This is a genomic window from Streptomyces sp. NPDC048507 (genome assembly GCF_043199995.1).
GTDB lineage: Bacteria > Actinomycetota > Actinomycetes > Streptomycetales > Streptomycetaceae > Streptomyces.
Genome location: NZ_JBICWZ010000007.1, coordinates 192,711 through 418,298, shown reverse-complemented (window position 1 = coordinate 418,298; position 225,588 = coordinate 192,711). Strand labels below are relative to the sequence as shown.

Genomic DNA, 225,588 nt, shown 5'->3' with positions numbered 1-225,588 from the left:
CCTCGAACCTGCGGCGCGGCCGGGCCCAGCGGCGGTCGTGGCGGAAGGCCCGCAGACCGGCCTTGGCCCGGGCGCGCGGGCGGTTCGCGTAGAACCTCTTCGCGTAGGGGGAGTCCGGCCGGGCGAGGCGGACCGCGCCGATCAGGGCCGCGAAGGGGATCACCGTCCCGAACACCGCGGTACGCGCCTTCCCCTTCCACAGCGCCACCAGCGCCAGGAAGAAGTTGGTGGCGGTGTTCATGACGACCAGCCCCCGGCTGTGCCGCTCGTCGGGACTCAGCTCGTTGACCCCGAAGGGCAGGAACCCGCCCAGTACCAGCGCGACCACCGCGGCCGTCAGCACCACGACCTCCACGCTCTTGCGGCCCTGCTCGCTCCAGTACACGTCGTCGAGGTGCAGGATCAGCGCGAACTCGTCCAGCACCAGCCCGGCGCCCAGCCCGAACAGCACCGCGGACAGCCCGGACCCGAAGCTGTGCTGGCCGCTGCCGACCGCACCGAAACCCCCGATGATCACGAGGACCACCCCCGGGACCACGTGGTGGACGTGCAGCCCGCCCGGGGTGATGTTCTTGAAGGGGCCCCGGCCGGCCCGGATCAGCCGGGTGATCACCCGGGTGACCAGGAAGGACAGCACGAAGGACAGCAGGGCGAGCAGCAGCGGGAGCTTGCCCGGCTCGATGATGTTCCGGTACCACCAGTGACCCACGACACCTGCTCCCGTTTTGGCGCGTATTGCGAAATTTACCGCCGTCCCGGAGCGGGTAGCGTTCGCGCCGATGACAGACTCGTTCGATGATCCACCACCGGTGCCGCCCTCCGAGCGCGCCTCCCTCGCCGACGGAATCCGCTTCGCGTTCGGCACGCTGAGCGTGCTGCCCGCCCGGATCACCCGCTGGGACCGGCCCGCCGCCCGCAGCGGCATGGCCTGCGCCCCGCTCGTCGGCCTGGCCCTCGGCCTGCTCGCCGCGGCGGCCGGCGCCCTCCTGCTCGTCCTGGGCGGCGGTCCGCTGCTCGCCGCGGTCGCCGCCGTCGCCGTCCCGGCCGCGCTGACCCGCGGGCTCCACCTCGACGGACTCGCCGACACCGCCGACGGACTGGGCAGCGCGAAGCCCGCCGAAGACGCCCTGCGGATCATGAAGCAGTCCGACATCGGCCCCTTCGGGGTCATCTCCCTCCTCGTCGTGTTCCTGGTTCAGGTGGCCGCCCTGGCGAACGTCTACGCCGAGGACGGCTGGGCGGCCGGGGCGCTCGCCGTGGTGGTCGCCGCCGTCACCGCCCGCCTCGCGATGACCCTGGCCTCCCGGGCCGGGGTTCCCGCGGCCCGCCCCGAAGGCCTCGGCGCGGCGGTCGCGGGCGTCGTCCCGCGCCCCGCCGCGGCCGCCGTGGCCGGCGCCGTCGCCCTGGCCGCCGCCTTGGCCGCGCTGCCGGCCGGCCTGCCCGGAGCCGCCCGGCACGCGGCGGCCGTCGGGGCGGGGCTGCTGGCCGCGGACCTCCTGCTGCGCCGCTGCGTCCGCCGCTTCGGCGGGGTCACCGGGGACGTCTTCGGCGCCCTGTGCGAGGTGGCGGCCACCGCCGCCCTGCTGGTCCTCGCACTGGGCTGAGCGCCCGCCACCGTCGCGCGTACCCTTCGGGGGTGGACGACACGGGGACCCAGACACAGGCCGGCCGCCCCATCAGGGTGCTGCTCGCCGACGACCAGGCGCTGCTGCGCAGCGCCTTCAAGGTGCTCGTCGACTCCGAGCCCGACATGCAGGTCGTCGGCGAGGCCTCCGACGGCGCCCAGGCCTATGCCCTGGCGCGCGAACGGGAGGCCGACGTGGTCCTCATGGACATCCGGATGCCGGGCACCGACGGGCTCGCCGCCACCCGCATGATCAGCGCCGACCCCGGGCTGTCCGGGGTCCGGATCGTCATGCTCACCACCTTCGAGGTGGACGAGTACGTGATCCAGGCCCTGCGCGCCGGGGCCTCCGGCTTCCTCGGCAAGGGCGCCGAGCCCGACGAGCTGCTGAACGCCATCCGCCTCGCGGCGGCCGGCGAGGCACTGCTCTCCCCGGCCGCGACCAAGGGTCTGATCGCCAGCTTCCTCGCCCAGGGCGGCCCCGCGGAGGCGCCCGCCGCCGGCTCGGCCCACGCCGAACGCCTCGCCGCGCTCACCGTCCGCGAGCGCGAGGTCCTCGTCCTGGTCGCCGCGGGCCTGTCCAACGACGGCATCGCGGCCCGGCTGGAGGTCAGCCCGCTCACCGTCAAGACCCACGTCAACCGGGCCATGGCCAAGCTCGGCGCCCGCGACCGGGCGCAATTGGTGGTCATCGCGTACGAATCGGGCCTGGTCCGCTCGCGCGCCGACTGATCCGCGCGCCGCCACACCCCACGGAGTACTGCGGACGCGGTACGCCGCACACAAGGACGGCACCTGGGAGCGACGCGTCGGCGTACGGCGGCGGGAGAGGCTGAGGAGCCCTCGCCTACGTACTGCAGAGAGATCCCACGCCCATGTCATGGCTGTCCCGCTTCAGCCTTGCCCAGAGAGCGCTGATCGGCCTCGTGTCGATCATCGCGCTGCTCTTCGGCGCCATCGCCATCCCGCAGCTCAAGCAGCAGCTGCTGCCCTCCATCGAACTGCCCATGGTGTCCGTGCTCGCGCCGTACCAGGGCGCCTCGCCCGACGTGGTGGAGAAGCAGGTCATCGAGCCGATCGAGGCGACCCTCAAGGGCGTCGACGGCATCACCGGCATCACCTCCACCGCCAGCGAGGGCAACGCCCTCATCCGGGCCACCTTCGACTACGGCGACAGCGGCACCAAGCAGCTCGTCGCCGACGTCCAGCAGGCCGTCAACCGGGCCCGCGTCCGGCTGCCCTCCGAGGTCGACCCCCAGGTGGTCGCCGGCTCCACCGACGACATCCCCACCGTCGTCCTCGCCGCCACCTCGGACAAGGACCAGCAGGCCCTCGCCGACCAGCTGAACAAGTCCGTCGTCCCCGTCCTGGAGGACGTCCCCGGCGTCGCGCAGGTCAGCGTGGACGGCGTCCGTGACCTCCAGGTCACCGTCACCCCCGACGACGCGAAGCTCGCCGCGGCCGGCCTCGACGCCACGAAGCTCGGCGAGGGCCTCAAGGCGGGCGGCGCGACCGTTCCCGCCGGCTCCTTCGACGAGGAGGGCAAGAACCGCACCGTCCGCGTCGGCTCCGGCTACACCTCCCTCGCCCAGCTGGAGGACCTGCGGCTGAGCCCCGGTCCGGGCAAGCCGGCCGTGCGCCTCGGTGACGTGGCCGCGGTCAAGCAGGAGCCGGCCGCCGCCGACTCCATCACCCGCACCAACGGCAAGCCCAGCCTCGCCCTCGTCCTGACCATGGACAAGGACGGCAGCGCCGTCGCCATCTCCGACGCCGTCAAGGACAAGCTCCCCGAGCTGCGCTCCACCCTCGGCTCCGGCGCCGCGCTGACCGTCGTCAGCGACCAGGGTCCGGCCGTGGCCAAGTCCATCTCCGGCCTCACCACCGAGGGCCTGCTCGGTCTCGCCTTCGCGGTGATCGTGATCCTGGTCTTCCTCGGCTCGATCCGCTCGACGCTGGTCACCGCGGTCTCCATCCCGCTGTCCGTGGTCCTCGCCCTGATCGTGCTGTGGACCCGCGACCTGTCGCTGAACATGCTGACGCTGGGCGCGCTCACCATCGCCATCGGCCGCGTCGTCGACGACTCGATCGTGGTCCTGGAGAACATCAAGCGCCACCTCGGCTACGGCGAGGAGCGCGAGGCCGCCATCATCGCCGCCGTGCGCGAAGTGGCCGGCGCGGTCACCTCCTCGACGCTGACCACCGTCGCCGTGTTCCTGCCGATCGGCCTGGTCGGCGGCATGATCGGCGAGCTGTTCGGCTCCTTCTCGCTCACCGTGACCGCCGCCCTGCTGGCCTCGCTGCTGGTGTCGCTGACGGTCGTACCGGTCCTGTCGTTCTGGTTCCTGCGCGCCCCCAAGGGCACCTCGCAGGACCCGGAGAAGGCCCGCCGGGACGCCGAGGAGAAGGAGGCGCGCAGCCGCCTGCAGAAGCTCTACGTACGGGTCCTGGGCTTCGCCACCCGGCGCCGCCTGACCAGTGTGGCCATCGCGGTCGTCGTCCTGGTCGCCACCTTCGGCATGACCCCGCTGCTGAAGACGAACTTCTTCGACCAGGGCGACCAGGACGTCCTGACCGTCAAGCAGGAGCTGGCCCCGGGCACCTCGCTCGCCGCCTCCGACGAGGCGAGCCGCAAGGTGGAGAAGGCCCTTGCCTCCGTCGAGGGGGTCAAGGACTACCAGGTCACCGTCGGCTCCTCCGGCTTCCTCGCCGCCTTCGGCGGCGGCACCGGCACCAACCAGGCCTCCTACCAGGTCACCCTGGACGAGGCCAAGGACTCCGAGGCGGTCAAGCAGCGCATCCAGGACGCCCTGGCCAAGCTGGACGGCATCGGCGACACCTCCCTCTCGGCGGGCGGCGGCTTCGGCAGCCAGAACCTGAGCGTGGTCGTCAAGGCCGGTGACGCGGGTGTGCTCGCCGAGGCCGCCGAGCAGGTGCGCGCCGAGGTCGCCACCATCAAGGACGTCACCGACGTCCAGAGCGACCTGGCCCAGTCGGTGCCGCGGATCTCCGTCACCGCCACGCCCAAGACCGCCGAGGCCGGCCTGAACCAGGCCGCGCTGGGCGCGGTCGTCGCGCAGGCCGTCCGGGGCAGCCAGGTGGCCAAGGCCGTACTGGACGACACCGAGCGGGACGTCGTGGTCCGCTCCTCCCGCCCGGCCACCACCCTGGCCGAGCTCCAGGCCCTGCCCGTCGGCCCCGTCAGGCTCGGCGACATCGCCGACGTCAAGGTGGTGCCCGGCCCGGTCGCGATGACCCGGATCGACGGCGCCCGCGCGGCGACCATCACCGCCAAGCCGGTCGGCGACAACACGGGCGCGGTCAGCGTCACCCTGCAGAACAAGATCAAGGCCCTCGACCTGCCGGCCGGGGCCAGCGTCGCGATCGGCGGCGTCTCCCAGGACCAGGACGACGCCTTCGGCTCGCTGGGCCTGGCCATGCTCGCGGCCATCGCGATCGTGTTCATGCTGCTGGTCGCGACGTTCCGCTCGCTGGTCCAGCCGCTGATCCTGCTGGTCTCCATCCCCTTCGCGGCCACGGGCGCGCTGGGCCTGCTGATCGCCACCGGCACCCCCATGGGCGTCCCGGCGATGATCGGCATGCTGATGCTCATCGGCATCGTGGTGACCAACGCGATCGTCCTGATCGACCTGGTCAACCAGTACCGGGCGCAGGGGCTGGGCGTCGTCGAGGCGGTCATCGAGGGCGGCCGCCACCGGCTCCGCCCGATCCTGATGACGGCCCTGGCGACGATCTTCGCCCTGCTGCCGATGGCGCTCGGCGTCACCGGCGAGGGCGGTTTCATCTCGCAGCCGCTCGCGGTCGTGGTGATCGGCGGCCTGGTCAGCTCCACGCTGCTGACCCTGCTGCTGGTGCCGACGCTCTACACGATGGTCGAGCTCCGCAAGGACCGCCGTCGCGCGAAGAAGTCGGCCCGCCTGACGGTGGTCCCGAAGCCGGCCGCCGGCGAGGAGACCCCGGCCAAGGTCTGACCCGGCCAACGCGAGGGGGCCGCCGGGCTGTTGCCCGGCGCCCCCCTCGTGCGTGCGGCCGGCGTTACGGCAGCGCGTTACGGCGGCGCGTTACGGCAGGGCCAGCATCCGCTCCAGCGCGAGCTTCGCGAAGCTCTCCGTCTCCTTGTCGACCCGGATCTGGTTGACGAGGTTGCCCTCGGCCAGGGACTCCAGGGTCCACACGAGGTGGGGGAGGTCGATGCGGTTCATCGTCGAGCAGAAGCAGACCGTCTTGTCGAGGAAGACGACCTCCTTGTCCTCCGCGGCGAAACGGTTCGCCAGCCGCCGGACCAGGTTCAGCTCGGTGCCGATCGCCCACTTGGAACCGGCCGGGGCCGCCTCCAGCGCCTTGATGATGTACTCCGTCGAGCCGACGTAGTCCGCGGCCGCCACGACCTCGTGCTTGCACTCGGGGTGGACCAGGACGTTCACCCCGGGGATCCGCGCCCGGACGTCCTCGACCGAGTCGACCGAGAACCGGCCGTGCACCGAGCAGTGGCCGCGCCACAGGATCATCTTGGCGTTCCGCAGCTGCTCGGCGGTCAGGCCGCCGCCCGGCTTGTGCGGGTTGTAGAGCACGCAGTCGTCCAGGGACATGCCCATGTCGCGGACGGCGGTGTTGCGGCCCAGGTGCTGGTCGGGGAGGAACAGCACCTTCTCGCCCTGCTCGAACGCCCACTCCAGGGCCTTCTTCGCGTTGGACGAGGTGCAGATCGTGCCGCCGTGCTTGCCGGTGAAGGCCTTGATGTCGGCGGAGGAGTTCATGTAGGAGACGGGCACCGTCGCACCGGCGACGCCGGCCTCCGTCAGCACGTCCCAGCACTCCGCGACCTGCTCGGCGGTGGCCATGTCGGCCATCGAGCAGCCGGCCGCGAGGTCGGGCAGGACGACCCTCTGGTCGTCCGAGGTCAGGATGTCCGCCGACTCGGCCATGAAGTGCACGCCGCAGAAGACGATGTACTCGGCCTCCGGCTTGGCGGCGGCGTCCTTGGCCAGCTTGAAGGAGTCGCCGGTGACGTCGGCGAACTCGATGACCTCGTCACGCTGGTAGTGGTGGCCGAGGATGAAGACCTTGTCCCCGAGCTTCTCCTTGGCCGCGCGGGCGCGGGCCACCAGGTTCGGGTCGGACGGCGAGGGCAGGTCGCCGGGACATTCCACACCGCGCTCGCTCCTGGGGTCGGCCTCGCGGCCGAGCAGCAGCAGGGCGAGGGGCGTCGGCTGGACGTCCAAAGGCTGGGCGGTGGTCACGACACGCACCCTTTCTGTTCTGCGACAAGGGACTTCGGGGGAGACATCGCTTCGACTTCTCGTCTATTTGACGCTATCTATCATAACCGCTTCACGTCACTTTGACGATGCCGATAGTGTCGATGTGACGCATTCGCCCCGGCCGGCCCGTGCCGCTCCACCGGCCCTCCGCGCGGGGTCCACCGCTCCGCCCGGGTGTGCGAGCATGAATATCTGAAACAAGGCGGCGGGCCCGGAATGAATCCGCGGTCCCGCTGGTTGCCACCGACGGCAAGAGTCCGACGTTTCCCCAGCCTCCGGCGGGGAGCCGCCCACTTCGGGAGTGAATGCAGATGTCCGTACAGGACGACAAGACCACCGTGAGCGACGGCATCCTCCTGTCCGACGCCGCCGCCGACAAGGTCAGGACCCTGCTGGAGCAGGAAGGCCGCGATGACCTGGCGCTGCGCGTCGCCGTCCAGCCCGGCGGCTGCTCCGGCCTGCGCTACCAGCTCTTCTTCGACGAGCGGTCCCTCGACGGCGACGTCGTCAAGGACTTCGACGGCGTCAAGGTCGTCACCGACCGGATGAGCTCCCCGTACCTGCACGGTGCCTCGATCGACTTCGTCGACACCATCGAGAAGCAGGGCTTCACCATCGACAACCCGAACGCCACCGGCTCCTGCGCCTGCGGCGACTCCTTCAGCTAGGCCCCGGCCCGGCTGACCCCGCACGACCGAGGGCCCGGGTACCGGACGGAAATCGTCCGGTACCCGGGCCCTCGTGCGTACCCGCGGCCGCCCGCCGGGGCTACTGGCGGGGGAGTTCCTTGCCCGTCGTCGCGTCGACCACCTTGCGGTCGCCGAGCGGCTGCTGGAGCCGCGCCGTCACCGAGGTCTCCTGCGCCAGCATGATGCACGCCTGGCCGGGCTGTTTCGGAGTGTCCGTGATCTTCACCAGCACCGAGCCGCCCTCCTCGCGCGCCTCCAGGGCGTACGTGCTGCACACGCTGCCCCAGAAGTTCACCGTCAGGGTCCGGTCGGCCTGCGCGTACGAGAACCCGGGGACCGTACGGCCCTGCGGGGGCACCGGCGCGCCGCCGCCCTCGTCCTTGGCCGCCGGGCCCGCCACCGTGCGGCTCGCCCCGCCGTCCTTGCCCGCCACCTCGAACAGCCAGGCCGGGACCAGGCCCCGCCCGCCGTCGACCGTCCCCGGGGCCAGACCCAGCACGGCCCCCCGTACGGTCTCGGTCCGCGGCGGCTTGAGCGGGCGCGGCTCCGGGTTGCAGGGCAGCGTGTCCGTCGCACCCGTCGGGGTGTCCGGGGTCAGCGGGACCGAGGTCGCGCAGCCGCCGGGGCCCGGGCCGCTGCCGTCGCCGCCCCCGGCCGGCGCGTTGAGCCGGGCCAGCGCCTCGTCGGCGCCGACCACCGGCCGCACGGCCGCCCGGACCGGGGCCTTCAGCTCGCCGCTGCCCGCCACCACCGAGGCGTCGGCCGCCACGGTCAGCTTGGTCGGCCAGCCCGTGGTGGGCAGCCCGCCCACCACCGGATCGGCGCTCACCACCCGTACGGAGTCCCGGGTGAGCCGGGCGTCCACCGCGGCGTCGGCCTGCCCGGCCGCCGCCAGCACCGGGGCCGCGGCCGCCTTGGCCGCCTGCTCGCCGACGGGCGCGCCCGCGGCGTCCGAACCGGCCGCCGCCGAGCCCCCGCCGCCGCCCTGCGGAAGGGTGGCCGGGCCGCAGGTGTCCTTGCCGCGCACGCAGTCGTCCCCGGCGCCGTTCCCGCCCGGCGCGGCGCCCTGGAAGCGGGAGAAGCTCCAGGTCCCGGGGGCCTTGCGGGTGACCGTCAGCCGGGGTCCGGACCCGTCGGCGTCCTGACCGGCCCGCCACTCCTCGCCGCTCAGCCGGGGCGCGCCCGGGATGCCGAGGGCGCGGGCGAGCTTCGCCACCTCCTCGGCGGAGACCTCGCCGGACGCGGCGAAGGCGGGCGCGCCGTCCGCCGGGGCCTGGGGGAGCGGGCCCTCGGCCCGGTAGGTCACCGGGCCGCCGGACGGGTCCGGCTCGCCGGGGGCGATGCCGGGGCCCGGGGGGGAGCCCGCCGGGCGCGGGGCGGCGGCCGCGCTGTCACTCGTACGGCTGCCGTTGCCCGAGGCGTCCCCGTAGGCCGTCGACGCCCAGTAGGCCGTCCCGCCGCCGGCCAGCAGGACGGCGGCCGCGATCGAGCCGATGGCCCAGGACGGCCGCCGTCGTGTGGTGCGTGTGGTACCGGTGTCGGGTTGTTCGCTGGTCACCGCTTCGCTCCTTCGCGTTGTCCCGCCGTACGTGATGCGGGTGTGACGCGGCGGGCGCGGAACCGGTTCCCTTCCCCTCCGTGCGGTGCCGGGGCCGTCAGTCCCCGTACACCGCCGTGGCGGCGATCAGGCGGGCCGAGGCGGGCGGGACGCTGATGCCGTGGATCTGGGACGCCGTCACCCGGTCCGGACGCGGTTCCCGGGGCACCGGCCAGTGCGGGGCCATCCGGGCGCAGTCGCCCAGCAGCCGGGCGAGGCCGGGGCGGGCGCCGGCGGTGTACTCGGAGTACCCGAAGCCATCGGTAGAGGTCATGGAGGCACGGTAGGCACGGCGGCGCGGGTGAAGGAAGTCCTACTACGGGGTAGTTTCGCCGGGTCGGCCTGCCGCCGCGGACCGGGTAGTTTTGACTGTCCCCCGCCGTCCTCCGCAGGAGCATCCACGCCGTGCGCATCGCAGTCACCGGCTCCATCGCCACCGACCACCTCATGACCTTCCCGGGCCGCTTCGCCGACCAGCTGGTCGCCGACCAGCTCCACACGGTCTCCCTCTCCTTCCTCGTCGACAACCTCGACGTGCGCCGGGGCGGCGTCGGACCGAACATCTGCTTCGGCATGGGGCAGCTGGGCACCCGCCCGATCCTGGTCGGCGCGGCCGGCTCGGACTTCGACGAGTACCGCGCCTGGCTGGAGCGGCACGGCGTCGACACCGCGTCCGTGCGGATCTCCGAGGTGCTTCACACCGCGCGCTTCGTGTGCACCACGGACGCCGACCACAACCAGATCGGCTCCTTCTACACGGGCGCGATGAGCGAGGCCCGCCAGATCGAGCTCAAGGCCGTCGCCGACCGGGTGGGCGGACTGGACCTCGTCCTCATCGGCGCCGACGACCCCGAGGCGATGCTGCGCCACACGGAGGAGTGCCGCACGCGCGGGATCCCCTTCGCCGCGGACTTCTCGCAGCAGATCGCCCGGATGGACGGCGAGAACATCCGCACCCTGATGGAGGGGGCGACGTACCTCTTCTCGAACGAGTACGAGAAGGGCCTCATCGAGTCGAAGTCCGGCTGGAGCGACGCGGAGATCCTGGCCAAGGTCGGCACCCGGGTGACCACGCTGGGCGCGCGGGGAGTGCGGATCGAGCGGGCCGGCCAGGAGCCGATCGTCGTGGGCTGCCCGGAGGAGACCGCGAAGGTCGACCCGACCGGCGTCGGCGACGCGTTCCGCGCGGGCTTCCTGACCGGGCTCGGCTGGGGCGTCGGCCTGGAGCGGGCCGCGCAGGTCGGCTGCATGCTGGCCACCCTCGTCATCGAGACGCTGGGCACCCAGGAGTACACCCTGGCGCGGGCGCACTTCATGGAGCGCTTCACCAAGGCGTACGGGGACGCGGCGGCCGCCGAGGTCCGCACGTACCTGACGGCTGCCTCCGCCTGACGCGACGAGGGCGCGCAACGAGGGCGCGCGACGAGGGTGCGCGAGGGGGCCGCACCCGCCCGCCGGGCGGGTCCGGCCCGCCGCCTCAGACGAGGCGGCGCACCGTGTAGGCCGTGCCGCGCGGGTGCGGGGCCTCGCCCAGGTAGGCGTGGCCGCGCATCGCGCACCAGGCCGGGACGTCCAGGCGGGCGACCTCGTCGTCCGACAGGACGGTCACGGTGCCGCCGACCGGAACCCGGCCGATGCTCCGGGCCAGCTCGATCACCGGCTGCGGGCAGCGCAGCCCCAGGGCGTCGACCTCGACGGAGTCCGCCACCGGGGCGACGGGCGGCGCCTGCGTGACGCCGAGCTTCTCCCGGACCCCGGCCACCACCCCGGGCAGCACCTCCAGGAAGCCGTTCACCTCGTCCGCGGAGGTCCCCGGCGGCAGGGCCACCCGGACGTTGCCCTCCGACAGCACCCCCATCGCCCGCAGCACGTGACTGGGGGTCAGCGTGGAGCTGGTGCAGGAGGAGCCCGAGGAGACCGAGTACCCGGCCCGGTCCAGCTCGTGGAGCAGGGTCTCGCCGTCCACGTACAGGCAGGAGAAGGTGACCAGGTGCGGCAGCCGCCGGTCCGGGTCGCCCACCACCTCCACGTCCGGGACCAGCCGGGCCACCCGCCGCCGGATCCGGTCCACCAGCACCCGCAGCCGCGCGGCCTCCGCGTCGGCCTCCGCCCGGACCGCCCGCAGGGAGGCCGCCGCCGCGACGGCGGCGGGCAGGTTGACGAAGCCGGGGGAGCGGCCCGACTCCCTCTCGTCCGAGGGGTGTTGCGGGGCGAAGCGGACGCCCTTGCGGACGGCGAGGAGCCCGACCCCCGGCGGGCCGCCCCACTTGTGGGCGCTCGCGGTCAGCACCGACCAGCCCTGCGGCACCCGGCCCCAGCCCAGCGACTGCGCCGCGTCCACCAGCAGCGGCACCCCGGCCTCCGCGCAGACCCCGGCCACCTCCGCCACCGGCTGGACCGTGCCCACCTCGTGGTTGGCCGACTGGAGGCAGGCCAGGGCGGTGCCGGGGCCCAGCGCGTCCGCGTAGCCGTCGGGCGAGACCGCGCCGAGCCGGTCGACCGGCACCTGCGTCACCGTGCCGCCCGCCGCCCCGTGGGCCTGCGCCGCCTGCAGTACAGAACTGTGTTCGACCGCCGATACGACCAGATGGCCGCCGACGCGCCGGCGGCCCGCCAGGACCCCGGCGACGCCCGTGTGAACCGCGTGCGTCCCCGAAGGAGTGAAAGAGAGCTCGTCGGCCCGGCATCCGACCGCCTCGGCCGCCGCCTCGCGCGCCGCGTCCAGCAGCAGCCGGGCCCGCCGCCCCTCCCGGTACAGCCGGGCCGGGTCCGCCCAGCCCTCGTCCAGGGCGGCCTGGAGCGCCTGACGGGCCACGGGGTGCAGTGGGGCGGCTGACGCGGTGTCGAAGTAGGGCATCCGGCCACGCTAACCGGCGGCGGCAACAGGCCGTGGTCAGGGGCCGTCAGATGTCTTCCGGAGCCTGCCGTTCAGGGCCGGATGGACCGTCCCCCGGACGGCGGATCCATCCCTTCGGGGGCAGTAGCGGCGCGTTGGGCACCCTCCCCGCGCGACCCCAAATAGCGTCCAGTAGGGTTTGGTCCGCATAAACATCCAAACCCCTGCCTGCGTCAGGGCCGGCGACCGACCCGAACACGGCCGCGGCCGGCCGCGCGGGCCGAGACTCTCGGGAAGGCGCTACGTGAGTCCCTACGGCTCCGACCGCTCGCCGCGGCGCCCGATGCGGCGGAAGCTGCTGCAGGCGCTGACTGCGGGCGTGGTCCTGGCGACCGCCACTGGTTGCTCGTACACCTGGAAAGACTTCCCCCGCCTCGGAATGCCCACCCCGGTCACGGAGGAGGCGCCTCGCATCCTCTCCCTGTGGCAGGGATCCTGGGCGGCCGCTCTCCTTACGGGCATCCTGGTGTGGGGCCTGATCATGTGGAGCGTCATCTTCCACCGGCGTAGCCGGACGAAGATCGAGGTCCCCGCGCAGACCCGGTACAACATGCCCATCGAGGCGCTGTACACCGTGGTCCCGCTCATCATCGTCTCGGTGCTCTTCTACTTCACCGCGCGCGACGAGTCGAAGCTGCTCTCCCTCTCCGCCAAGCCGGCCCACACGATCAACGTGGTCGGCTTCCAGTGGAGCTGGGGCTTCAACTACGTCGAGAACGTCGACGGCGATGCCGCGACTCCGAAGGCCGGCGAGGTCCCGAAGGAGATCGCGACCATTCCGGACCGCTTCACCAAGGACTTCCCCGCGGGCGCCGAAGGCGTCTACGAGAAGGGCGTCCCCGGCGACCGGAACCCGGACACCAACAACCCGGGGCCGACCCTCTACCTGCCCAAGGGCGAGAAGGTCCGCTTCATCCTGTCGTCGAACGACGTCATCCACTCCTTCTGGGTGGTGCCCTTCCTGTTCAAGCAGGACGTCATCCCCGGTCACACCAATGTCTTCGAGGTCACCCCGACCCAGGAAGGCACCTTCATGGGCAAGTGCGCCGAGCTCTGCGGTGTCGACCACTCCCGGATGCTCTTCAACGTGAAGGTCGTCTCGCCGGAGAAGTACCGGGCGCACCTGAAGGAACTGGCGGAGAAGGGGCAGACCGGCTTCCTCCCCGCCGGCATCAAGCAGACTGACCCGGCCCGGAATGCGGAGCTGAACAAACTGTGAGCATCCTCAACGAATCCCAGGGTGCCGCCGCCGACTCGTATGAGAACGAGCTGCCGGTGCGGCGCAAGCAGCCGGGCAACGTGGTCGTGAAGTGGATGACCACGACCGACCACAAGACCATCGGCACGATGTACCTGGTCACGTCGTTCGTGTTCTTCATCATCGGCGGGATCATGGCGCTCTTCATGCGCGCCGAGCTGGCCCGTCCGGGCACGCAGATCATGTCGAACGAACAGTTCAACCAGGCGTTCACCATGCATGGCACGATCATGCTGCTGATGTTCGCGACCCCGCTGTTCGCCGGTTTCGCGAACTGGATCATGCCGCTGCAGATCGGCGCGCCCGACGTGGCGTTCCCGCGGCTGAACATGTTCGCGTACTGGCTGTACCTCTTCGGCTCGTCCATCGCGGTGGCCGGCTTCGTCACCCCCTCGGGTGCGGCCGACTTCGGCTGGTTCGCCTACTCCCCGCTGTCGGACGCCGTCCGCTCGCCGGGCATCGGCGCCGACATGTGGATCATGGGTCTGGCCTTCTCCGGCTTCGGCACGATCCTCGGCTCGGTCAACTTCATCACCACGATCATCTGCATGCGCGCTCCCGGCATGACGATGTTCCGCATGCCGATCTTCACCTGGAACGTCCTGCTGACCGGTGTCCTGGTCCTGCTCGCCTTCCCGGTGCTCGCCGCCGCGCTCTTCGCGCTGGAGGCCGACCGGAAGTTCGGTGCGCACGTCTTCGACGCCGCCAACGGCGGCGCCCTACTCTGGCAACACCTCTTCTGGTTCTTCGGACACCCAGAGGTGTACATCATCGCGCTGCCGTTCTTCGGCATCATCTCCGAAGTGATCCCGGTCTTCTCGCGCAAGCCGATGTTCGGTTACATCGGTCTGATCGCGGCGACGATCTCGATCGCCGGCCTCTCCGTGACCGTGTGGGCCCACCACATGTACGTCACCGGTGGTGTGCTGCTGCCGTTCTTCTCGTTCATGACCTTCCTGATCGCGGTCCCGACCGGTGTGAAGTTCTTCAACTGGATCGGCACCATGTGGAAGGGCTCGCTGTCCTTCGAGACCCCGATGCTCTGGGCCGTCGGCTTCCTGATCACCTTCACCTTCGGTGGTCTGACCGGCGTCATCCTGGCCTCGCCCCCGATGGACTTCCACGTCTCCGACTCGTACTTCGTCGTCGCGCACTTCCACTACGTCATCTTCGGCACCGTGGTCTTCGCGATGTTCTCCGGCTTCCACTTCTGGTGGCCGAAGTTCACGGGCAAGATGCTGGACGAGCGCCTCGGCAAGATCACCTTCTGGACGCTGTTCATCGGCTTCCACGGCACCTTCCTGGTGCAGCACTGGCTGGGCGTCGAGGGCATGCCGCGTCGTTACGCGGACTACCTCGCGGCCGACGGCTTCACGGCGCTGAACACGATCTCCACGATCAGCTCGTTCCTGCTGGGCCTGTCGATGCTGCCCTTCATGTACAACGTCTGGAAGACGGCGAAGTACGGCAAGAAGGTCGAGGTCGACGACCCGTGGGGCTACGGCCGTTCGCTCGAATGGGCGACGTCCTGCCCGCCGCCGCGGCACAACTTCCTCACCCTGCCGCGGATCCGCAGTGAATCCCCGGCGTTCGACCTGCACCACCCGGAGATCGCGGCCCTCGACCACCTCGCGGACCACGGCGCCGGCACCAAGGCCGTCACCGGTGGCAAGGAGGCCGGCAAGTGAAGATCCAGGGCAAGATGTTCCTCTGGCTCGCCGCCTTCATCCTGATCATGACCGTCGTGTACGGCGTGTGGTCGAAGGAGCCGGTCGGCACCACCGCGCTCGCGCTGGCCTTCGGCCTGAGCGCCATGATCGGCTACTACCTGGCCTTCACGGCCAAGCGCGTGGACGAGATGGCCCAGGACAACCTGGAGGCCGACGTCGCCGACGAGGCGGGCGAGCTGGGGTTCTTCTCCCCGCACAGCTGGCAGCCGCTCTCGCTGGCGATCGGTGGCGCCTTCGCCTTCATGGGCGTCATCTTCGGCTGGTGGCTGATGTACTTCTCGGCGCCGCTGATCCTGATCGGCCTGTGGGGCTGGGTGTACGAGTACTACCGCGGCGAGAACGCGAACCAGTAGCCGTTCACCGCACAGCGTGACCCTGAGGGGCCCGGACACCTTTTCGGAGGAGTCCGGGCCCCTCGTTTGCAGTCACCCCGCGCGCCGTAATTGTCATACCTTCATAGCGTTGGCTCCATGAAGCACTCACCGCGTCTTTGGACGGTACTCAGCTGCTCCCTGCTGGTCGCGTCCCTCGGGGCCGGCGCCACCGCATGCGGGTCCGGCGAGAAGAACCCGCTGTCAGCCCGCCCGTACGACGCGGGTGAGCACGTGGCCTTCAACGAGGCCAACGGCGGGCGCCCCGCCGACCCCGACAAACCGCTCGAAATCACCCTCAAGGAGTCGGCGGCCCGCATCACCGACGTCATGGCCGTGGACACCCACGGCCGCCGCCTGGCGGGCGAGCTCTCCGCCAAGGGCGACCGCTGGCACAGCACCGTCCCGATGGCCGCGGGCGTCCACTACACGGTCACCGTGAACACGGAGGACGAACGCGGCGCTCCAGGGCAGCGCACGCTGGCGTTCGACACCACACCGGCCAAGAAGGTCCTCAAGGTCGAATTCGGCCCGGACGAGGGCAAGTACGGCGTCGGACAGCCCATCACGGCGGAGCTCAACGAGCCGGTCAAGGACAAGGCCGCCCGCGCCATCGTGGAGCGGGCCCTGGTCGTCGACACCCCGGACAACGTCGAGGGCGCCTGGTACTGGGTGGACGACAAGACCATCCACTTCCGGCCCAAGGACTACTGGCCGGCGAACTCCACCGTCTCCGTACGGAGCAACCTGGAGGGCGTGCGCATCTCGGACGAGCTCCACGGCGCGGCCTCCAAGCCGCTCAACCTGGAGATCGGCGACCGGGTGGAGGTCACCACCGACGCCTCCTCGCACTACCTCACGTTCAAGCGGAACGGAGAAGTGATCAACACCATTCCGGTGACCACCGGAAAGCCCGGCTTCTCCACCCGCAACGGGGTCAAGGTGGTGCTGGGCAAGCAGTACTTCGTCCAGATGCGCGGTGACACCGTGGGCATCGGCGGCAGCGAGTACTACAACCTGCCCGTCTACTACGCCACCCGGGTCACCTGGAGCGGGGAGTACGTGCACGCCGCGCCGTGGTCGGTGGGCTCCCAGGGCTACGAGAACGTCAGCCACGGGTGCACGGGCATGAGCACCGGCAACGCCGCCTGGTTCTACGAGAACATCACCGAGGGCGACATCGTCCGTGTGATCAACAGCATCGGCGACGACATGGACACCTTCGGCAACGGCTACGGCGACTGGAACATGGACTGGAAGGACTGGCGCGAGGGCAGCGCCCTCCTGAAGGGTACCCAGGAAGGCCGCAGCCCCATGGACCAGGCCCGCCTGCGGCCCCAGGTCTAGGCGGCCCGCTCCGGCCGGACCCCGGGCGTTCCCGGGGCCCGGCGAGGCCGGAGCCTGGACTTCCGCTCGGATCAGGCCGGAAGGGCCCCGGAGGCCAGCCGGGCCCGCAGGACGCCCGCCAGGGCCTCCGGGAAGTCCACCGGGTCCACCGGAAGGGTGACCGCGGCGTCCGCGCGGCTCCAGGTGGCCAGCCAGGCGTCCTGGGGACGCCCCATCAGCAGCAGCACCGGGGGGCACCGGAAGATCTCGTCCTTGATCTGCCGGCACACGCCCATGCCCCCGGCCGGGACCGCCTCGCCGTCCAGCACGCAGGCGTCGATGCCGCCCGCGTCCAGCTCGGCGAGCACCGCCGGAAGCGTCGCGCACTCCAGGAACTCCACCGGCGGCAGGTCCGCCGCCGGCCTGCGCCCGGCCGCAAGCCGCACCTGCTCCCGGGTGCCCGCGTCGTCGCTGTAGACCAGAACCCGCGCAGTCGCCCGCATTTCGTTCCTCCACGTGTCACGTGAATCACGTTGATGTTGCGCGGGATGCTACTCCGTCCGACCGGTCGTCAACATCGGTTCCGACAGCCTCGCGCAAGACGCCGGGAGGGCGATCTGATGGGCCGTTCGGGCCTTGCACACGCCCCTGACACTCCGAACGGCACCCCCCGGGGTGAGGGCGGGATAAGCGACCGACATAATGTCGGTCGTGGCGACAGCAACGACAGTAGATACCGGGCACGCGCACCCGACGGTCAACCGGCCGAACCTCGTCAGCGTCGGAACCATCATCTGGTTGAGTTCCGAGCTGATGTTCTTCGCGGCCCTCTTCGCGATGTACTTCACCCTGCGATCCGTGACAGGCGCCGAGTACTGGACAGAACAGGCTTCGGCCTTGAATCTGCCCTTCTCGGCGACGAACACGACGATCCTGGTGCTCTCCTCGCTCACCTGCCAGCTCGGCGTATTCGCCGCCGAGCGCGGTGACGTGAAGAAGCTCCGGACGTGGTTCATCATCACGTTCGTCATGGGTGCGATCTTCATTGGCGGCCAGGTGTTCGAGTACACCGAGCTGGTCAAGCACGAGGGCATGTCTCTCTCGTCCGGCCCGTACGGATCGGTGTTCTACCTGACCACCGGCTTCCACGGTATGCACGTGACGGGCGGTCTCATCGCCTTCCTGCTGGTCCTCGGCCGGACGTACGCGGCCAAGAGGTTCACCCACGAACAGGCCACGTCGGCCATCGTCGTGTCCTACTACTGGCACTTCGTCGATGTCGTCTGGATCGGCCTCTTCGCGACGATCTACCTGATCAAGTAGCGAACACGTCGCCGGGCCCGTCCCGGCACTCCATCCAGAAACACCGACGCAGAAGATCCTGACACCGGGGTAATCCGTGAAAAAGCTCTCCGCACGACGACGCCATCCGCTGGCGGCGGTCGTCGTTCTACTCTTCGCGCTGGCGGTCACTGGGGGGCTGTACGCCGCCTTCGCGCCCGCGAGCAAGGCGCAGGCCGACGAAACCGCCCAGTCCCTCGCCATCGAGGAGGGCAAGAAGCTCTACGCCGTGGGCTGCGCAAGCTGCCACGGAACCGGCGGTCAGGGTTCCACTGACGGCCCCAGCCTGGTCGGCGTCGGCTCCGCGGCCGTCGACTTCCAGGTGAGCACCGGCCGCATGCCGGCCCAGCAGCCCGGCGCCCAGGTGCCGAAGAAGCCGGTCATCTACTCCCAGGCCCAGATCGACCAGCTCGCGGGATACATCTCCTCCCTCGGTGCCGGCCCGATCACGCCGACCGAGAAGCAGTACGACCCGGCCGGTGCCGACATCGCCAACGGTGGCGTCCTGTTCCGCAACAACTGCGCGCAGTGCCACAACTTCACCGGCGAGGGCGGCGCCCTGACGAACGGCAAGTACGCCCCGAACCTCGAGGGCGTCGAGCCGAAGCACATCTACGAGGCCATGCTCACCGGCCCGCAGAACATGCCCTCCTTCCCCGACAGCACCATGCCGGAGAAGCAGAAGAAGGACATCATCGCGTACCTCCAGAACGTCAACGGCGATAAGTCGACCAGCCCCGGTGGCCTCAAGCTCGGCGGCCTCGGCCCCGTCTCCGAGGGTCTGTTCGGCTGGATCTTCGGTCTGGGTGCGCTGATCGCTGTCGCCGTCTGGGTCGCGGCCCACACCGCTAAGGCCAAGAAGTCATGAGTAGCCAAGACATTCCCGAAGAGAAGCACCTGCCGAGCGAGCAGGGCGACGCGCACCACGGTGGCGTAGCGGTCGCGGACGAGCCGTTCGCGGACCCGGGCCTTCCGGTCCACAAGCCGCGCATCCAGGACATCGACGAGCGGGCCGCCAAGCGGTCCGAGCGCGTGGTCGCGATGCTGTTCACGCTGTCGATGCTGGCCACGATCGGCTTCATCGCCTCCTACGTGACCCTCCCGGTCGACAAGATCGTCTACATCTTCCCCATCGGGAAGGTGAGCGCGCTGAACTTCGCGCTCGGTCTGACCCTGGGCACGGCGCTCTTCTGCATCGGCGCGGGCGCGGTCCACTGGGCCCGCACCCTGATGTCCGACGTGGAGGTCGCCGACGAGCGCCACGCGATCGCGGCGCCGGCGGAGGTCAAGGCGAAGGTCCTCCAGGACTTCGCCGACGGTGCGAGCGAGTCCGGCATCGGCCGCCGTCCGCTGATCCGCAACACGATGCTCGGCGCGCTGGCCATGCTGCCGCTGTCCGCCGTCGTGATCCTGCGCGACCTGGGGCCCCTGCCCGAGGACAAGCTGCGCAAGACCGTGTGGTCCAAGGGCAAGCTGCTGATCAACGACAACACCAACGAGCCGCTGCGTCCCGAGGACGTGCTCGTCGGTTCGCTGACCTTCGCCCGGCCGGAAGGCCTGGAAGAGGACCAGCACGACTTCCAGACGCAGATCGCCAAGGCCGCCCTGATGATCGTCCGGATCAAGCCGGAGGACATCAAGGACAAGCAGGAGCTGGAGTGGTCCCACGAGGGGATCGTGGCCTACTCCAAGATCTGCACCCACGTCGGCTGCCCGATCAGCCTGTACGAGCAGCAGACGCACCACGTGCTCTGCCCGTGCCACCAGTCCACCTTCGACCTCTCCGACGGCGCCCGAGTCATCTTCGGCCCGGCCGGTCACGCGCTTCCGCAGCTGCGGATCGGCGTCAATGACGAAGGCTTCCTCGAAGCGCACGGCGACTTCGAAGAGCCCGTCGGTCCTGCTTTCTGGGAGCGCGGATGAGCACTGCCACCACGAATTCATCAGCTGCCGGCGCGCCGGGCAACGCAGGACGCAAGGCCCCGGCCGGCGAGCGCGTGGCCGACTGGGCGGACGGCCGGCTGGGCATCTACAGCCTGGCCAAGTCCAACATGCGCAAGATCTTCCCGGACCACTGGTCCTTCATGCTCGGTGAGATCTGCCTCTACAGCTTCATCATCATCATCCTCACGGGTGTGTACCTGACGCTGTTCTTCCACCCGAGCATGAACGAGGTCGTGTACCACGGCTCGTACGTGCCGATGCAGGGCGTCCAGATGTCCGAGGCCTTCGCCTCGACGCTGGACATCAGCTTCGACGTCCGCGGCGGTCTGCTCATCCGGCAGATCCACCACTGGGCGGCGCTGATCTTCGTCGCGGCCATGCTCGTGCACATGATGCGCGTGTTCTTCACGGGTGCGTTCCGCAAGCCCCGCGAGGTCAACTGGGTCTTCGGCTTCCTGCTGCTGGTCCTCGGCATGTTCACCGGTTTCACCGGTTACTCCCTGCCGGACGACCTGCTCTCGGGCACCGGTGTCCGCTTCATGGAGGGCGCGATCCTGTCCGTGCCGATCGTCGGCACGTACCTGTCGTTCTTCCTCTTCGGCGGCGAGTTCCCCGGCGGCGACTTCGTCGCGCGGTTCTACTCGATCCACATCCTGCTGCTGCCCGGCATCATGATGGGCCTGCTGGTGGCCCACCTGATCCTGGTCTTCTACCACAAGCACACCCAGTTCGCGGGTCCCGGCAAGACGAACAACAACGTCGTCGGCATGCCGCTGCTGCCGGTCTACATGGCCAAGGCCGGAGGCTTCTTCTTCCTGGTCTTCGGTGTCATCGCGGCCATCGCGGCGCTCGCGTCGATCAACCCGATCTGGGCGCTGGGCCCGTACCGTCCGGACCACGTGTCCACCGGTGCGCAGCCCGACTGGTACATGGGCTTCTCCGAGGGCCTGATCCGTGCCATGCCCGGCTGGGAGATCAACCTGTGGGGCCACACGCTCGTCCTGGGCGTGTTCGTACCGCTGGTGATCTTCCCGCTGATCCTGGTCGCGATCGCGGTGTACCCGTTCATCGAGTCCTGGGTCACCGGGGACAAGAACGAGCACCACATCCTGGACCGCCCGCGCAACGTGCCGACCCGTACGGCCTTCGGTGTCGCCTGGCTCACGTGGTACGTGATCCTGCTGATCGCCGGTGGCAACGACATGTTCGCGCAGTACTTCCACCTGTCGATCAACTCGATCACCTGGTTCGCGCGGATCGGCTTCTTCCTGGGCCCGGTCGTCGCCTTCGTGATCACCAAGCGGATCTGCCTCGGCCTCCAGCGCCGGGACCACGACAAGGTGCTGCACGGTCGCGAGACCGGCATCATCAAGCGCCTGCCGCACGGTGAGTTCGTCGAGGTCCACGAGCCGCTCTCGCAGGGCAAGCTGCACACCCTCACCTCGCACACGCAGTACGACCCGATCGAGATCGGCCCGACGGTCGACGAGAACGGTGTCGAGCGCAAGGTGAAGGCCACCGAGAAGCTGCGCGCGAAGCTCAGCAAGGGCTTCTACGGGGAGAACACCCACATCCCCAAGCCGACGGTGGAGGAGTACAAGGAGATCCAGAGCGGCCACGGCCACCACTGACCTCCGGTAGGACCCGTTAGAGGGATCGGTTCCGGCCAATCCCGGTGTTGCCACGGTGAGGGCCCCGTCCAGTGTCTGGACGGGGCTCTTTGCCGTCTCCGGGGCTGGATAGGCTGAGATCCTTCCCCATTCCACGTGGAACTTTTTCCGAGCAGCAGGAGCGGACCATGAACGTTGTGACCCCGGCAGGCGGCGACAGCGTGGCGGCCCGCGGCTGGCCGGGTCTCCTCGACGCCCTGCTCACCGGCCGCGACCTCGGGGCGGACGACACCGCCTGGGCCATGGACCGCGTCATGCGCGGCGAGGCCACGGACGCGCAGATCGCCGGTTTCATGGTGGCGCTGCGGGCCAAGGGGGAGACGGTCGCGGAGATCAACGGCATGGTGCGTGCCATGTACGATCACGCCAACCTGATCGAGGTGCCGGGCCGCACGGTGGACATCGTCGGCACGGGCGGGGACGGGGCGAAGACCGTCAACATCTCCACCATGTCGGCGCTCGTGGTGGCCGGTACCGGTGCCAAGGTGGTCAAGCACGGCAACCGGGCCGCCTCTTCGGCGAGCGGCTCCTCCGACGTCCTGGAGAAGCTCGGCGTCAACCTCAACCTCACCCCGGCCCGGGTGGCGGAGGTGGTCGAGGAGGCCGGCATCACCTTCTGCTTCGCGGTCAAGTTCCACCCCGCCCTGCGGCACGTGGCGGCCGCCCGCAAGGAGCTGGGCATCCGGACCACCTTCAACTTCCTCGGCCCGCTGACCAACCCGGCGCGGGTGCGCGCGCAGGCCACGGGCGTGGCCGACCCGCGGGTGGCGCCCATCGTCGCCGGGGTGCTCGCGGAGCGCGGCTCCTCGGCTCTGGTCTTCCGCGGCGACGACGGCATGGACGAGCTGACCACGACGGCGACCTCCCGGGTCTGGTGGGTCCGCGGGGGCAAGGTCACCGAGCTGGCCTTCGACCCGCGCGACGTCGGGATCCCGATCGTGGACGTCGCCGACCTGCGCGGCGAGGACCCCTCCTACAACGCGGACGTCGCCCGCCGGCTGCTGGCCGGTGAGAGCGGCCCCGTGCGCGACGCCGTCCTGCTGAACTCGGCGGCTGCCCTGGTGGCGCTGGACCCGGGCACCGGCTCGCTGGAGGAGCAGATCGCGGCGGGCATCGCCCGTGCGGCCGAGTCGATCGACTCGGGTTCGGCCCGGGCGGCGCTGGAGCGCTGGGTGGCCGCCAGCAACGCCTGACCCGCGACGGCCGGAGCGCCGTTCCCGCGAGACCCCGGTCCACATGGTGGACCGGGGTCTTGTGCGCGGGGGATCTTGTGGCAGGATGCTGACCAGGTCACGAGTGACAGCGTTTTGGCCCCGGCTCGCTGTCCGGCAACCCTCCTTCCGTGGCGGGGTGCCCCGGGTGATGACCAGGTCGTAGGCAGCGAGGTCTACGGCAAGCGCGGATCCCTCGATACCAGGGGTCCTGGGTCTTCGAGGAGCTTTTTCCGTGAGCAAGCGAATGCGATAGGGCGACTCCGCCCCTTCTTCACCCCTCGGAACAGGGTCGCCGCGGCGTACCCCCATGTCCTTCCGAGGCTCTCCCCGTACCCCTGTGGCCGGCCGCCGAGCCGTACCCGCGTACGGGCCGAACAACGAAGCCATTCAGCCCTGCCTGCCGGGAGACACCGCCATGTCCGCAACCCTGAACGCCACCGCCACCGCCGCCGACTCCGTTGCCGCCTGCGCCGACGCCGGCGTCGACCCCGCCTGTGCCGCGCCGCTGCCGGTCCTCGGCCGGGACGTCACCGTGCCGCTCGTGACCGGTGGCGAGGTCACCTACGCCGCCCTCGACTACGCGGCCAGCGCCCCGGCGCTCCAGCGGGTCTGGGACGACGTGGCCGCGTACGCCCCCTACTACGGCAGCGTGCACCGCGGGGCCGGGTACCTCTCCCAGCTGTCCACCGACCTGTTCGAGCAGAGCCGCGTCGCGGTCGCCGAGTTCCTGGACTGCCGCCCCGCCGACCAGGTGGTCTTCACCCGGTCGACCACCGACTCGCTGAACCTGCTGGCCGCCGTCCTCCCGGCCGGCTGCCAGGTCTTCGTCTTCGAGACCGAGCACCACGCCTCGCTGCTGCCCTGGGGCGACGCGCAGGTCACCTACCTGAACGCCCCCCGCACCCCGGACCAGGCCGTCGCGACGCTGGAGCGGGCGCTCGCCGACCGCGACCCCTACGGCCCGGCGCTGGTGTGCGTCACCGGGGCGTCCAACGTCACCGGCGAGCTGTGGCCGGTCAAGGAGCTGGCCGCCGCCGCGCACGCCCACGGCGCGCGGATCGTCCTGGACGCCGCCCAGCTGGCGCCGCACCACCCCGTGTCCGTCCAGGAGCTGGACGTCGACTGGATCGCCTTCTCCGGCCACAAGCTGTACGCCCCCTTCGGCTCGGGCGTGCTCGCCGGCCGCGCCGACTGGCTCCAGCAGGCCCCGCCCTACCTCGCGGGCGGCGGCGCCTCCCGTACGGTGGCCCGCCGCGAGGACGGCGGCGTCGACGTCGAGTGGCACACCACCGCCGCCCGCCACGAGGCCGGCTCCCCGAACGTCATCGGCGTCTACTCCATCGCCTCGGCCTGCCGGGCCCTGAAGGAGGCCGGGTTCGAGGGCCTCGTCGCCCGCGAGAACCACCTCATCGCGAAGGTCCGCGCGGGCCTGGCCGAGGTCCCGGCCGTCCGGGTCCTGTCCCTCTTCGGGGACGACGCCCCGCGCGTCGGCGTGATCTCCTTCGTGGTCGACGGCTGGAACAGCTCCCACTTCGCCGCGGCCCTGTCCGCCGAGTACGGCATCGGCGTCCGCGACGGCCTCTTCTGCGCCCATCCGCTGGTCCGCACCCTGCTCGGCAGCGAGCCGCAGGAGCCGGGCGAGTGCGGTGCGCCGGAGGCGGCGCCGGGGGAGCGCTCGCTCAACGCGATCCGCGTCAGCTTCGGCGCGGGCACCCCCGACGAGCACGTCGAGCGGTTCGTGCGCGCGGTGAAGGAGCTCGTCGCGGACGGCGCCAAGTGGCAGTACCGCACGGAAGAGGGCCGCTGCGTCCCGGCGGTCTGACACGCTGCGGTCATGACCTACTGGGACCCCCTGCCGACCGTCCGGGCGATCGTGGGCAAGCCGCTGCCCCAGTGGGACCCGCGCCGCGGCCCGGTGCGGCACGACTGGAGCGGTCCCGCCGGACGTGTACACCACCCGTGGGCCCGACGGGACTGGCGCAGCGTGCCGGGCCCGTTCTACGCGGCGGAGACGGACACCTGCTGGACGGGGCGCGGGTGCGCGCCCGCGCACGTGCTGTACGACGACGACGGCGACGGCCAGGAGTTCGTCTACCGCCAGCCCCGCTCGCCGCGGGAGGCGTACGAGCTGATCTGCGCGGGCGAGTGCGAGGTCTTCGGGGCCTACGGAGGAGACGGGGACGCGTACTGGACCCCGGAACTCGTCCGTGACTGGTGGCGGGACCGCCGGCGGGTGCGGGAGTGGGCCGTCCGCCTGGACCGGACCTGGTCGGTGTCGGCCCGCGCCGACGAGCGGGAGGCGGCGGGCGGGGCCCGCGCGTACGTGTCCCACATCGACGGCGAGCTGGAGGGGTACCTGCGCGGCTACCTCTTCCGGCTCCAGGAGGGCCGGACCGCCCGGTCGGCGGAGGCTCTGCCGGGGCTGTGAGGCCCCGGGCCCGGGACCGGCCGGGCGTTACGCGTCCAGGCCGATGGCGAACGCGGCTTCCAGGTCGTGCTGCGAGTAGGTGCGGAACGCCACGTGCGTGTCGGTCGCCTCGACGCCCGGGATCTTGCTGATGCGGCCGGGGATGATGTCGGCCAGGTTCTCGTGGCGGGCCACGCGGACCAGTGCGATCAGGTCGTACGTGCCGGTGACGGAGTAGACCTCGCTGACGCTGTCCAGCGCGGCGATGGACTCGGCGATCTCGGGGATGCGGTCCACGCTGGTCTTGATGAGCACGATCGCGGTGATCACGGTTGGCTGTCTCCCTCGCCGGCAGTCACTGGTCTCCTCACTCTAGTCGTACGCCGATAGCGCGCCCACGCGTAGAGGAAGCCCACGGAGAAGCCCACCACGTGGGCCAGGTAGGCCACTCCGGGCCCGCTCTCCGCGCGCTGCGCGGCCAGCCACTGCAGGGCGAACCAGAACATCAGCACGATCCAGGCCGGGAAGCGCAGCGGCAGGAAGAGCAGGAACGGGAACAGGCTCGTCACCCGCGCCTTCGGGAAGAGGCAGAGGAAGGCCCCGAGCACCGCCGAGATGGCTCCCGACGCGCCGACCAGCGTCTGGTCGGAGGAGGCGTTGGCCGCCGCGTACGCCGCCAGCGCCAGATATCCGGTGCACACGTAGAAGACGAGGAACGGCGCCCGGCCCATCCGTTCCTCCGTCATCGCGCCGAAGACGTGCAGGAAGAGCATGTTCCCGAGCAGGTGCAGCCAGCTGCCGTGGACGAAGAGCGCGGTCAGCGGGGTCAGCAGCGGGCGTCCGGCCCCGGAGAACAGTTCGTCGGGGACCACGCCCCAGTGCTGGAAGTACCGCGTGCCCGAGTCCAGCAGGCGTTCGCCCGTGCCGTAGGAGGGATTGAGGCCGGAGGCCGGGCCGAGCACGAACGCCAGGCAGCAGCCGGCGATCAGCGCGTAGGTGACCACCGGGCCCCGGGCGGCCTCGCGGACCGTCAGCCACTTTACGATCATGCGACAGAGCATGACGCAGGAGCACCCGCCCGGGGGCGTTGCCAGGCCGTAGGGTTACGTGCTGCGGTCCGCGAGCGCAACGCGGGGCCGGGAACGCTTTGATTGAATGAGCTACGAAGGAGAGTGCGGCCCGATGACGGTTCCCCTGCCGACCGACACCACCCGGTGGCGCTGCACGTTGTGCGGCAACCTCACGCGGTTCGACGTCACCCGTTCGTCGAAGGCCGTCGAGTACGTCCACCTGGACCTCGCCGGGGAGCCCAAGGTCGAGGAGCGCGAGGTGGTCAGTGAGACCATCGAGTCGGTGCGATGTCGCTGGTGCAACGCGGTGGACCAGATCGAGCTCGTGGACAGGCCGGGCACCGGCTCCTGAGGGAGCCGGGCCCACAGTAGATCACGGTAGGGGTGACGGATTGTGGAGCCAGCAAGCGGCGCTGAGCCGGCCGACGCGGCCGGCGACGCCGCCGAGGTGCTCGACCGCCCGCTGCCGGAAGGCGTGCGGCGCCGGGTCGTCGCGCTCGTCTCGGACGCCTTCGGCGGACTGACGGTCGCGGACCTTCCGGCGCAGTTGCGCCAGTACGCCCGTTTCACCCCGACCCGGCGGGCCAAGTTCGCCGGGAACGCCATGGCGGCCGCCGTGGAGACGGACGGCGCCTTCCGCAGCCGGGTCGCGGAGAAGCTGCGCGAGGCGCAGCCGGAGCTGGCGGGCGCGCTGGACGCCGGAGCCCCGCCGGCCGCGGCGGACCCGCTGGACGTGGCGGCCGCCGCGTACGTGCTGCGTCCGGCCGGCTGGGTGAAGCTGGTGGCCGCCGCGGGCGAGGAGGCGCAGCGCGCCGACGCCGAGCGGGTCGGCGACGAGACCCGCCGGGAAGTCGAACGGCTGCGCGGGGAGCTGGCCCAGGCCAGGGAGCAGCAGCGCTCCGGCGGCGACCAGGTGCGGGTCGACCTGGAGGCCTCCCGCAAGGAAGCGGAATCGCTTCAGCGCAAGCTGCGCAGTGCCTTGAGCGACGTCAAGCGGGGCGAGGCGGCGCTGCGGAAGGTGACGGCGGAGATCGACGGGTTCCGGGCCGAGGCGGCCGCGCAGGTGGCGGCCGCCGAGAGCGAGACCCGGCGGCTCAAGTCCCGGCTGGCGGAGGTGGAGTCGGCGCTGGAGACCTCGCGCCGGGCCACCCGCGAGGGGCGCAGCATCGAGGACATGCGGCTGCGGCTGCTGCTGGACACGGTGCTGGACGCGGCGGCGGGGCTGCGCCGCGAACTGGCGCTGCCGCCGCTGTCGACGCGCCCGGCCGACACGGTGGAGGCCGTGGAGCCGGGCCGGATGACGCCGAAGGACATCGCGGCGCGCGCCCTGTCGGAGACCGATCCGGCTCTGCTGGACCAGCTGTTGGCGCTGCCCCAGGCGCACCTGGTGGTCGACGGCTACAACGTGACCAAGACCGGGTACCCGACGATGCCGCTGGAGAAGCAGCGGCTGCGGCTGCTGGGCGGGCTGTCGATGCTGGCCGCGCAGACGGGCGCCGAGATGACCTGCGTGTTCGACGGGGCGGAGCTGGCGGCCCCGGTGCTGCTCGCCCCGCCGCGCGGGGTGCGGGTGCTGTTCTCCAAGGCCGGGGTGACGGCCGACGAGCTGATCCGCCAGCTGGTGCGGGCCGAGCCGTCCGGCCGTCCGGTGGTCGTGGTCTCCACGGACCGGGAGGTGGCCGACGGGGTGGCGAAGGCGGGGGCACGGCCGGTGACGTCGGCGCTGCTGCTGAAGCGGCTGTCGAGGGTTTCGTAACCGACGGGGCTTTGGCGGCTTTCGTAACTGCTGCGCGCAATGCCGGAATTGGCGCCCGGAGTGGGGGACGCACCGTCAACTCCCCGGCACGCAGCGTGGGCCGCGGGTAAAAAGGCCGGTCCCGAAGCGGAATTTTTCTCGCGGGGATTTGAACTGATCACAGGCAGGTCACTAGGGTCAGTTCAAACCTTCGTGCGGTAGTTCACTCATTCGGGGTGACGGCGGAGGCGCGCTGCCGAGCCCCCGACCGTCTTCGGCGGCTCCAGGAAGAAGGAGCTCGCTCTCGTGGCGTCCCACCGTCGTCCCAAGCCGCCCACCCGTACGCGCGTGAGCGTGCTCACGGCCCTCGCCACCGCGGCCGTCGCCCTCTCCTCCCAGTCGGCCATGGCCGCGCCGGACAAGCCCGGCAAGGACGAGGTCAAATCCAAGGTCGACGCCCTCTACGAGGAGTCCGAGCAGGCGGGCGAGAAGGCCAACGCCGCCAAGGACCGCCAGGACAAGCTGGAGAAGGAGATCGCGCAGCTCCAGGACCAGGTCGCCCGCGGCCAGGACGAGCTCAACGGCCTGCGCAACACCCTCGGTTCGATGGCGACCGCCCAGTACCGCGGCGGCGGCCTCGACCAGTCGGTGGAGCTGCTGCTGTCCGGTGACCCGGAGACCTACCTCGACAAGGCCTCCACGCTCCAGCAGTTGAGCGGCAAGCAGGTCGAGGCGATATCCAAGATCCAGGCCAAGCAGCGCAGCCTCGCCCAGCAGCGCGCGGAGGCCACCGGCAAGCTCGCCGACCTCGACGCCACCCGCAAGGAGCTGGCCGAGAAGAAGAAGACCGCCCAGGACAAGCTCGCGGACGCCCAGGCCCAGCTCAACTCGCTGACCGCGGAGGAGCGCGGGCAGCTCAAGAGCGAGGCGGCCAAGGACGGCGAGAGCGCCGCGAACGCCGCGAACGGCGGCGGCGGAGCCAAGCCCGGGGCCGGAGCGGGATCGGGCGGGGGCCCCGTCAAGGGCTCGGGCCGGGCCGCCGACGCGCTCGCCGCCGCGCTGACCCAGAAGGGCGACCGGTACCACATGGGCGACACCGGCCCCGACTCCTGGGACTGCTCCGGACTGACGCAGTGGGCCTACGCGCAGGCCGGCGTCGACATCAGCCGCACCACCTACACCCAGGTCAACGACGGCACGCGCATCGGCATGAGCCAGCTCCAGCCCGGCGACCTGGTCTTCTTCTACGACGACCTGCACCACGTGGGCCTCTACGCCGGCAACGGCCAGGTCTTCCACGCCTCCAACCCCACCGGCGGCGTCCGCTACGAGGCCATGAAGAACATGCCCTTCCAGTTCGGCGTCCGCGTCGGCTGACCCGCTCCGCCCCGCCCGCCCCGTCGCCGGGACGCGCCGCACACCGCCCATCCGGGCGAATTGCGCGGAGCCGCCCTGACCCCGTGCCCCGCCGGTGACCTGCGTCTGAGGCGGGGCTCCGGCATGTGCGCCCCGCGCCGGTCGTTGGCCGGTGCGTGGTGGCGCGGCTACTGTCTGCCACCGCGGAACCCGGCACACGGCCGTCCACGGAGGGCGGACCCGGGCCCCGCGCAGCGGAAGGGAGCGGTTCCACGTGGCGTCCCATCGCCGGACCGGCCTCAGCGGCCTCGACCGGAGCACCAAGGTCACCGTCTTGACCGCCGCCGCGGCCACCGCCGCCGTGGCCCTGACGGGCGCACCCGCCGCCCAGGCGTCCCCCGGACTCCCGCCGGCCCCCTCCACCGGTTCCCGCGCCCAGGTCGACCGCCTCTTCGAAGAGGCCGAACAGGCCACCGAGCGGTTCAACGAGGCGGGCGAGAAGGCCGACCGGCTGCGGGCCGAGATCAGCCGGGCCCAGGACGCGGTCGCCCGCGGCCAGGAGCGCATCAACACCATGCGCGGGGTTCTCGGCGCCTTCGCCGGAGCCCAGTACCGCTCGGGCGGCCTGGACCCGACGGTCGAGCTGATGCTGTCCGACGACCCCGGGGACTACCTCGACAAGTCGGCCGTCCTGAACCGGCTCAGCGGCCGCCAGGCCCAGCAGCTGGGCGAACTGCGCGAGGAGCAGCGCCGGATCGGCCAGCAGCGCCAGGAGGCCACCCGCAAGCTCTCCGAGCTGGAGGCCCTGCGCACCGAGGTGGCCACCCAGAAGCGCTCCGTCACGGCGAAGCTCGCCGCCGCCCGGCAGCTGCTCGACGCCATGCCCTCGGGGGAGCGGGCCGACTTCGAGCGGGCCTCCCGCTCGGGCGGCCGCCCCGGCGTGCTGCCGGACCCCTCCTTCGCCGGGGGCGGCGGCCACGCCTCGGGCCGCGCCATGACGGCCGTGATGGCGGCCCGGGCGGCCGTCGGACGGCCGTACGTATGGGGCTCCACCGGCCCCTCCGGTTTCGACTGCTCCGGGCTGATGGTGTGGTCCTACCGGCAGGCGGGGGTCTCCCTGCCGCGCACGTCGCAGGCCCAGCGGTACGCGGGCCGCCAGGTGCCGCTCTCGCAGGCCCAGCCCGGGGACCTGGTGACGTACCGCTCGGACGCCAGCCACGTCGGCATGTACGTGGGCAACGGTCAGGTGGTGCACGCCCCCTACCCGGGCGCCCGGGTGCGCTACGACCCCGTCGGGATGATGCCGGTCTCCTCGGTGACCCGGCCCTAAGACGGCTCCGCCGGACCGTGCCGCCGCCCGTGGGGGACGGGCGGGGCCTGCGTACGATCGGGCGGGTGAGCCCGATCCGCACCGTCCCGCGCCTCCTCGCGCTGCTGCTCTGCCTGCTGCCGCTGGTGGCGTGCGGGCGGCCCGCCGGGCGCGGGGGCGAGGAGGCCGGGGTCCGGGAGGCCGTCGCCGCCTGGTCGCGGACCCCGCCCGCGCGGCTCGCCGGGATCCCGCTGGAGGGCTGGACCTACGAGGTCGGCTCCGTCCGGCTGGACGGCGTACGGGCCCACGTGCGCGCCGCCCTGCGCTACCGGCTGGCCGGCTACGACGGGGCCCCCGCCAGGTCCGCCCGCGCGGTGGAGCTGACCCGGGAGGGCGCCGCCTGGAAGGTGACCTCCGACGGGCCCGCCCCCGGGGCGCCCCCGCAGCTGTGGGACCAGGGCGAGGTGGCCGCCGTACGGGGCGCCGCCTCCCTGGTGCTCGGCGTCGGGCAGAGCCCCGCGACACTGGCCGAGGTGGGCCGGGAGGCCGACCGGGCGGTGCCCGCAGTGAGCGCCGCCTGGCCGGACGCGTGGGCGCGCCGGGTGGTGGTGCTCGTCCCCGGCTCGCTGGACGCGATGGCCGCGCTGCTCGGGAAGCCCGCCGCCACCTACCGGGGGCTGGGCGCCGTCACCACCGGCAGCATCGGCGGCGGACCGGCCCCGGCCGACCGGATCGTGATCAACCCGGAGGGGTACGCGCAGCTCGGCGCGGCGGGCAAGGACGTCGTCCTGACCCACGAGGCCACCCACGTCGCCACCCGCGGCGCCACCACGGCCGGGACCCCGCAGTGGCTGTCCGAGGGCTTCGCCGACTGGGTCGCCTACCGGGACGGCCCGCTCACCCCGGCCGAGGCGGCGCCCGCCCTCGCCCGCGCCGTCCGCGAGGGGGGACCGCCCGGGGAGCTCCCGGCCGACGCCGCGTTCGCCTTCGGCGGCGACCAGGAGGCCGCCGCCCGGGCCTACGAGGGCGCCTGGCTGGCCTGCCGTCTCATCGCGGACCGCTGGGGCGCGGCGGCCCTCGTACGGCTCTACGAACGGGCGGGCCGCGAGTCGCTGCCGGCCGCGCTGGAAACCGTACTGGGCACGGACCGGCAGGGGCTGACGCGGGCCTGGCAGGAGGCCCTGCGCCACGAACTGGGCTGACGCCGTCCGGTACGTTGGCAGCGATGCACAAGACGCTGATCGTGACCAACGACTTCCCGCCGCGCCCGGGCGGCATCCAGGCCTTCCTGCACAACATGGCGCTGCGCCTCGACCCCGAACAGGTCGTCGTCTACGCCTCCACCTGGAAGCACGGAGCCGAGGGCCGGGCGGCCACCGCCGCCTTCGACGCCGAGCAGCCCTTCCCGGTGGTGCGCGACCGCACCACCATGCTGCTGCCGACGCCCCGGGTGACCCGCCGGGCGGTGTCCCTGCTGCGCGAACACGGCTGCGGTTCGGTGTGGTTCGGGGCGGCCGCCCCGCTCGGGCTGATGGGCCCGGCGCTGCGCCGGGCGGGTGCCCGGCGGCTGGTCGCCACCACCCACGGGCACGAGGCGGGCTGGGCGCAGCTGCCGGCCGCGCGGCAGCTGCTGCGGCGGATCGGCGAGGGCACCGACACCCTGACCTACCTGGGCGAGTACACGCGTGCGCGGATCGCCTCCGCCGTCACGGAGCGGGCGGCGGCCCGGATGGTCCAACTGCCGCCGGGGGTGGACGAGAAGACCTTCCACCCCGGATCGGGCGGCGCCGAGGTCCGGGCCCGGCTGGGCCTGACCGGCCGGCCGGTGGCCGTGTGCGTATCCCGGCTGGTCCCGCGCAAGGGGCAGGACACCCTGATCGAGGCCATGCCCCGGATCCTGGCGGCCGTGCCGGACGCGGTGCTGCTGGTCGTGGGCGGCGGCCCGTACGAGGCGGACCTGCGCGCGCTGGCCGCCCGCGCCGGGGTCGCGGAGTCGGTGGTCTTCACCGGGGCGGTCCCCTGGGAGGAGCTGCCGGCCCACTACGGCGCGGGTGACGTCTTCGCGATGCCGTGCCGGACCCGGCGGGGCGGACTGGACGTGGAGGGGCTCGGGATCGTCTACCTGGAGGCCTCCGCGACGGGCCTGCCGGTGGTCGCGGGCGACTCGGGCGGCGCGCCCGACGCGGTGCTCGACGGGGAGACCGGCTGGGTCGTGCGCGGCGGCTCCCCGGACGAGGCCGCCGAGCGGATCGTCGCCCTCCTCCAGGACCCGGAACTGCGCGCGCGCATGGGCGCGCGCGGCCGCGCCTGGGTCGAGGAGAAGTGGCGCTGGGACCTCCTCGCGGACCGCCTGCGCGAGCTGCTGTAGGCGTACGTCCGCCGGGCGCCGCCCCGGTGCCCGGCGGGCGGGGGGGGATTATCGCTCCCCGGCGCCCGGCGCGGGCGCGCTCCGGCGAACCGGACGGGCCCGGGCGGGCTCCGGCCTACGGTCGAGCCATGTCTGACTGTCACTCACATACATGTCAGTGCGGGTTATGGCCGGTTGGGCGGAATCCGCTCATGATGCGGCCATGACACCCAACCTGACGCGCCGTCACCTCTTGGGCATCGGCGCACTCCAGACCGCGGCGGCCCTCGGATTCACCCGCATCGGGCTCTCCTCGGCGGCCGCCGCCGAACCCCCCGCCGCGCAGTACGCGCCCGCCATCGTCGTCGGATCCGGCTACGGGTCCGCCGTCGCCGCGCTGCGCCTCGGGCAGGCGGGGGTGCGTACCGTCGTCCTCGAAATGGGGCGGCTGTGGGACACCCCCGGGCCCGACGGGAAGGTCTTCCCCTCCACCTCCGCGCCCGACCAGCGCTCCATGTGGTTCCGCAACCGCACCGAGGCGCCGCTCGCCCAGTTCCTCTGGCTCGACGTGGTCAACCGCGACATCAGCCCCTACCCCGGCGTCCTGGACCGGGTGAACTACGGCGACATGTCCGTCTACGTCGGCCGCGGCGTCGGCGGCGGCTCACTCGTCAACGGCGGCATGTCGCCCACCCCGAGGCGCTCGTACTTCACCGAGGTCCTGCCCCAGGTCGACGCCGACGAGATGTACGGCACGTACTACCCGCGCGCCCGCGCCATGCTCGGCGTCAACGACATCGACCCCGCCTGGTTCGAGTCCACGGAGTGGTACCGCTTCGCCCGGATCTCCCGCAAGCACGCCCAGAACACCGGCCTGAAGACCACCTTCGTGCCCAACGTCTACGACTTCGCGTACATGCAGCGCGAGGCCGCCGGCACCGCCACCAGGTCGGCCCTCGCCGGGGAGGTCATCTACGGCAACAACCACGGCAAGAAGAGCGTGGACAAGACCTACCTGGCCGCCGCCCTCGGCACCGGCAACGTCACCATCGAGACCATGCAGCGCGTGGTCGGCGTCCGCCCCGACCCGGCCGGCGGCTACGTCCTCACCGTGCGGACCAGCGACGTCACCGGAAAGGTCACCCAGGTCCGCGAACTCGGCTGCAGGCAGCTCTTCCTCGGCGCCGGCAGCCTCGGCACCACCGAGATCCTGCTGCGCGCCCGCGAGCGCGGCACGCTGCCCGCGCTGAGCGAGCGCGTAGGTCTCGGCTGGGGCCCCAACGGCAACGTCATGACCGCCCGCGCCAACCACCTGTGGGACACCGTCGGAGCCAACCAGGCCACCATGCCCGCCCTGGGCATCGACGACTGGGACAACGCCGCCAACCCCGTCTTCGCCGAGATCGCCCCGCTCCCGATGGGCTTCGAGCACTGGATCTCGATGTACCTGGCCATCACCAAGAACCCGGAGCGCGGCCACTTCACCTACGACGCCGCCACCGACTCGGCGCGGCTCAACTGGCGCCGCGACCAGAACGCCCCGGCGGTGCGGGCGGCCAAGAACCTCTTCGACCGCGTCAACCGGGCCAACTTCACGATCTACCGCTACGACCTCTTCGGCGGCAACAGGGCCTTCGCCGACGACTTCACCTACCACCCGCTGGGCGGCTGCGTCCTCGGCGAGGCCACGGACGCCTACGGCCGCGCCAAGGGCTACCAGGGGCTGTACGTCGTCGACGGCTCGCTCGTACCGGGGTCGCTCGGGGTGAACCCGTTCGTCACCATCACCGCCCTCGCGGAGCGGAACATGGCCCGGATCCTCGCCGAGGACCCCCGCTAGCGCGCCGGCCCCGGCGAGGTCCGGGGCGGCTCAGCCCCGGTACAGCGCCTCGATCTCGTCCGCGAAGTCCTTGGCCACCACGTTCCGCTTCAGCTTCAGCGAGGGCGTGATGTGGCCCGACTCCTCAGTGAACTGGGAGCCGAGGATGCGGAATTTCCGCACCGATTCCGCCTTGGAAACCGCCGCGTTGCCGTCGTCGACGGCCTTCTGGACGGCGGCGATCAGCTCCGCGTCCTCGCGCAGCTCCGCCGCCGTCACCCCGGCCGGCTTGCCGTTCTCCGCGGCCCAGCGGACCAGGAACTCCTCGTCGACGGTGACCAGCGCCGCCACGAACGGCCGCCCGTCGCCGACCACCATGCACTCCGCGACCAGCGCGTGCGCCCGGATCCGGTCCTCGATCACCGCGGGGGCGACGTTCTTGCCGCCCGCCGTGACGATGAGCTCCTTCTTGCGGCCCGTGATGGCGAGGTAGCCGTCCTCGTCGAGGGTGCCGACGTCGCCGGTGTGGAACCAGCCGTCGGTCAGCGCCTCGGCGGTCGCGCTCTCGTTCTTCCAGTACTCCTTGAAGATGTGCTCGCCGTGCAGCAGCACCTCGCCGTCGTCCGCGATGCGCACCACCGAGCCCGGCAGCGGCTGGCCGACCGTACCGATCTTCGTCTTGTCCCACGGGTTGAAGGCCGTGGCCGCGCAGGACTCGGTCAGGCCGTAGCCCTCCAGCACCGTGAAGCCGATGCCGCGGAAGTAGTGCCCGAGCCGCTCGCCCAGCGGCGCGCCGCCGGAGATCGCGTACTCGCCGCGCCCGCCGAGGACCGTGTGCAGCTTGCCGTAGACCAGCTTGGAGAAGATCTTGTGCTTGAGGCGCAGACCGAAGGACGGGCCGCCCGGGGCGTCCAGCGCCCGGCTGTAGGCGATGGCCGTGTCGGCGGCCGCGTCGAAGATCCTGCCCTTGCCGTCGGCCTGGGCCTTGGCGCGCGCCGAGTTGTAGACCTTCTCGAACACGCGCGGCACCCCGAGGATCAGGGTGGGCCGGAACGACTGGAGCTCGTCCGTCAGGTTCTTGATGTCCGGTACGCAGCCCAGCCGGATCGGTGCCAGCACGGCCGCCACCTCCACCAGGCGCCCGAAGACGTGCGCGGCCGGCAGGAACAGCAGCACGGAGCACTCGCCGGTCCGGAAGAGCGGGCTCAGGCGCTCCACCACGTTGCCGCACTCGGCGAAGAAGTTGCGGTGGGTCAGCACGCAGCCCTTGGGGCGGCCGGTGGTGCCCGAGGTGTAGACGATGGTGGCGGGGTCGTCGGCGTTGGCGAGGGCGCTGCGCGCGTCCACCTCGGCGTCGGTGACGGCGGCGCCCGCGGTCTTCAGGGCGGCCAGGGCGTCCCGCTCGATCTCCCAGACCTCGCGCAGCTCCGGCAGTCGGTCGCGCAGGGAGGCCACGGTCGCGCTGTGCGCGGGGCTCTCCGCGATGACGGCGACCGCGCCGGAGTCCCCGAGGATCCACTGGACCTGCTCGGCGGAGCTCGTCTCGTACACGGGGACGGTGACGCCGCCCGCGGTCCAGATCGCGAAGTCGAGGAGCACCCACTCGTAGCGGGTGCGGGAGATCAGGGCGACCCGGTCGCCGGGTTCGACGCCCGCGGCGATCAGGCCCTTGGCGGTGGCCCGCACCTCGGCGAGGAACTCCGTCGCGGTCACGTCCTGCCACCGGCCGTCGACCTTGCGGCTCATGACGGCGGTGTCGGGATGCTGGGAGGCGTTGCGGCGGACGAGATCCGTCAGGTTCCCGTCCGAAGGGACCTCGTACAGGGCCGGAAGGCTGAACTCGCGCAAGACTGCTGCTCCTCTGGGCGCCATCGCCACCGTGTGGACCGACCGGACGTTACCCACCGGTAGTGGGTTCCGGATAGGGGGAACAGGCCAGATGTTCCGTGCGTCACATTCTGTACATCGCCGGACTCCGCCCGGACACCGGCGGACCCGCAACCGCCGTGCCGACAGTAGTCGACCCCCTTCGCGACTCGGAAGTAACCGCAGGTCCGGCCGCCTGCGGGGGTCCCTCTACCGGGCCGGGCCCCGGCGCCCCTAGGGTGGCCGCATGGGTGGCACGAAGAGTCGTACGCGGGTCCACGTCGTCAGCGACGTCCACGGCAACACCGAAGCCCTCGCCCGGGCCAAAGAGGGCGCCGACGCCCTCGTCTGCCTCGGTGACCTGGTGCTCTTCCTCGACTACGCCGACCACTCGCGCGGCATCTTCCCCGACCTCTTCGGCATCGAGAACGCCGACCGGATCGTCGAACTGCGCACCGCGAAGCGCTTCGCGGAGGCGAGGGAATTCGGCCGCAGGCTGTGGGAGGGGCTGGACAGGGACCGCCTGATCGAGGAAGCCGTACGCCGCCAGTACGCCCGGATGTTCGCCGCCTTCCCCACCCCCACGTACGCCACCTACGGCAACGTCGACATCCCGGGTCTGTGGTCCGAGTACGCCGGACCCGGCACCACCGTCCTCGACGGCCAGCGCGTGGAGATCGGCGGTCGCGTCTTCGGCTTCGTCGGCGGCGGCCTGCCCTCGCCGATGCGCACGCCCTACGAGGTCGACGAGGAGGAGTACGCCGCCAAGGTGGAGGCCCTCGGCGAGGTGGACGTGCTGTGCTCGCACATCCCGCCGGAGGTCCCCGAGCTCTGCTACGACACCGTCGCCCGCCGCTTCGAGCGGGGCAGCGAGGCCCTGCTGGCCGCCATCCGGCGGACCCGGCCGCGGTACGCGCTGTTCGGGCACGTCCACCAGCCGCTGGCGCGGCGGGTCCGGATCGGCGGCACGGAGTGCGTCAACGTCGGCCACTTCGCGGCGACCGGGCGGCCGTGGGCCCTGGAGTGGTGAGAGGGGCGGCCGTGGTGGCGCCCGCACGCACGGTAGCCTTCACGCGGCGGCCGGGGGCCGCCCGCACACTTGTCGAACACTCCCCGGAGGAGCGACCGCGATGGCGGAACACACCAGCTCGAGCATCACGATCGCGGCCGCGCCGGCCGACGTCATGGCCGTGATCGCCGACTTCGCCCGCTACCCCGAATGGACCGGCGAGGTGAAGGAGGCCGAGGTGCTGGCCACCGACGCCGAGGGCCGCGCGGCCAAGGTGCGGCTGCTGCTCGACGCGGGCGCGATCAAGGACGACCACACCCTCGCCTACCGCTGGACCGGCACCGACGAGGTCAGCTGGACCCTGGACAAGTCCCAGATGCTGCGGCAGCTGGACGGCTCCTACCGGCTCGCCCCGCTGGCGGGCGGCCGCAGCACCGAGGTCACCTACCAGCTGACGGTGGACGTCAAGATCCCCATGCTCGGCATGATCAAGCGCAAGGCGGAGAAGGTCATCATCGACCGCGCGCTGGCGGGCCTGAAGAAGCGCGTCGAGTCCAAGGCCGCCTGAGGCCGCCCACCCCACCCCGCCCGTACACCCCCGTCCCCGGCCCGGCCGGGGCGTCCGGCGCCGCCCGGTCCGATCCGGCCCCGCCGCGGCCCGGGCCACGGGCGCCCGGGGCGCGCGCTCCGGCGCGCCGTACGTCCGGGCGGGGAGCGGGCCCGGGCCGCACCGCACCGACCCGGGCGCACCGGGGCCCGCCGCCGGGCCCCGGTCCGGATTCTCCGGGCAGCGGGGGCGGAAAGCCCCCGCCCCCGCGCGGCGGCGACCGGGAGCCGCCCCCGGAGTCCGACAACGAGGAGCACCATGACGCAGGTCCTGCTGGTCACCGGACCCGGTGGGGCCGGGCGCAGCACCATCGCCGGGGCCACCGCGCTCGCCGCCGTCCGCGACGGGCGCCGCGCGGTGCTGCTGTCCGCGGCCTACCCCTTCCACGGCGGCCCCGTCCCCGAGGGCCTGCACGCCCCCCGGCTCGACTCCGGGGCGGAGTTCCGCAGCGAACTCGCCGCCCTCCAGGACCGCGGCGCCGCCCTCATCGGCATGCTCGGCGGCCGTCCCCTCGGCGCCGAGGAACTCACCGAGCTGCCCGGCGCCGAGCAGTTCGCCCTGCTGCGCGCCCTGCGCCGGGCGGCCCGCGCCCCCGGCGCCGACCTCGTCGTCGTGGACATGCCGCCGCTGCACCAGGCGCTGACCACCCTGGCCCTCCCCGCCCAGCTGCGCCGCTACCTCGCCCGGCTGCTGCCCGCCGAACGCCAGGCGGCCCGCGCCCTGCGCCCCGTACTGGCCCAGCTGGCCGGAGTGCCGATGCCCGCGCAGTGGCTCTACGAGGCCGCCGCCCGCTGGGACGAGGAGCTGGCCGCCGTCCAGGCCGTCGTCGAGGACGCCGCCACCGCCGTCCGGCTGGTCGCGGAACCCGGCCCCGCCGCGGACGCCGCCCTGCGCACCGCCGTGCTCGGCCTCTCCCTGTACGAGCTGCCCGTCCTGGACCTGGTCGCCAACCGGCTGGTCCCGCGGGACTCCGCCGACCCCTGGCTGGCCGGGATCGCCGCCCGGCAGGACGCCTTCCTGGCCGGCCGGGACCCGGACCTGCCCGTCGTCCGGGCGGCCCACCTCGGCCGGGACCCGCAGGGCCCCGACGACCTGGAGCTGCTCGCCGCCGCCCCCGGCATGGCCCCGGCCGGCGCCCCGGGCCGCCCCCGCTGGAGCGTCGAGGACCGGCTCGCCGCCGACGGGGTGCTGGTCTGGGCGATCCCGCTGCCCCGCGCCCGCAAGGGCGAGCTGGACCTGATCCGGCGCGGCGACGAGCTGGTGCTCGCGGTGGGCCCGCACCGCAGGATCGCCGCCCTGCCCGCGGCGCTGCGCCGCTGCACCGTCTCCGGTGCCGCCCTCGACGAAGGCGTCCTGCGCGTCCGCTTCACCCCCGACCCGCAGCAGTGGCCCCGGGCGCGCTGAGCCGCGTACCGCCGTTCGGGTACCGTCGGAAGGAGGCGGTACCCCGTACCGCACCGCACCGCACCGCACGTCCCGCCGCCGCAGGAGAGTCCGCCATGAGCGAGGCCACCGACCGCCCCACCGACGACGACGCCTGGGCGAAGGCCTGCGCCGAGGACCTCGCCGCCGAGGAGGCCCGCCGCCGGGCGGAGCGCGAGGCCGCCGGGGCCGGGCCCGCCGGCGCCCCCGGCACGGCCGCCGAGGAACTGTTCAAGCTCTTCGGGGCCGTCGCCGACAAGGTCTCCGCCCTGAACAACCCGCTGCTCGGCGCCGCCGCCCAGGACGCCGTACGCCAGTTCGTCAACCAGGCCAAGACCGCCGCCAAGCCCGTCGTCGAACGCAACCCCGAGGTCTTCGACCACCTGGCCGCCGCCGGGTCCGAGCTGCTGGCCGCCTACCGCTCCGCCGTCGAGGGACACGAGCGCCGCTGGACCCGCGACGAGCCGCCCGCCCCGAACGGGCCGTCCGGCAACGGCGGCGGCGACGGCGGGGACGACGAGGGCCCCGAAGCGGGCCCGGCCGAGCGGATCGATCTCGACTGATCCTCCGCCCGCCTCGGGTACGGTGGGCCGTGGCGGGGTTTGACCGGAAACCGAGGGACTAATGGGACTCACCATCGGCGTCGACATCGGCGGCACGAAGATCGCGGCCGGCGTGGTCGACGAAGAGGGCACCATCCTTGAGACGTACAAGGTGCCCACCCCGCCGACCGCGGACGGAGTGACGGAGGCGATCTGCGCCGCCGTCTCCGAAGTCGGCAGCAACCACACCATCGACGCCGTCGGCATCGGCGCCGCGGGCTACGTGGACGACAAGCGCGCCACCGTCCTGTTCGCGCCGAACATCAACTGGCGCCACGAGCCGCTCAAGGACAAGGTCGAGCAGCGCATCGGCCTGCCCGTCGTGGTCGAGAACGACGCGAACTGCGCGGCCTGGGGCGAGTACCGCTTCGGCGCCGGCCAGGGCCACGAGGACGTCATCTGCATCACGCTCGGCACGGGCCTGGGCGGCGGCATCATCATCGGCAACAAGCTCCGGCGCGGACGCTTCGGCGTGGCCGCCGAGTTCGGCCACATCCGGGTCGTCCCGGACGGCCTGCTGTGCGGCTGCGGCAGCCAGGGCTGCTGGGAGCAGTACGCCTCCGGCCGCGCGCTCGTCCGGTACGCGAAGCAGCGCGCCAACGCCACCCCCGAGAACGCGAAGACCCTGCTCGCGCTCGGCGACGGCACCCCCGAGGGCATCGAGGGCAAGCACATCAGCGAGGCCGCCCGGGCCGGCGACCCGGTGGCCGTCGACTCCTTCCGCGAGCTGGCGCGTTGGGCCGGAGCCGGTCTCGCCGACCTGGCCTCCCTCTTCGACCCGTCGGCGTTCATCGTCGGCGGCGGGGTCTCCGACGAGGGCGACCTCGTCCTCGACCCGATCCGCAAGTCCTTCAAGCGCTGGCTGATCGGCGGCGCGTGGCGCCCGCACGCGCAGGTGCTCGCCGCGCAGCTCGGCGGCAAGGCCGGGCTCGTCGGCGCGGCGGACCTGGCGCGCCAGGGCTGAGAACGGGTTACGTGCACGGTCGCCCGCCGCGCCCCTTGGGGGAGCGGCGGGCTTCTGCGTATGTTGCGGGGCATGCTGCCGAAGTCTGTTACGGAGCCCGACGGTTCTGCCGTGATCCGGGCCCTCAGCTACAACATCCGCTCGCTGCGCGACGACGAGGAGGCACTGGCCCGGGTGATCCGCGCCTGCGCGCCCGACCTCGTCTTCGTCCAGGAGGCACCGCGGTTCTTCCGCTGGCGCAAGCACGCGGCGCGGCTGGCCTCGAAGACCGACCTGGTGGTGCTGAGCGGCGGAGCGACGGCGGCGGGGCCGCTGCTGCTGTGCTCGCTACGGGCCTTCGTGGAGCGCACCGAGGACGTACTGCTCCCGCCGGTGCCGGGCCGCCACCGGCGGGGCTTCGCCACGGCGGTGGTCCGCTTCGGGGCGGCGCGGGTCGGGGTCGTCAGCGCGCACCTGTCCCTGGACCGGGCGGAGCGGGCCGCGCAGGCGGGGCTCCTGGCGGAACGGGCCGCGGCGCTGGGGGCGCCGCACGCGCTCGTGGCGGCCGACGTCAACGAAGCCCCCGGCGGGCCGGCGTTCGGGCGCCTCACGGAAACCCTGCGGGACTGCTGGACGGTCGCGCCCTGGGGTGGTGCGGAGACCTTCCCGGCGGTCGCGCCGGACCGGCGCATCGACGCCGTCTTCGCCAGCCCGGGGGTGGAAGTCCTGGCCTGCGGGGTCCCCACCGGCCTGCCCGGGATCACCTCCCACGACCTGCGCACCGCCACGGACCACCTCCCGGTCCTGGCCGCCCTCCGCATCCCGGCCTAGCCCGGCGCGGCGGCCGGTCCGGCGCAGCGGCCGGGCGGCCGGCTGCGCCGGGAGGGGGTCAGACCACCGCGCCGCGGCCCGGGTCGTCGTCCTCGTCGTCGCCGTGCGCCATGCGGGCCACCAGGGTGGCGAAGCCGCCCAGGAAGCCGCCGATGCCCAGGGTGGTCAGCCACCAGGTCATGTCCCACTGGAGCAGCACCGCCAGCAACAGCAGCACCGGCCCGCCCACCACCGCCAGCCACGCGAACTTCGCCGTGGTGTCGGCGGGCGGCAGCTCCGGCTCCGGCGGGACGAAGTGGCCCTCCTCCTCGTCCTTCGGCGGGGCCGGCGTGTGGTCCCGGGGGCCCGCCATCGCCCCGACGCCCGGCGCGAAGGTCACCGAGCTCCCCAGAGCCGGAGGGTCCGGTTCCGGCGCCGGGGGCGCCGGCTTCACGTCCTCCTCCGGCAGCATCAGGTTCTCGATCGGCCGGAACGGCCTGGCGCCCGGCGGGTCCGCCGGCTCCTGCCCGTACCCGGCGACGATCGCGGCCCACGCCGCCTCCTCGTCCAGCGGGGGCACACCCCCCGCGGACTCCTCGTGCTCAGCCACCGCTGGCCGCCCCCTCCCTGCCGACGCTCTCCGCGAGCCGCCCGACGAACGCATAGCTGTCCGCGAAGATCCGCTCCGCGTCGTAGTCCAACGTCGCGACGTGGTAGCTCTGTTCCAGCAGGGTCTCGGTGACGTCCGTCGAGGACACCCGCGCCAGGATCCGCGCCGAGTCCACGGGCGGCACCACGTGGTCCTGCGGGCTGTGCAGCAGCAGCACCGGCTGCGTCACCTGCGGCAGCTCGGTGTCCACCAGCTGGAAGAACTTGCGCAGCGAGTGCGCGGCCCGGGTCGGGACCCGGTCGTAGCCGACCTCCTCCGAGCCCGGCTTCGCGATGTCGCTGGCGATGCCCGGCGTCGACCGGATGAAGTGCTTGGCCACCGGAAGGGCGACGGCCAGCGGGTCGTGCACCTTGTTGGCCGGGTTGACGAGGACGATCCCGCTGATCGCGTCCCCGTGCCTGGCCGCCAGCCGCAGCGTCAGCGCCCCGCCCATGGAGAGCCCGAAGACGAAGACCCGCTCGCACCGATCCAGCAGTTCCCGCAGCGCGCGGTCGACCTCCGCGTACCAGTCCTGCCAGCCGGTGAGCTGCATGTCCTGCCAGCGCGTCCCGTGCCCGGGCAGCAGCGGCAGCGAGACCGTCAGCCCGCGCGCGGCCAGGTACTCGGCCCAGGGACGCAGGGACTGCGGGGAACCGGTGAAGCCGTGGCAGAGGAGGACGCCGACCTCTCCGCCCTCGTGGCGGAACGGCTCGGCTCCAGGGAGGACGGGCACCAGGATCTCCTTGGTCATGAAGGGGTTGACGGGTGCGTTGCTCTGTGTGACTTCACCGTACGCGACCGGCGTGACACCGACCAGGGTCGTCGGGCCGCTCCGGGAGGAGCCACGGGATAAGGTCTGTTCGACAGACACAGGAAGGCGCATCAGTTGATCTACGGCGCAATGAAGTTCTCCATCGGCGGTTCCCTGAAGCTCGCGTTCAGGCCGTGGGTGGAGGGCCTCGAGAACATTCCCGCAGAGGGGCCGGCGATCCTCGCGAGCAACCACCTGTCCTTCTCCGACTCCTTCTTCCTGCCGGCCGTGCTGGACCGGAAGGTCACCTTCATCGCGAAGGCCGAGTACTTCACCTCCCCGGGGGTCAAGGGCAAGCTGACGGCCGCCTTCTTCAAGGGCGTCGGCCAGCTCCCGGTGGACCGCTCCGGCGCGCGCGGCGCGGGTGAGGCCGCCATCAAGAGCGGCATCGAGGTCATCGAACGCGGGGAGCTGTTCGGTATTTACCCCGAGGGCACGCGTTCACCCGACGGCCGCCTCTACCGCGGCAAGCCCGGCGGCCTGGCCCGGGTGGCGCTCGCCACCGGAGCCCCGGTGATCCCGGTCGCGATGATCGACACGGAGAAGATCCAGCCGCCCGGCAAGGTCGTCCCGAAGCTGATGCGCCCGGGCATCCGGATCGGCAAGCCGCTGGACTTCAGCCGCTACCACGGGATGGAGGGGGACCGCTTCATCCTCCGCTCGGTGACCGACGAGGTCATGTACGAGATCATGAAGCTCTCCGGCCAGGAGTACGTGGACATCTACGCGACGGCCGCCAAGCGGCAGATCGCGGACGCGGAGAAGGCGGAGAAGGCCGGGAAGGCGGAGGCCGAGAAGGCCGCGAAGGGCGCCAAGGGCGAGAAGACGGACGGCGGGGAGTAGCGGCGGGCGGCCGGCGCCCGCACGGGGGGTGGGGGAGATGGCCAGGCGCGAGCGCGTCGTACGGATGTCGGTCGAGCAGCCGCTGTGGCGCGCCCTGACCGCCTACCGGTTGCTCACCATGGTGTACGCGGTGCTGCTGTTCGCCTCCGCGTACCGCGGGTTCGACCGGCCCTGGACCGCGGCCGGCTACCTCGCCGTGCTCACCGTCTGGACGCTGGTGACCCGCCGCAGGGCGGCCTCCGCCGCCGCCTGCACCCGCCGGTTCCTCGCCCTCGACCTCACCGTCGCGCTGGCCGGGATCCTGCTGACCCCGCTCGCCGACAGCCACGACCGGATCGCGGGCGGCGGCCCCACCCTCCCCAGCATCTGGACGGCGGGATCCGTCCTCGCCTTCGCGCTCAAGGGCGGCTGGCGCTGGGCGGGCATCGCCTCGACCTTCGTGGCCGTCGCCAACCTCGTCATCCACGGCGGCGACCCCACCCGGGACACCCTGCACAACGTCCTGCTGGTCTGGGTCGCCTCGATCGCGATCGGCTACGTCGTCGAGGTCGCCCGGGCCAGTGAGGCGACGCTCGCCCGCGCCCTGGAGATCGAGGCCGCCACCCGCGAGCGCGAACGCCTCGCCCGGGACATCCACGACGGGGTCCTCCAGGTCCTCGCCATGGTCCAGCGGCGCGGCTCCGAACTGGGCGGCGAGGCCGCCGAGCTCGGCCGGATGGCGGGCGAGCAGGAAGTCGCGCTGCGCACGCTGGTGTCCAGCGGGCTGGTGCCCCCCTCGCGGGTCTCGCACGACGAGTCGCTGGGCGCGCTGGTGGACACGTACGAGGTCGAGGAGCCGGGCGGGGACGGGGGCGAGCTGGACCTGCGCGCGCTCCTCGCCCCGCACGCCGGGTCCCGGGTCAGCTTCGCCGAACCGGGCGCCCCGGTGCCGCTGCCGGTCCCCGCCGCCCGGGAGCTGGCCGCGGCGGTCGGCGCCGCCCTGGACAACGTGCGCAAGCACGCCGGGGAGGGGGCCAGGGCCTGGATCCTGCTGGAGGACTGGGGGGACGAGGTGATCGTGACCGTCCGGGACGACGGCCCCGGCATCGCGGCCGGCCGGCTCGACCAGGCGGCCGGCGAGGGCCGGATGGGCGTGCCCCTGTCCATCCGGGGCCGGCTGCGCGACCTCGGCGGCAGCGCCGAGCTGGTGTCGGTCCCCGGCCAGGGAACCGAAGTCGAACTGAAAGTACCGAGGGGGAGGACCCAGTGACCGAGCCGGAGAACGAGCCCAGCACGATCAAGGTGATGGTCGTCGACGACCACCCGATGTGGCGGGACGCCGTCGCCCGCGATCTGGCCGCCGCCGGATTCGACGTCGTGGCCACCGCCGGGGACGGGCCCGAAGCCGTCCGCCGGGCCCGCGCCGTCGCCCCGCGGGTGCTGGTCCTGGACCTCAACCTGCCGGGCATGCCGGGCGTACAGGTCTGCAAGGAGCTCGTCGGCGCCGATCCCGCGCTGCGCGTGCTCGTCCTGTCGGCGAGCGGGGAGCACGCGGACGTCCTGGAGGCCGTCAAGTCCGGGGCGACGGGCTACCTGCTGAAGTCCGCCGGGGCCCAGGAGCTGATCGACGCGGTGCGCCGCACGGCCGCCGGGGACCCGGTGTTCACCCCGGGCCTGGCCGGGCTGGTCCTCGGCGAGTACCGGCGCCTGGCGACGGACCCGGCGCCCGCCGCCGCCGACGAGCCGAAGGCCCCGCGGCTGACCGACCGGGAGACCGAGGTGCTGCGCCTGGTGGCCAAGGGGCTCTCGTACAAGCAGATCGCCGAGCGGCTGGTCATCTCCCACCGCACGGTGCAGAACCACGTGCAGAACACCCTGGGCAAACTCCAGCTGCACAACCGGGTGGAGCTCGTCCGGTACGCCATAGAGCGCGGCCTCGACGACGCGTAACGGGTGACATCGCTCGTACGTACTTCCCCGTTCGAGTGAACACGCGTACGCAACGCCCCCGGATTTCACTGGAATTGGCCTCTCCGGGCCCCTTGCTGTGACCTGGGTCACCACTAGCGTGACCGTCATGGCGAAGGGAGATTCCATGAAGGTCGGAGTACTCACGGGCGGCGGCGACTGCCCCGGGCTCAACGCGGTGATCAGGGCCGTCGTCCGCAAGGGAACGCAGGAGTACGGCTACGGGTTCGTCGGGTTCAAGGACGGCTGGCGGGGGCCGGTCGAGGGGGACACCGTCCCGCTCGGCATCCCCGAGGTCCGCGGGATCCTGCCGCGCGGCGGAACCATCCTCGGCTCCTCGCGCACCAACCCGTTCAAGACGCAGAACGGCGTGCGCTCCATCAAGGAGAACCTCGCGAAGTCCGAGGTCGACGCGCTCGTCGCGATCGGCGGCGAGGACACCCTGGGCGTGGCCGCCCGGCTGTACGAGGAGTACGGCATCCCGTGCGTCGGCGTGCCGAAGACCATCGACAACGACCTCTCGGCCACCGACTACACCTTCGGCTTCGACACCGCCGTCGGCATCGCGACCGAGGCCATCGACCGCCTGCACACCACCGCCGAGTCCCACATGAGGGTCCTCGTCGTCGAGGTGATGGGCCGGCACGCCGGCTGGATCGCCCTGCACTCCGGGCTAGCGGGCGGCGCCAACGTCATCCTCATCCCCGAACAGCGCTTCGACATCGACCGGGTCTGCGCCTGGGTCACCTCCCGCTTCAAGGCGAGCTACGCGCCCATCGTGGTCGTGGCCGAGGGCGCGATGCCCACCGACGGCGAGCTGGTGCTCAAGGACGCCACCACGGACTCCTTCGGGCACGTCCGCCTCTCCGGCGTCGGCGAATGGCTGGCCAAGGAGATCGAGGCGCGCACGGGCAAGGAAGCCCGTACGACCGTCCTCGGGCACATCCAGCGCGGCGGCACCCCGAGCGCGTTCGACCGCTGGCTGGCCACCCGCTTCGGGCTGCACGCGATCGACGCGGTGCGCGACGGCGACTTCGGCAAGATGGTCGCCCTCAAGGGCACCGACATCGTCCGCGTGCCGATCGCGGAGGCCACCGCGAAGCTGAAGACGGTGGACCCCGCCCTGTACGAGGAGGTCGGGGTCTTCTTCGGCTGACCGGGCCGCACGCACCGCACGGCGTGGCCGAACCATGGGACGTATCGTGACGAACGACCCATGGTTCGACCGGTCCGACGTACGGAGCACGCGTGGAGATCCTGGCCTTCGGAGTGACCGCCGACGAGAAGCCGCTGATGGAGCGGGCCTTCTCGGGACAGCACGAGGTGCGCTGCCTCGACGTCTTCCTCAGTGAGGACACCGCGCCCATCGCGGCCGGCTACGAGATCGTCTCCTCCAGCGTCAACGCCGACCTGGGCGGCCGGGTCCTGCGCATCCTCGCGGCGGGCGGGACCAGGATGATCGCGCAGCGCTCCACCGGCTTCAACAACATCGACCTCGACGTGGCCCGGCAGCTCGGGATGACCGTCGGCCGGGTCTCCTTCTACTCGCCCTACTCGGTCGCCGAGTTCGCCTGGACGCTGGCCATGGCCGTGAACCGGCGGATCGTCCGGGCCTCCAACCGCACCCGCGACTTCGACTTCCGGCTGAACGGCCTCATGGGCCGGGACCTGCGCGGACGCACGGCGGGAGTGATCGGCACCGGGAAGATCGGCGAGGCCTTCACCCGGATCGCGCACGGCTTCGGGATGAACCTGCTGGGCTGGGACGTCGCCCGCAATCCGGCCTGCCTGGAGCTGGGCATGACGTACGTGGACAAGGAGACGCTGCTCGCGGAGGCGGACCTCGTCAGCCTCCACGTCCCGCTGCTGGAGTCCACGCACCACATCATCGACGCGGCCGCCCTGAAGACGATGCGGGACGACGCGATCCTGGTGAACTCCAGCCGCGGCGGGCTGATCGACACCGACGCGCTGGTCACGGAACTGCGCGCGGGCCGGTTCGCGGGCGTGGGGCTGGACGTGTACGAGGCGGAGGCCGGGGTGTTCTTCCTCGACAAGTCCCTGGAGGCCGTCGAGGACGACACGCTGGCCCGGCTGGTGACCTTCCCGCACGTGCTCGTCACCTCCCACCAGGCGTACTACACGCGCGACGCGGTCGGCCAGATCATCGACACCACCGTCGCCAACGTGGCCGACTACCTGGCCGGCCGCCGCTCCGAGAACACCCTGGTCCCCGACGCGCCCACCGCGTGACGCCGGGGGCCCCGCGCGCCCCCGGCGGCCGCGCCGTCAGGTCTGCGCCGGGGCGCGCACCGCGCTCAGCAGGGCCCCCACCAGGTCCACGCCGCGCAGCGTGAGCACCGACTCCGGGTGGAACTGGACGCCCGCGAAACCGGCCGCCGAGCGCAGGGCGTGGACCTCGCCCGTCGCGGGGTCGCGGGAGACCTCGATGCCCCGTTCGGCCAGGCGCACCGCGAGCCCGTCGGAGCAGTGCGCGGTGTAGGTGTTGTAGAACCCCACCACCTCCTCGTCCCCGAACAGGTCGATCCGGGTCTGCGCCCCCTGGGCCGGCTCCGCCTTGCGCACCAGCGGCAGCCCCAGCTCGGCGGCGAGCAGCTCGTGGCCCAGGCAGACGCCGAGGATCCCGCCCCGGTGCGCCGCCAGCAGCTCCCCGGCCAGGGCGCGCAGCGTGCGCATCTTCGGGTCGGCGGCCTCCGCGGGATTGCCCGGGCCGGGGCCCAGGACGATCGGCCCGTCCCAGGCCAGGGCCGCCGCGCGCAGTTCGGGGTCGTCATAGCGGCGTACGGTCACCTCCAGGCCGGTGACCCGCAGCACGTGGGCCAGCATCGCGGTGAAGGTGTCCTCCCCGTCGATCACCAGGGCGTGCCCGGTCAGCGTCGGGGGCTGCTCCTGCATCCGCAGCCAGAACGGCGCCAGGTCCTGGCGGCGGGCCGCCAGCGCGGCCTGGACCCGGGGGTCGTCGGCCAGCCGGGCCCCGTCGAAGGCCGGGCGGGGCGCCGCCTCCCGCACGCCGAGCGCCGCCAGCACCCCGGCGGCCTTGGCATGCGTCTCGGCGACCTCGCCGAGCGGGTCCGAGTGGCGGACCAGGGTGGCCCCGACCGGCACCCGCAGGGTCCCGTCGGCCGCGATGTCGGCGGTGCGGATCAGGATGGGGGAGTCCAGGGTCTGGCCGCCGGCGGAGTCCAGGGCGAGCAGGGCCAGCGCGCCCGCGTAGTAGCCGCGGCCGCCGCTCTCGTAGCGCTCGATCACGCGGCAGGCGTTCTGGACGGGCGAGCCCGTCACGGTGGCCGCGAACATGGTCTCCCGCAGCACCTCCCGCACGTCCAGCGAGGAGCGTCCGCGCAGCTCGTACTCGGTGTGCGCGAGGTGGGACATCTCCTTGAGCCGGGGCCCGACGACGGCCCCGCCCATGTCGCCGACCGTGCACATCATCTTGAGTTCCTCGTCGACCACCATGGAGAGCTCCTCGGTCTCCTTGCGGTCGCCGAGGAAGGCGAGGAGCGAGCCGGCGTCCGGGCCCTGGGCCGGATAGCGGTAGGTGCCGCTGATGGGGTTCATCACGACGGTCCGGCCGGACATCCGTACGTGCACCTCCGGGCTGGCGCCGACCAGGGTCCGCTCGCCGGTGTGGACCACGTACGTCCAGTACGCGCCCCGCTCGCCCTCCAGCAGCCGGCGGAACAGGGCGAGGGCGTCGGCCCGGCCGAAGCCGTCGATGCGCCCCTCGAAGGTCCTGCGGATGACGAAGTTGGCGCCCTCGCCGCGGCCGATCTCGTCGCGGATCACGCGTGCGACGGTGGCCGCGTACTCCTCGTCGGACACGTCGAAGGCGCCGTCGCCGACCCGCACCGGGTGGGCGGGCAGGGCGGCCAGGGCGGCGTCGAGCGGGATCTCGTACGCCTCCTCGGCGCACAGCACGCTCAGCGGGGTGCCGTCGTCGCGGACGTCGAAACCGCGCTCGCGGATCTGCCGGAACGGCACGAGGGCGAGGGTGGGCAGCTCGCGGACGGGCAGGTCGGCCAGCCGGTCCGCCTCGTGCACGGGCCCGATCAGCACCTCGACGGTGTCGTGGTCGCGGCCCGGGGTGCGGCGGCGCAGCAGGGCGAAGGGCGGGCAGGCCTCGTCGAGGAGCCGGCTCGGGTCGAAGGGGGGCCTGGGCATGGCGGGCTGGGGCATGGTGGGCGTCCTTCCGGCGGATCCGCGGACCGGCGGATCGGGTGGTGTGTCGGCGGGAGGGACGCCCCTGGCGCGTGAAACGCGAAAGGCCGCCCCTCGGGGCGGCCTTCGCGTCGCTCGTGTCAGTGGGTACGCACGAGGGGTGGGCCGCCGGGAGCGGGCCACCACCAGTTCTGGTTCGAGTGTGCGTACATGCGAGGCACCCTAGCCCAAGCGGACGCGATCCCGCTGCATCCGTTCTATACCGACATGTGAACCATGGATTCCGTTCATTTCCGGGTCCCTGGCCTTCGAGCCACGCCGTCTCACCAGGTGGGCGCCGGGCCGGACGGCACGTGGGACGCCGTAATGTGTACGGGGTGACCGTGAACGCTGAAACCCAAGCCCCCGCCCATCAGGCGACCTGGCGAGACCTTCCCGCGGCGCAGCAGCCTTCGTACCCCGATGCCGAGGCACTGCGCGCTGTCGTCGCGGACCTCGAGTCGTATCCTCCCCTCGTTTTCGCGGGTGAGTGCGATCAGCTGCGCGCCCGTCTGGGAGCCGTCGCCAAGGGCGAGGCGTTCCTGCTCCAGGGCGGCGACTGCGCCGAGGCCTTCGACGCCGTGTCGGCCGACCACATCCGCGCCAAGCTGAAGACGCTGCTCCAGATGAGCGCCGTCCTGACGTACGCGGCCTCCGTGCCCGTCGTGAAGGTCGGGCGCATCGCCGGCCAGTACTCCAAGCCGCGCTCCAAGGACACCGAGACCCGCGACGGCGTCACCCTGCCGACCTACCGCGGTGACTCCGTCAACGGCTTCGCCTTCACCGAAGCCGCCCGGATCCCGGACCCCGAGCGGCTCAAGCGCATGTACCACGCGTCGGCCTCGACGCTGAACCTGGTGCGCGCCTTCACCACCGGCGGTTACGCGGACCTGCGCCAGGTGCACGCCTGGAACCAGGACTTCGTGAAGTCCTCCCCGTCCGGCCAGCGCTACGAGCAGCTCGCGCGGGAGATCGACAACGCGCTGAACTTCATGAAGGCCTGCGGCACCGACCCGGCGGAGTTCAAGGCCGTCGAGTTCTACTCCTCGCACGAGGCGCTGCTCCTCGACTACGAGGGCGCCCTCACCCGTACGGACTCGCGCACCGGCAAGCTGTACGACACCTCGGGCCACATGGTGTGGATCGGCGAGCGCACCCGCCAGCTGGACCACGCGCACATCGAGTTCTGCGCGCAGATCGCCAACCCGATCGGCATCAAGCTCGGCCCCACGACCACCGTGGACGAGGCGCTGACGTACATCGACCGCCTGGACCCCGAGCGCGAGCCGGGCCGGCTGACCTTCGTCGTGCGCATGGGTGCCGACAAGGTCCGCGACAAGCTCCCCGAGCTGGTCGAGAAGGTCACCGCGTCCGGTGCGACCGTCGCCTGGGTCACCGACCCGATGCACGGCAACACCTTCGAGGCGGCCTCCGGCCACAAGACGCGCCGCTTCGACGACGTGCTCGACGAGGTCAAGGGCTTCTTCGAGGTCCACAAGGCGCTGGGCACCCACCCGGGCGGCATCCACGTCGAGCTCACCGGTGACGACGTCACCGAGTGCGTGGGCGGCGGCGACGAGATCTTCGTCGACGACCTGCACCAGCGCTACGAGACGGCCTGCGACCCGCGCCTCAACCGCAGCCAGTCCCTGGACCTGGCGTTCCTGGTGGCGGAGATGTACCGCGACCAGTAGGCGGCGGGCGATCAGTAGGTGACTTCCTACGACGATGGGGCGCGGATCGATGTGATCCGCGCCCCATCGGCGCACCCGGGTCTTTTAGGGGACCCTAACTTTGGGTACGGTTAGGTAAGCCTCACCGAAATCGGGGTGGCCCGCCGAACCGTTCCGCCCCAGGGAGGTGAACCGCGTGTACGTCTGCTCTTGCTTCGGGATCACCGACAAGCAGGTCAAGGACCATGCGGCCGCGGGAGCGTGCACCCCCCGCCAGATCGCCTCGGTGACCAAGGCCGGCACGGACTGCGGCTCCTGCGTACGCACCATCCAGGGCCTCCTGGGCCGTGGCGCGTGCCCGCGCCGGGAACTGCTGGAGAAGGGTGACGCCGCCGCGGTGCTGGCGGCCGAGACCCGTCAGCTGGTTCCCGCGGCCGAGCAGGGCCCCGCGCTCGCCGACGCGGCGTAGCTCCCGTGCTTGTGGCCGGCCGCCGCTAGCTCTCCGGCTGCTCGATCAGCTGCGCGATGTAGAGCGGCTCGCCGATGCTCTCGATCAGCTCCAGCTGGGTGTCGAGGTAGTCGATGTGGTGCTCCTCGTCCTCCAGGATCTCCTCGAACAGCCGCGCCGAGGTGACGTCGCCCTTGCCGCGCATGACCTCGATGCCCCGCTTGAGGCGGTCGATGGCCTCGACCTCCACCTGCCGGTCGGCCTGGAACATCTCCGTCAGGGTCTGGCCGACCCGGACGTGGAAGAGGCGCTGGTAATTCGGCAGGCCGTCGAGCATCAGGATGCGCTCGGTGATCTTGTCCGCGTGCTTCATCTCGTCGATGGACTCGGCACGGGTGTAGTGGGCGAGCTTCGTCCACCCCTTGTTGTCCTGGATGCGGTAGTGCAGCCAGTACTGGTTGATGGCGGTGAGCTCGCCGGTCAGCTGCTCGTTGAGAAACTCAAGGACCTCGGGGTCGCCCTGCATCGCAGAGGCTCCTTCCAAGCAATGTCAGCTAAGTGACTGGGCAGGTGCGCGCATCTTTGCACCGCCGCCGGAGGCCGTCCAGTAAGTGCCTCCTTAGTGGGAGTTGCCACGACTTGCCCCCTGGCGTCGTACCTGGTCGTGACCACCCCGCCACGTCTGTCACCATGGAGACATGGGTCAGCCGGAAAGCCGGGAATCTCCGGGAGCAGAGCAGTTCGAGCTCCCCCCCGGGCAGCGGTTGCAGAAGGGCTGGCCCGTCACCCACTACGGTCCCGTGCCCAAGTTCAAGCCGGAGCGCTGGGAGTTCCGGGTCTTCGGCGCCACGGCCGACGGTGAGAAGCACTGCTGGAACCACGAGGAGTTCGCGGCCCTGCCGTTCGACTCCGTCGTCGCGGACCTGCACTGCGTCACCAAGTTCAGCATGCAGGGCGCCGAATGGGGCGGCGTGCTGGCTCGAACCCTGACCGCCCTCGCGCCACCGGCACCGCAGGTCACGCACGTGATGGTGTGGGCCGAGTACGGCTTCAGCTCCAACATGCGACTGGCCGATTTCGACTCCGAGGGGACCGTCTTCGCCACCCACATGGGCGGCGAACTGCTGACGGCCGAGCACGGGTTCCCGCTGCGTCTCGTGGTCCCGCACCTGTACGCCTGGAAGGGCCCCAAGTGGGTCCGCGGCATCGAGTACATGACGGCCGACCGGCGGGGCTTCTGGGAGGAGCGGGGCTACCACAACATCGGCGACCCCTGGCGCGAGCAGCGCTACTCGTACCAGGAGGTCCCGGGCGACGGTCCGGAGCTCTAGGGGTACCGCCCTAGTGGTACTGGTGGACGACCGCGTGACCCTTGCCGCGGCCGATCAGCCACTTGTTCACCGGGGTGGTCACCACGAAGGCCAGCGCCAGTGAGAGCGCGAGCGCCGTCCAGAAGAGTCCGTCCGAGAGGTGGGCGTCCATGGCGCCGGGCCACAGCGCGATGACCCCGTTGTCGATCAGTTCCATGACGGCGATCGAAAGGGTGTCCGCGGCGAGCGCCACCCGGACGGCCGAACGGAGGTCCACTCCTGCGGCGAGGACTCCGCGCAGGGTGAGCGCGTAGCCGAAGACGAACGCGAGGACGATCGCGAGGATCATCGTCGGGAGGTTGCCCCAGCCCAGCGCGGTGCCGACGACCATGCCCAGGACCTCGCCGATGGCGCATCCGGTGAGGCAGTGCAGGGTGGCGCGCGCGGCGGTGCCCCAGTCGGCCGGGACCGCTCCGTGCTCGTGGCCGGTGCCGTGCTCGTGGCCGTTGCCGTGGTCGTGCGGGTGTTCGTGGTGGTGGCTGTGTGCCTGCTCCATGACGACCCCCTGAGGGAAATGCCGGATGACGGTGCTGCCGACTGACAGAACCGTATACCCCCCTGGGGTATTCCTCAAGGAGTCGCCGGATCAGTGGGCGCCGCGCAGCTCCTTCAGCAGGGCCACGTCCGCCGCGTGCCCCTCCTTGCCGCCCGGGGTCTCGATGATCAGCGGTACGCCGTCCGTCTCGGGGTGCGAGCACAGCTCCGCGAAGGCCTCCCGGCCGATGTGGCCCTGGCCGATGTTCGCGTGCCGGTCCTTGTGGGCGCCGACGCCCTCCTTGGAGTCGTTGGCGTGGATCAGCTTCAGCCGGCCCGGGCCCACCGCGTCCACCAGCAGGTCCAGCGTCTGCTTGGTGCCACCCGGCTCGGCCAGGTCGTGGCCCGCCGCGAAGATGTGGCAGGTGTCCAGGCAGATGCCCAGCTTCGGATGGTGGTCGAGCGCCTCGAAGTAGGGGGCGAAGTCCCAGGTCCTGGAGCAGAGTGAGGAGCCCTGTCCGGCGGTGGACTCCAGCAGCAGGAACGGGTCGTCCTCGTGCACCAGCTCGTCCAGCAGCCCCAGCATGTGCTCCCTGACCTGCGCGTACGCCGCCTCGCGAGGCCGGCCCCCGGTCGCCGAGCCGGTGTGCACGACCACCCCGAGCGCACCGATCTCGCGGCCCCGGCGCAGCGAGTGCCGCAGGGACTCCACCGACTTCTCCACCGTCGCCTCGGTGTGCGAGCCGAAGTTGATCAGGTACGGGGCGTGCACGTACACCGGCAGGGACTCCTCGGCGCACCGCGCGCGGAAGAGCTCGTCCTGCTTCGGATTGCCGGCCGGGGTGGCCCAGCCGCGCGGATTGGCGACGAAGACCTGGAGGGCCTCGGCGCCCATCTCGCGGGCGTACGGGAGCCCGACGGAGGCGAGGCCGCCGGCGACGGGGACGTGCCCGCCCACGGGGTTGCGCGTCACGGCCGTCACAGACCCTTCGTCCGCAGGGTGATGGTGCTGCCCTCGGGGGCGCCCTGGCCGCCCGGCACCGACTGGGTGTCCACGGTGTTGCTGAAGGAGAGGAAGGGCCGGTCCACCTTCACCTTGAAGCCCAGGGCCTCCAGCGCCTTGCGGGCCGGGTCCACGTCCTGGCCGGTCACGTCCGGCACCGGCACCTGGCGCGGGCCCTTGGACACGGTCAGCGTGACCGTGTCGCCGCCCGCCGCCTGGGCGCCCGCCGCGAGCGACTGGCTCGCGACCGTACCGGCCGGGGAGGCGGAGTTGACCTGCTCGGGGGCCGTGGCCGCCTTCAGGCCGGCGGCCTCCAGCGCGGCGCGGGCCTGGTCGAGGGGCTTGCCGGCGACGGCCGGGACGGGCACCGGGCGGCCCTTGCTGACGATCAGCGCGACCGCGGTGTCGGGGGCCCGCTTCTGGCCGCCCGCCGGGTTGGTCTCGATCACCGAGCCCTGCGCAACGTCCTGGCTGAAGGCCTGCGTGACGATGCCGGGCGCCAGGCCCGTCTTCGTCAGTTCCGCCCTGGCCTCCTCCAGCGGCCTGTCCTTCAGGTCGGGGACGCTGATCACCTCGGGGCCGCGGGACACGGTGAGCTTGACGGTGCCGTTGCCGCGGATCCGCTTGCCACCGGGGGGATCGGTGTTCATCACCGTCCCGCGGTCGAAGGCGTCGCTGAACTTGCGGTCCACGCCCTTCACGCCCAGACCGGCGGCGGACAGCTGGGACCTGGCCTGCTCCTCCGTCTTGCCGAGCAGGTTGGGGACCTTGGTGAACTGGCCGGAGTTGATGTACCAGACGCCGGTGCCGAGCCCGAGCGCGAGCAGCACCCCGGCGACGACCAGGAGCGGACCCCGGCGGCCGCGCGGACCGCGGGGCGGTGCGGGGGCGGCGTGCGCGGCGTGGGGGAGTTCCAGCCGCGAGGTGTGGTGCACCGGCTGCCGCGGCCCCTCCACCGGGCGCGGGATCACGCTGGTGCGGTCCTCGGTGGCCGCCCGGTCCCCGGCGCGCGCCTGCGGGGGTACGGCGTCCAGCTCGGCATCCCCGAGCCCCGCGCGGGCCTGGAGGACCAGCCCGAGCAGGGCCGCGGCGTCGGCGGGGCGCCCCTCGGGGGCGCGGGCGGTGGCCCGCGCGACGAGGGCGTCGAGGGACCCGGCGAGCCCGGGGACGGCGGCCGACGGGGGCGGGACGTCCTCGTTGAGGTGCTGGTAGAGCACCTGGGCGGGGGAGCCGCCGGTGTGCGGCTTGGCGCCGGTGAGCATCTCGTAGAGGACGACCCCGCAGGCGTAGACGTCCACGCGGGCGTCGGTGACGCCGTTCTCGATCTGCTCGGGCGCCAGGTAGGAGATGGTGCCGAGCACCGAGCCGGTGGTGTGCGTCACGGCGTCCACGGAGCGGACCAGACCGAAGTCGGCGACCTTGACCCGGCCGTCGTCGCCGATCAGGACGTTCTCCGGCTTCATGTCCCGGTGGACGAAGCCGGCCCGGTGGGCGGCGCCGAGGGCGGCGAGGACCGGCTCGAAGATGTCCAGGGCGGCCCGCGGCTGGAGCGCGCCGCGCTCGCGCAGCACGTCGCGCAGGGTGCAGCCGGAGACGTACTCCATGGCGAGGTAGGTGTACGGGCCGTCCGTGCCCTGGTCGAAGACGGCGACGACGTTGCTGTGCGCGAGGCGGGCCACGGACTTCGCCTCGCGGATGAACCGGTCCACGAAGGCGGCGTCGGCGGCGAGCGCCGGGTGCATCACCTTGAGGGCGAGGACGCGGTCCAGGCGGGTGTCGACGGCCCGGTAGACCGTGGCCATGCCGCCGGCCGCGATGCGGGCGTCGATGCGGTAGCGGCCGTCGAGCACGCGCCCGACGATGGGGTCATCCAGGGTCGTATCCACCCGGCGATTCTACGAGCCGGTGAGTTCGAGCCGTCCGGGGTCCCCGGCCTTGCAGCGCACCTGTGACGCACGCCCCTCCTCCTGGGCCGGGCCCGGCCCCCGGCCCCCCTGCGCGGGGCCGGGGGCCGGGGCGGCGGCGCGTCCGGTCAGGACGTGAACGCCGGGCGTTCGGGGTCCAGGGTGGCGCGGCCCGTGGTGGGGGAGGAGGGGTCCGCGAAGCGGCGCGGGGGGATGCGGCCCGCGCGGTGGGCCAGGCGCCCCGCCGTGACGGCGTCCCGCATGGCCGCGGCCATCAGCACCGGCGCCTGCGCCCGGGTCACCGCCGAGGCGAGCATCACCGCCGCGCAGCCGAGCTCCATCGCGAGGGCGGCGTCCGACGCCGTCCCGGCTCCGGCGTCGAGGATCACCGGCACCCCGGCCCGCTCCGTGATCAGCTCGAAGTTGTGCGGGTTGCGGATGCCGAGCCCGGACCCGATGGGGGACCCGAGCGGCATGATCGCCGCACAGCCCACGTCCTCCAGCTTCCGCGCCAGCACCGGGTCGTCGTTCGTGTACGGGAGCACCGTGAAGCCCTCGTCGACGAGGATCTCCGCGGCGTCCAGCAGCTCGACCCCGTCCGGCAGGAGGGTCCGCTCGTCGGCGACGACCTCCAGCTTGATCCAGTCGGTGCCGAGCGCCTCCCGCGCCAGCCGGGCCGTGAGCACCGCCTCGCCCGCGGTGAAGCAGCCCGCCGTGTTCGGCAGGACGGCGATGCCGAGCCGGTCCAGGACGGACAGGACCGAGCCCTGCACCGTCGGGTCCAGGCGGCGCATGGCCACGGTGGTCAGCTCGGTGCCGGAGGCGACCAGGGCGCGTTCCAGCACGTCCAGGCTCGGGGCGCCGCCCGTGCCCATGATCAGGCGGGAGGTGAAGGTCCTGCCGCCGAGGGTGAAGAGGTCGTCCGCCATCGCCGTCAGCCCCCCTGCACCGCGGTGAGGACCTCGACCCGGTCGCCCTCGCCCACCGGGGTGTGCGGCCAGCGCCCCCGGGGGACGACCGTCTCGTTGAGCGCGGCGGCCACGCCGGAGGGGGCGGCGGTCAGGGTGGCGACCACGGCGTCGAGGGTGGTGCCGGCCGCGACCTCGCGCGGCTCGCCGTTGACGGAGATGGTCATGCGTAGGACTCCTGACGCGTGGTGGAGAAGCGGCGTGGGGTGAAGGGGCGGGCGGCCTCCGGCACGGAGCCGGTGGCCAGCAGTTCCGCCATCACGTCGCCGGTGAGGGGGGTCAGCAGCACCCCGTTGCGGTAGTGCCCGGTGGCCAGGTGCAGCCCGGGCAGCTCGGTCGGGCCCAGCAGGGGCGCGTTGTCGGGGGAGCCGGGGCGCAGTCCGGCCCGGGTCTCGACCAGCGGGAGTTCGGTGATGCCGGGCACCAGGTCGTGGGCGTCGCGCAGGAGCTCGTACACCCCGCCGGCGGTGACCGTGGTGTCCCAGCCGAGTTCCTCGCTGGTGGCGCCGACGACCAGTTCGCCGTTCTCGCGCGGCACCAGGTAGACGTGGCTGCCGCGCACGACGGCCCGTACGGTCCGGGACAGGAACGGCGCGTACGCGGCCGGTACCGACAGCCGCAGCACCTGCCCCTTCACGGGCCGCACCGGCACCGCCACCTCAGGGGGCACCCCGGCCAGGCGTCCGCTGAGCGATCCCGCCGCCAGGACGGTCTGGCCGGCGCGCAGCTCCGCACCGTCCTGAAGTACGGCGCCCAGCGCGCGGTCGCCCCCGGTCAGCAGCCGGGCCGCCGCCGCCCGGTGCACCGCGACCCCGGCCCGTTCGCAGGCGGCGAGCAGCGCGGCGGCGAGCCGGCGGGGGTCCACCTGGTGGTCACCGTCGACGCGCAGCCCGCCGCGCACGCCCGGGGCCAGCATGGGCTCCAGGCGGCGGCACTCGCGGCCGGTGAGCCACTGCGAGTCCAGCCCGCAGCGGCGCTGGAGGGCGTGCAGTTCCCGCAGGTGGAGGCGGTCGTCGGAGTCGAGGGCGACGGCGAGGGTGCCGCAGGCCCGGTAGCCGATGTCCAGGCCCCCGCTGGCTTCGGCCAGTTCGGCCGCGAACTCGGGGTAGCGGGCGGCGGAGGCCACGTTGAGCCCGAGCAGGGTCTCCTCGCCGTAGTGCAGTTCGGTGACGGCGGCGAGCATGCCGGCCGCGACCTGGGCGGCGCCGCCGCCGGGAGCGGGGTCGGCCAGGGCGACGCGCAGCCCGCGCCGGGCGGCCCGCCAGGCGGTGACCAGGCCGATGATGCCGCCCCCGATGACGAGGACGTCGGTTCCCGTCCGGGATGCCCCGGATGTTCCGGATGAGTGCATGGGCGTCCAGCCCCTCCCTTCGCCGGCATGACCCGGATCAGGTTCGTACGGTCGGAGGCCGTCCAGCCTCCCTCTCAGCCCGGTGCGCCCGGACTCCCGCGATAGGTACGGTGGCCAGACTAACCCCGCCGGGGGTGGTGGGTAAGGCTGCCTCCCCGCGCCGCCTCCCCGCCCGCGCCGCCCGCCCCCTGTTCCTGATGGGCCGTCAGTTCATTAGGCTGGACGCGTGAGCGAGCAGACGCAGCAGACGAAGCCCGGTGTCGTGATCGTCGGTGCCGGAATGGCCGGGGTGCAGACCGCGGTGGCCCTGCGGGCACAGGGCTTCACCGGCCCCGTGACCCTCCTGGGCGCCGAACCCCACCAGCCCTACGACCGGCCCCCGCTGTCCAAGGCGGTGCTGCTCGGCAAGGCCGAGGACTCCGCCTTCGACGTGGCCTTCGACGTGGACTTCGGGGAACTGCGCATCGACCTGCGCCTGGGCGTCGAGGTCACCGGCGTACGGGCCGCCGAGCGCGAGCTGGACACCGGGGCCGGGCCCGTCCCGTACGAGGTCCTCGTGCTGGCCACCGGCGCCGAGCCGCTGACCCTGCCCGGCGCCGCCGGCGTCCCGGGCGTGCACCTGCTGCGCACCCTCGACGACGCCGTCCGGCTGCGCCCCGTCCTCGCGGCGGCCCACGACCTCGTGGTCGTCGGCGCGGGCTGGATCGGCGCCGAGTTCGCCACCGCCGCCCGCGCGGCGGGCTGCGCCGTCACCGTCGTCGAGGCCGCCGACCGGGTCCTGGCCGGCGCCCTGCCCGCCGAGGTCGCCGCCCCGATGGCCCGGTGGTACGCCGAGGCCGGTGCCACCCTGATCACCGGCGCCAGGGTGGCCGCCGTCGAGGAGGGCGCGGTCCGGCTCGGCGACGGCCGGGAACTCCCCGCCGGGGCGGTGGTCGTCGGCATCGGGGCCCGCCCCGCCACGGCCTGGCTCGACGGCTCGGGCATCGAGCGCGGCCCCGACGGCTCCCTCACCGCCGACGCCCACCTGCGCACCTCCCTGCCCGGGGTGTACGCGGTCGGCGACTGCGCCTCCTTCCCGTCGGCCCGCTACGGCGCCCGCCTGCTGGTCCACCACTGGGACAACGCCCTCCAGGGCCCCCGGGCGGTCGCGGCGAACATCCTGGCCGGGGCGCCCGTCCAGGCCTACGACCCCGTGCCCTACTTCTGGTCCGAGCAGTTCGGCCGCTTCGTCCAGTACGCCGGCCACCACGGCGCCGCCGACACCCTGCTGTGGCGCGGCGACCCGGCCGGCGCCGCCTGGTCGGTGTGCTGGCTGCGCGGGGACGCGCTCGTCGCCGTCCTGGCCGTGGGCCGCCCCCGCGACCTGGCGCAGGGCCGCAGGCTCATCGAATCGGGCGTCCCCGTCGACCCGGCCAGGGCCGCCGACCCGGCCGTCCCGCTGAAGTCCGCGACGGCCTGACGCGAGCCCCCCCCCGCGGCCCCGGCGGACCCCGGACGGGGCCGCTCGGGTACCGGTGGTCAGTGCGAGATGGCAGGCTTGTGCCCGTGACCGAGATTGACGCAAAGATCGACGCCCTTGTCCCCGCCTGGCTGTACCTCCCCGACATCGCGGAGATGCTCGACATCGAAGTGACCCGGGTCCGCCAGCTGGTCAAGGAAGGTCAGCTGCTCGCCGTGCGCCGCGGCGAGAACCGCTCCCTCCAGGTGCCCGCCCCCTTCATCGACGGCGACAAGGTCGTCAAGGGCCTGGTCGGCCTGCTGACCGTGCTGCGCGACGACGGCTTCTCCGACGAGGAGATCCTGGAGTGGATGTTCACCCCGGACCCGACCCTGCCGGGCACCCCCGCCCAGGCGCTCAGCGAGAATCGCGGCACGGAGGTGAAGCGACGCGCCCAGGCGCTCGCCCTCTGACCGGCTGATCCACCGGCGTACGGGCCCACCGGGGCCCGTACGCCACCACCACGGGGGGTACACCCATGCAGCAGCTGTCCGACGCCCGGCTCTACCTGTGCACGGACGCCCGCAAGCGTCAGGGCGACCTCCCCGAGTTCCTCGACGCCGTCCTCTCCGGCGGGGTCGACATCGTCCAGCTCCGCGACAAGGGCATGGAGGCCGGCGAGGAACTCGACCACCTGCGGGTCTTCGCCGAGGCCGCCCGCCGCCACGGCAAGCTCCTCGCGGTCAACGACCGCGCCGACGTCGCGCACGCCATCGGCTCCGACGTCCTCCACCTCGGCCAGGGCGACATCCCCGTCCCCGCCGCCCGCGCCATCCTCGGCCGGGAGGTCCTCATCGGCCGCTCCTGCCACGCCGAGTCCGAGGTCGACGCCGCCGTCGCCGAGCCGGGCGTGGACTACTTCTGCACCGGCCCCTGCTGGCCCACCCCCACCAAGCCCGGTCGGCACGCCCCCGGCCTGGACCTCGTCCGCCACGCCGCCTCCCTGGACCAGCCCCGTCCCTGGTTCGCCATCGGCGGCATCGACGGCGCCAATCTGGACGAGGTGCTCGACGCCGGAGCCACCCGGGTGGTCGTCGTCCGGGCGCTGACCGAGGCCTCCGACCCGCACGGCGCCGCCCACGAACTCTCCAAGCGGATCCGCGCCCGCCTGGGTTAGTGTCCAAAAACGTGTCCAGCTGCTGGACACCGCTTCGGCGTGCGCGACGGCCCGTCTAACCTGCCGGTATGGCCTTTGGTACCGCTTCCACCTGGTCGGACCGTGCACACACGGTCCGCGACCTCCTCGCGTCCGGGCGCTCGTACTCCTTCGAGTTCTGGGCCCCGAAGACCGAGAAGGGCGAGCGCAACCTCTGGAACGCCCTGCGCCGGATCGAAGCGGTCTCCCCGAGCTTCGTCTCGGTCACCTACGGGGCCGGCGGCTCCACCCGGGGCGGCACCGTCCGCGCCACCCAGCAGATCGCCGCCGACACCACCCTGACGCCCGTCGCGCACCTGACCGCCGTCGACCACTCCGTGGCCGAGCTGCGCCACGTCATCGGCCAGTTCGCGGACGCCGGGATCCGCAACATGCTCGCTCTGCGCGGTGACCCGCCGGGCGATCCGATGGGCACCTGGGTCAGGCACCCCGAGGGCGTGGACTACGCGGCCGATCTGGTCCGGCTGCTCAAGGAGTCCGGCGACTTCTGCGTGGGCGTCGCCGCCTTCCCCGAGATGCACCCCCGTTCGGAGGACTGGGACACGGACATCCGGCACTTCGTGGACAAGTGCCGCGCGGGCGCCGACTACGCGATCACCCAGATGTTCTTCGATCCCGAGAATTATCTGCGGCTGCGCGACAGCGCCGCGAAGGCGGGCTGCGAGACCCCGATCATCCCCGAGGTCATGCCTGTTGTGGGCATCCGGCAGCTCGACCGGCTGCCCCAGCTGAGCACCGCGGTCTTCCCCGCGGACGTGAAAGAGCGCATGCTCGCCGTCAAGGACGATCCGGCCGCTGTACGCTCCATTGGCATCGAGTTCGCCACGGAGTTCTGCGCGCGGCTGCTGTCCGAGGGTGTCCCGGGGCTGCACTTCATCACGCTGAACAATTCCACGGCGACCCTCGAGATCTACGAGAACCTGGGCCTGCACCAGCGGGCCTGATCGGCCGTCCCCCGTTCCCGCGCCGGCGGCCGTACCGAGAGGGGCCTTGCATGGGAATGACGGTCCTCTACATCGCGTTCGGCATCGTCGCGTTGTGGCTGCTTGCCGAGGTCCTGATGCAGTACAAGGCCCGGCTGCGCTGGCGCCTGCTCGCCTTCGCCGGGTTCGCCGGCGTCGTCGCCGGGGTGGTGCTGCCCTCGGTCCCCGTGATCGCCGCGGGCGCGACGGCCTTCGCCGTCGGCCAGATCCTCGTGACGCTCTCCTTCCGCAAGGGCTTCGTCGCCGGCTGGGCCCTGCGCCGCGGCGGCGAGCCCGTCCGCCAGACCCAGAGCCGCCGCCGCCGGGGCGGCGGCCCCGCGCCGCGCCCCGAGCCCGCGCTGGAGGTCACCGGCATGGAGTACGGGCACCGGGACCCGGCCGCGGAGCGCCACGAGCACCCCGAGCGCCACGACGACGGCGACGACGTGTTCACCCCGCAGCCGGTGCCCGAGGAGACGGGGTCGTACGGGATACAGAGTTTCGCCCCCCGGCAGCCCGACGACACCGCCGCCTTCGCCCCGTCCTTCGCCCCGGCCGAGCAGGACGCCCGCCCGTACGCGGCCTCCTACGACCCCCCGCAGGGCCAAGGCGGTTACGACTACACCGGCTACCCGGCCGGTGAACAGCAGGTCTACGCCGCCTACTCGGACCCGTACATCGGCACTGGCGGCGGGGTCACCCCGCCCGCCCCCGACAACTACCCCGACTACACGGCCTACACCGCCTACCCGTCCTACGCCGACCCCGCGCAGCAGTACTCCACGGACACCCCGCCCGGCGGGGTGTGGGTCCCGCAGCAGCGGGCCGCCGACGCCCCGGCCGGATACCCGGAGCAGGACCGGCAGCAGCCGCCGCATGGGTACCCGTACCAGCAGGGGGACGGGAACGGGAACGGGCACGCGAACGGGCACGGGAACGGGAACGGGAACGGCGAGTACGAGCAGTACCGCTACTGACCCGCCGTTCCGGGGCCCGCCGGCTCACTGCGAGCCCCGGAAGCCGTCCCCCTCCACGATCAGCCCGGCCACCAGGGCCCCGGTCATCCCGGCGTGCGCGAGCCCGCCGCCGGGGTGCGCCCAGCCGCCCGCCAGGTACAGCCCGGGCAGGGCCGTCACGTTGGCGGGGTACAGCAGCCGGCCGCCGTCCCCGGCGAGGGCCGGCGGGGGCACCGAGCCGCCGAGCGCGCCCGTCGCCGCCTCCACGTCCGCCGGGGTACGCACCTCCAGCCACAGCAGCCGCTCCCGCAGCCGCGGGACGGCCCGTGCGGCGAGGTCCAGCAGCTTCTCCGGGTCCGGCACCGGCGCCCCGCCGGCGGGGCCGCACACGGCCGTCACGGTGACCGCCTCGTGGTCCGCGTCGGGTCGGGTGGCCGGGTCGTCGGGGCGCAGGACGGTGACGTCCAGTCCGGGGGAGTGCACGAGCGTGCGGTGCGCGGCGCCGTCCGTGCGGGCCCCGCGCAGGGCCAGCAGCAGGGTCAGCCGGCCGGGCACCCCGTCGCCGCGGGCGGGCGCGCCGCCGTGCGGCCAGGACACCGAACGCGCCGGGAGCCGCCGCGGGTCCATCCCGCAGACGACGGAGTCGGCCGCGGCCTCGGTGCCGTCGCCCAGCAGGACCCCGGCCGCCCGGCCGCCCCGCGTCAGGACCTCCCGTACCGGCGTCCCGAAGGCGAAGTCGACCTTCCGCTCCCGGCAGCGCTCGTAGAGGGCCGTGGCCAGCTCGCGCATGCCGCCCCGGACGTACCAGCTGCCGAAGGTCTGCTCCATGTACGGCAGCGCGGCGGCGGAGGCGGGCGCGGCGTCGGGATCCAGCCCGTACGCCCGCACCCGTGCGGCCAGCAGTTCCCCGAGGTGACCGCCCAGCTCGCGCGCGGCCACCTCGGCCAGCGAGGGGGTGCGGCGGCGCAGCAGCCCGCTGCCCCGCAGGGCCGGGTAGGGGTCGCGGCCCAGCACCTGCCAGTCGGTGCGCAGGGGCTCTTCCAGCAGCGGGCGGCGGGTCGCGTCCCAGGTGTCCCGGGCGCGGCCCAGGACGGCGTTCCAGCGCTCGCCCGCCCCCGTGCCGAAGGCTTCGTCGAGGGCGGCCGCGACCCCGCCGCGGGAGCCGCCGGGGAGGGTGACGGAGGTGTCGTGGAGGAGGTGCCGGACGGCCGGGTCCAGCTGGACCATGTCGACCAGGTCCTCCAGGGGGGCCTTGCCGGTCTTCACGAAGAGGTCGCGGTAGACGGCGGGCAGGTGCAGCAGCCCGGGGCCGGTGTCGAAGGTGAAGCCGTCGCGTGCGAACCGGCCGACCGATCCGCCGTAGGAGGCACCCCGTTCGTACACCGTCACCTGGTGCCCCGCCACCGCCAGCCGGGCCGCCGTAGCCATCGCGCCCATGCCGGCGCCGATCACCGCAATTCTCGCCATGCGGCTGAGCCTATCGAGCGAGGTCAGGGAGTCAGCCCGGTGGTGCCCCGGTACCGGTGCGGACCTCGGCGGCCAGCCGTTTCTCCTCGCGCCGCTGCGCCCGGCGCCGGCGGAAGCGCCGGATCCGGCTCCAGAGGTAGATCACCACGGCCAGGCCGATGGCCAGCAGCACGGCCGCGATGACGGCCGCGGCCTGCGGGTTGAACATGGCGAAGGTGACGATGCCGCCCACGCCGAGGTCCTCGGCCGTGCTGACCGCGATGTTGCTGAACGGCTCGGGCGAGGTGTTGATCGCCATCCGGGTGCCGGCCTTGACGAAATGGCTGGCCAGGGCGGTGGAACCGCCGACGGCCCCGGCGGCGAGGTCGGGCAGGGAGCCGCTCTGCCCGGCGAGCAGGGCGCCCACCACGGCGCCCGCGACGGGCCGGATCACGGTGTGGACGGAGTCCCAGAGGGAGTCCACGTACGGGATCTTGTCGGCCACCGCCTCGCAGAGGAAGAGCACGCCCGCCACGATCAGGACGTCGGTGCGCTGGAGCGAGGCCGGGACCTCGTCGGTCAGGCCGGTGGCGCCGAAGATGCCGAGCAGGAGGACCACGGCGTACGCGTTGATCCCGCTGGCCCAGCCGCTGGTGAAGACCAGGGGGAGGACACTCACCCGCACATCATGCCGCAGGAGGGCCCGGATGCCGGGATACCGGGAACGAACGGCGAGGGGGCCGCCGCACGCGTGCGGCGGCCCCCTCGGCGCTGGAACGGATACGGGAGCTACTGCCCCTGTTCGTCACGGCGGCGCTGCCACCGTTCCTCGATACGGGTCATCATCGACCGACGCTGCCGGTTCTGGCCGCCACGGGCCGAACCGCCTGCACTTCCGGAGACGGGCTGCTCGCCAGGCTTGGGTGCCTTGCGCCAACCGGTGACGACGAGGACCGTACAGGCCAGCATGACGAGGAATCCCACCACGCTGATCCAGAGCACTTCCTGCCAGATCACACCGGTCATGAGGAGCGCGATACCCACCACAATGCCTGCGACTGCCTGGTAGACCCGTCGCCGGGTGTACGTGCGCAGTCCACTGCCCTCAAGCGCTGTCGCGAACTTGGGGTCTTCGGCGTACAGCGCTCGCTCCATCTGCTCGAGCATTCGCTGCTCGTGCTCCGAGAGCGGCACGGGAGTCCTCCTCATCCGTCGGTCGCGGGGGGTAGCGACCAGGGGTCCCCTTCAGGATAGGCGGGGAATCGCCCCCGTGATACCCGCCCTCTACGCCACATTCTGCAAACCGCTGAGTCAAGAAAGCATGGAGCAATGCGTGAAACGTACCGTCGCCAGCGCGGTCACTGAGGCGCTTATTCCCCAATGAGCTCTCCGGCATGCCGACCGGTGCCCCCGATCATACGTGGCCGGGGGCCGGTTCGGAGGGTGAGCGGGCGAGCCCGTTCGCGCAAAGGCCGCAGATCAGGCGGGCTTCTCGCCCAGGACGTGCAGTTGCGTGGCGACCGCGTGGAAGGCCGGCAGCTCGGCGGCGGCCTCCTCCAGTCGCAGCAGTGCCTCCACCGCCCCGGGCTCCGTGTCGACCAGGACGCCGGGGACCAGGTCGGCGAAGATCCGCACGCCGTGCACGGCGCCGACCTCCAGGCCGGCCCCGCCGACCAGCTCGCTCAGCTGCTCGGCGGTGAAACGGCGCGGTACCGGGTCGCCGGAGCCCCAGCGCCCGGCCGGGTCGCCCAGGGCGGTACGGGCCTCGGTGAAGTGGCCGGCCAGGGCGCGGGCCAGGACCGCGCCGCCGAGACCGGCGCCGAGCAGGCTGAGGACGCCGCCGGGGCGCAGGGCGGCGACCGCGTTGGCGACGCCCTCGGCCGGGTCGTCCACGTACTCCAGGACGCCATGGCAGATCACCACGTCGTACGCGTCCCGCTCGACCACGTCCAGCAGGCCCTGGGCGTCGCCCTGGACTCCGCGCACCAGGTCGGCGACGCCCGCCTCGGAGACCCGGCGCTCCAGCCCGAACAGGGCGTTCGGGCTGGGGTCGACCACGGTCACCCGGTGGCCGAGGTGCGCCACCGGCACGGCGAACTTGCCGGTGCCGCCGCCGGTGTCCAGCACGTCCAGGACGTCCCGCCCGGTCGCCTTCGCCCGGCGGTCGAGGGCCTCCTTGAGGACCTCCCACACCACGGCGGTGCGGAGGGAGGCACGGGGGCGGGAAGTGTCCGACACGGCTGATGACTCCTCGGCGCGTAAGGGTGGGGGAACGGTGCGTGCCCCACCCTATGGCCTCGGCCGACCGGGCAGGTCATCCCGCGTGGGGACGCTCCGGCCGGGGCTGGGGGAGGGGCTGGGCCGGTGGCTGGAGGGCCAGCATCCGCTCCACCAGGCGCAGGAACATCCCGGTCGCCCGTACGAGGTCGTCCGCGTCCCGGGGGCTCGCCGCATCGGCTATCCCGGCCTCCGCCCGGGCCCGGCGGGCGGCGCCCGAGGCGAAGAGGGCGCTCCACTCGCTCAGTTCCGGGGCTATCTCCGGCAGCACCTCCCAGGCACTGCGGATGCGCGGCCGCCGCCTCGGGTGCGCGGGCTCGGGCCGCCCCCGCGCGGCGAGCACGGCCGCGGCGACGCGCAGCGCGGCCAGATGGGCCGTGGCGTACCGCTCATTGGGCCGTGGCAGCAGGGCCGCCTCGGCCAGGCCGCCGCGGGCCTTGGCGAGCAGGTCCAGGGCGGCGGGTGGAGCGGCCGACCTGCGCGGGACGGGGTGGACAGGGGACGGGGACGGTGTGGCCATGACGAACCTCCTGTCGTTGCGTGGTGCTCGGCGGTGTTGCGGGTACGCGCATGCGTGGATCCATCGTGACGGCCCCCACTGACAATCACGCTGACCTGCGCTTTCGCACCCAAAGCCCGGTTCGGGTGCGGACTTTGGTCCCGAACCTGCTAGTTTTTGAACTGACCGGTCAGTTCAAAAGAGGTTCAAACGAAGGGGGACGGCGTGGACAGCCCGCACGGCGCGGCCGTCAAGGCCGCGGGCTTCGGACTCAAGGGCCCGCGGGGCTGGGCCTTCCGGGGCGTGGACATCGACGCGGCGCCCGGTTCGCTCATCGCGCTCGAAGGACCCTCCGGCAGCGGCCGGACCTGCCTGCTCCTCGCCCTCACCGGGCGGATGAAGCCCACCGAGGGCCACGCCGAGATCGGCCGCCACCGGCTGCCGAAGAAGATGGCCGCGGTCCGCCGGATCACCGCCCTCGGCCCCGTCCCCGGCGTCAACGACCTCGACCAGGCCCTCACCGTCGCCGAGCAGCTGCGCGAGGGAGCCCTGCTCCAGCGCCGCTACGACGGCCCGGTGCGCGCCCTGCTGCGCCCGCGCGGCGAGCGCCGCGCCCGCACCGGGGCCCGCGTCGACGCCGCCCTGGCCGCCGTCGGACTGGACCCGGCCGCCCTGCCCAAGGGGAGCCGGACCCCGGTGCGCGACCTGGAGCGGCTGGAGGCCGTACGGCTCTCCCTCGCGCTGGCCCTGCTGGGCGGTCCCCGGCTGGTGGCCGTCGACGACCTCGACCTCAAGCTCTCGGACGCCGAACGAGCCGAGGCCTGGGCGTTGCTGCGCGCGGTCGCGGACCGGGGGACCACCGTCCTCGCGGTGTGCAGCGAAGCCCCGGCGGGCGTGACGGTGCTGCGCACCGGGCCCGCCACGGAGCCCGCCGCCGAGGCCGCTGCCGCCGGGGCCGCCCGAGCTGGAGCCGCGCAGGGCGCCGCACCGGCGGCCGTCCTCCACGAGGCCGCTCCGAAGATCACCTGGGGCCGGTCCGGCGCCCCCGCGTCCCCCGAGGACGCGGCGGCCGCCACCCCGCCGGCCCCGGACAACGACACGGACGGCGACACGGACGGCGCGCAGGACGGCGCGCAGGACGGCGGGGGCGCGTCCGCCCCCGCCGGCACCACCACCCACGACGACGAAGACCCGAAGGGGGCGGACGATGCGCTCGCCGAAACTGGCCGCGCTTGAGCTGAAGCGGTTCGGGCGGGGGAAGCTGCCCCGGGCCGCTCTCGTCGCGCTGCTCCTCCTGCCGCTGCTGTACGGAGCCCTGTACCTCTGGTCGTTCTGGGACCCGTACAGCCGCCTCGACAAGGTGCCCGTCGCCCTCGTCAACTCCGACCGGGGCACCACCGTGGACGGCAAGCGCCTCGACGCGGGCGGTGAGATCACCAGGAAGCTGCACGCCAGCAAGACCTTCGACTGGCACGAGGTCAGCGAGGCGGACGCGGCCGCGGGCCTGGAGGACGGGACGTACTACCTCTCCCTCACCATGCCCGCCGACTTCAGCTCGAAGATCGCCTCCAGCGGCGGCGCGGACCCCACCACCAGTGCCCTCCAGGTCCGCACGAACGACGCCAACAACTACATCGTCGGCTCGATCTCCCGCACGGTCTTCGCCGAGGTCCGCTCCGCGGCCACCGCCAACGCCTCCCGCGGCTTCCTCGACAAGATCTTCGTCTCCTTCTCCGACCTGCACGACAAGACCGCCGAGGCCGCCGACGGCGCCGACCAGCTCAAGGACGGCGCGGGCAAGGCCCAGCAGGGCGCGAAGGAACTCGCCGACGGCCTCGACACGGCCGAGGAGAAGACGGGTGAACTCACCGGCGGCCTGAAGAAGCTCGACTCGGCCGCGGGCCGGCTGGAGACCGGCACCAAGGACGTCGCCGCCGGCACCCAGACCCTCGCCGACAAGGTCAACGGCGCCGCCGACAAGGCCCGTCCCTTCGTCAAGGACCCCAAGAACCTCGCGGACAGCGCCAAACTCGTCGCCGACACCGCGAAGGTCGTCAACAACCACCTGGGCAAGCTCACCGAGAAGGCGCCCGCGCTCGCCGCCCTCAACAAGCGGGCCGCGACCGAATCCGACAACCTCTACACGAAGTACTGCGCCGCCCCCGCCGCCGGACAGACCCTCCCGCCGGCCTTCTGCGCCGAGGCGAAGAAGGCCAGGGACGTCACCGCCGAGGCCGCCCTGCTCTCCGCCGACGTCAACACCCTCGTCGGGAACTCGGGCGGCGACCTCGACAAGCTCCGCACCCAGCTCGGCGACCTGGAGACCACGGCCCGCGAACTCGCCGTCAAGGCCCCCGGCCTCGCCTCGGACCTCGACGCGGCCGTCGCCAAGGTCAACGCCCTCAACAGCGGGGCCCACAAGGTCGCCGACGGCATGGTCCAGCTGCACACCGGCATCGGCACCGCCGCCGGCGGCTCCGGAGCCCTCGGCGAGGGCGTCGGCAAGCTCGGCGACGGCGCGCACAGCCTCGACGGCGGCATCTTCAAGCTGGTCGACGGCAGCGGCGAGCTCGCCGGCGGCCTGCACGACGGCGTCGGCAAGATCCCCGACTACGACCAGCAGCAGCGCGATGCCCGCACCCAGGTCATGGCCGACCCGGTCAAGCTCGCCAGCCAGTCCCTGCACAAGGCGCCCAACTACGGCACCGGGTTCGCCCCGTACTTCATCCCGCTGTCCCTCTGGGTCGGCGCGATGGTCGCCTACATGCTGATCGCCCCCCTCAACAAGCGGGCCCTGGCCGTCGGCGCCTCGCCCTGGCGGGTCGCGCTCGCGGGCTGGCTGCCCGTGGCCGGGCTCGGCGCCGCGCAGGTGGGCGCGCTGATGTCGGTGCTCCACTGGGGACTCGGCCTGGAGATGGCCCGGCCGGCCCTCACCATCGGCTTCCTGTTCCTCGTCACCTGCTGCTTCGCGGCCATCGTCCAGTGGCTCAACGCCAAGTTCGGCGCGGCGGGCCGGATCCTGGTGCTGGCCTTCCTGATGCTCCAGCTGACCTCGGCCGGCGGCACCTACCCCGTCCAGACCAGCCCGGGCTTCTTCAACGCCATCCACCCCTACCTGCCGATGTCGTACATCGTCGAGGGACTGCGCCGCCTCATCAGCGGCGGCGACCTCACCCCGGTGTGGCAGGGCTGCGCGGTCCTGGCCGCCTTCACCGCGGGGGCCCTGGCCCTCACCGCGCTCGCCGCCCGCGGCAAGCAGGTGTGGACGATGGACCGGCTGCACCCCGAACTGAGCCTGTGAGGGGCTGTTGACCTGTGAGAATCAGCGCCATGGAAAGCAGCAGCACCGGTACGGGCACGGGCGGCGCACGCCGCCAGGCCACCCGGCAGAAGCTCTACGAAGCCGCCGTCACCCTCATCGCCGAGCAGGGGTTCTCCGCGACCACGGTCGATGAGATCGCCGAGCGGGCGGGCGTCGCCAAGGGCACCGTCTACTACAACTTCGCCAGCAAGACCGACCTGTTCGAGGAGCTGCTGCGGCACGGGGTCGGCCTGCTGACCGCCTCGCTGCGGGCGGCGGAGGGGGAGACGGCGGAGCGCGGCGGGACCCGGGTCGAGGCCCTCGACGCCATGATCCGGGCGGGCCTGGTCTTCATCGACCGCTACCCGGCCTTCACCCAGCTGTACGTCGCGGAGCTGTGGCGCACCAACCGCGCCTGGCAGTCCACCCTGATGGTGGTCCGGCAGGAGGCGGTGGCGGTCGTCGAGACCGTCCTGCGCGAGGGGGTCGAGCGGGGGGAGCTCAGCCCCGAGATCGACGTGCCGCTCACGGCGGCGGCGATGGTGGGCATGGTGCTGGTGGCCGCGCTGGACTGGCAGGCCTTCCAGAGCGAGCGGTCGCTGGACGACGTCCACTCGGCGCTGTCGCTGCTGCTGCGGGGGCGGGTCAGCGGCAGCCGGTGACCCCCGGTCGGCGGTGCCCTTCCGGGGCGCGGGCGGCGTAGAACTGAGTATCCGTACCTAGGCGCACAGATGAGTACGCGTACGGATGGCTCCCACCTGCACGGACCGCAGACTGGGAGTCCCGGGCGGGCACGCGGCCCGCACCGCGGACACGGGGCCGCGGAGCGGACCGGGGGCCGGGGGGACCCGGAAGACGCGGAACGCCGGTGCGGCAGGGCTCGGGGGGAACGAGCCCAGCCGCACCGGCGTTCGGCGTTCGCGCCGGACCGCCGCCGCCCCGGCGGCCGTCAGCCCCGGCCGCGGGCGGGCAGCCGGGTGCGCAGCCGGGCGGTCAGCGAGGACGCCCGGGCCGAGAGCGCCGCCAGGCGGGCCGAGGCGGCCCAGGCCAGACGGGCCCCCGAGCGGGGCAGCAGGAGCGCGCGCAGCCGCCCCCGGCGGGTGAGGGAGGCGAGCAGGGCGCTCCGGGCGCTCAGGACGTCCGCGGACAGCCCGGGGTAGGAGACCTCCGCGCCGGGCGGGGCGTACAGCTCGCGCTCCACCGCGCCCGCGACCCGGTGCACCGCCTGTCCGGCCTCGGCGTCCAGGCCGCCCAGCCGCACCACCCGCTCCGCCGCCCCCCGGGGCGAGAGCGCCCCGTCGGGCGCGATGCCCACGTCCCAGGCGGCGTCGCCGAGCTCCCGCCAGGCGGCCGGCACCGCGCCGGAGCCCAGCCGCCGGTCGCGGACCCGGCGGCGCCACAGCAGCGGGAGCAGCGGCAGGCCCAGCAGGACCAGTGCCGCCGCGCCCCAGCCGAGGACCGCTCCGGCGGAGACCCCGCCGGAACCGGCTCCGAGGTCCTGCTTCGGCGCCGCGCTCCCGCACTCGCCGAGCCTCTTCAGCTCCGGCGGGCAGGCGTCGTTCTGCGACGGGGCCGCCGAGGGCGCCGCCGCGGACTGCGAGGGCAGCGCGGCCGGGGCCGACGGCTGGGCCGCCGGGACGTCGGTGCGGCTGTAGTCCGGCACCGAGATCCCCGACCGGGGCGTCGGCTCGAAGCGGGTCCAGCCCACGCCCTCGAAGTACAGCTCCGGCCAGGCGTGCGCGTCCCGCATCGAGACGTTCACGCTGCCGTCGGACTGCTTCTCGCCCGGGGTGAAGCCGACCGCCACCCGTGCCGGAATGCCCAGCGTGCGCGACATCGCCGCCATCGAGAACGCGAAGTGGACGCAGAAGCCCTCCTTGTCGGCCAGGAAGCGGGCGATGGCCTGCGAACCCGTCCCCGAGGACACCTTCGTGTCGTAGCGGAAGCCGCCGTTCACCGCGAAGAAGTCCTGGAGCCGGACGGCCCGCGTGTAGTCGTCCCGGGCGCCCTGCGTCACCCGCCGCGCGGTCTCCGCCACCACCGGCGGCAGGTTGTCCGGCAGCTTGGTGTACTCGGCCTGCACGAACGGGTTCGGGCCCGGTGCGGACTGCAGCTGCGCCGCCGTGGGCCGCAGCAGCAGGCTCCGTACGGTGTACTGCGCGCCCTGCACGTTCTGGAAGCGGTCCTTGCCGAGCTGGTCGCCGACCAGGGTCCGGCCGACCGGCTCGTAGCGCCACTTCCCGGCGATGTCGACCTGCGTCGCCGGGTACGGCATCGGCAGGTAGCGCTGGGCGTACGTCTCCGCCGCCGAGACGGTGGTGCGGATCTCCGCCGCGCCGGCCCGGACCTGCTCGCTGAGCCCGGACGGGTTCGGCAGCCGCTCGGGCACATCGGTCAGCGGGCGTCCGGAGGCCTCCCACTTGACCCCGTTGAACTCGTCCAGCGCCAGGATCCGCAGGTACTGCTCGCCCCATTGCGGGCTGTCCGTGCGGTACTTGAGCACCACCCGGTTGTCCTGCGCGTTCAGGCTGCTCTGCAGCGACACCAGCGGGTTCACCGCCGAGATCGTGCCCCCGCCGCCCGCCACGGCCGCGTCCTCGCCGGGCGCCCCCAGCACTCCGCCGCCCAGCGCGGGCAGCCCGGCCGGCACCGCCAGCGCCAGACCGAGCGCGACCGCGCCGATGCGGCGTCCGGTGCGCACGGGCGCCAGGGCCCGGCCGCCGCCGGCCGCGCCGCCGCCGTACCCCGAGGCGGCGGACACGCGCGAGCTGGGCGCCGCGCCGAAGACCCGGCCCCACTGGGCGAGTCGGTCGCGGCCCTCCGACAGCAGGAGCAGCAGGTAGCCCGCGCCGGCCAGCAGGAACGCGAACCAGGATCCGCCCTGGCCCGCCGACAGCCCGGCCGCCACCGAGTACAGCGCCAGCAGCGGCAGCCCGGCCGACGCGGCCGAACGCAGCGTCACGGCCAGCGCGTCCACCAGCAGCCCGATCAGCAGCACCCCGGACACCAGCAGCAGCCTGATGCCGTCGGAGAGCGGCGCCGGTATGGCGAACTCGCCCACGTCCCGCACGCCGCGCTCGAACAGTGCTCCGAAGTCGGTGACCAGGAAGGCCAGCGGCCCGCTCCCGGTGGACTCGCCCTTCCCGGCGAAGAGGAACGCGAGCACCAGCAGCGACACCAGCAGCTGTGCGCCGATCGTCAGCGGGCGGGCCAGCGGCACCCGCCGCGCCCCCGCTCCCACCGCGGCCTGCAGGCACAGCAGCAGGGCCGCCTGGACCAGCCAGCCGGAGGTCTCCACCAGCGGCGCCAGCGACCAGGAGGTGAGCAGCGTCGCCAGGACGCCGAAGAGCGTCACCCGTGCCCGCCCGCTCATGCCGGCCCTCCCGTGGTCGCGGCCCCGGTGGCGAGCGGGAGGTCCCCGCCCTGGCGCCACAGTTCGGCGAACGCGGCGCCGGGCGGCACGGCGAGCGCCGTCCAGCCCGCCTCGCGCAGCCTGCGCAGCCGCTCCTCCATCCGCGAGGGCTCGCCGGCCCAGGTCGCGGAGTCCAGTACGAAGGCGACCGCCGCCGCGCTGCGCTGCCGCATCCGGGCCGCCATTTCCGTCTGTACGTCGTCCAGGTCGCCGAAGAACGCGATGAGCAGGCCGTCGCCGCCGGAGCCCGCTCCCGGCCCGCGCACGGCTTCGAGGGCGCGGGAGAGTCCGGCGCCGTCGGAGTGGCCGACGACCGCGAGGGTGTCCATCATCAGTCCGGCCGCTTCGGCGGACTCCTGCCCGCCGGCCGAGAAGCCGCCGCCCTCGCCCGGCACCGAATCGCCGGTGTCGGTCAGCAGGCGCACGGAGAAACCCTGCTCCAGGACGTGCAGCACGGTGGAGGCGGCGGCCGAGACGGCCCATTCGAAGGCCGAGTCGGGGCCCGCGCCCTCGTAGGCGGCGCCCCGGGTGTCCAGCAGGACGGTGGCCTTGCTGCGCTGGGGGGTCTCCTCGCGGCGCACCATCAGCTCGCCGTAGCGGGCGGTGGAGCGCCAGTGCACCCGGCGCAGGTCGTCGCCGCGCCGGTAGGTGCGGGGGATCACGTCGTCGTCGCCGGCGAGGGCGAGCGAGCGGCGGGCGCCGTCGCCGTAGCCGTTGGCCTCGCCGGTCATCCGGACCGGGGGCAGGGGCACGGTGCGCGGGACGACGGTGAGGGTGTCGTAGGTGCTGAAGGAGCGGGTGAGCTCGACCAGCCCGAAGGGGTCGCTCAGCCGCAGCTGGAGCGGGCCCAGCGGGTAGCGGCCGCGCAGGTCGGAGCGGACCCGGTAGGACACCTCGCGCACCCCGGCGGCCTCGACGCGGTCCAGGACGAAGCGGGGCCGGGGCCCGAGCACGTACGGGACCCGGTCCTGGAGCATCAGCAGTCCGGTGGGGACCCGCGAGACGTTCTCCAGCCGCAGCTGGACGCGGGCCTCGGAGCCGGCGGCCACCCGCGCCGGGGTGAGCCGGCGGCCGGAGGTGACCCGGTGGCGGGTGCGGTGCAGGGTGAGGACGCAGATCAGCGGCAGGACGACGAGCAGCAGGCCGACGCGGAGCAGCTGGCTCTGGCCCAGTACGTACGCGCACACGGCGGCGGCGACGCCGGCGGCCAGGAAGGAGCGGCCCCGGGTGGTCAGCCCGGCCAGCGAGGCGCGCAGCCCGCCCGGATCCCTGACCTCCCCGCCGGCGCCGCGCGGGGCACCGGCGCCCATCAGAAGCCCCGGATGCCCGCGCCGGGCGGCATCTCGCCGCGGGCGTGCGCGGCGGGGACGGGGGTGCGCTGGAGGATCTCGTGGACGACCTGCTCGGCGGTGCGCCGGTTCAGCTGGGCCTGCGCGGTCGGCAGCAGCCGGTGCGCGAGGACGGGCGCGGCCAGCTGCTGGACGTCGTCGGGCAGGACGTAGTCCCGTCCGGCCAGGGCCGCGGAGGCCTTCACGGCGCGCAGCAGGTGCAGGGTGGCGCGGGGCGAGGCGCCCAGGCGCAGGTCCGGGTGGCCGCGGGTGGCGGAGACCAGGTCGACGACGTAGCGGCGGACGGGCGGCGCGACGTACACCTCGCGGACCGCTTCGATCAGTTTGACGACGTCGTGGGCGTGCGCGACGGCGGTGAGGTCGTCGAGGGGGGAGACCCCGCCGTGCACGTCGAGCATCTGGAGCTCGGCCTCGGGGCTGGGGTAGCCGACGGAGACGCGGGCCATGAAGCGGTCGCGCTGGGCCTCGGGGAGCGGGTAGGTGCCCTCCATCTCCACCGGGTTCTGGGTGGCGACCACCATGAAGGGGCTGGGCAGGGCGTAGGTGGTGCCGTCGATGGTGACCTGGCGTTCCTCCATCGACTCCAGCAGCGCCGACTGCGTCTTGGGCGAGGCGCGGTTGATCTCGTCGCCGATGACGATCTGCGCGAAGATCGCGCCCGGCTTGAACTCGAACTCGCGGCGCTGCTGGTCGTAGATGCTGACACCGGTGATGTCGGAGGGCAGCAGGTCCGGGGTGAACTGGATGCGCTGCACCGAGCAGTCGATGGACTTGGCGAGCGTCTTGGCCAGCATGGTCTTGCCGACGCCCGGCACGTCCTCGATCAGCAGGTGGCCCTCGGCGAGCAGCACGGTCAGCGCGAGCCGGACGACCTCGGGCTTCCCTTCGATCACGCCCTCGACCGACTGCCGGATCCGCTCGGCCGTGCTGGTCAGATCAGCGAGGCTCGCTCGGTCGTCGTACGTGGTCACCTGGTTCTCCTCGGCCCTTTCCCAGGGCCGACGCTCTTCGCGCATGAACCGGCCCACCCCGAAACACGGACGCCGTTCCGGAGGGACTCCGGGGGGCGTCTCCACGCATTCTTGACGCCGTCACGGCCCGGTGTCACTCAAGAGGCGGGATCGATCTCCCGCAGCAGCCCGGTGTGCACGTCGAAGACGAAGCCTCGCACATCGTCCTTGTGGGGCAGGAAGGGGTTGGTGCGCACGCGCTGCATGGACTGGCGGACGTCCTGGTCGACGTCGCGGAAGGCCTCGACGGCCCAGGCGGGACGCTGGCCGACCTCGTCCTCCAGCTCGTGCCGGAAGTCCTCGGTCAGGCTTTCGAGGCCGCAGCCGGTGTGGTGGATCAGTATCACCGCACGCGTGCCGAGGGCGCGCTGGCTGATGGTGAGCGAGCGGATGGTGTCGTCGGTGACGACGCCGCCGGCGTTGCGGATGGTGTGGCAGTCGCCGAGCTCCAGGCCGAGGGCCTTGTGCAGGTCGAGGCGGGCGTCCATGCAGGCGACGACCGCCACGCGCAGGACCGGGCGGGCGTCCATGCCCGGATCGGCGAACTGCTCGGCGTACCGGCGGTTCGCCTCCACCAGCCGGTCGGTGACGGAGGCGGCGCCGGCCGCGGGCGCGGCGGAGCCGGCGGGCAGGGATGCGGAAGTCGTCATGGTGACGACGTTAGTGGTCACGGGCCGGTCCGGCACTGAGGGAGAGGGGACAAAGAACGTCAACGGAACTTGTTGTGAGCTAACCCACAGGGGTGAGGCGGGGGCGGCCGTACGGGTGATTCGCGGCTTTCGCGGGTTCCCTCCGAGGGGGGCGCACCGGGCGCGGGGCGGTTCGTTGACCGGGGCGGGCGTTGCACTAAAGTGACGCGAACCGGCCGGAGCCCGGCCCTCACCGGCCGCCCGGCCCCCTGGTAAAACTCCGCGTGCGCGGCGCGGCGTACGCCTGCCGCGCCGTTATCTGAGAGGGCGCTTTGACTAGCGAGTCCCGACATGTCCCGGTGATGCTCCAGCGGTGCCTGGACCTGTTGGCCCCGGCGCTGGAGAGGCCCGGGGCCGTCGTCGTCGACTGCACCCTCGGCCTCGGCGGCCACAGCGAGGCCCTGCTGACCCGGTTCCCCGAGGCGCACCTGATCGGCCTCGACCGCGACAAGGAGGCCCTGCGGCTCTCCGGCGAGCGCCTCGCCCCCTTCGGGGACCGGGCCACCCTCGTCCACGCGATCTACGCCGACCTCGCCGAGGTGCTCGACGGCCTGCGGATCCCGTCCGTCCAGGGCATCCTCTTCGACCTCGGCGTCTCCTCGATGCAGCTCGACGAGGCCGACCGCGGGTTCGCCTACGCGCAGGACGCGCCGCTCGACATGCGCATGGACCAGACGACCGGGATCAGCGCGGCCGAGGTCCTCAACACCTACGCCCCGGGCGAGCTGGTGCGGATCCTGCGCCAGTACGGCGAGGAGAAGCAGGCCAAGCGGATCGTGTCCGCGGTGGTGCGCGAGCGCGACAAGGAGCCCTTCGACCACAGCGCCCGGCTGGTGGAGCTCATCCGGGACGCGCTGCCGCAGGCCGCCAAGCGCACCGGCGGCAACCCCGCCAAGCGGACCTTCCAGGCGCTGCGCATCGAGGTCAACGGGGAGCTGTCCGGCCTGGAGAAGGCCATTCCGGCGGCGGTCGACCGGATCGCGGTCGGCGGGCGGATCGCGGTGCTCTCGTACCACTCGCTGGAGGACCGCCTCGTCAAGCAGGTCTTCTCGGCCGGGGCCACCTCCACGGCGCCCGCCGGGCTGCCGGTCGTACCGGAGAAGTACCAGCCGAAGCTGAAGCTGCTCACGCGCGGGGCGGAGCTGCCGACGGAGGAGGAGATCGCCGAGAACCGGCGGGCCGCCCCGGCCCGGTTCCGCGGCGTCGAGCGCATCCGCGAGGCGCGGCTGTGACCCCGGCGGGCCGCTCCGGGGGCGGCAAGGCCGGCAGGGCTGCCCGCCTCGTCCGGGTGCGGCCCGCCGCGGCGTCGGCCGGGCAGGCGGCGCGGATGCCGTTCGTCCTGCTGGTGGTGGCGCTGCTGGGCGGCGGGCTGATCAGCCTGCTCCTGCTGAATTCGGCGCTCAACCAGGGCTCGTTCCAGCTGACGAAGCTGAAGAAGGAGACCACCGCCCTGACGGACGAGCAGCAGGCGCTCCAGCGGGACGTCGACGGGTACTCGGCGCCGGACGCGTTGCAGCGCCGGGCACGGGAGCTGGGGCTGGTGCCCGGCGGCAGCCCGGTCTTCGTCGGTGCCGACGGAAAGGTCGCCGGCACCCCCGCCGTGGCGGAGGCGCCGCCCCCGCCGCCCACGCCCACGCCCGCGCCCGCGACGGCCGCGCCGGGTCCGGCGCCCTCGGCGTCCCCGGCGTCGGTGACACCCCCGGCGTCGGTGGCGCCGACGCCGTCCGGGGCGCCCGTGCCCCCGCAGACCCAGCCGCAGCCGAGCCAGACCCCTGGAAGGTGACGTCGTGACGCGGATCCCTGCGGGGGCCCTCCCCGCCCCGCCCTTCGCCCGCTCCCCGGGCCCCGCCCGGACCCGCGTCGTGCCCGGCCCGCGGGGGGTGCGGTGAGCCCTCAGGAGCCGCCGCGGCGCCGGGTGCCCGGCCCGGCCCGGGCGCGGGCCACCAGCCGGCCCGCGACCCGCCCGGCCACCCGGCCCGCCACCCGGCGTCCCGCCGTGCGGCGCACCCCGCACACCATCCGGCTCGGCAGCCCGCGGCCCCGGCTGCGCCTGGTCGGCGTCGGCCTGACGCTGGTCATGCTCGCCTTCGTCGTCCGGCTCCTCCAGGTGCAGGCCGTCGACGCCTCCGCGTACTCCGCCAAGGCCAGCGAGAACCGCTTCACCAGCTACACCCTGGCCGCCGAGCGCGGGGAGATCACCGACCGCAAGGGCGTGGCCCTGGCCACCAGCGTCGACGCGTACGACATCACCGCCGACCCGAAGATGTTCACCCCCCAGGACAGCAAGGCCCCCGACGCCCCCGAGCAGGCCGCCGCCCTCCTCGCCCCGATCCTCGGCAAGGACGCCAAGGAACTCACCGCCCGCCTGAAGACCAAGAACACCCGCTACGTGATCCTGGCCCGCCGCCAGACCCCCCAGGTGTGGAACCAGATCAAGGACCTCAAGAAGCTCTTCGCCGACAAGGCCGCCGCCGACAAGAAGAGCAACGGCCCCGGCGCCAACGTCATCGCCGGCGTCTTCAACGAGGTCAGCAGCAAGCGCGTGTACCCGAACGGCAACCTCGCCGCCGGGATACTGGGTTACGTCAACGCCGAGGGCAAGGGCGGCGGCGGTCTGGAGTCCTCCCTCGACAAGAAGCTGGCCGGCAAGGACGGGCAGCTCACCTACGCCCAGTCCGGCGGCCGCCGCGTCCCCACCGCGGGGTCCAGCGAGAAGCCCGCCGTGCCCGGCGACGACATCGAGCTGACCATCGACCGCGACATCCAGTGGGCCGCACAGTCGGCCATCACCGAGCAGGTCGAGAAGTCCGGCGCCGACCGCGGCTACGTCGTCGTCCAGGACACCCGCACCGGTGAGGTCCTCGCGATGGCGAACGCCCCCGGCTTCGACCCCAACGACCTGACCAGGGCCAGCTCCGCCGCGATGGGCAACGCCGCGCTCCAGGACGTGTACGAGCCCGGCTCCACCGCCAAGGTGATCTCGATGGCCGCCGTGCTGGAGGAGAAGAAGGCCACCCCCGACACCCACGTCGAGGTTCCCAACCGGCTCCACCGCGGCGACCGGCTCTTCAAGGACGACGTCGACCACCCGACCTGGTACCTCACCCTCAACGGGGTCCTCGCCAAGTCCTCCAACATCGGCACCATCCTGGCCACCGGCCAGCTCGGCGCCGGCCAGCCCGAGGCCAACAAGGTCCTCTACTCCTACCTGGACAAGTTCGGCATCGGGCGCCCCACCGGCCTGAACTACCCCGGTGAATCGCGCGGCATCCTCGCCAAGCCCGAGGCCTGGTCCACTTCGCAGCAGTACACGATCCCCTTCGGGCAGGGCCTCTCCCTCAACGCGATGCAGGCGGCCTCCGTCTACTCCACCATCGCCAACGGCGGGGTCCGGATCACGCCCACCCTGGTGCGCGGCACGAAGGGCCCCGACGGCCGCTTCACGCCCGCCCCGGCCCCCGAACAGGCCCGGGTGGTCAGCGCGGGGACCGCCAAGACCCTCGCGGAGATGCTCGAATCCGTGGTCGACGACCAGGAGGGCACCGGCACCAAGGCCCGCATCCCCGGCTACCGCGTCGGCGGCAAGACCGGCACGTCCAACCGGGTGGATCCGGCCACCGGCCGCTACAAGGGCTACACCGCCTCGTTCGCAGGTTTCGCCCCCGCCGACAACCCGCGGATCACCGTCTACTGCGCCATCCAGAACCCCACCAAGGGCAGCTACTTCGGCGGCCAGATCTGCGGCCCGATCTACAAGACCGTCATGGAGTTCGCGCTCAAGACCCTCCAGGTCGCACCCAGCGGAACGGCCCCCGCCGGACTGCCCGTGACCTTCGACCCCGGCCCGCAGCAGGCCGCCCCGAACACCCCGCCGAACAACGCCCCGACCAGCCCGCAGCCCGGTCCCCAGCCCGGACAGTGAACCGGCCGCCCGGCCAGAAACGCGTGAGGCACCATCAGTGACAACGATCACCCCGAAACCCGGGAACCAGTCGGCCGCCGACGCCCGGGGCGGGCCCTCGCTTCGCGAGCGGCCCGCCGCGCCCGGTACGCTCACCGCCGTGTCCCACGCTGATCAGCCCAGAACCGCCCAGAAAGACGCCCCGGCAGCGCCGCCGGGAGCGCCCCGGCCCGTGTCCGCCCGCCCGACCCCCCTGGGCGCGCTGGCCATCCTGCTGGGCCTCCCTGATCCAGGCGCCACCCAGGTCACCGGCATCACGCACGACTCCCGTGCCGTGCGCCCCGGCGACCTGTACGCCGCCCTCCCCGGTGCCCGCGCGCACGGCGCGGACTTCGCCGCGCAGGCGGCCGCCCTCGGCGCCGCCGCCGTGCTGACGGACCCGGACGGCGCCGGGCGCGCCGCCGCGACCGGCCTGCCGGTCCTCACCGTCGCCGACCCGCGCGGCCGGATGGGGGAGCTCGCCGCCGAGATCTACGGCCGGCCCGGCGGAGGACTGCTCCAGCTGGGCATCACCGGAACCTCCGGCAAGACCACCACCGCCTACCTCGTCGAGGGCGGCCTGCGCGCGGCCGGGCGCGCCACCGGGCTCGTCGGCACCGTCGAGATGCGCATCGGCGACGAGCGCATCAAGTCCGAGCGCACCACCCCCGAGGCCACCGACCTCCAGGCCCTGTTCGCCGTCATGCGCGAACGCGGCGTCGAGGCCGTGGCGATGGAGGTCTCCAGCCACGCGCTGGTCCTGGGCCGGGTCGACGGCTGCGTCTTCGACGTCGCGGTCTTCAACAACCTGAGCCCGGAACACATGGAGTTCCACTCGGACATGGAGGACTACTTCCAGGCCAAGGCGCAGCTCTTCACCGAGCGCCGCGCCCGCCTCGGGGTGGTCAACTTCGACGACGAGTACGGCCGCCGCCTCGCCAAGGAGGCGACGATCCCGGTCGTCACCTTCTCCGCCGCCGGCGACCCGGGCGCCGACTGGCGCGCCGAGGACGTGGTCAGCGGCCACATGGACTCCACCCTGACCCTGGTCGGGCCCGAGGGGCAGCGCGTACGGGCCACCGCCCCGCTGCCCGGCCCGTTCAACGTCGCCAACACCGTCGCCGCGATCGTCACGCTCGCCGTCGCCGGGATCGACCCGCAGACCGCCGCCGACGGCGTTGCCGCCGTCCCCGGGGTCCCCGGCCGCCTGGAGCGGGTGGACGCGGGCCAGCCGTACCTCGCCGTCGTCGACTACGCGCACAAGACGGACGCCGTCGAGTCGGTGCTGCGCGCCCTGCGCGAGGTCACCACCGGCAGGCTGCACATCGTCCTGGGCTGCGGTGGCGACCGCGACACCACCAAGCGCGCCCCGATGGGCGCCGCGGCCGCCCGGTACGCCGACACCGCCGTCCTGACCTCCGACAACCCCCGCTCCGAGGACCCCCTCGCGATCCTCGCGGCGATGTTCGGGGGCGCCGTTTCCGTGCCGCCCGCCGAGCGCGCCGCCGTCCTCGTCGACGCCGACCGGGCCGCGGCCATCGCCGCCGCCGTCGCGCGCGCCGAGGCCGGGGACACCGTCCTCGTCGCGGGCAAGGGCCACGAGCAGGGCCAGGACACCGCGGGCGTGGTACGCCCCTTCGACGACCGCGCCGTGCTCCGCGCGGCCATCGAGACCCAGCAGCGCAGCGCCCGACAGGCCGAGGTGAACCAGTGATCGACCTCTCCCTCGCCGAGATCGCCGACATCACCGGCGGGCGGCCCCACGACATACCGGATCCCTCGGTGCGGATCGGCGGCCCCGTCGTCATCGACTCCCGCCAGGTGGAGCCCGGCAGCCTGTTCGCCGCCTTCGACGGCGAACACGTCGACGGCCACGACTACGCCGAGCGCGCGGTCGCGGCCGGTGCCGCGGCCGTCCTCGCCGCCCGCCCCGTCGGCGTACCGGCGATCGTGGTGCCCGACGTCGAGAAGGCCCTCGGCGCCCTCGCCCGGGCCGTCGTCGAACGCCTGGGCACCGACGTGGTGGCGCTGACCGGTTCGGCCGGCAAGACCTCCACCAAGGACCTCATCGCCCAGGTGCTCCAGCACCACGCGCCCACAGTGTGGACACCCGGCTCCCTCAACAACGAGATCGGCCTGCCGCTCACGGCCCTGAAGGCCACCGCCGAAACCCGGCACCTGGTCCTGGAGATGGGCGCCCGCGGCATCGGCCACATCGCCTACCTGACCGGTCTGACCCCGCCCCGCATCGGCCTCGTGCTGAACGTCGGCACCGCCCACATCGGCGAGTTCGGCGGCCGCGAGGCCATCGCCCAGGCGAAGGGAGAGCTGGTCGAGGCCCTGCCGGGCGCCGCGGAGGGCGGGGTCGCCGTCCTCAACGCCGACGACCCCCTGGTCCGCGCGATGCAGACCCGTACGAAGGCCCGCACGATCTTCTTCGGGGAGGCCGAGGACGCCGAGGTCCGGGCCACCGAGGTGCGGATGACACCGGCGGGACAGGCCTCGTTCACACTCCACACCCCGACCGGGTGCAGCGATGTGACCTTGCGGCTGTACGGTGAGCACCACGTGTCGAACGCGCTCGCCGCGGCCGCCGTCGCCCATGTCCTGGGCATGTCCGTCGAAGAGATCGCCACCGCGCTCTCCGCGGCGGGCACGCTGTCCCGGTGGCGGATGGAGGTCACCGAGCGCGCGGACGGCGTCACGATCGTCAACGACGCCTACAACGCGAATCCCGAGTCCATGCGGGCCGCCCTGCGCGCACTTGCCGCGATGGGTGACTCCGCGAGGGCCAGGGGGGGACGTACGTGGGCGGTGCTCGGCCCCATGGCCGAACTGGGCGACGAGGCACTGGCCGAGCACGACGCGGTGGGACGGCTCGCCGTCCGGCTCAACGTGAGCAAGCTCGTGGCAGTCGGGGGCAGGGAAGCGTCCTGGCTGCAACTGGGCGCATATAACGAGGGTTCGTGGGGTGAGGAGTCGGTGCTCGTGTCCGACGCGCAGGCGGCGGTCGACCTGTTGCGCAGTGAACTGCGCCCGGGGGACGTCGTGCTGGTGAAGGCTTCCAGGTCCATCGGCCTGGAGCGGGTGGCGCAGGCGCTGCTCGACAGCGAGGGCGAGGTCGCCGGCCGATGAGGCAGATCCTGTTCGCGGGTGTCATCGGTATGTTCCTCACCGTCATCGGCACCCCCCTCCTGATCAAGCTGCTGGCCCGCAAGGGCTACGGCCAGTTCATCCGCGACGACGGCCCGCGCGGCCACGCCGGGAAGAAGGGCACGCCCACCATGGGCGGCATCTCCTTCATCCTGGCGACGCTCATCGCGTACGCGGCGACGAAGGTCATCACCGGCGAATCGCCCAGCATGTCCGGTCTGCTCGTCCTCTTCCTGATGGCGGGCATGGGTGTGGTCGGGTACCTCGACGACTACATCAAGATCGTCAAGCGCCGTTCGCTCGGTCTGCGCGCCAAGGCCAAGATGGCCGGCCAGCTGATCGTCGGCATCGCCTTCGCGGTGCTCGCGCTGCAGTTCTCGGACTCGCGCGGACTCACCCCGGCCTCCACGAAGCTGTCGTTCGTCACGGACTTCGGCTGGTCGATCGGCCCGGTGCTGTTCGTGGTCTGGGCGCTCTTCATGATCCTGGCCATGTCCAACGGCGTGAACCTCACCGACGGCCTGGACGGCCTCGCCACCGGCGCCGCCGTGATGGTCTTCGGCGCCTACACCTTCATCGGCGTCTGGCAGTTCCAGGAGTCCTGCGTCAACGCGCAGACCCTGACCAATCCGAACGCCTGTTTCGAGGTGCGCGACCCGCTGGACCTCGCGGTCGTCGCCTCCGCCCTGATGGGAGCCTGCTTCGGCTTCCTGTGGTGGAACACCTCGCCCGCCAAGATCTTCATGGGTGACACCGGTTCGCTCGCCCTCGGCGGCGCGCTCGCGGGCCTGGCCATCTGCTCCCGCACGGAGTTCCTGATGGCCCTGCTCGGCGGCCTCTTCGTGCTCATCACGATGTCGGTCGTCATCCAGGTCGGCTCCTTCAAGATGACCGGCAAGCGGGTCTTCCGGATGGCCCCGCTCCAGCACCACTTCGAACTCAAGGGCTGGTCCGAAGTCCTCGTCGTGGTCCGCTTCTGGATCATCCAGGGCATGTGCGTGATCGTCGGTCTCGGTCTCTTCTACGCGGGATGGGCAGCAGACAAGTGACCTCCTGGCAGGACAGGAACATCACCGTCGCCGGTCTCGGCGTGAGCGGCGTCAGCGCCGCCCGCGCCCTGGCCGGCCTCGGCGCTTCGGTGACCGTCGTCGACGGCGGCGACGGCGAGGGCCACCGGGCCAGGGCGGCGGAGCTGGAGGCGGCGGGCATCTCCGTACGCCTGGGCGACGCGGCCACCCTCCCCGAAGGCACCGGCCTCGTGGTCACCTCGCCCGGCTGGAAGCCCGACAGCCCCCTGTTCGAGGCCGCCGCCAAGGCCGGGGTGGACGTCGTCGGCGACGTCGAGATCGCCTGGTTGCTGCGCGGCGAGAACGCCGCGCCCTGGCTCGCGATCACCGGCACCAACGGCAAGACCACCACGACCCAGATGCTCGCGTCGATCCTGCGGGCGGCCGGTCTGAAGACCGCCGCCGTCGGCAACATCGGCACCCCGATCATCGACGTGGTGACCGGCGAGGAGACCTACGACGTCCTGGCCGTCGAGCTCTCCAGCTACCAGCTGCACTGGGCGCCCTCCGTGCGCGCCCACTCCGCGGCCGTCCTCAACCTGGCCCCGGACCACCTCGACTGGCACGGCTCGATGGAGGCCTACGCCGCCGACAAGGGCCGCATCTACGAGGGCAACACGGTCGCCTGCGTCTACAACGTCTCCGACCCCGCCACCGAGGCCCTGGTCGTCGAGGCCGACGTCGAGGAGGGCTGCCGCGCCATCGGCTTCACCCTCGGCGCCCCCGGCCCCTCCATGCTCGGCGTGGTCGACGGCATCCTCGTGGACCGCGCGTTCGTCGAGAACCGGCAGAAGAACGCCCAGGAGCTCGCCGAGGTCAAGGACGTCAACCCGCCGGCCCCGCACAACATCGCCAACGCCCTCGCCGCCGCCGCCCTGGCCCGCGCCTTCGGCGTGCCGCCGCGCGCCGTCCGCGACGGCCTGCGCGACTTCCGCCCCGACGCGCACCGCGTCGCGCACGTGGACGAGGTGGACGGGGTCACCTACATCGACGACTCCAAGGCCACCAACACCCACGCGGCCCAGGCCTCGCTGGCGGCCTTCGAACCGGTCGTCTGGATCGCCGGGGGCCTCGCCAAGGGCGCGACCTTCGACGAGCTCGTACGGGGTGCCGCCGGCCGGCTGCGCGCGGTGGTGCTCCTCGGCGCCGACCGGGCGCTGATCGCCGAGGCGCTGGCGCGACACGCCCCCGAGGTCCCGGTCGTCGACCTCGAACGGACCGACACTGGGGCGATGCTCGCAGCGGTCCGGGAGGCGGCCCGGCTCGCGGAGCCCGGTGACACGGTCCTGCTGGCGCCCGCGTGTGCCTCGATGGACATGTTCGCCAACTACAACAAGCGTGGGGACGCGTTCGCCGACGCCGTGCGCGAACTGGCCGCCGAGAGCGCCTAGGTCGATCCGGGGCAGGACTCCCTCCTGCCCGACCCGGCCGCTCGCCTCGTACGAGTGGAGGGGAAGATCACAGATGCCGGCCAAGCAGATGCTGCCCGGGCGGCGGCCGTCCGCGGTGAAGGCGCAGGGCCGCAAACGCCCCGCCGCCGCGCGGGGGCCCGCCCGGTCCGGGCCGCTGGAGCGGCTGCGGCGCACGCAGCGGCAGTTGAACAAGGCCTGGGACCGCCCGCTCACGGCGTATTACCTGATTTTCGGCAGTTCGCTGCTGCTGACCGGGCTCGGCCTGGTGATGGTCTACTCGGCCTCCATGATCAAGGCCCTCCAGCTCGGGCTGGGGGACGCGTACTTCTTCAAGAAGCAGTTCCTGGCCGCCGTGATCGGCGCAGTCCTGCTCTTCGCCGCCTCCCGGATGCCCGTCAAGCTGCACCGGGCGCTGTCCTATCCGGTGCTCGCCGGCACCCTGTTCCTGATGGCCCTGGTCCAGGTCCCCGGGATAGGGGTCTCGATCAACGGCAACCAGAATTGGATCTCCCTTGGCGGTCCGTTCATGCTCCAGCCCAGTGAGTTCGGCAAGCTGGCCCTGATCCTGTGGGGCGCCGACCTGCTGGCCCGCAAGGGCGAGAAGGGGCTGCTGAGCCAGTGGAAGCACCTGCTGGTGCCGCTGGTCCCGGTGGCCTTCCTGCTGCTCGGGCTCATCATGCTCGGCGGGGACATGGGCACCGCGATGATCCTCGGCGCGGTCCTGTTCGGCCTGCTCTGGCTCGCCGGGGCGCCGACCCGGATGTTCGCGGGCGTCCTCGTCTTCGCGGGTGTGATCGTCGCACTGCTCATCAAGACCAGCCCGCACCGCATGGACCGGCTCGCCTGCCTGGGGGCGACAGACCCGGGCAAGAACGACCTTTGCTGGCAGGCCGTCCACGGGATCTATGCCCTCGCATCGGGCGGATGGTTCGGTTCCGGCCTGGGCGCGAGTGTGGAAAAATGGGGGCAACTCCCCGAAGCCCACACCGACTTCATCTTCGCCATCACCGGCGAGGAACTGGGGCTGGCGGGGACGCTGTCGGTGCTCGCCCTGTTCGCGGCCCTAGGCTATGCGGGTATCCGCGTGGCCGGACGCACGGAGGACTCCTTCGTACGGTATGCCGCGGGAGGCGTGACCACGTGGATCACGGCGCAGGCCGTGATCAACATCGGTGCGGTGCTCGGTCTGCTGCCGATCGCCGGGGTTCCGCTCCCGCTGTTCTCCTACGGGGGGTCGGCCCTGCTGCCGACCATGTTCGCGGTCGGACTGCTCATCGCGTTCGCGCGGGAGGAGCCGGCGGCGCGAGCGGCGCTCGCGATGCGCCGGCCGAAGTCCGGCCGGCAGCGGAGCGGGCCGATATGGAAGTCGATGAGACGGCGCGTCAAGAGGCGTCCGTCCGGAGAGCGGTGAATTTCGGTGCATGTCGTACTCGCCGGTGGGGGGACCGCCGGCCACATCGAGCCGGCGCTCGCCCTCGCGGACGCCCTGCGCAGGCAGGACCCGACCGTGGGCATCACCGCCCTCGGTACCGAACGCGGCCTTGAGACCCGGCTCGTCCCGGAGCGCGGCTACGAGCTGGGGCTGATCCCCGCCGTACCGCTGCCCCGCAAGCCGACGCCCGAGCTGATCACCGTCCCCGGACGGCTGCGCGGCACCATCAAGGCCGCCGAGGAGATCCTCGTACGCACCAAGGCCGACTGCGTCGTCGGCTTCGGCGGCTACGTGGCCCTGCCCGGCTACCTCGCCGCCAAACGGCTCGGGGTGCCGATCATCGTCCACGAGGCCAACGCCCGCCCCGGGCTGGCCAACAAGATCGGCTCCCGCTACGCGCACGCCGTCGCGGTGTCCACCCCGGACAGCAAGCTGCGCGGCGCCCGCTACGTGGGCATCCCGCTGCGCCGGTCCATCTCCACCCTGGACCGGGCCGCCGTACGGCCCGAGGCGCGCGCCGCCTTCGGCCTGGACCCCAACCTGCCGACCCTGCTGGTCTCCGGCGGCTCGCAGGGCGCACGGCGGCTGAACGAGACCATCCAGCAGGTCGCCCCGACCCTCCAGCGCTCCGGGATCCAGATCCTCCACGCGGTCGGCCCGAAGAACGAACTGCCGCGTGTCGACAACATGCCCGGGATGCCGCCGTACGTCCCGGTACCGTACGTGGACCGGATGGACCTCGCGTACGCCGCCGCCGACATGATGCTGTGCCGCGCGGGCGCGATGACCGTCGCCGAACTCTCCGCCGTCGGGCTGCCGGCCGCGTACGTACCGTTGCCGATCGGCAACGGCGAACAGCGGCTGAACGCCCAGCCGGTGGTCAAGGCCGGCGGCGGCCTGCTCGTCGACGACGCGGAGCTGACGCCCGAATGGGTGCTCGGCCAGATCATTCCGGTGCTGTCCGATCCGCACCGCCTGTACGAGATGTCCCGCGCGGCCGCCGAGTTCGGCCGCCGGGACGCCGACGACCTGCTCGTCGGACTGGTCTACGAGGCGATCGCGGCCGCACGCAACCGCTAGACCCAGGAGGCACAGGAGTGGCCGGAGCGACGACGGCACAGCGCGGCACTTCCGACCGGCCGGGCCGCGGGGGCAAGGGTCCCGGCCGCCCGGCCCGTCCGCCCCGGCCCGGCGGCCGGGCCGGGCGCAACGGCCCCCGGGGGCCCGGCGGCGGCCGCCGCCGGGTCACCCTCCTGGCGGCCCTCGCCGCCGCGGTGCTCCTCGCCGCGGGCTGCACCTGGGTGCTCTACGGCTCCTCCTGGCTGCGCGTCGAGAAGGTCACGGCCTCCGGCACCGAGGTGCTCACCCCCGAGCAGGTCCTCGCCGCCGCGGCCGTGCCCGTCGGCGCGCCCCTCGTCGGGGTCGACACCGACGAGATCGCGGGCCGGCTGCGGTCCCGGCTGCCCCGCATCGATTCGGTCGACGTGGTGCGCGCCTGGCCGCACGCGATCGGGCTGAAAGTGACGGAACGCAAACCCGTCCTGCTCATCAAGAAGGACGCGGAGTTCGTCGAAGTGGACGTGACGGGTGTGCGATTCGACACGGTCCGACAGGCGCCGGCCGGCGTTCCGGTCCTCGAACTGGCCGCGGAGCGCTCGCCGAGCGCCCGGCGTTTCGACGAGGAGCGGCTGCTGCGCGAGGCGGTCGGCATCGCGGGGAGCCTCCCGGAGGCCGTCGCGAAGGAGACCTTGCAGGTCAAGGTGCGGTCGTACGATTCGGTACTGCTGGAGCTCACGAAGGGGCGCACGGTGGTGTGGGGGAGCGGTGAACTGGGCGAGGCGAAGGGGCGCGCGCTGACCGCATTGCTCAAAGCGGCGCCCAAGGCTGACCACTTCGACGTGAGCGTCCCCACCGCACCTGCGGTGTCCGGGAGTTGACGTCGGGTCGAACAGCGAAGCACCCTGGTTGGCCACCGATACGGGTGATCACATAGGGTGAAAAGAAAAACGGGAGGTTCGGCGTGTTCGTTGAACCCGCGCTACTTGTCGACTTAGTGTCCTGTTCGGAAGAGTCCAAGGAACAGACACACTCCTCACCCTAAACTTGAGGTTTAGGGTTCGGGTCGGCGCGTACGGACCGTCCCAATTTCGGCATCAGTCGTCGCACCGCAGGCCCGCGAGGCGGCGACACGTAACTCGAGGCGAGAGGCCTTCGACGTGGCAGCACCGCAGAACTACCTCGCAGTCATCAAGGTCATCGGTGTCGGCGGCGGTGGTGTCAATGCCATCAACCGAATGATCGAGGTCGGTCTCAAGGGCGTCGAGTTCATCGCCATCAACACGGACGCCCAGGCGCTGTTGATGAGCGACGCCGACGTCAAGCTCGACGTCGGCCGCGAACTCACCCGGGGCCTCGGCGCCGGAGCCAACCCGGCCGTCGGTCGCAAGGCGGCAGAGGACCACCGCGAGGAGATCGAGGAGGTCCTCAAGGGGGCCGACATGGTCTTCGTCACCGCCGGCGAGGGCGGCGGCACCGGTACCGGCGGCGCACCCGTCGTCGCCAACATCGCGCGCTCGCTGGGCGCCCTGACGATCGGTGTGGTCACCCGGCCGTTCACCTTCGAGGGCCGGCGCCGCGCGAACCAGGCGGAGGACGGCATCGCCGAGCTCCGCGAAGAGGTCGACACCCTCATCGTCATCCCCAACGACCGCCTGCTGTCCATCTCGGACCGCCAGGTCAGCGTCCTGGACGCCTTCAAGTCGGCGGACCAGGTCCTGCTCTCCGGCGTCCAGGGCATCACCGACCTCATCACCACCCCGGGTCTGATCAACCTCGACTTCGCGGACGTCAAGTCCGTGATGTCCGAGGCGGGCTCGGCACTGATGGGCATCGGCTCGGCCCGCGGCGACGACCGCGCGGTGGCCGCCGCCGAGATGGCGATCTCCTCGCCGCTGCTGGAAGCCTCCATCGACGGGGCGCGGGGCGTCCTGCTCTCCATCTCCGGCGGCTCGGACCTCGGTCTCTTCGAGATCAACGAGGCCGCGCAGCTGGTGAGCGAGGCCGCGCACCCCGAGGCGAACATCATCTTCGGCGCCGTCATCGACGACGCGCTCGGCGACGAGGTCCGCGTGACCGTCATCGCGGCCGGGTTCGACGGGGGCCAGCCCCCGGCCCGCCGGGACAACGTCATCGGTGCCGCGTCCACCAAGCGCGAGGAGCCGGCCCCGGCGCCGGCCCGCGCGCCGGAGCCGGTCCGCCCGGCCTTCGGCGGACTCGGCTCGGTCACCCCGCGCGAGGAGCCCCCGGCTCCGGTGGAGATCCCGGTCGAGCCGGCGCCCGCGCCGCAGGTCCCGACGGCCCGTCCGTACCAGGACAGCCCGGCCGAAGAGCTGGATGTCCCGGACTTCTTGAAGTGACATCGGAGCAGCACAGCGAGAACGGCGCCCACTTCGCCTTCACCGACCGGTGGGGCGGGGTGAGCGCCGTTCCGTACGAGGAGCTCAATCTCGGCGGCGCGGTCGGAGACGACCCGGCCGCCGTTCGCGCGAACCGGGCCGCCGCGGCGGGGGAGCTGGGCATCGACCCGGACCTGGTCGTCTGGATGAACCAGGTGCACGGGCGGGACGTGACGGTGGTGGACGGCCCCTGGCCGGCCGGCGCCCCGGCCCCCGCGGTGGACGCGGTGGTGAGCGCCCGCCGGGGGCTCGCCCTCGCGGTGCTCACCGCCGACTGCACCCCGGTGCTGCTGGCCGATCCCGTCGCCGGGATCGTCGGGGCCGCCCACGCCGGGCGGCCCGGGCTGGTCGCCGGGGTGGTGCCGGCCGCGGTCGAGGCGATGGTGGCTCTCGGCGCGGACCCCGCGCGGATGGTCGCCCGTACCGGGCCCGCCGTCTGCGGGCGCTGTTACGAAGTGCCCGCAGAGATGCGGGAGGCGGTCGCCGCCGCGGTGCCGGCCGCCCGGGCCGAGACCAGCTGGGGGACACCGGCCGTGGACGTGGTCGCCGGGGTGCACGCGCAGCTCGCGGAGGCGGGGGTGGCGCACCGCCACCGTTCGCCGGTCTGCACACTGGAGTCGCGGGACCACTTCTCGTACCGCCGTGACCGGGTGACCGGGCGGCTCGCCGGATATGTGTGGTTGGAACGGATCGATGACAGACCGTAAGTCGGAACTCGCGGAGAACCTCGCGCGGGTGGAGGAGCGGATCGCGTCCGCCTGCGCGGCCGCCGGCCGGGAGCGGGAGGAGGTGACCCTCATCGTGGTCACCAAGACCTACCCGGCGAGCGACGTACGACTGCTGGCGGACCTGGGTGTCCGTCATGTTGCGGAAAACCGTGACCAGGACGCCGCCCCCAAGGCGGAGGCCTGTGCGGATCTGCCGCTGAGCTGGCACTTCGTCGGCCAGTTGCAGACGAACAAAGTCCGTTCGGTGGCGGGTTACGCACAGGTCGTGCAGTCCGTCGACCGGCCGAAGCTCGTCGCCGCGCTGTCGGCGGCCGCGGAGGCGCAGGGGCGGGAACTCGGGTGTCTGGTGCAGATCGCGCTCGACGCCGAATCGGGGGAGCGCGGGGCCCGCGGCGGCGCCGCCCCCGATCTGCTGCCGGAGTTGGCCGGCCTCGTGGCCGCCGCGCCGGGGCTGCGGATCGACGGTCTCATGACGGTGGCTCCGCTGGCGGGCCCTTACGCGGGACGCGAACGGGCGGCCTTCGAGCGGCTGGTGGAATTGTCATCCGGCCTGCGCGCGGACCATCCGGCTGCCACGATGGTGTCGGCCGGAATGAGCGCCGACCTGGAACAGGCCGTGCTGGCGGGTGCGACACATGTACGCGTCGGCACTGCGGTACTCGGCGCGAGACCCCGGCTCGGGTAACGTCGCGAAGAAAGTCGGACCACAGCAGAAAATATGGTCATTTCCGCAGATGAGCGGATAGGCCACGTGGATCGCGGGCAGTTGGTGACTTTGGTGACACAGCGACTTGCTGACAGACACAGCGACACCTGCGACAGGGCGATCCACCACAGAGCGGAGGACTCGGAGAATGGCCGGCGCGATGCGCAAGATGGCGGTCTACCTCGGCCTCGTGGAGGACGACCGGTACGACAACCCGGGGTACGACCCCGATGACGAGTTCGAGCCCGAGCCGGAACCGGAGCGCGTGCGGGACCGGGACCGCCGACAGCAGCCCGTGCACCAATCGCCCGTACCGGACGAACCGGTACGAGTGGTACAGCCTCCGGCGCCGCGGGAGCCCCTCCCAATTCCGTCAGAAAACGGACGTCCCGCGCGAATTGCCCCCGTGGCATCCATCACACCTGACCGCACCAACCTGGAGAAGAACGCCCCCGTGATCATGCCCAAGGTCGTCTCCGAGCGGGAGCCGTACCGCATCACGACGCTGCACCCCCGGACCTACAACGAGGCCCGTACCATCGGGGAACACTTCCGTGAGGGCACTCCGGTGATCATGAATCTCACGGAGATGGACGACACCGACGCGAAGCGTCTGGTCGACTTCGCCGCCGGCCTCGTCTTCGGTCTGCACGGCAGTATTGAACGCGTGACACAGAAGGTGTTCCTGCTGTCGCCTGCTAACGTCGATGTCACGGCGGAGGACAAGGCCCGCATCGCGGAGGGCGGGTTCTTCAACCAAAGCTAGACCGATCCGTCAGACACGGGACCGGGAACAGAGCGAGAACGGGGAGAGGGAAGCGCGGGATGGGCGTCGCACTACAAGTGGTCTACATCGCGCTGATGTGCTTCCTCATCGTGCTGATCTTCCGACTGGTCATGGACTACGTGTTCCAGTTCGCACGTTCATGGACACCCGGCAAGGCGATGGTGGTCGTTCTGGAGGCCACCTACACTGTCACCGATCCACCGCTCAAGCTTCTCCGGCGCTTCATCCCGCCGTTGCGTCTCGGGGGCGTGGCACTCGACCTGTCCTTCTTCGTTCTGATGATCATCGTTTACATCCTCATCAGTTTCGTGAGCACCGCTGCGAGAAGCGTGTGAACGATGTGCTTCCCCGCGGGCGCGGGGACAGTCCCGATACGGTCTTGCCGACTGCCGACGACTACGTAGAGGTGAAGAAGACATGCCGCTGACCCCCGAGGACGTGCGGAACAAGCAGTTCACGACCGTCCGCCTCCGAGAAGGCTATGACGAGGACGAGGTCGATGCCTTCCTCGACGAGGTCGAGTCCGAACTGACGCGCCTGCTGCGCGAGAACGAGGACCTGCGCGCCAAGCTGGCCGCCGCGACGCGTGCCGCCGCGCAGAACCAGCAGCAGCAGCAGAACATGCGCAAGCCGGAGCCCCAGGACCAGCGAGGCCCGGGCGCCCCCGTGCCCGCGGCCATATCCGGCCCGCCGCAGCAGCAGCAGCCGCAGATGGGCCCGCCGCAGCTGCCCGGCGGCCAGCCGCAGCTGCCCCCCGGCCCCGGTGGACACGGACCGCAGGGTCCGGGCCAGATGGGCAACCCGATGCAGCAGCAGTCCATGGGTGGCCAGCACCCCATGGCACAGCAGCAGCAGCAGATGGGCCAGCCGCCCATGCAGCAGCAGTCCATGGGCGGACAGAACCCGCTCGGACAGCCGATGGGCCAGCAGATGCAGCCGATGGGCCAGCAGATGGGCCAGCAGATGCAGCCCATGGGCCAGCCCATGCAGCAGATGCAGCAGCCGCCGCAGCTCCCGCAGCAGGGCCCCGGTGGCGACAGCGCCGCCCGCGTCCTGTCGCTCGCGCAGCAGACCGCCGACCAGGCGATCGCCGAGGCGCGCTCCGAAGCCAACAAGATCGTCGGCGAGGCCCGTTCGCGCGCCGAGGGCCTGGAGCGGGACGCCCGCGCCAAGGCCGACGCGCTGGAGCGGGACGCGCAGGAGAAGCACCGCGTCGCGATGGGCTCCCTGGAGTCCGCCCGCGCCACGCTGGAGCGCAAGGTCGAGGACCTGCGCGGCTTCGAGCGCGAGTACCGCACGCGTCTGAAGTCCTACCTGGAGTCGCAGCTGCGCCAGCTGGAGACCCAGGCCGACGACTCCCTGGCCCCGCCGCGGAACCCGGCCGGTCCGGCGCTCCCGCCGTCGCCGTCCCCGTCGATGGCTCCGGCCGGCGCGATGGGCCACTCCATGGGCGGCCCGTCCCCCATGGGCGGCCCCTCCCCGATGGGCGGTCCGTCGTACGGCGGCCAGCAGCAGATGTCCCCGGCGATGACGCAGCCGATGGCCCCGGTGCGGCCGGCCGCGCCGCAGCCGATGCAGCAGGCGCCGTCTCCGATGCGGGGCTTCCTGATCGACGAGGACGACAACTAGGCGGCGCGCCGCCCCTGTCGGCAGTCTGACGGGCCGGGCCCGGTTCCCCTGCGGGGGACCCGGGCCCGGCCCGTTTCGCGTACCCGGGGGCGGGGGGAAACGCGGAACGGCCCGCACCTCCAAGGGGAGGTGCGGGCCGTTCCGGGGTGCTCAGGCCTTGCGGAGGGCGAACGTCAGGGACAGCGGCTCGTCCGTGAACGGGGCGCCGTACGCGGCGTCCGGCTCGGCGGAGGCGAAGTCCGTGGCGAGGACCTCGTCCGCGATCAGGGCCGCGTGGTCGGTCAGGGCCGTCACGACCTCCGGGTCCGTCGAGGACCACCGCAGGGCGATGCGGTCGGCGACGTCCAGACCGGAGTTCTTGCGGGCCTCCTGGATCAGGCGGATCGCGTCACGGGCCAGGCCCGCCAGCCGCAGCTGCGGGGTGATCTCCAGGTCGAGGGCGACCGTCGCGCCCGAGTCGGACGCCACCGACCAGCCCTCGCGCGGGGTCTCCGTGATGATGACCTCCTCCGGGGTGAGGGAGACGGGCTCCCCGGTCACCTCGACCTCGGCGGAGCCGGACCGCAGGGCCAGCGACAGCGCCGCCGCGTCGGCCGCGGCCACCGCCTTCGCGACGTCCTGCACGCCCTTGCCGAACCGCTTGCCCAGCGCACGGAAGTTGGCCTTGGCCGTGGTGTCCACCAGCGACCCGCCGACCTCCGAGAGGGAGGCCAGGGAGGACACGTTCAGCTCCTCCGTGATCTGCGCCCGGAGGTCGGGCGAGAGCGCGTCGAAGCCTGCCGCGCCGACCAGCGCCCGCGAGAGCGGCTGGCGGGTCTTGACCCCGGACTCCGCGCGGGTCGCGCGGCCCAGCTCCACGAGACGGCGCACCAGCAGCATCTGCTGCGACAGGACCGGGTCGATCGCCGCCGTGTCCGCCTCCGGCCAGGAGGAGAGGTGCACCGACTCCGGGGCGTCCGGGGTGACCGGGACGACCATGTCCTGCCAGACCCGCTCCGTGATGAAGGGGGTCAGCGGGGCCAGCAGCCGGGTCACCGTCTCCACGACCTCGTGCAGGGTCCGCAGCGCGGCCTTGTCGCCCTGCCAGAAGCGGCGGCGCGAGCGGCGCACGTACCAGTTGGAGAGGTCGTCGACGAAGGAGGAGAGGAGCTTGCCGGCGCGCTGGGTGTCGTACGCCTCCATCGCCCCGGTGATCTCCGAGACCAGGGTGTTCAGTTCGGACAGCAGCCAGCGGTCCAGCACCGTGCGCTCCGCCGGGGCCGGGTCGGCCGCGGACGGCGCCCAGTTCGAGGTGCGGGCGTACAGGGCCTGGAAGGCGACCGTGTTCCAGTACGTGAGGAGGGTCTTGCGGACCACCTCCTGGATCGTGCCGTGGCCGACGCGCCGCGCCGCCCACGGGGAGCCGCCGGCCGCCATGAACCAGCGGACGGCGTCGGCGCCGTGCTGGTCCATCAGCGGGATCGGCTGGAGGATGTTGCCGAGGTGCTTGGACATCTTGCGGCCGTCCTCGGCGAGGATGTGGCCCAGGCAGACCACGTTCTCGTAACTGGACTTGTCGAAGACGAGCGTGCCGACCGCCATCAGCGTGTAGAACCAGCCGCGGGTCTGGTCGATGGCCTCCGAGATGAACTGCGCCGGGTAGCGCTTCTCGAAGACCTCCTTGTTCTTGTACGGGTAGCCCCACTGCGCGAACGGCATCGAACCCGAGTCGTACCAGGCGTCGATGACCTCGGGGACGCGGACGGCCTCCAGCGAGCAGCCCTCGTGGGTGCAGGTGAAGGTGACGGCGTCGATGTACGGGCGGTGCGGGTCCAGGGCGGACTGGTCCGTGCCGGACAGCTCGCTCAGCTCCGCGCGGGAGCCGACGCAGGTGAGGTGGTCCTCCTCGCAGCGCCAGATCGGCAGCGGGGTGCCCCAGTACCGGTTGCGGGAGAGCGCCCAGTCGATGTTGTTGTTCAGCCAGTCGCCGAAGCGGCCCTGCTTGACCGAGTCCGGGAACCAGTTGGTCTTCTCGTTCTCCCGCAGCATCGCGTCCTTGACGGCGGTGGTGCGGATGTACCAGGACGGCTGCGCGTAGTAGAGCAGCGCGGTGTGGCAGCGCCAGCAGTGCGGGTAGCTGTGCTCGTAGGCGATGTGCTTGAAGAGCAGGCCGCGCGCGTCGAGGTCGGCGGTCAGCTTCTCGTCGGCCTTCTTGAAGAACACGCCGCCCACGAGCGGGACCTCCTCCTCGAAGGTGCCGTCGGGGCGGACCGGGTTCACGACGGGCAGGCCGTACGCGCGGCAGACCGCGAGGTCGTCGGCGCCGAAGGCGGGGGACTGGTGGACCAGACCGGTGCCGTCCTCGGTCGTGACGTACTCGGCGTTCACGACGTAGTGGGCCTCGGCCGGGAACTCGATCAGCTCGAAGGGGCGCCGGTAGGTCCAGCGCTCCATCTCCTTGCCGGTGAAGGACTCGCCGGTGGCCTCCCAGCCCTCGCCGAGGGACTTCTCCAGCAGCGGCTCGGCGACGACGAGCTTCTCCTCGCCGTTCGTCGCCACCACGTAGCGGACCTCGGGGTGCGCGGCCACGGCGGTGTTGGACACCAGCGTCCAGGGGGTCGTCGTCCACACCAGGAGCGCCGCCTCGCCCGCGAGCGGGCCGGAGGTCAGCGGGAAGCGGACGTAGACCGAGGGGTCGACGACCGTCTCGTAGCCCTGCGCCAGCTCGTGGTCGGAGAGGCCGGTGCCGCAGCGGGGGCACCAGGGGGCGACGCGGTGGTCCTGGGTGAGCAGGCCCTTGTTGAAGATCTCCTTCAGCGACCACCACACGGACTCGACGTACTCGGGGTCCATGGTCCGGTAGGCGTCGTCCAGGTCGACCCAGTAGCCCATGCGGGTCGTGAGCTCGGCGAACGCGTCGGTGTGGCGGGTCACCGACTCGCGGCACTTGGCATTGAACTCGGCGATGCCGTACGCCTCGATGTCCTGCTTGCCGTTGAAGCCGAGTTCCTTCTCGACGGCGAGCTCGACGGGCAGACCGTGGCAGTCCCAGCCGGCCTTGCGGGCCACGTGGTAGCCGCGCATGGTGCGGAACCGGGGGAAGACGTCCTTGAAGACGCGGGCCTCGATGTGGTGCGCGCCGGGCATGCCGTTCGCGGTGGGCGGGCCCTCGTAGAACACCCACTCGGGGCGGCCCTCGGACTGCTCCAGGGTCTTGGCGAAGGTCTTGCTCTCCCGCCAGAAGTCGAGGACCGCGTGCTCAAGGGCAGGCAGGTCGACCTGGGCGGGTACCGGGCGGTACTGCGGCGGTGTGGTCATGAGGCTGAACTCTTCCTCCGGCGGGATGTCACTTCCGTCCGGAGGGACGAGAGCCGCCCTCTTCCTGAGGGACGTGCTGCTCCCGCGGTACCACCCTCCTTGGCCGCCGGACGCGCCGGTGGCCCCCTCATTGGGGTGCGAAGCCGGTTCTACTGGCCCTACGGGAATCCGTACGGCGTTCTTCCGGCGGCTCCGGGGTGATCCTTCACGTCGCGCTCGCCCCCGGGCTCTCACCGTCCCCGGGTCGCTCCTGGCTGCGTCCGACGCTACGCGTCCCCATCCATGCCTCTCGCTGCGCCCAGTGTACGGGCCGGTGCCCGGCTCGGCCCACCGGCTTTCCGGCGGGCGCGGGGTGACCCGGATGGGCTGATCGCCCCGTACGGGATCCACCGGGGCGGCCGGAGCGGATTACCGGGCCCCGGGCTGGGCACAACGGATGCAGGTTGACCTCGATGGACGCGTGCCCCGTTGCCGTGTGGTCGGCGCCGATTTATCGTTCCGGCACGATTCGCGAACCAGATCACAGTAGGTGAAAAGGGGCCGCTGCCATGGTGGCGAAGAAGACGACGGGCGCGGCCGGGAAGACCGCGGCGGCCGTGAAGAAGACGGCGGCCGCACGCAAGACCGCGGCCGCCGCGAAGAGCGCCGCCGCCGGACCGGCCACGGTCGACGGAGCGGCGGCCAAGACCAGGGCGGCGCCCGCGAAGGCGGCCGCGAAGGGCACCACGGGCAAGGCCGCGGCCAAGAAGGCCACGACCGAGGGGGCGGCCCCGGCCGCGCGGAAGACGGGAGCTCGGAAAGTGGTTGCCAAGAAGACTGCGGGTACGGCCAGGAAGGCGGCCACTGCGGCCACCAGCGGGCTCCCGAAGGCGCGGGCCACGGCGGCCACCCCGCCCGGGGAGCTCGCCGTACGGCCCGGGGAGGAGCCCTGGACCGCCCAGGAGGTCGACGAGGCCCGTACGGAGCTGATGTCGGAGGTGCTTCGGCTGCGCGCCGAGCTGGACGCCTCCGAAGTGGCCATCACGGGCCTGATGCGGGACTCGGGCGACGGCGCGGGCGACGACCAGGCCGACACCGGGACCAAGAACATCACCCGGGAGTCCGAGCTCGCCCTGGCCGCGAACGCCAGCTCGATGCTGGAGCAGACCGAGCGGGCCCTGGAACGGCTGGAGGCGGGCACGTACGGCCTCTGCGAGAACTGCGGCAAGCCCATCGGCAAGGCGCGGATGCAGGCCTTCCCGCGGGCCACCCTGTGTGTCGACTGCAAGCAGAAGCAGGAGCGGAGGCACTAGCGCGGGCAGGGGCGCGGGCGAGGGCGCCGGCCCGGGCGCGGGCGGCCCGGGCGCGACCGGCGCCCCCTGACGTACTCTCGTGTCTCGTCGGGATCGAGCTAGTCGAGGGACTCACGTGGCAGAGGCGGAGCGCATCATCGGTACTCCGGACGTCGGGGACGACGCCGAGCCGCGGCCGGAGGCGGTCGCGCCCCGGGGCCGGCGGCGGATCGTGGCGCTGCTCGTCGTGGCGGTGCTCGCGTACCTGCTCGACCTCGGCAGCAAGATGCTGGTCGTGGCCAGGCTGGAGCACGAGCCGCCCATCCGGCTCGTCGGCGACCTGCTGAAGCTCTCGGCGATCCGCAACCCGGGGGCCGCCTTCGGCTTCGGCGAGGCCTTCACGATCATCTTCACCTGCATCGCGGCCACCGTGATCGTGGTGATCGTGCGGCTGGCGCGCAAGCTGTACAGCCTGCCGTGGGCCATCGCGCTGGGCCTGCTGCTGGGCGGCGCGCTGGGCAACCTGACCGACCGGATCTTCCGTTCGCCGGGCGTGTTCCGGGGGGCGGTCGTCGACTTCATCGCCCCGGCCCACTTCGCGGTCTTCAACCTCGCCGACTCGGCGATCGTGTGCGGCGGGATCCTGATCGTCCTGCTGTCCTTCCGGGGTCTGGACCCGGACGGCACCGTCCACAAGGACTGATCGCGGGAATCCTCCTCTGCCGAGTCCTGCATACTCGACAGGTGAGTACGATTCCCGAGATCCGCACCCTGCCCGTTCCCGATGGCCTGGAGGGCGAGCGCGTCGACGCCGCCATCGCCCGTATGTTCGGATTTTCCCGGACCAAGGCGGCCGAGCTGGCGTCGGAGGGGAAGGTCTCGGTCGACGGCAGCGTCGTCGGCAAGTCCGAGCGCGTGCACGGCGGCGCCTGGCTCGAAGTAGAGATGCCCGCCCCGCCGCGGCCGGTCGAGCTCGTCGCCGAGCCGGTACCGGGCATGGAGATCATCCACGACGACGACGACATCGTCGTGATCATGAAGCCTGTCGGCGTCGCCGCCCACCCGAGCCCCGGCTGGACCGGCACCACCGTCATCGGCGGCCTCGCCGCCGCCGGCTACCGGATCTCCACCTCCGGCGCCTCCGAGCGGCAGGGCGTCGTGCACCGCCTCGACGTCGGCACCTCCGGGCTGATGGCCGTCGCCAAGTCCGAGCGCGCCTACACCTCGCTGAAGAACCAGTTCCGCGAGCGGGTCGTGGACAAGCGCTACCACGCGCTCGTGCAGGGCCACCCCGACCCGATGAGCGGCACGATCGACGCGCCGATCGGGCGCCACCCCAGCGCCGACTACAAGTGGGCGGTGACCCAGGACGGCAAGGCCTCCGTCACCCACTACGACCTGATCGAGGCGTTCCGGGCGGCGTCGCTGCTGGACATCAAGCTGGAGACCGGCCGCACGCACCAGATCCGCGTGCACATGTCCGCGCACCGCCACCCCTGCGTCGGCGACCTGACGTACGGGGCCGACCCGACCATCGCCAAGCGGCTGGGGCTGACCCGGCAGTGGCTGCACGCGGTGCGGCTCGGCTTCGAGCACCCGGCCGACGGCCAGTGGGTGGAGTTCGAGAGCGGCTACCCGGCCGACCTCCAGCACGCGCTGGACGTGATCCGGTCCGAGAGCCAGTGACCGCCGGCGGCGTCTCGGTGCGGGTCGCCGGGTCCGAGGCGGACCTGGCGGCCTGCTACGCCGTGCGCACCGAGGTGTTCGTGGTCGAACAGTCGGTTCCGGAGTCGGTCGAGTACGACGCGTACGACGCCGTCGCGCTGCACGTGCTGGCCGTGGGGCCGGACGGGGAGGCGCTGGGCACCGGGCGGCTGCTGTACGGGCCCGCGGCGCTCGGCAAGACCGGCGCGCCGGAGGTCGGCTCGCTGGGGCGGCTGGCCGTGCGCAAGTCCGCGCGCGGGCTGGGCGTCGGAGCGGCGCTGGTCCGGGAGATCGAGGCGCAGGCCGGCCTGCTGGGGCTGGCGGCGGTCGACCTGGGTGCGCAGACGCACGCGCTGGCGTTCTACGAGAGGCTCGGGTACGTGGCGTACGGCCCGGAGTTCCAGGACGCGGGCATCCCCCACCGCGCGATGCGGCGCCCCCTGCCGTAGCCCCGCTCCCGCGGCGCGCGGCCCGCGGGAGGGCCGACACGTCGGGGCGGGACCTTCGACCTGGCATGAGGGCGCCGGCGGAGTGGCAGGGTGGGGGAGTGGATCAGCTAGCTCTGCTGTTCGTGTTGTTGCTCGGGGCCGTGGTCACCGTTCCGCTCGGGGACCGGCTCGGGCTGCCCGCGCCCGTGTTGATGACCATCGGCGGGGCGCTGCTCGCCCTGGTGCCGGCGGTGCCCAACGTGGACATCCCGCCCGAATACATCCTGCCGCTCGTCCTGCCACCGCTGCTGTACGCCTCCGCGCAGCGGACCTCCTGGCGGCAGTTCGCGGCGAACGTCCGGCCGATCCTGCTGCTGGCCGTGGCCCTGGTGTTCGTGACCACCGCGGCCGTCGCGGCCGTCGCGAACGCCGTCGTGCCGGGGCTGCCGGTGGCCGCCGCCGTCGCGCTCGGCGCACTCGTCGCCCCGCCCGACCCGGTCGCGGCGACCGCCGTCGCCGGTTCGCTCGGGCTGCCCCGCCGGATGGTGTCCATCCTGGAGGGCGAGGGCCTCTTCAACGACGTCACCGCGATCGTGCTCTACCACGTCGCCGTCGCGGCGGCCGTCAGCGGCAGCTTCTCCTGGTCCGACGCCCTCGGCGAGTTCGTCCTGTCCGCCGTGGTGGCCGTGGCCGTGGGGCTCGCGCTGGGCTGGGCCACGCGGGCGCTGATGGGCCGGCTCGGGGACGCCACGCTCCAGATCGGGCTGACGCTGCTGGTCCCGTTCGTCTCGTACGTGGTGGCCGAGGAGCTCCAGGGTTCCGGGGTGCTGGCCGTCCTGACGACGGCGCTCTTCCTCGCCGAGTACGCCTCCGACGCCGACGACGTGCTCGGACGGCTCGCCGGCCACACCTTCTGGGAGATCGTCGACACCCTGGTCACCGGCGTGGCGTTCGGGCTGATCGGGCTGGAGCTGCACAACGTCTTCGGCGTCGCCAAGGGCCGCGTCTGGGAGATGGCCGGGTGGGCGGCGGTGGTGATCGTGGTGGTGGTCGGGGTGCGGCTGGTGTGGCTGCTGCCGGCAGGCTGGCTCGCGCAGAAGCTGCACCGGCGCCGGGACTACGAGGAAGAGATCCCGATGACCTGGCGCGAGAGCGTCGTGATGTGGTGGTCGGGGATGCGCGGGGTGGCCTCCGTGGCGCTGGCCCTGGCCATCCCGCTGCGCACCGACTCCGGGGAGCCCTTCCCGGCCCGCGACGAGATCGTCTTCATCGCCTTCGCGGTCATCATGGTGACCCTGGTGTGCCAGGGGCTGACGCTGCCCGCCCTGGTGCGGCGGCTCGGCGTGGAGGCGGACCCGGACGCCGAACGCGAGACGCAGCGGCAGCTGGCGCTGCGCGCGGCGAAGGCGGCGAAGCGGCGGCTGAAGGAGATCGAGGAGGTCGAGGACCTGCCCGAGGACCTGGTGGAGGTCCTCTACCGGCGGGCCTACGACGTCGGGGCGAGGATCAGCCCCGATCTGGTCGACGAGGAGCGGCGGGAGGCGTACGCGAAGCGGGTGGAGCGGATCCGGGACGTCCAGCGCATCCAGCGGGAGATGATGTCCGCCGCCCGGCACGAGGTGCTGGCGGCGCGCAGCGAGCCGGGGTCGGATCCGGAGATCGTGGACCGGGTGCTGCGCCACCTCGACGTGCGCAGCCTGCGCAGTCCCTAGCGGCCGGGCGGCCGGCCGCTCAGGCGGCCGGCGCAGGCGGCGGGGGCGGCGGGGGCGGCGGCTCGGCGGTCGGCACGCGGGGGAAGGCGTACGGGTGGTGGGCGGCCAGCCAGCCGATCAGCTGCTCGCGGACCGCGCAGCGCAGGGTCCACACCTCGTCGGCGTTCCTGGCGGTGACGACGGCGCGCACCACGATGGTGTTCGGCGTGGTGTCGGTGACGGCCAGGGAGCCGGTGCGGCCGTCCCATTCGGGGATGTTCTTGAGGAGGTCGGCGAGCTCGTCGCGCATCAGGGCGACCGGCGCCGCGTGGTCGAGGTGGAAGAAGACGGTGCCGGTGCTCTCGGCGCCGCCGCGCGACCAGTTCTCGTAGGGCTTGCCGGTGAAGTACGAGACCGGCATCGTGATCCGGCGTTCGTCCCAGGTGCGCACGACGAGGAAGGTCAGGGTGATCTCCTCGACCTTGCCCCACTCCTTGTCCACGACCACGGTGTCCCCGATGCGGACGGTGTCGCCGAAGGCGATCTGCAGGCCGGCGAAGAGGTTGCCGAGGGAGGACTGGGCGGCGATGCCGGCCACGATGCCGAGGACGCCGGCGGAGGCCAGCACCGAGGCGCCGACGGTGCGCATCGCGGGGAAGGTGAGCAGCATCGCGGCGGCCGCGACCACCACGGCCACGGCCGTGACCACCCGCTGGATCAGGGTGACCTGGGTGCGGACCCGGCGGACGCGGGCGTCGTCGGGGCGGGAGGCGGCGTAGCGGGCGTAGGCGGAATCGACGACGGCCGTGGCGATCCGGACGAGGAGCCAGGCGGTCGAGGCGATCATGAGCAGGGCCAGGACGTGCCCGACGGCGGCCCCGTGCGCGGGGAAGACGCCCGCCTGCCGGTGCGAGGCCTGGAGCAGGGCGGTGCCCAGGACGAGCCGGAAGGGCGTGACGCAGCGGCGCAGCAGTCCCCAGAGCGGGGTTTCGGTGTGCCGGGCGTCGGCCTGGCGCAGCAGCAGGTCCAGCAGCCATCCGGCGAGCAGGGTGAGGACCAGTACGGCGGCGAAGGCCACGACGGGACGCAGGACGTTCTCCATCTCCATGGCAGAGAACCTAACCGCGCCGGGTCCCGGGACCACCGCCTTCGCCGCGAATGGCACGATGGGAGGCATGAACATCGTGCTCTTCCATTCGACGTACGGGCTGCGGCCCGCGGTGCACGCGGCGGCCGGCCGGCTGCGCGCGGCCGGCCACGAGGTGCAGGTGCCGGACCTCTTCGAGGGGCGTACGTTCGCGACGGTCGAGGAGGGGCTGGCCCACCAGGAGGAGGTCGGCCGCGACGAGCTGCTCAAGCGGGCGGTGCTGGCCGTGGCCCCGTACTCCGACCGGGGCCTGGTCTACGCGGGCTTCTCCTACGGCGGCTCCGTCGCCCAGCACCTCGCGCTGGCCGACGACCGGGCGCGCGGGCTGCTGCTCCTGCACGGCACGGCGGACCTGGAGGAGGGGGCGACGGCGGACGAGCTGCCGGTGCAGCTGCACGTCGCGGACCCGGACCCGTTCGAGCCGCACGACTGGCTGACGGCCTGGTACCTGCGGATGCGGCGGGCGGGGGCGGACGTGGAGGTCCACACCTATCCGGGCGCCGGGCACCTGTTCACGGACCCGGACCTGGACGACTACGACGCACGGGCCGCCGAGGAGACCTGGAAGGCCGCGCTCGGCTTCCTCGACACCCTGTAGCCGGGCCCCCGGCCGGACGGGGCGGGGCCCCCGGCGTTCTCGCCGGGGGCCCCGCCGGTGCGCGGGGAGGCGCGGGCGCCGCGTCCGCGGCGGGTGGAGCGGGTGGGGCGGGTGGGGCGGGCGTGCGGATCAGGCGCGGTAGGCGGTCCACATGCTCTTCATGCGGGAGACCTGGCCGGCCGTGAACTGGTACATGCAGGAGTCGTACGTGTAGTCCATGAAGTTGTGGATCGGGTCGGCACCGGCCGCGGTGCAGGTGTCGCGCCCGGTCGGGCACTCGAAGGCGGCGCTGGCCTCGGCCGGGGTGTCGGAGACGGAGTCGCCGCTGCCCGAGCAGCCGCCCTGGAAGGTGTGGTAGAGGCCCAGCCAGTGGCCGACCTCGTGGGTGGCGGTGTCGCCCTGGTTGTAGTTGGTGGCCGCGCCGCCGGGGATCGAGCTGTTGAGGATGACCACGCCGTCCATCTTCGGCTGCGAGGCGTAGGAGCTGGGGAAGGTCGCCCAGCCGAGGAGCCCGCCGCCGAGGTTGGCGGTGTAGAGGTTGAGCGCGTTCTTGCCGCCCTTGCGCAGGGCGTTCTTCATGTCCTTCTCGGCCTTGGTGCCGTCCGAGACGCCGTACCAGGCCGCGTTGTCGGTGTAGTCGGTCCCGGCCAGGCTGAACTGGAAGCTCGTGTTGACGTTGCCGGTGCCCTGGCCCGCGTAGGCGGCGTTGAGGACCGAGATCTGGCTGTTGATCTGGGCGGCCGTCAGCTTGCCGGCGGTGCCGGAGGTGATGACGTGCACGTAGACCGGGATGGTCGTGGTGGCGGCCGCGGCGCCGGCGACGCCCTCGCTCTGCTGCGGGGAGAGCTGGAGCTGGGAGAGCTTCTTCCTCAGGTCGGCGTCCATGGACTTGACCTGGGCGTCGGTGACCTCGTTGGGGTCGGCCGCGTGCTGCTCCTTCGGGCGGGCCACCCGGGCGTTGGCGGGGGCGGAGCCCTGCTCGGCACAGACCTCGGCGGGGGTCTTGGCGGCGGCGGCCGCGACCGTGGTCGGCGCGGTGAGCGGGGCGAAGGCCAGGGTGGAGGCCAGCACGGCCGTGCCCATGAGGCGGCGGCGGAGCAGGGGGGATATGCGGGCAACAGCGCGCACGTTGACTCCTCGCGAAGCGTGGTGGGGGGTGAGGCAGGTCCTCACGCTGGCCGGAAGCTTACGTGTGCATGTCATCAAGTTGGCAAGTACTCGTAGGTTAAAGATTTGTTGCCGGAGGTGCGCAAGGGGCTCCCGGTCTGCACCAGAAGCCCCTCTGCTCAACAGATTTGACAGATGATCAGTTGACCGGACGGTCGGCCCGCTCCACCTTCTGCGTGCCGCTGAGCGTGCGGTACGAGCGCTGCCAGGCGGAGGTCGCGTCCTGCCGCCGCTTGTCGGACACCACGTAGTAGTCCATCTGCGAACGCGCGGCCGTCACGTCGAGCACGCCGTAGCCGTGGGCGTCCATGTCGAGCCACTTGACGTGCCAGTTCGCGGCCTTGATGGCCGATTCCGCCACCAGCGAGAGCGTGTCCGGCAGCACGTGCAGCGTGTCGTCGAGGTTGTCGGAGGTCACCGAGGTCACCACGAACTCGGTCGCCGCCGTGCCCGAGCCGGGGTACGTCGCCTTCTCCACCGGGAGCTCGTTCGCGAAGGACATGTGGATGTCGCCGGTCAGGAACACCGTGTTCTTGATGTTCCGGTCCTTCAAGTGGCCCAGGAGTTCCTTGCGGTCGTCGGTGTAGCCGTCCCACTGATCCACATTGATCGCCACTCCACCCTCGGGCAGGCCGAGCAGCTTGGTGAGCGGCGCCAGCAGGTGCGCGGGCAGCGCGCCGAAGGCGATCGGCGAGATCATCACCGAGGTGCCGACCAGCTGCCAGGTCGCGGTCGAGGCCGCCAGGCCGGCCTTGATCCAGTCCAGCTGGGCCCGGCCGGTGATGCTGCGCTCGGGGTCGTCCACCGCGCCGCTGCCGACCTTGGCCTGCTGGGAGCGGAAGGAGCGCAGGTCCAGCAGGTGCAGGTCGGCGAGGGTGCCGAAGCGCAGCCGCCGGTAGACGGTGCCCGCGATGGAGGGGCGGACGGGCATCCACTCGAAGTAGGCCTGCTTCGCGGCGGTCGCACGGGCCGCCCAGTCGCCCTCGGCGCCCGGGGTGTGGTTCTCCGCGCCCCCGGACCAGGCGTCGTTGGCGAACTCGTGGTCGTCCCAGATCGCGACGATCGGGTGGGCCGCGTGCAGGGCCTGGAGGTCGGGGTCCGTCTTGTACCTGCCGTGCCGGGTGCGGTAGTCGCCCAGCGAGACGATCTCGTGCCGGGGCTCGTGGGAGCGGACGGTGTACTTCGCCTCGGGATAGGCCCCGGCGGCGTACTCGTAGATGTAGTCGCCCAGGTGGAGCACGGCGTGCAGGTCGGCGCGGGCGGCCAGGTGGCGGTACGCGGAGAAGTACCCGGACTCCCAGTTGGCGCAGGAGACCACGCCGAAGCGCACGCCGGGGGTGGTGGTGCCGTCGGCCGGGGCGGTCAGGGTGCGGCCGGCCGGGGAGAGTGCGGTGCCCGCGGTGAAGCGGTACCAGTACGGGGTCTGCGGGCGCAGTCCGCGCACGTCGGCCTTGACGGTGTGGTCGGACGCGGCGCGGGCGGTGACCGAACCGCTGGCGACGATCCGGGAGAACGCCTTGTCCTCGGCCACCTCCCAGCCCACCGCGGTGTCCGCGCCGAGGCCGGAGCCGGGCACGGCCTCGGGGGCCGGGGTGACGCGGGTCCACAGCAGGACGCCGTCGGGCAGCGGATCGCCCGAGGCGACGCCGTGCAGGAAGGCGGGGGCGAAGTCCGCCGCGTGGGCGGCGCCGGCGCCCAGGGAGGCGAGCGGGGCGAGCGCGGCCGTGGCCGCGGCGGCCAGGACGACCGTGCGGCGGCGCGGGTGCGCCGGGCGGGGGGCCGGGTCGGGGCTGCCGGCGGAAGGGATGAGATGACTGGTCACGGACAACGATATTACTGATCGGTATGTGACGGGGAACAGTCCCCGGACGACAACGGGCGGGCGAACTCTGGGAGTCCGCCCGCCCGTTCACCGTCCGGTATGACCCGGATCGGACCCGGTCTGCCGGGTTCAGCCCGCCAGGGCCTTGTCGATCGCCGCCGTGAACGCGTCCGGCGTGGCCGGGGTCTCGATCTTCTTGCCGTCCATCTTCAGCGTCGGGGTGCCCGTCACCCCGGACTTGTTGAAGGCCTTCGACATGTCCATCGCCCACCGGTCGTAGGTGCCGTCCTCGACGGCCTTCTTGAACTCGGCGTTGCCCTTGAGGGCCGGGACGGTGTCCGCGACCTTCAGCAGGTAGTCGTCCTTGGCGAAGCTGTCGGTGCTCTCGTCGGGGTGCAGCTCCTTCGAGTAGAGCGCGCCCTTGTAGTCCAGGAAGGCCTGCGGGCTCACGTTCAGCGCCGCGCCGAGCGCGCTCAGCGCGTTCTTCGAGCCCTCGCCCTTGGCCGCGTTGTCGATGAAGGTCGCGCCGAAGTAGCGGAGCTTGTACTTGCCCGCCTCGACGTCCTTCTTGATCTGCTCCCCGGAGGACTGCTCGAAGGCGGCGCACGCCGGGCAGCGGGAGTCCTCGTAGATCTCCAGGGTCTTCTTGGCCTCGGGCTTGCCGACGACCACGGTGAGGCCGTCCGCGCCCTCGGTGTTCTTCGGCTTGACGAGGGCGGCGTCCGCGGCCTTGTCCCAGTAGCCGGGCTCGTTGCCCTTGACGATCAGGAAGCCGACGCCGCCGGCCAGGGCCAGGGCGGCGACGATCCCGCCCGCCACGAACATCTGGCGGCGGGCCCTGTCCTTCTTGGCCTGCTGCTCGCGCTCGACGCGCAGCCGCTCGCGGGCCGCGGCCTTGTTCTGCTGGTTGTTGCGTGCACTCATGGTGGTCTCCGTGGGACGGGGAGGAACGGAAGAGGGGGGACTGTCCTGCGTACGTCAGACGCTCGCGAGCGCCGTGCGTACGGGAGGTCCCCGTCGTCCCACGGAATGGGCCGGGAAGCGGGTACGGGCCCCCGTGCCCGGGAACACCGGCCGCAGCGCCCGTCCGGCGGACCGGGCGGCCACCGCCACCGAGGCCACCGCCAGCAGCAGCGGCCGGAACGCGAAGGCGGCCACCGCCCGCAGCAGCCGGGCCAGGGCCCGCTCGCCGTGCCGCAGCCACGCGGCGGCCAGCAGCCCGACGCCGACGTGCGCGCCGAGCAGCAGCCAGGGCGTCCACGGGCCGGGCGAGGCCAGCAGCGAGACCGGGTCCCCGGCGGGACCGGTCATCCGGGCCAGCGGGGCGCCCACCGGGTCCCCGCCGCACAGCTCGTCCAGGCCCAGCGCGCGCAGCGGCCCGGAGACCGGCCCGCCCGCGGGGCCGTAGCAGACGTGCTGCCCGGCGGTGAAGACGGTGTCGGCCGCCAGTTCCAGCGGCACCAGCAGCCCGGCGATCGGGCCGAAGCCGCGCTCCCGGCCCGCCAGCGCGAAGGCGAGGGCGAAGACCCCGGCGAAGGCGCCGCCCACCAGGACGGGCGGCAGCGGGACCCGGGACATGAGCACGTGGGAGCCCGCCGAGAGCAGCACGACGAGCGCGCTGAACAGCGCGGCCCGCAGTGCCCTCGGTCCTGCCCCTGATATCTCCATCGCCGCGAGTCTTTCATGCCTCCCTGTGGATCCGGGGCCCCGGGGCTCCGGATCCACAGGAGCGGCCGGCCTAGGGCATGATCCGGCCGTTGCGGAAGAGGTCCACGAAGATCTGGTGGTCGGCGCGCGCCCGGGCCCCGTAGGCGTGGGCGAAGTCCACCAGCAGGGTGGCGAAGCCCTCCTCGTCGGCGGCGATGGCCGCGTCGATGGCCCGCTCGGTGGAGAAGGGGACCAGGGACTGGCCGCTCTCCGCCGCGTCGGCCGCCGCGTGCATGGTCGCCGTGGCCCGGCCGAGGTCGGCGACGACCGCCGCGATCTCCTGCGGGTCGTCCAGGTCGGACCAGTCCAGGTCCACCGCGTACGGGGAGACCTCCGCGACCAGCTGTCCCGAGCCGTCCAGCTCCGTCCAGCCCAGCCACGGGTCGGCGTGCGCCTGGAGGGCCCGCTGGGAGATCACCGTGCGGTGCCCCTCGTGCTGGAAGTACTCGCGCACCGCCCGGTCGGTGATGTGCCGGGACACGGCCGGGGTCTGCGCCTGCTTGAGGTAGATCACGACGTCGTTCTCCAGGGCGTCGCTGTGCCCCTCCAGCAGGATGTTGTACGAGGGCAGGCCGGCCGAGCCGATGCCCACGCCCCGGCGGCCCACGACGTCCTTGACCCGGTAGGAGTCCGGCCGGACCAGGGACTCCTCCGGCAGGGTCTCCAGGTACCCGTCGAAGGCGGCCAGCACCTTGTAGCGGGTGGCCGCGTCCAGCTCGATCGCGCCGCCGCCGTCGGTGAAGCGGCGTTCGTGGTCGCGGATCTCCGTCATCGAGTCCAGCAGCGAGAAACGGGTGCGGGAGCGGGCCGCGCGCAGGGCGGAGAGCAGCGCCCCCTCGGCGGTGTCCAGGGTGAAGGAGGGCACCTCCTCGTGCTTGGCGCCGGTGGCCAGGTGGTGGATCCGCTCGCGGTAGGCGCCCGCGTAGATCCGGACCAGCTCGCTGATCTGTCCGTCGCTGAGCGCCTTGGTGTAGCCGATCAGGGCCACGGAGGCGGCGAACCGCTTCAGGTCCCAGGTGAAGGGGCCGACGTAGGCCTCGTCGAAGTCGTTGACGTTGAAGATCAGCCGGCCGTTGGAGTCCATGTACGTGCCGAAGTTCTCGGCGTGCAGGTCGCCGTGGATCCACACCCGGCCGGTCTGCTCGTCCAGGTACGGGCCGCCGTGCCGGTCGCGCTCCAGGTCGGTGTAGAAGAGGCAGGCCGTCCCCCGGTAGAAGGCGAAGGCCGAGGCCGCCATCTTCCGGAACTTGACCTGGAAGGCGGCGGGGTCGGCGGCGAGCAGCTCGCCGAACGCGGTGTCGAAGACATCGAGTATCTGTTCGGCGCGCTGCTCGTCGGTCGTCTCGGGTACCGCCATGGCGGGTGCCTCCTGGTGGCGCTGGTCGATCACGTGCGGGATCGGATTCCGGACACGGTCCTTGGCTCTGCAACGGATGACCGTACCGGTCGGTGCCCGTGATCTGTCACCCGGCCGACGTAGGATTGCGAGCTGCCCCCTCTCTCCCCGCCGGAGGATCCCCACCGTGACCAAGACGCCGTTCACGCACCTGCACGTCCACACCCAGTACTCGCTGCTGGACGGTGCCGCGCGGCTGAAGGACATGTTCAACGCGTGCAACGAGATGGGCATGACGCACATCGCGATGTCCGACCACGGCAACCTGCACGGGGCCTACGACTTCTTCCACACGGCGCAGAAGGCCGGGGTCACGCCGATCATCGGCATCGAGGCCTACGTGGCCCCCGAGTCCCGGCGCAACAAGCGGCGCATCCAGTGGGGCCAGCCCCACCAGAAGCGCGACGACGTCTCCGGCTCCGGCGGCTACACGCACAAGACGATCTGGGCCTCGAACGCCACCGGCCTGCACAACATCTTCCGGCTGTCCTCCGACGCGTACGCCGAGGGCTGGCTCACGAAGTGGCCGCGCATGGACAAGGAGACGATCTCCAAGTGGTCGGAGGGCCTGATCGCCTCCACCGGCTGCCCCTCAGGCGAGCTCCAGACGCGCCTTCGCCTCGGCCAGTTCGACGAGGCCCTGAAGTCGGCCTCCGAGTACCAGGACATCTTCGGCAAGGACCGCTACTTCCTGGAGCTGATGGACCACGGCATCGAGATCGAGCGCCGGGTCCGCGACGGGCTCCTGGAGATCGGCAAGAAGCTCGGCATCCCGCCGCTGGTGACGAACGACTCCCACTACACGTACGCGAGCGAATCCGTCGCCCACGACGCCCTGCTCTGCATCCAGACCGGCAAGAACCTCTCGGACCCCGACCGCTTCCGCTTCGACGGCACCGGCTACTACCTGAAGTCCACGGAGGAGATGTACGCCATCGACTCCTCGGACGCCTGGCAGGAGGGCTGCGCCAACACGCGGCTGGTCGCGGACCAGATCGACACCGAGGGCATGTTCACCTTCCGGAACCTGATGCCGAAGTTCGACATCCCGGACGGCTACACCGAGGTCACCTGGTTCCGCGAGGAGACCATGCGCGGCATGAACCGCCGCTACCCCGGGGGCATCCCGGCGGACCGGATGCAGCAGGCCGAGTACGAGATGGACACGATCATCTCGATGGGCTTCCCGGGCTACTTCCTCGTGGTCGCCGACTTCATCATGTGGGCCAAGAACCAGGGCATCGCGGTGGGCCCCGGCCGAGGCTCCGCGGCCGGTTCGATCGTCGCGTACGCCATGGGCATCACCGACCTCGACCCGCTCACCCACGGCCTGATCTTCGAGCGCTTCCTGAACCCCGAGCGCGTCTCCATGCCCGATGTCGACATCGACTTCGACGAGCGCAGGCGCGTCGAGGTGATCCGGTACGTGACCGAGAAGTACGGCGCCGACAAGGTCGCCATGATCGGCACATACGGCACGATCAAGGCCAAGAACGCGATCAAGGACTCCGCGCGCGTCCTGGGCTACCCGTACGCCATGGGCGACCGCCTCACCAAGGCCATGCCCGCCGACGTCCTCGGCAAGGGCATCCCGCTCTCCGGCATCCTCGACCCGCAGCACCCCCGCTACGGCGAGGCCGGCGAGATCCGCGGGATGTACGAGAACGAGCCGGACGTCAAGAAGGTCATCGACACCGCCCGCGGCGTGGAGGGCCTGGTCCGCCAGATGGGCGTGCACGCCGCCGGCGTGATCATGTCCAGCGAGACGATCACCGACCACGTGCCCGTCTGGGTGCGGCACACCGACGGCGTCACCATCACCCAGTGGGACTACCCGAGCTGCGAGTCGCTCGGCCTGCTGAAGATGGACTTCCTGGGCCTGCGCAACCTCACGATCATGGACGACGCCGTCAAGATGGTGAAGGCCAACAAGGGGATCGACATCGATCTCCTGGGCCTGCCGCTCGACGACCCCAAGACCTTCGAACTGCTCGGCCGCGGCGACACCCTCGGCGTGTTCCAGTTCGACGGCGGCCCCATGCGCTCGCTGCTGCGCCTGATGAAGCCCGACAACTTCGAGGACATCTCCGCCGTCTCGGCCCTGTACCGGCCGGGCCCGATGGGCATGAACTCGCACACGAACTACGCCCTGCGCAAGAACAAGCAGCAGGAGATCACCCCGATCCACCCGGATCTGGAGAAGCCCCTCGAAGAGGTGCTCGCGGTCACCTACGGCCTGATCGTCTACCAGGAGCAGGTGCAGAAGGCCGCCCAGATCATTGCCGGGTACTCGCTCGGCGAGGCCGACATCCTGCGCCGCGTGATGGGCAAGAAGAAGCCCGAGGAGCTGGCGAAGAACTTCACGATCTTCCAGGAGGGCGCCCGGAAGAACGGCTACAACGACAAGGCCATCCAGGCCCTGTGGGACGTCCTGGTCCCCTTCGCCGGCTACGCCTTCAACAAGGCCCACTCGGCCGCGTACGGGCTCGTCTCCTACTGGACCGCCTACCTCAAGGCGAACTTCCCCGCCGAGTACATGGCGGGACTGCTCACCTCGGTCAAGGACGACAAGGACAAGTCCGCGATCTACCTGAACGAGTGCCGGCGCATGGGCATCAAGGTGCTCCCGCCGAACGTCAACGAGTCCGAGCCGAACTTCGCGGCCCAGGGCGACGACGTGATCCTCTTCGGCCTGACCGCCGTCCGCAACGTCGGCCAGAACGTCGTCGAGTCGATCATCAAGAGCAGGAAGGCGAAGGGGAAGTACTCCTCCTTCCCCGACTTCCTCGACAAGGTCGAGGCCGTCGTCTGCAACAAGCGCACCGTCGAGTCGCTGATCAAGGCCGGCGCGTTCGACGAGATGGGCCACACCCGCAAGGGCCTCGTGGCCCACCACGAGCCGATGATCGACAACGTGGTCGCGGTCAAGCGCAAGGAGGCCGAGGGACAGTTCGACCTCTTCGGCGCAATGGGTGACGAGGGCGCGAGCGACGAGCCCGGCTTCGGCCTCGACGTGGAGTTCTCCGACGTCGAGTGGGAGAAGTCCTACCTGCTCGCCCAGGAGCGCGAGATGCTCGGCCTCTACGTCTCCGACCACCCGCTCTTCGGTCTGGAACACGTCCTCTCCGACAAGACGGACGCCGGCATCTCCCAGCTCACCGGCGGCGAGCACGGCGACGGCGCGGTCGTCACCATCGGCGGCATCATCTCCGGCCTCCAGCGCAAGATGACCAAGCAGGGCAACGCCTGGGCCATCGCCACCGTCGAGGACCTGGCCGGCTCCATCGAGTGCATGTTCTTCCCCGCGACCTACCAGCTCGTCTCCACCCAGCTGGTCGAGGACACCGTCGTCTTCGTCAAGGGCCGCCTCGACAAGCGCGAGGACGTCCCCCGGCTGGTCGCCATGGAGATGATGGTCCCCGACCTGTCCTCGGCCGGCACCAACGCCCCCGTCGTCCTCACCATCCCGACCGTCAAGGTCACCCCGCCGATGGTGACCCGTCTGGGCGAGATCCTGCGCCACCACCGGGGCAACACCGAGGTCCGGATCAAGCTCCAGGGGCCACGGACCACCACCGTGCTCCGCCTCGACAAGCACCGCGTCCAGCCCGACCCGGCGCTCTTCGGCGACCTCAAGGTGCTGCTCGGGCCCTCCTGCCTGGCCGGCTAGCGCAGCCGCGCGCCCGTACGTCGCGCACCCGCATGCGGAAGGGCTCGTCCGGCACTGCCGGACGAGCCCTTCCGGGTTCCCGCGCGCGGGCGCGGGGTCAGTTGTGGCCGAAGCGCTTCTGCTTGCCCTTGTGGGCCATGTCCAGCGGGCTCGGCGACTGCGAGGAGCGCTCCTCGGACGAGGACTCCATCGACGCCTTCGACGTATCCTGCGCCGACCTCGGCTGCTGCTTGGCGGGCTGCTTCTGGTTCTTGTTCTTGGCCATGGGATGCCTCCGTGGGGGTGTAGGGGCCAGGGCCGCCTTCACACTCACACACCCCCACAAACCGCGCATTTTGGATCATTGCCGCGCGTAGTGGAGCCCCTTTCCGGGCCCTCCGGAACATCCGCCACGCCGATGATCGAGTTCCGGCCGTCAACACCCTTGCGGTCGGGCACACTCGGGGAAAACTTGTCGAGGACCCCCAGGGAACCGCAGGGAAGAGGGTGGAACGCGTGGACCGCTGCGTCGTCCTGGTGGACGCCGGATACCTGCTCGGAGCCGCCGCGAGCCTCCTCGCCGGAGAGCCCTCCCGCTCCCGCATCACCGTCGACCACTCCGCCCTCATCCAGGGCCTGCGCGAACGCGCCGAGGCCGACACCGAACAGCCCCTGCTGCGCATCTACTGGTTCGACGGAGCCCCCGACCGGGTGCCGCAGCCCGAACACCGCAGGCTGCGCGTGATGCCCCGCGTCACCGTCCGGCTCGGCGCCCTGACCCGCAGCGACGGCCGCTGGGCACAGAAGGGCGTCGACGCCGCCATGCACGCCGAGCTCACCGAACTCGCCCGCAACCGGGCCTGCTCCGACGTCGTCCTCGTCACCGGCGACGGCGACCTGCTGCCCGGCCTGATGTCCGCCAAGGAACACGGCGTCGCCGTCCACCTGTGGGCCGTGCAGGCCGCCGACGGGGACTACAACCAGTCCGAGGACCTCGTCGCCGAAGCCGACGAACGCCGCGTCCTGGACCGGGCCTGGATCACCCGGGCCGTCCGCGCCCGCGACCTCGCCGGACTCTGCCCCCCGCCCCCCGCGCCCCGCCCCGAGATCGCCGCGATCCTCTCCGCGCCCCTGCCCGAAGCGGCCCTCGCCGAAGCCGCCCGCAACGGCAACGGTGCGGCCGCCGGCGGGAGCCCGGCCCCCGCCGGCACCCTCCCCGCCCGGACCCCCGCCGGCGGCCCCCCGGACGGAGCCCCCGTACCGGAGCCCGCCGCGGAGGGCGCCAAGCCCGTCCCCACCCCCAAGGACCTCGCCGCGCTGCGCGCCCCCGGCCAGCCGGCCGGCCCCGCGCACCAGCCCCAGAACGGCCAGGGCGCCCCCAGCCCGGCCAGCGCGCTGCGCTGGTCCTCCGACAAGGGCTGGATCGACCGGGCCGGGCCGCTCGGCGAACCCTCCGAGACCGCCTCGCTGCCCACCCTCGCCCAGCTCACCAGCGCCGAACAGCGCTGGGCCGACCGCGAGGAGGACATCACCACCGTCGGCGGTGACCCGTTCGAAGTCGGCCAGGTGTTCGCCCGGCGCTGGATGGAGCGGCTCCCGGAGACCGTCCACCTCCAGAAGCTCGCCACCATGTACCCGCGCGTCCCGCACCGCATCGACGGCGAGCTGCTGCGCTACGCCGCCCGGTTCGGGCTGCTCGCCCACAAGGACGACCAGATCGACGAACACGACCGCTACGCCATCCGCGCCGGGTTCTGGCGCGAGATCGACGTCCGCGCGGCGGCCGAGCACGTGGGCGGCGCGCCCGGTCCGGTGGGCGCCCCGGTGCTCCCGGGCCCGCCGACCCCGGCGGCCGAGTAGGGGCGGAAGCCGCGTAGGCTGCTCCCTCGTGAGTACGGGCACAGCACAGGCAGGGCACAGCACGGCAGCGGCCGCCGCAGCGGCTTCCGACGTGGTCTGCGCGGTGCGTGACCTGGTCAAGACGTACCCGGCCGTCCGCGGCCGGCGCGGGGCGCCCGCACTGCCCGAGACCCGCGCCACCGACGGGATCTGCCTGGAGGTCCGGCGCGGCGAGGTCTTCGGCCTGCTCGGCCCCAACGGCGCCGGCAAGTCCACCCTGGTCCGCCAGCTCACGGGCCTGATGCGGCCCGACGCGGGCAGCGTCACCCTGCTCGGCCACGACCTCGTGCGCCACCCCGAACGGGCCGCCCGCCTCCTCGCCTACCTCGGCCAGGAGTCCACCGCCCTCGACGAACTCACCGTCGCCCTCGCGGCCGAGACCACCGGCCGGCTGCGCGGCCTCGGCGCCCGCGAGGCCCGCGCCGCGCGGGACGAGGTGCTGGAGGAGCTCGCGCTCACCCCGATCGCCGGGCGGCCCCTGAAGAAGCTCTCCGGCGGTCAGCGCCGCCTCGCCTGCTTCGCCGCCGCACTGGTGGGGGAGCGGCCCGTGCTCGTCCTCGACGAGCCCACCACCGGCATGGACCCGGTCGCCCGGCGGGCGGTGTGGGCCGCCGTCGACCGGCGCCGCGCCCGGCACGGGGCCACCGTCCTGCTGGTCACCCACAACGTCATCGAGGCCGAGACCGTCCTCGACCGGGTCGCCGTCATCGACCAGGGCAAGGTCATCGCCTGCGACACCCCCGCCGGACTCAAGGCGGCGGTCTCCGACGAGGTCCGTCTGGAACTGGTGTGGCGCACCGCCGCGCCGCTGGAGGTGCCGGAGGTCGCGGCGCTCGCCCCGGCCGCCGCCGAGTCGGGGCGCCGCTGGGTGCTGCGGCTGGGCCAGGAGGAGGCGCGGGCGGCCGTCGCGGCCGTGACCGGGGGACCGGCGTTCGCCGCCCTCGACGATTTCACGTTGGCCACGCCGAGCCTGGAGGACGTGTACCTCGCGCTGGGCGGCCGGATGAAGGGCCTGGTCAAGTCGTGACCGACGTCGTTGCCGCCGCTGCCGCCGGGCCGGCCGCCGTTCCCGGGGTGCTCGCGCCCCGCGCCCGGTTCTTCCCCGCGCTCGCCGCCGTGTACCGGGCCCAGCTGTCCCGGGCCCGGGTGGCGCGGATCCCGCTGCTGTTCGTCGCCACCTTCCAGTCCGTCGGGATCATGATCCTGATGCGCGGCGTGGTCGACGGGGGCGGCGGCTCCGAGGCGCGGGCCGTCGTCGCCGGCTCGTCGGTGCTCGTCGTCGCCTTCGTCGCGCTGAACCTGCTCGCGCAGTACTTCGGGCAGCTGCGGGCGAGCGGCGGGCTGGACCACTACGCCACCCTGCCGGTGCCGCCCGCCTCCGTGGTGCTGGGCGCCGCGGCCGCGTACGCCTCCTTCACCCTGCCGGGGACCCTGGTCACGGCCGTCTTCGGCTGCGTGCTGTTCGGGCTGCCGATGGGCGGGCTGTGGATCCTGGCAGCGGTGGTGCCGCTGGCCGGAGCCGCGCTGGCGGGGCTCGGCGCCGCGCTGGGACTGCTCGCGCCGCGCCAGGAGCTGGCCACGCTGGCCGGCCAGCTCGGCATGTCGGCGGCGCTGCTGCTCGGGGTGCTGCCGCCGGAGCGGATGCCGGAGCTCATCGTCTGGGCCCGGGACCTGCTGCCCTCCACCTACGGGGTGCAGGCCTTCGCGGAGACCTTCGCCCCGCACCCCGACTGGGCGGCCGTCGCCCTCGACCTCGGGGTGTGCGGGGCCGTCGGAGTGCTCTCGCTGGCGGCCGCGACCTGGGCGTACCGCCGGGCGGCGGTCCGCTGACGCCGACGGCGGGGGTACCTGGCACGATGTGGGGGTGACCGAAGCCCTGACCCCGCCGCCGTCCCCCTCCGACCTCCCGAAGCCGGAGGCCGCCGTCACTCCGGCGGACATCCGCGACGGGGCCGCCGTCGCCCTCGTGGTGGGCGTGTCGGGCGTGCTCCTCGGGCTGCTGTGGGTGTGGCTGGCCCCGCGCGTCCAGTACGTCTCCAACGGCGAGGCCGTCTTCCTGCGCGATACCGAGAGCGAGGCCCGGATCGGGGCTGACGGCACCTTCTTCCTGCTCGCGCTGGGGTTCGGGGTGCTGAGCGCGCTCGGCGTCTTCCTGTGGCGGCGGCGCGGGGGCGTGCCGCTGGTCATCGGGCTGGCCGTCGGGGCGTGCTTCGCCGCGCTGGTGGGGTGGCGGCTGGGGCTGTGGCTCGGGCCGACCTCCGACGTGCCGGCCGCCGCCGCCAGGGCGGGCAAGGGGGTGCCGTTCGACGCGCCGCTGCAGTTGCTCGCGCACGGGGCGCTGCTGGTGTGGCCGATGGCGGCGGTGGCGGTGCACTTGGCGCTGACCGCGGTGTGGGGGCCGCGCGACGCGGCTCCGGCGGAGGACTGGCCGGGCAGCTACCCGCCGCCCCACGTCCACGCGGACCCGGCCGCGTCCTGACGGCCCCCGCCCTTCCACCGCTCCCGCCTCGGACGCCGACGCGGCTCAGGACACGGCGCTGCGCGCCCGCGCCTCAGGCGCCGGCGGGCTTCAGGCGGGGCGGGCGATGGGGGCCAGGGTGGCCGTGGTGAGGGCGGTGAGGGTGGTGGGGGCGAGCTCCACTTCCAGACCCCGGCGGCCCGCCGAGACGCAGATCGTGGCGTGGGCCGCCGCCGAGGCGTCCACCACCGTGCGCAGGCGCTTGCGCTGGCCCAGGGGGGAGATGCCGCCCCGGACGTAGCCCGTGGTGCGTTCCGCCAGGGCCGGGTCGGCCATCGCCGCCCGCTTGGCGCCCACCGCCGAGGCCAGGGCCTTCAGGTCGAGCGAGCCCGAGACCGGGACCACCGCCACCGTGAGGACCCCGTCGGCCTCCGCGACCAGGGTCTTGAAGACCCGGTCGGGGGAGACGCCCATGGCCTCGGCGGCCTCGTCGCCGTACGAGGGGTGGGCCGGGTCGTGCTCGTAGGCGTGCGTGGTGAAGTCGGCGCCGGCCGCCGTGAGGGCCGCCATCGCGGGGGTGCCCGCTGCCGTCTGCTGCTTCTTCTTGGCCATCTCGTCGGCCTCCGTCAGTTCGGGCTCGTCGGGGCGCGGGTCAGTTCCACCGCCGGGAGGGAGGGCAGGTGCCGGATCACGGCCGTCTCCGAGCGGAGCAGCTTGAGCTCCTCCGCGAGGCGGGTCGCGGTGTCGGGGGCCTGGAGGAGCCGCTGCTTCGAGGGGATGTCGAGCACGGCCGCGGCCGCCACCAGGTAGGACACCACCGACGGCTCGTCGGGCAGGTCCGGCGCCGGGGCCAGGGTGCGCTCGCGGGCCCCGGCCAGCCGCTTCTGGTAGCTGCGGAAGGCCCGCAGGACCCCCTCGGAGAGGGCCCCCGCGCCGTCGCCCGCGTCCTCGGGGAGTTCCTCCAGCTCCGCGACCAGGAACGGCCCCGACGCGTCGACGGAGAGCAGCCGCACCCGGGTGGTGCCGGTGGCGAGGACCTCGAAGGTGCCGTCCTCGCGCTCCCGGATCGTCGCCGCGTCCGCGATGCAGCCGACCCGGTGGAAGGCCTGTACGGGGTCCGCGCCGAAGCCGGCCGCCGGACCCCGCTCGGGCAGGGCGGTCTGGTCGGGCAGACCGGGCGCGGTCGGCGCGACCTCCCGGCCGTCGCGGATCGCCACGACGGCGAACCGGCGCGGCTCGTCCTCCCCGGTCTTCAGCAGGTCGCGCATCATGGCGCGATAGCGCTCCTCGAAGATGTTCAGCGGCAGCACGAGGCCCGGGAACAGAACCTGGTTCAGCGGGAAGAGGGGCAGGCGAACGGTGGTCACGAGGCACAGGGTAGTGGCCGGACGGCCCGGGCCGTCACCCCCGGCGCAGGAGCCGGGACGCGCCCGCGGCCACCGTCGTGGCCAGGATCCACCCCAGCAGGACCAGGGAGGCCGCCGCCCACTGCCAGCCGCCCGTCACCTTCCACTGCCCCTCCTGGCCGAGGTCGATCACCGGGAGCAGCAGATCGAGGGCGTACAGGGCGGCGTCCCACTGCGGGTGCTCGTCCGCCTTGATCGGCTCCGGGCGGTGCCCGGAGAACAGCAGGGCGCCCGCCGCCCACAGCACCGCCATCCACAGGGCCGCCCGCCCGGGCCGGTAGCCGTAGACCACCGTCCAGTCCTGGAGGTACCCCCAGGCCTTCGCGGCGGGCGGCAGGGTGGACCGGCGCCGCCGCTGCTTGGCCAGCAGCACCTCGCGGGCGTCGGAGTCCTCCCCGCCGTTGCGCAGTACGGCGGCCAGCCGTTCGTACGGCTCCGGCGAGTACTCGGGCGTGGCCGCGGCCACCCACTCCAGGCGGCGGGCGAGCGGGAAGTGGCCCCGGGGGGCGAGGTTCTCGTAGACGAAGCCCTCCATGGAGAGCCGGCCCGGGCCGGGCCAGCTCGTGGAGCGGTCGACGAGCTTGACCACCTTCGAGCCCGACACCACCACCCGGCCCCGCTCCGGGGCCTCGCCGACGAAGCGGAACTCGGGGGTCTGGATCCGCCGGAGCGAGACCTCCTGTTCGGTCCGCAGCTCGAACCGGGCCCCGTAGAAGTCGACGGAGTCCCCGAAGCGGCCGTCGTCCAGCCGCAGCCCGCCCCGGCACTCGAAGGGCCGCTCCGGGCCGCCGCGCGTCGGGGTCTGCCCCCAGTCGTACGGGCGGGCGGCCTCCCCGGCCTCCGGGGCGGCGATCGAGGTCAGGTAGAGGGTCCGCTCGACGGTCAGCGTCGGGGCGTTCAGCGCGCGCCGGCCGTCCGGGTTGACCAGCAGCGCCCCGCGCAGGCTCATCGAGGCGCCGACCTTCGCCGCGCGCAGGCTGACCTCCCCGTACGCCTCCACCAGATCGGCCTGGAAGTCCTGGGCGACGGCCATCCCGTCGGCGGCGAAGGCGCGGCCCCGCCCGTCGCGCCGGAAGACGGCCTGGCTGATCAGCAGGTCGGTGCCGATCTGCGCGTCGGTCAGCCGGATCCCGCGCGCCACCCGGCAGCGCGCCAGGTGCAGGTCGCCCTCGGTGTGCAGCCGGGCCGCCTCGATCCGGGGCACCGCGCAGTTGTCCAGCCGCAGCGTGCCGAAGCGCGTCTCGGAGAGCTGGATCTCGCTGTCGAAGCGGCAGGAGCGGATCTCGACGTACGGGGGCACCACGCCCCCCGACAGGTCCAGGCGCCCGGTGACGTGCGCGCCGCGCAGCTTCAGGCAGCCGACGCGGCCCGGTACGGGCTCCGGCCCGGCCAGCAGCAGCAGCGCCACCACCTCCGCCCGGACCCGGCGCCCGGGACCCCAGACGGCGTCGCCGTGCGGATCGTCCTCCTCGGCGATCCGGGTGCCGAGGTCACAGACGGTGCCCGCCCGGAAGGTCTGCCACATGTGACGTTCGGCGTCCGTCAGGTCCGGCGGAACCCCGTCCACCCGCACTTCGGTCATGGCAGCCCCCCGCTGTCCCGTTGCGTGTACGAGAACGCTAAGGGGCGCCGGTGACATCCGGGACGCGTATCAGCCAGTGATACGGGCGAACGGTGCCGGGAATCGGTCTGAGAGAATTGGGGGGTGATCTCTCGTATCGACCTGCGCGGCGACACCCTCCCCGAGGGTGGCGCCCTGCGCGATCTGCTGCCCCGTGCCGAGTTCGACGTGGAAGCCGCCCTGGAGAAGGTGCGGCCCATCTGCGAGGACGTCCATCATCGTGGCACGGCGGCGCTGATCGAGTACGCGCGGAAGTTCGACGGGGTGGAACTGGAGCAGGTCAGGGTGCCCGCCGAGGCCCTCAAGACCGCCCTGGACGAGCTGGACCCGGCCGTCCGCGCCGCCCTGGAGGAGTCGATCCGGCGTGCCCGGATCGTGCACCGCAGCCAGCGCCGCGCCGAGCACACCACCCAGGTGGTGCCCGGCGGCACCGTGACCGAGAAGTGGGTTCCGGTCGAGCGCGTGGGGCTGTACGCCCCCGGCGGGCGTTCCGTCTACCCGTCGTCCGTCGTCATGAACGTCGTACCGGCGCAGGAGGCCGGCGTCGAGTCGATCGCGCTCGCCTCCCCGCCGCAGAAGGAGTTCGGCGGCCTGCCGCACCCCACGATCCTCGCCGCGTGCGCGCTGCTCGGCGTGGACGAGGTGTACGCGGCCGGCGGCGCCGTCGCCGTCGCGATGTTCGCGTACGGCACCGAGGACTGCCTGCCGGTCAACATGGTCACCGGCCCCGGCAACATCTGGGTGGCCGCCGCCAAGCGCTACTTCACCGGCAAGATCGGCATCGACACCGAGGCCGGCCCCACCGAGATCGCGGTCCTCGCGGACTCCACGGCCGACCCGGTGCACGTCGCCGCCGACCTGATCAGCCAGGCCGAGCACGACCCGCTGGCCGCCGCCGTCCTCGTCACGGACTCCGCGGAGCTCGCGGCCGCCGTCGAGCGCGAGCTGGAGCCCCAGGTCGCCGCGACCAAGCACGTCGAGGACCGGATCAAGCCCGCCCTGGCCGGCAGGCAGTCCGCGATCGTGCTGGTCGACAGCCTGGAGGACGGCCTCAAGGTCGTCGACGCCTACGGCGCCGAGCACCTGGAGATCCAGACCGCCGACGCGGCCGCCTGGGCCGCCCGCGTCCGCAACGCCGGCGCGGTCTTCGTCGGCCCCTGGTCCCCCGTCTCGCTGGGCGACTACTGCGCCGGATCGAACCACGTGCTGCCCACCGGCGGCTGCGCCTGCCACTCCTCCGGCCTCTCCGTGCAGTCCTTCCTGCGCGGCATCCACATCGTCGACTACACGCGCGACGCCCTCGCCGAGGTCACCCACCACGTGGTCACGCTGGCCGAGGCCGAGGACCTGCCCGCGCACGGCGCCGCCCTGAAGGCGCGCTTCGGATGGAAGGTGCCCACCCAGTGAGCTTCGGCATCGACGACCTGCCCATCCGGGACGAGCTGCGCGGCAAGACCCCGTACGGCGCCCCCCAGCTCGACGTGCCCGTCCAGCTGAACACCAACGAGAACCCCTACGAGCTCCCCGCGGAGCTCGTCGCGCGGATCGCCGAGCGCGTCGCCGACGCCGCCCGGACCCTCAACCGCTACCCCGACCGGGACGCCGTCGAGCTGCGCACCGAGCTGGCCGCCTACCTCACCCGTACGGGCAAGCACCCGGTGGCGCGCGAGAACGTCTGGGCCGCCAACGGCTCCAACGAGGTGCTCCAGCAGCTGCTGCAGACCTTCGGCGGGCCGGGGCGCACGGCGATCGGCTTCGAGCCCTCGTACTCGATGCACGCGCTGATCGCCCGGGGCACCGGCACGGGCTGGATCTCCGGGCCCCGCCGGGAGGACTTCACCATCGACGTGGAGGCCGCCGAGCGGGCCATCGCCGAGCACGCCCCCGACGTCGTCTTCATCACCTCCCCCAACAACCCCACGGGCACCGCGGTCGGCGCGGAGACCGTCCTCGCGCTGTACGAGGCCGCGCAGGCGGCCAAGCCGTCCCTGGTGGTCGTGGACGAGGCGTACGTGGAGTTCAGCCACCGGGACTCGCTGCTGCCGCTGATCGAGGGCCGCCCGAACCTCGTGGTCTCCCGGACCATGTCCAAGGCCTTCGGCGCCGCCGGACTGCGCCTGGGCTACCTGGCCGCGCACCCCGCAGTGGTCGACGCCGTCCAGCTGGTGCGGCTGCCGTACCACCTGTCGGCCGTCACCCAGGCGACCGCGCTGGCCGCCCTGGAACACACCGACACCCTGCTCGGCTACGTCGAGCAGCTCAAGGCCGAACGGGACCGCCTCGTCACCGAGCTGGCGGCCCTCGGCTTCGAGGTCACCGAGTCCGACGCGAACTTCATCCAGTTCGGGAAGTTCGACGACTCGCACACCGCCTGGCAGAAGATCCTCGACCAGGGCGTCCTGGTCCGGGACAACGGCGTACCGGGCTGGCTGCGGGTCACCGCCGGCACCCCGGACGAGAACGACGCGTTCCTGGAAGCGGTTCGCGCACTGAAGAAGGAGCAGCAGGCATGAGCCGCATCGGACGGGTCGAACGCACCACGAAGGAGACCTCGGTCCTCGTCGAGATAAACCTCGACGGCACCGGCAAGGTCGACGTCTCGACCGGCGTGGGCTTCTACGACCACATGCTCGACCAGCTCGGCCGCCACGGCCTCTTCGACCTCACCGTCAAGACCGACGGCGACCTGCACATCGACAGCCACCACACCATCGAGGACACCGCCCTCGCGCTGGGCGCCGCCTTCAAGCAGGCCCTCGGCGACAAGGTGGGCATCTACCGCTTCGGCAACTGCACCGTGCCGCTGGACGAGTCCCTCGCCCAGGTCACCGTCGACCTCTCCGGCCGCCCCTACCTCGTGCACACCGAGCCCGAGAACATGGCGCCGATGATCGGCGAGTACGACACCACGATGACCCGGCACATCTTCGAGTCCTTCGTCGCGCAGGCCCAGATCGCCCTGCACATCCACGTCCCGTACGGCCGCAACGCCCACCACATCGTGGAGTGCCAGTTCAAGGCCCTCGCCCGGGCCCTGCGCTACGCCGCCGAGTTCGACCCGCGCGCCGCCGGCATCCTGCCCTCCACGAAGGGCGCCCTCTAGCCGTGAACGGCCTCAACACCATCCTGATCGTCCTCGGCCTGTTCCTGGCCGGCGGCGTCTACTCCTTCCAGAAGCAGAAGATGCCCGTATCGGTCATCGTCCTGCTCGCCATCGGCTCCGTCATGTGCCTCGTCGCCGGAGTCCTGCGCATCCAGGGGATCTGGGAATGACCGCACGCAAGAACGTCGTCGTCTTCGACTACGGGTTCGGCAACGTCCGCTCCGCCGAGCGGGCCCTCGCCCGCGTCGGCGCGGACGTCGAGATCACCCGCGACTACGACAAGGCCATGGACGCCGACGGCCTCCTCGTCCCCGGCGTCGGCGCCTTCTCCGCCTGCATGCGCGGCCTGAAGGACGCCCGCGGCGACTGGATCATCGGCCGCCGGCTCTCCGGGGGCCGCCCCGTCATGGGCATCTGCGTCGGCATGCAGATCCTCTTCGAACGCGGCATCGAACACGGAGTGGAGACCGAGGGCCTCGACGAGTGGCCCGGCACGGTCGGCCCGCTGAAGGCCCCCGTCGTCCCCCACATGGGCTGGAACACCGTGGACGCGCCCGCCGACAGCCAGGCCTTCGCCGGGCTCGACGCCGACGCCCGCTTCTACTTCGTGCACTCCTACGCGGCGCACGAGTGGAACCTGGAGGTCACCAACCCGGCCATCCGCGCGCCCAGGGTCACCTGGGCCACCCACGGCGAGCCCTTCGTCGCGGCGGTGGAGAACCGGGCACTGTGGGCCACCCAGTTCCACCCCGAGAAGTCCGGCGACACCGGCGCCCAGCTGCTCACCAACTGGATCGAGACCCTCTGATGAAGACGCTTGAGCTCCTCCCCGCGGTCGACGTCCGCGACGGCCAGGCGGTCCGCCTCGTCCACGGGGTCTCCGGCAGCGAGACCTCCTACGGCTCCCCGCTGGAGGCGGCCCTCGCCTGGCAGCGCTCCGGCGCCGAATGGCTGCACCTCGTCGACCTCGACGCCGCCTTCGGCACCGGTGACAACCGCGACCTCGTCGCCGGGATCACCCGCGCCATGGACATCAAGGTCGAGCTGTCCGGCGGCATCCGCGACGACGCCTCGCTCGCCGCGGCCCTCGCCACCGGCTGCACCCGCGTCAACCTCGGCACCGCCGCCCTGGAGACCCCCGAGTGGGCTGCCAAGGCCATCGCCGAACACGGCGACAGGATCGCCATCGGCCTCGACGTGCGCGGCACCACCCTCAAGGGCCGCGGCTGGACCAGCGAGGGCGGCGACCTCTACGAGACCCTCGCCCGCCTGGACTCCGAGGGCTGCGCCCGCTACGTCGTCACCGACATCGGCAAGGACGGCACGCTGACCGGCCCCAACCTGGAGCTGCTGCGCAACGTCTGCGCCGCCACCGACCGGCCCGTCGTCGCCTCCGGCGGCATCTCCAGCCTGGACGACCTGCGCGCGCTCGCCGCGCTGGTCCCCGAGGGCGTCGAGGGCGCGATCGTCGGCAAGGCCCTGTACGCCAAGGCCTTCACCCTGGAAGAAGCCCTGAAGGTGGTCTCCGCATGAGCAGCTCCTCCGAAGCGGTGCGCCGCATCTCCTCCGGCGGGCCCTACGAGGACGTCATCGGCTACTCGCGCGCCGTGCGGCTCTCCAACGGCCTCGTCCTCGTCTCCGGCTGCACCGCCGCCGACGGCGGGGGCCCGTACGACCAGACCATGACGGCCTTCGGCGTCGCCTTCAAGGCGCTCGCCCAGGCGGGCCTGGGCCCCGAGCACGTGGTCCGCACCCGGATGTACCTCACGCACGCCCGGGACGTGGAGGAGGTGGGCCGCGCCCACAAGGAGCTCTTCGACGCCGTCCGCCCCGCCGCCTCCATGATCATCGTCTCCGGCTTCGTCGACCCGTCGATGGTCGTCGAGGTGGAGGTCGAGGCGTACAAGGAGGTGGAGGCGTGAGCCTCGCCGTACGCGTGATCCCCTGCCTCGACGTGGACAACGGCCGCGTCGTCAAGGGAGTCAACTTCCAGAACCTGCGGGACGCGGGCGACCCCGTCGAGATGGCCAAGCTCTACGACGCCGAAGGCGCCGACGAGCTGACCTTCCTCGACATCACCGCCTCCTCCGGCAACCGCGAGACCACCTACGACGTGGTCCGCCGCACCGCCGAGCAGGTCTTCATCCCGCTGACCGTGGGCGGCGGGGTGCGCACCGCGGACGACGTGGACAAGCTGCTGCGGGCCGGGGCCGACAAGGTGGGCGTGAACACCGCCGCCATCGCGCGCCCCGAGCTGATCCGGGAGATCGCCGAGCGCTTCGGCCGCCAGGTGCTCGTGCTGTCCGTGGACGCCCGCCGCACCGCCTCCGGCTCCTTCGAGGTCACCACCCACGGCGGCCGCAAGGGCACCGGGCTGGACGCCGTCGAGTGGGCCCACCGCGCCGCCGAACTGGGCGCCGGGGAGATCCTGCTGAACTCGATGGACGCCGACGGCACGAAGGACGGCTACGACACCGAGATGATCGCCGCCGTGCGCCGGCACGTCACCGTCCCGGTGATCGCCTCCGGTGGCGCGGGCACGCTGGCCCACTTCCCGCCCGCCATCGCGGCGGGCGCCGACGCCGTCCTGGCGGCGTCGGTGTTCCACTTCGGCGACCTGCGGATCTCCGAGGTCAAATCGGCCCTGCGGGAAGCGGGCCACCCGGTCCGCTGAGGCGGCCGTGCGCGGGCCCCGGCCCCCGTCCCTCCCGCCCGGGAGGGACGGGGGCCGGCCGGTCAGATGCCGAGCTGGGCCCTGGTCAGGCGGGACACGGCCTCCTTGTCGCCGTCCAGCTCCACCGCGGCGGCCTCCTGGCGGCCGAAGCAGAACAGCGTGAGCTCGCCCGGCTCGCCCGTCACCGTCACCACCGGGACGCCCTTGTGCGCCACCGCCGTACGGCCGTCCGGGCGGCGCAGGACCAGGCCGACCGGCGAGCGCCGGCCCGTCAGCCGGGCCAGCTTCTCCAGACGGGACCACAGCGAGTCCGAGAACACCGGGTCCAGCGTCCGCGGCGACCAGTCCGGCTGCGCGCGCCGCACGTCCTCGGCGTGGACGTAGAACTCCACCGCGTTCGCCGCCTCGTCGATCTGCTTGAGCGAGTAGGGCGACATCTTCGGCGGACCGGTCCGGATCAGCTGGATGAGCTCCTCGTACGGCTTGGCCGCGTACTCGGCCATCGTCCGGTCCAGCCGGGGCTTGAGCGCCTTCAGCACCAGACCGCCCGCCGCGTCCGGCCGCCGCTCGCGCACGACCACGTGCGCCGCGAGCTCCCGCGCCCGCCAGCCGTCGCACAGCGTCGGGGCCTGCGGTCCGGCCGACTCCAACAGGTCCGCCAGCAGCAGGCGTTCGCGCTTCGCATGGGTAGACATGCGCGACAGCCTACGGCCGGAACCCGCCCCGTGCCCGCCCATCAGGCGGACGGCGCTCCGTGCCCGCGCCGATCACGCGGCACAATGGCCCGCATGAGTACGTCCTCCCTCGATCCCGCCCTCGCGGCCCGCCTCAAGCGCTCCCCGGACGGCCTGGTGCCCGCCATCGCCCAGCAGTACGACACCGGCGAGGTGCTCATGCTCGGCTGGATGGACGACGAGGCCCTGCACCGCACCCTGACCACCGGCCGCTGCACCTACTGGTCCCGCAGCCGCGGCGAGTACTGGGTCAAGGGGGACACCTCCGGCCACGTGCAGCACGTGAAGTCCGTCGCCCTCGACTGCGACGCCGACACCCTGCTCGTCAAGGTCGACCAGGTCGGCGCCGCCTGCCACACCGGCGCCCGGACCTGCTTCGACGCCGACGTCCTCCTCCGCACCGACGCCGAATAGGTAGGGTCCGCGCCATGGATCTAGAGACGTTCCGCAAGCTCGCGGCCGACCGCCGCGTCATCCCCGTGAGCCGCAGGCTGCTGGCCGACGGGGACACCCCGGTCGGGCTCTACCGGAAGCTCGCCGGCGAGCGCCCCGGCACCTTCCTGCTGGAGTCCGCCGAGAACGGCCGTTCCTGGTCCCGCTACTCCTTCGTCGGCGTCCGCAGCGACTCCACCCTCACCGTCAAGGACGGCGGTGCGCACTGGATCGGCACCCCGCCCGTCGGCGTGCCCACCGACGGCGACCCCCTCGAAGCGCTGCGCGCCACCGTCGAGGCCCTGCACACCCCCCGCGACCTCGCGGCCGGCATGCCCCCCTTCACCGGCGGCATGGTCGGCTACCTCGGCTACGACATCGTGCGCCGCCTGGAGCGCATCGGGGACCACACCGAGGACGACCTGAGGCTCCCCGAGCTGACCATGCTGCTCACCTCCGACCTGGCGGTCCTCGACCACTGGGACGGCACGGTCCTGCTCATCGCCAACGCGATCAACCACAACGCCCTCGACACCGGCGCCGACGAGGCGTACGCGGACGCCGTCGCCCGCCTCGACGCGATGGAGGCCGACCTGGCGCGGCCGGCGCCCTACGTGCCCGCCGCGCTCCCGGAGTCCGCGCTGCCGCCCTTCGACGCCCTGTGGGGCGGCGAGAAATACCAGGCCGCCGTCGAGGACGTCAAGGAACGCATCCGGGCCGGCGAGGCCTTCCAGGTGGTGCCCTCGCAGCGGTTCGAGACCCCCTGCCACGCCTCCGCGCTGGACGTCTACCGGGTGCTGCGGGCCACCAACCCGTCCCCGTACATGTACCTCTTCCGCTTCGAGAACGGCTTCGACGTGGTCGGCTCCAGCCCCGAGGCGCTGGTCAAGGTCGAGGACGGGCGGGCCATGGTCCACCCCATCGCGGGCACCCGCCACCGCGGGGCGACCCCGCAGGAGGACAACGACCTCGCCGAAGAGCTGCTGGCCGACCCCAAGGAACGCGCCGAGCACCTGATGCTCGTCGACCTCGGCCGCAACGACCTCGGCCGGGTCTGCGAGCCCGGGTCGGTGGAGGTCGTCGACTTCATGTCGATCGAGCGCTACTCCCACGTGATGCACATCGTCTCCACGGTCACCGGACGCGTCGCCGAGGGCAGGACCGCCTTCGACGTGCTCACCGCCTGCTTCCCGGCCGGCACCCTCTCCGGCGCCCCCAAGCCGCGCGCGATGCAGATCATCGAGGAGCTGGAGCCCTCCCGCCGGGGCCTGTACGGCGGCTGCGTCGGCTACCTCGACTTCGCGGGGGACTCCGACACGGCCATCGCCATCCGCACCGCGCTGCTGCGCGACGGGACGGCGTACGTGCAGGCCGGAGCGGGCGTCGTCGCGGATTCGGTGCCCGAACTGGAGGACCAGGAGTGCCGCAACAAGGCGGCCGCGGTGCTCCGGGCCGTCGGAGCGGCGAACCGCCTCCACCGCGGCTGAGGCCGTAGGGGATAGTGGGGTACGTGAGTGCCGTGCCCCCGCCCCCGCCCCCCGCCGCAACGGACGCCCCCGAAAGCGCCGAGAGCAAGAACGGCCGCCGCAGCGTGGTCGTCGCCCTGCTGCTCGGCGCGCTGGGCGCCGCCGTCGTCCTGCTCGCCTCCGGCCGCGTCTGGGCCCGGGGCAGCGCCGCCGTGGGAGGCGGCTCGCTGCCCCTGACCGCGGACGGCCGTGCCGTCACCGGCCTGCCCGCGGCCCTGGCCATCGTCGGCCTCGCGGCCCTGGTGGCGGTGTTCGCCGTCCGCGGCCGGGGACGGCTGCTGGTGTCCGCCCTGCTCGCGCTGAGCGGTCTCGGCGGGGCGCTGTCCGCGGTGGCCGCCGCCGACGACCACCGGGCGCTCGACGAGCGCGCGGTCACCGCGACGGCCGACACCGCCGCCCGGGTGGGCGGCCTGACCCATACGGCGTGGCCGTACGTCACGGCCTTCGGCTGCGTCCTGATCCTGCTGGCGGGCCTGCTGGCGCTGCGTTTCGGCCGGAGCTGGCCCGCGATGGGGGGCCGCTACGAGCGTGACGGCAGCCCGCGCAGGAGGACTCCGGCGGCGGTGGACCCGGACCGGCCGGAGGACCTGTGGAAAGCTCTGGACCGTGGTGAGGACCCGACCGGCTGAACGGCCGCCCGGCGAAGGGCCACCCACTGGCGAAAGGGCCCGCCCCGTGCGGGACAATGACAGCGAGCGTGCGACACAGCACGCGAGACAGAGCAACGAGGAGCAACTCATGGCGGGCACGAGCCACGGACACACCCCGGCCGCCTGGACCGGTGTCATCATCGCCTTCATCGGTTTCTGCGTCTCCGGCGCCTTCATGGTGCTGGCGAACCCGATCGGGTTCTGGGCCGGTCTCGTCGTCGTCGCCGTCGGCGGAGTCGTCGGCCTCGCGATGAAGGCCGCGGGCATGGGCGCCCCGAAGGTCGAGCACCGCGACCTCGCCGACGTCATCGCCGCCAACCGGGTTCCCGCCAAGGTCTGAGCGGTACCGAGGTTCCAAAGGCGCGGCCCGGTCGGGCTGCGCCTTTTGCCGTGAGCGGAGAGAATCAGCCGGTGGACGCCCCTCGCACCCCCGCCACGCCCTGGCGGCCCCCGCCGCCCGCGCAGGCCCCCGTACCGCCCGCGCAGGCCCCCGTACCCGGCGCGCAGGCGCCCGTACCCGCCTCGCGGGCCCGCCGGCTGGCCGGGCCGCTGCTCACGCTGGCCGGGACCGTCGCCGCCTTCGCCTACGTCGGTGCGGTGGACCCCAACGAGCCCGGGCACTACCCGGTGTGCCCGCTGTTCCGGCTGACCGGTGTGCTGTGCCCCGGCTGCGGCGGGCTGCGCAGCGCGCACGCCTTCGCCCGGGGGGACCTGGCGGCCGCGCTCGGGTCCAACGCCGTGGCCGTCGCCGGCTACCTCGTCTTCGCCGGTTTCCTGGCGTTGTGGCTGTTCAGGGCGGTGCGGGGCGGCGCCGTGCCCCGGCTCGCGCTGCGGCCCGCGGCCTGGTGGGGAATCGGACTCCTGGTGCTCGTGTTCTCGATTGTCCGCAATTTTCCCCTCGGTTCCGCTCTGGCCCCCTGAGCCCTTGCAGGGCCTCGCGGACAGCTATGGGAAGCCCATATTCCGACTGTCCAGTCCCTGGGAATCGGCGAAGTCAGTGCAGAGGCCGTACAGACCTGCGGATACCATTTGGAGTGCTGACCTTGCAGGGGTACGTGTCCGCAAGGCGGCCGACCGTCACTAACCCGGAAGGGGGCCGCTCGCGTGAGTGTGCTCGACGAGATCATCGAAGGGGTCCGCGAAGACCTTGCCGAACGGCAGGCCCGCGTGAGCCTCGACGAGCTCAAGGAGCGTGCCGCCAAGGCGCCCCAGGCCAAGGACGGTGTCGCGGCCCTGCGCGGCGACAGCGTCAAGGTGATCTGCGAGGTCAAGCGCTCCAGCCCCTCCAAGGGCGCGCTGGCCGCGATCGCCGATCCGGCCGGGCTCGCCGCCGACTACGAGGCGGGCGGTGCGGCGGTCATCTCCGTCCTCACCGAACAGCGCCGTTTCGGCGGCTCGCTGGCCGACCTGGAGGCCGTCCGCGCCCGCGTGGACATCCCGATCCTGCGCAAGGACTTCATCGTCACGGCTTACCAGCTGTGGGAGGCCCGTGCCTACGGCGCCGACCTCGTGCTGCTGATCGTCGCGGCCCTGGACCAGGAGGCCCTCGTCTCCCTCATCGAGCGGGCCGAGTCCATCGGCCTCACCCCGCTCGTGGAGGTGCACGACGAGGAGGAGATCGAGCGGGCCGTGGCCGCCGGCGCCAAGATCATCGGCGTCAACGCGCGCAACCTCAAGGACCTCAAGGTCGACCGCTCCACCTTCGAGCGGATCGTCGGCGAGATCCCGGCCCACATCGTGAAGGTCGCCGAGTCCGGCGTCCGCGGACCGCACGACCTGATCGCCTACGCCAACGACGGCGCCGACGCGGTCCTCGTCGGCGAGTCCCTGGTCACCGGCCGCGACCCGAAGGCGGCCGTCGCCGACCTCGTCGCCGCCGGCGCCCACCCCGCCCTGCGCCACGGCCGGAGCTGATCCCTCCCATGCCCCCCTCCCGCCCCTGCGTCCGCACCCGGACGGGCCACGGCCCGTCCGGTGTGCAGACGGCGCACGCGCCCCTGGCGCGCGGCTGCCGCCCCCGCGGCTGCCGCGCCCCGGCCCGGCGCGTGCACGGCCGGCGGGTGCGGTACGTGATCGGCTCCGAACCCGGACAGGTCAACGGAATGCGATGGCGCGGCGGAGCCGCGCTGTAGACGACGGCCACCCCGGCCCGGGACGCGAAGGCGCGCCGGGCGGGAGGTCGCGCACGGCCCCGCGCCGCCCGGGCACCCGCCCCCGGCGCGTCGGGCCGACGCGTCCGCACGGCCGCGCCCCCCGAGCGGGGTGCGCGGGCCGCGGAGCGACAGCGCCATACGGTGCAACCAGCCCCCGTCGCGCATTTCCGTACACGTAGGAGTAGTGGCCATGTCCACCAGCTCGTTCTTCATTCCGGACCCGGAGGGTCACGTCCCCAACGCCGAGGGCTACTTCGGTGACTTCGGCGGCAAGTTCATCCCGGAGGCGCTCGTCGCCGCCGTGGACGAGGTCGCCGTCGAGTACGAGAAGGCCAAGGGCGACCCGGCCTTCGCCGCCGAGCTCGACGACCTCATGGTCAACTACACCGGCCGGCCCAGCTCCCTCACCGAGGTGCCGCGCTTCGCCGAGCACGCGGGCGGCGCCCGGATCTTCCTCAAGCGCGAGGACCTCAACCACACCGGCTCGCACAAGATCAACAACGTGCTGGGCCAGGCGCTGCTCACCAAGCGCATGGGCAAGACCCGCGTGATCGCGGAGACCGGCGCGGGCCAGCACGGCGTGGCCACCGCCACCGCCTGCGCCCTCTTCGGCCTCGAATGCACCATCTACATGGGCGAGGTCGACACCCAGCGCCAGGCCCTGAACGTGGCCCGCATGCGCATGCTCGGCGCCGAGGTCATCGCCGTGAAGTCCGGCTCCCGGACCCTCAAGGACGCCATCAACGAGGCGTTCCGCGACTGGGTCGCCAACGTGGACCGCACCCACTACCTCTTCGGCACCGTCGCCGGCCCGCACCCCTTCCCGGCCATGGTCCGCGACTTCCACCGCGTCATCGGCGTCGAGGCCCGCCGGCAGATCCTGGAGCGCACCGGCCGGCTGCCCGACGCCGTCGCGGCCTGCGTCGGCGGCGGCTCCAACGCCATCGGCCTCTTCCACGCCTTCATCCCGGACGCCGGCGTCCGCCTGGTCGGCTTCGAGCCCGCCGGGCACGGCATCGAGACGGGCGAGCACGCGGCCACCCTGAGCGCCGGCGAGCCCGGCATCCTGCACGGCTCCCGCTCCTACGTCCTCCAGGACGAGGAGGGCCAGATCACCGAGCCCTACTCGATCTCCGCCGGTCTGGACTACCCGGGCATCGGCCCGGAGCACTCCTACCTCAAGGACTCCGGCCGCGGCGAGTACCGCGCGGTCACCGACGACGCCGCCATGCAGGCGCTGCGGCTGCTCTCGCGCACCGAGGGCATCATCCCGGCCATCGAGTCGGCGCACGCCCTCGCCGGCGCCCTCGACCTGGGCAAGGAGCTGGGCGAGGACGGGCTGATCGTGGTCAACCTGTCCGGCCGCGGCGACAAGGACATGGACACGGCCGCCCGCTACTTCGGCCTGTACGACACCGACGGCGAAGTCGCCGGCAACGAGTTCTCCGAGGGGGACGACAAGTGAGCACCACCGGCAACATCGAGCTGCTGAGCGCGACCCTCGCCAAGGCGAAGTCCGAGGACCGGGCCGCCCTCGTCGCCTACCTCCCGGCCGGCTTCCCGAGCGTGGACGGGGCCGTCGAGGCCGTCAAGGCCATCGTCGCGGGCGGTGCGGACGTCGTCGAGATCGGCCTGCCGCACAGCGACCCGGTCCTGGACGGCCCGGTCATCCAGACCGCCGACGACATCGCCCTGCGCGGTGGCGTCAAGATCGCCGACGTGATGCGCACCGTCCGCGAGGCGCACGGGGCGACCGGCGCCCCGATCCTGGTCATGACGTACTGGAACCCCATCGACCGCTACGGCGTCGAGCGGTTCACCGCCGAGCTGGCGGCGGCGGGCGGGGCCGGCTGCATCCTGCCCGACCTGCCGGTCCAGGAATCCGCGCTGTGGCGCGAGCACGCGGCGAAGCACGGTCTGGCGACCGTCTTCGTCGTGGCCCCCAGCAGCAAGGACGCGCGCCTGGCCACCATCACGGCGGCCGGTTCCGGTTTCGTCTACGCGGCGTCCCTGATGGGCGTCACGGGCACCCGCGAATCGGTCGGAAACCAGGCCGAGGACCTGGTGCGCCGCACCCGGGCCACCAGCGACCTGCCGGTCTGCGTCGGCCTCGGCGTCTCGAACGCCGCCCAGGCCAAGCAGGTCGCCGCCTTCGCCGACGGGGTCATCGTCGGCTCGGCCTTCGTGAAGCTGCTGCTGGACGCGCCGGACGAGCGCGCGGGGCTGGACGCCGTACGCGCCCTGGCGGGCGAGCTTGCGGAAGGCGTACGCAGGTCCTGACGCCGGGCGGGCCCGGACGGGGGTTCCGTAGCCCGATCGGGTGGAAACGGGAGCGGGGAGGCACGCGAGTGCCTCCCCGCTTCGTTTGGCCGAACGTGAGCGAGAAGAACGACGGTGCGAACCGCGATGCGATGACGAAACGATCGGCCCGGGAGAGGCTCCAGCAGGAGCGCGAGCGGGAGAAGACCCGGGACAAGCGCCGACGGACCCTCGTCGTGTCGGCGGCGGTGGTCGGCGTGCTCGGCCTCGCGGCCGTCGTCGGCCTGATCGCCGCCAATGCCGGGTCCGGGGACAAGTCGGCGAAGGCGGGCCCGGTGGCCGCCCCGTCGGGGGCCACCGGCAAGGACTCGCTCGCCATCCTGTCCGGCAAGGAGGGGGCGCCCTCCCAGCTGACCGTCTGGGAGGACTTCCGCTGCCCGGCCTGCAAGGCCTTCGAGACCAACTACCGGGACACCATCCACGACCTGGAGGCCAAGGGGCTCCTCAAGGTCGAGTACCACCTCGTCACCCTCATCGACGGGAACATGCGCGGCAGCGGCTCGCTCAAGAGCGCCAACGCGGCGGCCTGCGCACAGGACGCCGGGAAGTTCACCGCCTACCACGACCTCCTCTTCCAGAACCAGCCGGAGGAGACCGACGACGCCTACGGCAAGAACGCCAAGCTGCTGGAGCTGGCCGGCAAGGTGGACGGGCTGGACACCCCCGCCTTCCGCTCCTGCGTGGAGGACGGCGCGCACAACAGCTGGGTCGCCAAGTCGCAGGAGGCCTTCGTGGCGGGCAAGTTCCGCGGCACCCCGACGATCCTGCTCGACGGCAAGGACATCTTCGCCGACCAGGCCGATCCGCTGACCCCGCAGAAGCTGAGGGCGAAGGTCGAGGCCAAGGCGGGCGGGGGCGCGGGCACGGCTTCCGCGTCGCCGTCGCCCTCCGCCTCGGGCTCGGGTTCCGGTTCCGGTTCCGGTTCCGGGTCGGTCAAGGGGTCCGCGAAGGGCACGCCCGCGCCGTCCGGCTCCCCGAAGGGCCTCTCCAAGGGGACCTCGCAGGACTGAGCGGCGCCGGCCGCCGTGTGTGGTTTTGGTTTCAGCTTGCCGGGCGGGTTGCGGTGCGCACCGCCCGGCAGGGTAGCGTCAGGTCTGCCATGACCCTTGCCTATATCCCCAGTCCGTCGACCGGCGTGATCCATCTCGGACCGATCCCGCTCCGCGGCTACGCGTTCTGCATCATCATCGGCGTCTTCGTCGCCGTCTGGCTCGGCAACAAGCGGTGGATCGCGCGCGGCGGAAAGCCGGGCACGGTCGCGGACATCGCCGTGTGGGCGGTGCCGTTCGGCCTCGTCGGCGGCCGCCTCTACCACGTGATCACCGACTACCAGCTCTACTTCGGCGAAGGCCGCGACTGGGTCGACGCCTTCAAGATCTGGGAGGGCGGCCTCGGCATCTGGGGCGCCATCGCGCTGGGCGCGGTCGGTGCCTGGATCGGCTGCCGGCTGCGCGGCATCCCGCTGCCGGCCTGGGCCGACGCCCTGGCACCCGGCATCGCCATCGCGCAGGCCTTCGGCCGTTGGGGCAACTGGTTCAACCAGGAGCTGTACGGCCGTGCCACCGACCTGCCGTGGGCGGTGAAGATCAGCGAGGGGCCCAACCGGGTCGCCGGGACCTACCACCCGACCTTCCTCTACGAGTCGCTCTGGTGCCTCGGCGTCGCCGCGCTGGTCATCTGGGCCGACCGCCGCTTCAAGCTCGGGCACGGCCGCGCCTTCGCCCTGTACGTGGCCGCGTACTGCCTGGGCCGCGGCTGGATCGAGTACATGCGGGTCGACGAGGCGCACCACATCCTCGGCCTGCGGCTGAACGTGTGGACGGCCATGATCGTCTTCATCCTCGCGGTGGTCTACTTCGTGCTCTCCGCGAAGCTGCGGCCGGGGCGCGAGGAGGCCGTCGAGCCGGAGACCTCCGACGGTCCGGGCGGGGCGGCCGTGGCCGCTGTGGCCGGGGACGCGCCCGCCGCGGCCGGCGGGGCCGGTGGGGCGAAGGCTGATCTGACGAAGCCCGCGCCGGCCGGGGGAGCGGCCGGGGCGAAGGCGTCCGAGGGCACCGTCAAGGCGGACCTGACCAAGGCCACCGACGGCGCCGCGGGCGGGGCCGACAAGAGCTGAACGGATTCCACCGCAGGGGGCGTCGCGCGAGCCGCGGCGCCCCCTGCGGCGTACCCGGGCGGCGGGCGGGTCACAGGGGGCTCGTCCGGCGGGACAGGGTCAGGGTGCGGTGGGCGGCCGCCACCACCGCAGGGTCCACGAAGCGGCCGTCCGGCAGGGCCTGGGCCCCCGGGGTGGCGCGGGCGGCGGTGACGATCTCCTCGGCGGCGGTGACCTCCTCAGGCCGGGGCAGGTAGGCCCCCTCGATCACCGGGAGCTGGCGCGGGTGGATCGCCGCCCGGCCGAGGAAGCCCAGCGCGCGGCCGCGGGCGCAGGAGGCGGCCAGCGCCTCCAGGTCCCGGATGTCGGGGAACACCGACTGGGCCGGGGGCGCGAGCCCGGCGGCCCGGGCGGCGACCACCACCCGCGAGCGCGGCCAGTCCAGCCCCGCCTCCGCGCTGACCCCCAGATCGGCGCGGAGGTCCGCTTCGCCCAGGGTCAGCCCGTGCAGGGAGGGGTGCGCGCGGGCGATCTCGTACGCCCGCTCCACCCCCAGCGCGCTCTCCAGGAGCGCGTACAGGGCCACCCCGCCGGCCCGGTCGGCGATCCGTACGACCTGTTCGGGGGCGTCGATCTTCGGCAGCCGCAGCCCGGCGAGCCCGTGCAGCCGGGCCAGGGCGGTCAGGTCGGCGCCCGCCCACGGGGAGCCGAGGGCGTTGACGCGTACGTGGACGGGGACCGGGGGCCGCTCCGTGAGCAGCTCGGCGGTGGCCGCGCGGGCGTACTCCTTGCGGGAGGCGGACACCGAGTCCTCCAGGTCCACGATGACGGCGTCCGCCCCGCACCGCAGGGCTTTGGCCACCACCTCGGGGCGGTCCCCGGGGGCGTAGAGCCAGGTCAGGATCACAGGGCTCGCTCCGTTCGGAGGGCGGCGATCTCGGCCCGGGTCAGGCCGAGTTCGGTGAGGACGGCGTCGGTGTCGGCGCCGTGCGGCCGGCCGGCCCAGCGGATCCCGCCGGGGGTGCCGGACAGCCGGAAGAGGACGTTCTGCATGCGGATCGGGCCGAGTTCGGGGTCCTCGACCTCGGTGACCGTGTCCAGGGCCGCGAACTGCGGATCGGCGAGGACGTCCCGGACGTCGTAGACCGGGGCCACGGCCGCGTCGGCCTCCTCGAAGGCGGCGACGACCTCGTCGGCCTTGTGCCGGGCGATCCAGGCCCCGACGGCCCCGTCGAGGAGCCCGGCGTGGGCGGCGCGCCCGGCGCCGTCCGCGAACCAGGGTTCGGCGGTCAGTTCCGGGCGTCCGACCAGGCGCAGCACCCGTTCGGCGACGGACTGGGCCGAGGTGGACACCGCCAGCCAGCGGCCGTCCGCGCTGCGGTAGGTGTTGCGGGGCGCGTTGTTGGCGGAACGGTTGCCGGAGCGGGGCTGGACGTAGCCGAGCTGGTCGTACCAGAGGGGGTGCGGGCCGAGCACGGTGAGGATCGGCTCGATGATCGCCAGGTCGACCACCTGGCCGCGGCCGGTGCGGTCGCGTCCGGCGAGGGCCGTCATCACGGCGTACGCGGTGGTGAGCGCGGCGATGGAGTCCGCGAGGCCGAAGGGGGGCAGGGTCGGCGGGCCGTCCGGCTCTCCGGTGATCGCCGCGAAGCCGCTCATGGCCTCGGCGAGGGTGCCGAAGCCGGGGCGGTGGGCGTACGGGCCGTGCTGGCCGAAGGCCGTGACGCGGGCCAGCACCAGGCGCGGGTTGGCGGCCGACAGCTCGGGCCAGCCCAGGCCCCACCGCTCCAGGGTGCCGGGGCGGAAGTTCTCGATGACCACGTCGGCGGTGGCGGCGAGCCGCAGCAGGGTGTCCCGGCCGCCGGGGGCGGACAGGTCGAGGGTCATCGTCCGCTTGTTCCGCCCGAGCAGCTTCCACCACAGCCCGACGCCGTCCTTGGCGGGGCCGTGGCCGCGCGAGGGGTCGGGGCGGTCGGGGTGCTCGACCTTGATCACCTCGGCGCCGAAGTCTCCGAGCAGGGTGGCGGCGAGCGGCCCGGCGAAGAGGGTGGCCAGGTCCAGCACCCGGATCCCCTCCAGGGGCCCGGCGCTCACGCGCCGCCCCCGGCCCGGGGCCCGGCCCCGGCCCCGGCGGGCGGGGCGTCGGCGTCGGCACGGGCTCCGGCCTTGGCTTCGGGGCGGAGCACGGGGGCGTCCAGGTCGGCGCGGGTGGGCATGGAGGGCTGGGCGCCGGGGCGCTGGACCGCGAGGGCGGCCGCGCGGGCGGCCCAGCTCAGGGCCTCGGGCATCGGGCGGCCCTCGCCGAGCGCCACCGCGAGGGCGCCGACGAAGGTGTCCCCGGCCGCCGTGGTGTCCACGGCCCGGACCCGCGGCGCGGGCACCGTCAGCGGCTCCCGTCCCCGCGCCGCGTACAGCGCCCCGGCCGCGCCCAGCGTGACCACCACCTCCGGCACCTCGCGCAGCAGCGCCTCCGCAGCCGCGCGGGGATCGGTGAACCCGGTGAGGGCGGCGGCCTCGTGCTCGTTCGGCACCAACAGGTCGACGAGCTCCAGCAGCTCCCGCGGCAGCGGCCGCGTCGGGGCCGGGGTGAGGACCGTACGGACCCCGTGGGCGCGGGCGGCCGCCGCGCCCGCGACGACGGCCTCCAGGGGGAGTTCGAGCTGGAGCAGCAGGGCGTCGGCGGCCCCGATCCGGGAGTCGTCGCCCGGCTCCAGGCCGGTGACGTGCCCGTTGGCGCCGGGGACGACGACGATGCTGTTGGCGCCCCCGTCGTCGACGGTGATGTGCGCGGTGCCGCTGGCACCCTCGACGGTGCGCAGCGCGGCCGTCTCGACCCCGGCGGCGACGAGCGCGGAGCGCAGCCGTGCGCCGAACTCGTCCGTGCCGACCGCGCCGATCATCACCACCTCCCCGCCGAGCCGGGCGGCGGCCACCGCCTGGTTGGCGCCCTTGCCGCCGGGAACGGTGCGGAACTCCCGCCCGGTGACGGTCTCCCCGAGGCGGGGAGCCCGGGCGACGTAGGCGACGAGGTCCATGTTGGTACTGCCGAGCACGGCGATGGCCGTCATGAGCGGGCTGCCTCCTGGGCGGTGAGGTGGGCGAGGGTGTCGAAGCCGATGCCGTCGAAGCCGGCGACGGTGGTGCGGAGACGGTTCTTGAGCGGGGCGGTCCAGCGCTCCGGGAGCCGGTCGGGGCAGCCGGCCAGGAGCCCGGCGACCGAGCCTGCCGTGGCGCCGTTGGAGTCGGTGTCCCAGCCGCCGGACACCACCCGGCACACGGAGTGCGTGAAGTCCCCGTCCGCGTGGGTGAGGGCGGCCGCGATCAGGGCGGTGTTCGGGAGGGCGTGTACCCAGTGGTAGTGGCCGTAACAGGCGTGCAGCCGGTCCACGACCCGGTCGAAGTCCGCCTCGGCGCGGGCGGCGGCGATCCCGAAGCGGACGGCGTCGGCGAGGCGGGAGCGGGGCGGTACGACCGACAGCCCGGCCCGCAGCGCGGTGTGCACGTCGCCGCGGCCCCCGGCGGCCTCCGCGATGGTGGCTGCGGCGAAGAGGGCGGCGAAGACGCCGTTCGCGGTGTGGGTGAGGACGGCGTCGCGGTACGCCTGCTCGGCGGCCGCCGCCGGGTCGCCGGGGTTGGTCCAGCCGTGCACGTCGGCGCGGATCAGGGCGCCGATCCACTCCCGGAAGGGGTTGTGGTGGATGGCGGTCGCGGGGGGCTCCAGGCCGAGGAGCAGGTTGCGGTACGCGACGCGCTCGGCGGTGAAGGTGCGGCCGGCCGGGAGCTCGTCGAGCCAGAGGCGGGCCAGGTCGGCGGTGGTGAAGCCCTTGCCGTGGCGCTGGAGCAGGAGCAGGCCGAGGAGGGGGTGGTCGAGGTCGTCGTCCTCGGGGGCGCCGTCGATGTTCTCGGCGAGGGAGGTGGCGGCGGAGCGGCGGTTCCACGGGTACGCGGCGAGGAGTTCCGCGGGGACGCGGCGGGCGGTGAACCAGTCGGCCAGGGGCCAGTTGCCGGCGGCGCGGGCGAGGGCCCGGATCCCCTCCAGGGGGAGCTTCTCGACGGGCTTGCCGAGCACGCACCCGACGGCCCGCCCGATCCACCCCGCCTCCAGCCTGCGGCGCAGCGCGGCATCCGCCGGCCCGGCGGCGGGGCCGCCCGCCCCGGCCCGGCCGGCCGCCGCTGCCGCACCGCCCACGGACCCCGGCCCGCGCCCGGCCCCCGGACCAGGCCGGGGCTCCGGTCCTGTGCCGGTGCCGGTGCCGGTGCCGGTGCCTGGCCGGGGCTCGGGGCCCGTGCCGGGATCCGGGGCGACGGGGAGCCCGGGGCCTGTGCCGGGGCGTGGCTCTGCGGGCAGCCCCGGGCTCGGTCCGGGATCCGGCTCCGGGTCCGGTACGGGGTTCGGGGGTGTGCCGGGCCCCGGGTCCGCTGCGGGGTTCCGGGGTGGGCCGGGATCCGGCTGGGGGCGGGCCGTCGGGACGGGGGCGGGGGGCCAGGTGGCTTCGAGGGCGGGCCAGTCGGTGGGTTCCGCGAGGGCCGTGGGGACCGGGAGGGCGGCCAGTTCGGACAGGAGACGGCCGGCGAGGGCGCGGAGTTCCGGTGGAGCCGGGGTGGAGGAGGCCCCCGCCCGGTCCGGGGCCGGGTGGCCGCCCGCCGCCGTCCAGGCGCGCGCCACGGGCCCCGCGTCCCGGCCGTCCTCGGCGGCCTGCCGCAGCTCGTGGCCGATCAGGTCCTCCGGCTGCGCCCAGGTGAGCCGGATCACCGCGGGGACGCGAGGGCCGTGAAGGCCGCCTCGTGGGCCCGCCGCCGGGACCGGTCGAGGGCGAACACGTCCCGGGCCACGGCGGCCAGCGTCACGGCCGGGCCGTGCAGGTCCAGCCGGCTCGCCTCGGCGACCTGCTTGGCCCAGCCCTCCGGTACGGCTCCGGCCCCGCCCAGCGCGCCCGCGACCGCGCCCGCCATGGTGGCGATGGAGTCGCAGTCGCGCCCGTAGTTGACGGCGCCGAGCACCGCGGCCTCGTACGCCCCGTCCGCGACGAGCAGCATGCCGAGGGCGACGGGGAGCTCCTCGATGGAGTGCAGCCGGGAGGGCCGGCGGGCGCCGAGGGAAGGCGTGCGGTAGTCCGGGCCGACGGAGTCGTAGGGGGCCACCGCCTCCCGGAGCGGCACCAGCGCCGACTCGAAGTCCCGGTGGCGCAGAGCGACTTCGCGGACGGCGCCGATGGCGGCGCGGGTGCCGTCCTTGGCGAAGGCCAGCGCGGTGTCCACCACCGAGGCCGCGTCCGCGCCCGGTACGCAGGCCGCCGCCACGGCCGCCGCGAACACCCCCGCCGCCTCCCGCCCGTACGAGGACTGGTGTGCGCCGGTGATGTCCAGCGCCTCCGCGTACGCGGCCGCCGGATTGCCCGCGTTGACCAGGCCGACCGGCGCCATGTACATCGCCGCACCGCAGTTGACGATGTTGCCGGTACCGGCCTCGCGGGGGTCGGCGTGCGCGTAGTGCAGCCGGGTCACGATCCACTTCTCGGCGAGGAACACCCGCTGGAGGGGCAGGGCTTCGGCCTCCAGTTCCGGGATCCAGCGGGGGACCGTCATCAGGTCCGGGACCAGGTGGTCGGCGACCGCGTAGGCGTCGAGGTGGTCCCGTACGGCGGCGTAGACGCGGATCAGCGCGTGGGTCATGAGGGTGTCGTCGGTGACGTGTCCGTCGCCCTTGTGGTACGGGGCGAGGGGGCGGGCGGTGCGCCAGTCCTCGTGCCAGGGCCCGACCACGCCGTGCACGCGGCCGCCGTGCCGTTCGACGATCTGGTCCGGGGACCAGCCCTCGACCGGGCCGCCGAGCGCGTCGCCGACGGCGGCTCCGACGAGGGCGCCGGTGACCCGGTCCTCCAGTGTCAGCGTCATGTCCGAATCATCCCTTGGGTGAGGTGAGTTCCGTACGGGTGAGCAGCGCGGCGAGCTCGACGAGGTCGGTGCCGGCCAGCCGGGGCAGGGCGCAGCCGGAGAGGGTGCGGCAGGCTTCGCGCCAGGCGGCGGGCAGGGAGTCGCCGCCGCCGAGGGCGCCGGTGAGGGCGCCCGCGAGGGCCGGGGCGGAGTCCGCGACGCGGGAGAGGCAGGCGGCCGCCGGGACCGCCTCGCCGACGCGGCCGCGGGCGGCGGTGGCCAGGGCGAGGGCGACGGGGACGGTCTCGGCGGCGGCGATGCCGTAGCTGTAGACGTGGTCCACGATCTGGTGCTCCAGCAGCGGGACGAGGGCGAAGGCCCCGGCCGTGGCGTCCGCGCGGGCGAGGGCGACGGCGTGCCGGGCGTTGCGGCCGATCTCGGTGCCGGCGGGGAGCTGCGCGAGGGCGGCGTCGACGGCCGCGGCGGTGTCCGCGCCGGCCAGGGCGGTGGCGAGGGCGGCGGCCATGGCGCGGGCGCCGTGGACTCCGTCGCCGTCCTGGGTGTAGCGGGCGTCGAACTCGGCGAGGTCGGCGGCGGCGGCCGGGTCGCCGGGGTGCACGACGGCGAGGACGCAGGCGCGGACGCAGGCGGCGTCGTCGAAGTAGTGCGGGTTGTCGTGGCCGGTGGCGGGCGGGCGCAGGCCGGCGGCGAGGTTGCCGAGACCGGCGCGCACGGAGATCCGGGCGCGCAGCGGCAGGACGGCCGACTCGACCTCCGGGGCGCGGTCGGCCGCCGCCGCGACTTCGCAGGCCAGGGCGTTCCAGGCGAGGTCGATGGCGGCGCGCATGCGGCGGGAGCGGGAGAGGTCGCTGAGCAGGACCCCGGCGGCGGTGAGCACGGACTCGGCGGCGAAGGCGGCCCATTCGGCGTCGTCGGAGGGTCCGAGGCGCAGCGGTTCGGGGGGCTGGTTGAGAGCGATCGGGACGGGGAGGGTGGTCGTGGCGTTCTGCTCCGCGAAGGTGTCGAGCTCGCGGGTGAGGCGGCGGGTCCACTCGGGCATCCGGCTGGCGCGGTGCCGTGCGGCGGGCCACCCGGCGGCGTCGCCCGCGGCGAGCCCGAGCAGCAGCCCCTCGATCCGCCGTACGCCTGCGGCGGGCCCGGCGGTACGCGTTCCCGCGCGGGGGCCTTGGCCTGCGGCGGGCCCGGCGGTGCGGGGCTCGGAGCGCGGGCCGGTGGCGGGCGCGGCGGTGGCGGCCTCTGTGCACAGGCCGGTGGCGGGCCCGGCCGTACGGGTGCCTGCGGCGGGCCCGGCGGTGCGCGTTCCCGCGCGGGGGCCTTGGCCTGCGGCGGGCCCGGCGGTGCGGGGCTCGGGGCGGGGGCCGGTGGCGGGCGCGGCGGTGGCGGGTTCCGTGCGCAGGCCGGTGGCGGCTCCGGCCGTACGGGGGCCTGCGGGGGCCTCGGCCGTACGGGGCTCGGGGCGGGGGCCGGTGGCGGGCCCGGCCGGGCGGGGTTCCGTGCGCGGGCCCGCTCCGGTCCCGGCCGTACCGGGTTCCGTGCGCGGGCCCGCTCCGGTTCCGGCGGTGCGGGGGGCCGGGTGGGGGCCGGTGGCGGGGGTGGCCGGGCTGGGGGGCGGGCGCAGGGCGGTGGCGGCCTCGCCGGCTCCGGCCTCGGCGGTTGGTGGCAGGGTGCCCGCCACCGGCGGGAGTCCCCCGGGGCCCGGCCCGCCCGCGTACGCGACCTCCCGCCAGGCGGGCTCGGGGGGCGGGGTCATCGGGCGGGCTCGGATTCGGGGGTGAGCAGGTCCGCGATGTCCAGGACGTGGTAGCCCCGCATCGAGGGGAGGCAGCTGCCCCGGACCGGCCCGATGGCGGCGGCCCAGGCGGCCGGTACGGCGGCGGCCCCCGACAGGGCGCCGGCCAGGGCGCCCGCCACGGCGGCGGTGGTGTCGGCGTCGCGGCCCATGTTGACGGCCGTCAGCACGGAGGAGGGGAAGTCGCCCGCGCAGGCGGCGAAGGCCCCGAAAGCCAGGCCGACCGCCTCGGGGGCGAGGTCCGTCCACGGGTAGCCCCCGATGACCACCGCGGAGCGCACCGCCCGCTCGCCGCGCGGGGCCGCGGTGACGGCGCGGCGCAGGGAGCGGGCCGTCCAGGAGTCGGACGGGATGACCGACAGGGCAGCCGAGACCACGGAGGCGGGGGAGCCGCCCGCCATCGCCGCCGCGACTCCGGCGGCCACGGCCTGGCCCCCGTAGATGCCCTCCCCGTCGTGGCTGACCGAGCCGTCGATGGCGACCAGCCGGGCGGCTTCCGCCGGGCGGCCGGCCGCGAAGACGCCGAAGGGGGCCGCCCGCATCGCGAGGCCGTCGCTCCAGGCGTGCCGGTGCTGCGCGGAGATGGGGGCGGCGAGGCCGCGCCGGAGGTTCTCCAGGGTGCCCCGCTCGGAGAATCCGGCCCCGCGGAAGGGGCCCTCGTCCAGGTCGGCGATCCAGTGGTGCCAGGCCCGCTCGACGTGCGCGACGGTGAGCGCGGAGCCGTGCCGGGCCAGCAGCAGGCCGGAGAAGATGGCGTACTCGGTGTCGTCGGTGCCCGCCGGATCGTCCGAGACGAAGCCCTCGATGCGGCCCCATTTCGCCCGGATCTGCGACGGCTTCATGTTCTCCGCCGGGGCGCCCAGCGCGTCACCCACCGCGAGGCCGAGAAGAGCGCCCCTGGCCCGTTCGAGGAGGACCTGCGGATTGCATGCAATCAGCTCCATGGCGCGCCTCTCCACTTGATGGGACTCATGATGAGCCCTTGGGGGATTTGTGCCACGACATGTGGTTTGTCGGTCGCCGCGAAACACCCCGCGAACGCCGCCGTCACCCGGTCGCCGAAGCGCGAAAGCCCAGGTAAGTACGGCCTTCCTTGCTGGCGGGCGGCAAAAATCGTGCGTACTTTCGAGGTGTTCAGGGGGAGTGCTCCGGGTGGGGCACGGCTGCGCGTGCTTTCGCGTACCCACTCGCACCAAAAGGGGAGATACGCCGCATGTCCATCATCGACACCGAAGCGCCGCTGCACACCGCCCACCGCGACAACCACACCCACCGGGACGTCAACGGCGGATGGCTGCGGCCGGCCGTGTTCGGCGCGATGGACGGGCTCGTCTCCAACCTCGCTCTGATGACCGGCGTCGCCGGCGGCTCCGTCGCCCCGCAGACCATCGTGATCACCGGCCTGGCGGGCCTCGCGGCCGGCGCCTTCTCGATGGCGGCGGGCGAGTACACCTCCGTCGCCTCGCAGCGCGAGCTCGTCCTGGCCGAGCTCGACGTGGAGCGCCAGCAGCTGCGCAAGCACCCGGTCGACGAGATGGAGGAGCTCGCGGAGCTCTACGTCTCGCGCGGCGTCGAGCCCGCCCTCGCCCGCGAGGTCGCCATGCAGCTCTCCCGCGACCCGGAGCAGGCGCTGGAGATCCACGCCCGCGAGGAGCTCGGCATAGACCCCGACGACCTGCCGTCGCCGCTGGTCGCCGCGGTCTCGTCGTTCGGCTCCTTCGCGCTCGGCGCGCTGCTGCCCCTGCTGCCGTACCTGCTCGGCGCGACCTCGCTGTGGCCCGCCGTGCTGCTGGCGCTGGTCGGACTGTTCGCCTGCGGCGCGGTCGTCGCGCGGGTCACGGCCCGGTCCTGGTGGTTCAGCGGGCTGCGCCAGCTGGTCCTGGGTGGCGCAGCCGCGGGTGTGACGTACATCCTGGGAACCTGGATCGGTGGCGTCGTAGGCTAACCGCCGCGGGAGTGAGACACTATGCGGTACGCAACATAAGTAGTCCGTTACCCGGCGGTTTCGATTCCGTGACCCCGGGGCATCAGACCAGGGCGCCGGGCAATGATGCCCGTCTCGCGCCGGGACCTTCGCCCCGTGTTGTGTCCGCAGAAGTCCTTGCAGGAGCCCCGCAGCCCCAGCGAAGGTCCTTTCTTCCCCACCTCGTGCGATGTCCGCATGTTGGAACGCGATATCCGCTTCTCGGGATTGCCGTCATCATGTAACCTGCACGAAATTTCGCAGAGGGCCAACGTCGTCCCTCGGCTATGCACATATGCCACGACGACGACGGGAGAGCCGATGCGTTCCGCATCCACGCACTCCGCGACCGGCCCCAGCACCACCGCCTGGTCGCCCATGGACGGTCGCCCCGCCCAGCAGGGCATGTACGACCCGCGCAACGAGCACGACGCCTGTGGCGTCGGCTTCGTGGCCAACCTCAGCGGCGAGGCCAGCCACACGCTGGTCGAGCAGGCGCTGACCGTATTGCGGAACCTCGAGCACCGCGGCGCCACCGGCTCCGAGCCGGACTCGGGCGACGGCGCCGGGATCCTGTCCCAGGTACCGGACGCCTTCCTGCGCGAGGTCGCCTCCTTCGAGCTCCCCGAGGCCGGCGCGTACGCCGTCGGCATCGCCTTCCTCCCCGCCGACGGCACCGCACAGGCCGTCGCCGTGGAGCGGATCGAGGCCATCGCCGCCGAGGAGAACCTCACGGTCCTCGGCTGGCGCGAGGTCCCGGTCAGCCCCGACCTGCTCGGCAACGGCGCCCGCGCCACCATGCCGGCCTTCTCGCAGCTGTTCGTGAGCAACGGCAGCACGGGCATCGAGCTGGACCGCAAGGCCTTCGTGCTGCGCAAGCGCGCCGAGCGCGAGGCCGGCGTCTACTTCCCGTCGCTGTCCGCCCGGACGATCGTCTACAAGGGCATGCTGACCACCGGCCAGCTGGAGCCCTTCTTCCCGGACCTCTCCGACCGCCGCTTCGCCTCGACGCTCGCCCTGGTCCACTCCCGGTTCTCGACGAACACCTTCCCGTCCTGGCCGCTCGCCCACCCGTACCGCTTCGTCGCGCACAACGGCGAGATCAACACGGTCAAGGGCAACCGGAACTGGATGAAGGCCCGCGAGTCCCAGCTGGCCTCCGGCGCCTTCGGCGAGGGCGCCCTGGAGCGCATCTTCCCGATCTGCACCCCGGACGCCTCCGACTCGGCCTCCTTCGACGAGGTCCTGGAGCTGCTCCACCTCGGCGGCCGGTCGCTGCCGCACAGCGTCCTGATGATGATCCCGGAGGCGTGGGAGAACCACGCGTCCATGGCGCCGGACCGCCGTGCCTTCTACCAGTACCACTCCACGATGATGGAGCCCTGGGACGGCCCGGCCTGCGTCACCTTCACCGACGGCACCCAGGTCGGCGCGGTCCTCGACCGCAACGGTCTGCGCCCCGGCCGCTACTGGGTCACCGACGACGGCCTCGTCGTGCTCGGCTCCGAGGTCGGCGTCCTCGACATCGACCCGGCCAAGGTCGTCCGCAAGGGCCGCCTCCAGCCCGGCAAGATGTTCCTCGTCGACACCGCTCAGAAGCGGATCATCGAGGACGACGAGATCAAGGACGAGCTCGCCTCCGCCGCCCCCTACGCCGAATGGCTGGAGACCGGCGAGATCGAGCTGACGGACCTGCCCGAGCGCGAGCACATCGTCCACACCCACGCCTCGGTCACCCGCCGCCAGCAGACCTTCGGCTACACCGAGGAAGAGCTGCGCGTCATCCTCGCGCCGATGGCCCGCACGGCCGGCGAGCCGCTCGGCTCCATGGGCACGGACTCCCCGATCGCGGCCCTCTCCGAGCGCCCCCGGCTGCTCTTCGACTACTTCACCCAGCTCTTCGCGCAGGTCACCAACCCGCCGCTGGACGCCATCCGCGAGGAGCTCGTCACCTCGCTGCTGTCCTCGCTGGGCCCGGCCGGGAACCTGCTGGAGCCGACCTCCGCGTCGTGCCGCAGCGTCACCCTGCCCTTCCCGGTGATCGACAACGACGAGCTCGCCAAGCTCATACACATCAACGCCGACGGCGACATGCCGGGCATGAAGGCCGCCACCCTCTCGGGCCTGTACCGGGTCTCGGGCGGCGGCGCGTCCCTCTCGGCGCGCATCGAGGAGATCCGCGCCGAGGCCGACGCCGCCATCGAGGCCGGTGCCCGCCTGATCGTCCTGTCGGACCGCCACTCGGACGCCGAGCACGCGCCGATCCCGTCGCTGCTGCTCACCGCCGCCGTGCACCACCACCTCATCGCCACCAAGCAGCGCACCCAGGTGGGCCTGCTGGTCGAGGCCGGCGACGTCCGCGAGGTGCACCACGTCGCCCTGCTCATCGGCTACGGCGCGGCCGCCGTCAACCCGTACCTGGCGATGGAGTCCGTCGAGGACCTGCTGCGCGCGGGCACCTTCCTGACCGGCCTGGAGCCGGAGCAGGCCATCAAGAACCTGATCTACGCGCTCGGCAAGGGCGTCCTGAAGGTCATGTCCAAGATGGGCATCTCCACCGTCGCCTCCTACCGCGGCGCCCAGGTGTTCGAGGCCGTCGGCCTCGACGAGGAGTTCGTCGCCACGTACTTCAGCGGCACCGCCACCAAGATCGGCGGCGCCGGTCTGGACGTCGTCGCCAAGGAGGTGGCCGCCCGCCACGCCAAGGCGTACCCGGTTTCCGGCATCGCCGCCACGCACCGCGCGCTGGAGATCGGCGGCGAGTACCAGTGGCGCCGCGAGGGCGAGCCGCACCTGTTCGACCCGGAGACGGTCTTCCGCCTCCAGCACGCCACCCGCAACCGCCGGTACGACATCTTCAAGAAGTACACGGACCGGGTCAACGAGCAGTCCGAGCGCCTGATGACGCTCCGCGGCCTGTTCGGCTTCAAGTCCGACCGCCCCGCCCTCTCCGTGGACGAGGTCGAGCCGGTCTCCGAGATCGTCAAGCGCTTCTCCACCGGCGCCATGTCGTACGGCTCCATCTCCAAGGAGGCGCACGAGACCCTCGCCATCGCCATGAACCAGCTGGGCGCCAAGTCCAACACCGGTGAGGGCGGCGAGGACCCGGACCGCCTCTACGACCCGGCGCGGCGCTCGTCGATCAAGCAGGTCGCCTCCGGCCGCTTCGGCGTGACCTCCGAGTACCTGGTCAACGCGGACGACATCCAGATCAAGATGGCGCAGGGCGCCAAGCCCGGCGAGGGCGGCCAGCTGCCCGGCCACAAGGTGTACCCGTGGGTCGCCAAGACCCGGCACTCCACCCCGGGCGTCGGCCTGATCTCCCCGCCGCCGCACCACGACATCTACTCCATCGAGGACCTGGCCCAGCTGATCCACGACCTCAAGAACGCCAACCCGGTCGCGCGCATCCACGTGAAGCTCGTGTCCGAGGTCGGCGTCGGCACGGTCGCCGCCGGTGTCTCCAAGGCCCACGCGGACGTCGTCCTCATCTCCGGCCACGACGGCGGAACGGGCGCCTCCCCGCTCACCTCGCTCAAGCACGCGGGCGGCCCCTGGGAGCTCGGCCTCGCCGAGACCCAGCAGACCCTGCTGCTCAACGGGCTGCGCGACCGCATCGTGGTCCAGACGGACGGCCAGCTCAAGACCGGCCGCGACGTCGTCATCGCCGCGCTGCTCGGCGCCGAGGAGTTCGGTTTCGCGACCGCGCCGCTCGTCGTCTCCGGCTGCGTCATGATGCGCGTCTGCCACCTGGACACCTGCCCGGTCGGCATCGCCACCCAGAACCCGGTCCTGCGCGACCGGTTCTCCGGCAAGCCCGAGTTCGTCGTCAACTTCTTCGAGTTCATCGCGGAGGAAGTGCGCGAGATCCTCGCCGAGCTGGGCTTCCGCAGCATCCAGGAGGCCGTCGGCCACGCCCAGCTCCTGGACACCAGCAAGGCCGTCACGCACTGGAAGGCCCAGGGCCTCGACCTGGAGCCCCTCTTCCACGTGCCCGAGCTGCCCGAGGGCGCGGTCCGCCACGCCCTGATCGAGCAGGACCACGGCCTGGAGAAGGCCCTCGACAACGAGCTGATCAAGCTCGCCGGCGACGCGCTGAACGCCGCCACGGCGGAGGCCGCCCAGCCGGTCCGCGCCCAGGTCGCGATCCGCAACATCAACCGGACCGTGGGCACCATGCTCGGCCACGAGGTCACCAAGAAGTTCGGCGGTGCGGGCCTGCCCGACAACACCATCGACCTGACCTTCACGGGCTCCGCCGGCCAGTCCTTCGGCGCCTTCCTGCCCAAGGGCATCACCCTGCGGCTGGAGGGCGACGCCAACGACTACGTCGGCAAGGGCCTCTCCGGCGGCCGCGTCGTGGTCCGCCCGGACCGCGGCGCCGACCACCTCGCCGAGTACTCCACCATCGCCGGCAACACCATCGGCTACGGAGCCACCGGCGGCGAGATGTTCCTGCGCGGCCGCACCGGCGAGCGCTTCTGCGTCCGCAACTCCGGCGCCCTGGTCGTCTCGGAGGGCGTGGGCGACCACGGCTGCGAGTACATGACCGGCGGCCACGCCGTCGTCCTCGGCGAGACCGGCCGCAACTTCGCGGCCGGCATGTCGGGCGGCTCCGCCTACGTCATCGACCTCGACCCGCGCAACGTCAACGTCGGCAACGCCGGCGCCGTCGAGACCGAGCTCTCCGACACGGACAAGCAGTGGCTGCACGACGTCGTGCGCCGCCACGAGGAGGAGACCGGCTCGACCGTCGCCGCGAAGCTGCTGGCCGACTGGTCCGTCGCGGTGGACCGCTTCAGCAAGATCATCCCGACCACGTACAAGGCAGTGCTCGCCGCCAAGGACGCCGCCGAGCTGGCCGGACTCTCGGAGTCCGAGACCACCGAGAAGATGATGGAGGCGGCGACCAATGGCTGACCCGAAGGGCTTCCTCACCACCCCCCGCGAGACCGCCTGCTCCCGTCCCGTCGCCGACCGGCTGAAGGACTGGAACGAGGTCTACGTCCCGGGCTCGCTGCTCCCGATCATCAGCAAGCAGGCCGGCCGCTGCATGGACTGCGGCATCCCGTTCTGCCACAACGGCTGTCCCCTCGGGAACCTGATCCCCGAGTGGAACGACTTCGCGTACCGCGAGGACTGGTCGGCCGCCTCGGAGCGGCTGCACGCCACGAACAACTTCCCGGAGTTCACCGGGCGGCTGTGCCCGGCGCCCTGCGAGTCGGCGTGCGTGCTCGGCATCAACCAGCCGGCCGTCACCATCAAGAACGTCGAAGTCTCGATCATCGACAAGGCCTGGGACAACGGCAACGTCACCCCGCAGCCGCCCGAGCGGCTGTCCGGCAAGACGGCCGCCGTCATCGGCTCCGGTCCGGCGGGCCTGGCCGCGGCCCAGCAGCTGACCCGGGCCGGGCACACCGTGGTGGTGTACGAGCGCGCGGACCGCGTCGGCGGGCTGCTGCGCTACGGCATCCCCGAGTTCAAGATGGAGAAGGTGCACATCAACCGCCGCATCGAGCAGATGCGCGCGGAGGGCACCAAGTTCCGCACCGGCATCGAGGTCGGCCGTGACATCACGGCGACCGACCTGCGCAAGCGGTTCGACGCGGTCGTCATCGCGGCCGGGGCCACCGTCTCCCGCGACCTGCCGGTCCCGGGCCGCGAGCTGAACGGCATCCACTTCGCGATGGAGTTCCTGCCGCTCGCGAACAAGGTCCAGGAGGGCGACTTCCTGGCTCCGCCGATCACCGCCGAGGGCAAGCACGTGGTCGTCATCGGCGGCGGCGACACCGGCGCGGACTGCGTGGGCACCGCCCACCGCCAGGGCGCGGCCTCGGTCACGCAGCTGGAGATCATGCCGCGCCCGTCGGAGGACCGGCCCACCGGCCAGCCGTGGCCGACCTTCCCGATGCTCTACAAGGTCACCTCGGCCCACGAGGAGGGCGGCGAGCGGATCTACTCCGTCTCCACCACCCACTTCGAGGGCGACGAGGACGGCAACGTCAAGGCGCTGCACCTGGTCGAGGTGGAGTTCAAGGACGGCAAGCTGGAGCAGAAGCCGGGCACCGAGCGCGTCCTCCCCGCGCAGCTGGTCACCCTGGCGATGGGCTTCACCGGCACCGACCGGGCCAACGGCCTGGTGGACCAGTTCGGCCTGGAGCTCGACGAGCGGGGCAACGTCGCCCGCGACGCCGCGTACGCGACCAACGTCGACGGCGTCTTCGTCGCCGGTGACGCGGGCCGCGGCCAGTCCCTGATCGTCTGGGCCATCGCGGAAGGCCGCTCGGCCGCCCGCGGCGTGGACCGCTTCCTGACCGGCAGCAGCGCCCTCCCGTACCCGGTCAAGCCGACGGACCGCTCGCTGATGGTGTAACCCACCCGCAGCACCCCCGCCCCCCGGGGCGGGACCCCTCATACGGCCCGTACGACGGAGTGCGGCACCCCGACACAGCGCCCGCCATGACCGTTTCGGGACGCCGGGCTCGCGCCGCTCGGCCGTGGCCGGCCTCCCGGGCTTCGCCCGGCTGAGCCGGCCTCCGGCCGTCGGTGCAGCACCCCCGCCCCCCGGGGCGGGACCCCTCATACGGCCCGTACGACGGAGTGCGGCACCCCGACACAGCGCCCGCCATGTCCCCGACCAGGGATGGCGGGCGCTGTGGCGTTCGGGGTGGTATCACTCGGGGGCGAACTCGTAGCGGAGCTCGTAGAGGTGTCCGGCCTTCACCATGACGGTGACCTCGACGGGGCGTCCTTCGTCCCCGTAGACCGTGCGGAGAGTGCGCAGCACCGGAAGGTCACCGGGAAGACCCAGGGCGGTGTACTGCTCCTGCGTCGCCACCCTGGCGGACACCCGGTCGACGCTGTGGCGGGGAGGGAAGCCCAGCTCGGCGAGGAGCGTTGGGGTACCACCTCTGATTCTGCGCGGTTCGGCGAGCGGGGTGCCGTGGGCGATGTCCGGCGGGTAGAAGGAACTCACCAGTTCCGCAGGCTCGTCGTCGAGGCTGATCAGCTGTCGGCGGCACACCGCCGTACCGCCCTCCGCGCACCCCAGGGCTTCGGCGACGTCACCGGCGACCACCACGGCCTCGACCGCGAGCAGCGTGCTGCGCGCGGCTCGCCCGTGCTCCGAGACTTCGGCGAGCCACGGATACGCTCCTCCGTCCGCCGCCGGCGCGAGGGAGGCCGCGGGCCGGACGGTTCGCTGCCGCCTATCCCGCACGGTGATCGCGGCTCCGGCGCGGCCGACCGCCAGTCCTTCGTCCTTCAGGAGCTGTACGGCCTTCTGGATCGTGGCGTTGGAGGCATCGAAGCGGGCCTTCAACTGCGTGGTCGAGGGCAGCTTGGCGCCTGGTGCCAGGGCGCCGCTCATGATCTCGTCGCGGAGATCGGCGGCGATGCGGGCGTGCAGCGGTCGCGGATCGAACGCTTGGGCTCGGGAGGCGGGCAAGGTCATCCGATCCTGATCTCGTACCGCAGTTGGTGGCGGTCGGCGGGCATGACCATCAGGTCCGCCTGGACCGGGCGGTCATGTGCGTCGTAGGTGGTGCGGGCGAGCTGGAGCACCGGCTCGCCCGGTTCGAGGCACAGGTGTGCCCGTTCCTCCTCGGCGGGGATCTTGGCCGTCACGGTTTCGACGACCCGTACGCCGGTGTGCCCGAGGGCGGCGAGCAGGGTCACGGCGCCGCCGCGGATCTTTCCTGTGGCGGCCAGGGGGGTGCCCGACGCGATGGCCGCGGGATAGTAGGTGTCCGTCAGTTCGGTGGGGTGTCCGTCGAGTTCGATGATCCGGCGGCGCACCACGACGGTGTCCCCGTCCCCGAGCCCGAGGAGGGCGGCGACGGCGGCCGGTGCCGGGACTTCCCCGGCGTGGACGACGCGCTGGGTTCCCCGGGCGCCCGCCGCCCGCGCCTCTTCGGTCCACGCGTCGGGGGTCCCTGGCGCGCGGGGTGTCAGGTAGGGCACCGACACGCTGGTCCACTCACTACCGCTCACGCTGCCTCCTGAACGTTCTCCGTGCTCCATCGACCCCACGGTATGCGACGCGCCATGGAGTGAACCCACCCTCGCAGACCTTGCTGCTATTCGCGAATAGCGATACGTGTTCCGACAGCAGCGTTTCCCTCGTGCCCGCACGTCAGTACGCGCCGCCCGGCAGTTCGTCGGGGACACGCTCGCCGAGTGGGGCTTGTCCGAGCGCCGGGACGACATACGGCTCTGCGCTTCCGAACTGGCCGCGAACGCCGTTCTGCACGGCGTTCCCTGGGGGCGCGAGTTCTCCGTACGTGTGGCCCGGGAGGGCGGAATCGTCTGGATCGAGGTGCGCGACAGCGGACCCGGCCTGCCAACCGTGCGACACCCCGAACCCGAGGCCGAGGGGGGCCGGGGGCTTTGGCTGGTGGCCGCCCTCGCGGACGAATTCGAGATCCGTGACGAGCGGGTGGGTAAGTCCTCGTGCGCGGGCTTCAACGTGGCGGAAGCGTGAGTTCGGCCGTCTGAGGCCCCGGGCCGCCTCGCCGCTTCCCCGAAGGGGTTCCAGTGCAGGCCGGTCGGGGCGGTCGCTCGGGCTGGGTGACGTGGTGCGCCAGTACGGTCCGGTGGAACGGTAGGCGGTGCCACCGGCATCAGGCCGCGAGGTGGGGCTGGGGATACTGGTGGGGTGGATGTTGAGGTGCGGGGTGTGCGGGGTGGGGATGAGGTCGAGTGGGTCGCCGAGTTGAGGGCGGACGTGATGCGGGGGGATCTGGAGCGGCTCGGGCGGTACGACCACCACCGGGCGCGGCAGCGGGTCCGGGATTCCTTCGGCGGTGAGCACTCCCGGGTCATAGAGGCCGGGGGCCGCCCGGTGGGGAGCCTGACCGTGCGGCCGGGTGCGGGCGGCGGGCTGGTGCTGGAGCACTTCTACCTCGATCCCGCGCACCAGGGGCGCGGGATCGGGACCCGGGTGCTGGAGGGGGTGCTGGCGCGGGCCGACGCCGAGGGGGCCGCGGTCCGGCTGACCGTGCTGCGGGGGAGCGCCGCGCGCGGGCTGTACGAGCGGTACGGGTTCACCGTGGAGGCGCAGGACGAGGTGGACATCCACATGGTGCGGGCCGTCAGGCCGTAGGGGGCCGGTCGGCGCGGGCCGTGCGGGCGGCCAGGGCGGCCCGGGACGTCACGCCGGTCTTGCGGTAGATGTGCGACAGGTGGGTGTCGACCGTACGGGGGCTCAGGCGCAGCCGGGCCGCGATGGCCGGGGTGGTCAGCCCCTCCGTGACCAGCGCCGCGATCTGCTCCTCGCGCGGCGTGAGGTGCGGGAGCGGCGGTGCGGGTGCGGGGCCCGGCGGGAAGAGGTCCGCCAGGCCCGTCAGGAGGCGGGAGCCGCCCGACTCGGCCAGCCGGCGGCCGCGCCGCCACCGCTGCGCCGCCCCGAGCGGATCCCCGGCTTGGCCCGCGAGGGTGGCGCCGATCAGCAGGGACTGGGCCTCCCACAGGGTGGCCCCCGCGCGCGCCGACTCCTCGGCGGCCCGCGCGTACCGCTCGGCCGCCCGGCCGGGTTCGCCCTCCGCCGCGAGCACCGCGCCCTCGCCGCGCAGGGCCGCCGCCCGCTGGCTGGGCAACCCGAGCCGTCCGGCGTCCGCGGTGGCCATGTCCGCCCAGCTCCGGGCCTCCGCCCGGTCGCCCGTCGCGACGGCCGCGTGGACCAGGGCCTCCAGGAACAGCGGGCGCAGCGTCGGCTGGAGTCCCGCCAGCCGCGGGCCGCCGCCCGCCCGCAGCATCGCGGAGCGGGCCCGCTGGTGGTCCCCGGAGTACAGGGCGGCGTAACTGAGCACGCACCAGGCCAGCGAGGTCCACCAGGTGCTGCGCGCGCCGGCCAGCTCGACCGCCTCCTCGGCCACCGACAGCGGCAGCGGGTCGCCCGGGGGCAGCGCCGCGATCAGCACCTGTGCCTTGTTGCCCAGGACGAGCCCGAGCAGTTCGTCGCTGCCGATCCCGCGGGCGATTCCCTCGGCCTCCTCGCACAGCTCCAGCGCCGACTCCAGCCGGCAGGAGTTCATGTGGACGACGGCCTTGCACAGCAGCAGGTGGGGCAGCAGGTGCAGGGGGCCGACGCGGCGGACGAGGGCCAGCCCGCGGTCCGCGTGCCGTTCCGCCCGCGGATAGCGGTCCAGGTAGAACTCGGTCCACGCGATGCGGGCCAGCGGCTCGCACAGGTCGGCGAGTTCGGCGTCGGTCAGGGCGTCGAGGCGGTCGGCGGCCCGGTCGGCGAGCCGGTGGGCCGTCGCCGGCTCGCCCCCGTAGGTCTCCCCGAGGGCGGCGGTCGTCAGCGCCCCCGCCGCCGCGGGCGCGTTGCCCAGCCGCAGGGCCAGCCCGTACGTGCGGACGACGTCGGCGCGCACCTGCTCGTAGGACAGGGCGTGCGGGGCGGACGAGCCCAGCTCCAGCCCGAGCGCCAGTGCGTCGGCCGGGCGCGGCGCGGGCCGGCGGGCCAGCTCGCGGCGCAGCAAGGCCACGGCGGCGCCGTAGCGGCCGAGGTGACGCTCCATCGCCGCGCACAGGGTGACGGCGCTGGCGCGCAGCCCGCCGTCGCCGTCCCCGTCGTCCCCGTCGCCCCCGTCGGCGCCGTCGAGTTGTGCGAGCAGATCCTGGAGCAGGTCCCGGCTCGCCCGCAGCTCACCGCACACGCTCAGCGCCCGGGCCCGCCACAGCAGCAGCTCCCGCCGCCGCGCCGTGTGCGCGGGCGTGTCCGGCAGGATCCGCAGCACCACCCCCAGCCAGTGGGCGCAGCTCGCCGGGGCGGTGGTGCTGGCCTCGGACGCCGCTTGGAGCAGGGCCTCGGCGGCCCGCGGATCCCATCCGCTGAGCGCACGTTCCACGTGGTGGGCCCGTACGGCGGCGGACACGCCCGTACCGGCGGGCGCGGCGGCGGCCCGCCGGTGCATGCCGGAGCGGCGCCGGTGCCCGGTGTGCTCGTAGATCACGGTCCGCAGCACCGGATGGCGCAGGGACCAGCTCCCCGCGGGCCCCGCCCGCAGCAGGTCCCGGTCCGACAGGACGCCGAGGTCCGCGTCGAGGAGGCCCGCGTCCGCGATCTCGGCGGTGAGGGCCAGCAGCGGGGCGGTGGCCTGGTCGCCGAGGACCGCGACGGCTTCGGCGGTGCGGCGCTGGGTGGCGGTCAGCGGGGTCAGCTCGTCCAGCAGCAGTGCGGTCAGGCCGCCCGCGGGGACGGCCGGTCCGGCGCCGTGGCCTTGGAGGAGGGCGAGGAAGTAGAGGGGGTTGCCGCCGCTGGCGCGGTACAGGTGTCCGGCGTGTCCGGGCGCTACCCCCGGGGCCAGTTGCTCCACGCAGGTGCGCTCGTCGAGCGGTCCGAGGTCCAGGCGCAGCACGGTCCCGGAGTCGGCGCCCCGGGCCAGGGCCGCCGCCGGGGAGGCCGCGGTCTGCCGGTCGCGCCGGGCCACGACGAGGGTGACCGGGCCGTGGGGCGGGTGCCGGACGAGGTGGTCGAGGAGTTCGAGGGAGGCCGGGTCCGCCCAGTGCAGGTCGTCGAGGGCGACGAGCAGGCCGCCCCGGGGCGGGCCGTCGCCGCCGTCGCCGCCGTCGCCGGGGGCGGTGGCCAGGGCCGTGAGCAGCCGGGCGGTGGCGCGGTGCACGGCGAACCGGTCGGCGTGGGCGTCGCGGCCCTCGTGCGGGTGCGTCCCGGCGCCGCCCGCGGCCTCCGTGCCCGCCGCCGTCCCGTGTACGACGGGCGCCACCGCCGGGTCGTGGAGCGGTCCGCGCGCCGGATCCGGACCGGGGTCCAGGTCGGCGAACGCGTCGGTGAACAGGCGGAAGGGGATGTGCCGTTCGTACTCGGTGGCCCGGCCGCGCAGGACCGTCATGCCGCGCAGGCGGGCGCGCGCGCACAGCTCCGTCAGCAGCCGGCTCTTGCCGATGCCCGCCGCGCCGGTCAGGTCCACCACCCGAGGGCGGTCCGTCCCCCGTCCGGCGAGCACCTCGTCGAGGCGCCGCAGTTCGGCCTCCCGGCCCACCGGCCCGGTCCTGGTCACGATGAGCCCCCCTGTGACTGGCGCGGGGGAAAAGCCTAGCGAGCCCGACGCGCGCACGGGTACGGACCTACGTAGGTGGTCCTACGGATGTGCGTGCGGGGCCGCCCTGCCACGCTCGGAAGCATCCCGCCCGTACGCGACCCGGAGGATGCCCGATGCGCCGATTACCGGGGTTCGCCGCCCCTGTCCTGGCCGCCTGCCTGCTCACCGCCGCCGTCGGCTGCTCCGGCCGGGCGGCCGACGCCGCGGCCGGCCCGTCGGGCGGCGCCGGGACGCGGAGCCCGTCCGCGACCCCGACCCCGTCCGCGAGCCCGACGCCCACGCCCACACCGACGCCCACGCCCACCCCCACGCCCACGCCGACTCCCACGCCCTCCTGCACGAGCACGGCCGGCATGAGCACGCGCGAGCGGTTCGCCTACCTCAGGGACCTCCCGAACGAGAGCGCGGGCATCACGCACGGCATCTACGCCTACTACGACGGGGTCGCCTTCCACCCGAACCGGTCACAACTGCCCTGCGAGCCGCAGAAGGTGGCCGTCACCCAGTTCTGGGTGGTGATGACCGCGGAGGCGAACCGGGATCCGGTGACCGGGAAGCTCTACGGCCTCTCCTTCCGCTACGAGCGGATCGAGGACCGGGAGTTCACGGTCGGGCCGGCGGGCGGCCGGGCGTACGAGGCTGCGCCGCCGAGCCCCGAAGCGTGCAAGGGCACGATCTCCGTGCTGCACCTCGGGGACGCGGTGGAGCAGGACGCCCTGCCCGAGAACCTCAGCTTCGAGAACTCCGGCGGCCTCGGCGCCGCCCGTGACATGACCACGGTCAAGGTCTCGGGGGACCTGGTGCTGGACGCCGTGTTCGTACCGCCGACCGCGCCGCAGTTCTGCAAGCCCTGAGGGGCGGGCGGTCACCCGGGCCGGGGGGCGCACCGACTGCGCGGGGGGCAGCCGGTGCGCCCCCCGGCCCGTGTGACCGCCTGGGCCGGACGGAGCATTCCGTCCCGGTTCGGGTGGAGTTGTGGCGCCCGGGGTCTGGTAACAGTGGGGGCCATGCCCTCCCGAACGCTGCTGCGGTGCCTGCTCGGCGCCGCCCTGCTGCTGCCCGCGGCCTCCCTCTCGCCCGCCGTCGCCGCCGGCGGCGGGCGGACCGTCGACTACCAGGGGCTGCACCTGGCCCTGCCCGCCGGCTGGCGGGTCGTCGACCTCGACCGGCACCCCGACGCCTGCCTCCGCCTGGACCGTCCCGCCCTTTACCTGGGCCACGCCGGATCCCAGTCCGAGTGCGCCGCCGGCCGGGCCGTCGCCACCCGCGCCGACACCCTGCACCTGGAGCCGATGGCGGGCGCCCCGCCGCGCGCCGACGTGCCGACCCTCCCCGTGGACCCCGGTACCGCCCTGCCGCCCGCCGAGGGCCCGAGCGGTGAGGTGCGGTACGCCCTGCGCGGCACCGGGGTGATGGCCACCCTCTCGTACGGGGAGGACCCGGCCGCCGTACGGGGCCTGCTGGCCCGGGCCGCGACGCCCGGGGACGCGGCCCCCGCGCCCGCGCCGGCCGTCCCCGCCGCGGGCCCGCCGCCCGTGCCCCGTGCGCCCCGGGAGGCCTTCGCGGGGACGGGCTTCGACGCCTGCACCGCCCCGACGCAGAAGTCGATGGACACCTGGCGGGCGGAATCCCCCTTCGGCGCGGTCGGCATCTACATCGGCGGCCGCGCCCGCGCCTGCGCCCAGCCGCAGCTGACGGCGGGCTGGGTCCGCAAGCAGACCGAGGCGGGCTGGCACCTGATGCCGATCTGGGTCGGCCCGCAGCCCTGGAACAGCTCCTCCACCGGCCTGTCCACCGACCCCTCCCGGGCCGAGGCACAGGGCCGGGAGGCCGCCGACGGGGCGGCCGAGGCGGCCCGGGCGCTCGGGCTGGCACCGGGCACGCCGCTCTACGACGACCTGGAGAACTACTCCGACCGGGCCACCTGGGACGCCCCGGTCGTCGCCTACCTCACCGCCTGGACGGTCCGGCTGCACGAGCTGGGCCACCGTTCGGCGGCGTACGTCTCCGCGAGTTCGGGGGCCAAGGCCCTCAGCGCCCACTACCAGCAGGCCCCGCAGTCCATGCCGGACGTGCTGTGGGTGGCCCGCTGGAACCTGTCGGCGACCGTCACCGACGAGGACATGGGCCTGCCCAAGGGCACCGCGCAGTGGGCCGGGCCGCGCCGGGCCCACCAGTTCCGGGGGGACCACGACGCCTCGTACGGCGGGGTGACGATCAACATCGACCGCAGCCGGGTCGAGGTGGACCCGGCCGCGCTCGGTCCGGTGGGCGGCCCGGCCGGCGGGCCGGTCCCGCTCAGCTGACGGGCTCCTCGCGGGCCGGTTCGTCGTCGTTGCCCCGGCGCAGGGTGCGCAGCCCCCGCGCCGGGGTCCACGTCCGCACCACCAGCTCGTCGCCCTCGACCCCGGTGCGTACGACCTCCGCCAGGTCGGCGTGGAAGAGGTGGAAGGGGTGCGGGGACTCGGTCTCCTCGGCGTACCGGTGGAGCTCGGGCGGATCCACGACCTCCACCGCCCGCCCGGAGACCCGTACGTCGCCCCCCGACATGGTCTCGCCCTCGCCGGGGTTGGTGTGCAGGGCGAACCGGGGGTCGCGCCGCAGGTCGAGGGCCTTCATCGAGCCCGGCATCATCCCGAGCCACAGCTCCCCGCCGCGGATGTCGACGTTGAGTCCGGTGAGGCGGGGGGAGCCGTCCTTGCGGAGGGTGCCCAGCACGTGGTGCGGGAACTGTGCGAAGCGGGCCCGGACGCCCGCCGCGAACTCCGGCTCCGCCTGCTCGAACGCTGCCCAGTTGTTCGTCGTCATAGCCCCATCAAACCGCCTGCGCCGACGCCTCCGCCCGGGCCGTAGCCCAGGTGGGTGGCCAGGCGCCGCCGGTGCGCGGCCGGGGGGCCGAACAGCTGGGTGGAGCCGTGGGCGCGCTTGAAGAAGGTGTGGGCCTCGTGTTCCCAGGTGATGCCGATGCCGCCGTGCAGCTGGATCATCTCGCCCGCGACGTGCGCGAAGGCTTCCGAGCAGGCCGCCGCGGCGGCCGCCGCGAGGGCCGGGGCGGCGTCGGCGGCGGCCGCCGCCAGGGCGAGGGCGCGGGCCGTCTCGACGGCCGCGTACAGGTCGGCGAGCCGGTGTTTGACCGCCTGGAAGGAGCCGATGGGCCGGCCGAACTGGACGCGTTCCTTCACGTGCCGGACCGTCACCTCCAAGGCCCGTGCGGCGGCGCCCGCCTGTTCGGCGGCGAGTGCGGTGCAGGCCAGGTCCAGGACCCGGTCGAGGACGGCCGCGCCGTCGGCGCCGAGCAGCCGTGCCGGGGTGCGGTCCAGGGTCAGCGAGGCCAGCGGGCGGGTCTGGTCCATGGTGGCCCGTACGGTGAACTCCGCAGGCGGGGCGGTGAGTTCGTAGAGGCCGAGACGGCCGGTGTCCGCGGCCCGGGCGAAGGCGAGCAGCAGGCCCGGGCGGTCCGGGCCGGTCAGGACGTAGCGCTTCGCGCCGGTGAGGAGCGGGCCGGAGCCGGTGTCCCGCGCCCGGGCGACGAGGTCCCCGGACTGCCAGCCGCCGGGACCGCCCGGGGAGTCCTCGGCCCAGGCCAGCGCACCCACCACCGAGCCGTCGGCCAGCCCCGGCAGGTGCCGGGCGAGGGCGGCGCGGTCCCCGGCCGCGAGCAGCGCCCCCACGGTCAGCACCGCCGAGCCCAGGTACGGTACGGGGCTCAGCGCGCGGCCCAGCTCCGCCATCACCACCCCGGTCTCGGCGGGTCCGCAGCCCAGCCCGCCGTACTCCTCCGGTACGGCCAGCGCGGCCACGCCCACCCCCTCCGTCAGCGGCCCCCAGGCCGCCGGGCCGGGGTGGCGGGCAAGGACGGCGCGCACGGCGTCGCGCAGCGCGTCCTGCTCGGCGGTCGGAACCAGGGAGGCGGGGGAGGCGGGGGCGGCGGGGGAGGCGGGAGAGACACGGGCCGCCGGGGACGCGGGCGGCGCGGCGGGCGTCGGGACGTTCACGCGGACTCCCCCCGGGCCGCCCGCCGCAGCGGCGCCTTGAGCAGTTTGCCGCCCGCGTTGCGCGGGAGTTCCTCCAGCACGGTGAACCTCCGGGGTACCTTGAAGTTGGCCAGCCGTTCCCTGGTCCAGGCGGTGAGTTCCTCGGCGGTGACCGGGGCGGTGGTGACGAGGTAGGCGACCCCGACCTCGCCGAGGCGTTCGTCCGGGGCGCCGACCACGGCCGCGTCCGCGACGGCGGGGTGGGTGAGCAGCACGTTCTCCACCTCCGCCGGGTAGGCGTTGAATCCGCCGACCACGTACATGTCCTTCAGCCGGTCGGTGATGGACAGGTAGCCGCGGTCGTCCAGCACCCCGATGTCCCCGGTGCGCAGCCAGCCGCCGGGCAGGATCGCCTCGGCGGTGGCGGCCGGGTCGTCCACGTAGCCCGCGGTGACGTGGTAGCCGCGCACCTGCACCTCGCCGGGCTCCCCGGCGGGCAGCACCGCGCCGAGCGGGCCGGCGATCCGCACCTCGGTGCCGGGCAGCGGCAGCCCGACGGTCCGGGCCAGCGTCGTGGCGTCGGCGTCGGTGGGGCAGACGGAGACGACCCCGCCGGACTCGGTCAGCCCGTACGCGGTGAACACGTCGGGCGCGCCCAGCGCGGCGCGGATCTCCTCGACGAGGGAGGCGGGCACGGAGGCCGCGCCGGTGCCGGCCAGCCGCAGGGCGGAGAGGTCGTGGGCGGGGCGGTCCGGGTGGCGGATCAGGCCGTGGAAGACGGTCGGGGGGCCCATCAGGCAGGTGACGCGCTCGTCGGCCATGCGCCGCAGGATGCGGTCGGCGTCGTAGCGGGCCTCGGGGAGCATGGTGACCCCGCGCAGCAGGCAGGCGAGCACGCCCGCCTTGTAGCCGAAGGTGTGGAAGAAGGGGTTGACCAGCAGGTACCGGTCGCCGGGGCGCAGGGTGACGAGGTCGGCCCAGGAGGCGTAGAGCCGCAGCGTCTGGCCGTGGGTGTGCGGCACGCCCTTGGAGCGGCCGGTGGTGCCGGAGGTGTAGAGGACGTCGGCGACGTCGTCCGGCCGGATCAGGGCCGCGCGTTCGGCGCGCTCCGCGTCCGGGGCGGACTCCCCGGCGCGCAGGTACGCCTCCCAGGACTCGGCCCCGGCGCCGCCGCGCAGCAGCACGGTGGAGCCGAGGGCCCCGAGGTCCTCGCCGGAGGCGTGCAGTTCGCGGGCGTAGTCGCCGCCGAGGAAGCCGCGTTCGGTGAACAGCACGCGGGCGCCGCTGCGGCGGATGACGTCGGCGGCCTCGGCGGGCTTGTAGCGGGTGTTCACGGGGACGAGCACCGCTCCCGCGCCGACGGCGCCGAGCGCGGCGGTGATCCACTGGCGGCTGTTGGGGGCCCAGAGGGCGACCCGGTCGCCCGGCCGGACGCCGTGGGCGATGGCGGCCCGGGCCGCTGCGGCGACCTCTTCGGCCAGCCGGGCGAAGCTCCAGCGGACCTCCCCGTCGGCGAGGGCCTCGCGGTCCCCGTACAGGGCGGCGGCGTACTCGGGGAGCAGGGCGAGGGTGGCGGGCGGCGCGACCGCCGGAGCGGGGGGTGCGGGGGCCGGTGGCAGGCGGGGCACGGGGGCCGACGGCGGTGGGGGCGGGGGCACTTGCGGGGTCTGGCGGGGGCTGGTCACGAACCCTCCCTACTTGACGAGCGAGCGTGGGCGGTATCCAATCACAGCTGTTTCGGTTAGGCATATACCTACTAGGAACAACTTCCCCCTGGATCCCGGAGGTCCCCGTGTCGATCCCCCTCGTCGGCCCCACCGTCACCGCCGCTGCCACGGCCGATGCCATGAAGGCGGTCCTGTCCAGCTACTGCACCGGAGTCGCCGTCGTCACGGCGCCCGGAACCGACGGCGACGGACACGGCGGCCGGCCCGCCGCGATGGCCGTGCAGTCGTTCTCGTCGGTCTCCCTGGACCCGCCCCTGGTCTGCTTCTGCCCGGCCCGCACCTCGACGACCTGGCCGCGGATCCGCGCCGCGGGCGCCTTCGCCGTCAACGTCCTGGCGGCGGACCAGCTGGAGCTGAGCCGCCGGTTCGCCGTCACGGGCGGCGACAAGTTCGCCGGGGTGTCCTGGCGGCCGGGCGCGAACGGCGCGCCGCTGCTCGACGGGGTGCTCGCCACCGTCGAATGCGTACTGGAGGACGTGCTGGACGGCGGCGACCACGTCATCGCGCTCGGCCGGGTCACCGCCGCGACGGCGCACCGCGACGGCGCTCCGCTGCTCTACTTCCGCCGGGCCTACGGGCGGGTGCCGGACTCCGGCGCGAGCGCCTCGATGTCGGCCAGCATGGCGGCGGCCAGGTCGCGCTCGGAGGCGTAGTACCGCTCGGCCCACTTGAGGGTGAGCGTGGGGTACGCCCATGCCGCCTCGTCCTGGGCGCCCTCCCCGTCCGCCACCGCGCGGCAGCGCATCTTCTCGGCGAACTCCTGGTGCCCGCGCAGGATCTCGCGCATCTGCTCCGGCTCCAGCAGGTGGCCCAGCCACAGCCGGAGCATCGGCCCGTGCTTGAGCACCGGGGGGTCGACGGGCGCCTCGCGCGCCCAGGTGCGGACGGCGGCCATGCCCGCGTCGGTGATCCGGTACACGCGCTTGTCGCGGGTGCCGGTGTCCTGGGCGACCAGCCGCGAGGAGGCGTATCCGGCCTTCTCCAGCCGCTTGAGCTCGCTGTAGATCTGGCTGAAGGAGGGGCTCCAGTAGAAGAAGCGCAGCGACCAGTCCGACCACTTCTTCAGGTCGTAGCCGGACAGCTCCTCACCGAAGGAGAGCAGGCCGAGCACCGCCCAGCTGGTCGCGGGGAGCGCGCGCTTGTTCGTCTCGTCCTTCTCGTCTGCCACGCAGCGCAGTCTACGACCGGTGTCCGCGATGGCCTTCCCCCCGCTGCGTATGACTGCTAGAAGTATTCCTATTAGGCATACACGTACTGCCCACCCGATCCCCGGATGGAGGGACCGCACCGTGAAGTTCTCGATGATCTTCGAGGCGCAGCTCGTCGACCCGACCCCCGAACGCGAACGCCGGGTCATCCACGACTGCGTCGAACAGGCCGTCTTCGCCGAGGAGATGGGCTTCGACCGGATCTGGGCGGTGGAGCACCACTCCCTGACCCAGTACGCCCACATGAGCGCCTCCGAGATCTTCCTGACCTGGGTCGCCGCCCGGACGCAGAAGATCCGCATCGGCCACGGCGTGGTCACCATGCCCTTCGGCTACCAGCACCCCGTCCGCGTCGCCGAACGCGCCGCCATGCTCGACGTGCTCTCCGGCGGACGCGTGGACGTCGGCGCCGGGCGCGGGGCCACCCGCCAGGAGATGTCCATGTACGGGGTCCGCCCCGAGGACACCTACCCGCAGATGGAGGAGGCCCTGCGGATCTTCTCCGCGGCCTGGCGCGAGCCGGAGTTCGAATGGCACGGCTCCCTCGACATCGGCCCCGGCGCGATCCTGCCCCGCCCGGTACAGGAGCCGCACCCCCCGCTCTTCATGGCCTGCTCCAAGCACGACACCCTCAAGCTCGCCGCCGAACTGGGCATCGGCGCCCTGGTGATGGGCTTCGCGGGCGCGGACGACGTCCGCACCATGCGCAAGGTCTACGACGAGGCCATCGCCACCCGCACCGGCGAGCGGTTCGTCTCCGACCGGGTCAACGACCACCTCTCCGCGCTCTGCCCCACCATCGTCCTCGACGACGCCGAGCGTGCCCTGCGCCTGGGCACCCGCGGGCAGCGCTTCTTCGCCGAGTCCATCGCCCACTGGTACGGGAACGGGCCCGCGCCCACCGGGTACGCCGAGGACGAGGACCACGCGGGCGCCCTCGCCCGGGGCCGCGAGGAGCTCGTCGCGCGGCTGCACGAGGCGGACATCCCGGCCCGCCCCGTGGACACCGGCACCTACAACGCCGAGCACGCCTACGGCAGCGCCGAGACGGCCATCGCCTACGTCGAGCAGCTGCGCGACATCGGCGTCGACGAGGTCATGTGCCTGATCCAGATGGGCACCGTCCCGCAGGAGGCCTGCATGGAGACGATCCGGCAGTGGGGCGAGAAGGTCATCCCGCACTTCCGCGCCCTGGAGCGGGACGGGGAGGGCTGAGCCGTGGTCTCGCTGGACGGGAAGGTCGTCGTCATCACCGGCGCCGGCCGCGGACAGGGGGCCGAGGAGGCCCGGCTGTGCGCGGAGGCGGGGGCGCGGGTCGTCGTCACCGACATCCGGGAGGAGGAGGGCCGGGCGGTCGCCGCCTCCCTGGGCGACAGGGGCCTGTACGTACGGCACGACGTGGCCGACGCGGGCAGCTGGGCCCGGGTGGTGCGGGAGGCGGTCGCCGCCTTCGGGACCGTCTCGGCGCTCGTCAACAACGCCGCGCTGTGGCGCACCGCGCACGTGGAACGCCAGAGCGCCGAGGGCTTCGAGGAACTGCTGCGCGTCAACCTGCTGGGGCCGTTCCTCGGCATCCAGGCGGTGGCGCCGGTGCTGCGCGCGGCCGGGGGCGGCTCGGTCGTCAACATCTCCTCGACGGCGGGCCTGGTCGGCATCCCGGGCCACGCGGCCTACGGGTCCAGCAAGTTCGCCCTGCGCGGGCTGACCCGTTCGGCGGCGCTCGACCTCGCGGCGGACGGCATCCGGGTCAACTCGGTGCACCCGGGGGCCATCGACACCCCGATGGTGGCCGACGCGGTCGCCGGACGGGACTGGTCGCACGTGCCGCTCGGGCGGATGGGGCGGCCGCGCGAGGTCGCGGAGCTGGTGCTGTTCCTGTGCTCGGACTCCTCCTCGTACGTGACGGGCGCGGAGTTCGCGGTCGACGGGGGGATGACGGCCCGATGAGCGAAGCCACGGACGACGCCGCGTACGCCGCGGGCGCCGCGCACGGCGGGGCGGACGGGCTCTCCCCGGCCGCACGGGGGCTGTGCGACGCCATGGCGGCGGGCTTCCCCGCCCCCGGCGACGCGGCCGCGCTGCGGGCGGCGGCCGTGCCCGGGCCGCCGGGCCCGGAGGTGGCCTCGGTGCGGGACGCCGTCGCGGGCGGGGTCCCGGTCCGGGTGTACGACCCCGCGCCCGGGGCCACGGACCGCCCCCTCGTCGTGTACCTGCACGGCGGCGGCTGGGTGATGTGCGGGCTCGACACCCACGACGCCACCTGCCGCAGGCTCGCCGCGGCCTCCGGGGCCGTCCTCGTCTCGGCCGACTACCGGCTGGCCCCGGAACACCCCTGGCCCGCCGCCCTCGACGACGCGCTCTCGGTGCTGCTGTGGGCGCGGGCCGCGGCCACCGCCCTGGGCTGCGACCCGCGCCGGGTGGTGGTGGCCGGGGACTCCAGCGGCGGCAACCTGGCGGCGGTGACGGCCCTGCGGGCGCCCGAACTGGTCGCCGGCCAGCTGCTGGTGTACCCGCCGCTGGACGCCGCCATGGACTCCGGGTCGGTGGCCGCGTACGGGCGCGGGTACTTCCACACCGCCGCGCACATGGCCTGGTACTGGGACCAGTACGGCGGCGATCCCGCCCACCCGCACGTCTCGCCGCTGCGGGCCCCGGACCCGCAGCTGTCCGCACTGCCGCGCACGCTGGTCCTCCTCGCCGACTGCGACCTGCTGCGCGACGAGGGCCTGGCGTACGCGCGGCGGCTCGCCCGGGCGGGCGTGGACTGCGAGGTCCGGCTCTACCCGGGGGTCTTCCACGGCTTCCTGGGCCTGCCGCTGCCGGCCGGCCGGGCGGCGCTCGCGGGAGCGGCGGCCTGGCTGGCGGCGACGCCGCGGGGGCGGCAGCCGTAGGCCCGCAGCGCCCGGGCCGCCGGCCGTACGGTCCTCCGCCGTACGGTCCTCCGCCGTACGGTCCTCCGCCGTACGGCCAACGGCCCGGCGGACGGAGCGAGAAGGGGGCGGGGCGGCCGGATTCGAACCGGCGTCCTCCTCCATGACGTGTAGGCGCACTGCCTCTGTGCTACGACCCCGCCGTGCGGTGATCGTACGCGGGCCGCGGACGGGTGCGCACGGGGGTTTCCCCGGCATGATGTGTCCATGCCTGGGTTCCTGATGCGCGCCTGCCTGCTCCTCGCCGTGGAGGCGGGCGCGGCCTTCCTGCTGCGCGACTCCGCGGCCCCCTGGATCCCCGTCCTGCTCGGGGTGTTCGTCCTCGGCTCCGCCGTCCCCCACGGCACCCCGGCCGAGTTCGCGGGCCGCTTCCTCGTCGCCGTCCTGGCCGTCGGCGCGGCCCTCGCGGGCGCCGCCGCCTGGGCGGGGTACGCCGGCCAGGACACCGGCCCGGCCCCGTGGGCCGCCCGGGGGGCCACCGCCGTCCTGCTCCTCTTCCAGACGGCCGTGCTGCTGCGCCTGTCCCGCCGCCGCACCTGAGCCCCTTCCCGCGAACGCATGGAACGGGCTGGTCAGCGGCCGGGGGTATCGAAAACAATGACCCCATGACGTCACGCGCCCGTTCCTTCGACACGGCCGCCGCCCTGTACGCGGCCCACCGCCCCGGATATCCGGAGGAGCTGTACGACGCCGTCGAGGAGCTGGCCGGGCTGCCGTTCGACGGGGCGCGGGTGGCCGACGTGGGCGCCGGGACGGGCCTGGACACCGGGCCGATGCACCGGCGCGGGGCCCGGGTGACCGCCGTCGAACCCGGGGACGGGATGGCCGCGGAGTTCCGGCGCGCCCACCCGGACGTCCCGGTGGTGCGCGGCGACGGGGACCGGCTGCCCCTGGCCACCGGCGCCTTCGACCTCGTCACCTACGCCCAGGCCTGGCACTGGACCGACCCCGCGCTCGCCGTCCCCGAGGCGCTGCGCGTGCTGCGCCCCGGAGGATCGCTCGCGATCTGGTGGAACGACGCCGACGAAACCGTCTCCTGGGTCGCCGCGCAGGCCGAGCGGCTCCGGGCCTTCTTCCCCGCGGGCGCCGCCACGCACTTCCGTGCCCTTCCGCAGGGCCTCCCCTCGGGCTTCGCCACGCGCACCGTCGCCTGGTCGCGCCGGATCCCGCTGGAGGCGCACCTGGCCAACCTCTCCAGCCACTCGGCGTTCCTGCTCCTCGGCGCCGAGGGCACCCGCGCGTTCATGGAGGCCGAACGGGCCCGCCTGGCCGTGCACTTCCCGGACGGGACGGTGGAGGAGCCCTACACCGTCAGCCTGCACGTCGCCGGGAACGCCTGATGGACACCGGCCCCGCACCCCACGGCCCCGCACCCCACGGCCCGCAGCGCGCCCGGCGGCCGCTGCGCCCGCTCCGGGTGCCGCGCGCGCTCCGGCTGCTCAACGACCTCCTCGCCTTCGTCCTGGAGGTGGCCGCCCTGCTCGCGCTCGCCGTCTGGGGCTACGAGTGGGGCGGCCGCCTGGTCGTCGGCGCGCTGATCGGGGCGGTGGTCGCGGGCGCCGCGGCCGTCCTGTGGGGGGCCTTCGCCGCCCCGCGCGCCCGCTACCGGGTGCCGTTGCCGGCCGTCCTCGGGGTGAAGGCCCTGGTCTTCGGCTCCGCGGCCCTGGCCGTCGCCGGGCTGGGGCACGGGCAGCGGGCGTGGTGGTTCGCCGGACTGGTGCTCGTCAACACCGCCCTCGCCACCGCCTACCGCTCCCGGGAGCGCAGCACCTGAGCCCGGCAGGCCGCGGGCGTCCCCCAGGCGTCGCGCAGCGGGCGGGCCTTGCGCAGCCACAGCGACAGGTCCAGCTCCTCGGTGTAGCCGACGGCCCCGTGCAACTGGAGCGCGGTCAGCGCGGCCGCGTACGCCGCCTCGCCCGCGGTGAGCTTGGCCGCCGCGACCTCGCCGGGCTCCAGCGACAGCGCCGCCGCCCACAGCAGCGGCCGGGCGAACTCCAGGCCGAGCAGGGTGTCCGCCAGCCGGTGCTTGACCGCCTGGAAGGCCCCGATCGGCGTGCCGAACTGGGTGCGCTGCTTCACGTACTCGACGGTGCGCCCGAGCAGGGCCTCGCCGACGCCCAGGCACTGGGCCGCCGTCAGCAGCCGCGCCCAGTCGAGGGCTTCGCGGGCGGCGGCCGTGACGGCGGGTCCGGCCGCGAGGAGTTCCCCGCCGGCCGCCGGGGCGGACAGCGCCCGGGCCGGGTCGAGGGAGGCCAGGGCGTCCCCGCCGCCGGGGGCCAGGCGCAGTTCCCCGGCCGCCGAGACCGTGAAGCGGTGCGTCGCCGCGTCCGCGTCCAGGGCGTACGGGGACCCGCCGGGCAGGGTCAGCGTGGCGAGGGCGGCGCCGGAGGCGAGCCCCGGGAGGAACCGTTTCGCCAGGACCTCGTCCCCCAGCCGTGCCAGCAGGACGGAGGCGGCCGCGCCCTCCACCGCCGGCCCCGGCACCCCGGCCCGCCCCAGCTCGACGAAGCCGAGCGCCAGTTCCACCGGGAGCGGGCCCAGCCCGTCGTGGGCCTCCGGCACGGCCAGCGCGGCCAGTCCGGTGTCGGCCAGCCGCGACCACAGCTCCCGGCCCGGCCCGTGGTCGCCCGCCGCCCAGGCCCGTACGACGGACGGCACCCCGGCGGCGGCGAGCTGGGAGCGCAGGGTGCGGGTGAAGTCCGACTGTTCCTCGGTCGGCAGGAAGCGCATCAGCGGCGGCCCTTCGGGAGGCCGAGCAGCCGCTCGGCGATGATGTCGCGCTGGATCTCGTTGGTGCCCGCGTAGATCGGTCCGGCCAGCGAGAACACCCAGGGCTCGGCCCATTCGCCGTCCGCCAGCTCGGCGTCCGCCCCCAGCAGGTCCAGGGCCGTTTCGTGCAGGGCGATGTCGTACTGGGACCAGAACACCTTGTTCAGGCTGGACTCGGCGCCGATGGCGGCCCCGGCCGCGAAGCGGGAGGCGTTGGTCCAGGTGAACAGTTCGTAGGCGCGCGCACCGACCAGCGCGTCCGCGACCCGGTCGGCCAGCGCGGTGTCCGCGGGGTCGCCGCGCTCGCGCCACAGGGCCAGCAGCCGCTCCGCGGAGGCCAGGAAGCGGCCGGGGGAGCGCAGGGTCAGGCCCCGCTCGTTGCCCGTCGTCGACATGGCGATCCGCCAGCCCTGCCCGGGCTCCCCGATCACGTCCTCGTCGGGCACGAAGACCTCGTCGAGGAAGAGCTCGGCGAAGGCGGGCTTCCCGTCGAGGCGTCCGACGGGCCGCACCGTGACCCCGGGCGCCCGCAGGTCGAACATCAGGTACGTGAGCCCGTGGTGGGGTCGGGCCGCGCCGGGATCCGTACGGAAGATGCCGAAGGCCCGGTCCGCGAAGGCGGCCCGCGAGGACCAGGTCTTCTGCCCCGACAGCAGCCAGCCGCCCTCCGTGCGCTCGGCCCGGGACTTCAGCGAGGCCAGGTCGGAGCCGGACTCCGGTTCGGACCAGGCCTGGGCCCAGATGACCTCCCCGCTCGCCATCGCGGGCAGGACGCGGGCCCGCTGTGCGGGCGTCGCGTGGTCGAAGAGGGTGGGGGCGAGCAGGTTGATGCCGTTCTGCGAGACCCGGCCCGGCGCGCCCGCCGCCCAGTACTCCTCCTCGAAGACCAGCCACCGTTCGATGTCCGCGCCCCGGCCCCCGTACTCCTCGGGCCAGGACACCACCGACCAGCGGTCCGCGTGCAGCAGCGCCTCCCATTCCCGGTGCGCCGCGAATCCGGCCTCCGTCTCCAGCGAGGGCAGCGGCCGGGCCGGGACGTGCGCGCGCAGCCAGTCCCGGGCCCGGGCCCGGAAGTCCGCCACCTCCGGCGCGTGGTCGATGTCCATCAGCCGTTCGCCTCCTTCATGGCCGCCACGTCCATGCCGCCGAGCGGGTCGGCGGCCGTCTCGGCGTTGTGGGCGTGCGCGAGGTGGTGCAGGCCGAAGGCGGAGTCCATGCCGGCGTGCAGGCCCTGGAGGTCCTCGGCCTGGTTGACGGCCCGCTTGGTCAGGGCCAGCCCGAAGGCGGGCATCTCGGCGATCCGCAGGGCCAGCAGTTCGGTGGCGGTGGCCAGTTCGGCGGGTTCGACGACCCGGTTGACCATGCCGATCTCGTGGGCCCGGCGGGCCGACATCCGGTCGCCGGTGTAGAGGAACTCCTTCGCGATGCGCGGCGGCATCGCCCACGGGTGGGCGAAGTACTCGACCCCGGGGATGCCCATGCGCACCACCGGGTCGGCGAAGAAGGCGTCCTCGCCGGCCACGATCAGGTCGCACACCCAGGCCAGCATCAGCCCGCCCGCCACGCAGGCGCCCTGGACGGAGGCGATCACGGGCTTGGGCAGTTCCCGCCAGCGGCGGCACATCCCCAGGTACACCTCCGATTCGCGGGCGAAGCGGGATTCGGCGCCCGTGCGGCGGGAGTGGTCCCACCACAGTCCGGCCCGCCGCTCGAAGGGCAGGTGGGCGTCGCGGCCGGGGGTGCCGATGTCGTGGCCCGCCGAGAAGTGCGCGCCGGCCCCGCCGAGGACGACCACCTTCACGTCGGGGTCGTCGGCGGCCCGGTAGAAGGCGTCGTCCAGCGCGTACGTCATCGCGCCGTTCTGGGCGTTGCGGTAGCGGGGGCGGTTCATGGTCACGTAGGCGAGGGGGCCGCGGCGCTCGTAGAGCACCACGGGCTCCTCCTCGCGGGCCTCGTCGGAGGCGGGGTGAGCAGGCATCCACGGATCCTTCCCTAACAAGTGTTTGGTAGGTTAACGTACGGCCATGAGCAGCGTCGAGGAGTTCCGCACCGAGGTCCGCGGATGGCTCCGCACCCACCTCACCGGCGAGTTCGCCGCCCTCAAGGGCCGCGGCGGACCCGGCCGCGAACACGAGGCCTTCGCCGAACGCCTGGCCTGGGAGCGGCACATGGCGGCCCACGGCTGGACCTGCATCGGCTGGCCGCCCGAACACGGCGGCCGCGGCGCGAGCATCGGGCAGCAGATCGCCTTCCACGAGGAGTACGCCCTCGCCGACGCCCCCGCCCGCGTGAACCACATCGGCGAACAGCTCCTCGGCCCCACCCTCATCGACCACGGCACCGAGGAGCAGAAGGCCCGCTTCCTCCCGCCGATCCGGGCCGTGCAGGAGCTGTGGTGCCAGGGCTACAGCGAACCGGGCGCCGGCTCCGACCTCGCGGCGGTCCGCACCCGGGCCGCCCTGCACGACGGGGAGTGGGTGATCGACGGCCAGAAGACCTGGACCTCCCTCGCCCACGAGGCCCAGTGGTGCTTCGTCCTGGCCCGCACCGAAGCGGGCTCGCGCCGCCACGCCGGGCTGTCCTACCTGCTCGTCCCCCTCGACGGGCCCGGCGTCGAGATCCGCCCGATCGTCCAGCTCACCGGCACCTCCGAATTCAACGAGGTCTTCTTCGACGGAGCCCGTACCCACGCCTCGCACGTCGTCGGCGCCCCCGGCGACGGCTGGGCCGTGGCCATGGCCACCCTCGGCTACGAACGCGGCGTCTCCACCCTCGGCCAGCAGGTCGGCTTCCGCCGCGAACTCGAAGCCCTCGCCGCCCTCGCCACCGCCAACGGCGCCCTCGCCGACCCGCTCCTGAGCGACCGCCTCGCCCGCGCCTGGACCGGCCTGGAGGCCATGCGGGCCCTCGCCCTGCTGCCCGCCACCCCGCCCTCCCTGGCCAAGCTGTACTGGGCCCGCTGGCACCGCGACCTCGGCGAACTCGCCATGGACGTGCGCGGCGCCGCCTCACTGCTGGCCGCGGGCGCGCACGGGGAGGCGTACGACCTCGACGACTGGCAGCGCCTCTTCCTCTTCTCCCGCGCCGACACCCTCTACGCCGGGTCCGACGAGATCCAGCGCACCATCGTCGCCGAGCGCGTCCTCGGCCTTCCCAAGGAGGTACGGGCATGAGCCCCGCACCCGCCTACGTCCCGGCCCACGGACTGCTCCGCGGCCGCACCGCCGTCATCACCGCGGCCGCCGGCGCCGGGATCGGCGGCGCCACCGCCCGCCGCTTCCTGGAGGAGGGCGCCGACGTCCTGATCGGCGACGCCCACGCCCGCCGCCTGAAGGAGACCGAGGAAGCCCTCGCCGCCGAGTTCGGCGCCGCCCGCGTCGCCTCCCTGCCCTGCGACGTCACCGACGAGGACCAGGTCCAGGCCCTGTTCGCGCGGGCCGAAGAGCTCCACGGCGGCCTCGACGTCGTCGTCAACAACGCCGGACTCGGCGGCACCGCCGACCTCGTCGACATGAGCGACGAGGCGTGGAACAAGGTCCTCGACGTCACCCTGAACGGAACCTTCCGCTGCACCCGCGCCGCCCTGCGCTCCCTGAAGGCGTCCGGGCGCGGCGGCGTCGTCGTCAACAACGCCTCCGTCGTCGGCTGGCGCGCCCAGACCGGCCAGGCCCACTACGCCGCCGCCAAGGCCGGGGTGATGGCCCTGACCCGCTGCGCCGCGCTGGAGGCCGCCGCGTTCGGCGTGCGCGTCAACGCCGTCGCCCCGAGCCTGGCCATGCACCCGCACCTGGTGAAGGTCACCAGCGAGGAGCTGCTCACCGAGCTCACCGCCCGCGAGGCCTTCGGCCGCTACGCCGAACCCTGGGAGATCGCCAACGTCATCGTCTTCCTGGCCGGCGCGTACTCCTCGTACATGACGGGCGAGACCGTCTCGGTCAGCAGCCAGCACGCGTAGCCGCAGAATGGGCCCGTGCCAACGAACAAGAAGAAGACGCAGGTGACGGCCTCGCCCGAGCGCCGTCGCGAACTCCTCGACACCGCCGCCGAGGTCTTCGCGGCCCAGGGCTACAACGCCACCACCGTCCGCAAGATCGCGGACGCCGCCGGCATGCTCGCCGGCAGCCTCTACTACCACTTCGATTCCAAGGAATCGATGCTCGACGAGATCCTCTCGGCCTTCCTGAACGAGCTGTGGGCGGGCTACGACACCGTCCTCGCCGCCGGTCTCGGCCCCAGGGAGACCATCGAGGCCCTCGTCACCGAGTCCTTCCGGGAGATCGACCGGCACCGCGCCGCCGTCGCCATCTACCAGAAGGAGTCCCGGCACCTGTCCGCGCAGCCCCGCTTCCACTACCTCTCCGACTCGCAGGTCAAGTTCGAGAAGGCCTGGCTCGGAACGCTGGAGCGCGGGGTCGCCGCCCGGGTCTTCCGGGCCGACCTCGACATCCGCCTCACCTACCGCTTCGTCCGCGACACGGTGTGGGTCGCCGCCTCCTGGTACCGGCCCGGCGGCCAGCACAGCCCCGAGGAGATCGCCCGCCAGTACCTGTCGATGGTGCTGGACGGGATCGCCGTACGCACGTAACCCCCCAAGAGGAGTCCCGATGCCCGAGGCCTACATAGTCGACGCCGTCCGCACGCCCGTGGGGCGCCGGGGCGGCGGGCTGTCCGCCGTGCACCCCGCCGACCTCGGCGCACACGTCCTGAAGGCGCTGGTGGAACGGACCGGGATCGACCCGGCCGCCGTCGAGGACGTGGTCTTCGGCTGCCTCGACACCGTCGGCCCGCAGGCCGGGGACATCGCCCGGACGGCCTGGCTGGCGGCGGGCCTGCCCGAGGAGGTGCCGGGGGTCACCGTCGACCGCCAGTGCGGCTCCTCCCAGCAGGCCGTCCACTTCGCCGCGCAGGGCGTGCTGTCCGGCACCCAGGACCTGGTGGTCGCGGGCGGCACCCAGAACATGTCGATGATCCCCATCGCCTTCGCCTCCCGGCAGGCGGCCGAACCCCTGGGCTTCACCGAGGGCCCCTACGCGGGCTCGGCGGGCTGGCGCGCCCGCTACGGCGACGCCCCGGTCAACCAGTTCCACGGGGCGCAGCTGATCGCCGAGAAGTGGGGGATCTCGCGCCGCGACATGGAGGAGTTCGCCCTGCGCTCCCACCAGCGGGCGCTGCGGGCGATCGACGAGGGCCGCTTCGCGCGCGAGACCGTCCCGTACGGGGACGTGAGCGCGGACGAGGGGCCGCGCCGGGACACCTCCCTGGAGAAGATGGCGGGCCTGAAGCCGGTCGTGGAGGGCGGCACCATCACCGCGGCCGTCTCCTCGCAGGTCTCCGACGGCGCGGCGGCCATGCTGATCGCCTCCGCCCGGGCGGTCGCCGAACACGGCCTCACCCCCCGGGCCCGCATCCACCACCTCTCCGTGCGCGGGGAGGACCCGATCCGGATGCTGTCCGCGCCGATCCCCGCGACCGCGTACGCCCTGAAGAAGACGGGCCTGGCGCTGTCCGACATCGACCTGGTCGAGATCAACGAGGCCTTCGCCCCGGTGGTCCTGGCCTGGCTGAAGGAGACCGGCGCCGACCCGGACCGGGTGAACGTCAACGGCGGCGCGATCGCCCTGGGCCATCCGCTGGGCGCGACGGGTGTCAAGCTCATGACCACGCTGCTGCACGAGCTGGAACGCACCGGCGGCCGCTACGGCCTCCAGACCATGTGCGAGGGCGGCGGGCAGGCCAACGTGACGATCATCGAACGGCTGTAGACGCAGGTCAGGGGCCCGGACGGAAGACTCCCGACCGTCCGGGCAGCGCGCCCCCGGGGAGGTGTGCTAGCTTTGGACGCGTTGCAGTTGTGGTACCCATGAACTTTATGTGCGCCTGACGGGAATGCTCCGACAGGCGCTTTAATTGTTTTTACCGGGATCTCCGGATGGGGCCCTTGCCGCCTATTCAGGAGATTCAAATGGCACTTGGCACCGTGAAGTGGTTCAACTCGGAAAAGGGCTTCGGCTTCATCGAGCAGGACGGTGGCGGCCCGGACGTCTTCGCCCACTACTCGAACATCGCCACCCAGGGCTTCCGTGAGCTCCAGGAGGGCCAGCGCGTGTCCTTCGACGTGACCCAGGGCCAGAAGGGCCCCCAGGCGGAGAACATCCTCCCCGCCAACTAAGTACGTCAGCCGGCCGGGGTCCGCACCGCGAGGTGCGGGCCCCGGCTTGTCTGCTGTTTCACCCGCGTTCGCACCCCACCGCGTGCGAACGTGCGTACCTGCCGGTTTCAGGAGGGCTTTTTCCGCATGACCAGCTCCAGCTCCGCACGACCCAGCCGCCGCCCCACTCGGGGCCGAGGTGCGGCCCAGGGACGTCCGAAGGCTGGCGCGGGACGGCAGAAGTCCGCCCCCGTTGCCCGGCCGCAAGAATTCACCATGCCCGAACCGCTGACCCCGGCCCTCGCGCCGGTGGCCGCGTTCGAGGACATGGGCATGCCCGAGGCGCTGCTGAAGACCCTCGCCGCCCAGGGCGTGACCGAGCCGTTCCCCATCCAGGCCGCCACGCTGCCGAACTCCCTCGCCGGCCGTGACCTGCTCGGCCGCGGCCGCACCGGCTCCGGCAAGACGCTGGCCTTCGGCCTGGCGCTGCTGGCCCGCACCGCCGGTCACCGCGCCCAGCCGAAGCAGCCGCTCGCGCTGGTCCTCGTGCCGACCCGTGAGCTCGCGCAGCAGGTCACCGACGCCCTGGCGCCGTACGCCACGTCCGTGAACCTGCGCATCGCGACCGTCGTCGGCGGCATGTCGATCAACCGGCAGTCCGGCGCCCTGCGCCGCGGCGCCGAGGTGCTCGTCGCCACCCCCGGCCGCCTGAAGGACCTCATCGACCGCGGCGACGCCGACCTCTCCCAGGTCGCCGTCACGGTCCTCGACGAGGCCGACCAGATGACCGACATGGGCTTCATGCCGCAGGTCACCGCCCTGCTCAAGCAGGTCGCGCCCGGCGGGCAGACCATGCTGTTCTCGGCGACCCTCGACAAGAACATCGACAAGCTCGTCAAGATGTTCCTCACCGACCCCGTCGCCTTCTCCGTCGACCCGTCCGCCGGCGCGGTCAGCACGATGGAGCACCACGTCCTGTACGTCATGGACGAGACCGACAAGAAGGCCGTGGCCACGCGCATAGCCGCTCGCGACGGCCGGGTGATCATGTTCGTCGACACCAAGCGCGGGGTCGACCGCATGGTCAAGAAGCTCCTCGCGGACGGTGTCCGCGCCTCCGGCCTGCACGGCGGCCGCTCGCAGCCGCAGCGCAACCGCACCCTCGACTGGTTCAAGACGGGCGAGGTCACCGCACTGGTCGCCACCAACGTGGCCGCGCGCGGCATCCACATCGACGACCTCGACCTGGTCGTCAACGTGGACCCGCCGACGGACCACAAGGACTACCTGCACCGCGGCGGCCGCACGGCCCGCGCGGGCGAGTCCGGCAGCGTCGTCACCCTGGTCCTGCCCGACCAGAAGCGCGACATGACCCGGCTGATGTCGGACGCCGGCATCACCCCGCGCACCGCGCAGATCAAGTCCTCCGACGAGGAGCTCGCCCGCCTCACCGGCGCCAAGGAGCCCTCGGGCATCCCCGTGGTGCTGGAGGTGCCGCAGGCCACCCCGCCGAAGCAGCGCTCCGGCTCGGGCTCGGGCTCCGGCTCGGCGCGCCGCCGTTCGGGCGCCCCGCGCACCGGTTCCGCCACGGGCGGCGCCCCGGCGGGCGGCGGCCGCGGCCGTCGCACCGGCGGCGCCTCCGGGCAGGCCCCCGCCTCCGCCGGGTCCGGCCAGGGCCGTCGCGGCCAGGGCGGCCAGGGCGGCTCCGGCTCGGGCTCCGCAGCGGCGGGCCAGGGCCGGCGCACCGGGGGCGGCGCCTCCGGCGGCGCGGCCGCCGCCTCCGCGCGCAGCCGCGTCGGCACCGGCGGCCAGGGCCGCCGCCGCGCGGTCTGACGGGCGGACGTACGACGACGAAGGAGCCGGGCGGCGCGCGATGCGCCGCCCGGCTCCTTCGCGTTCCGGCCGCGGTGGACCGCCGTCAGCGGACCATCTTGGACTGGAGCCTCGCCAGGGTTCCCAGGTCCAGGCCGAGGCCCTTCGTCAGGTAGCCGTAGAAGCTGCCGTAGTCGGCCTCCATCCGCGCCGTCGCCGCGTCCAGGTAGTCCTGGCGGACCTCCTGGAGCGGGATCAGCAGGTCCGGGTTCTGCATCCGGCCCGACTGCTTGAGGCCCGCCCGGACCTGGGCGTCGTAGGCCCCCCGGAAGGTGTTCGAGGCCAGGTAGTCGGCCCCGGCGCTCTGCTCCGGCACGCCCAGCGCGCGCAGCAGGACGTAACTCATCCAGCCGGTACGGTCCTTGCCCGAGGTGCAGTGGTACAGCAGCGGGCCCTGCCGGCCGTCCGCGATCTCCCGCAGCGTCGCCGCGAACTGCGCCCGGTTCTCGGGGCTGCTCACGAAGGTGCGGTAGATGTCGCGCATGTAGGACTCGGCGCGGCCCCCGCCGAGCATCTGTTCCTGCTGGACGGGGTCACCGCTGCCGATCGCGGTCATCAGGGTCCCGTACAGGCCCAGGTCGCTGACCGGGCGGGAGGTGGCGGCGAGGCCGGGCGGCAGCCGGTCGGCGCCGTCGTACTGGACCTCCAGGGGGATGCGGAAGTCCACGGCCTTCGTGAGGCCCAGACCCGCGACGGTGGTGATGTCCGCCGGGGTCAGCTTGCCGAGCGCGTCGGAGCGGTAGACCAGCCCCTGGCGGACCTGCCCGCCGGTGTAGGTGCGGTAGCCGCCGACGTCGCGGACGTTGACGGCTCCCTGGAGGGGGATCTGGCGGATCGCCGGGGCCTGCGGCCGGTGCGGGGCGCTGCGGCCCGCGGGGGCGGCCGCCACCGCGGGCGCGGCGGCCACCGCGGGCGCGGCGGCGGGCAGGGCGGCGACGAGGGCCAGCGAGGCGACGGCCGCCGCGGTCGCCAGGCGGGTTCGGGCACGGCTCATTGGATACGACTCCCGTGACGGAGAAGGGGGATCACCCTGGTGGAGGCAGGGTGCGGAGCGTGTGCAGTACCGCGTGTGCCTCGGCCATGACGCGGCCGACGAGCTCCGCACAGGACGGCAGATCCTCGATCACCCCCGCGACCTGGCCGGATGCCATGACTCCGAGGTCCGTACGGCCCTCGACCATGGACGCCTTCAGGAGCATCGGGGTGTTCGCGGCGAGCAGGACCTGGCTCCAGGACAGGTCCTTGCCGTGCTTCATCGCCAGCCCGTCGCGCACCATCCGCGACCAGGTCAGGCCCGACAGCTTCTTGAACCCCGCCGCGTGCCGCACCGCCCGGGCCAGCGCCCGGGCGCGGCCCGCCCGCTCCAATGCCTCGACGAGCTCGGTGCGCAGCATCCGGTGCGGCAGCCCGTCGACGGCGGTGGTGACGGTGACGTCCTTGACGGTCGCCTTCAGGTACTCGGCCTTGACGGCGTCCGGGACGGGGGAGTCGGAGGTCAGCAGGAAGCGGGTGCCCATGGCGATGCCCGCGGCGCCGTAGGCCAGCGCCGCGACCAGGCCGCGGCCGTCGCGGAAGCCGCCCGCCGCGACCACCGGGATGTCCACGGCGTCGACCACCTGCGGCAGCAGCACCGTGGTCGCCACGTCCCCGGTGTGGCCGCCGCCCTCGCCGCCCTGCACGATCACCGCGTCCGCGCCCCAGGCCGCGACCTTCTCGGCGTGCCGGCGCGCCCCGATGGAGGGGATCACCACCACGCCCGCGTCCTTGAGGCGGGCGATCAGCTCCCTGGAGGGGGCCAGGGCGAAGGAGGCCACCCGTACGCCCTCGTCGATGATCAGCTGGGCGCGCTCGGCCGCGTCCCCGGCGTCCGCGCGCAGATTGACCCCGAAGGGGGCGTCCGTACGGGACTTCACCTCGTGGACGGCCGCCCGCAGCTGCTCGGTGGTCATCGTCGCCGAGGCGAGGATGCCGAGCGCCCCGGCTTCGGCCGCCGCCGACACCAGGCGCGGGCCGGCCACCCAGCCCATGCCCGTCTGGACGATGGGGTGGCGGACGCCGACGAGCCGGGTGAAGGCGGTCTCCATGGCGGGCGCCGCCGCCTGCGGTGCCACGTCAGACCCGTACTTCGCGGTCGCGCAGGCCCTTGGGGTCGATCACCTCGCGGATCAGCCGCAGCTCCTCGCCGGTCGGCTCGCGGGTGTAGGGGACCTCACCGCCCGCGGGCAGCGCCAGCTCGAAGCCGGTGGCCTCGCGGACCCGGTCCAGGGTGACGCCCGGGTGCAGGGAGGCCAGCCGCATCGTGCGGCCCGGGCCCTCGAAGTCGAAGACGCCGAGGTCGCTGACGACGCGAGGCAGGCGGTGGAAGCGGGTGACCCCGGCGGCCTCGGCGCGGTCGTGGCCGACGCCGCTGACCATGTCGACGCGCTCGACGAACACCCGGGGGGAGTGCTTGGGGATCCAGTAGCTCACCGGGTTGTTCAGGGTGTTGACGGGGGCCCCGCGCACGCCCAGGAGCTGGCGGGCGGGCCGCTCCCAGTCGCCGATGCAGGAGATGTTCTGGTTGCCGTACCGGTCGATCTGGCTGGCGCCCATCATCACGTGCCGCCGCCCGCCCGTGACCATCGTCAGGTGCCTGCGGTACGGGAGCCAGCCCTCGGGCGTGCCGTCCAGGCCGACCAGGGTGGCCTCGCCGTCGGTGAGCAGGAGGTCGGGGGAGAAGGTGCGCTTGGCGAGGCGGGCGCCGAAGGCGGGGACCAGGCCCATCGGGCTGGCGAGGACCTCGCCGTTGTCGCGCCAGGCCTCGGCGCAGGCGATCACGCAGTACTCGGGGCGGGTGGGCAGGGCGGTCACTGCTGCTCCTCGTGCCAGGCGCGGACGGCGCTCTGGTAGTCGTGTTCGCCCGGGCCCGACAGGAAGCGGGCGGCGAACTCCGGCCAGGGGGTGGTGGCGTACATCTTCTGGAAGGCCTCGTCGCGGTCGTAGTCGGGCACGCAGGAGGTGAAGTGCGCGCCGTTCGGGGTCTCCACGACCCCGGTCACCGCGTGCCGGCTGACCAGGAGGGACTGCAAGGGGCCCGACTTGGCCAGCTCGGCGCTCTCCACGAGCTGTTCGCAGGAGACGTACGCGGTGTCGGCGGCCTCGCAGAACAGGTCGTCGAAGTAGGGGTCGGGGCCCAGGTACTGGCCGTTGCCGAGGCGGTCGGCGCGGCTCAGGTGGACCAGAGCCGCGTCCATGCGCAGGGCGGGGACGGCGACGAACTCCTCGCCGTCGGCGTACGGGGAGGTGACGGTGCGCAGTTCCGGGTTGACCCGCATCACGTCGGAGCCGAGACCGGCCCGGACGGGCAGGAAGGGCAGCCGGTTCGCGGCGGCGTGCAGGCCCCACATGAACATGGCCTCGTCGTACTCGGTCAGGGCGAACGCGCCGCTCTCGCGGGCGGCCCGGTAGTGCGGCTCCAGCGGGATCGAGTCGAGGGTGACGAAGGGGGTGACCAGGCGGCTGATCCGGCCGGCGGCGGCGAGCAGGCCGACGTCCGGGCCGCCGTACGCGATGACGGTCAGATCGGTGATCTCGGACCGGAGCAGTGCTCTGACCAGGGCCATCGGCTTGCGCCGGGAGCCCCAGCCGCCGATCCCGAGGGTCATGCCGCTGCGCAGCCGGCCGACCACCTCGTCGGGGGTCATGGTCTTGTCGGTCACGGGGTGCTCCCGTCCTTTCCGGAGGCGGCTGCGCCGAAGGTGTCGCGGACCCGGTCGGCGACCCCGCTGAGGTTGGCCTCGAAGGTGAAGCCCTGTTCGAAGCGGTAACTGCGCCGGACGTCGACGGGGTCGATGCCGTTGATCGCGGCCTTGGCCAGCCGCAGCAGGTAGCCGTCCTTGCGGGCGATCTCGGCGGCCAGCTCCCGGGCGGCCGCCCGCAGTTCCGCGCCCGGGACGACCTTCCACACCGAGCCGTGCCGGTGCAGTTCGGCGGCGGTGGCGGTGCGCGAGGTGTAGTACAGGGCGCGCATCAGGTGCTGGGGGACCAGCCGGGCCAGGTGGGTGGCCGCGCCGAGGGCGCCGCGGTCGAGCTCGGGCAGGCCGAAGACGGCGTCGTCGGAGGCGACGATCGCGTCGGCGTTGCCGACCAGGCCGATGCCGCCGCCCAGGCAGAACCCGTTCACCGCCGCGACGACGGGGACCTCGCACTCGTAGACGGCGGCGAAGGCCTCGTAGCAGCCGCGGTTGGCGCCGATGAGGGCGGCGTGCCCGGTGTCGCGCTGCATCTCCTTGATGTCGACGCCCGCGTTGAAGCCGCGGCCCTCGGCGGCCAGGACCACGCAGCGGACCTCGGGGTCGCGGCCCGCCGCGCGCAGGGCGTCGGCGAGGTCGTACCAGCCGCGTACCGGGAGGGCGTTGACGGGCGGGAAGTCGACTGTGATGAGTGAGACGCCCTTGTCGGGGCTGGAGGTGGAGACACCCATGAGCGGATCAGCTACCTTTCCACCAAACATTTGTTAGGTGAGGAAGGTAGCAGCCGATGGAGCTCAAGGGGAGGGTCATCGTCGTCACCGGCGGAACCCGGGGCGTCGGCGCCGGGATCGCGCGGGCGTTCCTGGCGGCGGGCGCCGACGTCGTGGTCTGCGCCCGCCGGCCACCGCAGCGGCCGGTGGCCGAAGGGGGGCGCGAGGCCGCCTTCGTCCCCGTCGACCTGCGGGATGCCGCCGCCGTGGAGGCCTTCTTCGACGAGGTCGGCGCCCGCCACGGACGCCTGGACTGCCTGGTGAACAACGCGGGCGGCACCCCGTACCGGCTGCTCGGCGAGGGCGGGGCCGAGCGGCACGCCCGGGTCCTCGCGCTGAACCTGATCGCGCCGATGACCGCCTCGCTCGCCGCGTACCCGTGGCTGCGCGAGAGCCGGGGCTCGGTGGTGATGATCGGCAGCGTCAGCGGCACCCGCCCCTCACCCGGCACCGCCGCCTACGGCGCGGCCAAGGCGGGGCTGGAGAACCTGGCCCGCTCCATGGCCGTGGAGTGGGCCCCCGAGGTACGGGTCAACTCGCTGGTGCTCGGCATGGTGCGGACCGAACTCGCGCACCTGCACTACGGCGACGAGGCCGGCCTCGCCGCCGTCGGCCGGACCGTCCCCCTGGGCCGGCTGGCCGAGCCCTCCGACGTGGGGGAGGCGGCCGTCTTCCTCGCCTCCGGGCGGGCGGCCTACATCAGCGGGGCGGCCCTGCTGGTGCACGGGGGCGGGGAACGGCCCGCCTTCCTCGACGCGGCGAACGTCAACAAGGAGAACTGACATGGGCATTGCAGACGGACGAGTGGTCGTCGTGACGGGCGCGGGACGCGGCCTGGGCCGGGCGCACGCGCTGGCCTTCGCGGCGGAGGGGGCCCGGATCGTCGTCAACGACCTGGGCGTGGGCCTGGACGGACTGCCCGGACCGGACGGCCCGGCGGCCCGGGTCGTCGAGGAGATCCGGGCGGCGGGCGGCGAGGCGGTGGCACACGGCGGGGACATCGCGACGGCCGCGGGCGCGGCCTCCCTGGTGGAGTGCGCCCTCGCGGCCTTCGGCCGCCTCGACACCCTCGTCAACAACGCCGGGTTCCTGCGCGACCGGATGCTCGTCAACCTCGACGAGGACGACTGGGACGCGGTGATGCGGGTCCACCTCAAGGGCCACTTCCTGCCGCTCAAGCACGCCGCGGCCTGGTGGCGGGCCGAGGCGAAGGCCGGCCGGCCGGTCGCCGCCCGGGTGGTCAACACCTCCTCGGGCGCGGGCCTGCTCGGCTCCGTCGGCCAGGGCAACTACAGCGCCGCCAAGGCGGGCATCCTCGGCCTGACCCTGGTCGCGGCGGCCGAGATGGGCCGCTACGGGGTCCAGGTCAACGCCATCGCCCCGGCGGCCCGCACCCGCATGACGGAGCAGGCCTTCGCCGAGTCCATGGCGGCCCCCGCCCCCGGCGCCTTCGACGCCATGGCCCCGGAGAACGTCTCCCCGCTGGTGGTCTGGCTCGGCTCGGACGCCGCGGCCGGGGTCACCGGCCGGGTCTTCGAGGCGGAGGGCGGCCGCATCACGGTCATGGAGGGCTGGCACCCCGGCCCCACCACCGACCGTGCCGCCCGCTGGACCCCGGCGGAGGCGGGCGAAGCGGCGGCGAAGCTCCTGGCCGCCTCCCGGCCCCCGGGCGCGGTGTACGGGGCCCAGGCCTAGGCCGCCCCTTTCGTGCCGCGCCCGGCCCGGGCAGCCGCGCGGTGGCGGAGGTTGACGCGCGAGGCCCTCGCCACGGCCGCCGGGCTCAGGAAGCGCAGCGGACCGATGAGGCGCGACGCGAACAGGTGCATGTGCCGCGCCAGCGCCTCGTCGCGGGCCGCCGCCGAGAACATCAGCCGCTCCAGCGGGTTGAAGGGACGGGAGCGGGCGAAGTCGGCGGCCAGCCACTGGTGACCGGCGAGCCGCCGCCGGTGCCTGCGCGCGTACCGCGCGAGCGACCGGTCGAGGCCGCCCCGGCCGGCCAGGGCCGGGCCGGCCTCCTCGGCCAGCCAGTGCGCGGACTGGAGCGCCCACCCGCAGCCCACCCCCCACAGGGGATCGCCGGTCAGGGCGGCGTCACCGATGAGGGCGAGGCCCGGCGCGGCCGCGACGCGGCTGCGCAGCGGGTAGTCGACCGTGCCGGTGATCTTCGAGACGCGCTCGGCGGAGTCCACGGGCGGCGCGTCGGGCAGGGCGCGGACGAAGGCGAGGAAGCTGCCCTCCAGGTCCGCCCGGAAGGCCGGCAGCCGCTTCTTGTCCGGCAGCACCGCGAGGACCGTCACCCCGTCGTCGTTCGGGAACGCGTACGCCATGTCGGGTTCGAGGAACCACGTCTGGCCGAGCCCGCCCGGCAGGGGGAGGCCGCGGAAGTGCGCGAGGTAGCCGAACCGCCCGTTCTCGTGGCTCCGCCCGCGCACCGGGGCGGCGGCCGCCACGGCCGATTCCCTGCCGTCGGCCCCGACCACCAGCCGGGCCCGGATCTCGCGCTCGCCCCGCGGCGTCGACGCGCGCACCCCCGCCGTCCGCCCGGCCTCCCGGACCAGCGCGGTCACCCGGTGGCCCGGGAGCAGCTCGACCCCGGGGGTCGCGGCCGCGCGGGAGCGGATCAGCGGGTCGAGGACGCTGCGCCGCACGTTGTACGCGTACGGCAGCCCGGGACCGCCCGGCGCGGCCCGGGGCACGATCCAGCCCCAGCGGGTGTACCAGCGGGCCTCGTTGCGGACGGCCCCCGCCTCCTCCAGCGCCGGGACGAGCCCCAGTTCGTCCAGCACCGGGTAGGCGTTGGCCGTCAGGGAGTGGGTGCAGAGCCGCTTGTACGCCGCCGGGTCCGAGCGGCGCTCCAGCAGGGCGACGCGGGCGCCGCGCCGGGCCAGCAGGATCGCCGCGGCGCAGCCCGCGAGGCCCGCTCCGCTGATGACGACGTCGTAGTCGCAGGGGTCCTGTTCCGTGCTCTGCGGCTCGGTCATGCGCTGACGCTCCCTTGGGCCGTGGCGGGCGTGCGTGGGGGTGACGCGGTGGGCGGTACGGCTGCCACTGGTGTCAGGTGCATGAAGAGTTGTCAAGGGCGGGGGCGCCGGGAGGCCCCCTCAGGTGCGGAACCAGCGGCGCCTGGACTCCTCCTCCTCCGGCCCCGACGCGCCCTCCGCGGGTGCTTCCGCGGTGATCAGGTCCTGGAACTCGGCCGTCGCGGCGAGCTCGGCCCGGTCCTTGACGCGGTACTTCAGCCCCTCCACCAGGTGCCGCTTCTCGCCGGGCCGCCCGGTCTCCTTGAGCAGCCTGGACAGCAGGACCAGCTCCCGGGGGGCCGCCCCGCGGCCCGCCTCGACCAGCACCCGGTCCGGCCACAGGGCGGGCACTTCGAGCGGCCCGTCCGGGCTGTGCGACGGGGTGACCCGTGCCGACGCGGTGAGCTCGATGAGGTCCTTGGCCCTGCGCTGCGTGGCGATGCTGCGGTTCAGCCGGGTGGGTTCGAGCGGACGGCCCAGCTCCTGGAAAGCGGCGTAGAGGTCCGGGAGGAAGGGGACGGGCAGGTCCCTCGCGGCCAGCGCGAGCAGCCGGTCGGCCTGCCGGTCCTCCCCCTCGTCGCGGAACGCCGCGACGGCCCGGGCCACGCTCATGGGCTCGTCCGTCCAGGGGGTGGCCGCTCCGGGCCCGCGCCACGCCTCCAGCTCCTCGGCGGTCTGCCGGCGGGCGTCCCGGACGCGGTCGATGTCCGCCCGGAGCAGGCGCAGCACCGCCTCGTGCTGGCGCACCAGGTCCTCCAGCTCCTCGATCCGGCGCGTGACGCCGCCCAGCTCCCCCTCCAGCTCCGCCACCTGCTCGTGGGTGGTGGCGCGCTGCTCGAAGGCCTCGTCGAGGCTCTCCCGGATCCGTTCGCCGTGCTCCCGTTCCCGGTCGATCTGCTCGCGCAGCCCGGCCAGTTCGTGCGCCGTCCGTACGCGCTCCTCCTCCAGGGCGATCCCCGACACCGCCTCCTTGTACTCGCGCGCGACCAGCGGCCCCTTGGTGCGGGCGGCCGCGTACAGCAGGCTCCACCCCTCGGCGACCCTGTCCGGCTCCACGGCCCGCCCCGCACCGGCGAGCAGCCGGTGCAGGGCGGGCAGCAGCTCCGGCCGCGGCAGGTTCGCGCCGCTCAGGAAGCGGGAGAGACGGCTGGCGTCCACCGCGGCGGCGGGCTCGTTCTCCCTGAGCCACTTCACGATGTCCGACGAGGACATGCCGAGGTCCTCGCGCAGATCGCGCAGGTGCCGCGCGAACGCGGCCTCCTCGGTGTTGAGCGCGCCCAGCGCGCTCAGCTGCTGCGGCCGGCCGCCGCGCACGGACAGGGACTGCTCCGACATGCACGTTCTCCTCTTGCGAGGCCCGCAAGTTGCGGGCCGTCACGCAATACGGGCTTGCGGCGTCGCCAACAGGACGCCCGGGACGTTCTCTTGCTCCCACGGGCCGCCACCGGGCCCCCGGGAGAAGGAGAACCACGTCATGCCGCGCACCCTACGCACGAGGGACGACGAGAACCGCCCGTTTCTGGAGATCCGCCTCCGCGGACTGCACCTGACCGTCCAGCACGTCCCCTACCGGCTGGTCACCCTGATCACCACCGTCTGCGGGGCCGCCGCCGGAGCCGTCTGGTACCCCCGCTAGGGGCTGTCGTCGAAGTCGCCCCGGTCCGGGGGCCCGGACGGCGCACCGCGCCGCCCCGGCCCCCGGCCGCGGGCAGGGCTCAGCGCTTGAGGGTGAAGGTGAAGTCGCCGGAGAGCCGGCCGTCCAGCCGGACCGCCGATACGAGCCTCCCCTCCGTGAGCAACCGCGCGGCCCCGTTCCGCGACAGACCGCAGCCTTCGGCGATCAGTCGCAGCGGCCGGACGGGGACCGGCGCCGCGAAGCGCACCGACACGTCGAAGGCCTCGTGGAGCGCCGGACGGCCGGAGCCGCCGGTGTCCAGGCGCCAGGCGCCGTCCCAGTCGAGGGCGACGTGGTTGCGCCGGAGCAGGAGCGGATCGCGCAGCAGCTCGGCCGCCAGGGCGAGGTCGTTGTCGTGCAGCCGCTCCAGCAGCCGGGGCGGTACGGAGCGCACGTTGACCCGCTCCAGGACCGTGAGCTTCGCCGTCCGCCCGCACCCGGTGCAGAGCACCAGGAGCCAGACGTCGATGAGCTTGTGGTGCGCGTTGAGACGGAATTTTCCGTCGGCCCGGAAGCGGCCGGCCGCGCACGTGTGGCAGCGGCGCCGGACGAGCGGCAGGCATGTGGGCATGACGACCCAGTTGTTGAGCACAGGAGGACACCGGTTCCAGTGAGAAATCCGCAGCGGGAAGCGGCGCGGCGCGAACGGGCGCGGCGCGCGGCGAGTCAGCAGTCGGGGGGTCTCACACGGTGTACAACGGGCCGTCCTTGCCTGGGCGATGTGGTCCGCCAGCACGGTAGGCGGCCACCGCGCCCGCGTTCCACCGGTTTTCGCCCGGGCCCGCTCCGGCGGGACCGGCGGTTCGGGACATCCTGCGTCCGGCCGGGGCCGCCCCGCCGCCCGGGGGGCGGCGGAGCGCGCCTGGTGGGACGGGGGCGCGGGGGGTTGCGGATTCGCGGATTCCGGCCAGGGGGCGCGCGACCGCCCCGCAACCGGAGCGCTTGTCCGGTACGCGCCCCTCCCGGCCCCCGCCGCCTGTGGTGGCATGTCCATGCCCAAAGCCACCCCGTTTCCGACGGACGGAGTACCTGGACATGCTGTTGCGCAGACTCGCCTTCGGGGCCGCCGCCATCGCCCTGGCGGCCGTCGCCGCTCCCGCCCCCGCCCAGGCGGACACCCCCTCGGTGCCGCCCGGCCGCGTCACCGTCGAGGTCGTCGGCGCCAACGGCTCCGGCTGCCCCCAGGGCACCACCGAGGTCGCCGCCGCCTCCGACAACACCGCCTTCACCGTCACCTACAGCACCTACCTCGCCCAGACCGGCGCCGGCTCCGGCGGCACCGACTTCCGCAAGAACTGCCAGCTCGCCCTGCGCGTCCACGTCCCCCAGGGGTACACGTACGCCATCGCCCGCGCCGACTACCGCGGCTTCGCCCACCTCCAGCGCGGCGCCTACGCCCAGGAACGCGCCGGGTACTACTTCCAGGGCGCCTCCCAGACCACCCGCATCACCCACCAGGTCAACGGCCCGTTCTCCGACAACTGGCAGGCCAGTGACCAGACCGCCTACAACGACCTCGTCTGGGCCCCCTGCGGCGAGGAGCGGAACCTCAACGTCAACACCGAACTGCGGGTCTACGGCGGCACGTCCAGCCCCCAGACCCTCAGCTTCATGAGCATGGACTCGACGGACGGCAGCGTCAGCACCGTGTACCACTTCGAGTGGAAGGAATGCCCCTCCGCCGCCTGACCGTGGACCGCGCGCACGCAGAAGGAGTGACATCGATGTCTCATTCCCTGTTCCGCACCCTGCTCGTCGGCGGCGCGGCCGCCGCCCTGACGGTCACCGCGACCCCGGCCCAGGCGTCCATCACCGTCCCGCCGGACAAGATCGTCATCGAGCTCGCCACCGTGAACGGCTCCGGCTGCCGCGAGGGCACCGCCCAGGTCGCGGTCGCCCCCGACAACACCGCCTTCACCGTCACCTACAGCGAGTACGCGGCCCAGGTCGGCCCCGGCGCCCCGCCGACCGGCTTCCGCAAGAACTGCCAGCTCAACCTGCGCGTCCACGTGCCGAACGGGTTCACGTACGCGATCGTCCAGGCCGACTACCGCGGCTTCGCCTACCTCCAGCCCGGCGCGTCCGGCGTGGAGCGGGCCAGCTACTACTTCCAGGGCATGCCGCAGACCGCCCAGCGCACCCACACCTTCAACGGGCCGCTGGACGACAACTGGCAGACCTCCGACAAGACCGAGTACGCGGACCTCGTCTGGGCCCCGTGCGGCGAGAAGCGCAACTTCAACATCAACACCGAACTCCGCGTCAGCGGCGCCACGTCCAGCCCGAACGCGACCAGCTTCATGGCGATGGACTCCACCGACGCCAGCGTGAACACCCTGTACCACCTCGCCTGGGCGACCTGCCCCACGCCGCCCAGGGCGTAGCCGCTCCGGCGCGGGGGCGGGGCCGACGTGCGACCGGCCCCGCCCCTCTTTTCCCGGTTCCCGGTACCGGAGCGCGGCGGCTTGGTTACGCTCGGCTACAGGCCGAACGAACTGGGGGTGACCCGCCCGTGGTCAACATCCGCGACCTCGATCCCAGCGCCTCGCCGCTGGACTACTACGGCGCCGAGCTGCGCTGCCTGCGGGAGGACGCGAAGCTGACGCAGTCCGGCCTGGGCGGCATCGTCTTCTGCACGGGGTCCCTGATCGGGCAGATCGAGAACGCGCGGAAGGTCCCGACCCGGGAGTTCTCGGAACGGATCGACGCGGCGTTGAATACCGGTGGCACGTTCAGCCGGCTGGTGGGGCTGGTGCTCCGCAGCCAGCTGCCGGTGTGGTTCCAGGAGTACGCGGAGATGGAGGCCAAGGCCGCGTACCTTTCCACGTACCAGTGCCAAATCGTCTACGGGCTGTTGCAGACCCCCGAATATGCTCGCGCCGTGATCCGCGTGGACCACGCGGACAGGGTCGACACCATGGTGGCGGCCAGGATGGAGCGGCAGCGCATCCTGACACGCGGTACGCCGCCCGTCCTGTGGGTGGTGCTGGACGAGGCGGTCCTGCACCGCGAGATCGGTGGTCGTGAGGTCATGCGGAAGCAGCTCGCCCACTTGCTGGGGCTTCGTGACCGCCCCTGGCTCAACATTCAGGTGTTGCCGTTCGCGGTCGGTCAGCACGCGGGAATGATGGGCTCGTTCAACCTCCTGCGGTTCGACGACGATCCAGATCTCCACTACTGCGAGAGCTACGACTCGGGCCACATGACGGCCAATCCGCAAGTGATCAGGGAACGTTCGGTCGGATACGCTCTCCTCCAGGCAGAGGCGCTGTCGCCAGCACGGTCGGCGACGCTGATCGCTCGTGTGATGGAGGAACGCTATGGGAAGCATCCAGAACCGGACGGGCGCGCGGTGGCGTAAGTCGTCGTACAGCGGAAGCAGCGGCGGTGACTGCGTCGAGTGCGTCCCGCTGGGTGACGCGACCTGGGTGAAGGCCAGCTACAGCGGCGGAACCGGCGGGGACTGTGTCGAGGTGGCCGCGCAAGCCTGTGGGGTCGCCGTGCGGGATTCCAAGGTGCCCGGCGGGCCCGTTTTCACCGTCGGGCGGGACGCCTTTGCCGCCTTCGTCGGGGCCTTGTAGGAGGTGAGGGGGCGCATGACGCCCCCTCACGTTGGCTCAGTTGCAGTGGCCGGGGCCGCGCGTGACGCTCACGGAGCCGATCGCGCCGCCGAAGGCGATGCAGGTGTTGCGGCCGTCGATGTACACCGGGCCCGCGTACGAGGTGTAGTCGCCGTTGTCGATGCCGCCGCCCCCCGTGACCAGGCGGGTCACCCACGCCTCCATCCAGACGGCCGGGCCGGGGCTGTTGCGCACGGTGACCACACAGTTCTTGCCCGTCGAGGCGTTCCACGTGAGGTGGACCGTGCCCACCGACCCGAGGTCGGCGGACTCGACGAGCCGGTACCCCGCGCCGCACTTGCCGTTGTATCCGGCCGCGTGGGCCGTGCCCGTGGCCGCGAGGGTGGCGGCGGCGGTCAGCGCGAGCGCCCCCGCCACCGAGGCGGCGCGGCGCCGTCGGGCCGCGCTCACCGCGCGCCCGCGGCCAGGCTGCCGCAGTGGCCCCAGCCGGAGTTGCCCGACCACGAGCCGACCTGCCCGTTGAACTGCACGCAGGTGCCCCGGGCGTCCAGGTAGACGGGGCCGGCGTAGTACTTGAAGTCGCCGCTCTGGTACGAGCCCACGTTGTCGCTCGCGCGGGTCAGCCCGACGAACATCAGCTGCGGGGTCCCGCTGCCGCTCTTGGGGACGGTGTAGGCGCAGTTCCGGCCCGTGGCGGAGCTGTAGTAGAGGTAGGTGTAGCCCGTCGCGAAGGTCAGGGTGTCGACCTTGGTCCCCTCGCAGACGGCGGCGGCGGCCTGCGCGGGCGCGGCGCCCACGACGGCCGCCCCGGCCAGGGCGAGCCCGGCGGCGGCCACGGCCGTCGCTCCCCGCCGCAACGCTCCGTGCCGTGACACGCGTATCCGAGAACTCACGCTCGTGCTCCTTCGTCGGGAGTCGGTGGAGTCGGTGGAATCGGGGCGATTGCCTCACGTGGCACCGCCGGCCGCAAGGGCGGTCCGCCCGCGCCGCCGGAATTGACCGGGACGCGGTGGTGGCGGGGCGGATTCCGGTGGACATCCGCGCGGCGCTGCCCGCCGTCCGCTGTTTCCCGCTGAGCGGGAGCGCGCCCTCCCGCCCACCGCCGCCGCCCGCCTACCGTCTGCCGCACCACACACCACCGCAGCCGGGAGGCCCCATGCTGAACGACCGGCTCCGGCGCGAGGCCGCCGCGCTGCTGCGCACGGCGGAGCGCGGACGGACCCCCGTACGGCCGCTGGCCGAGCTGTTCGCGGGGATCGACGCCGAGGACGCGTACGAGATCCAGCTCCTCAACATCCGCCGCCGGGTTGCCGAGGACGGCGCCCGCGTCACCGGGCACAAGGTCGGGCTGTCCTCGCCCGTCATGCAGGCCATGATGGGCGTCGACGAGCCCGACTACGGGCACCTCCTCGACCACATGGAGCTGCGCGAGGACACCCCGGTCCCGGTGGCCGCGTACTGCGCGCCCCGCATCGAGGTCGAGGTCGGCTTCGTCCTCGGCGCCGACCTGCCGGGGGAGGGCTGTACCGAGGCCGACGTGCTCGCCGCCACCGAGCGCGTCGTGCCCGCCCTGGAGCTGATCGACAGCCGCATCGCGGACTGGCGGATCGGCATCGCCGACACCATCGCCGACAACGCCTCCTCCGCCGGATACGTCATCGGCCCCGGCCGCGACCCCCGCGAGCTGGACCTCAAGGGCATCGAAGCCCGCCTCGGCGACGGCGGCGACACCGTCCTGGCCGCCGGGCGCTCCGACGCCGTCCTCGGCGACCCGGCCACCGCCGTCGCCTGGCTGGCGCGGACCGTCGCCCGCTTCGGCGTACCGCTGCGCAAGGGGCACCTCGTCCTGCCCGGCTCCTGCACCCGCGCCGTGGACGTGAGCCCCGGACGCACCTACACCGCCGAGTTCACCGGCCTGGGCGCCGTGTCCCTCTCCTTCCTCTGACCGGAGTGAGTACCCGCATGAAGAAAGCCACCGCAGCGATCGTCGGCTCCGGCAACATCGGCACCGACCTGCTCCACAAGCTGCTCCGCTCCCCGCACATCGAGCCCCGCTGGATGATCGGCGTCGACCCCGCCAGCGAGGGCCTGGCCCGGGCCCGGCGGGCCGGGCTGGAGACCGGTGACGCGGGCGTCGGCCCGCTGCTCGCCTCGCGCGGCGAACTGCCCGACCTGGTCTTCGAGGCCACCTCCGCCGGCGTGCACCGGGCCAACGCCCCGCGCTACGCCGAGCTCGGCATCAAGGCCGTCGACCTGACCCCCGCCGCCGTCGGGCCCGCCGTGGTCCCGCCCGCGAACCTGACCGCGCACCTGGACCGGCCCAACGTCAACATGATCACCTGTGGCGGCCAGGCCACCATCCCGATCGTGTACGCCGTCTCGCGGGTGGTGCCCGTCGCCTACGCGGAGATCGTCGCCTCCGTCGCCTCGGTGTCGGCCGGGCCCGGCACCCGCGCCAACATCGACGAGTTCACCCGTACCACCGCCCGGGGCATCGAGGAGATCGGCGGCGCCGCCCGCGGCAAGGCGATCATCATCCTCAACCCGGCGGACCCGCCCGTCATCATGCGCGACACCGTCTTCTGCGCGATCCCCGAGGACGCCGACCGCGAGGCCGTGACCGCCTCCGTCAAACGCGTCGTCGGCGACGTCGCCACGTACGTGCCCGGCTACCGGCTGCGCGCCGAGCCGCAGTTCGACGACCCGTCCCCCGCGACCGGCGGGCACGCCCGGGTCGCGGTCTTCCTGGAGGTGGAGGGCGCGGGCGACTACCTGCCGCCCTACGCCGGGAACCTCGACATCATGACCGCCGCCGCCACCAAGGTCGGCGAGGAGTTCGCGAAGGGCCTCCAGCTGTGAAGACGTACTCCGACACCCTCGACATCCGGATCACCGACTCCTCCCTGCGCGACGGCTCGCACGCCGTGCGCCACCGCTTCACCGCCGAGGACGTCCGGTCGGTGGTCGCCGCCCTCGACGGCGCGGGCGTCCCCGTCATCGAGGTCACCCACGGCGACGGACTCGGCGGCTCCTCCTTCAACTACGGCTTCTCCACCACCCCGGAGCAGGACCTCGTCAAGGTCGCCGCCGAGACGGCCCGCCGGGCGAAGATCGCCTTCCTGATGCTGCCCGGCCTCGGCGTCATGGACGACATCCGCGCCGCCCAGGCGGGCGGCGGCGCCATCTGCCGGATCGCCACCCACTGCACCGAGGCCGACATCTCCGTGCAGCACTTCGGCCTCGCCCGCGAGATCGGCCTGGAGACGGTCGGCTTCCTGATGATGGCCCACTCCACCAGCCCCGAGGCGCTCGCCCGGCAGGGCCGGATCATGGCCGACGCCGGCTGCCAGTGCGTGTACGTCGTCGACTCGGCCGGGGCCATGGTGATGGACCAGGTCACCGACCGGGTCGCCGCGCTGGTCGCCGAACTGGGCGACGACGCCCAGGTCGGTTTCCACGGGCACGAGAACCTCGGGCTCGGCGTCGGCAACTCCGTCGCCGCCGTCCGCGCCGGGGCCCTCCAGATCGACGGTTCCACCCGCCGCCTCGGCGCCGGGGCGGGCAACACGCCCGTCGAGGCCTTCGCCGCCGTCTGCCGCAAGATGGGCATCCGCACCGGCATCGACGTCCTCAAGATCATCGACGCCGCCGAGGACGTGGTGCGGCCCGTCATGGACGACGAGTGCCGCCTCGACCGCATGGCGCTGCTGATGGGCCACGCGGGCGTCTACTCCAGCTTCCTCGTGCACGCCTACCGCCAGGCCGACCGCTACGGCGTCTCCGGCCCGGAGATCCTGCTGCGCGCGGGCGAACGCCGCCTGGTCGGCGGCCAGGAGGACCAGCTCATCGACATCGCGCTCGAACTCGCGGCCGCCGCCGGACGCTAGCCGCCGGTCCCGTCCGCCCGCTCGCCTCTCCGCCCGCTCCCCTTTCCGCCCGCGCACCCCCAACGAAGTGGAGGGCCACCCCCATGACCCCAACGACTCCGGCCGAGGACGGTCCCCGCGTCATCGAAGCGGCCGCCGTACCGGACCGGTTCGCCCGCGGCTGGCACTGCCTCGGCCTCGCCGCCGACTTCGCGGGCGGCCGGCCCCACGAGGTGGAGGCCTTCGGCACCCGGCTCGTGGTCTTCCGGGGAGCCGGTGACGGCGCCCTGCACGTCCTGAACGCCTACTGCCCCCACATGGGCGGCAACCTCGCCCACGGCACCGTCAAGGGCGACACCGTCGCCTGCCCCTTCCACGACTGGCGCTGGTCCGGCGACGGCCGCTGCGCCGAGGTCCCCTACGCCCGCCGGGTCCCGCCGCGCGCCCGCACCCGCGCCTGGACCACCCTGGAACGCAACGGCCAGCTCTACGTCTGGCACGACCCCGAGGGCAACCCGCCGCCCGCCGGCGTCACCATCCCCGCCATCGAGGGCTTCGGCGAGGACGACTGGAGCGCGTGGAGCTGGAACTCGCTGCGCGTCGAGAACGCCAACTGCCGCGAGATCGTCGACAACGTCGTGGACATGGCGCACTTCTACTACGTGCACTACGCCTTCCCGCACCGCTTCACGAACGTCTTCGACGGGCACGTCGCCACCCAGTACATGGAGTCCACCCCGCGCGGCGACGTCGACCTCGGCACCCTGTCCACCGGCGGCGGCCTGCGCTCCGACGCCTCCTACTACGGCCCCTCGTACATGATCGACCGGCTGTGGAGCGACGTCGGCGGGGGAGTGGAGATGGAGTCCGTCCTCATCAACTGCCACTACCCGGTCGACGCGAACAGCTTCGTCCTGATGTACGGGGCGATGGTCAAGAAGCTGCCCGGCATGAGCGACGAGCAGGCCGCCGACGCCGCCCGCCTCACCTCCGAGGGCCTCGCCGTCGGCTTCGAGCAGGACGTGGAGATCTGGAAGAACAAGACCCGGATCGACAACCCGCTGCTCACCGAGGAGGACGGTCCCGTCTACCAGCTCCGCCGCTGGTACGAGCAGTTCTACGTGGACGCCGCCGACGTCCGCGCGGAGATGGTGAACCGCTTCGAGTTCGAGATCGACACCACCCGCGCCACCGCCGCCTGGCGGGCGGAGGTCGAGGCGAACCTGGCCCGCCGGGCCGCCGGATGACGGCCGTGGTGTGCGGGGCGTGCGGCAACCGGGTGCTGTGCGAGAAGTTCGGCCCCGCGCACATCCAGGTCCAGTGGACCGGTGACGCCGCCGTGCTCTGCCCGCACGTGGGCGCCGCGGTGGCCGCCGGGCGGCCCGGCGGCCGGGTCCGCGGCTGCCCGCGGCTCGGCGAGGCCGTCGAGGCGGCCGTCCGCGAGGGCCGTCTGCGCGAAACCCGCCGCCAGGAGCCGGGCCCGCCGGAGCCCGGCCCCGGCGGACCCCGGCGGTACGAACCCGGGCCGGCCGGTTCCGGGCCGGCCGGTTCCGGGCCTTCCGGTTCCGCGCCGGACGGGTCCGGCCCCGGCGGGTTCGCGTCCGGCCCCGGTGCCGCGGGGGATGAGCGGTGACGGCCGAACGCCCGGCCCCGGCCCGTACGACGGCCCGTCCCGCGGAGTCCGCCGCCCCGGGCGGAGCCCCCGGCAGGCTGCTGGTCCGCGTCACCGCGCGGATCCAGGAGACCCCGGACGCCGTCTCCCTCGTCCTGGACCCGGAACTCCCCTACGCCCCCGGCCAGTTCCTCACCCTGCGGATCCCCGGCGGGGCCGCCCGCTGCTACTCGCTCGCCAGCTCCCCGCACACCGGCGAGCCGATGCGCATCACCGTCAAACGGGTCCCCGGCGGAACCGGCTCCGGCTGGGTCTGCGACACCGTGGCCCCGGGCGACGAACTGGAGGTGCTGGCGCCCGCGGGCACCTTCACCCCGGGCCCCGGCGGCCTCGACGCCGACCTGCTGCTGCTGGCGGGCGGCAGCGGGATCACCCCCGTGCTCTCCCTCGCCAAGTCGGCGCTGGCGGCCGGGCGGGGCCGGATCACCCTGCTGTACGCCAACCGCGACTCCGGCTCGGTGATCTTTGCCGAGGAGCTGCGCCGGCTGGCCGGTGAACACCCCGGCCGGTTCGGCGTCGTCCACTGGCTGGAGGAGCTCCAGGGCCTGCCGACCGCCGGGCGGCTCGGCCCGCTGCTGGCCCCCTACGCCGGGCGCGAGGCCTGGCTGTGCGGGCCCGGCCCGCTGATGGATGCCGCCGCCGAGGCGCTGCGCGCGGCCGGGGCGCCGGCCGCGCGGATCCACCGCGAGCGCTACTTCTCCCTCGCCGCCGACGTCTTCGCCCCCGCCGCCGCCCCGCCCCCGGACGGCCCCGCCGGTCCCGGCCCGGCCGCCGCCCCGGCCCTCGTCGAGGCGGAGCTGGACGGGCGGGCGCACCTGCTGCCCTGGGACCGGCGGACCCCGCTGCTGGACGTGTTGCTCGCGGCGGGCGTCGAGGCCCCGTACTCCTGCCGCGAGGGTGCCTGCGCGGCCTGCTGCTGCCGGGTCCTGGAGGGGGAGGTCACGATGGTCCGCAACGAGGTGCTGGACGGCGCCGACCTGGCCGAGGGCTACGTCCTGGCCTGTCAGGCGCTGCCGCTGAGCGACCGGGTGCGCATCGGCTACGCGTGAGACCGGGCACGAGAAGGGCTCCGGGTCCGGCCCCCTGGCGAGGGGTCGGGTCCGGAGCCCTTCTCGTGCGCGGGATATGACTACCCGCTACATCCACTCGCTGAACCGCAGCCAGCCCAACATGTTGTCCATGGCCCGTTCCGAGACCGCCGGTTCGAGGTCCGGCGGGGGCGCGGCGGCGGGCCGGCCGGCCCGCCCGGCCCCGTACAGCTCCCGCCACACGGCCCGCGCGCACGCCGCCACCGGGGGAGCGAGGCGCACCAGTTCCCGTTCGCCGCCGCGGACCGCCGACAGGGACACGGCCGCCACCGCCCGCCCGGCGCCCCGCAGCGGCGCCGCCACGCACGAGATGCCCCGGAAGCTCTCCTCCCGGTCGAAGGCGATCCCGCGCTCGCGGGTGGCCGCCAGCTCCGCGCGCAGTGCGAGCGGCCGCACCAGGGTCCGGGCGGTGCGCGGGCGCAGCCCCTGCGCGAGGACCCGCTCGACGGAGTCCGGCCCGCTGAAGGCGAGGATCGCCTTGCCCGCGGCCGTGGAGTACGCGGGCATCCGGCCGCCGACCCGGGAGGGCACGGCCGTGGCCTCCGAGCCGCCGATCCGCTCCAGGCACACCACCTCCGTGCCGTCCAGCACCGACAGGTGCACCAGCTGCCCGGTCCGCTCGTGCAGGTCGTGCAGCAGCGGCAGCGCGGCCCGGCGCAGCCGGTTGTGGTGCGCGGCGAGCGCGCCCAGCTCCAGCATCCGCATGCCCATGCGGTAGTCCCGGCCCTCGCGGTCAAGCCAGCGCAGCCGTACCAGCTGGTCGAGGATGCGGTGGGCGGACGAGCGGGGGATCCCGGAGCGGCGCACGACCTCCGTGAGGGAGAGGCGGGGGTCCGGGCCCTCGAAGGCGCCCAGCACGCTCGCGGCCTTCTCCAGCAGCGACGGGGGTGCCTGGGGTGCCTGCGGTGACAGCTCTGTCTCCATGGCCCGCACCCTGACACGGCCCCTCGGCCGCAGGGAAGGACCCGTGACCAAATATTTCTGTCAGGAATACTTCGATTAGGTGTAAACAGCTCGTGGGGCGCCGTTCCCGCTGAGCGGGAACGGCGAGTTCCGCCGCCCGGCGGCCCGGCGTACGTTCGCCGCACTCCGAAGCCGACGCACCCCGCCCTCCGAGAAAGGGACACCATGAGCGACGAAGACGTCCTCGACGCAGTCCGCGCCCTCGCCCCGGCCCTGCGCGAACGCGCCCCCGAGGCCGAGGCCCTGCGCAAGGTCCCCGAGGAGAGCATCAAGGAGCTGGCCGACACCGGCTTCTTCCGCCTCCTCCAGCCCCGCGCCCACGGCGGCCGCGCCGCCCACCCCGGGCTCTTCTACGCCGCCGTCAAGGAGATCGCCAAGGCCTGCGGCTCCACCGGCTGGGTCTCCTCCGTCGTCGGCGTGCACCCCTGGCACGTCGCCCTGTACGACCCGCGCGCCCAGCAGGAGGTCTGGGGCGAGGACCGGGACGCCCGCATCTGCTCCTCCTACGCCCCCACCGGCAAGGTCACCCCCGTCACCGGCGGTTTCACCCTCAGCGGGCGCTGGCACTTCTCCTCCGGCTGCGACCACACCGAGTGGGCCCTGCTCGGCGGCCTCGTCACCGACGCCGAGGGCCGCCCCGTCGACATGCGGACCTTCCTGGTCCCCCGCTCCCAGTACACGATCGACGAGGTCTGGGACACCGTCGGCCTGCGCGGCTCCGGCTCCAACGACATCACCGTCGAGGAGGTGTTCGTCCCCGAGCACCGCGCCCTGAGCTTCGGCCCGGTCACCGCCCTGAGCGTGCCCGGCCACGCGCAGAACCCCGAGCCCGTCTACCGGCTCCCGTACGCGTCCGTGTTCACCACCACCATCTCCACCCCCCTGGTCGGCATCGCCGAAGGCGCCTACGAGGCCCACCTGGCCGCCACCCGGGCGCGCATCCGCGTCTCCTACGGGCAGCAGGTCGCCGAGGACCCCTTCGCGCAGGTCCGCATCGCCCGCGCCGCCAGCGACATCGACGCCTCCTGGCTCCAGCTCCAGCGCAACATCGCCGACCTGTACGCCCTCGCCGAACGCGGCGAGCCGCTGCCCGTCACCCTGCGCACCCGGGCCCGCCGCGACCAGGTCCTGGCCACCGAACGCTGCGTCGCCGCCGTCGACCTCCTCATGGAGAACGCGGGCGGCAGCGCCCAGCGCACCGGCCCCAACCCGCTCCAGCGGGCCTGGCGCGACGCCCACACCGGCCGCGGACACGCGGCCAACGACCCCGAGCGCGCCCTCGTCCTCTTCGGCCAGGGAGCCCTCGGCCTCGACATCCAGGACACGATGCTGTGAACGCCACCGCTGTGAAACCCACCGAGCTGAGCCACGAGAGCACCTCCCGCACGGCGAAGGCCGCGGGCCTGACGCTCCACTACCACGAGGCCGGGCCGGCCGGCCCGGACGCACCCGTCGTGATCATGCTGCACGGCGGCGGGCCCGGGGCCTCCGGCTGGTCCAACTTCGGCGCCAACCTGCCCCACTTCGCCGCCCGCTTCCGCACCCTGCTCGTCGACCAGCCCTGCTACGGCCGCTCGGACAAGCCCGAGCCCGACCGCGACTACTTCAGCTTCAGCGCCGGCGCCGTCGTCGCCCTCATGGACGAACTCGGCATCGAACGCGCCCACTTCATCGGCAACTCCCTCGGCGGCGGCACCGCCACCCGGATCGCCCTCGACCACCCCGGCCGGGTCGGGAAGCTGCTCCTGATGGGGCCGGGCGGCATCTCCCTGAACCTGTTCTCCGCCGACCCCACCGAGGGCATCAAGCGGCTCTTCGAGTTCAGCCTCGACCCGGAGCCCACGCGCGAGCGGATGCGCACCTTCCTCACCACCCTCGTGCACGACCCGGCGCTCGTCACCGACGCCCTCGTCGAGGAGCGGTTCGCCCAGGCCACCGATCCCGCGGCGCTGCTGGGCAGCGCCCGCATGGCCGCCTCCTTCGCCCGCTGGCCCGAGGACACCATGCTCTGGCGCGAGGCCCACCGCATCGCCTGCCCGGTCCTGCTGACCTGGGGCCGCGAGGACCGCGTCAACCCCGTCGACGGCGCCTTCCTCGCCCTCAAGGCCATCCCCGACGCCCGCCTGCACGTCTTCCCCCGCTGCGGCCACTGGGCTCAGACCGAGGCCGCCGCCGACTTCAACCGCCTCGCCACCGACTTCTTCTCCCACTGAAGGGGCCCTCCATGGACATCCGCGCACTCGGCTACCTGCGCATCGAGACCGCCGACCTCCCCGCCTGGCGCACCTACGTCCTGGACCTCCTCGGCATGACCGAGGCCCCGGGCAGCACCCCCGACCGGCTCGACGTCCGCATCGACGACCGCGTCCACCGCTTCCAGTTCGTCGCCGGGGACCAGGACCGCCTCCTGGCCGCCGGGTTCGAGCTGGCCGGCGCCCGCGCCCTGGAGGAGGCCGCCGCCGAACTGGAGGCCGCCGGCCACCCCGTCAAGCAGGCCGACGCCGCCACCCTCGCCGACCGCCGCGTCCAGGGGCTGATCCACTGCGAGGACCCCAGCGGCAACCCCCTGGAGCTCTACTGGGGCCAGGCGCAGGACCACACCCCGCTCGCCGCCCCGTACGGCAACCGCTTCGTGACCGGCGAACTCGGGCTGGGCCACGTCGTGCTCCCCGCCCCCGAGACCGAGGCCACCCTCGACTTCTACGAGGACCTCCTCGGCTTCCAGCTGCGCGACTCCATGCGGCTGCCCCCCGTCGCCGTCCCCACCGGGCCGCCCGGCCGGGACTTCCACTGGATGCACTTCCTCAGCCCCAACCGCCGCCACCACAGCCTCGGGCTCTACCCCGGCGCGCTGCCGCCCGGCATCGTCCACTTCATGGTCGAGGCGGAGAAGCTCGACGACGTCGGCTACTGCCTGGACCGGATGAACCGCGCGGGCATACCCATCGCCTCCACCCTGGGCCGGCACTCCAACGACCACATGGTCTCCTTCTACGCCCAGGCCCCCGGCGGCTTCCAGGTCGAGTTCGGCTGGGACGGCCTCCTCGTCGACCCGGCCACCTGGACCGCCAAGGAGATCACCGCCGACAGCTTCTGGGGCCACCAGTGGAACGGCTGACCGGGCCGGACCGGGCCGGTCGGACCGTGGACGCCTTCGCCAGCGGCATCGCCGTCGTCGCGGCGCTCGGCGCCGACGGCCGCCCGGCAGGGCTGGTCTGCCGGTCCTTCGCCTCCCTGTCCCTGGAGCCGGCGCTGGTGCTGCTGTGCGTCGACGGGGACGCGGCCGGCTGGCCCGCCGTCCGCGCCGCCGGACGCTTCGCGGTGAGCATCCTCGCCGAGGAGCAGCGGGCCCTGTGCGAGGCCCTCGACGGCCCCGCCGCCCCGGACGCCGACCCCTTCGCGGGCTTCGGCTGGCAGGCCTCCGCGTCCGGAGCCGTCCGCGTCACCGGGGCGCTGGCCACCGCCGACTGCGTCCTCGACACCGTCCACGAGACGGGCGACCACCACCTGGTCACCGCCCGGGTCCTCGCGCTCGCCGCCCGCGAGGGCGGCTCCCCCCTGCTGTCCTTCCGCAGCGACTACGTCACCGGAGCCTTCGGATGAACCCTCGCCCCGACGCCCACTACGACGTCGTGGTGGCCGGCTCCGGCGCGGCCGGACTGGCGGCCGCGATCACCGCCCGGCTGCGCGGCCTGAGCGTCCTCGTCGTGGAGAAGACCGACCGCTACGGAGGCTCCACCGCGCTGTCCGGCGGCGCGGTCTGGGTCCCCGGCAACTTCCACCTCGACCGCGCCGGGATCGCCGACACCGGCGACAAGGCCCGCGCCTACCTCGACGCCACCGTCGGCGACCGGGTCCCCCGCGCCCGCACCGACGCCTACCTGCGCCACGGGCCGCGCATGGTGCGGGAGTTCCACGACCGCACCGAGGTCCGCTTCATGTACACCCCCGGGTACCCGGACTACTTCCCCGAGGCGCAGGGCGGGATGGCCCAGGGGCGTTCCGTCGAGCCGTGCATCGTGGACTTCCGGCTGCTGGGGGAACTGGGCCGCGAGATGCGCCGGGCGGGCCTGCCCACGTACGGGCTGACGATGACCTCGTACGACTTCCGGTTCCTGAACATGGCCGGGCGGACCTGGGCGGGCCGCCGGGCCTCGGTGCGGGTCGGGATGCGGGCGCTCGGCGCGCTCGCCGCCGGGCGCAGGCCGCTGTCCCTGGGCGAGGCGCTGATCGCCCGGATGCGGCTGTCGCTGCACCGCCTCGGCGGTGACCTGTGGCTGTCGGCGCCGCTGACCGGGCTGGTCACCGACGCCTCCGGCCGGGTGGCGGGCGTACGGGTCCTGCGCGGCGGCCGGGAGGTCACCGTGGGCGCCGGCGGCGGGGTGGTGCTCGCCTCGGGCGGCTTCTCGCACGACCAGGCGCTGCGCGAGAAGCACCTGCCCGCGCCCACCTCCACCGACTGGACGCACGCCTCGCCGGAGCAGACCGGCGACGCCCTGCGGCTGGGCGAGGAGCTGGGCGCCGCCACCGACCTGCTCGACCGGGTGTGGGGCGCGCCCTCCCTGTGCCCGCCGGGGGAGCGGCCGTTCTTCCTCGTCGCCGACCGGGGCGTCCCCGGCATGGTCATCGTCAACGGTGCGGGGGAGCGCTACGCCAACGAGGCCCTGCCCTACCACGCGTTCGTCGACCGGATGTACGCCGCCGACCGGCCCGAGGCGCCCACGGTGCCGTCCTGGCTGGTGCTGGACGCCCGCGCGAAGAGCCGGTACCTCTTCGCGGGGCTGCTGCCCGGGCAGCCGTTCCCCAAGAGGTGGCTGGAGAGCGGCTTCCTGAAGAAGGCCGCGACGCTGGAGGAACTGGCCCGCCAGACCGCCGCGCCCGGCCTGCCCGCGGCCGTCGCCCGCTTCAACGGCTTCGCCGAGCGCGGCCGGGACGAGGACTTCGGCCGGGGCGACAGCGTCTACGACCGCTACTACGGCGACCCGACGCTGCCCAACCCGAACCTGGCGCCGATCGCCAAGGGCCCCTTCTACGCGCTCCCCGTCCACCCGGGCGACATCGGCACCAAGGGCGGCCTCGTCACCGACGGGGACGGGCGGGTGCTGCGCGAGGACGCCACCGCGGTCGAGGGCCTGTACGCCTCGGGCAACTGCTCGGCGGCGGTGATGGGCGAGACCTACCCGGGCCCGGGCGCCACCATCGGCCCCGCGATGGCCTTCTCCTGGGCGGCGGTGAACGCCATCGCGCGGGACCGGGAGGAGGGGGCGGGTCAGGACAGCTTGCCGTCGTAGTCCGGGAGCTTGACGGTGCGCTCGGCGTGCCCGCCGACGAGGTCGCCGTCGTTGTTGCCGATGTTGGCGATGATCGTGTAGCCGCGGGCCTCGATCTCCGCGCGCTTGCCCGTCTTGTAGGCGCTGACCTGCGAGAAGAGGTCGGGCAGGTCGCGGACGTAGAGGCCCGAGACCGGGTAGCCGACGGCCTTGAGGTTGCGCTCGGTCAGGGAGTACACGATGCCGGGGCGGGCCGTGACGAAGAAGATCGCCACGCCCCGGTCGTTCGCGTACCGGGTCAGCTCGCGGACCTTGGAGATCGCGGGGGTCGGGAAGGTCCAGAACCAGTGGAAGTCCGTCTCCAGCGAGGTGTTGTCGATGTCGAGGACGATCGCCGGCTTCTCCCCGGCCGGGGAGGCGGCGATCCGCTGCTCGATGCCGGGGCGGGCGGCGTCGATGACGGAGGCCACGTCGCGCTGCCAGGCCGCGTAGTCGATGCCCAGGATCGCCGCGTTGCCGCCGGGGGCGGAGGCGGAGGCGGAGGCGGCGGGCGCCGCGGCGGGCGCGGGCACGGGCGCCGGGGCCGCCGCGGCGCCGGTGGCCGGCAGCAGGGTCAGGGCGGTGGCGGCGACGACGGCCGCGGCGGCGGCGCGGGCACGGTGGGCTGCGAGCATGTGGGGGCGCTCCTCGATCACGTTGGCATGTACGCGATCAGGTTGGGGGAGCGCCGCAGCCATGTCTACCGGTCGGTAGGAAACAATTCGTGGCCGCCCGGTGAATGATCACTTCCGCTCCTCGCCGACGGCCCCGGACCCCTCAGGTGTCGCACTCCAGCACCGTGCGGCACAGCCCGCACCGCGCCCGCAGCGCCCCGGCGCCCGCCGGAACCCGCAGCCACTGGCCGCACACCGGGCACGGGAAGCTCACCCGTAGCCCCCCGTCCCCCACGCCGCCCCCGCCGGGCCCGAACCGGTACGCCGCCCCGCGCGGCGGGGCCGACCCCGTCCGCCGGGCCCGGGCGTAGCGGCGCCGCTCGCCCGCGCCCGCGCCGGCCAGCGGGGCCCGGTGCGCCTCCCGGCCGGCCAGCGCGCGCCCGCGCAGGTAGGCCTCGTAGGCCTGGGGGCTGGAGAACCAGGGCGCCGGGTCCTCCCCGAAGTGCCGGGCGCGGCGGGCCAGTACGTATCCGAACTCCTCGGGGGTGAGGTAGCCGAGCTTCTGGTGGCTCAGCGCGTCCTCGCGGTAGGCGTCGAGCAGCAGCCAGCCGGACCCGAGGAAGGCGGCGGCCGTGTCGGTGAGGATCTCGTTCGCCGCGGTGTCGGCGAAGCCCAGGCCCAGGCGGTGCAGCAGGACGTGGGTCACCTCGTGGGAGAGTGCGGCCGCCAGATCGCGCCGGTGCAGCCGGAAGCGGTCGTTGACCTCCACGAAGTACTCCGGTCCCGCGGTCAGCTCCACGGTGGCCGCGTCCCGCATCGGCCGGAACGAGACCACCATCCGCGCGTCGGGCAGCCGCAGCGCGCCCACCACGGCCGAGGCCACCCGGTGCGCCCCCAGGTGCAGGTCCTCGGCGGGCCCGAAGGCCGCCTCGGCGCGGGAGATGCTCGTGGCGTAGGCCCCGATCCCCTCTGCGCCCAGGCGGCCGAAGAGCGCCGTGAGCGATGCCCGGACCGTCTCCAGGTGCGGAAATCCGTGCGCGACCGGGCTCGTCCGCCCGCCGTCGTCCGTCATGGGGCCCCCTGCGCCGGAAGTTGTCCGAAAACGCCTTCTTGAAGACAGCCGTACCACCGATGTGTCATGGACTCGTCATGCATGTGATGGCACGCACAGCCCAACCCCCCACGAAAGGCAGTGTGTTGACCGTGGCCACTCTCGCAAGAATCCTCAAGCGCACCCTCGCCGCCGGCGCCGTGGCCCTCGCGGCCGTCAGCCTCCAGCCCGCCGGAGCCAGCGCCGCACCCGCCCCCGTCGTCGGCGGCACCCGCGCCGCGCAGGGCGAGTTCCCCTTCATGGTCCGCCTCTCCATGGGCTGCGGCGGCGCCCTCTACACCCAGCAGATCGTCCTCACCGCCGCCCACTGCGTCGACGGCTCCGGCAACAACACCTCCATCACCGCCACCGGCGGCGTCGTCGACCTCAACAGCTCCGGCGCCGTCAAGGTCAAGTCCACGAAGGTGCTCCAGGCCCCCGGCTACAACGGCAAGGGGCGCGACTGGGCCCTGATCAAACTCGCCAAGCCCATCAACCAGCCCACCCTCAAGATCGCCGAGACCAAGGCCTACGACAACGGCACCTTCACCGTCGCCGGCTGGGGCGCCACCCGCGAGGGCGGCGGCCAGCAGCGCTACCTCATGAAGGCCACCGTCCCCTTCGTCTCCGACGCCTCCTGCCAGAGCGCCTACGGCTCCGACCTCGTCCCCGGCGAGGAGATCTGCGCCGGCTTCACCCAGGGCGGCGTCGACACCTGCCAGGGCGACTCCGGCGGCCCCATGTTCCGCCGCGACAGCGCGAACGCCTGGATCCAGGTCGGCATCGTCAGCTGGGGCGAGGGCTGCGCCCGGGCCGGCTACCCCGGCGTCTACACCGAGGTCTCCACCTTCGCCGCCGACATCAAGGCCGCGGCGGCCGGCCTCTAGCCCCACCGGCCACCCGGGCCCCGCCCCCCGGGCCGGCACCGCCCCGCGCACCGGTCCCGCCGCACGCACCGGCACCGCCCCGCGCACCCGTGGGGGGGGGGGGGGGGGCCCCCCCCCCCCGCCCCCCGGGCGCCCGGGCCCGCCCCCCCCCCCCCCCCCCCCCCCGCGCCGGGCGGCCGCCCCCCCCCCCCCCCCCCCCCCGAAACGGCCGGAAGGACGAGGCGCCCCGCCCCCCGCCCCCGTACGGTGGGCCGGGCTGCCACGAGCCCGGCCCACCGCCGCCCCCGTCCCGCGGCACCCTCCCCACGGCCGTCCGTGCGGTTGCGGGCCGGAGCGCACGCGGGTCCCATGGGAAGACTCCACCGGCGGCAGCGGGCGACAGCGGGGAAGGCAGCGCATGACGATCAGAGTGGTCATCGCGGACGACCAGGAAATGGTCAGGACCGGCTTCCGGATGATCCTCGAAAGCCAGCCCGACATCGAGGTCGTCGCCGACGTCGTCGACGGCGAAGCGGCCCTGGCCGCCGCCGCCGCCCACCGGCCCGACGTCCTCCTCCTCGACATCCGGATGCCCAAGCTCGACGGCCTGGAGGTCACCCGCCGCCTGTCCGGCAAGGACGGCCCGCGCATCGTCATCGTCACCACCTTCGACCTCGACGAATACGTCCACGCGGCACTCCACGGCGGCGCGTCCGGCTTCCTCCTCAAAGACGCCAGCCCGGCCATGCTGGTTGAGGCAGTCCGCGCCGCCGCCGTCGGCGACGCCCTCGTCTCCCCGGCCATCACCGTGCGCCTGCTGCGCGAGATGGCCCCCCGCCTGCCCTCCGCCCAGGCCGCCCGCCGCCCCGCCGAACCCCTCACGGAACGCGAACGGGAAGTCGTGCGCTGCCTCGCCCGCGGCCTCACCAACGCCGAGATCGCCGCCGAGCTGTACGTCTCCCTGTCCACCGTCAAGACCCACCTGGCCAACGTCCAGGCCAAACTCGACGCCCGCAACCGCGTCGAGATCGCCGCCTGGGCCTGGGAGAGCGGCCTCGCCGCCAACCCGGCGTGAACCACCCCCGCCCCCCGGCCCACCGCCCCGGCCGCCCCCGCCGTAGGGCTCGCCCGCCGAGGGGGACACGATGAGCCCCCTCGCCTCCTGGGCGCGCCGCCATCCCGGCGGCGCCCGCATCACCCGCGTCCTGCTCTCCCTGGTCCTGCTGGCCCTCGTCACCTTCGAAGGCGTCGTCCTCGCCCGCCAGCCCAGCGTCCCGCACGCCGCCGTCTGGATCTCCGGCGTCCTCGTCTGCCTCAGCGCCGCCCCCTGGCCCCGCATCCCGCTCCTGCCGCGCGCCTGGTTCGCCGCCGCCACCACCTGGACCGTCACCCTCCTGCTGATGTTCGGCAACCACCCCCTCGTCGTCTGGGGCGGCGGCGAGGCCATCGCCCTGCTCGTCCTGCTCACCCAGGTCCTGCTGCGCGCCCCCGCCCGCACCGCCGCCGTCCTCGGTCCCCTCCTCGGACTCGGCTGCATGGCCGTACCCGTCCGCGACGCCGACCCCGGCCGCTTCACCCTGCTCTTCTCCGTCCTGGCCGTCGTCGTCGGCGCCTACTCCGTCCTGCTGCGCCTGCAGTCCGTCCAGCGCGTGCGCGACCTGCGCGCCGTACGCACCGCCGAACGCCTGGAACTCGCCCGCGAACTCCACGACCTCGTCGCCCACCACGTCACCGGCATCGTCGTCGAGGCCCGCGCCGCCCGCTTCACCAAGGTCTCCGCCGAACGCGCCGCCGAGACCTTCGGCCGCATCGAAACCGCCGGGGACGAAGCCCTCGGCTCCATGCGCCGCCTCGTCGCCATCCTCCGCGAGGACGAAGCCGACCGCCCCGCCCCCGCCCCGGCCGCCCCCGTCGCCGGCCTCGACGACCTGCGCCGCCTCACCGAACGCTTCGCCGCGACCGGCCCGCCCGTCGCCCTCTTCATCGAGGACGGCCTCGACGCACGCGTCCCCGCCCACGTCGCCGCCACCGCCCACCGCATCGTCCTCGAAGCCCTCACCAACATCTCCAAGCACGCCGCCACCGCCACCGCCGTCCGCATCGGGCTGCGCACCCTGCCCACCGGCCTCGAAGTACGCGTCGCCGACGACGGCGGACGCCCCGCCCGGCTCTCCGAAAAGGCCCGCGGCGGCGGCTACGGCCTCGCCGGAATGGCCGAACGCGCCGAAGCCCTCGGCGGCACCCTCACCGCCGGACCCGCCCCCGAGGGCGGCTGGCTCGTCACCGCCCTCCTGCCCCTGTGAGGCCTGCGTCTCACGGACCGACTGGACGGGGTACCGGCCGCGGCCGCCACGTATTCTCGGGAACCATGAACAACAGCGACATCGACGAGATCGACGAGAACGTCACCGCCGAACTGTCCCGCCTGCGCGACAGCATCGACAACATCGACGCGGCCGTGGTCCACATGCTCGCCGAGCGCTTCAAGTGCACCCAGCAGGTCGGCCACCTCAAGGCCAAGCACCAGCTGCCCCCGGCCGACCCGGGCCGCGAGGCCAGCCAGATCGCCCGCCTGCGCCAGCTCGCCGAGAACGCCAAGCTCGACCCGGCCTTCGCCGAGAAGCTCCTCAACTTCATCATCGCCGAGGTCATCCGCCACCACGAGACCATCGCCGCCGGCGAAGACCAGTAACCTCCGCCGCCCCGGAGGGGGCCGGGCCCCGCGGCCCCCGCCCCCTTCGGCACGGACCGGCCGTCAGGCAGCATGGGCGCATGTCCGCACTGACGCGCAACGAAGCGCAGCTCCGAGCCCAGCTCCTCGACGTCCACGACTACGCCGTCGCCCTCGACCTGACCACCGGCGACGACACCTTCGACTCCACCACCACCATCAGGTTCACCGCCCGCACCACGGGCGACACCTTCGTGGAACTGAAGCCGGACGAACTGCGCTCCGCCACGCTCGACGGCACCCCCCTCGACCCCGCCGCCCTCAGTGACGACCGGCTCCCGCTCACCGGCCTGACCGAAGGCCCCCACGAACTGCGCCTCGACACCCGCATGCGCTACTCCCGCACCGGCGAGGGCCTGCACCGCTTCACCGACCCCGCCGACGGGGAGACGTACGTCTACTCCCAGATGTTCATGGACGACGTCCAGCGCGTCTTCCCCGCCTTCGACCAGCCCGACCTCAAGGCCGTCTTCGCCTTCACCGTCACCGCCCCCGCCCACTGGACCGTCCTCGCCAACGGCATCACCACCCGCACCGGCGACCGCACGGGACACCCCTCGGGGGACGGCGCCGGCGTCTGGACCTCCGCCCCCACCCCCCGCATCTCCACCTACCTCGCCGCCGTCGCGGCCGGCCCCTGGCACAGCGTGACCACCGAACACGCCGGCCTCCCCTTCGGCCTCCACTGCCGCCGCTCCCTCGCCCCCCACCTCGACGCCGATGCCGACGAGATCCTCTCCGTCACCACCGCCTGCTTCGACCGCTACCACGAGAAGTTCGCCGAGCCCTACCCCTTCGACTCCTACGACCAGGCCTTCGTCCCCGAGTTCAACGCCGGCGCCATGGAGAACCCCGGACTCGTCACCTTCCGCGACGAATTCGTCTTCCGCTCCGCCGTCACCGACACCGAACGCCAGACCCGCGCCATGGTCATCGCCCACGAAATGGCCCACATGTGGTTCGGCGACCTCGTCACCCTGGCCTGGTTCGACGACATCTGGCTCAACGAGTCCTTCGCCGAATACATGGGCTACCAGACCCTCACCGAAGCCACCCGCTTCACCGACACCTGGACCGAATTCGGCGTCACCCGCAAGTCCTGGGGCTACGACGCCGACCAGCGCCCCTCCACCCACCCCGTCGCCCCCGGCCCCGACGACGTCCCCGACACCGCCTCCGCCCTCCTCAACTTCGACGGCATCTCCTACGCCAAGGGCGCCTCCGCCCTGCGCCAGCTCGTCGCCTGGCTCGGCGAGAAGGACTTCCTGGCGGGCATCAACACCCACTTCGCCCGACACAAGTTCGCCAACGCCTCCCTCGCCGACTTCGTCGACTCCCTCGCCGCCCACACCGACCGCGACGTCCACGCCTGGGCCGAGATCTGGCTGCGCACCACCGGCATCGACACCCTCACCCCCCGCGTCCAGGAGAGCCCCGGCGGCTGGACCCTCACCGTCGACCGCACCGGCAGCCGCCCCCACCGCATCACCGCCGGCACCTACGCCCGCACCCCCGACAACCGCCTCGAACGCGCCGAACTCCTCGACCTCGACGTCCCCTCCGAGGAGATCCTCTCCGCGAGCGGCCCCCGCCCCGCCCTGCTCGTCCTCAACGACGGCGACCTCACCTACGCCAAGATCCGCCTGGACGAAACCTCCCTCGACACCGCCCTGCGCGACCTCTCCCGCGTCCCCGACCCCCTCACCCGCACCGTCATCTGGGCCTGCCTGCGCGACATGGTCCGCGACGGCGAACTCGCCCCCGCCACCTACCTCGCCACCGCCGAAGCCCACCTCCCCGACGAGAGCGACCTCGCCGTCGTCCAGGGCGTCCTCGCCTTCGCCCGCACCCAGATCGCCGACCACTACACCGCCCCCGCGCAGCGCGGCGCCGCCCTCACCACCATCGGCTCCATCGCCCGCGCCCTGCTGCGCCGCACCGAGGACGGCCGCGAACCCGGACTGCGCCTGACCGCGGTCCGCACCGCCATCGACAGCGCCACCCAGCCCGACACCCTCGCCGCCTGGCTCGCCGACGGCACCGTCGGCGGCAGCCCCGTACTCGACCCCGAACTGCGCTGGCGCATCCTGGCCCGGCTGTCGGTCCTCGGCGCGGTCGACGAAGCCGCCATCGACGCCGCCCTCGCCGCCGACCCCAGCGCCACCGGCCGGGAAGGCGCCGCCCGCTGCCACGCCGCCCTGCCCACCCCCGAGGCCAAGGCCGCCGCCTGGAACCGCCTCTTCCACGACGACACCCTGTCCAACTACCTCTTCAGCGCCACCGCCCAGGGCTTCTGGAAGCCCGAACAGGCCGACCTCGTCAGCGAGTACGTCCCCCGCTACTACCCGGACGCCATCGCCCTCGCCGCCCGCCGCGGGCCCGCCATCGGTCAGGCCGCGGGCCGCTGGGCGTTCCCCTCCCACGCCGTCGACGAGGCCCACCTCCAGGCCGGCCTCGCCGCCCTCGACACCCCGGGCATCCTCCCGCTCCTGCGCCGCCAGCTGGTCGACCAGCTGGACGACCTCGCCCGCGCCCTCCCGCTCCGCCGCTCCTGACCCCCGGCCGCCGTCCCGGGGCCGGACCTGGCCCCGGGACCGGTCTCGGTCTCGGCTTCGGCTTCGGCTTCGGCGCGGGGTGGCGGGGACGCGGGGCGGCGGCTGGAAAGTGACCCCGGACAAACCCCGGCGGTTACCCCATTCGGGTCGGATCGTTGTACCGGCCGGGTGTCCCGCCCGGCCTCGGCCGCGCGGCGCCCCGCACCGCCGAGCCCCCGGAGGCCCCATGACCGCGCCCACGCCCCCGCCGGCGCCCCCGCTCGCCGGCGGACGCCACGGCGGCGACGCACTGCGGCCCCTCCTGGACACCGTCCTCACCGCCCTGCGCACCGGCGCCGAAGAACGGGGCGGGCCCCTCCCCGCCGGCGGCCCCGACACCGTCGCCGCCCGCGTCGCCGCCGCGCTGGGCGACGTACTGCCCGAGCACGGACGCGGCGACCACGAAGCCCTCCGCACCCTCGTCCACACCCTCGCCGCCGGCGCCGCCGACCCCGCCCACCCGCTGTGCGCCGCCCACCTGCACTGCCCCCCGCTCGCCGTCGCCGCCGCCGCCGACCTCGCCGCGAGCTGCCTCAACCCCTCCCTCGACTCCTGGGACCAGGCCCCCGCCGCCTCCGCCATCGAGGCCCACCTCACCAGCACCCTCGCCGCCGAGCTCTACGGCACGTCCCGCGCCGACGCCCTCCTCACCACCGGCGGTACCGAGGCCAACCAACTGGCCCTGCTCCTGGCCCGCGAACGCCACGGCCCCCGCCTGACCGTCCTGCACGGAGCCAACGCCCACCACTCCGTCCCGCGTTCCGCCTGGCTCCTCGGCCTGCCCCCCGCCGTCGCCCTCCCCACCCCCACCGGCGTCCTGGACCCCGCCACCCTCGCCGAGGCCCTCGCCACCACCCCCGGCCCCCACCTCGTCACCGCCACCGCCGGCACCACCGACGCCGGACTCATCGACCCCCTCACCCCCCTCGCCGACGTCTGCGACCAGCACCGCGCCGACCTCCACATCGACGCGGCCTACGGCGGCACCCTCGCCCTCAGCCCCCGCCACCGCCACCGGCTCGACGGCCTCACCCGCGCCCGCTCCCTCACCCTCGACCTGCACAAACTCGGCTGGCAACCCGTCGCCGCGGGCCTCCTCGCCGTCCCCGACCGCGACCTCCTGGCCCCCCTCGCCCACCAGGCCGACTACCTCAACGCCACCGACGACACCGAGGCCGGCCTCCCCGACCTCCTCGGCCGCTCCCTGCGCACCACCCGACGCCCCGACGCCTTCAAGATCGCCGTCAGCCTGCGCTCACTCGGCCGCGACGGCCTCGCCCACCTCATCGACCTCACCTGCACCGCAGCCCACCGGCTCGCCGAACTCCTCGACGCACACCCCCGCTTCGAACTCCACGCGCCCCCCACCCTCACCACGGTCCTCTTCCGGCCCACCCCCACGGACGACGGCCACCTCGCCACCCTGCGCCGCACCCTCCTGCACGACGGCACCGCCGTCCTCGGCCGCGCCACCGCCGACGGCCGCCTCTGGCTCAAGGCCACCCTGCTCAACCCCCACACCACCGCGCAGGACCTGGACACCCTCGTCGCCCTCCTGGAAGGCAGAACCCGCCCATGACCGCCGCCCCCCTCGATGCACCCCACGACCTCGTCGGCATCGGCATCGGCCCGTTCAACCTCTCCCTCGCCGCCCTCGCCCAAGGCCTCCCGCAGCAAGGCATCGGCCCCCTCGCCACCGCCTTCTACGACCAGCGCCGCGACTTCCGCTGGCACCCCGGACTCCTCATCGACGGCGCCACGCTCCAAGTGCCCTTCCTCGCCGACCTCGTCACCCTCGCCGACCCCACCAGCCCCTGGACGTTCCTGAACTACCTCAAGCACAAGGAACGTCTCTTCCCCTTCTACTTCTCCGAGCAGTTCCACATCCAGCGCGCCGAATACGACGCCTACTGCCGCTGGGTCGCCGGCCGCCTCCCCGGACTCCACTTCGGCCACCAGGTCGACGCCGTCCGCTGGAACCCCGAACGCGACCTCTTCGAAGTCGACTACACCCAGCTCGACACCGATGGCGAAGCCGACGCACTCGGCCGCACCCACACCCGCAACCTCGCCCTCGGCATCGGCACCGCCCCCTACGTCCCCGAACCCCTGCGCCCCCTCGCCGACGCCCCCACCGTCCCCGTCATCCACTCCGCCGACTACCTCGACAACCGCGCCCGCATCCTCGCCGCCGAGCACGTCACCGTCATCGGATCGGGCCAGTCCGGCGCCGAGGTCTTCCTCGACCTGCTGCGCGCCCGCCCCCACGGCCGCGAACGCCTCACCTGGCTCGCCCGCACGCCCTCCTTCGCCCCCATGGAGTACTCGAAGCTCGGCCTCGAACACTTCACCCCCGACTACACCCGCTACTTCCACGCCCTCCCCGAACCCGTCCGCGACCAGCTCGTCCCCGCCCAATGGCAGCTCCACAAGGGCATCGACGCCACCACCATCGCCGCCATCCACGAGGAGCTCTACCGCCGCACCCTCCACGGCGGCTGGCCCGACACCGTCCTGACCCCCGGGGTCAGCGTCCGCACCGCGGGCCGCGTCGCCACCACCAAGGTCGAGCTCCACCTCGAACACGCCCAGCAGGGCACCCGCTCCCGCCTCACCACCGACGCCGTCGTCCTCGCCACCGGCTACGAGGAGCGCCCCCTCAGCAGCCTCCTCGCCGGCCTCGACCCCTACGTGCGCAAGGACTCCTCCGGCCGCCCCCGCATCGACGACCGCCACCGCATGGTCCTCGACCCCTCCGTCACCGGCACCGTCTTCGTCCAGAACGGCGAACGCCACACCCACGGCGTCGGCGCCCCCGACCTCGGCCTCGCCGCCTGGCGCAGCGCCGCCATCCTCAACACCCTCACCGACAAGGAGCCCTACCCCCAGCCCCACCGCACCGCCTTCACCACCTTCGGCCTCGAACAACGGGAGCACACCCGCCCGCACCCCGCGGGCGAGCTGCTCCCGCTCGTCGAACACCCCTGAACCGCGGCGACCGGCTAGAACACCGGCACACCCGCCCGCGTCAGACGCCAGTCCACCGAGGCGAACTCCGCCGGATCCACCGTCCCCTTCGCCTTCACCCACTGGATGATCGTGTTACGGATCTCCTCCGAATTGGCCCACAACTGCCCGGCCTGCGGCACGTGCGGGAAGTTCCCGCCCCCCGAGGCCCGGTAGTTGTTCACCGCGAACACGAACCGCCCCGCCGGATCCACCGGCTTCCCCTGGAACGACAGCCCCGAAATCCGCGAACCCACCGGCCGGGACACGTCCACGTCGTACGCCAGCCCGTACACCGCGTCGTAGTTGTAGTCCGGAATCCCCTCCGCGTTCGTCAGCTTCGCCACGTCCACCGGCGCGTCCACGGCCGTCTGCACGTAGTACCGCGCCGAGAACTCCAGGTAGTCCTTGAGCTGCGCGCCCGTCAGCAGCCGGGCCTCCAGCGTGTTCTCGAACGGGTACAGCCCCGCCGCGTCCTTGATCGTGATCCGCCCCGCCGGAATCGACGCCGTCCGCGAGAAGCACGACGCCTGCGACAGCACCGGCAGCGACGCCCACTGCGAACCCGCCAGCGCCGCCCGCACCGTCTCCGCCTGCACGTGGTTGATCAGATCGATGATCGGCACGTCCTTCACCGGGCCGTCCGCCGAAGACATCGCCTGCGTCGAGGTCCCGATCACCTGGTTGACGTACGCCACCACCTTGCGGTGCTCGTCCGACAGCAAGCGCACGATCTTCCGGTCCTCCGCCACCGTGTTGGAGTTCAGCACCTGCGCCGACACCTTCGCCACCGACCAGCGGCCCGCCTCCCACACCAGCTCGAAGTCGAACAGCGTCAGCCGCTGCCCCCACTTCAACGGCTCCGACAGCACCACGTCCTTGCCGGTCGCCCGGTTCTTCACCCGGTACTCCGGGATCTCCGTGTGCGCGTGACCCACCAGGATCGCGTCGATCCCCGGCACCTGCTCCGCCACCAGACCCGCCGCGTTCTCCACGTACGGCAGCTGGTCCCCGTAGCTCGACGTACCGCTCGACCCCGAATGCGCCGAGACGATCACCACGTCCGCACCCATCGACCGCAGCTTCGGCACGTACTTCGCCGCCTGCTCCTCCAGACCCGGGAACGTCATCTTCCCCTGCACGTTCGCCTTGTCCCAGATCGCGATCCCCGGGTTCGTCAGCCCCAGCACCGCCACCTTCACGTCCCGCCCGTGCGGCGTCCGCAACCGGTGCATGCTGTACGGCGCGAACGCCGGCCGCAACGACTTGGCGTCCAGCGCGTTCGCCCCCAGCAGCGGGAAATCACACTGCTCCTCGAACTTCCGCAGCACCGGGATCCCGTAGTTGAACTCGTGGTTCCCCAGCGCCGCCGCGTCGTACCCGATCGCGTTCATCGCCTGCGCCATCGGATGCACCGGACCGCGCCGCGCGGTGATCGGATCCACCTTCGCGTAGTAGTACGACAACTGCGTGCCCTGGATCGTGTCGCCCGCGTCGATCAGCAGCGTGTTGCAGCGCCCCTTGCGCGCCCGCACCTGCTCCACCAGCGTCGAGATCTTCGCCAGACCGACGTCGTTGTGCGCCTTGTCGTCGAACTCCTTGTCCGTGAAGTAGTCCCAGTTGAAGACGTTCCCGTGCAGATCGGTCGTCCCCATCACCGTGAACGCGTACGTCCGCGGCCCCTTCCCCCGCTGCGCCGACGGGCCCTCCAGCGCGGCGGCCGGGGTGCTCGTGGCCCCCGCCAGCGCCGCGGCCGCACCCGTCGCGGCCGAAGCCCCCATGAACTTCCTACGGTCGAACGTCATGCCATCTCCCCTTTTGAGGCGTGAACAACGCGCGTAGATTCTGACCCACGGGTAACAAAGCGCAACACCCCCGGCAGGTTTCGATCCGATGACCACACCCGAACGGGCGACAGTGCGACAGTGAATCCATGACCCACGACCCCGCACACCAGCCCTACGGAACCCCCGAGACCCCCCGCGTCGCCGTCCGCGGCGAAGCCCGCCTCGAAGTCGACCCCGAAATCGCCCGCATCGGCATCACCGTCAGCGCCCGCGGCACCGACCGCCGCACCGCCCTGGACGACCTCACCCGCCGCAACACCGCCGTCCTCGACCTCATCAAGAGCTACGGCGAACCCGTCGAAAAACTCGAAACCGGCGCCTTCTCCATCACCCCCGAGCTCACCCGCCACGGCCGCGCCGAACGCGTCCGCGCCTACCACGGCCGCGTCCACATCACCGCGGAACTCAGCGACTTCACCACCCTCGGCGAACTCACCACCCGCCTCGCCGACCTCGAACTCACCCAGGTCGACGGACCCTGGTGGGCCCTGCGCCCCACCTCGCCCGCCCACGGCGAAGCCCGCCGCCAGGCCGTCCTCGAAGCCGTCCAGCGCGCCCGCGAGTACGCCCGGGCGCTCGGCGCCGAACTCGCCGCCCTCGTCGAACTCGCCGACCTCGGCGCCGAGGACGGCGCCCCCTTCGCCCGCCCGGGCGGCGGGGGGATGCGCACCATGGCCTTCGCCGCCGAGACCGAGGACTCCGTCGCCCCGCCGCTCGATCTCGAACCCCAGCGCCAGACCGTCCGCGCCCAGGTCAACGCCCGCTTCACGATGACCCCGCCGCAGCTCTGAAACCCGTACGAAACGCCGAACACGTGCCCCTGTCGGGGTGCTCATCAGAGCACCCCCACGCACATTCAACAATTGTCAACAACCTTTTGCCCAACGGTTGTTGAGTGGACACCCGGAACCAATTTCCTACTGTCTGGTAGGGGCATACGCTCGACCCATGCGCCGAGCGAAAATCGTATGTACCCTGGGCCCCGCCACCGACTCATACGACCAGATCAAAGCCCTGGTCGAAGCCGGAATGGACATCGCCCGCCTCAACCTCAGCCACGGCACCTACGCCGAACACGAGGAGCGCTTCCAGCGCGTACGCAAGGCCTCCGACGAGACCGGCCGCAGCGTCGGCATCCTCGCCGACCTTCAAGGCCCGAAGATCCGCCTCGGCCGCTTCCACGAAGGCCCCGTACTCCTTGAACGCGGTGACGAATTCACCATCACCGTCGAAGACCACCCGGGCGACCGTCACACCTGCGGCACCACCTACAAGGGCCTCGCCGCCGACGTCACCACCGGCGAACGCATCCTCGTGGACGACGGCCGCGTCACCCTCGAAGTCACCGCCGTCGACGGCCCCCGCGTCCACACCCGCGTCATCGAAGGCGGCATGGTCTCCGACCACAAGGGACTCAACCTCCCCGGCGTCGCCGTCTCCGTCCCCGCCCTGTCCGAAAAGGACATCGACGACCTCCGCTGGGCCCTGCGCACCGGCGCCGACGTCATCGCCCTGTCCTTCGTGCGCAGCGGCCGCGACATCGAGGACGTCCACCGCATCATGGACGAGGAGGGCCGGCGCCTCCCCGTCATCGCGAAGATCGAAAAGCCCCAGGCCGTCGACAACATCGACGACATCGTCGCCGCCTTCGACGGCATCATGGTCGCCCGCGGCGACCTCGGCGTCGAAATGCCGCTGGAGCAAGTCCCCATCGTCCAGAAGCGCGCCGTCAAGCTCGCCAAGCGCAACGCCAAGCCGGTCATCGTCGCCACGCAGATGCTCGACTCGATGATCGAGAACTCCCGACCCACCCGCGCCGAAGCCTCCGACGTCGCCAACGCCGTCATCGACGGCACCGACGCGGTCATGCTCTCCGGTGAGACCAGCGTCGGCAAGCACCCCGTCGAAACGGTCCGCACCATGGCCCGCATCGTCGAAGCCGCCGAAGAGGACATCCTGGCCAAGGGCCTCCCCCCGCTCACCGACCGCAACAAGCCCCGCACCCAGGGCGGAGCCGTCGCCCGCGCGGCGGCCGAAATGGGTGACTTCCTCGGCGCCAAATTCCTCGTCGCCTTCACCCAGAGCGGCGACACGGTCCGCCGCCTCTCCCGCTACCGCTCACCCATCCCGCTCCTCGCCTTCACCCCCGACGAAGCCACCCGCTCCCAGCTCAACCTCACCTGGGGCGTCGAAACCTTCCTCGGCCCCCACGTCGACTCCACCGACGCCATGGTCGCCCAGGTCGAAGAACAGCTCCTGCGCATCGGCCGCTGCGTCCCCGGCGACATCGTCGTCATCACCGCCGGCTCACCCCCCGGCGTCAGCGGCAAGACCAACCTCGTCCGCATCCACCACATCGGCGACGCCGTCCGCTGACCCCCCGGCCAGGTGACACCCCCCCGCCCCCCCCGGGGTGTCACCAGCCGAACCGCCGGTCCACCACCACCGCGAACTCCTCGAACGACAGCACGGCGTCCCCGTTCGCGTCCGCCGCGTCGAACAACGCCGACGACGCCTGCGCGTCCCCCACCCCCCAGAACGGCAGATCCCCCCGGGCCGCCAGCGTCGGCCCCTTGCTCCGCAACGCCGAGATCACCTCCGCACGGGTCAGCTCGCCGTTCCGGTCCAGATCCAGCGCGTCGAACAGCTTCCGGGCCTTCTCGCTCACCGCGGGCCTCCTCGGTCCCTTGACCTCGACCAAGGTCGAGGTCGTGCGTTCCCCACATGACGATCAAGGAATACCCCGAAGAGCAGGTCGCTGCCCAGGCCATCGGCCACTGGACCGGCGCGCCCGCGACCGCAACCTCAAGGTCCACACCCGCATGCGGCAGGACGTCTCCGACGCCGACTGCGCGGACCTGCCGCTCCAGGGGGTCGGCCCGGTGCGCGTGCACTCCGGGTGACCGGACATCGCCGTACGCAGCAAAAAGCGGACGTCACGCGAAGGTGAACGTCCGCTCTTCGGACAAGTACCGGGTGCGGGACTCGAACCCGCACGTCCTTTCGGACAGATGTGTTTGAGACATCAGCGTCTGCCATTCCGCCAACCCGGCCAGGTCGCTGGTCGGAGTGTACCGGGTGACCATCGCGCACTGCAGCTAGGTAGGCTCATACAAGCAGCACCGCCCCGCAAAGAGGAGCCCCCCGTGACCGCCGAGCACGAGTCGACGCCCACGCCCGACGCCGACCAGTCGCACGTTCCGCCGCTGACGACCCGGGTCGTCATCGCCGAGGACGAGGCGCTCATCCGTCTGGATCTCAAAGAGATGCTGGAGGAGGAGGGCTACTCCGTCGTCGGGGAGGCCGGGGACGGGCAGACGGCCATCGAGCTGGCCCGTGAGCACCGGCCCGATCTGGTGATCCTCGATGTGAAGATGCCGGTCCTCGACGGGATCTCCGCCGCCGAGAAGATCGCGGAGGAGTCCATCGCCCCGGTCCTCATGCTGACCGCGTTCTCGCAGCGCGACCTCGTCGAGCGGGCCCGGGACGCCGGGGCCATGGCGTACCTGGTGAAGCCCTTCAGCAAGAGCGACGTCGTGCCGGCCATCGAGATGGCGGTGTCGCGCTTCGCTGAGCTGCGGGCGCTGGAGAAGGAGGTGGCGGACCTTTCCGCCCGTCTGGAGACCCGCAAGCTCGTGGACCGGGCCAAGAGCATCCTGCAGACCCAGTACGGGCTGACGGAGCCGGCGGCGTTCCGGTGGATCCAGAAGACGTCGATGGACCGCCGGATGTCGATGCAGCAGGTCGCGGAGGCGGTCATCGAGGACGCCGAGGAGAAGAAGAACGCCGCGAAGCAGTAGCGGCGCCGCACGCGCGTGAGGCCCGTCTCCCCCCGAGGGGAGACGGGCCTCACGCGTACGGGCGGCGGGGTCAGTCCTCGCCGAGGTAGGCCTTGCGGACGTCCTCGTTGACGAGGAGCTCGCGGCCCGGGCCCGACAGGACGATCTTGCCGATCTCCATGACGTGGCCCTGGTCGGCCAGGGACAGCGCGGCCTGGGCGTTCTGCTCGACGAGCAGGATGGTGGTGCCGGCGGCCTTGAGCTCGGCGATGGTCGCCATGATCTTCTGCATCATGAGCGGGGAGAGACCCATGGAGGGCTCGTCCAGCATGAGCAGCTTCGGGCGGCACATGAGCGCGCGGCCCATGGCGAGCATCTGCTGCTCGCCGCCGGAGAGGGTGCCCGCGGCCTGCTTGCGGCGCTCGCCGAGGATCGGGAAGAGCTCGTAGGCGCGGTTGACGTCCTGCTGGATCCCGTCCTTGTCGCTGCGCAGGAACGCGCCGAGCAGCAGGTTGTCCTCGATCGTCATGCGCGGGAAGATGTGCCGCCCCTCGGGGGAGTGGGCGAGCCCGAGCGAGACGATGTCGTGCGCGGGGACCTTCCTGAGCGATTTGCCCTCGAACTTGATCTGGCCGCCGCGCGGCTTGATGAGTCCGGAGAGGGTGCGCAGGGTGGTGGTCTTGCCGGCGCCGTTGGTGCCGATGAGGGTGACGATCTGGCCGGCTTCGACGGTGAAGGAGATGCCCTTGACGGCTTCGATCTTGCCGTAGGCGACGCGGAGGTCCTCGACCTCCAGGAGCGCGGTCACTTGGCCTCTCCGTCCGTGCTGGTGGTGCTGGTGGTGCCGGGCGTCCCGGCCGCCTCGGCCGTGGCCGCTTCGGCCTCGGCCGCCTCGACCTCGGCCACCTCATCGGCGCCGGGGGCGCCTTCGAAGGGTTCGCCCAGGTAGGCGGCGATGACGCGTTCGTCGCCCTGGACTTCGGCGGCGGTGCCCTCGATGAGCTTCTCGCCCTGGACGAGGCAGGCCACACGGTCGCAGAGGTTGAAGATGAAGCGCATGTCGTGCTCGATGACGAGGACGGCGATGCCCTGGTCCCGGATGGCGAAGATGAGTTCCTCGGCGGCGCGGGTCTCCTGCGGGTTCATGCCGGCGGTGGGCTCGTCCAGGAGGATGAGGCCGGGGTCGCTGGCGAGGGCGCGGGCGATCTCCAGCTTGCGCTGTTCGCCGTAGGGGAGGTTGCGGGCGAGGTGCTCGGCCTTGTGGGCGAGGCCGATGAACTCGAGGAGTTCCATGCCGCGCCGGTGGCTTGCTTCTTCGGCACGGCCGAAGCTGGG

The 225,588-nt window shown here is 73.2% G+C and carries 213 protein-coding genes, 2 tRNA genes and 2 riboswitches (2 of these 217 running past the window's edge); of the genes, 139 read left to right on the top strand and 76 right to left on the bottom strand.

All coding sequences use genetic code 11. The features are described 5' to 3' along the window. On the bottom strand, window positions 1-709 hold the 5' portion of the coding sequence (locus ACGFXC_RS22150; protein ID WP_393715244.1) for a hypothetical protein. Its footprint begins 89 nt before the window's first position; 709 of the gene's 798 nt are visible here — the first part of the coding sequence; the start codon lies at window positions 707-709; the stop codon falls past the left edge of the window. Between the two features lie 70 nt (window positions 710-779). Between ACGFXC_RS22150 and ACGFXC_RS22145 the strand changes: the two genes are divergently transcribed. The 3 genes from ACGFXC_RS22145 to ACGFXC_RS22135 all read left to right on the top strand — a co-directional run bounded on the left by ACGFXC_RS22145 (window position 780) and on the right by ACGFXC_RS22135 (window position 5,613). Further along, window positions 780-1,604, top strand: coding sequence for an adenosylcobinamide-GDP ribazoletransferase (locus tag ACGFXC_RS22145; RefSeq protein WP_393715242.1), 825 nt, complete (start codon window positions 780-782; stop codon window positions 1,602-1,604). Between the two features lie 32 nt (window positions 1,605-1,636). Beyond that, the gene (locus tag ACGFXC_RS22140) at window positions 1,637-2,356 is read left to right on the top strand and encodes a response regulator (RefSeq protein WP_393715240.1); all 720 of its coding nucleotides are present in this window, start codon (window positions 1,637-1,639) and stop codon (window positions 2,354-2,356) included. A gap of 143 nt (window positions 2,357-2,499) precedes the next feature. Then, complete coding sequence (locus ACGFXC_RS22135) at window positions 2,500-5,613, top strand: efflux RND transporter permease subunit (protein WP_393715238.1); 3,114 nt, start codon at window positions 2,500-2,502, stop codon at window positions 5,611-5,613. A 90-nt stretch (window positions 5,614-5,703) separates the two neighbouring features. Here the strand turns inward: ACGFXC_RS22135 and nadA are convergent, their stop codons facing one another. Then, window positions 5,704-6,891, bottom strand: coding sequence for a quinolinate synthase NadA (nadA, locus tag ACGFXC_RS22130; protein ID WP_393715236.1), 1,188 nt, complete (start codon window positions 6,889-6,891; stop codon window positions 5,704-5,706). A gap of 323 nt (window positions 6,892-7,214) precedes the next feature. On the opposite strand from nadA, the gene erpA reads away from it, so the two are divergent. Further along, on the top strand, window positions 7,215-7,571 hold the full coding sequence (erpA, locus tag ACGFXC_RS22125) for an iron-sulfur cluster insertion protein ErpA (RefSeq protein ID WP_214940913.1): 357 nt from the start codon (window positions 7,215-7,217) through the stop codon (window positions 7,569-7,571). A gap of 100 nt (window positions 7,572-7,671) precedes the next feature. Here erpA and ACGFXC_RS22120 read toward each other — a convergent pair whose 3' ends face one another. After that, window positions 7,672-9,150, bottom strand: a complete 1,479-nt coding sequence (locus ACGFXC_RS22120) for a hypothetical protein (RefSeq protein WP_393715234.1) — start codon at window positions 9,148-9,150, stop codon at window positions 7,672-7,674. Between the two features lie 97 nt (window positions 9,151-9,247). Then, window positions 9,248-9,463 carry a hypothetical protein gene (locus tag ACGFXC_RS22115; protein WP_393715232.1) on the bottom strand — a complete coding sequence of 72 codons (216 nt, stop codon included), beginning with the start codon at window positions 9,461-9,463 and terminating at the stop codon, window positions 9,248-9,250. Window positions 9,464-9,594: 131 nt separating this feature from the next. On the opposite strand from ACGFXC_RS22115, the gene ACGFXC_RS22110 reads away from it, so the two are divergent. Next, the gene (locus ACGFXC_RS22110) at window positions 9,595-10,581 is read left to right on the top strand and encodes a carbohydrate kinase family protein (RefSeq protein ID WP_393715231.1); all 987 of its coding nucleotides are present in this window, start codon (window positions 9,595-9,597) and stop codon (window positions 10,579-10,581) included. 85 nt (window positions 10,582-10,666) lie between these two features. Here ACGFXC_RS22110 and ACGFXC_RS22105 read toward each other — a convergent pair whose 3' ends face one another. Next, window positions 10,667-12,046, bottom strand: coding sequence for a cysteine desulfurase/sulfurtransferase TusA family protein (locus ACGFXC_RS22105; protein WP_393715229.1), 1,380 nt, complete (start codon window positions 12,044-12,046; stop codon window positions 10,667-10,669). Between the two features lie 283 nt (window positions 12,047-12,329). Between ACGFXC_RS22105 and coxB the strand changes: the two genes are divergently transcribed. From coxB to ACGFXC_RS22085, 4 genes are all read left to right on the top strand, one after another. After that, entirely contained in the window at window positions 12,330-13,304 is a 975-nt protein-coding gene (coxB, locus tag ACGFXC_RS22100; protein WP_393715228.1) for a cytochrome c oxidase subunit II, read from the top strand. After that, the gene (gene ctaD / locus ACGFXC_RS22095) at window positions 13,301-15,031 is read left to right on the top strand and encodes a cytochrome c oxidase subunit I (RefSeq protein WP_393715226.1); all 1,731 of its coding nucleotides are present in this window, start codon (window positions 13,301-13,303) and stop codon (window positions 15,029-15,031) included. Before coxB ends, ctaD begins: the two co-directional genes overlap by 4 nt. Further along, window positions 15,028-15,426 carry a cytochrome c oxidase subunit 4 gene (locus ACGFXC_RS22090; RefSeq protein ID WP_351820933.1) on the top strand — a complete coding sequence of 133 codons (399 nt, stop codon included), beginning with the start codon at window positions 15,028-15,030 and terminating at the stop codon, window positions 15,424-15,426. The genes ctaD and ACGFXC_RS22090 overlap by 4 nt, the downstream gene beginning before the upstream one ends. 117 nt (window positions 15,427-15,543) lie before the next feature. After that, on the top strand, window positions 15,544-16,791 hold the full coding sequence (locus tag ACGFXC_RS22085; RefSeq protein ID WP_393715224.1) for an Ig-like domain-containing protein: 1,248 nt from the start codon (window positions 15,544-15,546) through the stop codon (window positions 16,789-16,791). 71 nt (window positions 16,792-16,862) lie between these two features. Here ACGFXC_RS22085 and ACGFXC_RS22080 read toward each other — a convergent pair whose 3' ends face one another. Beyond that, window positions 16,863-17,273 carry a hypothetical protein gene (locus ACGFXC_RS22080; RefSeq protein WP_393715223.1) on the bottom strand — a complete coding sequence of 137 codons (411 nt, stop codon included), beginning with the start codon at window positions 17,271-17,273 and terminating at the stop codon, window positions 16,863-16,865. Window positions 17,274-17,472: 199 nt separating this feature from the next. On the opposite strand from ACGFXC_RS22080, the gene ACGFXC_RS22075 reads away from it, so the two are divergent. The 7 genes from ACGFXC_RS22075 to ACGFXC_RS22045 all read left to right on the top strand — a co-directional run bounded on the left by ACGFXC_RS22075 (window position 17,473) and on the right by ACGFXC_RS22045 (window position 25,367). Next, window positions 17,473-18,093, top strand: coding sequence for a heme-copper oxidase subunit III (locus ACGFXC_RS22075; protein ID WP_053676065.1), 621 nt, complete (start codon window positions 17,473-17,475; stop codon window positions 18,091-18,093). Between the two features lie 76 nt (window positions 18,094-18,169). Next, on the top strand, window positions 18,170-18,979 hold the full coding sequence (locus ACGFXC_RS22070) for a c-type cytochrome (RefSeq protein WP_393715221.1): 810 nt from the start codon (window positions 18,170-18,172) through the stop codon (window positions 18,977-18,979). After that, a complete protein-coding gene (locus ACGFXC_RS22065) occupies window positions 18,976-20,034 on the top strand; it encodes a Rieske 2Fe-2S domain-containing protein (protein ID WP_393715219.1) in 1,059 nt (352 codons plus the stop codon). Before ACGFXC_RS22070 ends, ACGFXC_RS22065 begins: the two co-directional genes overlap by 4 nt. After that, window positions 20,031-21,686, top strand: a complete 1,656-nt coding sequence (locus tag ACGFXC_RS22060) for a cytochrome bc complex cytochrome b subunit (protein ID WP_393715217.1) — start codon at window positions 20,031-20,033, stop codon at window positions 21,684-21,686. Before ACGFXC_RS22065 ends, ACGFXC_RS22060 begins: the two co-directional genes overlap by 4 nt. 167 nt (window positions 21,687-21,853) lie before the next feature. Then, entirely contained in the window at window positions 21,854-22,918 is a 1,065-nt protein-coding gene (gene trpD / locus ACGFXC_RS22055) for an anthranilate phosphoribosyltransferase (RefSeq protein WP_393715215.1), read from the top strand. 95 nt (window positions 22,919-23,013) lie between these two features. Next, a riboswitch (SAM riboswitch) is annotated at window positions 23,014-23,130 on the top strand. Between the two features lie 224 nt (window positions 23,131-23,354). Further along, the gene (locus tag ACGFXC_RS22050) at window positions 23,355-24,761 is read left to right on the top strand and encodes an aminotransferase class V-fold PLP-dependent enzyme (RefSeq protein ID WP_393715213.1); all 1,407 of its coding nucleotides are present in this window, start codon (window positions 23,355-23,357) and stop codon (window positions 24,759-24,761) included. 12 nt (window positions 24,762-24,773) lie between these two features. Continuing rightward, entirely contained in the window at window positions 24,774-25,367 is a 594-nt protein-coding gene (locus ACGFXC_RS22045; protein ID WP_393715212.1) for a ferredoxin, read from the top strand. A 27-nt stretch (window positions 25,368-25,394) separates the two neighbouring features. Here the strand turns inward: ACGFXC_RS22045 and ACGFXC_RS22040 are convergent, their stop codons facing one another. Next, window positions 25,395-25,676 (bottom strand): Lrp/AsnC family transcriptional regulator, encoded by a 282-nt coding sequence (locus tag ACGFXC_RS22040; RefSeq protein WP_008738815.1) that lies wholly within the window; start codon window positions 25,674-25,676, stop codon window positions 25,395-25,397. Further along, window positions 25,673-26,395, bottom strand: coding sequence for a rhomboid family intramembrane serine protease (locus ACGFXC_RS22035; RefSeq protein WP_393715210.1), 723 nt, complete (start codon window positions 26,393-26,395; stop codon window positions 25,673-25,675). Before ACGFXC_RS22035 ends, ACGFXC_RS22040 begins: the two co-directional genes overlap by 4 nt. 133 nt (window positions 26,396-26,528) lie before the next feature. On the opposite strand from ACGFXC_RS22035, the gene ACGFXC_RS22030 reads away from it, so the two are divergent. The 7 genes from ACGFXC_RS22030 (at window position 26,529) to ACGFXC_RS22000 (ending at window position 35,003) form a co-directional block, all read left to right on the top strand. Further along, window positions 26,529-26,768, top strand: coding sequence for a hypothetical protein (locus ACGFXC_RS22030; RefSeq protein WP_393715208.1), 240 nt, complete (start codon window positions 26,529-26,531; stop codon window positions 26,766-26,768). Window positions 26,769-26,807: 39 nt separating this feature from the next. Further along, entirely contained in the window at window positions 26,808-28,172 is a 1,365-nt protein-coding gene (locus ACGFXC_RS22025) for an NYN domain-containing protein (protein WP_393715380.1), read from the top strand. Between the two features lie 285 nt (window positions 28,173-28,457). Further along, window positions 28,458-29,528, top strand: coding sequence for an NlpC/P60 family protein (locus ACGFXC_RS22020; protein ID WP_393715207.1), 1,071 nt, complete (start codon window positions 28,458-28,460; stop codon window positions 29,526-29,528). Window positions 29,529-29,781: 253 nt separating this feature from the next. After that, a complete protein-coding gene (locus tag ACGFXC_RS22015; RefSeq protein ID WP_393715206.1) occupies window positions 29,782-30,837 on the top strand; it encodes an NlpC/P60 family protein in 1,056 nt (351 codons plus the stop codon). Window positions 30,838-30,902: 65 nt separating this feature from the next. Next, window positions 30,903-32,018, top strand: a complete 1,116-nt coding sequence (locus ACGFXC_RS22010; RefSeq protein WP_393715204.1) for a hypothetical protein — start codon at window positions 30,903-30,905, stop codon at window positions 32,016-32,018. Between the two features lie 23 nt (window positions 32,019-32,041). Next, the gene (locus ACGFXC_RS22005) at window positions 32,042-33,184 is read left to right on the top strand and encodes a glycosyltransferase family 4 protein (protein ID WP_393715202.1); all 1,143 of its coding nucleotides are present in this window, start codon (window positions 32,042-32,044) and stop codon (window positions 33,182-33,184) included. Between the two features lie 202 nt (window positions 33,185-33,386). Then, the gene (locus ACGFXC_RS22000; protein WP_393715201.1) at window positions 33,387-35,003 is read left to right on the top strand and encodes a GMC oxidoreductase; all 1,617 of its coding nucleotides are present in this window, start codon (window positions 33,387-33,389) and stop codon (window positions 35,001-35,003) included. 30 nt (window positions 35,004-35,033) lie between these two features. On the opposite strand, the gene ACGFXC_RS21995 is transcribed toward ACGFXC_RS22000, so the two are convergent. Beyond that, the gene (locus ACGFXC_RS21995; RefSeq protein ID WP_393715199.1) at window positions 35,034-36,830 is read right to left on the bottom strand and encodes an AMP-dependent synthetase/ligase; all 1,797 of its coding nucleotides are present in this window, start codon (window positions 36,828-36,830) and stop codon (window positions 35,034-35,036) included. 265 nt (window positions 36,831-37,095) lie between these two features. On the opposite strand from ACGFXC_RS21995, the gene ACGFXC_RS21990 reads away from it, so the two are divergent. The 6 genes from ACGFXC_RS21990 (at window position 37,096) to ACGFXC_RS21965 (ending at window position 42,262) form a co-directional block, all read left to right on the top strand. Continuing rightward, a complete protein-coding gene (locus tag ACGFXC_RS21990; RefSeq protein ID WP_393715197.1) occupies window positions 37,096-37,878 on the top strand; it encodes a metallophosphoesterase in 783 nt (260 codons plus the stop codon). 100 nt (window positions 37,879-37,978) lie between these two features. After that, a complete protein-coding gene (locus tag ACGFXC_RS21985) occupies window positions 37,979-38,425 on the top strand; it encodes an SRPBCC family protein (protein ID WP_393715196.1) in 447 nt (148 codons plus the stop codon). A 297-nt stretch (window positions 38,426-38,722) separates the two neighbouring features. Further along, a complete protein-coding gene (locus ACGFXC_RS21980) occupies window positions 38,723-39,868 on the top strand; it encodes an ArsA family ATPase (RefSeq protein WP_393715194.1) in 1,146 nt (381 codons plus the stop codon). 95 nt (window positions 39,869-39,963) lie between these two features. Further along, window positions 39,964-40,449, top strand: a complete 486-nt coding sequence (locus tag ACGFXC_RS21975) for a DUF5304 domain-containing protein (RefSeq protein ID WP_393715192.1) — start codon at window positions 39,964-39,966, stop codon at window positions 40,447-40,449. Between the two features lie 61 nt (window positions 40,450-40,510). Next, complete coding sequence (locus ACGFXC_RS21970) at window positions 40,511-41,452, top strand: ROK family glucokinase (RefSeq protein WP_393715190.1); 942 nt, start codon at window positions 40,511-40,513, stop codon at window positions 41,450-41,452. Between the two features lie 72 nt (window positions 41,453-41,524). Further along, the gene (locus tag ACGFXC_RS21965) at window positions 41,525-42,262 is read left to right on the top strand and encodes an endonuclease/exonuclease/phosphatase family protein (protein WP_393715188.1); all 738 of its coding nucleotides are present in this window, start codon (window positions 41,525-41,527) and stop codon (window positions 42,260-42,262) included. A 58-nt stretch (window positions 42,263-42,320) separates the two neighbouring features. Here ACGFXC_RS21965 and ACGFXC_RS21960 read toward each other — a convergent pair whose 3' ends face one another. Together ACGFXC_RS21960 and ACGFXC_RS21955 are read right to left on the bottom strand one after the other, a co-directional pair. Next, entirely contained in the window at window positions 42,321-42,851 is a 531-nt protein-coding gene (locus ACGFXC_RS21960; protein WP_393715186.1) for a hypothetical protein, read from the bottom strand. Then, complete coding sequence (locus ACGFXC_RS21955) at window positions 42,844-43,623, bottom strand: alpha/beta hydrolase (RefSeq protein WP_393715378.1); 780 nt, start codon at window positions 43,621-43,623, stop codon at window positions 42,844-42,846. Before ACGFXC_RS21955 ends, ACGFXC_RS21960 begins: the two co-directional genes overlap by 8 nt. Before the next feature lie 168 nt (window positions 43,624-43,791). Here ACGFXC_RS21955 and ACGFXC_RS21950 point away from each other — a divergent pair, with 168 nt between their 5' ends. The 5 genes from ACGFXC_RS21950 to ACGFXC_RS21930 all read left to right on the top strand — a co-directional run bounded on the left by ACGFXC_RS21950 (window position 43,792) and on the right by ACGFXC_RS21930 (window position 48,744). Then, window positions 43,792-44,544, top strand: coding sequence for a lysophospholipid acyltransferase family protein (locus ACGFXC_RS21950; RefSeq protein WP_393715376.1), 753 nt, complete (start codon window positions 43,792-43,794; stop codon window positions 44,542-44,544). A 37-nt stretch (window positions 44,545-44,581) separates the two neighbouring features. After that, entirely contained in the window at window positions 44,582-45,793 is a 1,212-nt protein-coding gene (gene macS, locus ACGFXC_RS21945) for a MacS family sensor histidine kinase (protein WP_393715185.1), read from the top strand. Window positions 45,794-45,828: 35 nt separating this feature from the next. Further along, entirely contained in the window at window positions 45,829-46,473 is a 645-nt protein-coding gene (locus ACGFXC_RS21940) for a response regulator (RefSeq protein WP_393715374.1), read from the top strand. Window positions 46,474-46,618: 145 nt separating this feature from the next. Beyond that, a complete protein-coding gene (locus ACGFXC_RS21935; protein ID WP_393715184.1) occupies window positions 46,619-47,647 on the top strand; it encodes a 6-phosphofructokinase in 1,029 nt (342 codons plus the stop codon). Window positions 47,648-47,739: 92 nt separating this feature from the next. Then, the gene (locus tag ACGFXC_RS21930; protein ID WP_393715182.1) at window positions 47,740-48,744 is read left to right on the top strand and encodes a 2-hydroxyacid dehydrogenase; all 1,005 of its coding nucleotides are present in this window, start codon (window positions 47,740-47,742) and stop codon (window positions 48,742-48,744) included. A gap of 36 nt (window positions 48,745-48,780) precedes the next feature. Here the strand turns inward: ACGFXC_RS21930 and ACGFXC_RS21925 are convergent, their stop codons facing one another. Then, window positions 48,781-50,688 carry an anthranilate synthase family protein gene (locus ACGFXC_RS21925; protein WP_393715180.1) on the bottom strand — a complete coding sequence of 636 codons (1,908 nt, stop codon included), beginning with the start codon at window positions 50,686-50,688 and terminating at the stop codon, window positions 48,781-48,783. A gap of 350 nt (window positions 50,689-51,038) precedes the next feature. Here ACGFXC_RS21925 and ACGFXC_RS21920 point away from each other — a divergent pair, with 350 nt between their 5' ends. Both ACGFXC_RS21920 and ACGFXC_RS21915 read left to right on the top strand, forming a co-directional pair. After that, the gene (locus ACGFXC_RS21920) at window positions 51,039-52,403 is read left to right on the top strand and encodes a class II 3-deoxy-7-phosphoheptulonate synthase (RefSeq protein WP_393715373.1); all 1,365 of its coding nucleotides are present in this window, start codon (window positions 51,039-51,041) and stop codon (window positions 52,401-52,403) included. A gap of 175 nt (window positions 52,404-52,578) precedes the next feature. Next, window positions 52,579-52,851 carry a bacterioferritin-associated ferredoxin gene (locus ACGFXC_RS21915; protein WP_393715179.1) on the top strand — a complete coding sequence of 91 codons (273 nt, stop codon included), beginning with the start codon at window positions 52,579-52,581 and terminating at the stop codon, window positions 52,849-52,851. 25 nt (window positions 52,852-52,876) lie between these two features. On the opposite strand, the gene bfr is transcribed toward ACGFXC_RS21915, so the two are convergent. Beyond that, window positions 52,877-53,356, bottom strand: a complete 480-nt coding sequence (gene bfr, locus ACGFXC_RS21910) for a bacterioferritin (RefSeq protein ID WP_266838605.1) — start codon at window positions 53,354-53,356, stop codon at window positions 52,877-52,879. A gap of 172 nt (window positions 53,357-53,528) precedes the next feature. Here bfr and ACGFXC_RS21905 point away from each other — a divergent pair, with 172 nt between their 5' ends. Beyond that, a complete protein-coding gene (locus ACGFXC_RS21905; RefSeq protein WP_393715177.1) occupies window positions 53,529-54,161 on the top strand; it encodes a sulfite oxidase-like oxidoreductase in 633 nt (210 codons plus the stop codon). A 10-nt stretch (window positions 54,162-54,171) separates the two neighbouring features. Here ACGFXC_RS21905 and ACGFXC_RS21900 read toward each other — a convergent pair whose 3' ends face one another. The 6 genes from ACGFXC_RS21900 to thiO form a co-directional block, all read right to left on the bottom strand. Next, on the bottom strand, window positions 54,172-54,696 hold the full coding sequence (locus ACGFXC_RS21900) for a DUF4396 domain-containing protein (protein WP_393715176.1): 525 nt from the start codon (window positions 54,694-54,696) through the stop codon (window positions 54,172-54,174). Between the two features lie 90 nt (window positions 54,697-54,786). Then, the gene (locus ACGFXC_RS21895; protein WP_393715174.1) at window positions 54,787-55,647 is read right to left on the bottom strand and encodes a deoxyribonuclease IV; all 861 of its coding nucleotides are present in this window, start codon (window positions 55,645-55,647) and stop codon (window positions 54,787-54,789) included. Window positions 55,648-55,652: 5 nt separating this feature from the next. After that, entirely contained in the window at window positions 55,653-57,563 is a 1,911-nt protein-coding gene (pknB, locus tag ACGFXC_RS21890) for a Stk1 family PASTA domain-containing Ser/Thr kinase (protein WP_393715172.1), read from the bottom strand. Between the two features lie 146 nt (window positions 57,564-57,709). Next, entirely contained in the window at window positions 57,710-58,510 is an 801-nt protein-coding gene (locus ACGFXC_RS21885; RefSeq protein ID WP_393715170.1) for a thiazole synthase, read from the bottom strand. A 5-nt stretch (window positions 58,511-58,515) separates the two neighbouring features. Further along, window positions 58,516-58,716, bottom strand: coding sequence for a sulfur carrier protein ThiS (gene thiS / locus ACGFXC_RS21880; protein ID WP_393715168.1), 201 nt, complete (start codon window positions 58,714-58,716; stop codon window positions 58,516-58,518). Continuing rightward, window positions 58,713-59,900 carry a glycine oxidase ThiO gene (gene thiO / locus ACGFXC_RS21875; RefSeq protein ID WP_393715166.1) on the bottom strand — a complete coding sequence of 396 codons (1,188 nt, stop codon included), beginning with the start codon at window positions 59,898-59,900 and terminating at the stop codon, window positions 58,713-58,715. Before thiO ends, thiS begins: the two co-directional genes overlap by 4 nt. Next, a riboswitch (TPP riboswitch) is annotated at window positions 59,898-60,010 on the bottom strand. Its footprint overlaps the gene before it by 3 nt. 116 nt (window positions 60,011-60,126) lie before the next feature. Here thiO and ACGFXC_RS21870 point away from each other — a divergent pair. The 5 genes from ACGFXC_RS21870 to ACGFXC_RS21850 all read left to right on the top strand — a co-directional run bounded on the left by ACGFXC_RS21870 (window position 60,127) and on the right by ACGFXC_RS21850 (window position 64,493). Beyond that, the gene (locus ACGFXC_RS21870; protein WP_393715164.1) at window positions 60,127-61,359 is read left to right on the top strand and encodes an NAD(P)/FAD-dependent oxidoreductase; all 1,233 of its coding nucleotides are present in this window, start codon (window positions 60,127-60,129) and stop codon (window positions 61,357-61,359) included. A gap of 86 nt (window positions 61,360-61,445) precedes the next feature. Beyond that, entirely contained in the window at window positions 61,446-61,811 is a 366-nt protein-coding gene (locus ACGFXC_RS21865) for an Rv2175c family DNA-binding protein (RefSeq protein WP_362133496.1), read from the top strand. 65 nt (window positions 61,812-61,876) lie between these two features. After that, the gene (thiE, locus tag ACGFXC_RS21860; RefSeq protein ID WP_393715162.1) at window positions 61,877-62,515 is read left to right on the top strand and encodes a thiamine phosphate synthase; all 639 of its coding nucleotides are present in this window, start codon (window positions 61,877-61,879) and stop codon (window positions 62,513-62,515) included. Between the two features lie 68 nt (window positions 62,516-62,583). After that, window positions 62,584-63,498, top strand: a complete 915-nt coding sequence (gene metF / locus ACGFXC_RS21855) for a methylenetetrahydrofolate reductase [NAD(P)H] (RefSeq protein WP_393715160.1) — start codon at window positions 62,584-62,586, stop codon at window positions 63,496-63,498. Window positions 63,499-63,548: 50 nt separating this feature from the next. Then, window positions 63,549-64,493 (top strand): hypothetical protein, encoded by a 945-nt coding sequence (locus ACGFXC_RS21850; RefSeq protein ID WP_393715159.1) that lies wholly within the window; start codon window positions 63,549-63,551, stop codon window positions 64,491-64,493. Between the two features lie 24 nt (window positions 64,494-64,517). Here ACGFXC_RS21850 and ACGFXC_RS21845 read toward each other — a convergent pair whose 3' ends face one another. The 5 genes from ACGFXC_RS21845 to ACGFXC_RS21825 all read right to left on the bottom strand — a co-directional run bounded on the left by ACGFXC_RS21845 (window position 64,518) and on the right by ACGFXC_RS21825 (window position 68,715). After that, the gene (locus ACGFXC_RS21845; RefSeq protein WP_393715157.1) at window positions 64,518-65,939 is read right to left on the bottom strand and encodes a phytoene desaturase family protein; all 1,422 of its coding nucleotides are present in this window, start codon (window positions 65,937-65,939) and stop codon (window positions 64,518-64,520) included. A 31-nt stretch (window positions 65,940-65,970) separates the two neighbouring features. Further along, entirely contained in the window at window positions 65,971-66,597 is a 627-nt protein-coding gene (locus ACGFXC_RS21840; protein WP_393715155.1) for a DUF4126 domain-containing protein, read from the bottom strand. Window positions 66,598-66,707: 110 nt separating this feature from the next. Next, window positions 66,708-67,112, bottom strand: a complete 405-nt coding sequence (locus ACGFXC_RS21835; RefSeq protein WP_266577690.1) for a DUF3040 domain-containing protein — start codon at window positions 67,110-67,112, stop codon at window positions 66,708-66,710. A 285-nt stretch (window positions 67,113-67,397) separates the two neighbouring features. Next, window positions 67,398-68,156 carry a class I SAM-dependent methyltransferase gene (locus ACGFXC_RS21830; protein ID WP_393715153.1) on the bottom strand — a complete coding sequence of 253 codons (759 nt, stop codon included), beginning with the start codon at window positions 68,154-68,156 and terminating at the stop codon, window positions 67,398-67,400. A gap of 76 nt (window positions 68,157-68,232) precedes the next feature. After that, window positions 68,233-68,715: an SAV_6107 family HEPN domain-containing protein gene (locus ACGFXC_RS21825; protein ID WP_393715151.1), complete on the bottom strand. Its 483-nt coding sequence runs from the start codon at window positions 68,713-68,715 to the stop codon at window positions 68,233-68,235. A 204-nt stretch (window positions 68,716-68,919) separates the two neighbouring features. Here ACGFXC_RS21825 and ACGFXC_RS21820 point away from each other — a divergent pair, with 204 nt between their 5' ends. From ACGFXC_RS21820 to ACGFXC_RS21810, 3 genes are read left to right on the top strand one after another with little or no spacing between them, the layout of a single operon-like run. Then, on the top strand, window positions 68,920-69,930 hold the full coding sequence (locus ACGFXC_RS21820; protein ID WP_393715149.1) for an ATP-binding cassette domain-containing protein: 1,011 nt from the start codon (window positions 68,920-68,922) through the stop codon (window positions 69,928-69,930). Continuing rightward, a complete protein-coding gene (locus ACGFXC_RS21815) occupies window positions 69,902-71,995 on the top strand; it encodes a YhgE/Pip family protein (RefSeq protein ID WP_393715147.1) in 2,094 nt (697 codons plus the stop codon). Before ACGFXC_RS21820 ends, ACGFXC_RS21815 begins: the two co-directional genes overlap by 29 nt. Window positions 71,996-72,024: 29 nt before the next feature. Further along, window positions 72,025-72,657: a TetR/AcrR family transcriptional regulator gene (locus ACGFXC_RS21810; RefSeq protein WP_393715145.1), complete on the top strand. Its 633-nt coding sequence runs from the start codon at window positions 72,025-72,027 to the stop codon at window positions 72,655-72,657. Between the two features lie 287 nt (window positions 72,658-72,944). On the opposite strand, the gene ACGFXC_RS21805 is transcribed toward ACGFXC_RS21810, so the two are convergent. From ACGFXC_RS21805 to ACGFXC_RS21790, 4 genes are all read right to left on the bottom strand, one after another. Next, a complete protein-coding gene (locus ACGFXC_RS21805; protein ID WP_393715144.1) occupies window positions 72,945-75,368 on the bottom strand; it encodes a transglutaminaseTgpA domain-containing protein in 2,424 nt (807 codons plus the stop codon). Further along, window positions 75,365-76,717: a DUF58 domain-containing protein gene (locus tag ACGFXC_RS21800; protein WP_393715142.1), complete on the bottom strand. Its 1,353-nt coding sequence runs from the start codon at window positions 76,715-76,717 to the stop codon at window positions 75,365-75,367. Before ACGFXC_RS21800 ends, ACGFXC_RS21805 begins: the two co-directional genes overlap by 4 nt. Then, a complete protein-coding gene (locus tag ACGFXC_RS21795) occupies window positions 76,717-77,727 on the bottom strand; it encodes an AAA family ATPase (protein ID WP_393715140.1) in 1,011 nt (336 codons plus the stop codon). Before ACGFXC_RS21795 ends, ACGFXC_RS21800 begins: the two co-directional genes overlap by 1 nt. A gap of 137 nt (window positions 77,728-77,864) precedes the next feature. Then, window positions 77,865-78,479 carry a beta-class carbonic anhydrase gene (locus ACGFXC_RS21790; RefSeq protein WP_393715138.1) on the bottom strand — a complete coding sequence of 205 codons (615 nt, stop codon included), beginning with the start codon at window positions 78,477-78,479 and terminating at the stop codon, window positions 77,865-77,867. Window positions 78,480-78,757: 278 nt separating this feature from the next. Here ACGFXC_RS21790 and rsmH point away from each other — a divergent pair, with 278 nt between their 5' ends. The 16 genes from rsmH (at window position 78,758) to ACGFXC_RS21710 (ending at window position 96,764) form a co-directional block, all read left to right on the top strand. Next, window positions 78,758-79,687, top strand: coding sequence for a 16S rRNA (cytosine(1402)-N(4))-methyltransferase RsmH (gene rsmH / locus ACGFXC_RS21785; protein WP_393715136.1), 930 nt, complete (start codon window positions 78,758-78,760; stop codon window positions 79,685-79,687). Beyond that, a complete protein-coding gene (locus ACGFXC_RS21780; protein WP_393715134.1) occupies window positions 79,684-80,238 on the top strand; it encodes a hypothetical protein in 555 nt (184 codons plus the stop codon). Before rsmH ends, ACGFXC_RS21780 begins: the two co-directional genes overlap by 4 nt. A gap of 102 nt (window positions 80,239-80,340) precedes the next feature. Further along, window positions 80,341-82,377 carry a peptidoglycan D,D-transpeptidase FtsI family protein gene (locus ACGFXC_RS21775; protein ID WP_393715132.1) on the top strand — a complete coding sequence of 679 codons (2,037 nt, stop codon included), beginning with the start codon at window positions 80,341-80,343 and terminating at the stop codon, window positions 82,375-82,377. Window positions 82,378-82,414: 37 nt separating this feature from the next. Next, window positions 82,415-84,109 (top strand): UDP-N-acetylmuramoyl-L-alanyl-D-glutamate--2,6-diaminopimelate ligase, encoded by a 1,695-nt coding sequence (locus ACGFXC_RS21770; RefSeq protein WP_393715131.1) that lies wholly within the window; start codon window positions 82,415-82,417, stop codon window positions 84,107-84,109. Continuing rightward, window positions 84,106-85,530 (top strand): UDP-N-acetylmuramoyl-tripeptide--D-alanyl-D-alanine ligase, encoded by a 1,425-nt coding sequence (gene murF / locus ACGFXC_RS21765; RefSeq protein WP_393715129.1) that lies wholly within the window; start codon window positions 84,106-84,108, stop codon window positions 85,528-85,530. Before ACGFXC_RS21770 ends, murF begins: the two co-directional genes overlap by 4 nt. Continuing rightward, complete coding sequence (mraY, locus tag ACGFXC_RS21760; protein WP_393715127.1) at window positions 85,527-86,597, top strand: phospho-N-acetylmuramoyl-pentapeptide-transferase; 1,071 nt, start codon at window positions 85,527-85,529, stop codon at window positions 86,595-86,597. The genes murF and mraY overlap by 4 nt, the downstream gene beginning before the upstream one ends. Then, the gene (gene murD, locus ACGFXC_RS21755; RefSeq protein WP_393715125.1) at window positions 86,579-88,006 is read left to right on the top strand and encodes a UDP-N-acetylmuramoyl-L-alanine--D-glutamate ligase; all 1,428 of its coding nucleotides are present in this window, start codon (window positions 86,579-86,581) and stop codon (window positions 88,004-88,006) included. Before mraY ends, murD begins: the two co-directional genes overlap by 19 nt. Window positions 88,007-88,079: 73 nt before the next feature. After that, entirely contained in the window at window positions 88,080-89,438 is a 1,359-nt protein-coding gene (ftsW, locus tag ACGFXC_RS21750) for a putative lipid II flippase FtsW (RefSeq protein ID WP_393715123.1), read from the top strand. 6 nt (window positions 89,439-89,444) lie between these two features. Next, on the top strand, window positions 89,445-90,539 hold the full coding sequence (gene murG, locus ACGFXC_RS21745) for an undecaprenyldiphospho-muramoylpentapeptide beta-N-acetylglucosaminyltransferase (protein ID WP_393715121.1): 1,095 nt from the start codon (window positions 89,445-89,447) through the stop codon (window positions 90,537-90,539). A gap of 17 nt (window positions 90,540-90,556) precedes the next feature. Continuing rightward, the gene (locus ACGFXC_RS21740) at window positions 90,557-91,396 is read left to right on the top strand and encodes a cell division protein FtsQ/DivIB (RefSeq protein WP_393715120.1); all 840 of its coding nucleotides are present in this window, start codon (window positions 90,557-90,559) and stop codon (window positions 91,394-91,396) included. Between the two features lie 279 nt (window positions 91,397-91,675). After that, window positions 91,676-92,875 carry a cell division protein FtsZ gene (ftsZ, locus tag ACGFXC_RS21735; RefSeq protein ID WP_393715118.1) on the top strand — a complete coding sequence of 400 codons (1,200 nt, stop codon included), beginning with the start codon at window positions 91,676-91,678 and terminating at the stop codon, window positions 92,873-92,875. Beyond that, on the top strand, window positions 92,872-93,621 hold the full coding sequence (gene pgeF / locus ACGFXC_RS21730) for a peptidoglycan editing factor PgeF (RefSeq protein WP_393715116.1): 750 nt from the start codon (window positions 92,872-92,874) through the stop codon (window positions 93,619-93,621). Before ftsZ ends, pgeF begins: the two co-directional genes overlap by 4 nt. Next, complete coding sequence (locus tag ACGFXC_RS21725) at window positions 93,608-94,327, top strand: YggS family pyridoxal phosphate-dependent enzyme (RefSeq protein WP_393715114.1); 720 nt, start codon at window positions 93,608-93,610, stop codon at window positions 94,325-94,327. The genes pgeF and ACGFXC_RS21725 overlap by 14 nt, the downstream gene beginning before the upstream one ends. A gap of 169 nt (window positions 94,328-94,496) precedes the next feature. After that, window positions 94,497-95,114, top strand: coding sequence for a cell division protein SepF (locus ACGFXC_RS21720; RefSeq protein WP_393715112.1), 618 nt, complete (start codon window positions 94,497-94,499; stop codon window positions 95,112-95,114). Window positions 95,115-95,173: 59 nt separating this feature from the next. Continuing rightward, entirely contained in the window at window positions 95,174-95,470 is a 297-nt protein-coding gene (locus ACGFXC_RS21715; protein WP_030155988.1) for a YggT family protein, read from the top strand. An 82-nt stretch (window positions 95,471-95,552) separates the two neighbouring features. Next, on the top strand, window positions 95,553-96,764 hold the full coding sequence (locus tag ACGFXC_RS21710) for a DivIVA domain-containing protein (RefSeq protein ID WP_393715110.1): 1,212 nt from the start codon (window positions 95,553-95,555) through the stop codon (window positions 96,762-96,764). A 150-nt stretch (window positions 96,765-96,914) separates the two neighbouring features. On the opposite strand, the gene ileS is transcribed toward ACGFXC_RS21710, so the two are convergent. Continuing rightward, complete coding sequence (gene ileS / locus ACGFXC_RS21705; protein WP_393715108.1) at window positions 96,915-100,061, bottom strand: isoleucine--tRNA ligase; 3,147 nt, start codon at window positions 100,059-100,061, stop codon at window positions 96,915-96,917. A 548-nt stretch (window positions 100,062-100,609) separates the two neighbouring features. On the opposite strand from ileS, the gene ACGFXC_RS21700 reads away from it, so the two are divergent. From ACGFXC_RS21700 to ACGFXC_RS21680, 5 genes are all read left to right on the top strand, one after another. Then, window positions 100,610-101,353: a TraR/DksA family transcriptional regulator gene (locus tag ACGFXC_RS21700; RefSeq protein WP_393715106.1), complete on the top strand. Its 744-nt coding sequence runs from the start codon at window positions 100,610-100,612 to the stop codon at window positions 101,351-101,353. Window positions 101,354-101,468: 115 nt separating this feature from the next. Beyond that, entirely contained in the window at window positions 101,469-102,035 is a 567-nt protein-coding gene (gene lspA, locus ACGFXC_RS21695; protein WP_393715105.1) for a signal peptidase II, read from the top strand. A 41-nt stretch (window positions 102,036-102,076) separates the two neighbouring features. Next, complete coding sequence (locus tag ACGFXC_RS21690; protein WP_393715103.1) at window positions 102,077-103,018, top strand: RluA family pseudouridine synthase; 942 nt, start codon at window positions 102,077-102,079, stop codon at window positions 103,016-103,018. Then, window positions 103,015-103,485, top strand: a complete 471-nt coding sequence (locus ACGFXC_RS21685) for a GNAT family N-acetyltransferase (protein ID WP_393715101.1) — start codon at window positions 103,015-103,017, stop codon at window positions 103,483-103,485. Before ACGFXC_RS21690 ends, ACGFXC_RS21685 begins: the two co-directional genes overlap by 4 nt. Before the next feature lie 98 nt (window positions 103,486-103,583). Beyond that, window positions 103,584-105,176 (top strand): Na+/H+ antiporter, encoded by a 1,593-nt coding sequence (locus ACGFXC_RS21680; protein ID WP_393715100.1) that lies wholly within the window; start codon window positions 103,584-103,586, stop codon window positions 105,174-105,176. Window positions 105,177-105,195: 19 nt separating this feature from the next. On the opposite strand, the gene ACGFXC_RS21675 is transcribed toward ACGFXC_RS21680, so the two are convergent. After that, on the bottom strand, window positions 105,196-106,257 hold the full coding sequence (locus ACGFXC_RS21675; protein WP_393715371.1) for a mechanosensitive ion channel family protein: 1,062 nt from the start codon (window positions 106,255-106,257) through the stop codon (window positions 105,196-105,198). Window positions 106,258-106,321: 64 nt separating this feature from the next. On the opposite strand from ACGFXC_RS21675, the gene ACGFXC_RS21670 reads away from it, so the two are divergent. Continuing rightward, complete coding sequence (locus ACGFXC_RS21670) at window positions 106,322-106,900, top strand: dienelactone hydrolase family protein (RefSeq protein WP_393715369.1); 579 nt, start codon at window positions 106,322-106,324, stop codon at window positions 106,898-106,900. A gap of 129 nt (window positions 106,901-107,029) precedes the next feature. Here ACGFXC_RS21670 and ACGFXC_RS21665 read toward each other — a convergent pair whose 3' ends face one another. The 5 genes from ACGFXC_RS21665 to ACGFXC_RS21645 all read right to left on the bottom strand — a co-directional run bounded on the left by ACGFXC_RS21665 (window position 107,030) and on the right by ACGFXC_RS21645 (window position 112,953). Then, entirely contained in the window at window positions 107,030-107,983 is a 954-nt protein-coding gene (locus tag ACGFXC_RS21665; protein ID WP_393715367.1) for a zinc metalloprotease, read from the bottom strand. A 223-nt stretch (window positions 107,984-108,206) separates the two neighbouring features. After that, window positions 108,207-109,889 (bottom strand): alkaline phosphatase D family protein, encoded by a 1,683-nt coding sequence (locus ACGFXC_RS21660; protein WP_393715098.1) that lies wholly within the window; start codon window positions 109,887-109,889, stop codon window positions 108,207-108,209. A gap of 129 nt (window positions 109,890-110,018) precedes the next feature. Then, window positions 110,019-110,813, bottom strand: coding sequence for a DsbA family protein (locus ACGFXC_RS21655; RefSeq protein ID WP_393715097.1), 795 nt, complete (start codon window positions 110,811-110,813; stop codon window positions 110,019-110,021). Between the two features lie 54 nt (window positions 110,814-110,867). Continuing rightward, entirely contained in the window at window positions 110,868-111,557 is a 690-nt protein-coding gene (locus tag ACGFXC_RS21650; RefSeq protein ID WP_393715095.1) for a hypothetical protein, read from the bottom strand. A 70-nt stretch (window positions 111,558-111,627) separates the two neighbouring features. Further along, entirely contained in the window at window positions 111,628-112,953 is a 1,326-nt protein-coding gene (locus ACGFXC_RS21645; protein ID WP_393715366.1) for a DUF2252 domain-containing protein, read from the bottom strand. Window positions 112,954-113,119: 166 nt separating this feature from the next. Between ACGFXC_RS21645 and dnaE the strand changes: the two genes are divergently transcribed. After that, window positions 113,120-116,662: a DNA polymerase III subunit alpha gene (gene dnaE, locus ACGFXC_RS21640; RefSeq protein ID WP_393715094.1), complete on the top strand. Its 3,543-nt coding sequence runs from the start codon at window positions 113,120-113,122 to the stop codon at window positions 116,660-116,662. Between the two features lie 97 nt (window positions 116,663-116,759). Here dnaE and ACGFXC_RS21635 read toward each other — a convergent pair whose 3' ends face one another. Then, window positions 116,760-116,927, bottom strand: coding sequence for a hypothetical protein (locus ACGFXC_RS21635; RefSeq protein WP_393715093.1), 168 nt, complete (start codon window positions 116,925-116,927; stop codon window positions 116,760-116,762). A gap of 221 nt (window positions 116,928-117,148) precedes the next feature. Here ACGFXC_RS21635 and ACGFXC_RS21630 point away from each other — a divergent pair, with 221 nt between their 5' ends. From ACGFXC_RS21630 to ACGFXC_RS21615, 4 genes are read left to right on the top strand one after another with little or no spacing between them, the layout of a single operon-like run. Then, window positions 117,149-118,501, top strand: a complete 1,353-nt coding sequence (locus ACGFXC_RS21630) for an NYN domain-containing protein (protein WP_393715091.1) — start codon at window positions 117,149-117,151, stop codon at window positions 118,499-118,501. 28 nt (window positions 118,502-118,529) lie between these two features. Continuing rightward, window positions 118,530-119,567 (top strand): ABC transporter ATP-binding protein, encoded by a 1,038-nt coding sequence (locus ACGFXC_RS21625; RefSeq protein WP_393715089.1) that lies wholly within the window; start codon window positions 118,530-118,532, stop codon window positions 119,565-119,567. Beyond that, window positions 119,564-120,370 (top strand): ABC transporter permease, encoded by an 807-nt coding sequence (locus tag ACGFXC_RS21620; protein ID WP_393715087.1) that lies wholly within the window; start codon window positions 119,564-119,566, stop codon window positions 120,368-120,370. The genes ACGFXC_RS21625 and ACGFXC_RS21620 overlap by 4 nt, the downstream gene beginning before the upstream one ends. A gap of 34 nt (window positions 120,371-120,404) precedes the next feature. Then, complete coding sequence (locus tag ACGFXC_RS21615) at window positions 120,405-121,019, top strand: hypothetical protein (RefSeq protein WP_393715085.1); 615 nt, start codon at window positions 120,405-120,407, stop codon at window positions 121,017-121,019. Between the two features lie 90 nt (window positions 121,020-121,109). Here ACGFXC_RS21615 and ybaK read toward each other — a convergent pair whose 3' ends face one another. From ybaK to ACGFXC_RS21600, 3 genes are read right to left on the bottom strand one after another with little or no spacing between them, the layout of a single operon-like run. Beyond that, entirely contained in the window at window positions 121,110-121,610 is a 501-nt protein-coding gene (gene ybaK, locus ACGFXC_RS21610) for a Cys-tRNA(Pro) deacylase (protein WP_393715084.1), read from the bottom strand. A gap of 14 nt (window positions 121,611-121,624) precedes the next feature. Next, complete coding sequence (locus ACGFXC_RS21605; RefSeq protein ID WP_393715082.1) at window positions 121,625-122,365, bottom strand: LON peptidase substrate-binding domain-containing protein; 741 nt, start codon at window positions 122,363-122,365, stop codon at window positions 121,625-121,627. 34 nt (window positions 122,366-122,399) lie between these two features. Continuing rightward, a complete protein-coding gene (locus ACGFXC_RS21600; protein WP_393715080.1) occupies window positions 122,400-123,986 on the bottom strand; it encodes an oxidoreductase in 1,587 nt (528 codons plus the stop codon). Between the two features lie 123 nt (window positions 123,987-124,109). Between ACGFXC_RS21600 and hisD the strand changes: the two genes are divergently transcribed. Genes hisD through hisF form a run of 8 tightly spaced genes read left to right on the top strand, consistent with a single transcriptional unit; the run spans window position 124,110 to window position 129,802 of the window. Continuing rightward, window positions 124,110-125,432, top strand: a complete 1,323-nt coding sequence (hisD, locus tag ACGFXC_RS21595; protein ID WP_393715079.1) for a histidinol dehydrogenase — start codon at window positions 124,110-124,112, stop codon at window positions 125,430-125,432. Continuing rightward, window positions 125,429-126,538: a histidinol-phosphate transaminase gene (locus ACGFXC_RS21590; RefSeq protein ID WP_393715077.1), complete on the top strand. Its 1,110-nt coding sequence runs from the start codon at window positions 125,429-125,431 to the stop codon at window positions 126,536-126,538. The genes hisD and ACGFXC_RS21590 overlap by 4 nt, the downstream gene beginning before the upstream one ends. Further along, window positions 126,535-127,128 (top strand): imidazoleglycerol-phosphate dehydratase HisB, encoded by a 594-nt coding sequence (hisB, locus tag ACGFXC_RS21585; protein ID WP_030155936.1) that lies wholly within the window; start codon window positions 126,535-126,537, stop codon window positions 127,126-127,128. Before ACGFXC_RS21590 ends, hisB begins: the two co-directional genes overlap by 4 nt. Before the next feature lie 2 nt (window positions 127,129-127,130). After that, on the top strand, window positions 127,131-127,298 hold the full coding sequence (locus tag ACGFXC_RS21580) for a hypothetical protein (RefSeq protein WP_351818781.1): 168 nt from the start codon (window positions 127,131-127,133) through the stop codon (window positions 127,296-127,298). Then, window positions 127,295-127,936: an imidazole glycerol phosphate synthase subunit HisH gene (hisH, locus tag ACGFXC_RS21575; RefSeq protein ID WP_351818778.1), complete on the top strand. Its 642-nt coding sequence runs from the start codon at window positions 127,295-127,297 to the stop codon at window positions 127,934-127,936. Before ACGFXC_RS21580 ends, hisH begins: the two co-directional genes overlap by 4 nt. Next, the gene (priA, locus tag ACGFXC_RS21570; protein WP_351818775.1) at window positions 127,936-128,661 is read left to right on the top strand and encodes a bifunctional 1-(5-phosphoribosyl)-5-((5-phosphoribosylamino)methylideneamino)imidazole-4-carboxamide isomerase/phosphoribosylanthranilate isomerase PriA; all 726 of its coding nucleotides are present in this window, start codon (window positions 127,936-127,938) and stop codon (window positions 128,659-128,661) included. Before hisH ends, priA begins: the two co-directional genes overlap by 1 nt. After that, window positions 128,658-129,050: a RidA family protein gene (locus tag ACGFXC_RS21565; protein ID WP_393715074.1), complete on the top strand. Its 393-nt coding sequence runs from the start codon at window positions 128,658-128,660 to the stop codon at window positions 129,048-129,050. Before priA ends, ACGFXC_RS21565 begins: the two co-directional genes overlap by 4 nt. Further along, window positions 129,047-129,802, top strand: coding sequence for an imidazole glycerol phosphate synthase subunit HisF (hisF, locus tag ACGFXC_RS21560; protein WP_393715072.1), 756 nt, complete (start codon window positions 129,047-129,049; stop codon window positions 129,800-129,802). The genes ACGFXC_RS21565 and hisF overlap by 4 nt, the downstream gene beginning before the upstream one ends. A gap of 62 nt (window positions 129,803-129,864) precedes the next feature. On the opposite strand, the gene ACGFXC_RS21555 is transcribed toward hisF, so the two are convergent. Continuing rightward, window positions 129,865-130,497, bottom strand: coding sequence for a TIGR03085 family metal-binding protein (locus ACGFXC_RS21555; RefSeq protein ID WP_393715070.1), 633 nt, complete (start codon window positions 130,495-130,497; stop codon window positions 129,865-129,867). Between the two features lie 84 nt (window positions 130,498-130,581). Between ACGFXC_RS21555 and hisI the strand changes: the two genes are divergently transcribed. The 11 genes from hisI to lgt all read left to right on the top strand — a co-directional run bounded on the left by hisI (window position 130,582) and on the right by lgt (window position 139,732). After that, window positions 130,582-130,950: a phosphoribosyl-AMP cyclohydrolase gene (gene hisI, locus ACGFXC_RS21550; protein ID WP_351818763.1), complete on the top strand. Its 369-nt coding sequence runs from the start codon at window positions 130,582-130,584 to the stop codon at window positions 130,948-130,950. A gap of 14 nt (window positions 130,951-130,964) precedes the next feature. Beyond that, on the top strand, window positions 130,965-132,455 hold the full coding sequence (locus tag ACGFXC_RS21545) for an anthranilate synthase component I (RefSeq protein WP_393715069.1): 1,491 nt from the start codon (window positions 130,965-130,967) through the stop codon (window positions 132,453-132,455). Window positions 132,456-132,469: 14 nt separating this feature from the next. Continuing rightward, window positions 132,470-133,123 carry a TIGR02234 family membrane protein gene (locus ACGFXC_RS21540; protein WP_393715067.1) on the top strand — a complete coding sequence of 218 codons (654 nt, stop codon included), beginning with the start codon at window positions 132,470-132,472 and terminating at the stop codon, window positions 133,121-133,123. A gap of 109 nt (window positions 133,124-133,232) precedes the next feature. Further along, window positions 133,233-133,484, top strand: a complete 252-nt coding sequence (locus ACGFXC_RS21535; protein WP_393715065.1) for an HGxxPAAW family protein — start codon at window positions 133,233-133,235, stop codon at window positions 133,482-133,484. 71 nt (window positions 133,485-133,555) lie between these two features. Further along, window positions 133,556-134,065 (top strand): DUF2752 domain-containing protein, encoded by a 510-nt coding sequence (locus ACGFXC_RS21530; protein WP_393715063.1) that lies wholly within the window; start codon window positions 133,556-133,558, stop codon window positions 134,063-134,065. Between the two features lie 183 nt (window positions 134,066-134,248). Then, window positions 134,249-135,058, top strand: a complete 810-nt coding sequence (gene trpC, locus ACGFXC_RS21525) for an indole-3-glycerol phosphate synthase TrpC (RefSeq protein WP_393715061.1) — start codon at window positions 134,249-134,251, stop codon at window positions 135,056-135,058. An 8-nt stretch (window positions 135,059-135,066) separates the two neighbouring features. After that, window positions 135,067-135,276, top strand: a complete 210-nt coding sequence (gene trpM, locus ACGFXC_RS21520) for a tryptophan biosynthesis modulator TrpM (RefSeq protein ID WP_393715059.1) — start codon at window positions 135,067-135,069, stop codon at window positions 135,274-135,276. A 211-nt stretch (window positions 135,277-135,487) separates the two neighbouring features. Beyond that, window positions 135,488-136,762, top strand: coding sequence for a tryptophan synthase subunit beta (gene trpB, locus ACGFXC_RS21515; protein ID WP_393715057.1), 1,275 nt, complete (start codon window positions 135,488-135,490; stop codon window positions 136,760-136,762). Then, complete coding sequence (gene trpA, locus ACGFXC_RS21510; protein ID WP_393715055.1) at window positions 136,759-137,577, top strand: tryptophan synthase subunit alpha; 819 nt, start codon at window positions 136,759-136,761, stop codon at window positions 137,575-137,577. The genes trpB and trpA overlap by 4 nt, the downstream gene beginning before the upstream one ends. Before the next feature lie 95 nt (window positions 137,578-137,672). After that, window positions 137,673-138,626 (top strand): DsbA family protein, encoded by a 954-nt coding sequence (locus ACGFXC_RS21505; protein ID WP_393715053.1) that lies wholly within the window; start codon window positions 137,673-137,675, stop codon window positions 138,624-138,626. Window positions 138,627-138,715: 89 nt separating this feature from the next. Then, on the top strand, window positions 138,716-139,732 hold the full coding sequence (lgt, locus tag ACGFXC_RS21500; protein WP_393715051.1) for a prolipoprotein diacylglyceryl transferase: 1,017 nt from the start codon (window positions 138,716-138,718) through the stop codon (window positions 139,730-139,732). A 70-nt stretch (window positions 139,733-139,802) separates the two neighbouring features. Here lgt and ACGFXC_RS21495 read toward each other — a convergent pair whose 3' ends face one another. The 7 genes from ACGFXC_RS21495 to ACGFXC_RS21465 form a co-directional block, all read right to left on the bottom strand. Continuing rightward, entirely contained in the window at window positions 139,803-140,618 is an 816-nt protein-coding gene (locus tag ACGFXC_RS21495) for an HpcH/HpaI aldolase/citrate lyase family protein (protein ID WP_393715049.1), read from the bottom strand. Next, a complete protein-coding gene (locus ACGFXC_RS21490; RefSeq protein WP_393715047.1) occupies window positions 140,615-141,805 on the bottom strand; it encodes a CaiB/BaiF CoA transferase family protein in 1,191 nt (396 codons plus the stop codon). Before ACGFXC_RS21490 ends, ACGFXC_RS21495 begins: the two co-directional genes overlap by 4 nt. Continuing rightward, on the bottom strand, window positions 141,802-142,779 hold the full coding sequence (rbsK, locus tag ACGFXC_RS21485; RefSeq protein WP_393715046.1) for a ribokinase: 978 nt from the start codon (window positions 142,777-142,779) through the stop codon (window positions 141,802-141,804). The genes ACGFXC_RS21490 and rbsK overlap by 4 nt, the downstream gene beginning before the upstream one ends. Continuing rightward, window positions 142,776-144,464, bottom strand: a complete 1,689-nt coding sequence (locus ACGFXC_RS21480; RefSeq protein WP_393715044.1) for an ADP-ribosylglycohydrolase family protein — start codon at window positions 144,462-144,464, stop codon at window positions 142,776-142,778. Before ACGFXC_RS21480 ends, rbsK begins: the two co-directional genes overlap by 4 nt. Then, entirely contained in the window at window positions 144,461-145,606 is a 1,146-nt protein-coding gene (locus tag ACGFXC_RS21475) for an ADP-ribosylglycohydrolase family protein (RefSeq protein ID WP_393715042.1), read from the bottom strand. The genes ACGFXC_RS21480 and ACGFXC_RS21475 overlap by 4 nt, the downstream gene beginning before the upstream one ends. Before the next feature lie 7 nt (window positions 145,607-145,613). Then, on the bottom strand, window positions 145,614-146,852 hold the full coding sequence (locus ACGFXC_RS21470; protein WP_393715364.1) for an ADP-ribosylglycohydrolase family protein: 1,239 nt from the start codon (window positions 146,850-146,852) through the stop codon (window positions 145,614-145,616). A gap of 500 nt (window positions 146,853-147,352) precedes the next feature. Next, window positions 147,353-148,339 (bottom strand): ADP-ribosylglycohydrolase family protein, encoded by a 987-nt coding sequence (locus tag ACGFXC_RS21465; protein WP_393715040.1) that lies wholly within the window; start codon window positions 148,337-148,339, stop codon window positions 147,353-147,355. 269 nt (window positions 148,340-148,608) lie between these two features. Between ACGFXC_RS21465 and ACGFXC_RS21460 the strand changes: the two genes are divergently transcribed. The 3 genes from ACGFXC_RS21460 (at window position 148,609) to ACGFXC_RS21450 (ending at window position 155,731) form a co-directional block, all read left to right on the top strand. Continuing rightward, window positions 148,609-149,340, top strand: a complete 732-nt coding sequence (locus ACGFXC_RS21460; RefSeq protein WP_393715038.1) for a VIT1/CCC1 transporter family protein — start codon at window positions 148,609-148,611, stop codon at window positions 149,338-149,340. Window positions 149,341-149,736: 396 nt separating this feature from the next. Next, on the top strand, window positions 149,737-154,278 hold the full coding sequence (gene gltB / locus ACGFXC_RS21455; RefSeq protein WP_393715362.1) for a glutamate synthase large subunit: 4,542 nt from the start codon (window positions 149,737-149,739) through the stop codon (window positions 154,276-154,278). Next, on the top strand, window positions 154,271-155,731 hold the full coding sequence (locus ACGFXC_RS21450; RefSeq protein ID WP_393715036.1) for a glutamate synthase subunit beta: 1,461 nt from the start codon (window positions 154,271-154,273) through the stop codon (window positions 155,729-155,731). Before gltB ends, ACGFXC_RS21450 begins: the two co-directional genes overlap by 8 nt. 300 nt (window positions 155,732-156,031) lie before the next feature. Here the strand turns inward: ACGFXC_RS21450 and ACGFXC_RS21445 are convergent, their stop codons facing one another. Together ACGFXC_RS21445 and ACGFXC_RS21440 are read right to left on the bottom strand one after the other, a co-directional pair. Next, window positions 156,032-156,811: a GntR family transcriptional regulator gene (locus tag ACGFXC_RS21445; protein WP_393715031.1), complete on the bottom strand. Its 780-nt coding sequence runs from the start codon at window positions 156,809-156,811 to the stop codon at window positions 156,032-156,034. Next, window positions 156,808-157,350, bottom strand: a complete 543-nt coding sequence (locus tag ACGFXC_RS21440; RefSeq protein ID WP_393715029.1) for a GntR family transcriptional regulator — start codon at window positions 157,348-157,350, stop codon at window positions 156,808-156,810. The genes ACGFXC_RS21445 and ACGFXC_RS21440 overlap by 4 nt, the downstream gene beginning before the upstream one ends. Before the next feature lie 106 nt (window positions 157,351-157,456). On the opposite strand from ACGFXC_RS21440, the gene ACGFXC_RS21435 reads away from it, so the two are divergent. Next, the gene (locus ACGFXC_RS21435) at window positions 157,457-157,840 is read left to right on the top strand and encodes an ATP-binding protein (protein ID WP_393715027.1); all 384 of its coding nucleotides are present in this window, start codon (window positions 157,457-157,459) and stop codon (window positions 157,838-157,840) included. A 246-nt stretch (window positions 157,841-158,086) separates the two neighbouring features. Continuing rightward, window positions 158,087-158,461 (top strand): GNAT family N-acetyltransferase, encoded by a 375-nt coding sequence (locus ACGFXC_RS21430; protein WP_393715360.1) that lies wholly within the window; start codon window positions 158,087-158,089, stop codon window positions 158,459-158,461. Here the strand turns inward: ACGFXC_RS21430 and ACGFXC_RS21425 are convergent. Next, complete coding sequence (locus ACGFXC_RS21425; RefSeq protein WP_393715025.1) at window positions 158,451-161,381, bottom strand: ATP-binding protein; 2,931 nt, start codon at window positions 161,379-161,381, stop codon at window positions 158,451-158,453. The two genes, ACGFXC_RS21430 and ACGFXC_RS21425, sit on opposite strands and share 11 nt — an antisense overlap. A gap of 155 nt (window positions 161,382-161,536) precedes the next feature. Here ACGFXC_RS21425 and ACGFXC_RS21420 point away from each other — a divergent pair, with 155 nt between their 5' ends. Both ACGFXC_RS21420 and ACGFXC_RS21415 read left to right on the top strand, forming a co-directional pair. Then, window positions 161,537-162,277 (top strand): hypothetical protein, encoded by a 741-nt coding sequence (locus ACGFXC_RS21420; protein ID WP_393715023.1) that lies wholly within the window; start codon window positions 161,537-161,539, stop codon window positions 162,275-162,277. A gap of 153 nt (window positions 162,278-162,430) precedes the next feature. Next, window positions 162,431-163,729: a DUF1906 domain-containing protein gene (locus ACGFXC_RS21415; protein WP_393715021.1), complete on the top strand. Its 1,299-nt coding sequence runs from the start codon at window positions 162,431-162,433 to the stop codon at window positions 163,727-163,729. Here the strand turns inward: ACGFXC_RS21415 and ACGFXC_RS21410 are convergent. From ACGFXC_RS21410 to ACGFXC_RS21400, 3 genes are read right to left on the bottom strand one after another with little or no spacing between them, the layout of a single operon-like run. Then, entirely contained in the window at window positions 163,722-164,231 is a 510-nt protein-coding gene (locus tag ACGFXC_RS21410) for a pyridoxamine 5'-phosphate oxidase family protein (RefSeq protein ID WP_393715019.1), read from the bottom strand. The genes ACGFXC_RS21415 and ACGFXC_RS21410 overlap by 8 nt on opposite strands. Beyond that, complete coding sequence (locus ACGFXC_RS21405) at window positions 164,228-165,418, bottom strand: acyl-CoA dehydrogenase family protein (RefSeq protein WP_393715017.1); 1,191 nt, start codon at window positions 165,416-165,418, stop codon at window positions 164,228-164,230. The genes ACGFXC_RS21410 and ACGFXC_RS21405 overlap by 4 nt, the downstream gene beginning before the upstream one ends. Continuing rightward, the gene (locus ACGFXC_RS21400) at window positions 165,415-166,959 is read right to left on the bottom strand and encodes a FadD3 family acyl-CoA ligase (protein WP_393715358.1); all 1,545 of its coding nucleotides are present in this window, start codon (window positions 166,957-166,959) and stop codon (window positions 165,415-165,417) included. Before ACGFXC_RS21400 ends, ACGFXC_RS21405 begins: the two co-directional genes overlap by 4 nt. Before the next feature lie 230 nt (window positions 166,960-167,189). Here ACGFXC_RS21400 and ACGFXC_RS21395 point away from each other — a divergent pair, with 230 nt between their 5' ends. After that, a complete protein-coding gene (locus ACGFXC_RS21395; protein WP_393715015.1) occupies window positions 167,190-167,777 on the top strand; it encodes a flavin reductase family protein in 588 nt (195 codons plus the stop codon). Here ACGFXC_RS21395 and ACGFXC_RS21390 read toward each other — a convergent pair. Beyond that, window positions 167,696-168,301, bottom strand: a complete 606-nt coding sequence (locus tag ACGFXC_RS21390) for a helix-turn-helix transcriptional regulator (RefSeq protein WP_393715356.1) — start codon at window positions 168,299-168,301, stop codon at window positions 167,696-167,698. The two genes, ACGFXC_RS21395 and ACGFXC_RS21390, sit on opposite strands and share 82 nt — an antisense overlap. A 112-nt stretch (window positions 168,302-168,413) precedes the next feature. On the opposite strand from ACGFXC_RS21390, the gene ACGFXC_RS21385 reads away from it, so the two are divergent. Genes ACGFXC_RS21385 through ACGFXC_RS21375 form a run of 3 tightly spaced genes read left to right on the top strand, consistent with a single transcriptional unit; the run spans window position 168,414 to window position 171,223 of the window. Further along, a complete protein-coding gene (locus ACGFXC_RS21385) occupies window positions 168,414-169,547 on the top strand; it encodes an LLM class flavin-dependent oxidoreductase (protein WP_393715013.1) in 1,134 nt (377 codons plus the stop codon). Window positions 169,548-169,550: 3 nt separating this feature from the next. Further along, window positions 169,551-170,279 (top strand): SDR family NAD(P)-dependent oxidoreductase, encoded by a 729-nt coding sequence (locus tag ACGFXC_RS21380; RefSeq protein WP_393715011.1) that lies wholly within the window; start codon window positions 169,551-169,553, stop codon window positions 170,277-170,279. Further along, window positions 170,276-171,223 (top strand): alpha/beta hydrolase, encoded by a 948-nt coding sequence (locus tag ACGFXC_RS21375; protein WP_393715009.1) that lies wholly within the window; start codon window positions 170,276-170,278, stop codon window positions 171,221-171,223. Before ACGFXC_RS21380 ends, ACGFXC_RS21375 begins: the two co-directional genes overlap by 4 nt. A gap of 106 nt (window positions 171,224-171,329) precedes the next feature. Here the strand turns inward: ACGFXC_RS21375 and ACGFXC_RS21370 are convergent. After that, window positions 171,330-171,404 (bottom strand) — tRNA-Asp (locus ACGFXC_RS21370). 65 nt (window positions 171,405-171,469) lie between these two features. On the opposite strand from ACGFXC_RS21370, the gene ACGFXC_RS21365 reads away from it, so the two are divergent. The 3 genes from ACGFXC_RS21365 to ACGFXC_RS21355 all read left to right on the top strand — a co-directional run bounded on the left by ACGFXC_RS21365 (window position 171,470) and on the right by ACGFXC_RS21355 (window position 173,036). Then, the gene (locus ACGFXC_RS21365; protein WP_393715007.1) at window positions 171,470-171,802 is read left to right on the top strand and encodes a hypothetical protein; all 333 of its coding nucleotides are present in this window, start codon (window positions 171,470-171,472) and stop codon (window positions 171,800-171,802) included. 65 nt (window positions 171,803-171,867) lie between these two features. After that, the gene (locus ACGFXC_RS21360; RefSeq protein WP_393715005.1) at window positions 171,868-172,602 is read left to right on the top strand and encodes a class I SAM-dependent methyltransferase; all 735 of its coding nucleotides are present in this window, start codon (window positions 171,868-171,870) and stop codon (window positions 172,600-172,602) included. Further along, window positions 172,602-173,036, top strand: a complete 435-nt coding sequence (locus ACGFXC_RS21355; RefSeq protein WP_393715003.1) for a YrdB family protein — start codon at window positions 172,602-172,604, stop codon at window positions 173,034-173,036. Before ACGFXC_RS21360 ends, ACGFXC_RS21355 begins: the two co-directional genes overlap by 1 nt. Here the strand turns inward: ACGFXC_RS21355 and ACGFXC_RS21350 are convergent. The 3 genes from ACGFXC_RS21350 to ACGFXC_RS21340 are packed head-to-tail and all read right to left on the bottom strand — an operon-like array spanning window position 173,009 to window position 176,009. Further along, entirely contained in the window at window positions 173,009-173,992 is a 984-nt protein-coding gene (locus ACGFXC_RS21350; RefSeq protein WP_393715001.1) for an acyl-CoA dehydrogenase family protein, read from the bottom strand. The genes ACGFXC_RS21355 and ACGFXC_RS21350 overlap by 28 nt on opposite strands. Further along, window positions 173,992-175,137, bottom strand: coding sequence for an acyl-CoA dehydrogenase family protein (locus ACGFXC_RS21345; RefSeq protein ID WP_393714999.1), 1,146 nt, complete (start codon window positions 175,135-175,137; stop codon window positions 173,992-173,994). Before ACGFXC_RS21345 ends, ACGFXC_RS21350 begins: the two co-directional genes overlap by 1 nt. Further along, on the bottom strand, window positions 175,137-176,009 hold the full coding sequence (locus tag ACGFXC_RS21340; RefSeq protein WP_393714997.1) for an enoyl-CoA hydratase: 873 nt from the start codon (window positions 176,007-176,009) through the stop codon (window positions 175,137-175,139). Before ACGFXC_RS21340 ends, ACGFXC_RS21345 begins: the two co-directional genes overlap by 1 nt. A gap of 46 nt (window positions 176,010-176,055) precedes the next feature. Between ACGFXC_RS21340 and ACGFXC_RS21335 the strand changes: the two genes are divergently transcribed. The 6 genes from ACGFXC_RS21335 (at window position 176,056) to ACGFXC_RS21310 (ending at window position 182,012) form a co-directional block, all read left to right on the top strand. Beyond that, window positions 176,056-177,204: an acyl-CoA dehydrogenase family protein gene (locus tag ACGFXC_RS21335; protein WP_393714995.1), complete on the top strand. Its 1,149-nt coding sequence runs from the start codon at window positions 176,056-176,058 to the stop codon at window positions 177,202-177,204. Continuing rightward, entirely contained in the window at window positions 177,201-177,986 is a 786-nt protein-coding gene (locus tag ACGFXC_RS21330) for an SDR family oxidoreductase (protein ID WP_393714993.1), read from the top strand. Before ACGFXC_RS21335 ends, ACGFXC_RS21330 begins: the two co-directional genes overlap by 4 nt. Window positions 177,987-178,001: 15 nt before the next feature. Continuing rightward, window positions 178,002-178,616 (top strand): TetR/AcrR family transcriptional regulator, encoded by a 615-nt coding sequence (locus ACGFXC_RS21325; RefSeq protein ID WP_393714991.1) that lies wholly within the window; start codon window positions 178,002-178,004, stop codon window positions 178,614-178,616. 19 nt (window positions 178,617-178,635) lie between these two features. Continuing rightward, on the top strand, window positions 178,636-179,793 hold the full coding sequence (locus ACGFXC_RS21320; protein ID WP_393714989.1) for an acetyl-CoA C-acetyltransferase: 1,158 nt from the start codon (window positions 178,636-178,638) through the stop codon (window positions 179,791-179,793). A gap of 200 nt (window positions 179,794-179,993) precedes the next feature. After that, window positions 179,994-180,200 carry a cold-shock protein gene (locus tag ACGFXC_RS21315; protein ID WP_030707191.1) on the top strand — a complete coding sequence of 69 codons (207 nt, stop codon included), beginning with the start codon at window positions 179,994-179,996 and terminating at the stop codon, window positions 180,198-180,200. A 126-nt stretch (window positions 180,201-180,326) separates the two neighbouring features. Further along, window positions 180,327-182,012, top strand: a complete 1,686-nt coding sequence (locus ACGFXC_RS21310) for a DEAD/DEAH box helicase (RefSeq protein ID WP_393714987.1) — start codon at window positions 180,327-180,329, stop codon at window positions 182,010-182,012. An 85-nt stretch (window positions 182,013-182,097) separates the two neighbouring features. Here ACGFXC_RS21310 and ACGFXC_RS21305 read toward each other — a convergent pair whose 3' ends face one another. Genes ACGFXC_RS21305 through ACGFXC_RS21285 form a run of 5 tightly spaced genes read right to left on the bottom strand, consistent with a single transcriptional unit; the run spans window position 182,098 to window position 186,513 of the window. Then, entirely contained in the window at window positions 182,098-183,045 is a 948-nt protein-coding gene (locus ACGFXC_RS21305; protein ID WP_393714985.1) for a tyrosine-protein phosphatase, read from the bottom strand. 31 nt (window positions 183,046-183,076) lie between these two features. Beyond that, the gene (locus ACGFXC_RS21300; protein ID WP_393714983.1) at window positions 183,077-184,162 is read right to left on the bottom strand and encodes an NAD(P)H-dependent flavin oxidoreductase; all 1,086 of its coding nucleotides are present in this window, start codon (window positions 184,160-184,162) and stop codon (window positions 183,077-183,079) included. 1 nt (window position 184,163) lies between these two features. Then, the gene (locus ACGFXC_RS21295) at window positions 184,164-184,892 is read right to left on the bottom strand and encodes a CoA-transferase subunit beta (RefSeq protein ID WP_393715354.1); all 729 of its coding nucleotides are present in this window, start codon (window positions 184,890-184,892) and stop codon (window positions 184,164-184,166) included. Between the two features lie 5 nt (window positions 184,893-184,897). Beyond that, a complete protein-coding gene (locus ACGFXC_RS21290; protein ID WP_393714981.1) occupies window positions 184,898-185,749 on the bottom strand; it encodes a CoA transferase subunit A in 852 nt (283 codons plus the stop codon). After that, window positions 185,746-186,513: an enoyl-CoA hydratase family protein gene (locus ACGFXC_RS21285; RefSeq protein ID WP_393714979.1), complete on the bottom strand. Its 768-nt coding sequence runs from the start codon at window positions 186,511-186,513 to the stop codon at window positions 185,746-185,748. Before ACGFXC_RS21285 ends, ACGFXC_RS21290 begins: the two co-directional genes overlap by 4 nt. Window positions 186,514-186,569: 56 nt before the next feature. Here ACGFXC_RS21285 and ACGFXC_RS21280 point away from each other — a divergent pair, with 56 nt between their 5' ends. Next, on the top strand, window positions 186,570-187,334 hold the full coding sequence (locus ACGFXC_RS21280; protein WP_393714977.1) for an SDR family oxidoreductase: 765 nt from the start codon (window positions 186,570-186,572) through the stop codon (window positions 187,332-187,334). A 1-nt stretch (window position 187,335) separates the two neighbouring features. Continuing rightward, entirely contained in the window at window positions 187,336-188,247 is a 912-nt protein-coding gene (locus tag ACGFXC_RS21275; RefSeq protein WP_393714975.1) for an SDR family oxidoreductase, read from the top strand. Here the strand turns inward: ACGFXC_RS21275 and ACGFXC_RS21270 are convergent. Both ACGFXC_RS21270 and ACGFXC_RS21265 read right to left on the bottom strand, forming a co-directional pair. Continuing rightward, the gene (locus ACGFXC_RS21270; protein WP_393714973.1) at window positions 188,244-189,533 is read right to left on the bottom strand and encodes an NAD(P)/FAD-dependent oxidoreductase; all 1,290 of its coding nucleotides are present in this window, start codon (window positions 189,531-189,533) and stop codon (window positions 188,244-188,246) included. The two genes, ACGFXC_RS21275 and ACGFXC_RS21270, sit on opposite strands and share 4 nt — an antisense overlap. Before the next feature lie 120 nt (window positions 189,534-189,653). Beyond that, entirely contained in the window at window positions 189,654-190,907 is a 1,254-nt protein-coding gene (locus ACGFXC_RS21265) for a hypothetical protein (RefSeq protein WP_393714971.1), read from the bottom strand. A gap of 139 nt (window positions 190,908-191,046) precedes the next feature. Between ACGFXC_RS21265 and ACGFXC_RS21260 the strand changes: the two genes are divergently transcribed. Continuing rightward, window positions 191,047-191,208, top strand: a complete 162-nt coding sequence (locus ACGFXC_RS21260) for a hypothetical protein (protein ID WP_393714969.1) — start codon at window positions 191,047-191,049, stop codon at window positions 191,206-191,208. Window positions 191,209-191,287: 79 nt separating this feature from the next. Here ACGFXC_RS21260 and ACGFXC_RS21255 read toward each other — a convergent pair whose 3' ends face one another. Beyond that, on the bottom strand, window positions 191,288-191,818 hold the full coding sequence (locus ACGFXC_RS21255; protein WP_393714967.1) for a DUF1062 domain-containing protein: 531 nt from the start codon (window positions 191,816-191,818) through the stop codon (window positions 191,288-191,290). A gap of 464 nt (window positions 191,819-192,282) precedes the next feature. On the opposite strand from ACGFXC_RS21255, the gene ACGFXC_RS21250 reads away from it, so the two are divergent. From ACGFXC_RS21250 to ACGFXC_RS21235, 4 genes are all read left to right on the top strand, one after another. Next, the gene (locus ACGFXC_RS21250; RefSeq protein WP_393714965.1) at window positions 192,283-192,936 is read left to right on the top strand and encodes a DUF4360 domain-containing protein; all 654 of its coding nucleotides are present in this window, start codon (window positions 192,283-192,285) and stop codon (window positions 192,934-192,936) included. A 35-nt stretch (window positions 192,937-192,971) separates the two neighbouring features. Continuing rightward, window positions 192,972-193,631 (top strand): DUF4360 domain-containing protein, encoded by a 660-nt coding sequence (locus tag ACGFXC_RS21245; RefSeq protein WP_393714963.1) that lies wholly within the window; start codon window positions 192,972-192,974, stop codon window positions 193,629-193,631. Window positions 193,632-193,759: 128 nt separating this feature from the next. Next, window positions 193,760-194,608 (top strand): Scr1 family TA system antitoxin-like transcriptional regulator, encoded by an 849-nt coding sequence (locus tag ACGFXC_RS21240; RefSeq protein ID WP_393714961.1) that lies wholly within the window; start codon window positions 193,760-193,762, stop codon window positions 194,606-194,608. Beyond that, complete coding sequence (locus tag ACGFXC_RS21235) at window positions 194,568-194,828, top strand: DUF397 domain-containing protein (protein ID WP_393714959.1); 261 nt, start codon at window positions 194,568-194,570, stop codon at window positions 194,826-194,828. Before ACGFXC_RS21240 ends, ACGFXC_RS21235 begins: the two co-directional genes overlap by 41 nt. 36 nt (window positions 194,829-194,864) lie before the next feature. On the opposite strand, the gene ACGFXC_RS21230 is transcribed toward ACGFXC_RS21235, so the two are convergent. After that, complete coding sequence (locus ACGFXC_RS21230; RefSeq protein WP_393714957.1) at window positions 194,865-195,278, bottom strand: spore-associated protein A; 414 nt, start codon at window positions 195,276-195,278, stop codon at window positions 194,865-194,867. Beyond that, window positions 195,275-195,721: a spore-associated protein A gene (locus ACGFXC_RS21225; RefSeq protein WP_393714955.1), complete on the bottom strand. Its 447-nt coding sequence runs from the start codon at window positions 195,719-195,721 to the stop codon at window positions 195,275-195,277. The genes ACGFXC_RS21230 and ACGFXC_RS21225 overlap by 4 nt, the downstream gene beginning before the upstream one ends. A gap of 263 nt (window positions 195,722-195,984) precedes the next feature. On the opposite strand from ACGFXC_RS21225, the gene ACGFXC_RS21220 reads away from it, so the two are divergent. The 6 genes from ACGFXC_RS21220 to ACGFXC_RS21195 all read left to right on the top strand — a co-directional run bounded on the left by ACGFXC_RS21220 (window position 195,985) and on the right by ACGFXC_RS21195 (window position 201,415). Next, window positions 195,985-196,773, top strand: a complete 789-nt coding sequence (locus ACGFXC_RS21220; RefSeq protein WP_393714953.1) for a 2-keto-4-pentenoate hydratase — start codon at window positions 195,985-195,987, stop codon at window positions 196,771-196,773. A 17-nt stretch (window positions 196,774-196,790) separates the two neighbouring features. Further along, window positions 196,791-197,687: an acetaldehyde dehydrogenase (acetylating) gene (locus tag ACGFXC_RS21215; protein ID WP_393714951.1), complete on the top strand. Its 897-nt coding sequence runs from the start codon at window positions 196,791-196,793 to the stop codon at window positions 197,685-197,687. Further along, entirely contained in the window at window positions 197,684-198,715 is a 1,032-nt protein-coding gene (dmpG, locus tag ACGFXC_RS21210; RefSeq protein ID WP_393714949.1) for a 4-hydroxy-2-oxovalerate aldolase, read from the top strand. The genes ACGFXC_RS21215 and dmpG overlap by 4 nt, the downstream gene beginning before the upstream one ends. An 83-nt stretch (window positions 198,716-198,798) precedes the next feature. Further along, window positions 198,799-199,941 carry a Rieske 2Fe-2S domain-containing protein gene (locus tag ACGFXC_RS21205; protein ID WP_393714947.1) on the top strand — a complete coding sequence of 381 codons (1,143 nt, stop codon included), beginning with the start codon at window positions 198,799-198,801 and terminating at the stop codon, window positions 199,939-199,941. Then, window positions 199,938-200,327 carry a hypothetical protein gene (locus ACGFXC_RS21200; protein ID WP_393714945.1) on the top strand — a complete coding sequence of 130 codons (390 nt, stop codon included), beginning with the start codon at window positions 199,938-199,940 and terminating at the stop codon, window positions 200,325-200,327. The genes ACGFXC_RS21205 and ACGFXC_RS21200 overlap by 4 nt, the downstream gene beginning before the upstream one ends. Beyond that, complete coding sequence (locus tag ACGFXC_RS21195) at window positions 200,324-201,415, top strand: 2Fe-2S iron-sulfur cluster-binding protein (RefSeq protein WP_393714943.1); 1,092 nt, start codon at window positions 200,324-200,326, stop codon at window positions 201,413-201,415. The genes ACGFXC_RS21200 and ACGFXC_RS21195 overlap by 4 nt, the downstream gene beginning before the upstream one ends. Window positions 201,416-201,502: 87 nt before the next feature. Here the strand turns inward: ACGFXC_RS21195 and ACGFXC_RS21190 are convergent, their stop codons facing one another. Further along, window positions 201,503-202,378 carry an IclR family transcriptional regulator gene (locus ACGFXC_RS21190; protein ID WP_393714941.1) on the bottom strand — a complete coding sequence of 292 codons (876 nt, stop codon included), beginning with the start codon at window positions 202,376-202,378 and terminating at the stop codon, window positions 201,503-201,505. Window positions 202,379-202,582: 204 nt separating this feature from the next. Between ACGFXC_RS21190 and hsaA the strand changes: the two genes are divergently transcribed. The 5 genes from hsaA to ACGFXC_RS21165 are packed head-to-tail and all read left to right on the top strand — an operon-like array spanning window position 202,583 to window position 207,708. After that, window positions 202,583-203,752: a 3-hydroxy-9,10-secoandrosta-1,3,5(10)-triene-9,17-dione monooxygenase oxygenase subunit gene (gene hsaA, locus ACGFXC_RS21185; RefSeq protein ID WP_393714939.1), complete on the top strand. Its 1,170-nt coding sequence runs from the start codon at window positions 202,583-202,585 to the stop codon at window positions 203,750-203,752. Continuing rightward, a complete protein-coding gene (gene hsaD / locus ACGFXC_RS21180; protein WP_393714937.1) occupies window positions 203,749-204,630 on the top strand; it encodes a 4,5:9,10-diseco-3-hydroxy-5,9,17-trioxoandrosta-1(10),2-diene-4-oate hydrolase in 882 nt (293 codons plus the stop codon). The genes hsaA and hsaD overlap by 4 nt, the downstream gene beginning before the upstream one ends. Before the next feature lie 11 nt (window positions 204,631-204,641). Continuing rightward, window positions 204,642-205,535, top strand: a complete 894-nt coding sequence (locus ACGFXC_RS21175; RefSeq protein WP_393714935.1) for a VOC family protein — start codon at window positions 204,642-204,644, stop codon at window positions 205,533-205,535. Continuing rightward, on the top strand, window positions 205,523-206,020 hold the full coding sequence (locus ACGFXC_RS21170) for a flavin reductase family protein (protein WP_393714933.1): 498 nt from the start codon (window positions 205,523-205,525) through the stop codon (window positions 206,018-206,020). Before ACGFXC_RS21175 ends, ACGFXC_RS21170 begins: the two co-directional genes overlap by 13 nt. Next, window positions 206,017-207,708, top strand: coding sequence for an FAD-dependent oxidoreductase (locus ACGFXC_RS21165; protein ID WP_393714931.1), 1,692 nt, complete (start codon window positions 206,017-206,019; stop codon window positions 207,706-207,708). Before ACGFXC_RS21170 ends, ACGFXC_RS21165 begins: the two co-directional genes overlap by 4 nt. On the opposite strand, the gene ACGFXC_RS21160 is transcribed toward ACGFXC_RS21165, so the two are convergent. Beyond that, window positions 207,687-208,361: an HAD family acid phosphatase gene (locus tag ACGFXC_RS21160; RefSeq protein ID WP_393714929.1), complete on the bottom strand. Its 675-nt coding sequence runs from the start codon at window positions 208,359-208,361 to the stop codon at window positions 207,687-207,689. The genes ACGFXC_RS21165 and ACGFXC_RS21160 overlap by 22 nt on opposite strands. Before the next feature lie 142 nt (window positions 208,362-208,503). Then, window positions 208,504-209,412: a hypothetical protein gene (locus tag ACGFXC_RS21155; RefSeq protein ID WP_393714927.1), complete on the bottom strand. Its 909-nt coding sequence runs from the start codon at window positions 209,410-209,412 to the stop codon at window positions 208,504-208,506. 86 nt (window positions 209,413-209,498) lie between these two features. Between ACGFXC_RS21155 and ACGFXC_RS21150 the strand changes: the two genes are divergently transcribed. The 7 genes from ACGFXC_RS21150 to ACGFXC_RS21120 all read left to right on the top strand — a co-directional run bounded on the left by ACGFXC_RS21150 (window position 209,499) and on the right by ACGFXC_RS21120 (window position 218,609). Further along, window positions 209,499-210,317 carry a serine protease gene (locus ACGFXC_RS21150; protein ID WP_393714925.1) on the top strand — a complete coding sequence of 273 codons (819 nt, stop codon included), beginning with the start codon at window positions 209,499-209,501 and terminating at the stop codon, window positions 210,315-210,317. Window positions 210,318-210,714: 397 nt separating this feature from the next. Beyond that, window positions 210,715-211,371, top strand: a complete 657-nt coding sequence (locus tag ACGFXC_RS21145; RefSeq protein WP_393714923.1) for a response regulator — start codon at window positions 210,715-210,717, stop codon at window positions 211,369-211,371. Window positions 211,372-211,441: 70 nt separating this feature from the next. After that, on the top strand, window positions 211,442-212,599 hold the full coding sequence (locus tag ACGFXC_RS21140; RefSeq protein WP_393714921.1) for a sensor histidine kinase: 1,158 nt from the start codon (window positions 211,442-211,444) through the stop codon (window positions 212,597-212,599). 65 nt (window positions 212,600-212,664) lie between these two features. Next, window positions 212,665-212,988 (top strand): chorismate mutase, encoded by a 324-nt coding sequence (locus ACGFXC_RS21135; RefSeq protein WP_393714919.1) that lies wholly within the window; start codon window positions 212,665-212,667, stop codon window positions 212,986-212,988. An 80-nt stretch (window positions 212,989-213,068) separates the two neighbouring features. Then, window positions 213,069-215,582 carry an aminopeptidase N gene (pepN, locus tag ACGFXC_RS21130; RefSeq protein WP_393714917.1) on the top strand — a complete coding sequence of 838 codons (2,514 nt, stop codon included), beginning with the start codon at window positions 213,069-213,071 and terminating at the stop codon, window positions 215,580-215,582. 226 nt (window positions 215,583-215,808) lie between these two features. After that, on the top strand, window positions 215,809-217,200 hold the full coding sequence (locus tag ACGFXC_RS21125; protein ID WP_393714915.1) for a pyridoxal phosphate-dependent decarboxylase family protein: 1,392 nt from the start codon (window positions 215,809-215,811) through the stop codon (window positions 217,198-217,200). Next, window positions 217,197-218,609, top strand: coding sequence for a lysine N(6)-hydroxylase/L-ornithine N(5)-oxygenase family protein (locus ACGFXC_RS21120; protein ID WP_393714913.1), 1,413 nt, complete (start codon window positions 217,197-217,199; stop codon window positions 218,607-218,609). The genes ACGFXC_RS21125 and ACGFXC_RS21120 overlap by 4 nt, the downstream gene beginning before the upstream one ends. Before the next feature lie 14 nt (window positions 218,610-218,623). On the opposite strand, the gene ACGFXC_RS21115 is transcribed toward ACGFXC_RS21120, so the two are convergent. Further along, a complete protein-coding gene (locus ACGFXC_RS21115; protein ID WP_393714911.1) occupies window positions 218,624-220,432 on the bottom strand; it encodes a bifunctional metallophosphatase/5'-nucleotidase in 1,809 nt (602 codons plus the stop codon). Between the two features lie 128 nt (window positions 220,433-220,560). Here ACGFXC_RS21115 and ACGFXC_RS21110 point away from each other — a divergent pair, with 128 nt between their 5' ends. Together ACGFXC_RS21110 and pyk are read left to right on the top strand one after the other, a co-directional pair. Then, a complete protein-coding gene (locus ACGFXC_RS21110) occupies window positions 220,561-221,265 on the top strand; it encodes an SIMPL domain-containing protein (RefSeq protein WP_393714909.1) in 705 nt (234 codons plus the stop codon). Between the two features lie 157 nt (window positions 221,266-221,422). Next, on the top strand, window positions 221,423-222,850 hold the full coding sequence (pyk, locus tag ACGFXC_RS21105) for a pyruvate kinase (RefSeq protein ID WP_393714907.1): 1,428 nt from the start codon (window positions 221,423-221,425) through the stop codon (window positions 222,848-222,850). A 40-nt stretch (window positions 222,851-222,890) separates the two neighbouring features. Here the strand turns inward: pyk and ACGFXC_RS21100 are convergent, their stop codons facing one another. Both ACGFXC_RS21100 and ACGFXC_RS21095 read right to left on the bottom strand, forming a co-directional pair. Next, on the bottom strand, window positions 222,891-223,142 hold the full coding sequence (locus ACGFXC_RS21100; RefSeq protein ID WP_393714905.1) for an EF-hand domain-containing protein: 252 nt from the start codon (window positions 223,140-223,142) through the stop codon (window positions 222,891-222,893). A gap of 302 nt (window positions 223,143-223,444) precedes the next feature. Further along, window positions 223,445-223,527, bottom strand: a tRNA-Leu gene (locus tag ACGFXC_RS21095). Window positions 223,528-223,620: 93 nt separating this feature from the next. On the opposite strand from ACGFXC_RS21095, the gene ACGFXC_RS21090 reads away from it, so the two are divergent. Continuing rightward, entirely contained in the window at window positions 223,621-224,274 is a 654-nt protein-coding gene (locus ACGFXC_RS21090; RefSeq protein WP_393714904.1) for an ANTAR domain-containing response regulator, read from the top strand. Between the two features lie 70 nt (window positions 224,275-224,344). Here ACGFXC_RS21090 and ACGFXC_RS21085 read toward each other — a convergent pair whose 3' ends face one another. After that, complete coding sequence (locus ACGFXC_RS21085) at window positions 224,345-225,061, bottom strand: ABC transporter ATP-binding protein (protein WP_393714902.1); 717 nt, start codon at window positions 225,059-225,061, stop codon at window positions 224,345-224,347. Next, on the bottom strand, window positions 225,058-225,588 hold the 3' portion of the coding sequence (locus tag ACGFXC_RS21080) for an ABC transporter ATP-binding protein (protein ID WP_393714900.1). The gene runs 381 nt beyond the window's last position; the window shows 531 of its 912 coding nt (coding positions 382-912); its start codon lies off the right edge, out of view — the gene reads right to left on this strand; it ends in the stop codon at window positions 225,058-225,060. Before ACGFXC_RS21080 ends, ACGFXC_RS21085 begins: the two co-directional genes overlap by 4 nt.

Coding starts and splice junctions, on each gene's coding strand:
- ACGFXC_RS21805 (WP_393715144.1), bottom strand. CDS start 75,368: ATGAGCGGGCGGGCACGGGTGACGCTCTTCGGCGTCCTGGCGACGCTG.
- ACGFXC_RS21825 (WP_393715151.1), bottom strand. CDS start 68,715: ATGGCCACACCGTCCCCGTCCCCTGTCCACCCCGTCCCGCGCAGGTCG.
- hsaA (WP_393714939.1), top strand. CDS start 202,583: ATGAGCGACGAAGACGTCCTCGACGCAGTCCGCGCCCTCGCCCCGGCC.
- ACGFXC_RS21675 (WP_393715371.1), bottom strand. CDS start 106,257: ATGGAGAACGTCCTGCGTCCCGTCGTGGCCTTCGCCGCCGTACTGGTC.
- ACGFXC_RS21600 (WP_393715080.1), bottom strand. CDS start 123,986: ATGACCGAAGTGCGGGTGGACGGGGTTCCGCCGGACCTGACGGACGCC.
- ACGFXC_RS21270 (WP_393714973.1), bottom strand. CDS start 189,533: ATGACCGAGCCGCAGAGCACGGAACAGGACCCCTGCGACTACGACGTC.
- ACGFXC_RS21115 (WP_393714911.1), bottom strand. CDS start 220,432: ATGACGTTCGACCGTAGGAAGTTCATGGGGGCTTCGGCCGCGACGGGT.
- ACGFXC_RS21155 (WP_393714927.1), bottom strand. CDS start 209,412: ATGACGGACGACGGCGGGCGGACGAGCCCGGTCGCGCACGGATTTCCG.
- ACGFXC_RS21450 (WP_393715036.1), top strand. CDS start 154,271: ATGGCTGACCCGAAGGGCTTCCTCACCACCCCCCGCGAGACCGCCTGC.
- ACGFXC_RS21850 (WP_393715159.1), top strand. CDS start 63,549: ATGGGAATGACGGTCCTCTACATCGCGTTCGGCATCGTCGCGTTGTGG.
- ileS (WP_393715108.1), bottom strand. CDS start 100,061: ATGACCACACCGCCGCAGTACCGCCCGGTACCCGCCCAGGTCGACCTG.
- ACGFXC_RS22005 (WP_393715202.1), top strand. CDS start 32,042: ATGCACAAGACGCTGATCGTGACCAACGACTTCCCGCCGCGCCCGGGC.
- bfr (WP_266838605.1), bottom strand. CDS start 53,356: ATGCAGGGCGACCCCGAGGTCCTTGAGTTTCTCAACGAGCAGCTGACC.
- ACGFXC_RS21460 (WP_393715038.1), top strand. CDS start 148,609: ATGTCCATCATCGACACCGAAGCGCCGCTGCACACCGCCCACCGCGAC.
- ACGFXC_RS21810 (WP_393715145.1), top strand. CDS start 72,025: ATGGAAAGCAGCAGCACCGGTACGGGCACGGGCGGCGCACGCCGCCAG.
- ACGFXC_RS21970 (WP_393715190.1), top strand. CDS start 40,511: ATGGGACTCACCATCGGCGTCGACATCGGCGGCACGAAGATCGCGGCC.
- ACGFXC_RS21545 (WP_393715069.1), top strand. CDS start 130,965: ATGGATCTAGAGACGTTCCGCAAGCTCGCGGCCGACCGCCGCGTCATC.
- ACGFXC_RS21845 (WP_393715157.1), bottom strand. CDS start 65,939: ATGGCGAGAATTGCGGTGATCGGCGCCGGCATGGGCGCGATGGCTACG.
- ACGFXC_RS21535 (WP_393715065.1), top strand. CDS start 133,233: ATGGCGGGCACGAGCCACGGACACACCCCGGCCGCCTGGACCGGTGTC.
- ACGFXC_RS22145 (WP_393715242.1), top strand. CDS start 780: ATGACAGACTCGTTCGATGATCCACCACCGGTGCCGCCCTCCGAGCGC.
- ACGFXC_RS21465 (WP_393715040.1), bottom strand. CDS start 148,339: ATGGAGCTGATTGCATGCAATCCGCAGGTCCTCCTCGAACGGGCCAGG.
- ACGFXC_RS21700 (WP_393715106.1), top strand. CDS start 100,610: ATGGTGGCGAAGAAGACGACGGGCGCGGCCGGGAAGACCGCGGCGGCC.
- ACGFXC_RS21215 (WP_393714951.1), top strand. CDS start 196,791: ATGAAGAAAGCCACCGCAGCGATCGTCGGCTCCGGCAACATCGGCACC.
- macS (WP_393715185.1), top strand. CDS start 44,582: ATGGCCAGGCGCGAGCGCGTCGTACGGATGTCGGTCGAGCAGCCGCTG.
- ACGFXC_RS22135 (WP_393715238.1), top strand. CDS start 2,500: ATGTCATGGCTGTCCCGCTTCAGCCTTGCCCAGAGAGCGCTGATCGGC.
- ACGFXC_RS22065 (WP_393715219.1), top strand. CDS start 18,976: ATGAGTAGCCAAGACATTCCCGAAGAGAAGCACCTGCCGAGCGAGCAG.
- ACGFXC_RS21990 (WP_393715197.1), top strand. CDS start 37,096: ATGGGTGGCACGAAGAGTCGTACGCGGGTCCACGTCGTCAGCGACGTC.
- ACGFXC_RS21475 (WP_393715042.1), bottom strand. CDS start 145,606: ATGACGCTGACACTGGAGGACCGGGTCACCGGCGCCCTCGTCGGAGCC.
- ACGFXC_RS21345 (WP_393714999.1), bottom strand. CDS start 175,137: ATGGACATCGACCACGCGCCGGAGGTGGCGGACTTCCGGGCCCGGGCC.
- hisH (WP_351818778.1), top strand. CDS start 127,295: ATGACCGCACGCAAGAACGTCGTCGTCTTCGACTACGGGTTCGGCAAC.
- murD (WP_393715125.1), top strand. CDS start 86,579: ATGGGCAGCAGACAAGTGACCTCCTGGCAGGACAGGAACATCACCGTC.
- ACGFXC_RS21220 (WP_393714953.1), top strand. CDS start 195,985: ATGCTGAACGACCGGCTCCGGCGCGAGGCCGCCGCGCTGCTGCGCACG.
- ACGFXC_RS22045 (WP_393715212.1), top strand. CDS start 24,774: ATGACCTACTGGGACCCCCTGCCGACCGTCCGGGCGATCGTGGGCAAG.
- ACGFXC_RS21150 (WP_393714925.1), top strand. CDS start 209,499: ATGGCACGCACAGCCCAACCCCCCACGAAAGGCAGTGTGTTGACCGTG.
- ACGFXC_RS21710 (WP_393715110.1), top strand. CDS start 95,553: ATGCCGCTGACCCCCGAGGACGTGCGGAACAAGCAGTTCACGACCGTC.
- ACGFXC_RS21925 (WP_393715180.1), bottom strand. CDS start 50,688: ATGCCCCAGCCCGCCATGCCCAGGCCCCCCTTCGACCCGAGCCGGCTC.
- ACGFXC_RS21250 (WP_393714965.1), top strand. CDS start 192,283: ATGCTGTTGCGCAGACTCGCCTTCGGGGCCGCCGCCATCGCCCTGGCG.
- ACGFXC_RS21635 (WP_393715093.1), bottom strand. CDS start 116,927: ATGGCCAAGAACAAGAACCAGAAGCAGCCCGCCAAGCAGCAGCCGAGG.
- ACGFXC_RS21335 (WP_393714995.1), top strand. CDS start 176,056: ATGAGCAGCGTCGAGGAGTTCCGCACCGAGGTCCGCGGATGGCTCCGC.
- pepN (WP_393714917.1), top strand. CDS start 213,069: ATGTCCGCACTGACGCGCAACGAAGCGCAGCTCCGAGCCCAGCTCCTC.
- ACGFXC_RS21565 (WP_393715074.1), top strand. CDS start 128,658: ATGAGCAGCTCCTCCGAAGCGGTGCGCCGCATCTCCTCCGGCGGGCCC.
- ACGFXC_RS21190 (WP_393714941.1), bottom strand. CDS start 202,378: ATGGAGACAGAGCTGTCACCGCAGGCACCCCAGGCACCCCCGTCGCTG.
- trpM (WP_393715059.1), top strand. CDS start 135,067: ATGCCCCCCTCCCGCCCCTGCGTCCGCACCCGGACGGGCCACGGCCCG.
- ACGFXC_RS21140 (WP_393714921.1), top strand. CDS start 211,442: ATGAGCCCCCTCGCCTCCTGGGCGCGCCGCCATCCCGGCGGCGCCCGC.
- metF (WP_393715160.1), top strand. CDS start 62,584: ATGGCCTTTGGTACCGCTTCCACCTGGTCGGACCGTGCACACACGGTC.
- ybaK (WP_393715084.1), bottom strand. CDS start 121,610: ATGGCCAAGAAGAAGCAGCAGACGGCAGCGGGCACCCCCGCGATGGCG.
- ACGFXC_RS21940 (WP_393715374.1), top strand. CDS start 45,829: ATGGTCGTCGACGACCACCCGATGTGGCGGGACGCCGTCGCCCGCGAT.
- ftsW (WP_393715123.1), top strand. CDS start 88,080: ATGCCGGCCAAGCAGATGCTGCCCGGGCGGCGGCCGTCCGCGGTGAAG.
- ACGFXC_RS21965 (WP_393715188.1), top strand. CDS start 41,525: ATGCTGCCGAAGTCTGTTACGGAGCCCGACGGTTCTGCCGTGATCCGG.
- ACGFXC_RS21330 (WP_393714993.1), top strand. CDS start 177,201: ATGAGCCCCGCACCCGCCTACGTCCCGGCCCACGGACTGCTCCGCGGC.
- ACGFXC_RS21260 (WP_393714969.1), top strand. CDS start 191,047: ATGCCGCGCACCCTACGCACGAGGGACGACGAGAACCGCCCGTTTCTG.
- rsmH (WP_393715136.1), top strand. CDS start 78,758: ATGCTCCAGCGGTGCCTGGACCTGTTGGCCCCGGCGCTGGAGAGGCCC.
- ACGFXC_RS22060 (WP_393715217.1), top strand. CDS start 20,031: ATGAGCACTGCCACCACGAATTCATCAGCTGCCGGCGCGCCGGGCAAC.
- ACGFXC_RS22035 (WP_393715210.1), bottom strand. CDS start 26,395: ATGATCGTAAAGTGGCTGACGGTCCGCGAGGCCGCCCGGGGCCCGGTG.
- thiO (WP_393715166.1), bottom strand. CDS start 59,900: ATGCACTCATCCGGAACATCCGGGGCATCCCGGACGGGAACCGACGTC.
- ACGFXC_RS21415 (WP_393715021.1), top strand. CDS start 162,431: ATGCCCTCCCGAACGCTGCTGCGGTGCCTGCTCGGCGCCGCCCTGCTG.
- ACGFXC_RS21420 (WP_393715023.1), top strand. CDS start 161,537: ATGCGCCGATTACCGGGGTTCGCCGCCCCTGTCCTGGCCGCCTGCCTG.
- pyk (WP_393714907.1), top strand. CDS start 221,423: ATGCGCCGAGCGAAAATCGTATGTACCCTGGGCCCCGCCACCGACTCA.
- ACGFXC_RS21315 (WP_030707191.1), top strand. CDS start 179,994: ATGGCACTTGGCACCGTGAAGTGGTTCAACTCGGAAAAGGGCTTCGGC.
- ACGFXC_RS22085 (WP_393715224.1), top strand. CDS start 15,544: ATGAAGCACTCACCGCGTCTTTGGACGGTACTCAGCTGCTCCCTGCTG.
- erpA (WP_214940913.1), top strand. CDS start 7,215: ATGTCCGTACAGGACGACAAGACCACCGTGAGCGACGGCATCCTCCTG.
- ACGFXC_RS21715 (WP_030155988.1), top strand. CDS start 95,174: ATGGGCGTCGCACTACAAGTGGTCTACATCGCGCTGATGTGCTTCCTC.
- ACGFXC_RS21720 (WP_393715112.1), top strand. CDS start 94,497: ATGGCCGGCGCGATGCGCAAGATGGCGGTCTACCTCGGCCTCGTGGAG.
- hisI (WP_351818763.1), top strand. CDS start 130,582: ATGGCCCGCATGAGTACGTCCTCCCTCGATCCCGCCCTCGCGGCCCGC.
- ACGFXC_RS21360 (WP_393715005.1), top strand. CDS start 171,868: ATGACGTCACGCGCCCGTTCCTTCGACACGGCCGCCGCCCTGTACGCG.
- ACGFXC_RS21305 (WP_393714985.1), bottom strand. CDS start 183,045: ATGAGCCGTGCCCGAACCCGCCTGGCGACCGCGGCGGCCGTCGCCTCG.
- ACGFXC_RS21280 (WP_393714977.1), top strand. CDS start 186,570: ATGGAGCTCAAGGGGAGGGTCATCGTCGTCACCGGCGGAACCCGGGGC.
- ACGFXC_RS21255 (WP_393714967.1), bottom strand. CDS start 191,818: ATGCCCACATGCCTGCCGCTCGTCCGGCGCCGCTGCCACACGTGCGCG.
- lgt (WP_393715051.1), top strand. CDS start 138,716: ATGACCCTTGCCTATATCCCCAGTCCGTCGACCGGCGTGATCCATCTC.
- ACGFXC_RS21285 (WP_393714979.1), bottom strand. CDS start 186,513: ATGGGTGTCTCCACCTCCAGCCCCGACAAGGGCGTCTCACTCATCACA.
- ACGFXC_RS22075 (WP_053676065.1), top strand. CDS start 17,473: ATGTCGGTCGTGGCGACAGCAACGACAGTAGATACCGGGCACGCGCAC.
- ACGFXC_RS21655 (WP_393715097.1), bottom strand. CDS start 110,813: ATGAGTGCACGCAACAACCAGCAGAACAAGGCCGCGGCCCGCGAGCGG.
- ACGFXC_RS21645 (WP_393715366.1), bottom strand. CDS start 112,953: ATGGCGGTACCCGAGACGACCGACGAGCAGCGCGCCGAACAGATACTC.
- ACGFXC_RS21980 (WP_393715194.1), top strand. CDS start 38,723: ATGACGCAGGTCCTGCTGGTCACCGGACCCGGTGGGGCCGGGCGCAGC.
- thiE (WP_393715162.1), top strand. CDS start 61,877: ATGCAGCAGCTGTCCGACGCCCGGCTCTACCTGTGCACGGACGCCCGC.
- ACGFXC_RS21885 (WP_393715170.1), bottom strand. CDS start 58,510: ATGGCGGACGACCTCTTCACCCTCGGCGGCAGGACCTTCACCTCCCGC.
- ACGFXC_RS21950 (WP_393715376.1), top strand. CDS start 43,792: ATGAAGTTCTCCATCGGCGGTTCCCTGAAGCTCGCGTTCAGGCCGTGG.
- ACGFXC_RS21650 (WP_393715095.1), bottom strand. CDS start 111,557: ATGGAGATATCAGGGGCAGGACCGAGGGCACTGCGGGCCGCGCTGTTC.
- ACGFXC_RS21445 (WP_393715031.1), bottom strand. CDS start 156,811: ATGACCTTGCCCGCCTCCCGAGCCCAAGCGTTCGATCCGCGACCGCTG.
- ACGFXC_RS21265 (WP_393714971.1), bottom strand. CDS start 190,907: ATGTCGGAGCAGTCCCTGTCCGTGCGCGGCGGCCGGCCGCAGCAGCTG.
- ACGFXC_RS21365 (WP_393715007.1), top strand. CDS start 171,470: ATGCCTGGGTTCCTGATGCGCGCCTGCCTGCTCCTCGCCGTGGAGGCG.
- rbsK (WP_393715046.1), bottom strand. CDS start 142,779: ATGACGGCCATCGCCGTGCTCGGCAGTACCAACATGGACCTCGTCGCC.
- ACGFXC_RS21310 (WP_393714987.1), top strand. CDS start 180,327: ATGACCAGCTCCAGCTCCGCACGACCCAGCCGCCGCCCCACTCGGGGC.
- ACGFXC_RS21125 (WP_393714915.1), top strand. CDS start 215,809: ATGACCGCGCCCACGCCCCCGCCGGCGCCCCCGCTCGCCGGCGGACGC.
- ACGFXC_RS21555 (WP_393715070.1), bottom strand. CDS start 130,497: ATGTCTACCCATGCGAAGCGCGAACGCCTGCTGCTGGCGGACCTGTTG.
- mraY (WP_393715127.1), top strand. CDS start 85,527: ATGAGGCAGATCCTGTTCGCGGGTGTCATCGGTATGTTCCTCACCGTC.
- ACGFXC_RS21375 (WP_393715009.1), top strand. CDS start 170,276: ATGAGCGAAGCCACGGACGACGCCGCGTACGCCGCGGGCGCCGCGCAC.
- ACGFXC_RS22080 (WP_393715223.1), bottom strand. CDS start 17,273: ATGCGGGCGACTGCGCGGGTTCTGGTCTACAGCGACGACGCGGGCACC.
- thiS (WP_393715168.1), bottom strand. CDS start 58,716: ATGACCATCTCCGTCAACGGCGAGCCGCGCGAGGTCGCGGCCGGCACC.
- gltB (WP_393715362.1), top strand. CDS start 149,737: ATGGACGGTCGCCCCGCCCAGCAGGGCATGTACGACCCGCGCAACGAG.
- ACGFXC_RS21430 (WP_393715360.1), top strand. CDS start 158,087: ATGCGGGGGGATCTGGAGCGGCTCGGGCGGTACGACCACCACCGGGCG.
- ACGFXC_RS21165 (WP_393714931.1), top strand. CDS start 206,017: ATGAACCCTCGCCCCGACGCCCACTACGACGTCGTGGTGGCCGGCTCC.
- ACGFXC_RS21935 (WP_393715184.1), top strand. CDS start 46,619: ATGAAGGTCGGAGTACTCACGGGCGGCGGCGACTGCCCCGGGCTCAAC.
- priA (WP_351818775.1), top strand. CDS start 127,936: ATGAAGACGCTTGAGCTCCTCCCCGCGGTCGACGTCCGCGACGGCCAG.
- ACGFXC_RS21135 (WP_393714919.1), top strand. CDS start 212,665: ATGAACAACAGCGACATCGACGAGATCGACGAGAACGTCACCGCCGAA.
- ACGFXC_RS21800 (WP_393715142.1), bottom strand. CDS start 76,717: ATGGGCGCCGGTGCCCCGCGCGGCGCCGGCGGGGAGGTCAGGGATCCG.
- ACGFXC_RS21235 (WP_393714959.1), top strand. CDS start 194,568: ATGGGAAGCATCCAGAACCGGACGGGCGCGCGGTGGCGTAAGTCGTCG.
- ACGFXC_RS21160 (WP_393714929.1), bottom strand. CDS start 208,361: ATGCTCGCAGCCCACCGTGCCCGCGCCGCCGCCGCGGCCGTCGTCGCC.
- ACGFXC_RS21900 (WP_393715176.1), bottom strand. CDS start 54,696: ATGGAGCAGGCACACAGCCACCACCACGAACACCCGCACGACCACGGC.
- ACGFXC_RS21975 (WP_393715192.1), top strand. CDS start 39,964: ATGAGCGAGGCCACCGACCGCCCCACCGACGACGACGCCTGGGCGAAG.
- ACGFXC_RS21410 (WP_393715019.1), bottom strand. CDS start 164,231: ATGACGACGAACAACTGGGCAGCGTTCGAGCAGGCGGAGCCGGAGTTC.
- ACGFXC_RS21665 (WP_393715367.1), bottom strand. CDS start 107,983: ATGGGCACGGCCGTGCTGGCCTCCACCCTGGCCTTCGCCCCGCTCACC.
- ACGFXC_RS21120 (WP_393714913.1), top strand. CDS start 217,197: ATGACCGCCGCCCCCCTCGATGCACCCCACGACCTCGTCGGCATCGGC.
- ACGFXC_RS21815 (WP_393715147.1), top strand. CDS start 69,902: ATGCGCTCGCCGAAACTGGCCGCGCTTGAGCTGAAGCGGTTCGGGCGG.
- hisB (WP_030155936.1), top strand. CDS start 126,535: ATGAGCCGCATCGGACGGGTCGAACGCACCACGAAGGAGACCTCGGTC.
- ACGFXC_RS21985 (WP_393715196.1), top strand. CDS start 37,979: ATGGCGGAACACACCAGCTCGAGCATCACGATCGCGGCCGCGCCGGCC.
- ACGFXC_RS21355 (WP_393715003.1), top strand. CDS start 172,602: ATGGACACCGGCCCCGCACCCCACGGCCCCGCACCCCACGGCCCGCAG.
- ACGFXC_RS22000 (WP_393715201.1), top strand. CDS start 33,387: ATGACACCCAACCTGACGCGCCGTCACCTCTTGGGCATCGGCGCACTC.
- ACGFXC_RS21340 (WP_393714997.1), bottom strand. CDS start 176,009: ATGCCTGCTCACCCCGCCTCCGACGAGGCCCGCGAGGAGGAGCCCGTG.
- ACGFXC_RS21905 (WP_393715177.1), top strand. CDS start 53,529: ATGGGTCAGCCGGAAAGCCGGGAATCTCCGGGAGCAGAGCAGTTCGAG.
- ACGFXC_RS21200 (WP_393714945.1), top strand. CDS start 199,938: ATGACGGCCGTGGTGTGCGGGGCGTGCGGCAACCGGGTGCTGTGCGAG.
- ACGFXC_RS21275 (WP_393714975.1), top strand. CDS start 187,336: ATGGGCATTGCAGACGGACGAGTGGTCGTCGTGACGGGCGCGGGACGC.
- ACGFXC_RS21670 (WP_393715369.1), top strand. CDS start 106,322: ATGGGAGGCATGAACATCGTGCTCTTCCATTCGACGTACGGGCTGCGG.
- ACGFXC_RS21350 (WP_393715001.1), bottom strand. CDS start 173,992: ATGCGCTTCCTGCCGACCGAGGAACAGTCGGACTTCACCCGCACCCTG.
- ACGFXC_RS21145 (WP_393714923.1), top strand. CDS start 210,715: ATGACGATCAGAGTGGTCATCGCGGACGACCAGGAAATGGTCAGGACC.
- ACGFXC_RS22105 (WP_393715229.1), bottom strand. CDS start 12,046: ATGCCCTACTTCGACACCGCGTCAGCCGCCCCACTGCACCCCGTGGCC.
- ACGFXC_RS21725 (WP_393715114.1), top strand. CDS start 93,608: ATGACAGACCGTAAGTCGGAACTCGCGGAGAACCTCGCGCGGGTGGAG.
- trpB (WP_393715057.1), top strand. CDS start 135,488: ATGTCCACCAGCTCGTTCTTCATTCCGGACCCGGAGGGTCACGTCCCC.
- ACGFXC_RS22050 (WP_393715213.1), top strand. CDS start 23,355: ATGTCCGCAACCCTGAACGCCACCGCCACCGCCGCCGACTCCGTTGCC.
- ACGFXC_RS22030 (WP_393715208.1), top strand. CDS start 26,529: ATGACGGTTCCCCTGCCGACCGACACCACCCGGTGGCGCTGCACGTTG.
- ACGFXC_RS21205 (WP_393714947.1), top strand. CDS start 198,799: ATGACCCCAACGACTCCGGCCGAGGACGGTCCCCGCGTCATCGAAGCG.
- ACGFXC_RS21245 (WP_393714963.1), top strand. CDS start 192,972: ATGTCTCATTCCCTGTTCCGCACCCTGCTCGTCGGCGGCGCGGCCGCC.
- ACGFXC_RS21175 (WP_393714935.1), top strand. CDS start 204,642: ATGGACATCCGCGCACTCGGCTACCTGCGCATCGAGACCGCCGACCTC.
- ACGFXC_RS21110 (WP_393714909.1), top strand. CDS start 220,561: ATGACCCACGACCCCGCACACCAGCCCTACGGAACCCCCGAGACCCCC.
- ACGFXC_RS21320 (WP_393714989.1), top strand. CDS start 178,636: ATGCCCGAGGCCTACATAGTCGACGCCGTCCGCACGCCCGTGGGGCGC.
- trpD (WP_393715215.1), top strand. CDS start 21,854: ATGAACGTTGTGACCCCGGCAGGCGGCGACAGCGTGGCGGCCCGCGGC.
- ACGFXC_RS22115 (WP_393715232.1), bottom strand. CDS start 9,463: ATGACCTCTACCGATGGCTTCGGGTACTCCGAGTACACCGCCGGCGCC.